The organism is Mycobacterium sp. NBC_00419 (genome assembly GCF_036023875.1).
Lineage (GTDB): Bacteria > Actinomycetota > Actinomycetes > Mycobacteriales > Mycobacteriaceae > Mycobacterium.
The window spans coordinates 3,032,356-3,263,041 of the sequence record NZ_CP107931.1 but is presented as its reverse complement, the minus strand read 5'-3'; the positions used below and the strand labels follow the sequence as shown (position 1 = coordinate 3,263,041).

General features: G+C 67.8%; 185 protein-coding genes and 1 pseudogene (2 of these 186 running past the window's edge). 93 read left to right on the top strand and 93 right to left on the bottom strand.

Going from position 1 to position 230,686, the window contains the following annotated elements:
• The 14 genes in view from eccD to OG976_RS15385 are tightly spaced (at most 46 nt apart) and all read right to left on the bottom strand, a layout consistent with a single transcriptional unit that may run on beyond the window.
• Positions 1-418: the 5' end (the start) of a type VII secretion integral membrane protein EccD gene (eccD, locus tag OG976_RS15450; RefSeq protein ID WP_328350294.1), read on the bottom strand. Its footprint begins 974 nt before the window's first position; 418 of the gene's 1,392 nt are visible here — the first part of the coding sequence; it begins with the start codon at positions 416-418; its stop codon lies off the left edge, out of view.
• Positions 419-434: 16 nt separating this feature from the next.
• Positions 435-1,250 carry an ESX secretion-associated protein EspG gene (locus OG976_RS15445; protein ID WP_328350292.1) on the bottom strand — a complete coding sequence of 272 codons (816 nt, stop codon included), beginning with the start codon at positions 1,248-1,250 and terminating at the stop codon, positions 435-437.
• Between the two features lie 3 nt (positions 1,251-1,253).
• On the bottom strand, positions 1,254-1,541 hold the full coding sequence (locus OG976_RS15440; protein WP_328350290.1) for a WXG100 family type VII secretion target: 288 nt from the start codon (positions 1,539-1,541) through the stop codon (positions 1,254-1,256).
• Positions 1,541-1,834, bottom strand: coding sequence for a type VII secretion protein EsxS (locus tag OG976_RS15435; RefSeq protein ID WP_328350288.1), 294 nt, complete (start codon positions 1,832-1,834; stop codon positions 1,541-1,543). The genes OG976_RS15440 and OG976_RS15435 overlap by 1 nt, the downstream gene beginning before the upstream one ends.
• A gap of 13 nt (positions 1,835-1,847) precedes the next feature.
• Positions 1,848-3,389, bottom strand: coding sequence for a PPE family protein (locus OG976_RS15430; protein WP_328350287.1), 1,542 nt, complete (start codon positions 3,387-3,389; stop codon positions 1,848-1,850).
• Positions 3,386-3,700 carry a PE family protein gene (locus OG976_RS15425; protein ID WP_328350285.1) on the bottom strand — a complete coding sequence of 105 codons (315 nt, stop codon included), beginning with the start codon at positions 3,698-3,700 and terminating at the stop codon, positions 3,386-3,388. The genes OG976_RS15430 and OG976_RS15425 overlap by 4 nt, the downstream gene beginning before the upstream one ends.
• A complete protein-coding gene (gene eccCa / locus OG976_RS15420) occupies positions 3,697-7,704 on the bottom strand; it encodes a type VII secretion protein EccCa (protein ID WP_328350283.1) in 4,008 nt (1,335 codons plus the stop codon). The genes OG976_RS15425 and eccCa overlap by 4 nt, the downstream gene beginning before the upstream one ends.
• A complete protein-coding gene (gene eccB, locus OG976_RS15415) occupies positions 7,701-9,245 on the bottom strand; it encodes a type VII secretion protein EccB (RefSeq protein ID WP_328350281.1) in 1,545 nt (514 codons plus the stop codon). The genes eccCa and eccB overlap by 4 nt, the downstream gene beginning before the upstream one ends.
• Positions 9,242-11,035 carry a type VII secretion AAA-ATPase EccA gene (gene eccA, locus OG976_RS15410; RefSeq protein ID WP_328350279.1) on the bottom strand — a complete coding sequence of 598 codons (1,794 nt, stop codon included), beginning with the start codon at positions 11,033-11,035 and terminating at the stop codon, positions 9,242-9,244. Before eccA ends, eccB begins: the two co-directional genes overlap by 4 nt.
• A gap of 46 nt (positions 11,036-11,081) precedes the next feature.
• Positions 11,082-11,312, bottom strand: a complete 231-nt coding sequence (locus tag OG976_RS15405; protein ID WP_328350277.1) for an MbtH family protein — start codon at positions 11,310-11,312, stop codon at positions 11,082-11,084.
• Complete coding sequence (gene mbtG / locus OG976_RS15400) at positions 11,293-12,573, bottom strand: NADPH-dependent L-lysine N(6)-monooxygenase MbtG (protein WP_328350275.1); 1,281 nt, start codon at positions 12,571-12,573, stop codon at positions 11,293-11,295. The genes OG976_RS15405 and mbtG overlap by 20 nt, the downstream gene beginning before the upstream one ends.
• Positions 12,570-16,844, bottom strand: coding sequence for an amino acid adenylation domain-containing protein (locus OG976_RS15395; protein ID WP_328350273.1), 4,275 nt, complete (start codon positions 16,842-16,844; stop codon positions 12,570-12,572). Before OG976_RS15395 ends, mbtG begins: the two co-directional genes overlap by 4 nt.
• Positions 16,820-23,242: a non-ribosomal peptide synthetase gene (locus OG976_RS15390; RefSeq protein WP_328350271.1), complete on the bottom strand. Its 6,423-nt coding sequence runs from the start codon at positions 23,240-23,242 to the stop codon at positions 16,820-16,822. The genes OG976_RS15395 and OG976_RS15390 overlap by 25 nt, the downstream gene beginning before the upstream one ends.
• Positions 23,243-23,282: 40 nt before the next feature.
• Positions 23,283-26,711 (bottom strand): non-ribosomal peptide synthetase, encoded by a 3,429-nt coding sequence (locus OG976_RS15385; RefSeq protein WP_328350269.1) that lies wholly within the window; start codon positions 26,709-26,711, stop codon positions 23,283-23,285.
• Between the two features lie 57 nt (positions 26,712-26,768).
• Between OG976_RS15385 and OG976_RS15380 the strand changes: the two genes are divergently transcribed.
• Positions 26,769-28,397, top strand: coding sequence for a (2,3-dihydroxybenzoyl)adenylate synthase (locus tag OG976_RS15380; protein ID WP_328350267.1), 1,629 nt, complete (start codon positions 26,769-26,771; stop codon positions 28,395-28,397).
• Between the two features lie 6 nt (positions 28,398-28,403).
• On the opposite strand, the gene OG976_RS15375 is transcribed toward OG976_RS15380, so the two are convergent.
• From OG976_RS15375 to OG976_RS15365, 3 genes are all read right to left on the bottom strand, one after another.
• A complete protein-coding gene (locus tag OG976_RS15375; RefSeq protein WP_328350265.1) occupies positions 28,404-29,747 on the bottom strand; it encodes a salicylate synthase in 1,344 nt (447 codons plus the stop codon).
• An 88-nt stretch (positions 29,748-29,835) separates the two neighbouring features.
• Complete coding sequence (locus tag OG976_RS15370) at positions 29,836-31,197, bottom strand: hypothetical protein (protein ID WP_328350263.1); 1,362 nt, start codon at positions 31,195-31,197, stop codon at positions 29,836-29,838.
• Between the two features lie 87 nt (positions 31,198-31,284).
• Positions 31,285-31,896 carry a GNAT family N-acetyltransferase gene (locus tag OG976_RS15365; RefSeq protein ID WP_328350261.1) on the bottom strand — a complete coding sequence of 204 codons (612 nt, stop codon included), beginning with the start codon at positions 31,894-31,896 and terminating at the stop codon, positions 31,285-31,287.
• 53 nt (positions 31,897-31,949) lie between these two features.
• Between OG976_RS15365 and OG976_RS15360 the strand changes: the two genes are divergently transcribed.
• The 7 genes from OG976_RS15360 to OG976_RS15330 all read left to right on the top strand — a co-directional run bounded on the left by OG976_RS15360 (position 31,950) and on the right by OG976_RS15330 (position 38,855).
• Positions 31,950-32,891 (top strand): ATP-binding cassette domain-containing protein, encoded by a 942-nt coding sequence (locus tag OG976_RS15360; protein WP_328350259.1) that lies wholly within the window; start codon positions 31,950-31,952, stop codon positions 32,889-32,891.
• Positions 32,888-33,625: an ABC transporter permease gene (locus OG976_RS15355; protein ID WP_328350257.1), complete on the top strand. Its 738-nt coding sequence runs from the start codon at positions 32,888-32,890 to the stop codon at positions 33,623-33,625. The genes OG976_RS15360 and OG976_RS15355 overlap by 4 nt, the downstream gene beginning before the upstream one ends.
• Positions 33,622-34,386: an ABC transporter permease gene (locus tag OG976_RS15350; protein ID WP_328350255.1), complete on the top strand. Its 765-nt coding sequence runs from the start codon at positions 33,622-33,624 to the stop codon at positions 34,384-34,386. The genes OG976_RS15355 and OG976_RS15350 overlap by 4 nt, the downstream gene beginning before the upstream one ends.
• Positions 34,387-34,399: 13 nt before the next feature.
• Positions 34,400-34,867: an SRPBCC family protein gene (locus tag OG976_RS15345; protein WP_328350253.1), complete on the top strand. Its 468-nt coding sequence runs from the start codon at positions 34,400-34,402 to the stop codon at positions 34,865-34,867.
• Positions 34,860-36,641 carry a sulfatase-like hydrolase/transferase gene (locus tag OG976_RS15340; RefSeq protein ID WP_328350251.1) on the top strand — a complete coding sequence of 594 codons (1,782 nt, stop codon included), beginning with the start codon at positions 34,860-34,862 and terminating at the stop codon, positions 36,639-36,641. Before OG976_RS15345 ends, OG976_RS15340 begins: the two co-directional genes overlap by 8 nt.
• Positions 36,642-36,789: 148 nt before the next feature.
• Positions 36,790-37,920, top strand: coding sequence for a VOC family protein (locus OG976_RS15335; RefSeq protein ID WP_328350249.1), 1,131 nt, complete (start codon positions 36,790-36,792; stop codon positions 37,918-37,920).
• The gene (locus OG976_RS15330; protein ID WP_328350247.1) at positions 37,917-38,855 is read left to right on the top strand and encodes a fumarylacetoacetate hydrolase family protein; all 939 of its coding nucleotides are present in this window, start codon (positions 37,917-37,919) and stop codon (positions 38,853-38,855) included. Before OG976_RS15335 ends, OG976_RS15330 begins: the two co-directional genes overlap by 4 nt.
• Here the strand turns inward: OG976_RS15330 and OG976_RS15325 are convergent.
• On the bottom strand, positions 38,846-39,490 hold the full coding sequence (locus tag OG976_RS15325) for a TetR/AcrR family transcriptional regulator (RefSeq protein ID WP_442930339.1): 645 nt from the start codon (positions 39,488-39,490) through the stop codon (positions 38,846-38,848). The two genes, OG976_RS15330 and OG976_RS15325, sit on opposite strands and share 10 nt — an antisense overlap.
• Before the next feature lie 105 nt (positions 39,491-39,595).
• On the opposite strand from OG976_RS15325, the gene mhpA reads away from it, so the two are divergent.
• The gene (mhpA, locus tag OG976_RS15320) at positions 39,596-41,119 is read left to right on the top strand and encodes a bifunctional 3-(3-hydroxy-phenyl)propionate/3-hydroxycinnamic acid hydroxylase MhpA (RefSeq protein WP_328350245.1); all 1,524 of its coding nucleotides are present in this window, start codon (positions 39,596-39,598) and stop codon (positions 41,117-41,119) included.
• On the opposite strand, the gene OG976_RS15315 is transcribed toward mhpA, so the two are convergent.
• Together OG976_RS15315 and OG976_RS15310 are read right to left on the bottom strand one after the other, a co-directional pair.
• Positions 41,105-41,356, bottom strand: a complete 252-nt coding sequence (locus OG976_RS15315; RefSeq protein WP_328350242.1) for a hypothetical protein — start codon at positions 41,354-41,356, stop codon at positions 41,105-41,107. The two genes, mhpA and OG976_RS15315, sit on opposite strands and share 15 nt — an antisense overlap.
• Positions 41,357-41,429: 73 nt before the next feature.
• Positions 41,430-42,041, bottom strand: a complete 612-nt coding sequence (locus tag OG976_RS15310; protein WP_328350240.1) for a helix-turn-helix domain-containing protein — start codon at positions 42,039-42,041, stop codon at positions 41,430-41,432.
• A 104-nt stretch (positions 42,042-42,145) separates the two neighbouring features.
• Here OG976_RS15310 and OG976_RS15305 point away from each other — a divergent pair, with 104 nt between their 5' ends.
• From OG976_RS15305 to OG976_RS15295, 3 genes are read left to right on the top strand one after another with little or no spacing between them, the layout of a single operon-like run.
• Positions 42,146-43,489 carry an NAD-dependent succinate-semialdehyde dehydrogenase gene (locus OG976_RS15305; protein WP_328350239.1) on the top strand — a complete coding sequence of 448 codons (1,344 nt, stop codon included), beginning with the start codon at positions 42,146-42,148 and terminating at the stop codon, positions 43,487-43,489.
• A 2-nt stretch (positions 43,490-43,491) separates the two neighbouring features.
• Complete coding sequence (locus tag OG976_RS15300; protein WP_328350237.1) at positions 43,492-44,700, top strand: acyl-CoA dehydrogenase family protein; 1,209 nt, start codon at positions 43,492-43,494, stop codon at positions 44,698-44,700.
• A 1-nt stretch (position 44,701) separates the two neighbouring features.
• Positions 44,702-46,162 carry an aldehyde dehydrogenase family protein gene (locus tag OG976_RS15295; RefSeq protein WP_328363620.1) on the top strand — a complete coding sequence of 487 codons (1,461 nt, stop codon included), beginning with the start codon at positions 44,702-44,704 and terminating at the stop codon, positions 46,160-46,162.
• A 64-nt stretch (positions 46,163-46,226) separates the two neighbouring features.
• On the opposite strand, the gene OG976_RS15290 is transcribed toward OG976_RS15295, so the two are convergent.
• Positions 46,227-47,285 (bottom strand): zinc-dependent dehydrogenase, encoded by a 1,059-nt coding sequence (locus tag OG976_RS15290; protein WP_328350235.1) that lies wholly within the window; start codon positions 47,283-47,285, stop codon positions 46,227-46,229.
• 251 nt (positions 47,286-47,536) lie between these two features.
• Between OG976_RS15290 and OG976_RS15285 the strand changes: the two genes are divergently transcribed.
• The gene (locus OG976_RS15285) at positions 47,537-49,423 is read left to right on the top strand and encodes a PTS mannitol transporter subunit IICBA (RefSeq protein WP_328363617.1); all 1,887 of its coding nucleotides are present in this window, start codon (positions 47,537-47,539) and stop codon (positions 49,421-49,423) included.
• Positions 49,424-49,433: 10 nt separating this feature from the next.
• Entirely contained in the window at positions 49,434-50,192 is a 759-nt protein-coding gene (locus OG976_RS15280) for a DeoR/GlpR family DNA-binding transcription regulator (RefSeq protein WP_328350233.1), read from the top strand.
• 6 nt (positions 50,193-50,198) lie between these two features.
• Here OG976_RS15280 and OG976_RS15275 read toward each other — a convergent pair whose 3' ends face one another.
• Positions 50,199-51,149, bottom strand: coding sequence for a LuxR C-terminal-related transcriptional regulator (locus tag OG976_RS15275; RefSeq protein WP_328350231.1), 951 nt, complete (start codon positions 51,147-51,149; stop codon positions 50,199-50,201).
• Between the two features lie 193 nt (positions 51,150-51,342).
• On the opposite strand from OG976_RS15275, the gene OG976_RS15270 reads away from it, so the two are divergent.
• Positions 51,343-52,545 carry a TetR/AcrR family transcriptional regulator gene (locus tag OG976_RS15270; protein WP_328350229.1) on the top strand — a complete coding sequence of 401 codons (1,203 nt, stop codon included), beginning with the start codon at positions 51,343-51,345 and terminating at the stop codon, positions 52,543-52,545.
• A 7-nt stretch (positions 52,546-52,552) separates the two neighbouring features.
• Here OG976_RS15270 and OG976_RS15265 read toward each other — a convergent pair whose 3' ends face one another.
• From OG976_RS15265 to OG976_RS15245, 5 genes are read right to left on the bottom strand one after another with little or no spacing between them, the layout of a single operon-like run.
• Positions 52,553-53,323: a glucose 1-dehydrogenase gene (locus OG976_RS15265; RefSeq protein ID WP_328350227.1), complete on the bottom strand. Its 771-nt coding sequence runs from the start codon at positions 53,321-53,323 to the stop codon at positions 52,553-52,555.
• 36 nt (positions 53,324-53,359) lie between these two features.
• Positions 53,360-54,457 (bottom strand): 3,4-dihydroxy-2-butanone-4-phosphate synthase, encoded by a 1,098-nt coding sequence (locus OG976_RS15260; RefSeq protein ID WP_328350225.1) that lies wholly within the window; start codon positions 54,455-54,457, stop codon positions 53,360-53,362.
• Positions 54,458-54,506: 49 nt separating this feature from the next.
• Positions 54,507-55,556 carry an alpha/beta fold hydrolase gene (locus OG976_RS15255; RefSeq protein WP_328350224.1) on the bottom strand — a complete coding sequence of 350 codons (1,050 nt, stop codon included), beginning with the start codon at positions 55,554-55,556 and terminating at the stop codon, positions 54,507-54,509.
• Positions 55,557-55,569: 13 nt separating this feature from the next.
• The gene (locus OG976_RS15250; RefSeq protein WP_328350223.1) at positions 55,570-58,107 is read right to left on the bottom strand and encodes an FAD-binding oxidoreductase; all 2,538 of its coding nucleotides are present in this window, start codon (positions 58,105-58,107) and stop codon (positions 55,570-55,572) included.
• A 32-nt stretch (positions 58,108-58,139) separates the two neighbouring features.
• Positions 58,140-59,249, bottom strand: a complete 1,110-nt coding sequence (locus OG976_RS15245; protein WP_328350221.1) for an LLM class flavin-dependent oxidoreductase — start codon at positions 59,247-59,249, stop codon at positions 58,140-58,142.
• Between the two features lie 178 nt (positions 59,250-59,427).
• Between OG976_RS15245 and OG976_RS15240 the strand changes: the two genes are divergently transcribed.
• From OG976_RS15240 to OG976_RS15225, 4 genes are read left to right on the top strand one after another with little or no spacing between them, the layout of a single operon-like run.
• Complete coding sequence (locus OG976_RS15240; protein WP_328350219.1) at positions 59,428-60,363, top strand: enoyl-CoA hydratase; 936 nt, start codon at positions 59,428-59,430, stop codon at positions 60,361-60,363.
• A 14-nt stretch (positions 60,364-60,377) separates the two neighbouring features.
• Positions 60,378-61,622, top strand: a complete 1,245-nt coding sequence (locus OG976_RS15235; RefSeq protein WP_328350217.1) for an acyl-CoA dehydrogenase family protein — start codon at positions 60,378-60,380, stop codon at positions 61,620-61,622.
• Between the two features lies 1 nt (position 61,623).
• Entirely contained in the window at positions 61,624-62,700 is a 1,077-nt protein-coding gene (locus OG976_RS15230) for an acyl-CoA dehydrogenase family protein (protein ID WP_328350215.1), read from the top strand.
• A 23-nt stretch (positions 62,701-62,723) separates the two neighbouring features.
• The gene (locus OG976_RS15225; RefSeq protein ID WP_328350214.1) at positions 62,724-65,870 is read left to right on the top strand and encodes a long-chain-fatty-acid--CoA ligase; all 3,147 of its coding nucleotides are present in this window, start codon (positions 62,724-62,726) and stop codon (positions 65,868-65,870) included.
• On the opposite strand, the gene OG976_RS15220 is transcribed toward OG976_RS15225, so the two are convergent.
• Entirely contained in the window at positions 65,864-67,330 is a 1,467-nt protein-coding gene (locus OG976_RS15220) for a peptide MFS transporter (protein ID WP_328350213.1), read from the bottom strand. The genes OG976_RS15225 and OG976_RS15220 overlap by 7 nt on opposite strands.
• Before the next feature lie 42 nt (positions 67,331-67,372).
• Between OG976_RS15220 and OG976_RS15215 the strand changes: the two genes are divergently transcribed.
• The gene (locus OG976_RS15215; protein WP_328350211.1) at positions 67,373-67,828 is read left to right on the top strand and encodes an MOSC domain-containing protein; all 456 of its coding nucleotides are present in this window, start codon (positions 67,373-67,375) and stop codon (positions 67,826-67,828) included.
• Here the strand turns inward: OG976_RS15215 and OG976_RS15210 are convergent.
• A complete protein-coding gene (locus tag OG976_RS15210) occupies positions 67,794-69,044 on the bottom strand; it encodes a cytochrome P450 (protein WP_328350209.1) in 1,251 nt (416 codons plus the stop codon). The genes OG976_RS15215 and OG976_RS15210 overlap by 35 nt on opposite strands.
• Positions 69,045-69,139: 95 nt before the next feature.
• On the opposite strand from OG976_RS15210, the gene OG976_RS15205 reads away from it, so the two are divergent.
• Positions 69,140-69,748 (top strand): TetR/AcrR family transcriptional regulator, encoded by a 609-nt coding sequence (locus OG976_RS15205; protein ID WP_328350207.1) that lies wholly within the window; start codon positions 69,140-69,142, stop codon positions 69,746-69,748.
• 3 nt (positions 69,749-69,751) lie between these two features.
• Here OG976_RS15205 and OG976_RS15200 read toward each other — a convergent pair whose 3' ends face one another.
• Genes OG976_RS15200 through OG976_RS15190 form a run of 3 tightly spaced genes read right to left on the bottom strand, consistent with a single transcriptional unit; the run spans position 69,752 to position 72,093 of the window.
• Positions 69,752-70,558, bottom strand: coding sequence for an SDR family NAD(P)-dependent oxidoreductase (locus OG976_RS15200; RefSeq protein WP_328350205.1), 807 nt, complete (start codon positions 70,556-70,558; stop codon positions 69,752-69,754).
• Entirely contained in the window at positions 70,555-71,175 is a 621-nt protein-coding gene (locus tag OG976_RS15195; RefSeq protein ID WP_328350204.1) for a TetR/AcrR family transcriptional regulator, read from the bottom strand. Before OG976_RS15195 ends, OG976_RS15200 begins: the two co-directional genes overlap by 4 nt.
• A 42-nt stretch (positions 71,176-71,217) precedes the next feature.
• The gene (locus OG976_RS15190) at positions 71,218-72,093 is read right to left on the bottom strand and encodes a LysR family transcriptional regulator ArgP (RefSeq protein ID WP_328363614.1); all 876 of its coding nucleotides are present in this window, start codon (positions 72,091-72,093) and stop codon (positions 71,218-71,220) included.
• Positions 72,094-72,155: 62 nt separating this feature from the next.
• On the opposite strand from OG976_RS15190, the gene OG976_RS15185 reads away from it, so the two are divergent.
• The 9 genes from OG976_RS15185 to OG976_RS15145 all read left to right on the top strand — a co-directional run bounded on the left by OG976_RS15185 (position 72,156) and on the right by OG976_RS15145 (position 80,937).
• On the top strand, positions 72,156-72,752 hold the full coding sequence (locus OG976_RS15185) for a LysE/ArgO family amino acid transporter (RefSeq protein ID WP_328350203.1): 597 nt from the start codon (positions 72,156-72,158) through the stop codon (positions 72,750-72,752).
• Positions 72,753-72,829: 77 nt separating this feature from the next.
• On the top strand, positions 72,830-73,813 hold the full coding sequence (locus OG976_RS15180) for an ABC transporter substrate-binding protein (RefSeq protein ID WP_328350201.1): 984 nt from the start codon (positions 72,830-72,832) through the stop codon (positions 73,811-73,813).
• A gap of 24 nt (positions 73,814-73,837) precedes the next feature.
• Positions 73,838-74,539: a queuosine precursor transporter gene (locus OG976_RS15175; RefSeq protein ID WP_328350199.1), complete on the top strand. Its 702-nt coding sequence runs from the start codon at positions 73,838-73,840 to the stop codon at positions 74,537-74,539.
• Positions 74,540-74,649: 110 nt separating this feature from the next.
• Positions 74,650-75,297 carry a 5-oxoprolinase subunit B family protein gene (locus OG976_RS15170; RefSeq protein ID WP_328350197.1) on the top strand — a complete coding sequence of 216 codons (648 nt, stop codon included), beginning with the start codon at positions 74,650-74,652 and terminating at the stop codon, positions 75,295-75,297.
• Between the two features lie 9 nt (positions 75,298-75,306).
• Complete coding sequence (locus OG976_RS15165) at positions 75,307-76,200, top strand: 5-oxoprolinase/urea amidolyase family protein (RefSeq protein ID WP_328350195.1); 894 nt, start codon at positions 75,307-75,309, stop codon at positions 76,198-76,200.
• A 9-nt stretch (positions 76,201-76,209) separates the two neighbouring features.
• Positions 76,210-76,761: a GNAT family N-acetyltransferase gene (locus OG976_RS15160; RefSeq protein WP_328350193.1), complete on the top strand. Its 552-nt coding sequence runs from the start codon at positions 76,210-76,212 to the stop codon at positions 76,759-76,761.
• 305 nt (positions 76,762-77,066) lie between these two features.
• Positions 77,067-77,585: a MarR family transcriptional regulator gene (locus OG976_RS15155; protein ID WP_328350191.1), complete on the top strand. Its 519-nt coding sequence runs from the start codon at positions 77,067-77,069 to the stop codon at positions 77,583-77,585.
• A gap of 14 nt (positions 77,586-77,599) precedes the next feature.
• On the top strand, positions 77,600-78,040 hold the full coding sequence (locus OG976_RS15150; protein ID WP_328350189.1) for an MmpS family transport accessory protein: 441 nt from the start codon (positions 77,600-77,602) through the stop codon (positions 78,038-78,040).
• The gene (locus OG976_RS15145) at positions 78,037-80,937 is read left to right on the top strand and encodes an MMPL/RND family transporter (RefSeq protein WP_328350187.1); all 2,901 of its coding nucleotides are present in this window, start codon (positions 78,037-78,039) and stop codon (positions 80,935-80,937) included. The genes OG976_RS15150 and OG976_RS15145 overlap by 4 nt, the downstream gene beginning before the upstream one ends.
• 5 nt (positions 80,938-80,942) lie before the next feature.
• Here the strand turns inward: OG976_RS15145 and OG976_RS15140 are convergent, their stop codons facing one another.
• Positions 80,943-81,704, bottom strand: coding sequence for an isocitrate lyase/PEP mutase family protein (locus OG976_RS15140; RefSeq protein WP_328350185.1), 762 nt, complete (start codon positions 81,702-81,704; stop codon positions 80,943-80,945).
• 154 nt (positions 81,705-81,858) lie between these two features.
• Between OG976_RS15140 and OG976_RS15135 the strand changes: the two genes are divergently transcribed.
• From OG976_RS15135 to OG976_RS15115, 5 genes are all read left to right on the top strand, one after another.
• The gene (locus OG976_RS15135; RefSeq protein ID WP_328350183.1) at positions 81,859-82,155 is read left to right on the top strand and encodes a hypothetical protein; all 297 of its coding nucleotides are present in this window, start codon (positions 81,859-81,861) and stop codon (positions 82,153-82,155) included.
• Positions 82,156-82,223: 68 nt separating this feature from the next.
• Positions 82,224-83,060 carry a hypothetical protein gene (locus OG976_RS15130; protein WP_328350181.1) on the top strand — a complete coding sequence of 279 codons (837 nt, stop codon included), beginning with the start codon at positions 82,224-82,226 and terminating at the stop codon, positions 83,058-83,060.
• A 36-nt stretch (positions 83,061-83,096) separates the two neighbouring features.
• On the top strand, positions 83,097-85,028 hold the full coding sequence (locus tag OG976_RS15125) for a fumarate reductase/succinate dehydrogenase flavoprotein subunit (protein WP_328350179.1): 1,932 nt from the start codon (positions 83,097-83,099) through the stop codon (positions 85,026-85,028).
• Positions 85,025-85,774, top strand: a complete 750-nt coding sequence (locus OG976_RS15120; protein ID WP_328350177.1) for a succinate dehydrogenase/fumarate reductase iron-sulfur subunit — start codon at positions 85,025-85,027, stop codon at positions 85,772-85,774. Before OG976_RS15125 ends, OG976_RS15120 begins: the two co-directional genes overlap by 4 nt.
• Before the next feature lie 82 nt (positions 85,775-85,856).
• Complete coding sequence (locus OG976_RS15115) at positions 85,857-86,012, top strand: hypothetical protein (RefSeq protein WP_328350175.1); 156 nt, start codon at positions 85,857-85,859, stop codon at positions 86,010-86,012.
• A gap of 23 nt (positions 86,013-86,035) precedes the next feature.
• Here OG976_RS15115 and OG976_RS15110 read toward each other — a convergent pair whose 3' ends face one another.
• The gene (locus OG976_RS15110) at positions 86,036-86,518 is read right to left on the bottom strand and encodes a flavin reductase family protein (RefSeq protein ID WP_328350173.1); all 483 of its coding nucleotides are present in this window, start codon (positions 86,516-86,518) and stop codon (positions 86,036-86,038) included.
• A gap of 127 nt (positions 86,519-86,645) precedes the next feature.
• Between OG976_RS15110 and OG976_RS15105 the strand changes: the two genes are divergently transcribed.
• Together OG976_RS15105 and OG976_RS15100 are read left to right on the top strand one after the other, a co-directional pair.
• The gene (locus tag OG976_RS15105) at positions 86,646-88,376 is read left to right on the top strand and encodes an AMP-binding protein (RefSeq protein WP_328350171.1); all 1,731 of its coding nucleotides are present in this window, start codon (positions 86,646-86,648) and stop codon (positions 88,374-88,376) included.
• Complete coding sequence (locus OG976_RS15100; RefSeq protein ID WP_328350169.1) at positions 88,376-89,011, top strand: GAP family protein; 636 nt, start codon at positions 88,376-88,378, stop codon at positions 89,009-89,011. Before OG976_RS15105 ends, OG976_RS15100 begins: the two co-directional genes overlap by 1 nt.
• Before the next feature lies 1 nt (position 89,012).
• Here OG976_RS15100 and pe read toward each other — a convergent pair whose 3' ends face one another.
• The 3 genes from pe to OG976_RS15085 are packed head-to-tail and all read right to left on the bottom strand — an operon-like array spanning position 89,013 to position 94,540.
• Positions 89,013-90,125, bottom strand: a complete 1,113-nt coding sequence (gene pe, locus OG976_RS15095) for an acyltransferase PE (protein WP_328350167.1) — start codon at positions 90,123-90,125, stop codon at positions 89,013-89,015.
• Entirely contained in the window at positions 90,122-93,100 is a 2,979-nt protein-coding gene (locus OG976_RS15090; protein WP_328350166.1) for an MMPL/RND family transporter, read from the bottom strand. Before OG976_RS15090 ends, pe begins: the two co-directional genes overlap by 4 nt.
• Positions 93,101-93,130: 30 nt before the next feature.
• Complete coding sequence (locus tag OG976_RS15085) at positions 93,131-94,540, bottom strand: condensation domain-containing protein (RefSeq protein WP_328363611.1); 1,410 nt, start codon at positions 94,538-94,540, stop codon at positions 93,131-93,133.
• Between the two features lie 362 nt (positions 94,541-94,902).
• Here OG976_RS15085 and OG976_RS15080 point away from each other — a divergent pair, with 362 nt between their 5' ends.
• Both OG976_RS15080 and OG976_RS15075 read left to right on the top strand, forming a co-directional pair.
• On the top strand, positions 94,903-105,912 hold the full coding sequence (locus OG976_RS15080; RefSeq protein ID WP_328350165.1) for a type I polyketide synthase: 11,010 nt from the start codon (positions 94,903-94,905) through the stop codon (positions 105,910-105,912).
• Between the two features lie 256 nt (positions 105,913-106,168).
• Positions 106,169-108,004: an acyl-CoA dehydrogenase gene (locus tag OG976_RS15075; RefSeq protein ID WP_328350164.1), complete on the top strand. Its 1,836-nt coding sequence runs from the start codon at positions 106,169-106,171 to the stop codon at positions 108,002-108,004.
• 84 nt (positions 108,005-108,088) lie between these two features.
• Here the strand turns inward: OG976_RS15075 and OG976_RS15070 are convergent, their stop codons facing one another.
• Positions 108,089-109,072 (bottom strand): PE-PPE domain-containing protein, encoded by a 984-nt coding sequence (locus OG976_RS15070; protein ID WP_328350163.1) that lies wholly within the window; start codon positions 109,070-109,072, stop codon positions 108,089-108,091.
• Positions 109,073-109,251: 179 nt separating this feature from the next.
• Here OG976_RS15070 and OG976_RS15065 point away from each other — a divergent pair, with 179 nt between their 5' ends.
• On the top strand, positions 109,252-110,490 hold the full coding sequence (locus OG976_RS15065) for an alpha/beta hydrolase family protein (RefSeq protein ID WP_328350161.1): 1,239 nt from the start codon (positions 109,252-109,254) through the stop codon (positions 110,488-110,490).
• Positions 110,491-110,673: 183 nt separating this feature from the next.
• Here the strand turns inward: OG976_RS15065 and OG976_RS15060 are convergent, their stop codons facing one another.
• Positions 110,674-111,984, bottom strand: coding sequence for an acetyl-CoA C-acetyltransferase (locus OG976_RS15060; RefSeq protein WP_328363608.1), 1,311 nt, complete (start codon positions 111,982-111,984; stop codon positions 110,674-110,676).
• Between the two features lie 113 nt (positions 111,985-112,097).
• Here OG976_RS15060 and OG976_RS15055 point away from each other — a divergent pair, with 113 nt between their 5' ends.
• Positions 112,098-113,462 carry a 3-oxoacyl-ACP reductase gene (locus tag OG976_RS15055; protein WP_328350159.1) on the top strand — a complete coding sequence of 455 codons (1,365 nt, stop codon included), beginning with the start codon at positions 112,098-112,100 and terminating at the stop codon, positions 113,460-113,462.
• 10 nt (positions 113,463-113,472) lie between these two features.
• A complete protein-coding gene (locus OG976_RS15050) occupies positions 113,473-114,318 on the top strand; it encodes a MaoC/PaaZ C-terminal domain-containing protein (RefSeq protein ID WP_328350157.1) in 846 nt (281 codons plus the stop codon).
• Positions 114,319-114,328: 10 nt separating this feature from the next.
• Here OG976_RS15050 and OG976_RS15045 read toward each other — a convergent pair whose 3' ends face one another.
• Positions 114,329-114,955 (bottom strand): TetR/AcrR family transcriptional regulator, encoded by a 627-nt coding sequence (locus OG976_RS15045; RefSeq protein WP_328350155.1) that lies wholly within the window; start codon positions 114,953-114,955, stop codon positions 114,329-114,331.
• A gap of 47 nt (positions 114,956-115,002) precedes the next feature.
• Positions 115,003-116,202 (bottom strand): glycoside hydrolase family 3 N-terminal domain-containing protein, encoded by a 1,200-nt coding sequence (locus OG976_RS15040; protein WP_328350153.1) that lies wholly within the window; start codon positions 116,200-116,202, stop codon positions 115,003-115,005.
• Positions 116,203-116,321: 119 nt separating this feature from the next.
• Between OG976_RS15040 and OG976_RS15035 the strand changes: the two genes are divergently transcribed.
• From OG976_RS15035 to OG976_RS15020, 4 genes are all read left to right on the top strand, one after another.
• Positions 116,322-116,495 (top strand): DUF2613 domain-containing protein, encoded by a 174-nt coding sequence (locus tag OG976_RS15035; protein ID WP_328350151.1) that lies wholly within the window; start codon positions 116,322-116,324, stop codon positions 116,493-116,495.
• Between the two features lie 61 nt (positions 116,496-116,556).
• On the top strand, positions 116,557-120,774 hold the full coding sequence (locus OG976_RS15030; RefSeq protein ID WP_328363605.1) for an alpha-(1->3)-arabinofuranosyltransferase: 4,218 nt from the start codon (positions 116,557-116,559) through the stop codon (positions 120,772-120,774).
• Between the two features lie 9 nt (positions 120,775-120,783).
• Positions 120,784-121,761, top strand: coding sequence for a phosphotriesterase family protein (locus OG976_RS15025; RefSeq protein ID WP_328350149.1), 978 nt, complete (start codon positions 120,784-120,786; stop codon positions 121,759-121,761).
• A 42-nt stretch (positions 121,762-121,803) separates the two neighbouring features.
• Entirely contained in the window at positions 121,804-123,270 is a 1,467-nt protein-coding gene (locus OG976_RS15020; RefSeq protein WP_328350147.1) for an AMP-binding protein, read from the top strand.
• 35 nt (positions 123,271-123,305) lie between these two features.
• On the opposite strand, the gene OG976_RS15015 is transcribed toward OG976_RS15020, so the two are convergent.
• The 5 genes from OG976_RS15015 to OG976_RS14995 form a co-directional block, all read right to left on the bottom strand.
• Positions 123,306-123,929, bottom strand: a complete 624-nt coding sequence (locus OG976_RS15015; protein WP_328350145.1) for a TetR/AcrR family transcriptional regulator — start codon at positions 123,927-123,929, stop codon at positions 123,306-123,308.
• A gap of 109 nt (positions 123,930-124,038) precedes the next feature.
• Positions 124,039-125,004, bottom strand: a complete 966-nt coding sequence (locus OG976_RS15010) for an SIS domain-containing protein (protein ID WP_328350143.1) — start codon at positions 125,002-125,004, stop codon at positions 124,039-124,041.
• Complete coding sequence (locus tag OG976_RS15005) at positions 124,994-126,211, bottom strand: glucosamine kinase (protein ID WP_328350141.1); 1,218 nt, start codon at positions 126,209-126,211, stop codon at positions 124,994-124,996. Before OG976_RS15005 ends, OG976_RS15010 begins: the two co-directional genes overlap by 11 nt.
• Before the next feature lie 4 nt (positions 126,212-126,215).
• On the bottom strand, positions 126,216-127,526 hold the full coding sequence (locus OG976_RS15000) for a glycosyltransferase (RefSeq protein ID WP_328350138.1): 1,311 nt from the start codon (positions 127,524-127,526) through the stop codon (positions 126,216-126,218).
• Between the two features lie 79 nt (positions 127,527-127,605).
• Positions 127,606-128,817, bottom strand: a complete 1,212-nt coding sequence (locus OG976_RS14995; protein ID WP_328350135.1) for an acyltransferase family protein — start codon at positions 128,815-128,817, stop codon at positions 127,606-127,608.
• 166 nt (positions 128,818-128,983) lie between these two features.
• Between OG976_RS14995 and OG976_RS14990 the strand changes: the two genes are divergently transcribed.
• Together OG976_RS14990 and OG976_RS14985 are read left to right on the top strand one after the other, a co-directional pair.
• A complete protein-coding gene (locus OG976_RS14990; RefSeq protein ID WP_328350133.1) occupies positions 128,984-130,180 on the top strand; it encodes a DUF3068 domain-containing protein in 1,197 nt (398 codons plus the stop codon).
• Between the two features lie 7 nt (positions 130,181-130,187).
• Positions 130,188-131,897: a hypothetical protein gene (locus tag OG976_RS14985; RefSeq protein ID WP_328350131.1), complete on the top strand. Its 1,710-nt coding sequence runs from the start codon at positions 130,188-130,190 to the stop codon at positions 131,895-131,897.
• Positions 131,898-131,908: 11 nt separating this feature from the next.
• On the opposite strand, the gene OG976_RS14980 is transcribed toward OG976_RS14985, so the two are convergent.
• Complete coding sequence (locus tag OG976_RS14980; protein WP_328350129.1) at positions 131,909-132,373, bottom strand: DUF1003 domain-containing protein; 465 nt, start codon at positions 132,371-132,373, stop codon at positions 131,909-131,911.
• Between the two features lie 59 nt (positions 132,374-132,432).
• Between OG976_RS14980 and OG976_RS14975 the strand changes: the two genes are divergently transcribed.
• From OG976_RS14975 to OG976_RS14960, 4 genes are all read left to right on the top strand, one after another.
• Complete coding sequence (locus OG976_RS14975) at positions 132,433-132,843, top strand: hypothetical protein (RefSeq protein ID WP_442930338.1); 411 nt, start codon at positions 132,433-132,435, stop codon at positions 132,841-132,843.
• A gap of 70 nt (positions 132,844-132,913) precedes the next feature.
• Positions 132,914-135,133 carry a propanediol/glycerol family dehydratase large subunit gene (locus OG976_RS14970; protein WP_328363602.1) on the top strand — a complete coding sequence of 740 codons (2,220 nt, stop codon included), beginning with the start codon at positions 132,914-132,916 and terminating at the stop codon, positions 135,131-135,133.
• A complete protein-coding gene (locus OG976_RS14965; RefSeq protein ID WP_328350127.1) occupies positions 135,130-135,465 on the top strand; it encodes a diol dehydratase small subunit in 336 nt (111 codons plus the stop codon). The genes OG976_RS14970 and OG976_RS14965 overlap by 4 nt, the downstream gene beginning before the upstream one ends.
• Positions 135,466-135,467: 2 nt before the next feature.
• A complete protein-coding gene (locus tag OG976_RS14960; RefSeq protein ID WP_328363600.1) occupies positions 135,468-137,168 on the top strand; it encodes a diol dehydratase reactivase ATPase-like domain-containing protein in 1,701 nt (566 codons plus the stop codon).
• Here the strand turns inward: OG976_RS14960 and OG976_RS14955 are convergent.
• The gene (locus OG976_RS14955; RefSeq protein WP_328350125.1) at positions 137,165-137,557 is read right to left on the bottom strand and encodes a DUF5313 domain-containing protein; all 393 of its coding nucleotides are present in this window, start codon (positions 137,555-137,557) and stop codon (positions 137,165-137,167) included. The two genes, OG976_RS14960 and OG976_RS14955, sit on opposite strands and share 4 nt — an antisense overlap.
• Positions 137,558-137,563: 6 nt before the next feature.
• Positions 137,564-138,721, bottom strand: coding sequence for a glycosyltransferase family 4 protein (locus OG976_RS14950; RefSeq protein ID WP_328350123.1), 1,158 nt, complete (start codon positions 138,719-138,721; stop codon positions 137,564-137,566).
• A 148-nt stretch (positions 138,722-138,869) separates the two neighbouring features.
• Here OG976_RS14950 and OG976_RS14945 point away from each other — a divergent pair, with 148 nt between their 5' ends.
• From OG976_RS14945 to OG976_RS14930, 4 genes are all read left to right on the top strand, one after another.
• Complete coding sequence (locus OG976_RS14945) at positions 138,870-139,649, top strand: class I SAM-dependent methyltransferase (protein ID WP_328350121.1); 780 nt, start codon at positions 138,870-138,872, stop codon at positions 139,647-139,649.
• A 41-nt stretch (positions 139,650-139,690) separates the two neighbouring features.
• Positions 139,691-141,163, top strand: a complete 1,473-nt coding sequence (locus OG976_RS14940; RefSeq protein WP_328350119.1) for an aldehyde dehydrogenase — start codon at positions 139,691-139,693, stop codon at positions 141,161-141,163.
• 130 nt (positions 141,164-141,293) lie between these two features.
• Positions 141,294-141,461, top strand: coding sequence for a hypothetical protein (locus OG976_RS14935; RefSeq protein ID WP_328350117.1), 168 nt, complete (start codon positions 141,294-141,296; stop codon positions 141,459-141,461).
• Positions 141,462-141,477: 16 nt separating this feature from the next.
• Positions 141,478-142,017: a carboxymuconolactone decarboxylase family protein gene (locus OG976_RS14930; protein ID WP_328350115.1), complete on the top strand. Its 540-nt coding sequence runs from the start codon at positions 141,478-141,480 to the stop codon at positions 142,015-142,017.
• 12 nt (positions 142,018-142,029) lie between these two features.
• On the opposite strand, the gene OG976_RS14925 is transcribed toward OG976_RS14930, so the two are convergent.
• Together OG976_RS14925 and OG976_RS14920 are read right to left on the bottom strand one after the other, a co-directional pair.
• Positions 142,030-142,488 (bottom strand): MaoC family dehydratase, encoded by a 459-nt coding sequence (locus OG976_RS14925; protein ID WP_328350113.1) that lies wholly within the window; start codon positions 142,486-142,488, stop codon positions 142,030-142,032.
• 53 nt (positions 142,489-142,541) lie between these two features.
• Entirely contained in the window at positions 142,542-144,377 is a 1,836-nt protein-coding gene (locus tag OG976_RS14920; protein WP_328350112.1) for an acyl-CoA dehydrogenase, read from the bottom strand.
• A gap of 83 nt (positions 144,378-144,460) precedes the next feature.
• Here OG976_RS14920 and OG976_RS14915 point away from each other — a divergent pair, with 83 nt between their 5' ends.
• A complete protein-coding gene (locus OG976_RS14915) occupies positions 144,461-144,772 on the top strand; it encodes a hypothetical protein (RefSeq protein WP_328350110.1) in 312 nt (103 codons plus the stop codon).
• A complete protein-coding gene (locus tag OG976_RS14910) occupies positions 144,773-145,408 on the top strand; it encodes a TetR/AcrR family transcriptional regulator (RefSeq protein ID WP_328350108.1) in 636 nt (211 codons plus the stop codon). It abuts the gene before it with no gap.
• On the opposite strand, the gene OG976_RS14905 is transcribed toward OG976_RS14910, so the two are convergent.
• A complete protein-coding gene (locus OG976_RS14905; protein WP_328350107.1) occupies positions 145,398-145,922 on the bottom strand; it encodes a dihydrofolate reductase family protein in 525 nt (174 codons plus the stop codon). The two genes, OG976_RS14910 and OG976_RS14905, sit on opposite strands and share 11 nt — an antisense overlap.
• A 41-nt stretch (positions 145,923-145,963) precedes the next feature.
• Between OG976_RS14905 and OG976_RS14900 the strand changes: the two genes are divergently transcribed.
• From OG976_RS14900 to OG976_RS14890, 3 genes are read left to right on the top strand one after another with little or no spacing between them, the layout of a single operon-like run.
• On the top strand, positions 145,964-146,803 hold the full coding sequence (locus OG976_RS14900) for a PaaI family thioesterase (RefSeq protein ID WP_328363597.1): 840 nt from the start codon (positions 145,964-145,966) through the stop codon (positions 146,801-146,803).
• 5 nt (positions 146,804-146,808) lie between these two features.
• On the top strand, positions 146,809-147,972 hold the full coding sequence (locus tag OG976_RS14895) for an acyl-CoA dehydrogenase family protein (RefSeq protein ID WP_328350105.1): 1,164 nt from the start codon (positions 146,809-146,811) through the stop codon (positions 147,970-147,972).
• Complete coding sequence (locus tag OG976_RS14890) at positions 147,972-149,036, top strand: acyl-CoA dehydrogenase family protein (protein ID WP_328350103.1); 1,065 nt, start codon at positions 147,972-147,974, stop codon at positions 149,034-149,036. The genes OG976_RS14895 and OG976_RS14890 overlap by 1 nt, the downstream gene beginning before the upstream one ends.
• On the opposite strand, the gene OG976_RS14885 is transcribed toward OG976_RS14890, so the two are convergent.
• Positions 149,033-149,815 carry a crotonase/enoyl-CoA hydratase family protein gene (locus OG976_RS14885; protein WP_442930337.1) on the bottom strand — a complete coding sequence of 261 codons (783 nt, stop codon included), beginning with the start codon at positions 149,813-149,815 and terminating at the stop codon, positions 149,033-149,035. The two genes, OG976_RS14890 and OG976_RS14885, sit on opposite strands and share 4 nt — an antisense overlap.
• A gap of 93 nt (positions 149,816-149,908) precedes the next feature.
• Between OG976_RS14885 and OG976_RS14880 the strand changes: the two genes are divergently transcribed.
• The 4 genes from OG976_RS14880 to OG976_RS14865 are packed head-to-tail and all read left to right on the top strand — an operon-like array spanning position 149,909 to position 154,505.
• A complete protein-coding gene (locus OG976_RS14880) occupies positions 149,909-150,715 on the top strand; it encodes a 1-acyl-sn-glycerol-3-phosphate acyltransferase (protein ID WP_328350101.1) in 807 nt (268 codons plus the stop codon).
• A complete protein-coding gene (fadD12, locus tag OG976_RS14875) occupies positions 150,715-152,343 on the top strand; it encodes an acyl-CoA ligase FadD12 (protein ID WP_328350099.1) in 1,629 nt (542 codons plus the stop codon). Before OG976_RS14880 ends, fadD12 begins: the two co-directional genes overlap by 1 nt.
• Positions 152,309-153,592 carry an alpha/beta hydrolase gene (locus OG976_RS14870; protein WP_328350097.1) on the top strand — a complete coding sequence of 428 codons (1,284 nt, stop codon included), beginning with the start codon at positions 152,309-152,311 and terminating at the stop codon, positions 153,590-153,592. Before fadD12 ends, OG976_RS14870 begins: the two co-directional genes overlap by 35 nt.
• Positions 153,593-153,596: 4 nt before the next feature.
• Positions 153,597-154,505, top strand: a complete 909-nt coding sequence (locus OG976_RS14865; protein ID WP_328350095.1) for a DUF4436 family protein — start codon at positions 153,597-153,599, stop codon at positions 154,503-154,505.
• Here OG976_RS14865 and OG976_RS14860 read toward each other — a convergent pair.
• Positions 154,502-155,932 (bottom strand): WS/DGAT/MGAT family O-acyltransferase, encoded by a 1,431-nt coding sequence (locus tag OG976_RS14860; protein ID WP_328350093.1) that lies wholly within the window; start codon positions 155,930-155,932, stop codon positions 154,502-154,504. The genes OG976_RS14865 and OG976_RS14860 overlap by 4 nt on opposite strands.
• Positions 155,933-155,972: 40 nt before the next feature.
• A complete protein-coding gene (locus OG976_RS14855) occupies positions 155,973-157,169 on the bottom strand; it encodes an alpha/beta hydrolase (protein ID WP_328350091.1) in 1,197 nt (398 codons plus the stop codon).
• Between the two features lie 201 nt (positions 157,170-157,370).
• Here OG976_RS14855 and OG976_RS14850 point away from each other — a divergent pair, with 201 nt between their 5' ends.
• On the top strand, positions 157,371-159,005 hold the full coding sequence (locus tag OG976_RS14850) for an amidohydrolase (protein WP_328350089.1): 1,635 nt from the start codon (positions 157,371-157,373) through the stop codon (positions 159,003-159,005).
• Between the two features lie 2 nt (positions 159,006-159,007).
• On the opposite strand, the gene OG976_RS14845 is transcribed toward OG976_RS14850, so the two are convergent.
• Positions 159,008-160,033: an alcohol dehydrogenase catalytic domain-containing protein gene (locus tag OG976_RS14845; RefSeq protein WP_328350087.1), complete on the bottom strand. Its 1,026-nt coding sequence runs from the start codon at positions 160,031-160,033 to the stop codon at positions 159,008-159,010.
• Between the two features lies 1 nt (position 160,034).
• Positions 160,035-161,978 carry a flavin-containing monooxygenase gene (locus tag OG976_RS14840; protein WP_328350085.1) on the bottom strand — a complete coding sequence of 648 codons (1,944 nt, stop codon included), beginning with the start codon at positions 161,976-161,978 and terminating at the stop codon, positions 160,035-160,037.
• Between the two features lie 147 nt (positions 161,979-162,125).
• On the opposite strand from OG976_RS14840, the gene OG976_RS14835 reads away from it, so the two are divergent.
• The 4 genes from OG976_RS14835 (at position 162,126) to OG976_RS14820 (ending at position 166,512) form a co-directional block, all read left to right on the top strand.
• On the top strand, positions 162,126-163,010 hold the full coding sequence (locus tag OG976_RS14835) for an alpha/beta hydrolase (RefSeq protein ID WP_328350083.1): 885 nt from the start codon (positions 162,126-162,128) through the stop codon (positions 163,008-163,010).
• The gene (locus OG976_RS14830) at positions 163,007-164,122 is read left to right on the top strand and encodes an acyl-CoA dehydrogenase family protein (RefSeq protein WP_328350082.1); all 1,116 of its coding nucleotides are present in this window, start codon (positions 163,007-163,009) and stop codon (positions 164,120-164,122) included. Before OG976_RS14835 ends, OG976_RS14830 begins: the two co-directional genes overlap by 4 nt.
• Positions 164,119-165,276, top strand: coding sequence for an acyl-CoA dehydrogenase family protein (locus OG976_RS14825; protein ID WP_328350080.1), 1,158 nt, complete (start codon positions 164,119-164,121; stop codon positions 165,274-165,276). The genes OG976_RS14830 and OG976_RS14825 overlap by 4 nt, the downstream gene beginning before the upstream one ends.
• Positions 165,277-165,897: 621 nt before the next feature.
• On the top strand, positions 165,898-166,512 hold the full coding sequence (locus tag OG976_RS14820) for a hypothetical protein (RefSeq protein WP_328350078.1): 615 nt from the start codon (positions 165,898-165,900) through the stop codon (positions 166,510-166,512).
• 16 nt (positions 166,513-166,528) lie between these two features.
• On the opposite strand, the gene OG976_RS14815 is transcribed toward OG976_RS14820, so the two are convergent.
• Positions 166,529-167,962 (bottom strand): amidohydrolase family protein, encoded by a 1,434-nt coding sequence (locus tag OG976_RS14815; protein WP_328350076.1) that lies wholly within the window; start codon positions 167,960-167,962, stop codon positions 166,529-166,531.
• Positions 167,963-168,072: 110 nt separating this feature from the next.
• On the opposite strand from OG976_RS14815, the gene OG976_RS14810 reads away from it, so the two are divergent.
• Positions 168,073-168,879: a uracil-DNA glycosylase family protein gene (locus tag OG976_RS14810; RefSeq protein ID WP_328350074.1), complete on the top strand. Its 807-nt coding sequence runs from the start codon at positions 168,073-168,075 to the stop codon at positions 168,877-168,879.
• A 286-nt stretch (positions 168,880-169,165) separates the two neighbouring features.
• Here the strand turns inward: OG976_RS14810 and OG976_RS14805 are convergent, their stop codons facing one another.
• The 3 genes from OG976_RS14805 to OG976_RS14795 all read right to left on the bottom strand — a co-directional run bounded on the left by OG976_RS14805 (position 169,166) and on the right by OG976_RS14795 (position 172,606).
• Positions 169,166-170,464: an amidohydrolase family protein gene (locus tag OG976_RS14805; protein WP_328350072.1), complete on the bottom strand. Its 1,299-nt coding sequence runs from the start codon at positions 170,462-170,464 to the stop codon at positions 169,166-169,168.
• Entirely contained in the window at positions 170,458-171,582 is a 1,125-nt protein-coding gene (locus OG976_RS14800) for a CoA transferase (RefSeq protein WP_328350070.1), read from the bottom strand. Before OG976_RS14800 ends, OG976_RS14805 begins: the two co-directional genes overlap by 7 nt.
• A gap of 103 nt (positions 171,583-171,685) precedes the next feature.
• On the bottom strand, positions 171,686-172,606 hold the full coding sequence (locus tag OG976_RS14795; protein WP_328363591.1) for an acyl dehydratase: 921 nt from the start codon (positions 172,604-172,606) through the stop codon (positions 171,686-171,688).
• A 166-nt stretch (positions 172,607-172,772) separates the two neighbouring features.
• Here OG976_RS14795 and OG976_RS14790 point away from each other — a divergent pair, with 166 nt between their 5' ends.
• Positions 172,773-173,927, top strand: a complete 1,155-nt coding sequence (locus OG976_RS14790) for an acyl-CoA dehydrogenase family protein (RefSeq protein ID WP_442930336.1) — start codon at positions 172,773-172,775, stop codon at positions 173,925-173,927.
• Between the two features lie 34 nt (positions 173,928-173,961).
• Positions 173,962-174,684, top strand: a complete 723-nt coding sequence (locus OG976_RS14785; protein ID WP_328350068.1) for a GntR family transcriptional regulator — start codon at positions 173,962-173,964, stop codon at positions 174,682-174,684.
• On the opposite strand, the gene OG976_RS14780 is transcribed toward OG976_RS14785, so the two are convergent.
• From OG976_RS14780 to OG976_RS14750, 7 genes are all read right to left on the bottom strand, one after another.
• Entirely contained in the window at positions 174,662-175,615 is a 954-nt protein-coding gene (locus tag OG976_RS14780) for an enoyl-CoA hydratase/isomerase family protein (protein WP_328350066.1), read from the bottom strand. The genes OG976_RS14785 and OG976_RS14780 overlap by 23 nt on opposite strands.
• Positions 175,616-175,628: 13 nt before the next feature.
• Positions 175,629-177,197, bottom strand: coding sequence for a fatty-acid--CoA ligase FadD4 (fadD4, locus tag OG976_RS14775; RefSeq protein ID WP_328350064.1), 1,569 nt, complete (start codon positions 177,195-177,197; stop codon positions 175,629-175,631).
• Between the two features lie 46 nt (positions 177,198-177,243).
• On the bottom strand, positions 177,244-177,993 hold the full coding sequence (locus tag OG976_RS14770) for a carbonic anhydrase (RefSeq protein WP_328350062.1): 750 nt from the start codon (positions 177,991-177,993) through the stop codon (positions 177,244-177,246).
• A gap of 68 nt (positions 177,994-178,061) precedes the next feature.
• A complete protein-coding gene (locus tag OG976_RS14765; RefSeq protein WP_328350060.1) occupies positions 178,062-179,294 on the bottom strand; it encodes a sodium:proton exchanger in 1,233 nt (410 codons plus the stop codon).
• 394 nt (positions 179,295-179,688) lie between these two features.
• The gene (locus tag OG976_RS14760) at positions 179,689-181,515 is read right to left on the bottom strand and encodes a phosphoenolpyruvate carboxykinase (GTP) (protein ID WP_328350058.1); all 1,827 of its coding nucleotides are present in this window, start codon (positions 181,513-181,515) and stop codon (positions 179,689-179,691) included.
• Between the two features lie 151 nt (positions 181,516-181,666).
• The gene (locus OG976_RS14755; RefSeq protein ID WP_328350056.1) at positions 181,667-183,115 is read right to left on the bottom strand and encodes a hypothetical protein; all 1,449 of its coding nucleotides are present in this window, start codon (positions 183,113-183,115) and stop codon (positions 181,667-181,669) included.
• Entirely contained in the window at positions 183,112-184,032 is a 921-nt protein-coding gene (locus OG976_RS14750; RefSeq protein WP_328350054.1) for a hypothetical protein, read from the bottom strand. The genes OG976_RS14755 and OG976_RS14750 overlap by 4 nt, the downstream gene beginning before the upstream one ends.
• Before the next feature lie 98 nt (positions 184,033-184,130).
• Between OG976_RS14750 and trmB the strand changes: the two genes are divergently transcribed.
• Genes trmB through OG976_RS14735 form a run of 3 tightly spaced genes read left to right on the top strand, consistent with a single transcriptional unit; the run spans position 184,131 to position 188,560 of the window.
• Positions 184,131-184,886, top strand: a complete 756-nt coding sequence (gene trmB / locus OG976_RS14745) for a tRNA (guanosine(46)-N7)-methyltransferase TrmB (RefSeq protein WP_328350053.1) — start codon at positions 184,131-184,133, stop codon at positions 184,884-184,886.
• Positions 184,883-185,581 carry an NYN domain-containing protein gene (locus tag OG976_RS14740; RefSeq protein WP_328350051.1) on the top strand — a complete coding sequence of 233 codons (699 nt, stop codon included), beginning with the start codon at positions 184,883-184,885 and terminating at the stop codon, positions 185,579-185,581. Before trmB ends, OG976_RS14740 begins: the two co-directional genes overlap by 4 nt.
• 48 nt (positions 185,582-185,629) lie before the next feature.
• Positions 185,630-188,560 carry an MMPL family transporter gene (locus OG976_RS14735; RefSeq protein WP_328350049.1) on the top strand — a complete coding sequence of 977 codons (2,931 nt, stop codon included), beginning with the start codon at positions 185,630-185,632 and terminating at the stop codon, positions 188,558-188,560.
• An 88-nt stretch (positions 188,561-188,648) separates the two neighbouring features.
• On the opposite strand, the gene OG976_RS14730 is transcribed toward OG976_RS14735, so the two are convergent.
• Positions 188,649-189,800, bottom strand: coding sequence for an AI-2E family transporter (locus OG976_RS14730; RefSeq protein WP_328350046.1), 1,152 nt, complete (start codon positions 189,798-189,800; stop codon positions 188,649-188,651).
• Positions 189,801-189,871: 71 nt separating this feature from the next.
• On the opposite strand from OG976_RS14730, the pseudogene OG976_RS14725 reads away from it, so the two are divergent.
• From OG976_RS14725 to OG976_RS14715, 3 genes and pseudogenes are all read left to right on the top strand, one after another.
• Positions 189,872-190,906, top strand: a pseudogene (locus OG976_RS14725) (lysylphosphatidylglycerol synthase transmembrane domain-containing protein); the annotation flags it as partial.
• Positions 190,907-191,119: 213 nt separating this feature from the next.
• Positions 191,120-192,340, top strand: a complete 1,221-nt coding sequence (locus tag OG976_RS14720) for a M23 family metallopeptidase (protein ID WP_328350032.1) — start codon at positions 191,120-191,122, stop codon at positions 192,338-192,340.
• Positions 192,327-192,704: a DUF3054 domain-containing protein gene (locus tag OG976_RS14715; RefSeq protein ID WP_328350030.1), complete on the top strand. Its 378-nt coding sequence runs from the start codon at positions 192,327-192,329 to the stop codon at positions 192,702-192,704. Before OG976_RS14720 ends, OG976_RS14715 begins: the two co-directional genes overlap by 14 nt.
• Here OG976_RS14715 and OG976_RS14710 read toward each other — a convergent pair.
• From OG976_RS14710 to OG976_RS14695, 4 genes are all read right to left on the bottom strand, one after another.
• Positions 192,701-194,038, bottom strand: coding sequence for a HAMP domain-containing sensor histidine kinase (locus OG976_RS14710; protein ID WP_328350028.1), 1,338 nt, complete (start codon positions 194,036-194,038; stop codon positions 192,701-192,703). The two genes, OG976_RS14715 and OG976_RS14710, sit on opposite strands and share 4 nt — an antisense overlap.
• Entirely contained in the window at positions 194,035-194,703 is a 669-nt protein-coding gene (locus tag OG976_RS14705; RefSeq protein WP_328350026.1) for a response regulator transcription factor, read from the bottom strand. Before OG976_RS14705 ends, OG976_RS14710 begins: the two co-directional genes overlap by 4 nt.
• Positions 194,704-194,760: 57 nt before the next feature.
• A complete protein-coding gene (locus OG976_RS14700; protein WP_328350024.1) occupies positions 194,761-195,132 on the bottom strand; it encodes a heme-binding protein in 372 nt (123 codons plus the stop codon).
• 167 nt (positions 195,133-195,299) lie between these two features.
• A complete protein-coding gene (locus OG976_RS14695; protein WP_328350022.1) occupies positions 195,300-195,818 on the bottom strand; it encodes a hemophore in 519 nt (172 codons plus the stop codon).
• Positions 195,819-196,083: 265 nt separating this feature from the next.
• Here OG976_RS14695 and OG976_RS14690 point away from each other — a divergent pair, with 265 nt between their 5' ends.
• The 3 genes from OG976_RS14690 to OG976_RS14680 are packed head-to-tail and all read left to right on the top strand — an operon-like array spanning position 196,084 to position 199,966.
• Entirely contained in the window at positions 196,084-199,035 is a 2,952-nt protein-coding gene (locus OG976_RS14690) for an MMPL family transporter (RefSeq protein WP_328350020.1), read from the top strand.
• Positions 199,032-199,532, top strand: coding sequence for an XRE family transcriptional regulator (locus OG976_RS14685; protein WP_442930335.1), 501 nt, complete (start codon positions 199,032-199,034; stop codon positions 199,530-199,532). Before OG976_RS14690 ends, OG976_RS14685 begins: the two co-directional genes overlap by 4 nt.
• Before the next feature lie 8 nt (positions 199,533-199,540).
• Entirely contained in the window at positions 199,541-199,966 is a 426-nt protein-coding gene (locus OG976_RS14680; protein ID WP_328350018.1) for a CoA-binding protein, read from the top strand.
• On the opposite strand, the gene OG976_RS14675 is transcribed toward OG976_RS14680, so the two are convergent.
• Both OG976_RS14675 and OG976_RS14670 read right to left on the bottom strand, forming a co-directional pair.
• Positions 199,953-200,642, bottom strand: a complete 690-nt coding sequence (locus OG976_RS14675) for a hypothetical protein (RefSeq protein WP_328350016.1) — start codon at positions 200,640-200,642, stop codon at positions 199,953-199,955. The two genes, OG976_RS14680 and OG976_RS14675, sit on opposite strands and share 14 nt — an antisense overlap.
• The gene (locus tag OG976_RS14670; RefSeq protein ID WP_328350014.1) at positions 200,639-201,238 is read right to left on the bottom strand and encodes a hypothetical protein; all 600 of its coding nucleotides are present in this window, start codon (positions 201,236-201,238) and stop codon (positions 200,639-200,641) included. The genes OG976_RS14675 and OG976_RS14670 overlap by 4 nt, the downstream gene beginning before the upstream one ends.
• Before the next feature lie 69 nt (positions 201,239-201,307).
• On the opposite strand from OG976_RS14670, the gene OG976_RS14665 reads away from it, so the two are divergent.
• Together OG976_RS14665 and OG976_RS14660 are read left to right on the top strand one after the other, a co-directional pair.
• Entirely contained in the window at positions 201,308-203,296 is a 1,989-nt protein-coding gene (locus OG976_RS14665; RefSeq protein WP_328350012.1) for a M13 family metallopeptidase, read from the top strand.
• Between the two features lie 2 nt (positions 203,297-203,298).
• Positions 203,299-203,814, top strand: a complete 516-nt coding sequence (locus OG976_RS14660; protein ID WP_328350011.1) for a nitroreductase family protein — start codon at positions 203,299-203,301, stop codon at positions 203,812-203,814.
• 1 nt (position 203,815) lies between these two features.
• On the opposite strand, the gene OG976_RS14655 is transcribed toward OG976_RS14660, so the two are convergent.
• A complete protein-coding gene (locus tag OG976_RS14655) occupies positions 203,816-204,151 on the bottom strand; it encodes an ArsR/SmtB family transcription factor (protein ID WP_328350009.1) in 336 nt (111 codons plus the stop codon).
• A 93-nt stretch (positions 204,152-204,244) separates the two neighbouring features.
• On the opposite strand from OG976_RS14655, the gene OG976_RS14650 reads away from it, so the two are divergent.
• Positions 204,245-205,447, top strand: a complete 1,203-nt coding sequence (locus OG976_RS14650) for an MFS transporter (protein ID WP_328350008.1) — start codon at positions 204,245-204,247, stop codon at positions 205,445-205,447.
• On the opposite strand, the gene OG976_RS14645 is transcribed toward OG976_RS14650, so the two are convergent.
• The 4 genes from OG976_RS14645 to OG976_RS14630 all read right to left on the bottom strand — a co-directional run bounded on the left by OG976_RS14645 (position 205,444) and on the right by OG976_RS14630 (position 210,040).
• Entirely contained in the window at positions 205,444-206,877 is a 1,434-nt protein-coding gene (locus OG976_RS14645) for an alpha/beta hydrolase (RefSeq protein WP_328350006.1), read from the bottom strand. The genes OG976_RS14650 and OG976_RS14645 overlap by 4 nt on opposite strands.
• Positions 206,878-206,935: 58 nt before the next feature.
• Entirely contained in the window at positions 206,936-207,964 is a 1,029-nt protein-coding gene (locus OG976_RS14640) for a L,D-transpeptidase (RefSeq protein ID WP_328350004.1), read from the bottom strand.
• 144 nt (positions 207,965-208,108) lie between these two features.
• Positions 208,109-209,365 carry an MFS transporter gene (locus tag OG976_RS14635; RefSeq protein WP_328363583.1) on the bottom strand — a complete coding sequence of 419 codons (1,257 nt, stop codon included), beginning with the start codon at positions 209,363-209,365 and terminating at the stop codon, positions 208,109-208,111.
• Between the two features lie 99 nt (positions 209,366-209,464).
• Positions 209,465-210,040, bottom strand: coding sequence for a TetR/AcrR family transcriptional regulator (locus OG976_RS14630; protein WP_328350002.1), 576 nt, complete (start codon positions 210,038-210,040; stop codon positions 209,465-209,467).
• A gap of 166 nt (positions 210,041-210,206) precedes the next feature.
• Here OG976_RS14630 and OG976_RS14625 point away from each other — a divergent pair, with 166 nt between their 5' ends.
• Both OG976_RS14625 and OG976_RS14620 read left to right on the top strand, forming a co-directional pair.
• On the top strand, positions 210,207-211,061 hold the full coding sequence (locus OG976_RS14625; RefSeq protein ID WP_328350000.1) for a bacteriorhodopsin-like: 855 nt from the start codon (positions 210,207-210,209) through the stop codon (positions 211,059-211,061).
• Between the two features lie 121 nt (positions 211,062-211,182).
• Positions 211,183-212,136 carry a beta-carotene 15,15'-dioxygenase, Brp/Blh family gene (locus OG976_RS14620; protein ID WP_328349999.1) on the top strand — a complete coding sequence of 318 codons (954 nt, stop codon included), beginning with the start codon at positions 211,183-211,185 and terminating at the stop codon, positions 212,134-212,136.
• Positions 212,137-212,146: 10 nt separating this feature from the next.
• On the opposite strand, the gene OG976_RS14615 is transcribed toward OG976_RS14620, so the two are convergent.
• Together OG976_RS14615 and OG976_RS14610 are read right to left on the bottom strand one after the other, a co-directional pair.
• Positions 212,147-212,437 (bottom strand): metal-sensitive transcriptional regulator, encoded by a 291-nt coding sequence (locus OG976_RS14615; RefSeq protein ID WP_328349997.1) that lies wholly within the window; start codon positions 212,435-212,437, stop codon positions 212,147-212,149.
• Entirely contained in the window at positions 212,438-213,028 is a 591-nt protein-coding gene (locus tag OG976_RS14610; RefSeq protein WP_328349996.1) for a DUF305 domain-containing protein, read from the bottom strand. It abuts the gene before it with no gap.
• A gap of 79 nt (positions 213,029-213,107) precedes the next feature.
• Between OG976_RS14610 and ilvD the strand changes: the two genes are divergently transcribed.
• On the top strand, positions 213,108-214,805 hold the full coding sequence (gene ilvD, locus OG976_RS14605; protein ID WP_328349995.1) for a dihydroxy-acid dehydratase: 1,698 nt from the start codon (positions 213,108-213,110) through the stop codon (positions 214,803-214,805).
• Here the strand turns inward: ilvD and OG976_RS14600 are convergent.
• From OG976_RS14600 to OG976_RS14590, 3 genes are all read right to left on the bottom strand, one after another.
• A complete protein-coding gene (locus tag OG976_RS14600) occupies positions 214,802-216,577 on the bottom strand; it encodes a PE-PPE domain-containing protein (RefSeq protein ID WP_328349993.1) in 1,776 nt (591 codons plus the stop codon). The two genes, ilvD and OG976_RS14600, sit on opposite strands and share 4 nt — an antisense overlap.
• Positions 216,578-216,678: 101 nt before the next feature.
• Positions 216,679-217,461 carry a DAPG hydrolase family protein gene (locus OG976_RS14595; RefSeq protein ID WP_328349991.1) on the bottom strand — a complete coding sequence of 261 codons (783 nt, stop codon included), beginning with the start codon at positions 217,459-217,461 and terminating at the stop codon, positions 216,679-216,681.
• The gene (locus OG976_RS14590) at positions 217,461-218,801 is read right to left on the bottom strand and encodes an FAD-binding oxidoreductase (protein ID WP_328349989.1); all 1,341 of its coding nucleotides are present in this window, start codon (positions 218,799-218,801) and stop codon (positions 217,461-217,463) included. The genes OG976_RS14595 and OG976_RS14590 overlap by 1 nt, the downstream gene beginning before the upstream one ends.
• A gap of 94 nt (positions 218,802-218,895) precedes the next feature.
• Between OG976_RS14590 and OG976_RS14585 the strand changes: the two genes are divergently transcribed.
• Positions 218,896-219,657: an IclR family transcriptional regulator gene (locus OG976_RS14585; RefSeq protein WP_328349987.1), complete on the top strand. Its 762-nt coding sequence runs from the start codon at positions 218,896-218,898 to the stop codon at positions 219,655-219,657.
• Positions 219,658-219,702: 45 nt separating this feature from the next.
• Positions 219,703-221,928: a molybdopterin oxidoreductase family protein gene (locus tag OG976_RS14580; protein ID WP_328349985.1), complete on the top strand. Its 2,226-nt coding sequence runs from the start codon at positions 219,703-219,705 to the stop codon at positions 221,926-221,928.
• An 83-nt stretch (positions 221,929-222,011) separates the two neighbouring features.
• Here OG976_RS14580 and OG976_RS14575 read toward each other — a convergent pair whose 3' ends face one another.
• The 5 genes from OG976_RS14575 to OG976_RS14555 all read right to left on the bottom strand — a co-directional run bounded on the left by OG976_RS14575 (position 222,012) and on the right by OG976_RS14555 (position 225,938).
• Positions 222,012-222,665: an O-methyltransferase gene (locus OG976_RS14575; protein WP_328363581.1), complete on the bottom strand. Its 654-nt coding sequence runs from the start codon at positions 222,663-222,665 to the stop codon at positions 222,012-222,014.
• Positions 222,666-222,705: 40 nt separating this feature from the next.
• Positions 222,706-223,206, bottom strand: a complete 501-nt coding sequence (locus tag OG976_RS14570; protein WP_328349984.1) for a TIGR04338 family metallohydrolase — start codon at positions 223,204-223,206, stop codon at positions 222,706-222,708.
• Complete coding sequence (locus OG976_RS14565) at positions 223,203-223,952, bottom strand: DUF2786 domain-containing protein (RefSeq protein WP_328349983.1); 750 nt, start codon at positions 223,950-223,952, stop codon at positions 223,203-223,205. The genes OG976_RS14570 and OG976_RS14565 overlap by 4 nt, the downstream gene beginning before the upstream one ends.
• A gap of 115 nt (positions 223,953-224,067) precedes the next feature.
• Entirely contained in the window at positions 224,068-225,093 is a 1,026-nt protein-coding gene (locus OG976_RS14560) for a hypothetical protein (protein WP_328363578.1), read from the bottom strand.
• 5 nt (positions 225,094-225,098) lie between these two features.
• On the bottom strand, positions 225,099-225,938 hold the full coding sequence (locus tag OG976_RS14555; RefSeq protein ID WP_328349981.1) for an alpha/beta hydrolase: 840 nt from the start codon (positions 225,936-225,938) through the stop codon (positions 225,099-225,101).
• A gap of 64 nt (positions 225,939-226,002) precedes the next feature.
• Between OG976_RS14555 and OG976_RS14550 the strand changes: the two genes are divergently transcribed.
• Positions 226,003-226,995, top strand: a complete 993-nt coding sequence (locus tag OG976_RS14550) for a sigma-70 family RNA polymerase sigma factor (protein WP_328349979.1) — start codon at positions 226,003-226,005, stop codon at positions 226,993-226,995.
• Positions 226,996-226,997: 2 nt separating this feature from the next.
• Here OG976_RS14550 and OG976_RS14545 read toward each other — a convergent pair whose 3' ends face one another.
• Both OG976_RS14545 and OG976_RS14540 read right to left on the bottom strand, forming a co-directional pair.
• Positions 226,998-227,951, bottom strand: coding sequence for an L-lactate dehydrogenase (locus tag OG976_RS14545; protein WP_328349977.1), 954 nt, complete (start codon positions 227,949-227,951; stop codon positions 226,998-227,000).
• A gap of 45 nt (positions 227,952-227,996) precedes the next feature.
• Positions 227,997-228,956, bottom strand: coding sequence for a ferritin-like domain-containing protein (locus OG976_RS14540; RefSeq protein WP_328349975.1), 960 nt, complete (start codon positions 228,954-228,956; stop codon positions 227,997-227,999).
• A gap of 367 nt (positions 228,957-229,323) precedes the next feature.
• On the opposite strand from OG976_RS14540, the gene OG976_RS14535 reads away from it, so the two are divergent.
• Positions 229,324-229,722 carry a heme-binding protein gene (locus OG976_RS14535; RefSeq protein ID WP_328349973.1) on the top strand — a complete coding sequence of 133 codons (399 nt, stop codon included), beginning with the start codon at positions 229,324-229,326 and terminating at the stop codon, positions 229,720-229,722.
• 52 nt (positions 229,723-229,774) lie between these two features.
• Here the strand turns inward: OG976_RS14535 and OG976_RS14530 are convergent, their stop codons facing one another.
• Positions 229,775-230,221, bottom strand: coding sequence for a MarR family winged helix-turn-helix transcriptional regulator (locus OG976_RS14530; RefSeq protein ID WP_328349971.1), 447 nt, complete (start codon positions 230,219-230,221; stop codon positions 229,775-229,777).
• 93 nt (positions 230,222-230,314) lie between these two features.
• Here OG976_RS14530 and OG976_RS14525 point away from each other — a divergent pair, with 93 nt between their 5' ends.
• Positions 230,315-230,686: the beginning of a pirin family protein gene (locus tag OG976_RS14525; RefSeq protein ID WP_328349969.1), read on the top strand. The gene runs 384 nt beyond the window's last position; the window shows 372 of its 756 coding nt (coding positions 1-372); its start codon is at positions 230,315-230,317; its stop codon lies off the right edge, out of view.

Genomic DNA, 230,686 nt, shown 5'->3' with positions numbered 1-230,686 from the left:
CCACCGCCGATAACGCCACGACGAAGGTGGCCGAGGCGAGTCGGGCACCGCCTCGCAGCCGACTCGGGCCCCACGGGCGCCTACGGGCTTCGGAGAAGATGACGGCCGCGTCGGCGACGTCCTCGACCACCCCGGGCGATGTGTGCTGCTGCGACACCGGCTGCAGCGCCAGCAGGTCACCGTCGACGACACCGACGGTGTCTAGACTGGCGTCCACGGTGAACGGTGCACCGCCGATCGGGGCCAACGTCATCGGGGTCAGATCGTCGTCGCCGGGCGACTCCGGGCGCGGCACCAAGCGGGCAACCGCGGGCACGATCTCGCGCAGCGGAACGTCGGTGGGCACGGCAATGTCGGTGATCCGGCCGTAGGCCAGAACGGCGATGCGCACGATCGGCAGCACCGGGGTCTCGGTCATCGTTGTTCTCTCCTGATTACGTTCGGTGTTCGGCGAAGTCGCGAACCAGCACGGACTCCGGGAACCAGCGGCCCTCGGGCAGGGTGTCGGTGAGCCGGTCGAGCGCCGCACCGATCGCCAACGGTGTGCCGGGGGCGAACGTCGACAGCCATGTCCCGTCGTCGGCCCGATGCGGACTGATCAGCAGGCGGCCGAGGTGCGTGTCGACGATCCCGACGCCGACCTCCGTAAGGCTGTGCACGCCGTCGCGGGCGCATCCGGCCCGCACCTCCACATAGCTGCGTGGCCCGGTGAACACCGAGCGCACCACGGCGGTTGCCGACGGCGGGATGCCCAGATAGTCCAGGACGCTGTCCAGCTCGGCCCCGGCGCGCAGCCGGTCGTCGGCGCGCTGACCGGCCCGCATGGGCATGACGAACTCGGTGAATCTCGTTGCCGGCCGGCCCTGCAACGGCGCGGTGACCGCGGCGGCCAGTGCCACGGGATCGACGATGTCGAGTTCGGTGACGGTGACCAGGTGACCGCTGCGCAGCACCGCGACCGTGTGGTCCCCGCGTCGGGCGATCAGCCCCCGCAGCATGCGGGCTGCGCTGCCGCGCACGTAACGCAGTTCGAGCCAGAACTCGGGTGCGCACGCGGTACGTATCCAGCGGGCTACCGCCGGCTCCACAACCCCACGTGGCGACAGCACGCCCACGCCCGCCAGTTCGGCGCGGGGATCGGTCTGCGGCGGGGTGATCGCCAGGACCCATGGAAATGATCCGGCGCCAATGCTTTCCGCGACGCACCAGGCGGCGTCGGCGGTGAGCTCGACCGCGTTATGTGCGGTCACGTCTCAGCCCCACTTTGCGCCTTCGGCCTGATCCCGGGCATGCATCGACAAGGTGTTGGTCTCGTGGGTGGTGGCCATCGCACGGTAGGCGCGCACCAGCTCCTCCATGGCCATGTTCCACTGGGCCTGCCACGCCTGGTAGGTCATCCCGGTGTCGCCCTGCCAGGCACCCTGCAGGGCTGCCTGTTCGGTGGCGATGTCGGCGCCGACGGCCTGCAGTGTGCCCGAGTAGCCGGCCATGTCGCCTGCGTGGGCGAGCATCGCGGGGTAGTTGTACATGATCTGGGACATCAGAAACCTCCGTATGTCGTTGCCGCAGCGGCATCCTGGGCGACGTAGCTGCCGCCGGCCTCGCCGAGGTTCAGCTGTGCGATGTCGAGCAGCGAGTTCACCTTGGCGGCAACCTCGACGAATCGGGCGTGGGCCGCCTGGAATGCGGCCGAGGCCTCACCGATGTGGAACGCCTGGGCTGCCATGGCGGCCTGTTCGGCCTGGGCGATGGTGGAGCGCATCAGCGCCGTCTTGGCGCCGAACGCGGCCTCGGCGGCCACGATCTGCGGGATGTGGGCATCGAGCATGCTCACTGTGGTTCTCCAATCATTGTCGGTGGGTGTCGTTGTCGTCCTGGTCGTCCCAGGTGGCCGGGAGCATCGGCGTGGTGGGACGCTCGCCGAGGAAGCCCCCGGCCAGTTCGGTGAGTCCGGCAGCGGTGACGGCGCCGCGGCCGGTTCGGGTTTCGGTTCCGGTGAACCCGATCGGGCCGGCGCCGCGGTCCGAGGTCGAGACGGTCGGTGGCGGGCTCGGCTCCTGCTGCGGCGGGCCGCTGTCGAGGTCCATGTATTCGTCGCGGTGGCCGCGGTCCTTGGCCTGCCGGGCACCGCGCCGCCGCGCACGCGATGCGGTCCGCTGGCCGACGAGAGCGGCGGCAGCGGGTGCCTCGGCCGAGACCGGGGCCTTGTTTGAACCCCCCTCGGTGAACGTCGGCCCCGGACCGTCGTCAGGGTCGGTCCCGGCGACGGCGTAGAACATGCCCTGTGCCGCAGGAACAGACGCGGTGGGAGCCGGCGCGGGTGCCGGCGCCGCGGTGCCCGCCGGTGCACCGGGAGCGGTGGCGGGCACGGTCGGTGCCGACGTGGACACCGGCCACAAGCCGGGACGCTGTGGCTGTGCGGGTCCCGGCATCGCGTCGGCCCCGGGCGCGGGAGCGGCGACCGCGGACGGGATGGCCAGAAGGCCCAGTAGTGGGAGCGCGGCCCCCAATGCCAGCGGCAACCACAGCGGTGCCGACAAGACGAGACCCCACGTGGTCCAGCCGAGCGGCTGGAAGATCGCCTGGTAGAGCAGGGCAGACAGCAGCGGGCCCCACGTGGTCAGCGCCTGTGCCGGATTGGTGGCGAAGTCGACCAGGATCTGCTGGATGGTGGAGACCGGGTTGGTGAGGAAGTCCCAGATGAGATCGCCGTCGGGAAGCGACCTGATGTAGGACTCCAACAGGTCGACGATGACGTTGGAATTGGCCAGTGCACCGCCGGATTCCCCGGCCTGCGCCTGTGCGGCGGCGCCCATGCCCAGGTCGGCTGAGGCTGCGGCCTGCGCCCCCGGCGCGGTGATCATCGGGGCGGGTGCGGTGCGGGGCGCGGCGGCCAGTGCGGTGCCGGCGACGGCCTGGTACAGACCCATCGTGGTCGCCGCCTGAATCCACATCCGCACGTAGTCGGCTTCGTTGACGGCGATGGGAATGGTGTTGATGCCAAAGAAGTTGGTGGCCAACAACACCGAATGCGTGAGGTGGTTGGCGGTCAGCTCGGCCACCGTCGGCATGGTGGCCAGCGCGGTCGTGTACGCGGCCGCGGCGGTCTGGTGCTGTGCGGCCACCCCGGCACTGTCGGCGCTGGCCTGCTCGAGCCACATCAGATAAGGGGTATGGGCGGCGACATATCGCGCAGCACTGGGCCCTTGCCAGGACCCGGCCTGCACGTCGGTCAGTATCGCGGTCAGTTCTGCTGCCGCCGTGGAATATTCGACACTCAGGGCGCTCCACGCCGATGCGGAGGCTAGCAGTGGACCCGCTCCGGGGCCGGCGCTGAGCAGTGCCGAGTGCACCTCGGGTGGGGTCGCCAACCAGACTGGGGCGGTCATCGGCCTCCCCGTGCGATCGCATACGACGCGGTCGCGGCGGCATCGGTGGCGGCGTAACCGGCGCCCGATTCGCCGACGGCCACCCCGGAGCGGCTCAACTCGATGATCCCCTGGGTGGCGACCTCGGCGTGCTCGGCGCCCTGGGCGCTGAAGCCCGCCGCGGTCTGTACCGAGACAGGGTCGCCGGCCGGCGGCACGACCACGGTGACCAGGGGCGCGGCGGCGGCGTGCGCGGCGGCCAACCGCGCGGAGAGCATCTCCACGGCGGCGCTCGACGCGGCAAGTCCTTCGGGAACGACACGCAACGTCATGACGGGTAGCCCCTTCCGGTTCGGCTCTCGGGTGCGCTGTGGACGGGGGTGAGTGGGTCCACCAGTTGGATGTGGTCCGCAATATCGCTGTCGCCCAGGACCTTTGCGCGCCCGGCCGGCAGTCTGCTGAATCGATGCCCGCGGATCTTGGCGCCGTCCGCGGGGCTGCCCGACAGCATCAGGACGTTCGCCTGCAGATCACTCATCCTGCGCAGCAGCGGATTGGTCATCAGGGCATGCGCCGATCCGCCTGCGCGGCCGGTGACGATGACACGCAAGCCCAGATCACCGGCGGCCGAGAGCAGACTGAGCAGCGGCGTCCACGGCCGCTGGCCGGCGTAGGGGCCGCTGAGCGCGGGCCCGTCAGGGATCTGATCGACGTCGTCGACGATCAGATAGTGCGCGTGCACCGCCTCACCGGGGCTGCGGTAACTCCACGATGTCAGGTCGGCTGCAGGCAGGCCCGCAGGCGGGCGGCGGGCTTCGAGGAGGGCGGCCAGACCCATCACGGCGGGGGTCACCCGGTCGATGTTCGCGCTGTACTCGTTGTCGTCGAACAGTGGTTCCTCGACCAGGTGCAACCGGCGATCGAACACTGTGAACGCGATGTCGTGTGCGGTGGAGTTCTCCCGGATGGTGCGGATCAGATGACGCAGCAGTGTTGTCTTCCCCGACCTGCTGTCGCCGAACACCATCAGCAGGGGATGCTCGGCGAAGTCGTATACCACGGGGGCCAAATCGGTTTCACGCGCTCCGAGCACCACTCGTTCGCCACCCCGATGGACAGGGGCCACCTCGGCGGGGTCGAGCCGGGCCGGAAGGAGTCGCACCGGCGGCGCATGCAGGCCCGGGTGGCGCGCGTTGATCTGCGCGATCGCGGCCAGATCGGGTTGGGCAACCAGGAAATGCTCGCCGGCCATCGTCAGACCGCGGCCCGGCTGGTCGTGCGGCACCGCGTCTGCCGGGCGGCGCAGGCTGCCGGGCATCCGCACGTTGCTGTCCCGCGGGTCGGGCAGACGCAGTTCCAGCCGCAGCCCCAGGCCGTCACGCATCGCCAGCGGCACCTCCATCCAATTCGGCGTGGTGACAACGACGTGGATGCCGTAGGCCAGGCCGGTATTGGCCAGTTCGGTGACATCGGCCAGCAGCGGGTTGCGGGTGTTGAACTGGTCGGTGTTGTCGCGGCCGAAGGCGTACAGGTTGTCGATCAGTAGGAAGACTTCGCCGTAGCCGTCGGTCCGGGACCCGGGATCTCCGGCGTGTACCCGGGGGTCCCGCTGCCGGGCCTGCAGCAGCTGCGCGAGTTCACTGAAGGTCCGCCGGATCCGTTCGGGCTCCAACGGTGAAGCGACGCTACCCACGTGGGCCAAGTCCTCCAGAGCCCGCAGGCGGCCGCCGCCGTAGTCCAGGCAGTAGAACGTCACCTCGCGTGGCGAATGCAACTCTGCCGCCGACAGCACGAAGGTGGTCAGCGCGGTGGATTTGCCGGATTTCGCGCCACCGTGGATGACCACGTTGCCCGCCGCGGAGGCGGCGTCGAACACCAGCGGATCGCGGCGCATGTCGAACGGGCGATCGATGTCCCCCAGTGGCCAGCGCCACTGCCGTGCCGGCACGCCGGCGTTGCGGAGCACGCTGCCCAGCGGGATCGGCTCGTCCAGTGGTGGCAGCCACAACGCCGGTGCTTTCGGGCCGCACTGGGCCAGCTGATCTCCTATGGTGGCGATCAACTTTCGCGGGGGTGAGGCAGGTGCGGTCTCGCTGGGTGCCGCCACCACGACGTCGTCGTGGCAGGGCACCGGCCCCGCCGAGAAGAGGACAGGTTCGGGGGTCGCGGGCAGCACGTACGGGACGGCCGCGCGGGGCGGGTCGTAGATCCCGTCGACGTAGGTGCTGCGGAACTTGATCGGTGCCGCACCGGGCGCCGGCACCAGGAAACCGATTCCCTTGTGTTCTCTGCCCGATTCGACGTGGTAGGCGTCCTCGACGCCGATGATCTGCCGGGACGCGGCCGCACTGGCCACCTTGAGCCCGATGCGGTAGGACGTGTTCTTGTCGATGTCGCGGATGCGGCCGATGTCGAGGGTCTGGGACGCGAACAGAATGTGGATGCGGAAGGATCGTCCCTTGCGGGCGACGTAGTCGAACAGGTCGGCGTACTCGGGGTGCTCGGCCAGCATCAGGGTGAACTCGTCGGCGACGACGAACAGCGTTGGCAGCGGCGGTAGTTCGATGCCGGCCGCCTGCGCCGCCGGGCCGGCGGCCTCGTATTCGGCGACCGAGTTGAAGGCGCTGCCCTGGATGAGACGGCCCATGTCGCGCAGCAGGTTCTCCCGGCGCGCGACCTCGCCGCGCAGCGTGTCGGCGAAGCGGTCGGCCAACGACTTCTTCTCGGCCATGTTCGAGATGACGGCGACGACCTGTGGGAAGTTGCGGAAGATGTCGGCGCCCGCCTCGCCCTTGAAGTCGACGTAGATCACGATGAGCCGGTCGGCACTGTGGGTGGTCAACAGCGACAACAGAATCGACATCAAGGTCTGCGACTTGCCTGATCCGGTCATGCCGATCATCAGTCCGTGCGGACCCATCCCACCTTCAGCTTCGTCCTTGAGATCGAAGTACAAAGGCTCGCCGGTTGCGGTCACGCCGATGGGGACCCGCAATTCGACCTCGCGCGGTCGCGATGCCCACACGTCGGCCACGTCGAGTGCCGAAGCGTCCGAAATACCCAGCAGCGTGGTGAAACTGGCCCCCCGGTTGGCGGCGGAGCGAAGCCCTGGCTGCGTTGGGTTGGAATCCCAGCGGGCCAGGCCGCGGGCCAGGTGGGCGGCTTCACCCTGTGACATCTGGTCGGCGCGCGCGACGAAGGTCTGCCAGCCCTCGGATTCCCAGCGCGAGATCGTCCCCCCGGCGACGCGGTAGAACGGCTGCTCCGGATTCGGGTACCGGCCGAGCACCGCAGCCGCCTCTGGGTCACCGGTGTAGATCACCGTGACCCCGGCAAGCCCGGTCGCCAGTACCGAGTCCTCCGGCAGCTGGCCCGGGTCGTCGACGACGATCAGCAGGTGCCGGCCCGGATCGGGTTGCTCGGCGCCGAACAGGGGCCGCCCGGCCAGGGTCGGTCCGATGGATGCCATCAGGTCGGCGATGTTCGTCGCCAGCTGCCGAGCGGGTCCGCAGCCGTCGAGGCGGCCGCCGATGTCGGTGTGGGGCAGCCATTTCAGCCAGGACCAGTCCGGCGACTCCACGTCGGGGCTCGCCAGCGCGATTCCCAGCGAAGCGGTGTCGTGCCATGCGGCAGCCTGCGCGAGCCAGGCCCGCAGCACCGCCCGTACCTCGGCGCGATCACCGGCGACCGTGATGTGGGACAGCGTCGTCAGGTCGATACCGCGGGGAGCGTCGCGGACGGTCCGCTGGGTGTGCAGTAGTGCGGATAACGTGCTGTGCGACAGCGGTTCGAGGTCGATCTCGTCGGCGGCGTCCTTGACCCGCAGGGCGGTGTCCAGTGGCACCGTATGCAGCCCTGCCCGCAGCACCAGGAAGTCGCCATCGTGCGGATCGCGCTCCCATTGCCGGCGCGAACCCGGCACCGCGACCAACTCCGCAGGGCTCGGGTGGGACCACAGCAGGGCGGCACGCTGCGCGGCGGCGGCGGCGCGCACGTTGTCGCGGATGGTCGATAGATAGCGCAGGTAGTCGGCGCGCTCGGCGTCGACTTCCTCGGTGCGCATCTTGTTGTCGCTGCCGCGGTAGAGCGCGGTCGCAGCCAACAGGAGCACGAACGGGAAGAACAGGGTTTGCGGCGAGATCAGCCGCATCCCGGTGGCGACCATCGCCACGATCATGCCGACGATCAACATGACGATCAGGTACGGAAGCGCCCGGCGCAGCAGCGACGGCGGCACCACCCTGGGTAGTTCCGGTGGCGGCTCGATGACGATCGATCCCTTGGGGGCCTGCGGGCCCGGCAGCCGGCGGCTCGTCTCGAACATCAATCGACTCATCTGGCCCCCTGCTCGATACCGCTTCGGACAGCGTCGTAGACGACCAGGGCATCGGCCTGGGACAACGCCGGGCCCGGGGCGAACAAACTCAGCACCGACCAGGGCATCGGAAGTGGTGGCTGCGTCAAACCCAGCGCAGTGACGGATTTTTCGGCAGTCGACGAATCTGCGCCAATGCCGTAGCGCACCCCGGTGTCGGAGATCCAGAACAACGCGCCCGACGGCGGCGAGCTGTCCTGTTGACCGACGGTCCGCACGAAGTAACCACGACCGGCCGGCAACGTCACGCGGGCCGCCGTGGCCGGGTTGCTCCCGCCGACCAGGTCGACCGGGTGCGACCCGTCAGGCGCCGGAAGCGTTGGGCCCGACAGCAGCGTCAGAGAACTCATTGCCGCGCCGTCGGCTCGCTGCCACAGCGAACATGTCACGGGCGCTTCCCGGGCGTCGACGAGTGCGACGGGTTGGTCGGGGTAGGCCGTCACGTCCATCTGCGACGACACCGGAAGGCGGGCAACGTCGTCAGCCGTCAGCGTCGGGGGCTGTGCAAAGCCGTAGGAGTTCGCGTTGCGCAGCAGCGCGGCCAGCACCGGTCCGACGGGTTGCAGTCCGTCCGGCAGCACCGCGTAGTTGGTCGGGGTGCCGTCGGTGCGGTAGGCGATCAGCACAGCCCCGACCGGAGCGGCGACCGGAAGTTCGAACCCCGGCGGCAGTCCCGCACCGGGGATCTGAGGAACCCGCAGCGCCGCGCCTTCCGGGATGGTGTTGAACAACCCGGGCGAGATGGGCCTGGCTGCAACGCCTGTAGCGGGCAGACCGAGTGCGTCGGCCACCGCCCGGTCGGCCAGATCGACCGCACTGCGCCGCCCGCCCCACAACAGCCAGGTGCCCTCGGGTCCGGTGACCAGGACGGCCTCGGAGGCCGGGAGGTCATCTGCGCGCGCACCGCTGCGGTCGACCGGTCCGGCGATCACCGTGACGCCGGCGGAGTCTGGGCCCGCGTCGGTGCCGTCACACACCGCCCAGGCGGAATCTCGGGATGTGTTCTGCACCATGCGTTCCGGTGCGCCCGGAATGCCGATCAGGTTGCCGCGGGCGAAGCGGTCGAGCTGATCACTGTCGACCATGGTCGGCTCGACGGGCCGTCCGCTCACCAGCCGCGCCGAGGTCAGGTTCAGCACCGGATGCAGCTTGCCGTCGACCCGCACGTAGAGCGCGGCGCTCGACCGGTCGGCGAGCACGGGGTCGCTGCCCGGCACACCGCCGGGGCGTAGCAGGGAGAAGACGAAACAGCCCAGCACCGCAGTCACCGATAGCAGCACTCCCATCAACACCGCGCGGGACTGGCTGCGCAGCGGCTCGACGAGCATGCGGGTGTCGTGCAACGCGAGCCCGGCGGCAACGCGGCGCATCACGAAGCGCCACGCACTGACCTGGTGTCGCGTGATGAACCCGCGCCGGTAGGTCACCCGGTCGGGGTTGCCGTTGGCCGGCGTCCGGGAGGAGAACGACCGCCGGTCGTCCTCGGGTTGGGGCTCGGTCATGCCGGAACCAACAGGCCCAGACCGCGCAGCAGCGGGACGGCCGAACTCCGCACGTCGGCGGCCGTGATCGTCATCAACTGCTCGTCGGTGAAGTCTTCGCCGGCGGACCCGGTGTGGTCGAGCCTGAATTCGCGTTCCTCCTCCGACCGTTCGACGACGTTGCGGACGAAGCGTCCGTTGCCCGCGATGTCGAGGCTGCGCCTGGCGACACCCGCCGAGTCCGGTGTGGTGGAACCCGCCAACTGTTCGAAGAGCGCTTCGAGGTCTTCGAGTGCGGCGGCCTCGAAGACGCTGTCGCGCTGGCAGGCCATCGCACCGGCGATCTCGACGAGCTCTCCTGCGGTGTAGGACGGAAAGTCGATGCTGCGGGTGAACCGCGAGCGCAGACCCTCGTTGGTGTCCAGGAACCGGTCGAGGTCGGCACGGTACCCGGCGATGATCACCACCAGCCGATCGCGGTCGTTCTCCATCCGCGCCAACAAGGTGTCGATGGCCACCAGACCGAAATCGTTCTTAGCTCCGGTGGCCACCAACGCGTAGGCCTCGTCGAGGAACAACACACCGTCCAGCGCGCTGTCGATGATGGCGTTGGTCTTGGCCTCGGTCTCACCGATGTGCTGACCGATCAGATCAGCCCGGTGGACCTCGCGGATGTTCTCCCGCTTGAGCAGGCCCAGACCGCAATAGATCTTGGCGACCACCCGGGCGATGGTCGTCTTACCGGTCCCGGGCGGGCCCGCGAAGACCAGGTGATGCGACCGCTGGGCGACCGCCAAGCCGCGCTCCTCCCGTCGCAATGCCATAGCGACCGAGCTCTTGAGCCGCGCAACCTGATCCTTGACCTCCTCGAGCCCGATGAACTCGGCCAGCTCCCGCTCGGCCTCCTGCAGGAGTGCCATCTTGCGGTCGTGAGCCTCGGGGTCGATGAAGTCGGCTGCGGTGGGCTCTGTTTCGGGATCCCACGGATCGGTCCGGGCGTCGATGCGTGCGGCGGTGGTGGTCACGATGCCGAAGGTCGGGTCGGACAGCGCGGCCTCGACCTGCTCGTTGCCCGGATTGGCCGCATACACCTCATGCAGGACGTCGGCCGCGGAGTCCTCGTCCCCGTAGCCGCGCAGCGCCAAGGCCTTGGCGAGGGCACCGTCGAGGGACGCCACGGCAACCGGGCCGTCGTGCTGGTCGAGATGCGACAGCGCCGGCGCCAACATGCCGAGGCGGGCCAGCGCGATACCCAGACAAACCCGTGCCGCATGCCCGGACACCGGGTCCAGTGCGGGATCGCCGACGACCGGGGTCAGCAGCTTGACGACATCCGACCAGCGTTGGGCGCGGTAGTGCAGGGCCGCGTCGACCCAGCGGGCCTCCCACCAGTCCGGCCGCCGCCTGCGGACCGCGCTTAGCGCGTCGTCGGCGGCGGCGAACTGTCCTTCGCTGGCTTTCGCGGCGGCGTGTGCCAGCTGGAAGTCATCCGGTGTGGTGGCACGGAACCGAAGATAAAGACCGGTGTCATAGTCGAATCCCAATGTCCCGGCGGGAAGTTCGATCCGGCGCTGCAATGCTCCGCTGGTGTCGACGGTGCGGACGACCTGGGCCAGTACGTCCGGTGTGGTGGCACCGGCGGCGGCAAGGCCCGTCCATGCATCGCATTGGTCGTGGGCAATGCGGGTCAGTTCGGTGAAGCCGCGGCTCGCGGCGATGAGGTCCGCGGGCCTGCGCCGGTCGTAGACCGGGAGGCCCAACGCTCTGCAGCAGTGCGCGAACCGGCTGACCAGGTCCGCCTCCAGGCCCACGAGCCCAACCTTTCACTTAGGGTTGCCTAAACTAACTTGATGGAAGTTAGCACCGCAGGGCGGCACTGTCGAGGCCTCCCTCCCGCAGGCTTCTCGGCCGGATGTCGGTCCAGTGCTGCTCGACGAAGTCGAGGCAGTCGCCGCGAGCCGATACACCGAAGACGACCCGCCACCCACTGGGGATCTCGGCGAATGCCGGCCACAGACTGTGCTGCTCCTCGTCGTTGACGAGGACATAGAACTGGCCCGCGTCATCGTCAAACGGATTGGTACTCATGGTTTCTCCTGATCTTCGGGTCGGTCTGGTTGAGGTCAGCGCCCAGGATGCGATCGGACAGCAGCCCCAGACAGCTCAGGTTGGGAAAGCCAGGGCCCTGCGCGAGCCCGGAGAGGTTGGGCAGGAACAGCTTCGGTGACACCCCGACGAGGGCGAGATCAGCGCCGATGGCGTGCTGCAGCAGGTCACCGGTGACCGGCGCGTTGAGTGCGACCTCGATCAGGTCCAGCGTGTCTTGGCCCAGTAGCGGCAGGAACCACAGTGGGTCGGCGCCTGATCCATCGATCACCAGATCGAAACCGTGCACGGTCTCCAGCCGCTCGCCGCACTGATCGGTCTGCAACGTGATCCGGATTCGCCCGTCAGCCGCCACCGCATGGGCGACCCGTCCGCGTAGATGGCGGATGCGGTCGTCGGCCAGCAGCGAATCCTGCACGCGGGCCGAGAACACTCCCCGGTCGGTCCGGGCCATCACCTCACGCCGCTCGGCAAGGGTGAGGCCCGGCCAGTCCGTCGGGTCACTGAACAACCGGTTCTCGAAAAAGCTCTCGCCCCGGGTGAACAACGTCGCTTGCGGGGAGATCACCGTGATCGTCGAGACCCGATGGTGGAACAGCTCATCGAGCATCGATGCGGCGGTCTCGCCACCCCCGATCACCGCCACCCGCTCGGCATCGATCCGCTGTCTGCGGGAAGCGAGCTCCCAGAACCCGGCGATGGAGAGCACCTGCGGGTGGCCCGGCAGCACCGATCGGTCCGGTTGGCCGGGACCGGTGATCATCACCGCGTCACCGCGGACACCGCCGTCGCGGGTGTGCACCATCCACTGCGGACCGTCGAGCGACAGTCCGATGACCTCACCGCGCACGACAGTCAATCCGGCGCGGTCGGCGACCCACCGTAGGTACTCGGCCCACATCTCGTGGGTCGGCGCGGGCTTCCCCCGGTCGATCCACTCGGCGAACCCACCGCGGGCTACCAGATAGGACTGCCAGCTCATCCGGGTCATCCGCTGGTCGAGTTCAGCGTTTCGGCCGGGCAGAAGTGTTGAGCGGTAGGGGAATCCGACATCTTTGTCCGGACTGGTACCCAGCCGGTGCCTGCCGTCGGTCCACCCGCCCACCGCATGCCAGTTGCCCGCAACCGTCCGGCTGTCGACGGCGACGATGTCGGGGGCCGCCACCCCCATCTCGCGCAGCACCGCAGCCTTGGCCGCGACTGCAACCGCCTTGGCGCCTGCGCCGACGATCACCAAAGTCATCGAACCACCTCGCACAGTGCGGTCTGCCACATCGTCTGCAGCTCAGCCACATCCCGTTGGCTGAAGATGTCCGCGATGGTGCGCCACTGGGTCAGCAGTCGGCCGCCGCTCACCGCGACGATCAGGGTCAGCTCATGGCGGACTGCCGCGTTCGGTTCGGGCACCGTCAGCAGGTCTGCGGGCAGGGTGTCCCCGGTCGCCGGGAGACCGTCGAGGCGGCCCAGGTAGTTGAGCAGGATCTGGGGCTCACGCAGGCCGCGCAACCGTTCGGCGGTGTCGGCACGCCAATAGCGCAGCAGCGCGTAATCCCCTGCTCGCCCGTCAATCTCCGGCATCGGCTGGCCCGGCTGGACTCGCAGCGGATAGATGGCGCTGAGCAGCCCCACGGTGTCATCGGCGCCGCCGGCACGGCCGTGCGTTTCGAGTGCGAGCAGCGGGACAACGGCACGCTGCGCGCGAGCTGCCCGCCATCGGTCGACCATCCGCGCGCAGGCATCGGCCAGGGCATCCTGAATCGGCCGCCTGCCGCGGAGCAGTTGCGCGGTGACCTCGGCCTCGGTGGCGGTCACGGTGATGTGGACATCACCGGCCCGGTCCATTCCGGGCCGAATCCGTCTGGCGCCCAATGCCGGATCCTCACCCTCGAGTTGCGCCAGCCAGAAGTCCACCGTGTCCAGAGCGGCCACCCGACCGGCAGCGTGGTGCGCCCATCGGCGGTAGCTGACCCGCTCCGGCATCGGCTCGAGACCGGTGGGAGCCTGCAGGCCCGCCGCGAGTTCACCGAGCACGATGCGCCACGACGCGGGATCCATCGCCAGCACGTGTGCGACGAGCACCAACACGCCGGCCTCGGCACGCCGGTGCAGCCACAGAGCCTCGACCAGCCGGCCCTGCTGGGGGTCCAGCCGTTCGATGGCTGGCCCGGCATGTTCGGCGGTCGCGGCCGCCGGATCCCCGGCCACCTCGATCTCGGTCAACGGGATGGTCCCCGGCCCGTCGGCCCTAAAGGTCATGGTCGACAGATCAATCCGGCTGCGCAGCATCTCGTGTGTGGCGGCACTGACATTGAGCAGCGAGCGGAGTCGCTCGGCGCCGGTGCCGTCCGGCAGCGGTACCACCTGCACCTGTGCGAGCCGCCGCGGGTCGCCGTGCTCGTAGAGCCAGTGCACGTTGGGCAGCGCGGGAACCGGCCCTTGCGGCTCCGGACCGGAAACACTCTCGTCGGCGGCACCGCGGTCGACCGCGGCGGCGAGTTCACGAAGCGTCGCGCTCTCCTGGATCAGCCGCGCGGGCAGGGACAGGCCACCGCGACGGGCGGTCTGGACCACGGACAGCGCGACGATGCTGTCCAGCCCGAGTTCCAGGAGATCGGCATCGATGTCGACCTCCTCGAGGTTCAGTAGCTCTGCGATCGCGCGCCCCAGTGCGATCTCGGTCGGCGTGCAGGGCGGGGCGGCCGTGTCCTCGGGACTGACCATGGCCGCCAGTGCCACGTCGTCGACCTTCCCGTTGGTGGTCAGCGGGATGGTGTCGACGACGATCACCCGATGCGGCCGCATGTAGCGCGGCAACCGGTTGCGCAGTTCCGCGCGTAGGTCGGGCACCGTCACCTCGCCCACCAGGTAGGCGACCAGCCGCGGACCCGCCGCCTCACGGTGCACAGCCACGTGCACCTGCCGCACACCGGGCAGCGCGGCCAGCACGGCCTCGATCTCGCCCGGCTCGACGCGATGTCCCCGGACTTGGATCTGAGCGTCCGCCCGTCCCACGAAAACCACAGCGCCGTCGGTGTTCCGGCGAACCAGGTCACCGGTTCGGTACATTCGGCGACCGCCGGCGGTGGCGACGAAACGCGTGGCGGTCTCGGCAGGGCGGCCCAGATAGCCTCGGGTCAGCTGATGTCCGGCCAGGTAGAGTTCGCCCACCACACCGTCGGGTACCGGATGCAGCCAGGCGTCCAGGACCAGGCAGTCGGTTCCACGGGTGGGGTGGCCGATGACGGGTGCCTCGTGATCGCCGATCGCCGCGACCACGGCCTCGACGGTCGCCTCGGTGGGGCCGTAGCAGTTGTGGGCCGCCAGCACACCCGCGGCGCAGCTCTTGCGGATGTCGTCCCAGTCGGCCGAGCCGACCGCCTCGCCGCCCAGGGCGAGCACTCGAAGATCGGTGGCCTCCAGTAGTCCAGCCTGGCGCAGGTGGCCGAACAGCGACGGCGTGACGTCAAGCATGTCGATCCCGTGCTGACCGATGATCCGCACCAGCGCGTCGGCGTCGCGGCGATCGTCCTCGTCGACGATGTGCACGCTGTGCCCGGACAGCAATCCGGCCAGCGGCTGCCAGGCCGCGTCGAATGCGAACGACCAGGCATGCCCGATCCGCAGAGGGCGACCCAGGCGCTCGGCCGCCGGCCCCAGCATCCGGTCGGCATGGTCGTCGATGTAGGCCAGCAGTGCGCGGTGAGTTCCGATGACGCCCTTGGGTTCTCCGGTGGTGCCGGAGGTGAACACCACGTAGGCCGCCTGGTCCGGCAACGCCGGCACCCGCAGTCGCGGTGCGTGCCGTGCAGCGGCCATGGTGTTCTCGTCGACGACGACGGTGGCGCCGCACTGGGCCATCATCGAGCGCATCCGCGCAGGCGGCATGGCGGGTTCGAGCGGCACGTACATGCCACCGGCCTTGAGCACACCCAGCATGGCGATCACATAGTCGCCGCCGCGGGGCAACCGAATCGCCACTGGCGTCTCACGACCGACGCCCGCCTCGGCGAGCAGCCCGGCCAGTCGATCCGAACGCTCGTCGAGCTCCCGGTAACGCAGCTCGCCGCCCGACCAGCGCAGCGCTATCGAATCACCATGCTCGGCAGCAGTTCTGGCGAACCGTTCAGCGACGCCGCCGGAGAACTCGGGAGCTGACCGAGTTGCCTCGGCGCGGCCGGCGGTCTCCCCGTCGAGCACGATGCTCACCTGGCCCAGCGGCGCGTCCCACCCCTCGACGAGGTCGCGCATCACCGACAGGATTCTCCTGCCCAGCCCGTCGGGGGTCATCGACCCCAGGGCTCCGTCGGTGACCTCGACCATCAACGTCAGGCCCGCACCGCTACGGTGCGCGGCCACGGTGACCGGAAAGTGCGTCAGGCTCTCCATGGCAGCGGGCCGGAAGCACACCGAACCCGCGGTGAACTCCTGTCCGCCGACGACGTCGCCGGGTGGAAAGCTCTCGTAGACCAGCAGGCTGTCGAACATCTCCCCAACCCCTGCCAGGGAACGCAACTCGGCGTGGGTCAGGTAGCTGTGGTCGCGCAACTCAGCGGCCTCGCGCTGCAGGTTCGAACAGTGCTGGGCCACAGTGTGGTTAGGGTTCACCCTGACCCGCAGGGGGATGGTGTTGATGAACAGGCCGACCATGGTCTCCACACCGGTCAGCTCCGGGGGACGGCCGGACACGGTGACACCGAAGACGACGTCATCACGGCCGGTCAGCCGGGACAGGATCAACGCCCACGCCAGCTGCAGCACGGTGTTGAGGGTGAGCCCACGGGCTCGGGCGGCGGCGGCGAGGTGTTCGGTGTCGTCGTCGGGCAGGGTGATCCCGGTGCGGGTGGGCAAGCCGGCACCGGGGCTGCCGAGCGCGGCTGACAACAGTGTCGGCCCCGGCATCCCCGAAAGATGTTGGCGCCACACCCGTTCGTCGGCGCGCGGGTCGCGCTCGGCCAGCCAGCCGATGTAGTCCCGGTACAACCGCGGGGGCGCGAGCGTGTCGGGTTTGCCGCCGTGGCGGTACAGCGTGAGCAGTTCGCTGATGAACACCGGCAGCGACCAGCCGTCGATCACGATGTGGTGTGCGGTGATGACCAGGCGCCAGTTCTGGTCCGGTAGCTCGAGCAGCAGGAATCGGATCAACGGTCCGCGAGCCAGATCGAACGGCCGGCCGCGTTCGGCCTCTTCGATCCCTCGCGCCTGGTCAGCCGTCGTACCGACGTGGCGCCATGGCACGTCGACGGTGGCGGGCACGATCTGGACGGGGCGGGGCAGGTCGTCGTGCCAGAAGCTGACCCGCAGGTTGGGGTGACGGCTCAACATCGTTGCCGCGCAATCCCGAAGCAGGGTGACATCGAGCGGACCCGTGATATCGGCGGACATCGCGATGACATACGGATCGTCGGTGCGGGGCCCGAGCAGGGTGGCGTGGGAGAAGAGGCCCAGCTGTAGCGGTGATAGGGCCAGGACGTCCTCGATATCAGTGGCCGTCACGACGGCCGATCCTGTGACCATGACGACCTCAGCGCGTCCAGATCACCGGCCGACAGGCCGGAGACCGTCATCGGCGGGTGTCGCATGTCCTGCGGGTCGGTGCTCTCACCCGACTCCCGGGTTGCGTCGATCCTCTCGGCCAGTGACGCGACGGTCGGATGTTCGAAGATCATCCTCGGTTGGACCTGGAATCCCTTGGCGCGCAGCCGGGAAGCCAACTGCACCGAGAGGATGCTGTCACCGCCGAGAGCGAAGAACTCGTCGTCACGCCCGATCCCGGCGACATCCAGAAGTTCGCCCATCACCGCGGCCACGGCGCGTTCGGTGTGGCCTCTGGCCGGCTCGCGCTGCCCTGTCGTGTGAACCTCGGGCCGCGGCAGACCTGGTCGATTGAGCTTGCCGGACTCTGTCTTCGGCATCGCCGACAGGACCGAGATCGTCGCGGGCACCATGTAACCCGGCAGCGTGGCCGCCACCGAGCTCCGCACCGCGGCGGTGAATGCAGCGGGATCGGCCACCGGATGATCGGCGACCACATACCCAGCCAGGGCGGTACCGCCTGGGCCGTCCCAGGTGCGCGCGGCCGCGACTGCCACACCGTCGGCCTGCTTGAGCGCAGCCTCGACTTCGGCGAGTTCGACGCGGAAGCCCCGCACCTTGACCTGGTGGTCGGTTCTGCCGACGAACTCCAGCCTGCCGTCCTCGGTCCACCGCCCGCGGTCACCGCTGCGGTAGAAACGGGCGCCGGCCTCGGCGGCATAGGGGTTGGCGACGAACCGGGTGGCAGTCAGGCGCGGCTGCTTCCAGTAGCCCCGGGCCAATTGCTCACCGGCGTAGTACAGCTCGCCGACCACGCCGACCGGAACCGGTCTGAGTGCGTCGTCGAGCAGGTATACCTGTGACCCTTCCATCGGCACACCGATTTTCGGGACGGGCGCCTCAAGCGGGCCGCGCACCAGCGCCCCGGATGTCTCGGTTGCGCCGATCGCGTTCAGCAGCTCACCGGGGTGTTCGGGCCCGACGCACCTGGAAAGCCGATCCAGCAAAGCGGCACTCACTGGTTCTCCGCAGCAGACAAGGCGCTGCAATGAGCGGACCGCCCCCGGTGCGCAGTCCACAAGGGCAGCAGCCAAACTCGCGACGGCGGTGACCTGTTCGACCGAATTCTTCTCGATCATTGCCGCCAGGGCTTCGGCGTCGCGGTGTTCGGTGTCGTCGGCGAGGATCAGGGTGGCGCCTGCGCACAGTCCCGCCAGCGTCTCGATACAGCCTTCCAGGAAGGTCATCGGCGCCTGTGCCAGCCGAATGTCCCGCCCTGCCACCGGGTAGTGCCGGACCTGCCAGGACAGTCTGGTGCTCATGGCGCGGTGTGTTCCCACCACGCCTTTGGGTTTGCCCGTCGAGCCCGAGGTGAACATCAGGTACATCGGGTCGTCCGGGCGCGGCGGCGGCAGAGTGGCCTGCGGATCGGTGGAGCCCAGCTCCGCCCGGACTGCCGCATCCTCCATCGAGATCACGGTGAGCCCGGCTGCCGGTGGCATCGTGCGGGCGGCGTCGGCGGTCACGACCACGACTGCCGGGCCGACGTCGTCGAGCATGGCCTGCTTGCGGGCGGCGGGATAGCCGGGATCGAGTGGGAAGAAGCCGGCGCCGGCCTTCATGATGCCCACGAGTGCGACCACCATGTCGATGCCGCGGCGCATCGACATACCCACCAGCGATCCGGGGCCGACACCACGGCCGGCGAGGAGATGGCCGAAACGGTCCGAACGGCGATGCAGCTCGGCGTAGTCGATCTGTTGGTCGCCGCACCGGACGGCAACGCGGCTCGTGTCGTGCGGCCGGTTCGCCTCCAGAAGCTGCGGAACCGTCCGTGGCCGGTCGGCGGGTGAGACGGGACCCCGACTGCGGGCGAGAATTGCGGCCTGTTCGGCGTCGTCGAGCAGGACCAGGTCACGGAGCCGGGTATCGGGACCGGTGGCGAATGCGTCGATCACTCGGCGCAGCCAGCCGGTGAACCGGTGCGCGGTCGCCGGGTGGTACAGCTCGGTGCGGTAGATGACGTGACCGCGATAGCCGTCGTCGCCGACGAAGAAGTTCACGCTCAGATCGGCATGGGCGATGTCGAATGTCGGCTCCAGCGCTGAGAATACGGTGTCTCCGTCGGGTCCGGAGTCGATGATCTGGTTCTCCGGCAGTTCCTCGCGGACGTGGACGACGACGCCGAACAGCGGGTTGCGCGACAGTGACCGCACCGGGTTGACGGCATCGACAACCCGGTCGAACGGGAGGTCCTGATGGGCGTAGGCGGCCAGCGCCATCTCTCGGGACCGCACCATGATGTCGCGCAGCGTGGGATTGCCCGACAGGTCATTGCGCAGGACCAGGATGTTGACGAAAAATCCCACCAGAGAATCGAATTCGGCGTGGGTGCGACCGGCCACCGGCGTGCCGAGCGGGATGTCGTCACCGCCGCCGGACTTGTGCAGGACGACCGAGACTGCGGCCTGCAGGAGCATGAACTCGGTGACACCGAGCTCACGACTCAGTGCGACGAGACGCTGCCGGGTTTCGGCGTCGACGCGCAACGGCATCGAGGCCGCCGGCCCGCCGGCCACCGGCGGGCGCGGGAGATCCGGCCGCAGTCCGGTGTCCTCCGGCAGACCCTCGAGTTGGGTGGTCCAGTAGTCCCGTTGCGTTCCGGTCGCCGCGAGGTCGGACAGCAGCTGGGCCTGCCAACCCGCGTAGTGGCGGTATTGCAGTGGCAGCGGGTCCCAGGGCGGCGGACATCCGGTGTGCCGCCGTGCGCGGTAGGCGGTGAGCAGGTCGGTGAACAGCACGCCGGCCGACCAGTGATCGGCGGCGATGTGGTGTACCACCATCGACAGCACGGACTCGTCGCCGGTGGTCAGCACCGCGACGCGGATCGGCCACTGCGCTTCCAGATCGAAGCAGTGGTTGCGTTCGGCATCGAGTTGGGTTGTCAGCCAGGGCTCGCCGCTTCCGGTGAGGCGCCGGACCACCACGGCGTCGACGGGTTCGGCGACCTGGTGGGCGACGCCGTCGACCTCCCGGTAGACGGTGCGCAGAATCTCGTGGCGGGCGATCACGTCGCCCACCGCGGCGGTGAGCGCATCGAGGTCGCACGGCCCGGTGAGGCGGGCGGCGAAGGGGACGTTGTTGACCGGGCTGGGTCCGTCGACCCGGTACTGGAACCAGCTCCGCAGCTGCGCTGCCGATAAAGCGCACGGCTCGGCCTCGTCACCGGGAGCGACGGGCACGGGCCTGCTCGGCGCGGTCTGCGTCTGCCGCCGGCAATCGACCAGCGCGGCGATCTCCCCCGGTGTGCCGCGTTCGAACACCTCGCGCATACCGAGTTCCACTCCGCTGGCGGCGCGAATCGCTGCGACGAGTTTGGTCGCCAGCAGCGAGTGCCCACCGAGCTCGAAGAACGAGTCGTCACAGCCAACCTCGTCGACTCCGAGGGTCCTGGCGAACAGCGCGACGATGCTGCGTTCGGTCGCGGTCGCCGGCGCCCGGTACCGCGCCACCGGTCCGATCTCCGCATCCGGCAGGGCCGCCCGATCGAGCTTGCCGTTGGCGGTCACCGGAATCTGGTCGATGACGACATACGCCGCCGGGACCATGTAGTCGGGCAGTGCGGCGGCGACCCGGGCTTTGACCCGGTCGATCTGCACGGCTTCCCCGGCAGGCGTCAGATACGCGACCAGGCTCTTGCCGAGTTGCTGTAGTTCGGCGGTGACGACGACCGCATTGGCGACACTGGGATCCACGGCAATAGCTGCCGCGACCTCCCCCAGTTCGATACGGAAACCGCGGATCTTCACCTGCTCGTCGGCACGACCGACGAACTCGAGGTCGCCGTCGCTGTTTCGCCGGGCGAGGTCGCCCGAACGATAGAGCCGCCCGCCGGATGTGAACGGGTCGGCGACGAAGCGCTCCGCTGTCAGGGCGGCCCTGCGGTGATATCCGTGGGCCAGATGTGTTCCACCGATGTAGATCTCACCGATCACCCCGACCGGAACGGGTCGCAGGGCGTCGTCGAGCAGATGGATCCGGGTGTTGATCTTCGGCGTGCCGATCGGCACCGTCCCGGTGCCCTGCCGGCCTTCGACCTTGAACCGGGTGGCGTTCAGCACCGTCTCGGTGGGGCCGTAGAAGTTGTGCAGCAGTGCGTCGAAGGTGGCGTGGAACTTGTCGGCCAGCTCACCGGGCAGGGCCTCGCCACCGATCGGGACCCGGCGCAGGGTGCGCCACTGCTCCACGCCGGGCAGCGACAGGAACAACGCCAGCAGCGACGGGACGAAGTGCATTGCCGTGATGGCTTCGCGGCGCAGCAGGTCAGTGAGATACCCGATATCGCGCAGTCCATCCGGGCGGGGGATCACCAGTCGGGCGCCCTGGACCAGGATGCCGAAGATCTCGCCGATCGACACGTCGAAACTTGGTGAGGCGACCTGTAGCAGCCGGTCATCGGGACCGATGCCGTACTCCTGCTGGAACCAGCGGAAGTAGTCGGCGACCGGGGCGTGCGGAACCGGAACACCCTTGGGCAGTCCGGTCGACCCCGAGGTGTAGATCAGATAGGCGGTGTTGGCGGGAGTCAGCGGCCGCACCAGGTCAGCGGGAGCCGGGTCGGTTGCCGGGAAGCTGCCGATTCCTGATATCGGTTCCCGGACAACCATGGCGGGATCGGCGTCGGCGAGGATGTGAGCGATTCGCTCGGCGGGATACTCGGGATCGACGGGCAGGTAGACACCGCCCGCTTTGACGATGCCCAGTGCGGTGGTCACCAACTCGGGTGACTTGCCGAGCAGGACGGCGACGGTGTCTTCGGCCCCGATGCCCGCGGCGATCAGCCGGTGCGCGATACGGTTGGCTTCGGCGTTGATCTCGCGGTAGCTGTAGTGGCGACCGTCGTACACGACTGCCGTCTCGTCCGGCTGCATCGCCGCCCGCTGCGCGATCAACGAACCGAGAGTTTCTGGCGGGCAGGCGAATTCATCACCCCGAGACATCCGGTCGAGCCGCCCGGCGTCCTCGGCACCGAGGACCTGCAGATCTGCCAGGGCGCTATCCGGTCGCGCCAGGGCGTCGGAGAGCAGCACGGTGAAACTGTCGAGGAGGCGGCGCGCCAGGTCGTCGTCGAGCACCTCGGTGAGGTACTCGGCTTCCACCTGCGCACCGTCACCGCTGAACTCGACCATGAAACCCATTGGCAATTGGGCATACTGGCCGCGCAGGTCGGCGCGTTCGCACCGGATGCCGTCCGGGCAGAAGCCGTGACCGTCGGGCTCGCGCATGCCGAACCCGACCCGGGCCATCCGCTCGACGCCGTGGCGACGGTCGGGATTGAGTTCGCGCACCACCCGGTCGAGGTTCACCCGCTGGTGGGCGAATGCCCCGCGGGTGGCCTCTCCTGCAGCGCCGACCAGGTCGCGAAAGGTCACCCACCGGCTCGGGCGCATCCGCATCGCCACGGTGTTTCCGTGGTATCCGATGACATCGTCGGAGGTTCGGTTGAGCACCGGTGCGGCGACCAGGAAGTCCTCCGCGTGGGTGTATCGGTGCACTACAGCCGAGAATGCCGCCAGCAGAACGGCATACGGTGTCGCACCCGTCTCGCGCGCGAGGTCGGTCACGGCGTCGACGGTCGCGGCGCTCAGCGGAGCGACGCACCTGTCGGCCCGCCACGACTGCGGGACCACCGAACCCCTGGGACCCGGCAGTTCGAGCGGCTCGGGCGGATCGGCGAGCACGGTGCGCCAGTAGTCCAGGTCCGCGTGGTCCTGTTCCGTCGCCGGGGCTGGCGCCGGGGGCGCAGACTCGAGGGCCACGCCCTGGTAGGCCCGGGTCAGGTCGCTGAAGAACACCCGCCACGACGCGTCGTCCCAGGCGATGTGATGCGCGGTGAGCAGCAGAACATGTTCGGTGGCACTCAGCCGTGCCAACGTCGTGCGTAGCGGCGCGTCGGCGGTGAGGTCGAACGGGGTGCTGAAGGCCCGCTGTGCGATGACCTCGAGTCGAAGCCGGCGCGCCTGTTGGCCCAGACCGGACAGGTCGTGTTCGGTCCAGGCGGGTGTCAGGTTGTGCCGCAACGTGATCTGCGGCTCACCGTCCGGACCGGTGTGATACGTACTGTGCAGCACCTGATGCCGCGCGGCCACGCGATTGATCGCGTCACGCAGCCGAGCCTGGTCGAGCTCGCCGGTCAGCCGGTAGGACACGCAGACGTTCAGCACGGCCCCGGTGCTGTCGATGGAGTGGACGAACCACAGGCGGCGTTGGCTGTCGGTCATCGCCGCGGGGTCCACGGCGGCGGGCTTCGCACGCAGGCCACGCTGGGCGAGCCTGCGGCGCAACAGTTCCAGCCGCTCGGCCTCGAGGGTGTCAGTCATGGTCATCTCCTGAAGTCGGTGGTGGCGCACTGCGCCGGGGTCAGCCGGCGAGTGCCGCAGTGACCTGGGCGGTGTCCATCGCGGCGACGTCGAGGTACACCTGCGCAACCTCTTCGAGTCGTCGGTGCGGTTCGAGGGCTCCGAGGCGCTCGGCGATACCCGCAACGGTGCGGCCGGCGAAGACGTCGGCGATGCTCGCGGTCGGGACGTCGAGCCATTGCCTGATCCGGGCGACGACGGTGGTGGCCAGAACGGAGTCACCACCAAGGGCGAAGAAGTCGTCGTCGACGCCTACCCGGGAACGGTCGAGGACTCCGGCGACGATCGTGCTCAGCGCCGCCTGCAGCGAGTTCGACGGAGGCCGGTGGGCAGTCGCAGTCTCGGCGAACGCCGCCAGACTGCGCGCGACGCTGCGCCGGTCCACCTTGCCGCCGACCGTGTAGGGGATCTGATCGAAGCGCACGATGTGCTGTGGAACCATATGCGGCGGAAGCATTGTGGCGATCGCGGCACGAACCGTGTCGGTCTGTACCTGCTCGTCGGCGGTCACAACGGCGGCAGCGAGCCGCGCCCGGGAGCCGGTCGTATCCGGTACCGGGACGACGACAGCGCCGAGCACACCGGGTACTCGGGTCAGCGCCGCTTCGACCTCACCGGGTTCGACCCGGTAGCCACTGACCTTGACGCGGTGATCGGCCCGGCCGACGAACTCACACGTCCCGTCCGGCCAGAAGCGTGCGAGGTCTCCGGTGCGATACCAGGTGATGCCGTCGTGTTGAACGAACCGCTGCGCCGTCAGGTCAGGCCTGCCCCGGTAGCCGCGGGCGAGTCCGCGTCCACCGATCCAGAGTTCACCGACCACCCAGTCCGGGCAGTCGTCGCCGCCGGGTGCCACGACGCGGCACCGGTTGTTGGGCAGCGGCGTGCCGAACGGGATCGCGGTCCAGTCCGCAGGAACGTCGCCGACTTCGCAGATGGTGTTGTGGATGGCGGTCTCGGTGGCCCCGCCCAGACCGGCGAAGCGGGCAGTGGGTGCGCAGTTCCGCAGCCGTCGTGCCATCGCGGGAGTGACCCAGTCCCCGCCGGTGGGCACCGCCCGCACGGTGGGCAGCGGCCCCGCGACCTCCAGCAGCATGGCCAGCCAGCCGGGCAGGAAATGCAGCAGGGTGACGCCGTGGCGTTCGATGAGCCGCACCCAGTGGTCGGGGTCACGACGTTTCTCCTCGTCGACCACCACGATCGCGCCGCCGGTGCCCAGGGTGGCGAAGACGTCCAAGACCGAGATGTCGCATTCCAGCGTCGAGACCGACAGGCAGCGATCGGCGGGGCCGATACCGAAGTGGTCGGTGATGAACTCGACGGTGTTCATCGCGGCGGCGTGAGTGATTTCGACCCCTTTGGGATCACCGGTCGAGCCGGAGGTGAACAACACGTAGGCCAGCCGGTCGGGATCGGCGCTCACCACTTGGGGTTCCGTGTCCGCGCCGCGGTCGATGGCCTCGGCCACGGTCAACATCGGCACAGGCACGTCGGTCCACCCGGTACCGCAGACCAACGCGAAGTCCACGCCGGCGCCGGTCAGCATGCGCCGCGCCCGCTCGGGCGGCTGGTCGGCGCCGATCGGCAGGTAGGCACATCCAGCCGCGTGAATCCCCAGCAGGGCCGGAATCTGTTCTGCGCTCTTGGGTCCCAGCACGGCAACCGTTCGGCCGTCGAGCCCGGCTGCCTGCAGCGCTGCAGCGACAGCGAGCGCTTGCCGGCGCAGTTGCCCGTACGTCAGGGTGCCGGTATCGCTGAACACCGCAGGTGCGTCGGGCTGGTGCGCGGCGAGTTCGAAGAAGCCGTCGTGCAGCATCTCTCCGCTCGGCTCGGTGACCCGGCTGTTAACGGCCTGCCGAACGGACTTCTGGCACGCAGGCAGTCGTGGTCCGCGCGGGGCGTCCCAGGCGGCCTCGTCGCGGGCCAGCGCCAGGACTTCCTCGACATGCCGGGCGAACATCGCGTCGATCACCCCGGGTCGGAAGGCGTCCTCGCGGACGTCCCAGTTCAGCAGGATGCCGCCGTCGAACTCGGTGACCTGAGCGTCCAGCAGTACCTGGGGGCCCTGCGAGATGATCCACACCGCGCGTCCGAACTGTTCGCTGACCTCGGGTGAGAACAGCTCACCGAGGCTCAGGGCACTGGTGAACACGATGGGCGCCAACGCTTGTGCTCCGCGGTGCCTGCTGAGGTCCCGCAACACCGACACACCCGGATAGGCGGCATGGCCGGCTGCCTCGTGCAGGATGCGCTGCAACGCGCGGGAGCGCTCCGTCGCGGTGGCGGCCGCGGCCAGGTCGACGTCGAGCAGCAGCGACGAGGTGAAGTCACCGACGACCTTGTCGACATCGGCGTGCAGTGGTTCGCGTCCGAACATCGGTACGTTGAGCAGAAAGTGGGGGTCGGCCGACCAGCCGGCGACGGTATCGGCGAATGAGGCTGCGATCGTCATCGCCGGGGTGACGCCGTGGCGTCGGGTGAGTTCGTACAACCCGTCGCGGGTCCGTGGGGGGAGCCAGTGCCAGCGGCGCCCGGTGCGGTGCGGGTCTTTCTGCTGCCCAGGCGAGATCAGCGGCAGCGTGGGTGCCTCCGGAAGGCCGGCGAGCCGCCCGTGCCACCACGCGCGATCGGACTCGAAGGCTCGGGGACGTGAAAGCTGTTGGCGGTACTGCTGATAGGTGTACCCGATTTCGGTCAGCTGAACACCGCTGTAGAGGGCGGCAAGGTCGGTCATCAGGGTGCGATAACTCATGGCGTCAGCGGCCTGCATGTCGAGATCGACGTGCAATCTGGTGCGCCGCCCCGGCAGCAGGGTCAGCGCGAGTTCGAACACCTCACCCTGCAACTGCTGATGCGACTTGGTCTGACGGATCGTCTCGAGCCGCCGTGCAACGGCGTCCTCGGGCATCGCGCGCAGATCTTCGACCTGTACCGGGTAGGTGGTGGGCACGGCGCCTATGCGTTGGGTACCGTCGGGCAGGAAGTGCACGCGCAGCATCGGATGGCGTGCGGCCAGTCGGGTGGCGGCGTCCCGCAGTCGATCGGGATCGATTTCGCCGCAGTCGAATTCGACGTAGAGATGGCCCGCGACACCGCCCAATGGTTGGTGCGGGTCGCGGCCGGCCCACATCGCGTGCTGCATCGGGGCCATGGGGAACGGCGCCCCTTGTGGCGCAGGATGGCTCGCGGGCGCCGGCTCGGCCGGATCGGCGCCGGCCAAGAGTTCCACCCAGTTGCTGATCGACGGGGCTGCCGCGAGTCTGGCGAAATCGACATCGAGTCCCTCGCGGCGCCACCGCCCCGCCAGCGACATCATCCGGACGGAATCCAGGCCCTGCGCGATCAGGTCGCCGTCGGGGTCGATGGCGCAGGCGTCGACCCCGAGGACCTCGGCGACCCTGTCCGCGACCTGCGCTCGAGCCACCGTCACCGTCGCCTCCCTGCCAAAGTAGCCTCACCTAACTTTGGGAAGGCTACCCTATCTTCAATGCCTCGCCAGGCCTACGTCAGGAGCGTGCCGATGACCGGATTCATCCCCTTCCCGCCGGCTCGTGCCGCCACCTACCGCGCGGCCGGCTACTGGCGGGGGCAGGCCCTCGACGAGATCCTGCGCTCCGCCGCGGTGAACTGGCCGGATCGGCCCGCTGTCGTCGACGAGCACACCAGCCTGACCTATGCCGAGCTTGACCAGCGCGCCGACTCGGCCGCATCGGGGTTGCGCGCTCTCGGAATCCTCTGCGGTCACACAGTTTTGGTGCAACTGACGAACACGTGCCAGTTCGCGGTGGCATTGTTCGGCGTGCTGCGGGCAGGCGCCGTGCCGGTGATGTGCCTACCGGGTCACCGCGACGCGGAACTGGCACATTTCCTCCAGGTCAGCGGTTCGGCGGCAATGATCGTCGGCAGCGACCCCAGATTCGACTACCAGGCCATGGCCCAGCGACTTGCCCACCGGGACAATCGACTTCGGCACATCATCGTCGACGGCGACGCCGGACCGAACGTCCCGTGGTCACAGATCTGTGCGACGAACGAGCCGATACCGCAGTGCCGGCCCGACACGTCAACACCGGCCCTACTACTGGTCTCCGGCGGAACGACGGGCGCCCCGAAGCTGATCCCGCGCACCCACGACGACTATGTCTACAACGCCACCGCCAGCGCCGAGTTGTGCCGGCTCAGCTCCGCCGACGTCTACCTCGCCGCGTTGCCGGCCGGCCACAATTTCCCGCTCGCCTGCCCGGGGTTGCTCGGCGCGATGAGTGCCGGTGCGACAGTGGTGTTCACGACCGATCCGAGCCCGGAGTCCGCATTCGCCGTCATGGCTCGCCACGGCGTGACCGTCACCGCACTCGTCCCTGCCCTCGCCACGCTGTGGGCGCACGCCTGCGAGTGGGAGGAGAACCGCCCGACTAACCTACGGCTGCTCCAGGTAGGCGGCGCCAAGCTCGCCGCCGCCGATGCCCGCCACATCCGCACCACGCTGACGCCCGGTGTGCAACAGGTGTTCGGGATGGCCGAAGGGTTGCTGTGCTACACCAGAATCGGCGACACCGCCGAGCGGGTCGAGCACACCCAGGGACGTCCGCTGTCGGCACACGACGAACTTCGAGTGGTCGACGATGACGGCGCACCGGTTGCGGCGGGCGAGCCCGGCGAGTTGCTGGTGCGCGGGCCCTACACCATCAACGGATACTTCCGCGCCGACGAGGACAATCGCACGGCGTTCACCCCGGACGGCTTCTACCGCACCGGTGACCGCGTGCGCCGGGTGGCCGACGGCTATCTGGAGGTCACCGGGAGGGTCAAGGATGTCATCACCCGCGCGGGCGAGACGGTATCGGCCCTGGACCTCGAGAGCCACCTGCTGGCACATCCCCGGATCACCGCGGCAGCCGCTGTCGGCCTTCCCGACCCGTACCTCGGTGAGAAGATCTGCGCCGCAATCGTTGTCCGAGGCGCCCCGCTATCCCTGCCCGAGCTCAATGCTCATCTCGGCGCCTGTGGTGTCGCCGTGCACTGCCGCCCCGACAGCGTGGTGCCGATGGCGTCGCTGCCCACCACCGCGGTCGGCAAAGTCGACAAGCGGGCTATCGTCGGGCAGCTTCAGCGCTGACCGGTATCAATCCTTCTGCGCCACCAGATGCGGTGCCAGGCACGCGAGTTTCTCGCACGTCTCCTCGAACTCGCGCTCGGGTGTGGATGCGGCGATGATCCCTGCGCCCGCCCGCAGCCAGGTCCGGCGGCCGACCTGGTAGGCGGTGCGCAGCGCCAGAGCGGCGTCCAGGCCGCCGTCAGGCGTGATCATCACGACGGCCCCCGAGTACAGCCCGCGGGGCGTCTCGTCGAGCCGCAGGATCGCCTCGACGCTCTCGGCTTTCGGGATACCCGATGCGGTGACGGCCGGGAACAGCGCTTCCAGGGCGTCCATCCGGGTGAACGGCGGACGTAGCCGCCCGGCGACCGTGGAGCCCAGGTGCTGGACGCTACCGCGCTCCCGTACCGTCATGAAGTCGGTGACTGCGACGCTGCCCGGATCGGCGACCTCGGCGATCTCGGCCAGCGAGGTTCGCACGGACAGTGCGTGCTCGACGATCTCCTTGGCATCAGACGTCAGCTCCTGCCGCGCCCGCCGGTCATCAGCGATTCCGCGGCCGAACGCGCGGGTACCAGCCAGCGGCTCGGTGATCACGGCGCCGTCGCCGTGAACCGCCGTCACCAGTTCCGGACTGAAGCCCACGGCGCGAAAACCGCCCAGCCTCATCAGAAATGAGCGGGCCGGGGTGTTGTGACGCCGGGCCAGCCGGTAGGTGGCCGCAAAGTCGACGTCGAAGGGAACGTCCACCGTGCGCGACAGGATCACCTTCTGGTAGCGGCCGCTGCGGATCTCGTCGATCGCGGTCGCCACCCGGCCGCGGTAGCCGCTGTGGTCGGCGTCGACATCCACGGCCCCCGCCCGACCGTAGGCGCTGGGCCGCAGATCGGCTATCGCCGCCCGAATGCGCTCGTCGCTCCCGAACACCTGGATTCCGCTTGTCGATACGGTGACCCGGCTGCGGGGTGTGAACAGTCGGGCCAGGGGCGCCGCAGCGGGTAGCCGGCCGGACAGCCCCAAGCGATAGGCACCCAACTCGAAGGCGATCCACCCGAATGCCGGGTCGCCCTCTGCGCCGGCGATGTCGAGCGCCCAGGCCAGTGCGTCGGCCGGCCGGCCGCTCCACCGGTGACCGACGACGTTGCCCCCATTGATGATTCGGCACTCGTCGCGATCCAGCTCGATGGCCGTCCGCACACCGATGGCCAACGTCCAGCAGCCGTGTCGCTCATAGACCAGATAGTCGGTCCCGTCGTGTTCGGGTACTGCGGCGGCAAGAGCCGCGACCACGTCGGCCGGGTCCATCCCCGGCGGCAGGCCATCCCAGCTGGCAGTCCCGGCCTGCTCTGGTGTCAGGGTCACGTCGGTCATACGCCAAGGTTCCTCACGTCTGCGGTGCGGCTGTCGGTGGCGAAGGCCGGGCCTTCCCCGTGAAGGCCCGGCCTTGCCCGATACGGCTCTACTCCGACGAATCCGACGAGGCGCCATCCTTGGAAGACGAGTCCGACGACGAGGTCGATGATGTCGCCGCCGACTTCTTGGCTGCTGCCTTGCGGGAACCGCCGACCGACTTCTTCACCTCGGTGCCGGCGCTGGCGTCCGCTTCGGCGGTCGCCGATGTCCGGCTGGGGCGGGTGCTCGCCGCCGCCGACCTGGCGGACTTGACGGGCGTGCTGGCTTCGAGGGTGGAATCGGTATCAGCCGAAGCCGAAGCCGTGGACTCCGTGGACTCCGTGGTTTCGGCTTCGCTTTCTGCGGCGACGGTCGCGGTGCTCACCGTCTCGGTCGGCGTGGCCGTCGCGGCAAGGGCGGTGACCGGGGCCGCACTGGTGGGCGTTGTCGTGACCGGGGTGATGGCGGCGGCGATGGCCTGCGGGATGGTGACCAGCAGGCGCCCGAGGAATCCGATGGACACACCGGTCCGGGTGACGCCGTTGGCCGGATCGGTCGGCGGGGCAACCGGAATGAAGGTCAGCAGCGCCGGGAAGGGCGCCGCGGACTGCGGGTGCTGCCAGCCGTTGAGGAAGCCGTTGACGACCAGGCCCGGCAGGTTGATCAACGAGTTGATCGCGCCTTCCACGTCCCCGGCGGCCACCGACTGGACGAGGCCGGCCAGGCCGTCACCGGCGGCGGCCACCGTACTGAGCGCCGTTCCGTAGAGCGACTGGAAGATGTTGCTGACCACGACGGTCGAAGAGAGAAGCACGCCAACGGCATTGGCGAGGTTCTGGACGATCTGCTGGGGGATGCCCGGGTTCGCCACGGTGCTACCACGCGGGGTGTAGGTGAGCAGTGTGTTGAGCACCGGCGACACGGTGGCCTGCAGGCCGTAGAGGACCAGGCTGCTCAGATAGTTCACCGCGCCGCCGACATCACCTGCGGCCAGGGACGTTTGAAGGTTGGCCAGGAAGGTCGCGCCGCGCCCCTCGATGTAGGTCTGCCAGCCGGCGGGGATTCCGGCGATCGCACCACCGATCTCCTGGGCATAGCCGATCTGGTTGCGGATCACCTGCGACAGCAGCGGTAACGGATTGGCCAGCATCGCCTGGCTCAGTGCCGAGACATTGTCGAATGTGTCCGACAGGATCTCGGAGTACACCGCGATCGGCGAGTCGGTGGCTTTTGCCGCCAGCCCGGTGAGTTGCACTGCACGATGCTGGATCTCGGTCGGCAGGTCATGCACGGTCGGGCCCGCGAACAGGGCGCCGGCAGTGACCACCGCGGCTCCGGCGACCAAGAACCTGTTGGCACGGCGGGCCGGACCGACAGGACCGGACAGGACATCAGTCTCAGCGAAGCTGAGGCGTAGAGCTGTTTGCACGAAATCTCCTTCTTCATGGGATTGCCGAGTGGCACCGCGAGGGAGATTAGCTGAGACTAACCTAAGTAACAATAGGTATGCCTAACCTTAGTTAGGTGGAAGATGCCAGCCAGCGGGCCGATCGAAGGCATAGAGGGCCATCCGCCGGTTAGGCATCTCGTGCTCACCGAGGAATCGGCACCCGACGGACTCACACACACTGCGGGCAGCCGTATTGCGGTGATCGGGGTCGAACATGATCCGCTCGCACTGCGTGTCGAGGGCGAAGAGACTGGCGACGATGTGCGGGAGCAGCAGTGGCCCGAGTCCCCTGCTGACGAGAGTCAGATCGGCGATGGCGGCGTGCAGGCCGAGGTCGTAGGGATCGGCGTCATAGCACGCGGCGATCGAGTCCTTCGCCGCGCGATACACCTCGAGGTACGCGCCGGGAACGCCGTTCAAGCTGGCGATCACGGGCAGCGAGTACGCGCTGTCCAGTTGCGCCACAAGGTGTTTGCGCCACCGCGGGACCGGCCAGTCGTACTCCCATGCGGCCGCGAGATGCGGCCGATTCATCCACTCGGCCACCAGCTCGGCATCGGCGGGCGTCGCGACGCGCAGGGCGTACGGCGGGTCGACCACCGGCACCGGAGGCCCCGGCACAGCCGCCACCTCGGCGGGCACATCGGTCAGCGCACGGGCAAGCACAACCTCGGTCATCGTCGGAGAGCGTAGCCCACACAATTTAGGTTAGGCATGCCATAGTTTTGGTCATGCCCGATCTGGCCATCGAAGTGGTCGACGTCGCCAAGACCTTCAATCGCAGCTCGCCGCCCGCCCTGCAGGGTGTCTCGTTCGCCGTGCCCGCCGGTTCGGTCCTGGGCCTTCTCGGCCCGAACGGCGCGGGGAAGACGACCACCATCAACATTCTCTCGACCCTGTCGCTTCCCACATCGGGCCGAGCCCGGGTGGCGGGATTCGACGTCGTCACCCACGGCGCAGAGGTCCGCGAAGCGATCGGGCTGACAGGGCAGTACGCGGCAGTCGACGAAATGCTCACCGGCCGTGAGAATGTGGTGCTGTTCGGTCGGCTGCGCGGACTGAACCGGGCGCAGGCGCGGCAGCGGGCCGACGCACTGCTGCACCAGTTCTCGCTCTCCGACGCCGCCGACCGTCGAGTCGGCAAGTACTCCGGCGGCATGCGCCGACGGGTCGACATCGCATGCGGACTCGTCGTGCCGCCCGACGTGCTGTTCCTCGACGAACCGACCACCGGCCTGGATCCGCGCAGCAGGCAAGACGTCTGGGCGCTGGTGTCTGAGCTGCGCGATGCGGGCATCACCGTGCTGCTGACCACGCAGTATCTCGAGGAAGCCGACGCTCTGGCCGACGACATCGTGGTGATCGACAACGGCACCGTGATCGCCCAAGGCAGCCCGGACGAGCTCAAACACCGTGTGGGCGGCAGCTTCTGCCAGGTCAGCCCGGTCGCCACCGGCGATCTCACCCGGATCGCCACGGCCTTGAGTGGCATGGCCGGCCTCGAGGTCGGCGAGAGTTCGGTATCGCTGCCGGCACCCGACGGGCTGGCGACGCTGGCCGAGGTCTTCCGCCGTATCGAGCCACTCGAGGTTGCCGTGGCCGACATCTCGCTGCGCCGGCCGTCACTGGACGAGGTGTTCTTCCGCCTCACCGGCGCCGGGGCGAACGCGTGACAGCACTGGCCGCCCTGACCGAACGGTCGGTGCTGGGTACGCTGCGCGACGGCGATCTGGTGTTCTCGATCCTGGGGCCGGTCGCCTTCTTCGTGTGCTTCACCATCACGCTGCGCGGCGTGATCGACACCGGCGACGTCAGCTACGCACAGTACGTCCTGCCGGTAATCGTCGTTCAGGCAATGATTTTCACGGCGATGACCACCGCCGACCGCTCAGCCCGTGACCATCTCAACGGGATGGGCGTGCGGCTGCGCTCACTGCCGCTGGGCAGGTTCGAACCGGTCACCGCGCGGATGCTGTCGGCACTGATCCGCGCGGGTGCAGCACTGGCGGCCGCGATCGGCACCGGCTACCTGTTCGGGTTCCGCTTCAGCGGCCCACCCGGTTACGCGGCGGCATTCGTCGTTCTCGCGCTTGCGCTTTCACTGGCACTGTCGCTGGGCGCCGATGCGATGGGCGCGGTGTCACAGAGCACCGAAGCCGCCAGCCAGGTGCTGCTGGTGCCCCAGCTGCTGCTGGTGATGCTGTCAACGGGCATCGCCCCTGCCGCGGCGTTCCCGGGCTGGCTCGGGCCTTTCGTCCGCAACCAGCCGGTCTCGCAGATCTCGGCGACGCTGCGGGGATTCGCTTCCGGCGAGCCGGTCGGCATCGGGCCGAGTGTGGCGTGGTGTGCCGGTCTGCTGATCGTGTTCGGATCGATCGCACTGCGTATGCAGCGGAGGGCGACATGACGACGCTGATGACCCAGAGCGGTCTGCAGGCCGGCCGGCTCCTCACCCGGTGGCGCCGCGAGCCGATCGTGCTGATTCAGGCGATCGTCTTCCCGACCTTCCTGCTGGTCGTCTACAAGATGGTGATCGGCAAGTCGATTCTCGCCCTCACCGGTGCCGACAGTCTCTACGGTCTGGTGCCGATGTGCGCGGTGGCGGGTGTGCTGTTCGGGGCGATCGGCACCGGCGTCGCGATTCCCGACGAGCGCGAGTCGGGACTGCTGAGCCGGTTGTGGGTGCTACCGGTTCACCGGGCCAGCGCCTTGAGCGGACGGCTGCTGGCCGAGGCCGGGCGGGCGTTGGCCGGAACGGTGGTCATCACCGCGGCGGGTGTCGCCATGGGGATGCGGTTCACCCAAGGGCCGCTGGCCACCCTCGGCTTCCTCGTCATCCCGGTGGTCGTGGTCGTCGGCTTCGGTGCTCTGATCGTCGCCGTCGCGGTGCGGGCCAACGGCAAGAACATCGTGACCGGCCTGTCGTCGCTGTGTTTCCTGCTGCTGTTCTTCAACACCGGAATGGTGCCGCTCGAGGTCTTCCCGGACTGGCTGCAGCCGCTGGTGCAGGCACAGCCCATGTCGCCGGCGATCGAGGCGATGCGCGGCCTGGCCCACGGCGGGCCGATCCTGTGGCCGGTGCTGCAGACACTCGGGTGGACGGCGGCACTGCTCGCGGTGTTCGGTCCGCTGGCCGTCCGCGGTTACCGCAACGCGACGGGACGCTGACAGCCGACCCGCGATGGGGTTGGATGGCCTGGTGGCCGATATCAGTCGCACCAGGACCATTGCGGCCGGGGCGCAGACGATCTGGGATGTCCTCGCCGACTTCGGCGCGATCAGTTCGTGGGCGGGTATCGCCGACCATTCGTGTCTGTTGAGCCCGGCCACCCAGGAACTCGGGGTCGGCACCACCCGGCGGGTCCAGGTCGGGCGCGACACCCTGGTCGAACGCATCACCGAGTTCGATCCTCCACATGCGCTGGCCTATGACGTGGAGGGCTTGCCCCGTCAGCTTCGCCGGGTCAACAACCGCTGGACCCTGCATCCGGCCGGCGGCGCCACCGTCGTCACCGTGACCTCAACCATCGAGATCGGGCAGAACCGGCTGCAGCAGCTCGCCGAGCAGGCCGTCACCCGCTTCTCCGCCAAACAGCTCGACGCGATGCTCACCGGCCTCGCCACACGATTGGAGCGCTCCCATGTCTGACCGCCCAGACATCGTCATCGTCATGACCGACGAGGAACGCGCCGTCCCACCGTATGAATCCGATGCCGTACTCGCCTGGCGGCAGCGGGTCCTGAGCGGACGAAAGTGGTTCGAGGACAACGGAGTCAGCTTCACCCGCCACTACACCGGTTCGCTGGCCTGCGTCCCCAGCCGGCCCACCATCTTCACCGGGCAGTACCCCGATCTGCACGGGGTGACGCAGACCGACGGCATCGGCAAGGTATTCAACGACACCCGCATGCGCTGGCTACGCGCCGGCGAGGTACCCACCCTGGGCAACTGGTTTCGCGCCGCCGGCTATGACACCCACTACGACGGCAAGTGGCACATCTCGCACGCCGACCTGCTCGGTGACAAGGGCGCCCCACTGGCGACCAACGACGACGACGGCACCGTCGACCACGCCGCGGTGAAGCGCTACCTCGACGCCGATCCCCTTAGCCCGTACGGATTTTCGGGCTGGGTGGGGCCGGAGCCGCACGGAGCGGGGCTGGCCAACAGCGGGACCCGTCGTGACCCGCTGATCGCCGACCGTGTGGTGGCCTGGCTGAAGGACCGGTATGCCCGGCGCCGCGCCGGCGATCCGGACGCGCAGCGGCCGTTCCTCTTGGTCGCCAGCTTCGTCAACCCGCACGACATCGTGTTGTTCCCGACCTGGGCGCGCAAGACCCCACTGGCAGAGCCGTCACCGCTGGACCCGCCGCCGGTGCCCGCCGCGCCGACCTCCGACGAGGATCTCAAGGCCAAGCCCGCCGCTCAGATCGCCTTCCGCGAGGCCTACTACTCCGGCTACGGCCCGGCCGCCGCGATCCAGCGCATCTACGACGGCAACGCCCAGCGTTACCGTGACCTCTACTACCGCCTGCACGCCGAGGTCGACGCTCCGATCGACCGGGTTCGCCGTGCGGTCACCGACGGCGGCTCGGACAACGCCGTTCTGGTGCGCACCTCCGATCACGGCGACCTGCTCGGGGCGCACGGCGGACTGCATCAGAAGTGGTTCAACCTCTATGACGAGGCGACCCGGGTGCCGTTCGTGATCGCGCGCATCGGCACCGAATCCACCGGCCCGCGGGCTGTCTCCTCGCCGACCTCACACGTCGATCTGGTGCCCACCCTCCTGGGTGCCGCCGGTATCGACGTGGAATCCACGGCCGCGGTGCTGGCCGAATCGTTCAGCGAGGTGCATCCCCTGCCGGGGCGCGACCTGATGCCGATCGTCGGCGGCGCCGCAGAAGACGACGGCCGTGCCGTCTACATCATGACCCGCGACAACATGCTCGAAGGCGACACCGGTGCGTCGGGTCTCGGACGCCGACTCAGGCAGACGGTGAATCCCCCTGCCCTGCTTCGCATTCGCATTCCCGCCCATGTTGCCGCGAACTTCGAGGGTCTGGTGGTGCAGGTCGAAGAGTCCGCAGGCGGCGGCGGCCACCTGTGGAAGCTGGTGCGCACCTTCGACGATCCGGGCACCTGGACCGAGCCCGGGATTCGCCATCTGGCGGCAACCGGACCCGGCGGCGAGGTCTATCGCACCAGCCCGCTGGATGACCAATGGGAGCTCTACGACCTCACCGCCGATCCGATCGAAGCGGTCAACCGCTGGGCCGATCCCGATCTGCACGACCTGCGCCAGCACCTACTCGGTCAGCTCAAGCAGGTGCGCGCCGATGCCGTGCCCGAGCGCAACAACCCCTGGCCGTACGCGTCGCGGCGCCCACCCACCCGCACCCGTCGGCGTTTCTTCCGGTAGCCCGCCACACTCCCGCCGAGTCTGCGCACAGATCGCACTCCCGCCCCCGGATCGCGATCTGTGCGCAGACGCGATGGCGCACGCCCGGCACTTGACTGAGAACTCCGTCGTATGTGACGATTTCGTCAGCCAAGTGAGGGAGGTTCGGATGAGCGACGTCGTCGGCGCGCACAACGAGCTGCACAGCGACCAAGGCGCACTGCGCGGCGAGCACCCCGGCCGCTCCCGCAACCCCGTCATCAAAGTCGCCGGCCTGGCCTGGCTCGAATTCGAGAAACCAGATCTGACCAGGGCGGAAGCCTTTGCGCGGGCATTCGGCTTCGACGTCGCGCACCGCACAGCAGACGAGCTGGCGCTGCGCGGAACCGACGCCAGCGCCCCCTGCGTGCTGATCCGCAAGGGCGTGGATACCCGCTTCGCCGGCGTGGCATTCGAAGCCCAGGATGAGATCGACGTGCTGCGGCTAGCCGACCGGACCAACTCGCCGACGCGCTCGCTGCCGGAATCCTTAGGTGGGCTGGCTGTGGAACTCAGCGATCCCAGCGGCATCCCGGTCAAGGTCGTCGCCGGCCTGCACCGGCTGCCTAGCCAGCCGGCCCAGCAGCCGCATACGTTCAACTTCGGTCACGACGTCCGGCGCGCCAATGCCACCCAGCGCCCGCCCCGGAGGCCCGCCTCGGTCCAGCGGCTCGGCCATGTGGTCATGCAGTCGACGAAGTACATCGAGTCACTGAACTGGTACCTGGATCACCTCGGCCTGATCGTCAGCGACTTCCTGTACTTCCCCGGCCAGCGTCACCGCGGACCGACCATGAGCTTCATCCGGTGCGACCTGGGCTCGACCCCGACCGACCACCACACACTCGCCATGGCCCTCGGGCCGGCGAACCGCTACGTGCACTCGGCCTATCAGGTCGCCGACCTCGACGCACTGGCCGCGGGCGGTGAGTTCCTCCGCGAGCGCGGCTATGTCCGCTCGTGGGGAATCGGCAGGCACATCCAGGGCAGCCAGCTGTTCGACTACTGGCGCGATCCGGACGGCTTCCTGGTCGAGCACTACGCCGACGGTGATCTGTTCGACAACACCTTGGAGCCCGGCTGGGCGCCCTTCACGGCCTCGGGCCTTGCCCAGTGGGGACCACCCGCCACCAAGGACTTCCTGGGGACCAGCCCCAAACATGCTCGCCACGAAGCTATTTCGATGCTCGGCGCCCTTCGCGACAAGAATGAGTTCGACCTCACCCGCCTGATCGGCCTGCTGAAAGTTGCCACCTCATGACCACCTCCGTCCTCCGCACCGCAGATGCCTGGTGGGTCGCCACCGACGCCGGTGCCGTCAAGATCGCGACGACAGCACAGACCACCGCGGAGCTTCTTCGCGATCGCGCCGCCATCGACACCGCCGCCGCCGGCACGGACACCGTGGACATAGCCGGCCTCGACCTGGTCTCGCCCGTCACCACGCCCTGCCGGGTGGTGGCCCAGATGACCAACTTCGCCTCGCACGTCGAAGACGCCGGAATGGACCCGAAGACCATCCCGCTGACCTTCTTCCGCAAGTCCTCGGCATCGATCAGCGGACCGTTCGCACCGGTGACCAAACCCGCGCACGTCAAGTTCCTGGACTACGAAGTGGAGATCGGCCTGGTCATCGGCTGTGACATCCCAGTCGGCACAACGATTTCCGAATCCGACCTCAGTGACTACATCGCCGGCCTGGTGGTCACCAACGACATCTCCGCGCGCGACATCCAGCTCCCCCAGACCCAGTTCTACGAAGCCAAGTCCTATCCGAGCTTTACCCCCACCGGGCCCGCGCTGGTGCTGCTGAATGCGCAGGAACTCCAGCGGTTCGGGCAGTTGCGGCTGCGCCTGCGGGTCAATGGTGAGGAACGCCAGAATGCCCTCGTCGACGGCGACATGTTGTACCGGCCGGTGGAGGCATTGCGGTCGCTGAGCCGCTTCCAGGACCTCGCGGCCGGCGATCTGGTTCTCACCGGCACCCCGGTGGGCACCGCATTGAGCGCACCGCCGAAGATCGTCGGCATGATCGCCGGGCTGCTACCGCCTGCGGTCAAGTGGAAAGCGTTCTTCAAGTCTCAGGCCAAGAACCCCAAGTACCTCCACAATGGCGATGTGATCGAGGCATCGGTGGCCACCGACGACGGCGCCATCGACCTCGGCACCCAGCGTATGACGGTCTCTTACGGCTGAAAGTCCATGTCCGGCAACGGCATCACGCACACCTCGTGGGCAGCATCGGCCGACATCCCGAACAGTCGAAGAACACTTTCAGTGACCGAGTCCGCCGTCGCGCCGGCGTCGCGGTCCGGCTGGGCCTCCAACAGATAGCCGAGGCCCAGTAGCGCGCCGGCCGCCACCGACAGCGTCAACTCCGGGTCCTCGACGTCGAAACGCCCGGCCGCGACCGCCGCCTTGATGTCGCGCATCGCACGCGGGGCAAGGCCCCGGTCCGAGGACAGCAACGCACCCCAGTTCGCCAGCAGGATGCGACTCTCCTGCGGGCGCTCCCGGAAGAACCGCCCGGTCAGCCGGAAGCTGCAGGCGAAGACGGCGGCGGGATCCTCGATATCGGCCGTCAGGGCATCGAGCACGGCCCCGTGCCTGTCCAGGACGTCGACGATCGCCGCCTCGAACAACTGCTCCTTGCTGTCGAAGTGGTTGTAGAACGATCCCATCCCGACGTCGGCGGCCTGGGTGATCTCCAGCACCGGGACGTTGAGCCGGCCTGCGGCGATCAACGTCTGCGCCGATCGGATCAATGCCATACGAGTGCGCTGCTTGCGCCGCTCGAGTCGATTGATCGAGGGTTCGGGATCTTCTGCCACGCGCTGATCGTACCGCCAAGAGTCACTTCTGATGATTTCATCAGAAGTACTTGACTGCACCCTCCCTCGCATGTGACGATTTCGTCAGTTTATGAAGGAGTGGTGATGGACGAGGTCGAACAACGTCGAGTCGTGATCGTCGGGGCCGGCCCCACCGGCGTCACCGCCGCCACCCTGCTCGCCCAGTACGGCGTCGAGACCCTCGTCCTGGACCGCTGGGCCGAGGTGTACCCCCAGCCGCGAGCCGTTCACCTCGACGACGAGGTGTACCGCATCATGCACCGACTGGGAATCGCCGAGGAGTTCGCCAAGATCTCGCGGCCCGCGCTCGGCCTTCGGCTGCTCGACCCTAGCTTCAGGGTGCTCGCCGAGTTCCAGCGCGACACCGCCCGCAGCCGACACGGCCACCCCGAGGCCAACATGTTCGACCAGCCGGAACTCGAGACACTGTTGCGCACCAATCTGGAGCGCTACCCGCAAGCCACCCTTCGCGGCAACGTCGAGGTGACGGCCATCGACCAGATCCGAGACGGCCGCACCCGCGTGACCTACACCGACCGCGTCGACGGTGGCAGCCATACCGTCGAGGCCGATTACGTGCTGGGCTGCGACGGAGCCAACAGCCTGGTGCGGTCGCGAATCGGAGTGGGTATGCGCGATCTGAATTTCGACCAGCGCTGGCTTGTCGTCGACGTCGCCACCACGGCGAACCTCGACCAGTGGGCGGGCGTGCACCAACTGTGCGACCCGCACCGAGCGGGCACCTTCATGCAGATCGGAGAAGTCCGCTACCGCTGGGAGTTTCGCCTGCTTGCCGGCGAGACCGCCGACGACTTCCGGACCCTGGCCGCACTCAAACCGCTCATCGCGCCGTGGGTCGGCCAGGTCGGCGACGAGCACCTCGAGCTGATCCGGGTCACCGAGTACACATTTCGGGCCAAGATCGCCGACCGGTGGCGCGGCGGCAATGTGTTCCTGCTCGGCGACGCCGCACATCTGACTCCCCCGTTCGTGGGCCAGGGAATGGGGGCCGGGGTACGCGACGCGATGAACCTGTCCTGGAAGCTCGCCGGTGTGCTCGACGGCACCCTGCCCCCGGCTGTCCTGGACAGCTACGAGCAGGAGCGTAAACCGCACGCCCGCAAGATGATCGGGCTGGCGCTGATGGTCGGGCGCGCGATGACCGCGGGCGGCGAGATCGGAGATGTGCTGCGCCGGACCGTCGTGCCGCGCATGCATCTGCTCCCGGGTGTGCGGGAGCGCGTCGTCGATTCGCAGACACCGGCGCTTCACCGCTCGGCGTTGGTACACCGCACTTTCCGTCCGCATCAGCTCGGTGGGGCGTTGTGTCCCAACGCAGTCACCGCCGACGGCCGGCGGGTTGACGACGTCCTGGGGATCGGCTTCGCCGTTGTCGCCGATCGTGAACTGTCCGCCGGAGAACGCGCCATGGTGCAGCGCTGTGGCGCAGAGGTTCTCATCGCCGAACCCGGGTCTGCGCTGCGCGCATGGTTACACGCCGGGCATGCGCATGCGGCCGTGGTGCGGCCTGATCGCACGGTATTGAAGGCCGGGCGGGATGTCGGCGAGGTGTGCCGGGTGTTACCGCCGGCGCTACTCGGGCGCTAGCTGGTGGCTGTCGACGAAGACCAAGGTTCCCTCGTCGGTGAGCACGGCCCAGCGGCGGGCGGCATCGGCGACGTGGGTATCGCCCAGATCGACACTCTGGCCGGCGAGATCGCCGAAGTCTTCGACCACGACGCCGCGGGTTTCGTCATCGGTATCGACGTGGACGCGGACGCGTTGGTCTACCGCGACCGCTTGTTCGCCGTCTTTGCGGCGCAAGATCTTGACCGGCTTGGCCATGTGACAACCTCCCCCTGAGGGATCCAGATGCGCCAGTACAGCACGTCAACGCACAGTACGGTACCGAATTGGCTCAGCTCGACGCACCGGCCGCCCGCGGAATGGGCGGCACGATCGACCAGAGCACTTCGGACTCCTCGTGTCCGGGGTTATCCCAGGAGTGCACCGCGCGGGCCGAAAAGGTATAGCTGTCACCGGCTTCGAGCACCGATTCCTGGCCGTCGACCAGCAGGCGTAGACAGCCGCGGACGACGAACACGAAGATCGTCTCCGAGTCCAGGGTGTAGGCCCCGCCGGTGCTGCCGCCGGGTTGCAGAACCGAGCGCATCACCTGAAGGTTGCGCTCGGTCTGCGGCGTCAACAGGTACTCGCGAATCCCGCTGCCGCCCATCTCGACCGGCGCGCCAAGGCCGTCACGCACGACGGCCGACTCCGGGTAGTCGAACAGCGAACCTAGCGAAACACCAAGAATGTCACAGACTTTGAGCAGATTCGGTACCGAAATGGTGGTCTGGCCGCGTTCCACCAGGCTCAGGAAGCCCTTGGTGAGACCGGCCCGGTCGGCGACAGCTTCCAGCGTCAGTGCGCGGTCCTTGCGTAGGGCGCGCAGCTTGGGCCCCAGCCGGGTCATCCACCCGTCGGCGCTGTCCGTGATGTCGTCAGTAGCGGCTACGTTGCGGGACATCCGGGGCACCTCACCTTCGCTCGTCGGCCGCCGGGCCTTGCGGGCCAAAGTTTAGCGGTATATAACTTTCGGTAGTTTTACACTACTAAACACCAGGACGGGACATGAGTCTGTACGCAGTGGTCGACCCCAAGACCGGAGACGTCGTGCGGGAGTATCCGACCGCCACCGACGAGCAGATCGAGCAGGCACTGGCCTCTGCCGCTAAGGCATACCGCGAGTGGTCGAAGACGTCCACGGTCGCCGACCGCGCCGCTCTGGTTCGCCGCGTCGCCGAATTGCACACCGAGCGCCGCGAGAAGCTCGCCGAGATCATCCACCGCGAGATGGGCAAGCAGCTGGATCAGGCGCTCGGCGAGGTGGACTTCAGCGCCGCGATCTACGAGTACTACGCCGACAACGCCGAGAAGTTCCTGGCCGACGAGCCGATCGACCTGCTCGACGGCGAAGGAACCGCGGTCATCAAGCGCGGCCCGGTCGGCGTGCTGCTGGGCATCATGCCGTGGAACTACCCCTACTACCAGGTGGCCCGCTTCGCCGGACCGAACCTGACCCTGGGTAACACCGTGGTGCTCAAGCACGCGCCGCAGTGCCCGGAGTCCGCCGAGGCCATCCAGCAGATCTTCGACGACGCCGGCTTCCCCGCGGGCGCCTACGTCAACGTCTACGCCACCAACGAGCAGATCGCGCAGGCGATCGCCGACCCGCGGGTCCAGGGTGTCTCACTCACCGGCTCGGAGCGCGCCGGTGCGGCGGTGGCCGAGGTCGCCGGCCGCAACCTCAAGAAGGTCGTGCTCGAACTCGGGGGCTCCGACCCGTTCATCCTGCTGAGCACCGACGACCTCGACGGGACCGTCGAGGCGGCGATCGCCGGCCGGTTCGAGAACGCCGGGCAGGCCTGTAACGCCGCCAAGCGGTTCATCGTGGCCGCCGACCTCTACGACGAGTTCGTGGACAAGTTCACCAAGAAGGTCCTCGAGACTGCCGACGAGCTGGCTCCGCTGTCCTCGCTGGCTGCCGCCACGCGGCTGGCCGAACAGATCGACCGCGCGGTGGCCGACGGCGCCAACTTGGTATCGGGTGGTGAGCGCAAGGGCGCTTACTTCCCGCCCGGGGTGCTCACCGGCGTGTCCCCCGACTCCACGACCTACCGCGAGGAACTGTTCGGCCCGGTGGCCATGGTGTTCAAGGCCAACTCCGAGGAGGAGGCCCTCGAGATCGCCAACGACATCCCGTTCGGTCTGGGCTCCTATGTGTTCACCACGGATAGCCAGCAGGCCCAGCGGGTAGCCGACAAGATCGACGCCGGCATGGTCTTCGTCAACCTCGTCGGCGCCGACGGTGTCGAGTTGCCGTTCGGCGGTGTGAAGCGCTCCGGTTACGGGCGCGAGCTGGGCCGCTTCGGCATCGACGAGTTCGTGAACAAGAAGCTGATCCGGATCGGATGATCATGAGCACCACCGCAGCACCGCCCAAGAAGGACACCACTGGGTCGCATACCTATGACCCGCTCGAGCTGTTCGCCATCGACCGCCTGCTCGACTCCGACGAACGCGACATCGCCGCCACCGTGCGCAAGTTCGTCGACACCCGGCTCCGGCCGAACGTCGAGGACTGGTTCGAATCAGCCACCCTGCCAAAGGAATTGGCCAAGGAGTTCGGTGAGCTGGGCGTGCTGGGGATGCACCTGCAGGGCTACGGCTGCGCGGGTACCAACGCCGTCAGCTACGGTCTTGCCTGCATGGAGCTGGAAGCCGGCGACAGTGGCTTCCGCAGTTTCGTGTCGGTGCAGGGCTCGCTGTCGATGTTCTCGATCTACCGGTACGGCTCTGAGGAACAGAAGAACGAGTGGCTGCCCCGGCTGGCCGCCGGGGATGCCATCGGCTGCTTCGGTCTGACCGAGCCGGATTTCGGGTCCAACCCGGCGGGCATGCGCACGCGTGCTCGCCGCGACGGCAGCGATTGGGTGCTCAACGGCACCAAGATGTGGATCACCAACGGCAACCTGGCCGACGTCGCCACGGTGTGGGCGCAGACCGATGACGGGGTGCGCGGCTTCCTGGTGCCGACGGACACCCCGGGCTTCACCGCCAACGCGATCCACAAGAAGCTCTCGTTGCGCGCGTCGGTGACCTCGGAGCTGGTGCTCGACAACGTCCGGCTGCCGGCGTCGGCGCAGTTGCCGCTCGCCGAGGGCCTGGGTGCGCCGCTGTCGTGTCTGAACGAGGCACGCTTTGGCATCGTCTTCGGTTCGCTCGGAGCGGCCCGGGACAGCTTGGAGACCACCATCGCCTACACCCAGTCACGCGACGTCTTCGACCGACCGCTGTCGAGTTACCAGCTCACGCAGGAGAAGCTGGCGAACATGACGGTAGAGCTCGGCAAGGGCATGCTGCTGGCCATCCATCTCGGCCGGATGAAGGACGCCGAAGGCGTGCGTCCCGAGCAGATCAGCCTGGGCAAGCTCAACAACGTGCGCGAGTCAATCGCGATCGCACGGGAGTGCCGAACCCTGTTGGGCGGCAGCGGAATCACGCTCGAATACTCACCGCTGCGTCATGCCAACAACCTGGAGTCGGTGCTGACCTACGAGGGCACCTCTGAGATGCACCTGTTGTCGATCGGTCGTGCGCTCACCGGGCATGCCGCGTTCCGCTGATATGACCGGAGCTGTGGAACTCCGGCATCTCATCGCCGGAGAGTGGCATCGTGGCGGCGGCTCCGAGCTGGTAAGCATCAACCCGGCACGACCCAGTGTGGTTGTCTCCGAGGGTGTCTGCGCAAATGCCGCCGACCTGGACCAGGCGGTGGCGGCGGCCCGTGGTGCGGCCCGAGCCTGGGCGGCAACCCCGATCCACCAGCGGGGAGCGGTCCTGCTCGACGCCGCCGCGGTGGTCGACCGCAACGCCGAGGACTGGGGTCTCGAGCTGGCGCTCGAAGAGGGCAAGACCCGCGCGGAGGGTGTCGGCGAGGTACGGCGTGCCGCGCAGATCCTGCGCTACTACGGCAACGAGGGCGACCGGTCCGCCGGTGAGATCTTCGCTTCCCCGCGGGCCGGTGAGCAGATCCTGGTGACCCGCAAGCCGATTGGTGTGGTCGCGGTGATCACCCCGTTCAACTTCCCGATCGCCATCCCGGCCTGGAAGATCGCCCCGGCCCTGGTGTACGGCAATACGGTGGTCTGGAAGCCGGCGAGTACCGTTCCGCTACTGGCGATTCGGCTCGCCGAGGCGCTCACGGCGGCCGGCCTGCCGGCAGGCGTGCTCAACGTCGCCATCGGGGAGTCCGCGATCGGCGACAGACTGGTCAACCACGACGGCGTGGACGCGATCACGTTCACCGGCTCCACCGGGGTGGGCCGGCGGATCGCGGCTGCAGCGGCGGCGCGGGGTGTGCCGGTGCAAGCCGAAATGGGCGGCAAGAATGCCGCCGTGGTGCTCGACGACGCCGACGTGGAGCTGGCACTCGAACAGGTCATGCTGGGCGCATTCCGCTCAACCGGCCAGAAGTGCACGGCCACATCGCGTGTGATCGTGACGAATGGCATCGCAGACCGGTTCCTGGCCGCTCTCGGCGATCGGGCCCGCGGACTGGCAGTCGGCGATCCGATCGACGACACGACCCAGATGGGTCCGGTCATCAGCGGGTCGGCCCAGAAGAGCATTCAGGCCGGTATCGATTCGGCGGTGGCTCAGGGCGGCAGTGTCCTGGCCGGCGGCACCCCCTACCGGGACGGGCCGCTGGCCGACGGCTTCTTCGTGGCGCCGACGATCGTCGAAGTCGGCGGGCGCGCTGACATCTGGGGTGACGAGCTGTTCGGGCCCGTCGTCGCGGTGCGTCGCGCCGCCGACGCCGACGAGGCTTTCGCATTGGCCAACGACAGCGAATTCGGCTTGTCCGCAGCGGTATTCACCCAGGATCTGACCCGGGCACTGCAGGCCGTCGAGCTCGTCGACGTCGGTGTGCTGCACATCAACTCGGAGTCGGCGGGCGCTGATCCGCACGTTCCGTTCGGTGGAGCCAAGAAGAGCGGCCTGGGTCCCAAGGAGCAGGGACAGGCGGCCCGCGAGTTCTTCACCCACACCACCACGGTGTACCTGCGCGGCGGCGCTACAGATTGAGTGAGTACTGAGGTCGGCAATTCAGCCGATACATGACCCCTCAGTACTCACTCAACGCACAGAACTACGGCTCGACCGTCACCTTGATGGCCTCACCGCTGGAGACGATGCCGAAGGCGTCGAGGACGTCGTCGAGCGCGATATGCTTGGTGATCAGGTCTTTGACGGGCACCTGTCCGGTGGAGATGTATTGGAGTGCGCGCTTGTTGTGTTCGGGGGCGGACCCGTTGGCGCCGTGGATGTGCAACTGGCGGTAGTGCACGACATTGGAATCACAGGTGATCGTCGGGTTGGTCTTGGGCAGGCCACCGAAGAACGAGATGCGCCCGTTGCGCGCGGCCATCGCGATGGCCTGTTCCTGGGTCACGTTGGCCGCCGTGGCGGTGATGACGACATCGGCACCGCGTCCGCCGGTCAGTTCCATCACCTTCTCGACGACGTCGACCTCGGCGGCATTGATGACGTCGTCGGGGTGCACGGCGTCGGCCGACATCTTCAGCCGGCTGTCGTTGACGTCGACCAGATAGACCGGCCCGCAGTTGTGCACACCGCGGGCGATGCGGATGTGCATGCAGCCGATCGGGCCCGCGCCGAAGACGACGACGGTGTCACCTTCTTCGATTCCGAGCAGTTCCTGGGCATTGATGGCGCACGCGAAGGGTTCGGCGGCCGACGCCTCGTCAAAGCCGACGTTGTCGGGAATACGGTTGAGCCCGTCGACCTTGAGCACCTGCCTGGGCACGATCATGTACTCGGCGAAGCCGCCGTCGTACTGGTAGCCGACCGACGTCTGGTTCTGGCAGACCGCCATCCAGCCCTTGCGGCATTCGTAGCATTCGCCGCAGGGCACCGCGGCGATGACCTGAACCCGGTCGCCCACCGCCCAGTCACTGCCATAGGTCGGGTTGACCTCGGCGCCCACCTCGACGATCTCGCCGGCCACCTCGTGGCCGATGGTGCGCGGCGGTGTCAGGTTCTGGTGACCGTTGTGGAGGATCTTGACGTCGGTGCCGCAGGTCGAGCAGTTGCGCACCCGGATCTTGACCTCGTCCGGACCGCACTGTGGTTCTGGCACGTCTTCGAGGCGGACATCCTCCGGCGCATAGAAACGCAGGGCCTTCATGGTGGTCGTCCTTCCGCTGTGCGAATGCGTCACACAGCACTCTAACGCAGTTCGGGCATAAATCCACCACTCTTTCTGCCCATTTATGCCCGTTTGCTTGCCACGGTGCCCATTTGTGGGTTTTACTGGTCCTACGATGTGACTCGCATCACGGGACCCCAGATCGGAGGCCATCAGTGACAAGCACCGAAGCCAAGCCACGGACCGGCGCGCGTGTACACGTGCAGAAGCTGGGCACGTCGCTGTCGAACATGGTTATGCCCAATATCGGCGCGTTCATCGCCTGGGGCCTGATCACCGCACTGTTCATCAAGGCGGGTTGGCTCACCAGTCTGTTCGAGGGACTGCGCAGCCCGGACGGCTGGGTGGCCAAGATCGGTGGCTGGGGGGACTTCGCCGACGGCGGCATCGTCGCGCCGATGATCACCTACCTGCTGCCGATCCTCATCGGCGCGACCGGCGGCCGGATGATCTACGGCATCCGCGGCGGCGTGGTGGGTGCCATCGCCACGATGGGAGTCATCGCCGGTTCGGACATCCCGATGTTCCTCGGTGCGATGATCATGGGCCCGCTCGGCGGCTGGGTGATCAAGAAGATCGACGCGCTGTGGGACGGCAAGATCCGTCCGGGCTTCGAGATGCTGATCGACAACTTCTCGGCGGGCATCGTCGGGTTGATCCTGGCGGTCTTCGGCTTCTTCGGCATCGGCCCGATCGTGACGGCGTTCTCCAAAGGCGCAGGCCATGTCGTCGACTTCCTGGTGGCCCACAACCTGCTGCCCTTGACCTCGATCTTCATCGAGCCGGCCAAGGTGCTGTTCCTCAACAACGCCATCAACCACGGCGTGCTCACCCCGCTGGGCACCACCCAGGCGCTGGAGACCGGCAAGTCGGTGCTCTTCCTCCTTGAGGCCAACCCCGGCCCCGGCCTGGGAATCCTGTTGGCCTACATGGCCTTCGGCCGTGGGGCAGCGCGGGCGTCGGCTCCGGGCGCTGCGATCATCCAGTTCTTCGGCGGGATTCACGAGATCTACTTCCCGTACGTCCTGATGAAGCCGAAGCTGATCGCCGCCACCATCCTCGGCGGCATGACGGGCATCTTCATCAACGTGCTGTTCGGGTCCGGGCTGCGCGCACCGGCCGCCCCGGGCTCGATCATCGCCGTCTACGCCCAAACCGCCAGCGGCAGTTTCCTCGGTGTCACACTGTCGGTATTCGGCGCGGCCGCAGTCTCATTCGCGGTGGCGGCACTGCTGCTCAAGACCGACCGGGCCGACGACGAGGGCGATCTGGCGGCGGCAACGGCCGGCATGGAGGCGCTGAAAGGAAAGAAGTCGAGCGTGTCGGCCGCTCTGCTCGGTTCGTCGGACCGACGGCCCATCACCGACATCGTGTTCGCCTGTGACGCCGGCATGGGGTCGTCGGCAATGGGTGCTTCGGTGCTGCGCAAGAAGGTTCAGGCCGCAGGCTTCTCCGATGTGAAGGTCACCAACGCGTCGATCGCCAACCTCACGGACAGCTACGGCCTGGTGGTCACCCACCAGGATCTGACAGCCCGTGCCCAGCAGAAAACCCCGTCGGCCGTCCACGTGTCGGTGGACAACTTCATGAACGCGCCACAGTACGACGAGATCGTGGAACTGCTGGGCAACGCCGGCAACGGCGCCGAGCCCGCCGCGGCCGAGCCGTCCGAGGACTCAGCGCCCGCGGATGTGCTGAGCGTGGAATCCATCGTGCTGGCCGGCACGGCGACCACCCGCGACGGTGCGATCGGCGAGGCGGGACGGCTGCTGGTCGCCTCGGGCGCCGTCGAACCGGCCTACGTCGAGGCGATGTACGAGCGGGAGGGCTCGGTATCGACCTACATGGGCAACGGCCTGGCCATCCCGCACGGCACCAACGACGCCAAGTCCGCGATCAAGCGGTCCGGTATGTCGTTCGTGCGCTATGCCGAGCCGATCGACTGGAACGGCAAACCGGCCGAGTTCGTCGTCGGTATCGCCGGTGCGGGCAAGGACCACATGGAACTGCTGACCAGGATCGCCGGGGTGTTCCTCAGCAAGGACGAGGTGGCGCGGCTGCGCACAGCCCAGACGCCGGAAGAGGTCCGGGAGGTACTCGCCGGCCCCGGCAAGTGAGAATGTCGAGGTGGATTCCGAAACCCGCCAAAGTCGCATCGTCGAATTCGCCCGCACCCGGGGGCGCGTCGAGGTGGCCTCGCTAGCCGACGAGCTCGACGTCGCAACGGAGACGATCCGGCGCGATCTGAAGGTGCTGGCCGGCCGGCGACTGATCAAGCGGGTGCACGGCGGAGCGATTCCGCTGGAGACGGTGGCTTTCGAGTCGACCGTGGAGTACCGCAGCCAGGCGGACCTGGCCGAGAAGCACCGCATCGCCGCTGCCGCCGCGGAGTTGCTGCACGGGGCCGAAACGGTCTATCTCGACGAGGGTTTCACGCCCCGCCTGATCGCCGAACGTCTCGCCGAGCGGGACCTGACCATCGTCACCTCGTCGCTGTTGGTGGCGGAAGTGCTGGCGCACAGCCAGACGGTGACGGTGCTGCTTCTGGGCGGTCGGTTACGCGGCCGCACGCTGGCCACCGTCGACCACTGGGCAACCGACATGCTGGGCAGCCTGGTGATCGACGTCGCTTACCTTGGCACCAACGGCATTTCGATAGAGCACGGCCTCACCACACCCGACCCGGCGGTGGCCGCGGTGAAGCACACGGCGGTCAAGGTCGCCCGCCGCAGAATCCTTGTCGCGGCGCATTCGAAGTTCGGCGCGAACAGCTTCTGCCGGTTCGCCGCGGTGTCGGACCTCGAGTCGATCGTGACCGGAACCGAGCTGTCAGCGGCCGAGGCGGGCCGCTACGAGGCGTCGGGGCCGTCCGTCACGAGGACGTGACCCGGCCTAGGGGCCGCGGCGGGTCAGGCGGTGATACAGCGCGGCGGCCTCGGTCCGGTTGGCCGCGCCGAGTTTGTGCAGGATTCGTTTGACATGCACCTTGACCGTGTTCTCGGTCAGGAACAGCCCGGTCGCGATCTGTGCGTTGGTCTTACCCAGGGCTATGCAGCGCAGTACATCCCATTCCCGCGGTGAGAGCCGGTCGGTGGCACGCTCGGCACCGGGCAACGGCGACACGGCGGCCAGGCGCACCGGGGGCGCCGTCGGATCCGGCTCGTCGCCGTGCACGCCCAGCGGGGCCGAGGCCTGGTTGATCACCCGCAACCGGTCGGCGAGCTGGGCTCGCTCGATCGCCAAACCCAATCCGCGGGCGTACAGCCCCAGCAGCTGGCGGTCGATCTCCTCGACATCACCACCGGGATAGCGGTCGGCATGCACCATCGCCACGGGAGCGCCCCACACCTGTACCGGCGCGGCCACGTAGTCGGTGGTGCGACTGAACCGTGCCAGCTTGGTGAACACCCGCGGATTCGCCTGCGCGTCGCGGACCAGAATCGGAACGCCACTGAGCAGCATCTCGGACTCGAGCAGCCGCCCGGAGAGCTGCCGGGAGTGGGCGGTACCGAACGCCACCAGCTGCTCGGCGAAATCCGGATCGTCGGCGACAAATGCCTGATGTGCCAACCAGATCCCCTGGTCGACCCGCGAGACCAGCACCCGGTGAAAACCCATCAACGCCGCCGCCTCCGGCGCCAGCGCCAGCAGCTGTTCCAGCGAGGACGACACGATCAGCCGGTCGACCGCCTGTTGCAGCCCGACGACCGCGTGGGCCAGGTCCCCGGCGCCCTGCTCGGGCATGTCGGTCCGCACTCTGGCGGGGCCACCCACCGCGGCGGGCAGGTGACTCAGCGAAGTCGCGCCAGATGCCTTCGCCGCCGTGTCAAGACGACCGATCACCACCGCGAGAGTACCCGGATACACCGATTATGTCTATAGTCAGTATGCCTTTCCTGGCACCAGCTCGGTGTCAATATGCCATGCAGAGGCGTGTTTTCAGATACTGATGTATTTTTTGGATACGTTCCGAATCGCTCGTGCGACCAATCTGGGAGGATGTTCCGGTCCGGTGAAGTAGAAGGGCACCCCAGCGATGCAGACGACCGTCCCCGCCGTGCGGCGCCGACCCAAGGACCGCAAACAGCAGATCCTCGAACAGGCGGCGCGGCTGTTCATCGACCGCGGCTTCCACTCGGTCAGACTCGAGGAGATCGCCGAGGCGGCCGGTGTGACCGCGCGCGCGTTGTACCGCCACTACGACAATAAGCAGGCGCTGCTGACCGCGGTGATCCTCAACGCACAGGACGAGTATCAAAGCGTCCGCAATCCCGGTGGCCGCGCACCGGAGGCGGACGCCCGGCCGCTGCGGGCCGAGTTGCCCGACCTGATCTCCGCGGCCGTCGAGACCCGCGCCCTGACCGTGCTGTGGCAGCGCGAGGCCCGCTATCTCACCGACGACGACCGCCGCGAGGTCCGGTCACGGATCAACGCGATCGTGGCCGGTATGCAGGCCGGCGTGCGCCTGGAGATGCCCGGGCTGAGCCCCGCGCACACCGAATTGCGCGCCTGGGCGGTGTCGAGCACCCTGACCAGTCTCGGGCGCCATAACCTCACCCTGCCCGCGGGCGAGCTCAAGGAGCTTCTGTACCGCGCCTGCCTGGCGGCCGCATGCACACCGGCCGTCGGCACACTGGCACCGATCGATGCGGCACCGGACCGGGCGGCGGCGTTGTTCTCCCGCTACGAGACCCTGCTGGCCGCCGGTGCGCGGCTGTTTCGGGCCCGCGGCTATCCCGCGGTGAGCACGGCCGAGATCGGCAAGCTCGTCGGCATCGCCGGTCCGGGCCTGTACCGTTCGTTCTCCTCCAAGCAGGCCATCCTGGATGCGCTGGTACGTCGCCTCGACGAGTGGTCGACGCTGGAGTCTGTTCGTGCGCTGCGCGCCAATGACATTGCCTCCCAACGACTCCAACGACTGGTCGCCGGCCGGGTACGGATCAGCCTCGACGACCCCGACCTGGTGTCGGTGACGATCACCGAGCTGTCGTCGGCCTCCGAGGAGGTACGCGAGACGGTGGTGAAGAACCAGGCCGACCGGGACGGTGTGTGGATCGACGTGATCCGCACACAGGTTCCACAGACCACCGCCGCCCAGGCGCGGCTGCTGGTGGCGGCTGCAGTCAGCTTCATCGAAGACGCCTCGCGCACGTGGCATCTGACCCGGCGCAGCGACGTCGCCGAGGAGATGACCGCGATCGCGATGGCGATTCTGACCAGCCTGGCCCCGACGGGCTGAACCGGCGTCACCACAGCGCGGCGAGGGTGCCCCCGTCGGCGAGCTGCGCGGTGCCGTTGACCATCGAGGCGTCGTCGGACAGCAGGAACGCGACGATGCCGGCCATCTCCTCCGGGCCGGCCATCCTGCCCTGTAAGCGCCCGATCATCGTGTTGGCGCCGCCTGCACCGAGCGCCTCGTCGAACATCGTCATCGCCGTCTGCTGCATGGAGGTGTCGACAAAGGCGGGCAGCAGAGCGTTGGATCGTACGTTGGCCGAACGCAATTCGGCGGCGGTGACGCGGCTCAGGTGGATGATGCCAGCCTTGGACATGCCGTATGCGGCGGTGCCGGCGGCTCCGACCAGGCCTCCCAGTGACGACATGTTGACGATGGCGCCGCCGCCGCGGGCGATCATCGCCGGGGCGGCATGTTTGGTGCACAGCCAGGCGCCGCGCAGATTGATGCCGATGACCCGGTCGAAGTCCTCGACGGTGGTATCGAGCAGCGACGCGAAGTGCACGACACCGGCGTTGGCGACCAGTTTGTCGACACCACCGAATGCGTCGACGCAGGCGTCGACCATGCCGATCACCTGTTGCTCGTCGCTGACGTCCGCGCGATGACCGACCGCCCCGCCGCCGATCGCCGATGCCGCCGCCGCGGCGGCCTCGCCGTTGATGTCGGCGCAGAGCACCTGCGCGCCCTCGGCAGCAAGGCGCTGCGCGATGGCCAGTCCGATTCCGGCCCCCGCTCCGGTCACGATCGCGGCCTTACCGGACAGGTCGGGATGCGTCACCAATTCACCTCGTCTTCTGTTGTTCTACAACATATTTCATCCGACGGCAGACCAGACCGGCGGATGGGACACAACGTCGAGCCCGTGTTCGCGGATCGCACCGAACATGAGCAGCCCGAGTCCGGGCTCGTCGTCGGACATTCTGACCGAATACACGCCCAGATCGCGCAGAATCCAGGCGACGGTTTCCGACACCCCGTCGTCCACCTCACCGGGAAGCAGGCCGCAGGCGCGTACCTGTGCCGGGCGCAGATAGATGACCATGCCGGTGCCGGTGGCGTTCATCGCCGCGACGGCGCCGGCCAGGTCCGCACCGCAGCGGCATGCCAGTGATCCGAACACGTCACCGCTGAGGCATTCGACGTGGATGTGCAACGGCATGGGGGCATCTGCTCCGGAGCTGCCTGCGATCACCGCGAGGTGATCACAGCCGTCGCGAACGCCACGGAAGCCGACCACTCGTAACCCGCCGGTGGCGGTGGGCAGGGTGGCCTCCGAGGAGCGGGCCACCTGCGGTTCGGTGCGGCTGCGGTAGGCGGCGATCTCGGTGACCGACACGACCGGCAGCCGATGCCGGTCTGCGAAGCAGAGCAGTTCGCGGCTGTCGGCCACGTCTCCTGAATCGCGTTGCGACACAATCTCGCAGAGCACGCCCGCCGGACTGCGCATGCCGAGGCGGGCCAGGTCGACGGCTGCTTCGGGAGCCGCCGGGCTTACTCCGAGTACGCCGTGCTGCCGGGCCAGCACCGGAATCACGTGGCCGGGCCGGTGGAAGTCGGCCGCGGTGGAGTCCGCTGCCGCCAACGCCGCGATAGTGCGGGCGCGATCGGTCGCCGAGATCCCGGTCCCGACGTGGCGGTAGTCCACCGCGACGCGGTGCGCCGCGGTGCCGAACGGTTCGCCGTCAGGGCCGCAGATCGGTGGCAGGTCCAGCCGGTCACAGTCCTGCTCCGGCAGCGCTACCCGGACGTAGCCCGAGGTGTGCCGGATCGTGAACGCGAGCAGTGCCGGCGTCGCGGCGTCGGCCGCGAACACCAGGTAGCCCTGCGCGGCCGTCTCGTCGATCAGCACCACCGGCCGTCCGGTGGCGATGGCGGTGACGGCTCTGCGAACGCGTCCGTGCGCGGTCTTCACGCGGCCTCCCGGGTGCCGAGTCCCTCAGCGGGACAGCGACGACGCTTCACTACCGCAGTCCGCCGAGGAAATCGAGGAGCAGCCGGTTGGTCTCCTTGGGCTCCTCCTGCTGAATCCAGTGCCCCACGTCGGCGACCATATGGGTGCCGCAGTAGTTCGGCATCACTTCCTCGGCCCGCTCGACGGCCTCCAGACCCCAGATCGTGCCGACGTCGTACTGGCCGCCGATGAACAGTGCCGGCGGGGTCAGCGGGATGCCCTCCTGGTCGGCGAGGTCGTGCCAGTCGTTGTCGATGTTGTGGTAGAAGCTCAGCGGACCGCCGAAGCCGGATCGCTCGAATTCGGCTGTGTAGAAGTCGAGGTCGGCCTCGGTGAACCAGTCCGGCATCGGATCTGGGTAGACGAACGCGTCCTTGAGCCGCGCCCCCTGCTCCATGCAGAGCGGCCCGGACCGGATCACCTCGATCGGGTCCATCGCCGCCAGGTCCACACCCGCGGCGACGGCGGCCTCGGTGGCGGCGATCGCGGGCTGCCCGGAGACGGTGTAGGTCAGGCCCAGCAGCCAGCCGCGCAGGTCCTCCTCGATCTCGGCGATGATCGCGTCCTGCTCGGAGAAGTAGTCCTGATACCAGACCTTGCCGGGGCCGGCGAGTTCCAGGTGGTACTCGTTGGGACGGCGCTCACCGAAGGGGCTGCCCGGCAGCCCGATGACCCCGCGCCCGGCGAAGGGCACACTGATGCCGACGACGCCGCGGCAGCGCTCGGGATGTAGCCAGGCGAAGGTCCACGCGACGGGTGCACCCCAGTCGTGTCCGACCACCACGGCCTGCTTCTCGCCGTAGGCATCGATGACGCCGAGGATGTCACCCACCAATTCTTTGATGCGATAGGCGGTTTGGACCCGGTACTTCGACGACTGGCCGTAGCCGCGCTGGTCGATGGCGACCACCCGATAGCCTGCGGCGGCCAGCGCGGGGATCTGGTGCCGCCAGGAGTACCAGGACTCCGGAAAGCCGTGCACCAGCACGACCAGCGGTCCCTCGCCGTCCTCCACGGCGTGGATCCGGGTGCCCCGGCAGTTCAGCATCCGGTGGATCATGTGGCCCTCTTCTCTACGGGGTGCGGGTGGCGGTCAGATCGGCGAGCAGCTCGTCGGTGACCATCGGAGTCTCGATCTGCGGGACGGTGCGGTTGGCATAGTTGCGTTCGATCAGCGTCTGCTGTCCCGACAGCTTCGTCCGTGCCCACTTACCGACGACGCGGGCGGCCACCTTCGGAGTCATCAGCGCCGCAGCGGGTTTGACCAGGTGGACGACAGCGAGGAACTCGTTGTAAGTCTCGGGATCGTCATGCACCAGTTCCATCACCCGGTCCATGTACCAGGTCAGCGCACCGAAGTAGAACGGCCGCTTCTTGTCGGCGTCCTTTAGCCAGTCGAAGCGCAGGTTCTGCTCCCGGATCACGAACCACGCGGTGTCAGCCATCTTGGCGATCGTGCGGAAGTAGCGGCGGGGCAGCTGCGCGTGACCCGGACCGTACTTGTCCAGCAGCAGCTGCATAGTGCGAACCTCTTTGAGCGCCAACGTCATCCCCAGACCAGACACCGGGTCGGCGCTGGTGTAGGCGTCACCGACGACCAGAAGTGATCGGGGCAGGTTGCGCTTCTTCTCGTAGCGCAATCGCAGCATGTTCGGGTAGCGGAAGTTGTAGATCTCCGACGCCGGCTCCAGGCCGTCGATATTCTCCCCGATCACCGGTGAGGGCATCCGGTTGGCGAACTCCCGGAACTCGCGGGCGGTCCGCGGCGGCGAATAGCAGTTGTAGGCGACCAGCGATGTGGACAGGATCGTCCGGGAGCTGTCGGTGTAGTACTGCGCGGCGTAGGTGTCCTCGAACGGCCGGTAGGCGTAGCAGATCACCATCACCTTGTCGTCCCACTGCCGTTCCGGCGGCACCTTGTGGTACATCGTGGAGTAGAAGCAGTTGATGATGTCCTGTTCGGCCTCCGGTGCACCGATGCCGATGCGGTCGAGGAACTCCGGCAGCCGGGTGTTTTTACCCGATGCGTCGACCACGAATTCGGCTGGTATCACGTCCAGCTCATCGTTGTCGTCGGCTGTCGCCACACCGATCACGGCGTTGGTAGCGCGGTCGTAGACCAGGTCGCTGACGACGGCGTCATAGCGGAAGTCGACGCGTGGTTCGCCGTCCAGTCGGCGCCGCACACACCATTCGAGCAATGGGCGCCCGGCGCAGACGATCTGGATGTCACCGGTGCCCGGCTTCTTCCACTCGCCGCCGAGTCGGATGCGGTACTGGGCGGCCATGTCGACGTCGAACGCGCCCTCGCGCACCATGTCGTCGATGATCCCGGGGAAGAATCGCTCCAACTCGATCCGGCCTGCGGTGAGCAGATGGTGCAGATGCCAGCCCTGGGCGGCACCCGGCCTGCCCTCACGACGGGTGTGCGGGGGGTCCTTCTCCAGCACGATGACCCGTTCGAAGGTCTCGGTGAGCACCTTGGCCGCGGCGATACCGGCAATGCTGCCACCGATGACCACCGCGGTCCCCCGGCCACGTGCGCGCACGTCGGCCAGATTCAGTGCGGCGTAATCCAGGCGCGGTGCACTGCGGCGGCGTGCGGGCCCGCTGGCCACGAACTTCTCGTAGTAGAGGCCGGTGCCGTGAATTCCATTGTTGCTCAGCCAGGTCCGGGTGCCCTCGACCATCGCCGGCGGACCGCACAGATAGGCGTCGCTATCGCCCCCGCCGAACATGCTGGGGTCCAGGACGTCGGTGACCAGTCCGACCGGTCCGTCCCAGCCGGGGCCCGGGTTGGCCACCACCGTGTGCACCGTCAGGCTCGGGATGCGCTGCTGCAACTCCTCGAGTTCGTCGAGTTTGCAGAGGTCGTCGGCCGCGGTCACACCGTAGATCAGGTGCACGGGCTGGGCGATCCCGGCATCCAGGCTCGCGGCCATCGCCAGGATCGCCGAAAGCCCGGTCCCGCCGGCCACCAGTACCAGTGGCCGCACGACCGGGCGCAGATAGAAGCCGCCCTTGCTGCACCGCATCGCGATCCGGTCACCGGGCTTGGCCCGATCACGCAGATAATCCGACATCTCGCCGTGCGGCAGCAGGCGAACGATGAACTCCACCGTGCTAGCACCATCGGCAGGATGGGCGTAGGAGTAGTTGCGCCAGGACGTCGTACCGGGAACCTTGAGCTGGGCGAACTGCCCCGCCTGGTAGGACAGCGAACCCAGCTCGGAGACGTCGATGCGCAGCAAGGCGGTGCTCGCCGAGACGTGCTCCACCGCGAGCACCGTCCCGGTGGCCGCGACCAGCCGGGCGGCGTTGTCGTCGGCGGGATACTGCAGGCTGATCAGACAGTCCGAGGTGGCAAAGGTCTGACAGGTCAGTACCTTTCGGGCATCACGTTCCACCTCGGACAAGCCCTCGGTGCGGCCCATCTCGTACTCGCCGGAGGTACAGGTCGCCACACAGGTGCCACAGATCCCGCTCTGGCATTCGTTGACGATCGCGACGCCGTGTTCTTCGGCGGCCTCCAGGATCGACTGGTCCGGCTGCGCCGGCATCGTCTTCTGCGTTCCATCGGAATAGCGGACGGTGATCTGCCGAGGTTGCATATCGCTGCCTTCCCAGTCGGTTTCGATCTCGATCAGACGACTAAGCCAGCGGGCTTCTTGGCGATGCGGGCATTCAGACGTGGCATGACTTCCTCGGCCAGCAGGCGCATCGATTCCTTCCACGGGCCGGGGTTGTCGCGGTAGTCGAAGCCCAGAATCAACAGGTGACCGAATCCGCCGACCTGGTCGTAGGTGGCTTCGAGTTTGTCGACCACCGTCTCCACCGATCCGACCACAAAGGTGTTCTCGGCCAGGTACTCCGGTGTGACGTCCTCGTCGGGGACCGACGGATTGTGCTTGTAGAACTTGGTCATGCCGAACATCCGGAAAGTCGGCAGGACGTACTCGCGCATGTTGCGGCCCATCATGCCGTCGACGGCATAGCGGAAGGCCTGCTCGTCGGTCTCGGCGACCACGACCTCGCGGACCAGTCGCCAGTCCTTACGGTCCGGTGTCCGCCCGGAGCGGGCCGCGCCTTCGAGCACCGCGTCCCAGTGGGTGGCCACGTATTCGGCGTTGAGGTCGAGGCTCATCGGTAGGTACCCGCGCTCACCGGCGAGCTTCAGTGTCTCCGAGCCGGCGCTGAACCCGGTGACCCCGATCGGCGGGTGCGGCGCCTGGAACGGTTTGATGTGCCGCTTCATCAGACCCTCGAACATCGGCGCAATACCGTTGGCGTTCCAGTACTTTCCGCGATACTCCCAGGGCTGATCCTCGGTCCAGACCTTGAGCATGATCTCGAGCGCCTCGCGGGTCATCTCGCGATGCTCGCCGTTCTGCCCGTCGACGTCGAACAGGGCCCAGTCCCCCGGGATACCGCTGGCGCCGACGCCGAGCATGAACCGGCCCTGCGCGAGGTGGTCGAAGTAGGCGACACGGTGCGCGAGTTCGACCGGGTGGTGGTACGGCAGCAGGTGCGCGCCCGGGGCGAGCTTGATGTTCTTGGTCCGCAACAGGGCCTGAGCCAGCAGCAGGTCGGGGGCGCAGATCGGTTCCCACGGCACAGTGAAATGTTCGCCGACCCAGGCCTCGACGTAGCCCAGCTGATCAGCCAGCTCGATGAGCTCCAAGTCCCACTGTGTCGCGTCGTAAAGGCTGCGCTCCGGTGGATGCGCCGGCATCAGGAAGAGTCCGATTTCCATCTCAATCTCTCTCGTTAGGGACCGCACAAGCACGTATCGACTGCGACGTACACCACAGTACTAGCAAGATACTTGGCTCGACGCAAGATGCATCCCGCTACGTAATTTATCTCTCATCTGTCGCCAAATCGCCGTACTGGCTATGGACATAGCGCGGAGACCCCGCGTAGCGTGCTGCTTGCGCGGCAGGGCCGCCGCCGCGAGGAAGGGAGCATCGGTGCAGCATTTCGACTACATCGAGTACGACGTGATCGACGATGGCCGGATCGCCGTCGTCACGCTGGATCGCCCAAAACAGCGCAACGCGCAGAACCGGGGGATGCTCGTCGAACTCGGGACGGCGTTCGAACTGGCCGAAGAGGACGACACCGTGCGGGTGGTCATCCTGCGCGGTGCGGGACCGTGCTTCTCGGCGGGCCACGATCTCGGCTCCAGCGACGACGTCCGGGAGCGCTCCCCCGGTCCCGGTCAGCACCCCACCTACCAGTGCAACGGCGGAACGCTGACCGGCGCCGATGCCCGGCACCGGCAGGAGTGGCACTACTTCTTCCAGAACACCAAGCGGTGGCGCAACCTACGGAAGATCACCATCGCCGAGGTACACGGACTGGTCCTGTCGGCGGGCCTGATGCTGACCTGGTGCTGCGATCTCATCGTCGCCGGCGAGGACACGACCTTCGCCGACGTAGTGGGCACCCGGCTGGGCATGTGTGGCGTGGAGTACTTCGGCCATCCCTGGGAATTCGGGCCACGCAAGGCAAAAGAGCTCCTGCTCACCGGCGATTCGATGAGCGCCGACGAGGCACACGCCCTCGGGATGGTCAGCAAGGTCTTCCCGAGCGACGAGCTGTCGGCCCGCACCATTGAGTTCGCCCGCCGGATCGCCAAGGTGCCGACCATCGCGGCACTGCTGATCAAGGAATCGGTGAACCAGACCGTGGACGCCATGGGCTTCTCCACCGCCCTCGATGCCTGCTTCACGCTGCATCAGCTCAACCACTCGCATTGGGCCGAGCGCAACGGCAATCCGCTGGGTATCGGGACCGTCGAGGACGGTCTCGAGGACTGGCGGCTTGCGCCTGAGATCCTGCCCGCGGCCAAGCACCGCCCCTGACTCGCGGAGCACACGTGGACATCGACTACCCCATCGAAGCGCACGCGTTCCGCGACCAGATCCGAGCATTCCTCGGCGAGCACCTGCCCGCCGGATGGCAAGGACCGGGTGCGCTGGCGCCCGACGAACGCGCACAAGTGCGGCACTGGTGGCGCAAGTTGCTCGCCGACCGCGGCCTGGTCGCCGTGTCCTGGCCCACCCGATACGGCGGCGGCGGGCTGTCCGTGATCGAACAGGTGGTTCTGGCCGAGGAGTTCGCCAGGGCCGGCGCGCCGGAACGCGAAGAGAACGACTCGATCGGCATCGACCTGCTGGGCAACACCCTGATCGCGCTGGGCACCGAGGACCAGAAGGCACGCTTCCTGCCCCGCATCCTGACCGGCGAAGACCGCTGGTGCCAGGGCTTCTCCGAGCCGGACGCGGGATCGGATCTGGCGGCGGTGCGGACCCGAGCGGTACTCGACGGCAGGGATGGGGCGAGCGAAGCGACGGGGGAACAACACTGGGTGCTCAACGGGCAGAAGATCTGGACCTCCGCAGGCCCGACGGCCAACTGGATCTTCGTGCTGGCGCGCACCGACGCCGCCGCACCCAAGCACAAGGGTCTGTCCATGCTGCTGGTGCCGATCGACCAGCCCGGTGTCGTCGTACGGCCCATCGTCAACGCCGCCGGGCACGCCTCGTTCTCGGAAGTGTTCTTCACCGACGCCAGGGCCGCGGCCGCCGATGTCCTCGGCGGTGTCGGCGGCGGCTGGGCAACCGCGATGACGGTGCTCGGCTTCGAGCGGGGATCCCAGATCACCACGGCGGCAATCGAGTTCGGCCGCGACCTCGACCGGCTTCGGCAGCTCGCCCGAGACCGCGGTGTGCACGACGATCCCCACGTCCGCGACGAACTGGCCTGGTGCTATTCGCGAGTGCAGATCCTGCGCTATCAGGGCTACCGTGGGTTGACCGCGCTACTGAACGGGCAGCGGCCCGGCGCCGAGGCCGCGGTCAACAAAGTGATCTGGAGCGAGTACTTCCGGCGCTGCACCGACCTCGCCGTCGAGATCCTCGGTCTCGACGCGCTGTGCCCCGAGGGGTCGGGCAACGGCGAGGCCCTGATCATTGCCGCCCCCGGGACTCCCAACTCGTCATCGTGCTGGCTCGACGAGCTGCTCTACGCACGGGCGGCGACGATCTACGCCGGCAGCTCGCAGATTCAGCGCAACGTCATCGGCGAGAAGCTCCTGGGACTACCGAAAGAGCCCCGCTGACATGGATTTCCGTTACAGCACAGAGCAAGAGGACTTCCGTAGTTCGGTACGCGGCTTCCTGCAGGACGCCGCGCCTCTGTCACGGGTACGCGAAGTGGCCACCGACGCCGGTCATGACGAACGGCTCTGGCAGCGGCTGTGCCGGGAGCTGGAGTTACCCGGACTGCACGTGCCCGTCCAGTACGGCGGAGTGGGCGCCTCCCTTTCCGAGGCGGCGATCGTCATGGAGGAGTTGGGCCGGGCGCTGACCCCGGTGCCGCTGGCCACCCATCTCTTCGCGGTCCACGCCATTCTGCGGATGGGCGACGAGGAGCAGCGCGCCCGGCTGCTTCCGGGCCTGGCGTGCGGAGACCAGGTCGCCGCGTTCGCTGCGACGGCCACCGCACCCGTGACAGCCACCCGCACGGCCGGCGGCACCACACTCGATGGCGTGTGCGGTCCGATCCTGCACGGTCACGTGGCGGACCTGTTCGTCGTACCGGCGTGCGCCGACGGTGAGGTCGGACTGTATGCCGTGCGCGCCGACAGTCCCGGCGCCACGGTCGCATCGCTACGCTCCTTCGACATCACCCGCCCGGCCGCGCGCCTGACGCTGCGAGGGGCCGAGGCCGAACCGCTCGAGGCGGCGCCGCCGTCCGAGATCGATCGGGTGGTGGACACCGCACGGGTGCTGCTGGCCGCCGAAATGCTCGGCGGCGCCGAGGCGTGCCTGGCACTGTCCGTCGACTACGCCTGCAGCAGAATGCAATTCGACCGCCCGATCGGCACGTTCCAGGCGGTCAAGCACATGTGTGCGGAGATGATGATCGAGATCGACGCGACTCGCGTCGCGGTGATGTACGCGGCCATGAGCGCGGAGGACCCCGACGAGTTGGCGGTCAGCGCTCCGCTGGTGAAGGCCCAGGCCGCCGACACCTTCACCCTGTGCGCGGGCTCGGCGATCCAGGTACACGGGGGCATCGCCTTCACCTGGGAGCACGATCTGCACCTGTACTTCCGCCGAGCCAAGACCACCGCAGCGCTTTTCGGCAACAGCACCCACCATCGGGCGCTGCTTGCCGACCGCGTCGGCCTGTAACACGCCATCTAGAGGAGCCAGCGATGACGACCTCGGTGTCCACCGGAATCACCCTCAGCGACGTCCTCTCCAGGCATGCCCGCGTGCGGCCCGGCAACGTCGGGTTCATCGACCCGAACCGCCGCGTCACGTTCGGCGAACTCGACGCACGGGTGACCCGGCTGGCCAACGCGCTGACCCAACGCGGCATCGGCCGCGGCGACCGGGTGGCGATACTGGCCCTCAACAGTCTCGAGGTCGTCGAGACCTGGCTGGCCACCATGCGGGTCGGCGCGATCGTGGTGCCGATCAACTTCCGGCTGGTCGCCGACGAGGTCGCCTACGTACTGGCCGACAGCGGTTCGGTGGCCGTCGTCGTGGATCTCGCGCTGGCGCCGGTACTCGAGCAGGCCCGGACGACGGCCGGCTCGGTGCACACGGTGCTGACGATCGGGGGCGACCTCGACGACGTCATCGACGCGGCACCCCAGACTCCCGTCGCCGCCGATGCCGCCGACGAGGATCCCGCCTTCATCGTCTACACCTCGGGGACAACAGGTTTCCCCAAAGGGGCGGTGCTCAGCCACCGCAACCTGTATCTGCACGCGGTCAGTTCGATCGCCACGCTGGGGCACCGTGCCGATGACGACTGCTGGATGGGCGTCGCCCCGCTGTTCCATACCGCCGGGGTGTCGGGGACCTTGCCGGCCTTTCTGACCGGCGGCAAGGTCGTCATCCCGCCGTCGGGGGGATTCGACGCCGAAGCGATCGTGCGCACCGTCGTCGAGGAGCAGGTGACCTCGTGCTGGATGACCCCGGCGCAATGGCAGATCGTCTGCGCCATGGAGGGACTCAGCGGTTGGGACCTGTCCGGCGTGCGGCGGATCTGGTGGGGTGCCGCGCCGGCGTCCACCACACTGCTCGCGCAGATGAGTGCCGCGTTCCCGCACGCCGAGATCATCGCCGCGTTCGGCCAGACCGAATGCAGCCCCATCACCTGCCTGCTCCGCGGCGAGGACGCGATCCGCAAGATCGGGTCGGTGGGGACCCCGATGCTCAATGTCGAGGTGCGCATCGTCGATGACGACATGCTCGACGTCGAACCGGGAGCCGTCGGCGAGATCGTCTATCTCGGCCCGCTGGTGATGAAGGAGTACTGGAACAAGCCGGCCGAAACCGCCGAAACGCTTCGCGGCGGATGGTTCCATTCCGGCGACCTCGTCCGGCAGGATGAGGAGGGCTACATCTACGTGGTGGACCGGAAGAAGGACATGATCATCTCCGGCGGTGAGAACATCTACAGCGCCGAAGTCGAGAACGTCCTTGCCGGGCACCCGAAGATAGCCGAAGTCGCCGTCATCGGAATCCCGGACCCGACCTGGGGTGAGACGCCGCTGGCGGTGATCGTGCCGCGTGATCCCGCCGACCCACCCACCGGTGCGGACGTCGAAGCGCACTGCCGCGTACATCTGGCCGCGTACAAGAGGCCGCGGCATGTGGAGATCGTCGAGGCGCTGCCGCGCAACGCGAGCGGCAAGGTGCTCAAGAACGTGCTGCGCGACGAGCACGGCGGGCAGCGGTCCTATGCCGCCGGGACCGACGACGTTCCCCTCCTCGAGGAGACCATCGGCGCGAACTTCGAGCGCACCGCCTCGGCCTATCCCGACACCGAGGCGCTCGTCGATGTCCCCAGCGGACATCGCTGGACCTACGCCGAACTCGACGAGGAGATCGATCTCGTCGCCCGCGCGTTGATGGCCAGCGGCATCGACAAAGGCGACCGGGTCGGCATCTGGGCACCCAACTGTGCGCAGTGGGTCATCAGCCAATACGCCACCGCCAAGGTCGGGGCGATCCTGGTCACCATCAACCCCGCCTACCGCACCCATGAACTCGCCTACGTCCTGCGCCACGCCGGCGTGCGGATGCTGTTGTCGGCCAGTGAATTCAAGGGCTCCGACTACCGCAGCATGGTGGCCGAGGTACGCCTCGAGGTCACCGAGCTGGCCGAGGTGGTGTTCATCGACTCCGACGAGTGGGAATCGCTTCGGCAACGGGCCGGTGCGGTCTCGGCGGACGAGCTGCGCTCCCGGATGGACTCCCTCGCACCGTCGGAGCCGATCAATATTCAATACACCTCCGGCACAACAGGTTCGCCCAAGGGGGCGGTGCTGTCACATCGCAATGTCCTCAACAACGGCTTCTTCGTCACCGAGCTGATCAACTTCGGCCCGGGCGACCGGCTGTGTATCCCGGTGCCGTTCTACCACTGCTTCGGCATGGTGATGGGCAACCTCGGCTGCACCACCCACGGGGCCACCATGGTGATCCCGGCGGCGGGCTTCGATGCCGCGGCGACACTGGCGGCGGTGCAAGCCGAGCAGTGCACCGCGCTCTACGGGGTGCCGACGATGTTCATCGCGATGCTCGGACATCCCGACCTGGCGCAGCGCGACGTGTCCTCGCTGCGGACCGGAATCATGGCAGGGGCCCCCTGCCCGGTGGAGATCATGAAGCGCTGCCTCGCCGAGCTCAACATGTCCGAGGTCGCGATCGCCTACGGGATGACCGAGACGTCGCCGGTGTCGTGTCAGACCCTCGTCGACGACGACCTCGAACGGCGCACGGCCACCGTGGGCCGCGCGCATCCGCACGTAGAGATCAAGATCGTCGACCCGGACACGGGAGCGACGGTGAAGCGGGGTCAACCCGGCGAATTTTGCACCCGCGGCTATTCGGTGATGCTCGGCTACTGGCACGACGAGGAGAAGACTCGCGACGCCATTGACGACGAGGGCTGGATGCACACCGGCGATCTGGCCGTGATGCGGCAGGACGGCTACTGCCAGATCGTCGGCCGGATCAAGGACATGGTGATCCGCGGCGGCGAGAACGTCTACCCGCGCGAGATCGAGGAGTTCCTGCACACCCATCCCGACATCGACGACGTCCAGGTGATCGGCGTTCCTGATCCGAAGTACGGCGAAGAGATCTGCGCATGGATCAAGCTGCGAGCCGGGGCAAGCAGCCTGGATACCGATGCGGTGCGCGCGTTCTCAGCCGGAAAGCTCGCGCACTACAAGATCCCGCGCTACGTCCACATCGTCGACGAGTTCCCGATGACGGTGACGGGCAAGGTGCGCAAGGTCGACATGCGCGCCGACACCGTGCGGCTACTCGGCCTTCAGTGAACGCCTTCCATGAGACTGCTGATCCGCGGGGCCACCACCCACACGATCGCACCGACGGCGATCGCGACCAGCCCCAGGATGCCGAAGTAGGCCACCTCGTGGTCGGCGTCGTAGTACTTCGCGAGCACACCTGACATCGCGGTACCCAGGCCCACTGAGAAGAAGTACAGCGCCATCATCTGAGCCCGGAAGGCATTGGGCGCCAACTGAGTTGTCACCGACAGGCCGATTGGCGACAGCATCAGCTCGGACACGGCGAACACCGCCATGATGGCGACGACGAGCAGTGCGGGGACGCTGCGCCCACTCGTCGCGGCCATCGGCAGGAACAGCAGGAACGCCGCGCCCATCCCGATGACGCCGTAGGCGAACTTGCGGGGTGTGGTCGGGGCGCGCCGACCGAGCTTGGTCCACATCAGTGCGAACAGCGGCGACAGCAGGATGATCCACACCGGCTCGATCGAGCCGATCCAGTTCGACGGTGCCGTCCAGCCGAAGATCGACCAGTTCATCCGTTCGTCGGAGTACACCGCCAGCACGGTGAAGATCTGCTGGAACAGCGACCAGAACACCGCGTTAGCGATGAACAGCGGGATGAACGCGCGTACCCGGGTGCGCTCGAGCGCGTCGACCCGGGGACTGTTCAGCATCAACGCGAAGTAGGCGATCGACGCCACGATGATGACGCCGGTGGTGACCTGCGACAGGTTGGCCAAGGTGATCACACCGACGACGAACGCGACGACGACCACCACGAGCACCACCGCTGCTGCGGCGGCGGTGCGCCAGAAGTCTGTGCGTGACAACGGGTGTGGCACAGTCCTGCCGTACTCACCCAGGTTGCGCCGGAACGCGACGTACTGGGCGAGCCCGAGCGCCATTCCGATCGCGGCGGCGCCGAACCCGTAGTGGAAGCCGAGATTCGTCTGCAGCAGGCCGGTGATCAGCGGACCGATGAAGGCCCCCAGATTGATACCCAGATAGAACAGGGTGAATCCGCCGTCGCGGCGCGGGTCGCCCTCCTCGTAGAGCGTGCCCAGCAGCGAGGACGCGTTGGCCTTCAACGCTCCGGACCCCAGGGCGATCAACACCAGACCGACCGCCACACCGGACAGCCCGGGCAGGAGCGCCAGGGCGATGTGACCGCACATGACGACCACCCCGCCGTAGAACACGGTGCGTTCCATGCCGAGCACCCGGTCGGCGATCCAGCCGCCCAGGACCGTCGAAAGGTAGACCAGACCGCCGTAGGCGCCGACGATGCCGGTGGCCGTCGCTTTCGGTAGCGCCAGGCCACCGTCGGCCAGCGAGTAGTAGAGGTAGTACCCGAGGATCGTGAGCATCCCGTAGAACGAGAAGCGCTCCCACAGTTCGACGCCGAACAGGTTCGCCAGACCGATGGGATGCCCGAAGAGGGTACGAGGCGCGGGGTTTCCGGCCCGCTCTGCGAGTTCAGCCATCGGACAACCATGCCACGCCAGCGCCGCCGATAAACTCCGGTCGTGAAAGTCCTCGCGATCCATGTCGCCCCGGGTACTCGGCTGCCGGTCAAGGCCGTGGATGCGGTGCAGGCCGAGGCCGGCAAGGGGTTGGTCGGTGACCGCTACCACGGCACCCGGCGCCGGCAGGTGACCATCCAGTCCCAGGAGTTCCTCGACCGCGCGGCAGCGGATCTCGGTTACGAGTTCGACCCGGGAGCCACCCGACGCAACATCACCGTGGACGCCGGTGAGATTCCCACCAGGCCCGGCACCCGGATACGCATCGGCGACGTCGAACTCGAGGTCGTCCGGGTGGCGGCGCCGTGCCGACTGCTCGACGACAGCGTTGGGCCGGGGGCGGCGGCCGCGTTGCGACGCCGGGCCGGCTCGGCATGCCAGGTGCTGACATCCGGGACGATCCGGGTCGGGGATGCCGTCGAGATCAGCGCAGCGAGTACCGAATCGGCAGGTGCTTGACGCCACCGACGAAAGTGCTGGCGGCGATCTGGGGCTCACCGGCGAACTCGATGGACTTGATCCGCGGGATCAGTTCGGAGAAGAAGCTGTTCATCTCCATCCGGGCCAGCGAGGCGCCGAGGCAGAAGTGCACGCCGTAGCCGAAGGACAGATGCTTGTTGGGGTCGCGGCCGACGTCGAATCGCATCGGGTCGGCGAACACCTCCTCGTCTCGGTTGGCCGAAACATAGGACAGCAGAAGCGATTCGCCCTTGGCAATCGGCACACCGCGAACCTCGGTGTCGGCCTGCGCGGTGCGCATGAACTCGCGCACCGGCGTCGCGCACCGGATCATCTCCTCCACCGCGGTGCCCATCAGACCGAGGTCGCCCTGCAGCCGGGCCAGCTCGCCGGGATTGCGCAGCAGTTCGAGCAATCCGCCCGCGATGCCGGCGCTGGTGGTGTCGTGTCCAGCGCTGGCCACGATGACGTAGTAGGACAGCGTGTCCATGTCCGAGAGGGGCTCGCCATTGATCTTCGCGTTGGCGACGGCCGAGGCCAGATCGTCGGTCGGGGTTTCGCGGCGCGAGGCGGTCAGCGCGGCGAAGTAGGCGAAGAAGTCCATCAGCGTGGCCAGCAGTGCCTCCTGGTCGACATCACGCTGGAACTCCGAGTCCTCGCTGCCGAACAGTTCCTGGGTGAGCGCGAGCATGCGGGGGAAGTCGGACTCCGGCAGACCCAGCAGCGTCAGGATGACGTAGAGCGGGTAGTTGACCGCGATCTCCTGAGCGAAGTCGAGTTCCGGCCCCTTCTCCACCATGATGTCGACGTACCGCTTGGCCAGCTCGTCGCAGCGCGCCTTGAGGACACGCAGCGCCGACGGCTTGAACCAGTCCGCGCCGATCTTGCGCAGGTCCCGGTGATGCGGGTCGTCGATGTGGATCAGGGTGGCCAGGCCCATGCCGGCCTCCCGGTCGGCGCGCATCTGCGCATCCAGCGCCGTAGGCAGCAGCACCGCCCGCGGATCGTTGGTGAACAGGTCGTTCTGGCGTTCGATGTCCATGATGTCGGCGTGCTTGGTGATGGCCCAGAACGGGTCGAAGCCCTCCGCGTCCACCCAGGACACCGGGGCGTGGGCTCGAAGATGGGCCAGCGCCTCATGCAGCCGCTTCTCGTCGGCGTAGGCCGCTGGTTCGGCCAGCACGCGCCCGGCCGGGTCCATGATCCGTGTCGTCATCTGTTGTTGCTCCTCGCCGGCGGGTGATCTGACGTAATCTAGAACGAATTCGTTCCAGATTATGACCGGCGCCACAAATGGTCAAGGATGTGCCCATGGCAGTCGACGGCCGCACCTACGGCGGGCTCACCGCACAGCAGCGCTCGCAGGAGCGCCGCGAGCGGCTGCTCGACGCTGGACGCGCGCTGGTCGCCGAGGTTGGCGTCGCTCCCCTGACCGTCGATCTGGTCTGCCAGCGGGCCGGCCTGAGCAAGCGCTACTTCTACGCGGAGTTCGCGACCAAGGACGATCTGCTCGACGCCTGCGCCGACGATCTGTACACCAGGATCTACGCCGGTGCGGTGGAGGTGGTGCGCACGGCCCCGATGGACGAACGGGTGAAGCGTTCGGTGCGCCTCACCCTGCGACTGCTGGCGTCCAACCCCTCGGACGCCCGCCTGTACATGGAATCACCCGGATTCCCCCGGCTGCGTGCACGTCAACAACGGGCCGTCAGCGACCTCACCGAGTTGATGGCAGCGGACGGTCTGCCGTACACGGGCAGGCCCAAGCCCCACGTCGATCGGGTGCTGGCGACCCGAGCGCTGGTCACCGCCACCACCGAGCTGATCACCGGCTGGCTGCAGGGGGACATCGACACCGACGAGGACACCTTGGTCGCCACTATCACCGCCGTCTCGCTCGGGGCGGCGGCCAACATCTGAGGGCTACTTGCCGAGTCCCTTCGCCATGAACCTGCCGACGGTCTCGACCGCGCGACGCCGGCTCATCAGACGGGTATTGATGAGCGTGAAGAGGTGGTTGGCCCGCCCCGGAGTCACCATGTGCCTGCGTCCGATCGCCGAAAGTATCTCGGCTGCACAGTCATCGCGATCGGCGATCTGCCACGTGGGGTACTTCGCCAGCGCGTCACCCTGAGTGTTCATCAAGCCGGCCGACACCACGAGGACCTCGACACCGGTGCGACGCAACTCGAACCAGAGCGCCTCGCCAAAGGCGATCTGGAACGCCTTGTTGGCGGCGTAGGCGCCGGTGTACGGCGTCGGGGTCAACCCGGCGGCCGAGGACACGATGACGACCGCACCCCTGCCCCGGTCGACCATCATGGTGGCCAGGGGGTGGATGAGGTTGACGTAGGCACGGGCGTTGATGTCGATCATCGCGTTGTGGACCTCGAGTGGCATGTCGAGAATCGTCGGCGTGTCCTTCGGGGTGAACATGTGGTTGCAGATCAGCACGTCCACGTCGATATCGTTGAGCGCGTTCAGGATTGGTGGGTAGGACCCAAGGTCTGAGAGATCGGCAGCAATCGGGCGAACCTGCACCCCGTATGCCGAACGAAGTTCGGCAGCCCTGGCGTGCAGGTCCTCGTCGAGGATGTCAACCAGCACGAGGTTGATCTGGTGGCCGGCCAGCCGGCGGGCCAGTGCGAACCCGAGTCCCTCGGCGCGGGCGCTGCCGGTCACGAGCGCCCACGATCCGGTGAAACGGTCGACCGGGTGGGCAGCCGTCACGGTGTTCCCGTCACCGGTGCGTTCACGTCATCGGCGGCCAGGACCAGAGCCACCGCGTCGTCCAGTGCCCCCGTCATCGCGCCGTACCCGCCGGGGGTCGAGCGTGCATGCAGCAATGCTCCGGAGAAGATCATGTGCAGCGTCGGGGCGATCACGCCAGGGTGGCCGGGCCCCAGTGAGGCGTTGATCCGTCGGCTGATCTCGCCGGCGATCTTCATTCGGACAGCCTCGACCGCGGCGTCGTCGGCGATGATCGCGATCGTGCAGGCATCGGCCAGATAGGGCCGGTCGGCCATCAGCAGCAGCAGGCTGCGCAGCTGCGCCTTGACCCGTGTCGCCGCGGTGTCGTTGACGTCGGTGAAGGTCGGGGCGTCGAGCAGGAGCCGCAGATACACCTCGGCCACCAACGCCTCCTTGGAGGGGAAGTAGGTGTAGGCCGTCGTCGGCGAGACACCGGCCCTGGCCGCCACCGCCCGCACCGTCAGATCGCTGTAGGGGACCTCGGTTAGCTCCTCCACCGTCGCGTCGAGCACCTTGCGGATACTTTGCTCGGACCGCAGGTTTTTGCGCCGACGCACGGGCGAGCCAGCGACCTCGGCCGATACTTTTCCGGACACCTGTTCAGATTAAGCAGTGGTGCGCCGATTGGCAAGGACGCTCTAGACGGACCGATCCGCGGCGGCGGCGATCGCCGCCGTGATCGTGCGGACCAGGTGACTGTCCAGCTTCCAGCACTGCCAGAACAGCGGGATATCCAGGTGCGCGTCACTGATCCGGACGAACGAGCCCGCCGCGATGTCCGGTGCGGCCAGCATCTCCGGGAACATGCCCCAGCCCAGGCCGGCACGAACCGCGGCGCCGAATCCGTCCGAGGTCGGAACATAGTGCGTCGGCCTGTCGACGTCACGGCGGAACGCCTTGCGAATCAACATGTCCTGCAGGGCATCGTCGCGATTCCACGCCATCGACGGGGCGCCGGCCACGGCCCGCGCGGTGAACCCGTCGGGCAGGTGGCGCTCGACGTAGCCGGGGCTGGCCACCGGCACGTACCGCATCACCCCCACCGGCTGCACACGGCAGCCGGCCACCGGAGTCCGCTCGGTGGTGACCGCACCCATCACCGTCCCTTCCCGCAGCAGGCGCGCCGAGTGGTCCTGGTCCTCGATACGGATGTCGAGCAACACGTCCGGCAATGTCTGGAACACCGCGGTGAACCATGTCGACATCGAATCCGCGTTCACTGCGATCGACACCCGGGCCAGCCGGCCGTCGCCGCCCGTCTCACGCAGGGCTTCGGACTCCAGCAGGGCCATCTGTGTGGCCAGCCGCAGCAGCGGCACACCGGCTTTCGTTGGCGCACAGGGCTTCTGCCGCACCACCAGAACCTGGCCGACGCGTTGCTCCAGAGCCTTGATCCGCTGGCTCACCGCCGACGGTGTCACGTGCAGCCGATCGGCAGCCGCGTCGAAGCTGCCGAGTTCGATCACCGCGGCGAAGGCCGCCAGTTGATCTCCGTCGATAGCCACATTAGCGATACTAATTGCAGTGAAGATTCATTAGTTGGACTTCATCACCGGGCGTGCCTACCGTCGACGCCATGACCTCGTCCCTGCTCGTCGGGTTCGCGACCGCCCTGACGCTGATCGCGGCCATCGGCGCCCAGAACGCCTTCGTGCTCCGACAGGGCATTCGCGGCGAGCACGTCGCGGCAGTGGTCAGTGTCTGCGCGATCTCCGATCTGCTGCTGATCACAGCGGGCATCGCCGGGGTCGGCGCCCTCATCACCGCCCATCCGCAGACCGTCACGATCGCCAAGTTCGGCGGCGCGGCGTTCCTGTTCGGCTACGGGGCCCTGGCCGCGCGTCGTGCGCTGCGCCCGTCGACGATGACCGCAACCCCGGACGGCCCGGCCCGGCTGGTCTCGGTGGTCCTGACCTGCCTCGCCCTGACCTTCCTGAACCCGCATGTGTATCTCGACACGGTCGTGCTGCTGGGAACGATCGCCAACCAGCACGGCGATCGGTGGCTGTTCGGCGTCGGTGCGGTCAGCGCGAGCGTCGTGTGGTTCACCACCCTGGGGTTCGGAGCCCGCCGGTTGGCGGGCTTGTTCGCCACCCCGGCCACCTGGCGGATCCTCGACGGAGTCATCGCGGTAACCATGATCGCCCTGGCCCTCTCGCTTGTCCTCACGTGACCGGGAAACCGAAACGTCGAGCAGGCGATCGGCGCACATAAGTCCGGCCCGGCGCCGGATTGGGCTAATGTCGCGCCGTGGGCACGCACTTGAGCAGGCGTGGGTTCCTGGGAGTCGCCGGCGCGGCCGGATTACTGTTCGCCACGGCATGTTCGCCGAACGGCTCCGGGGGCTCCACTCCGAAATCCGTCACCGTCAAACACATCTTCGGCGAGACCACACTGACCGCCCCGCCCAAACGGGTGATCAGCGCCGGGTTCACCGAGGGTGACGACCTGCTGGCCGTCGGCGTCGTCCCGATCGCCGTCACCAACTGGTTCGGGGATCAGCCGTTTGGTGTATGGCCCTGGGCTGCACCCAAACTCGGTACCGCACAACCCGTTGTACTCAACTTGGACAACGGGATTCAGGTCGACGCGATCGCGAAACTCAAACCCGACCTGATCGTCGCCGTCAACGCCGGACTGGATGCGGATACCTACCAGAAGCTCAGTGCCATCGCGCCCACCATCGCCCAGTCCGGCGGCGACGCCTTCTTCGAACCGTGGAAGGACCAGGCCACCGCCGTCGCCACGGCGGTGTTCCAGGCCGACACGATGAAGCAGTTGATCACCGGCATCGACACCAGGTTCTCCGACGTGGCCAAGAACAATCCCGGCTTCAAAGACAAGAAGGCAGTGCTGCTGGCCGGCAGCTTCTACGGCGGCACCCTCACCGCGACCCTGCCCGGGTGGCGCACCGAGTTCCTCACCGCCATGGGCTTCCAGATTCCCGACGGCCTCGGAGCCTTCGCCGTGGACGACCACCGCGCTGCGATCCCCCGCGACAAACTGGGCGAGGCCCTCGACGGCGCCGACGTGCTGATCTGGTCCACCGAAAGTGACGCCGACCAGGCTGCGCTGCTGGCCGATCCCGGCGTCGCCGCGCTGAGCGCAGCCAAGAAGAACCGCAACGTGTTCACCGGCAAGGACCTGGCCGGGGCGATCGCCTTCTCCTCGCCGCTGTCCTATCCCCTGGTGGCCGATCAGTTGCCGGCACTGCTCTCGCGCGCGCTGGGCTGAGCGAAGCATGTTTGGATAGCACCCGTGACAAGTAGCCAGACCGACGCCCCACGACAGGACGCGCCCATCCCGGGCTTCGCGCAGGTCGGCTCTCGCTACTATCCGGGCCTCGTCGCCGTCTTCACCGCGCTGGTGATCATCTCCAACGTCACCGCCACCAAGGGCGTCGCCTTCGGGCCGATCATCACCGACGGCGGATTTATCGTCTTCCCGTTGACGTACGTGATCGGCGACGTGCTCTCCGAGGTCTACGGCTTCAAGGCCGCCCGGCGCGCCATCATCCTGGGTTTCGCGATGAACGGCCTGGCGGCTCTGGCGTTCTGGGTGACGATCTATCTGCCTGCCGCCGACTTCTACACCAATCAAGAACATTTCGAGAACATCGTCCACGCCTACACCCAGTTGATCGTGGCAGGACTGGCCGGGTTCATCGTCGGGCAGACCATCAACGCCTGGACCGTGGTCAAGATCAAGGAGCGCACCAAGGAGAAACACCTCTGGGCGCGGCTGGTGGGCTCGACCTTCGCCGGCCAACTCGGCGACACCCTAGTGTTCTGCAGCATTGCCGCGGGAGCCATCGGCATCACCACCTTCGGCGACTTCGCCACCTATACCGCGCTGGGCTGGATCTACAAGACTGCCGTCGAGGTGGTCATGCTGCCGATCACCTACCGTGTCATCGCCTACATCAAGCGACACGAACCCACCTACACCGCCATGGTGTGACGGCAGCGATAAATATGAGATGCGTGGCAGGTCTGAGTCTTTGGTAAGGCAGTTCTGGCAGTGCTCCAAAACCCGCGAACCCCAACCGAAGACGGATCTACCGTCGGTGAATGAGTGTGACGACAGATCTCATGGTGTCCAACTCGATCCTTGACTACGGCGATCAGGCGCTGCTGCTGGAGTGCCGGTCCGCCGATGAGGTGCTTGCGCTCACCGCGGCGCTGAACCGCGAGCCGATCCCGGGGGTGCTCGACATCGTGCCGGGCGCCCGAACCGTGCTGGTCAAGCTCGCGGGGCCGCGCTACCAGAGCGCGGCGCGGCAGCTCGTGAGCACACTCGCCATCGACGAGAACGGCGGCTCCGCGGCGCTCGAGGGACACACCGACGTCGTGATCGACGTCGTCTACGACGGCGCCGACCTCGCCGACGTCGCCGCCCACACCGGCCTGGACATCGCCGGCGTCATCGAGGCTCATACCGCGACACCGTGGCGAGTCGGATTCGGTGGATTCGCGCCAGGTTTCGCCTACCTGATCGCGGGTGACCCACGGCTGAACGTGCCGCGGCGCAGCGAGCCGCGTACCAAAGTGCCCGCCGGATCAGTCGGTCTGGCAGGCGAATTCAGCGGTGTCTATCCCCGCCAGTCGCCGGGCGGGTGGCAGCTGATCGGACACACCGATGCGGTGCTCTGGGATATCCACCGGCCTCAGCCGGCACTGCTGCTGCCCGGTATGCAGGTGCGGTTCCGGGCCGTGTGAGGAGGCGACGTGATCACCCTCGAGATTCTGCGCACCGGTCCGCTGGCGCTGGTCGAAGACCTCGGCCGCCCAGGGCGGGCCCACATGGGCGTCACCCGGTCCGGCGCGGCCGACCGGCGGTCGCACCGCCTGGCCAACCGGCTGGTGGCCAACCCCGACGACTGGGCCACCGTCGAGGTGATGCTGGGCGGGTTCACGGCCCGGGTCCGTGGTGGTGACCTCGACGTCGCGGTGACAGGTGCCGACACCGATCCCGCGGTGAACGGAGTGCCGTTCGGCACCAACAGCATTCATCATGTCCGCGATGGTGAGGTGATCTCACTGGGAGCGCCGCGGGCCGGGGTACGGACCTACCTCGCGGTCCGTGGCGGTATCGCAGTCGAGCCGGTGCTGGGCTCGCGCAGCTACGACATGATGTCGGCGATCGGGCCGCGGCCGCTGCAGGCCGGCGACATCCTGCCCGTCGGGTCGCACACCGACGACTATCCCGAGCTCGACCAGGCTCCGGTGGCCGCCATCGCCGAGGACCTGGTGGAACTACGGGTGGTACCCGGCCCCCGCGACGACTGGTTCACCGACGCCGATGCCCTGGTGCATACCGACTGGACGGCCAGCGATCGCAGCGACCGGGTCGGCACCCGGCTGATCGGCACGCCGCTGACCCCACGCTGGGCGGACCGGCAGCTGCCCAGCGAGGGCGCCACCCGCGGGGCCATCCAGGTGCCGCCCGGCGGCCAGCCGGTGATCCTGGGCCCCGACCACCCGGTGACCGGCGGCTACCCCGTGATCGGGGTCGTCACCGACGCCGACACCGACACCATGGCCCAGATCCGGCCCGGCCAGAAGGTCCGCCTGCACTGGACGCGGCCGCGTATCGCAGCGGGGAAGCCCGCGGGCTGGTAGAGCTGTGGTGTGCACGCGCAGGTTCACACCGCCCGGCTGATTCACACCAGCGATCTGGATAACGACACCCGCCAGCAGGCCCACCTCTTGCTGACCGAGGCATTCGGCGGCTCCGCCGAGTTCACCGATTCCGACTGGGAGCACGCGCTCGGTGGGATGCATGCCGTCATCGTCAATCGCGGGGCTCTGATCGCCCACGCGTCGGTGGTCCAGCGGCGCCTGCTCTATCAGGGCACGGCGCTGCGATGCGGCTATGTCGAGGCAGTGGCGGTCCGCGAGGACTGGCGCGGGCAGGGGCTGGGCCACGCCGTCATGGACGCCATCGAGCAGGTGATCCGCGGGGCCTATCAAGTCGGGGCGCTCAGCGCGAGTCCCGCCGGGGAGAAGATCTACCGGCCGCGCGGCTGGCTGCAGTGGCAGGGTCCGACGTCGGCGATAGCGCCAACCGGGCCGATCCGCACGCCGGACGACGACGGGTCGGTCTTCGTCCTGCCGGTCGAGCTGAACATGGATCCGACGGCCGAGCTGGCCTGCGACTGGCGCGACGGGGACGTCTGGTAGCCCGCGCCGGGTCTGTCGGGGGCGCACCGACAGATATACATAGTCTGAACTATGTAAGTGCCCGATCTCAGGTCCGGCTCGGATCAGTCGGGCTGGCGGCGTTCGACATGCCGATCCCCAATTCTCTGCCTACCAACATGTTTCAGCCCGTCGGCCGGGCCACCTGTTCGCACCGGCTGCTTGGCGGTGTCACCTGCGGTCCGCCGGGACGGGCCAGCGGTGGGTCAAGAACCTGGTAATGAGCTGTGAAGGCGCTGGATGCGTTAGTTATTGCAGCTATATAGTGCCCGTGATATAGATATCGGGTGAGTTTCCAGCTGAGCGATGACGACATCAGCGAGTGTGTCGGCGACGCCCTGGACCAGGCAGTTGACCTGACGGTCCGCTCCCTCTCGGACCGGGCAGAGTTGGGCGCCTCCGCGGCGTTCGCGCTGAACCGGATAACACGCGAAGGCCCGATCAGACTGACCACCCTGGCGACCAGGGAGGGGGTGAGCCAGCCCTCGATGACACAACTCATCCAGCGACTTGAGCGTGCCGATCTGGTGACCAGGCTGGCCGATCCCGATGACGGGCGGGCGGCGCTGATCGACATCACCAGCAAGGGGCGAACACTTCTCGAAGATCGCAGACGCCAGCGCCGCGAGCGCCTGACCCCGCTTCTCGCATCGCTCAGCCCCGAAGAGCAGTGTGCTCTGTGGCACGCGGCACGGGTTGCATTACCACTGATCGAACGGCTCGCATCCAGTGCCGAATGCGCGACCGAAGGCGCCGCGGGGCAACCGGCGGCTACCGGGACGGTCGCACCGCGACCCTCCCGTTGACGGAAGGTGTTGTGATGAGGGCGGTTCCGATTGTTCGCGGCCTGAAGCGGCTGTGGATACCGTTGGTGCTGATAGTCGTGCTCGCGGTCTCGGGTCTGGTGGTCTCGCGACTGCACAGCAAGTTCGCCTCCCAGGATCTCAATGCCAGCGCTGGTGCGGGTATCGAGATCGTCCAGTTCAATCCCAAGGTTCTGGTCTACGACGTGTACGGCGCACCCGGAACCACCGCCCAAATCAGCTATTTCGACCCGGAGGCAAATGTGCACCTGATCACCGCTCCACTGCCGTGGTCGATCACCCTGTCCACCACGCTGCCCGCCGTCAGCGCCAGCCTCATGGCGCAGGCAGACGGTGATCAGATCGGCTGCCGGGTCACGGTCAACGGCGTTGTCCGCGAAGAGCAGACGGCCGACGGCGTGAACGCCCAGACCTACTGCCTGGTGAAGTCAGCATGACTCACGCCACCGCGGCCCCCGAGTCGCGCAGCAGCCAGAAGCGGCCCGTCCTGCCCCACCTGATCCGCATCCTCGCGGTGCCGATCGTCCTGTTCTGGATCGCCCTCGCCGTCGGCGTGAACGTGCTTGCGCCACAACTGGAAGTCGTCGGCGAGATGCACTCGGCGCCGATGACTCCCTACGACGCTCCGTCGATGGTGGCGATGAAGCGGATGGGCTCGGACTTCCAGGAGTTCAACTCCAACGCCACGATCATGATCGTGATCGAAGGCCAGCAACCGCTGGGGCAGGACGCCCACGCCTACTACGACGAGATCATCAGCAAGCTGCGCCAGGATCCCGAGCACATCCAGCACATCCAGGACTTCTGGGGAGACACGCTGACCGCCGCCGGCGCCCAGAGCGCCGACGGCAAAGCCGCTTACGTGATGGTGAACCTGGCCGGCGAACAAGGCCAGACCCTGGCCAACGAAGGTGTCCAGGCGATCCGCAAGGTGATCGCCGAGACGAAGGCACCGACCGGGGTTCAGGCCTATGTGGCGGGACCGGCTGCGCTCACCGACGACATGCACGTCATCGGTAACGCCAGCCTCGGCGAGATCACCCTGATCACCCTCGCTGCGATCGCCGGCATGCTCCTGGTGGTCTACCGCTCGATACGCACCACACTGATCCAGCTGTTCCTGACATTCCTGGCACTGCTGACCGCCCGCGGCGTGGTCGCCGTCCTGGCCAGCCACGGCGCGTTCGGATTGACCACCTTCGCCGGGAACATCATGACCATGCTCGCCATCGCGGCGGCCACCGATTACGGCATCTTCATCTTCGGTCGGTATCGCGAAGACCGCAGCACCGGCCTGGACAGAGACGACTCCTACTACGCCACCTTCAAGTCCGTGGCACCCATCATCATTGGATCCGGGTTGACGATCGCGGGTGCGACGTACTGCCTCAGCTTCGCCCGGCTGCCGTACTTCACCACCATGGGCGCGCCTGTCGCAATCGGCATGCTCACGGTCGTCGCGATCGCCGTGACGCTCGGTCCGGCCGTGCTCTATCTGGGCAGCCGCGTCGGACTCTACGAATCCAAGCGGCCTGCGCAGAGTAGATTCTGGCGACGCGTCGGAACCGCGGTAGTGCGTTGGCCCGCACCGATTTTCGCGGCGAGCCTGTTCGTGGTGCTGCTCGGGCTGGTCGCCATCCCCGGATACAAGCCGGCCTACAACGATCGCTACTACCTGCCCAAGGACGCGCCCGTCAACATCGGGTTCGCCGCGGCGGACCGGCACTTCACCCAGGCCAGGATGAACCCGGACATCATGATGATCCAGGCCGACCACGACATGCGTAATCCCGCCGACATGCTGGTGCTGAACAAGGTTGCCAGCAACGTGATGCACACCGACGGGATTGCGATGGTGCAGAGCATCACCCGGCCGCTGGGCATTCCGATCCAGCACAGCTCGATCCCGTTCCAAACCAGTATGCAGGGCCAGACCAGCAACATGAACCTGCCGTTCCAGCAGGATCAGCTGGCCAACCAGCTCAAGTCCGTCGATGCGATGAACACCTCGATCGACATCCTGAAGAAGCAATACCAGTTGTCGCTCAAGCAAACTCAGCTGACCCAGGACTCCGCGGCAAAGTCGCAGGACCTGCTGGAGACCACCAAGGAGTTGCGGGACAACATCGCGAACTTCGACGACCAGTTCCGGCCGCTGCGCAACTACTTCTACTGGGAGCCGCACTGTTTCGACATCCCCCTATGTGCCGCAACGAAATCCCTGTTCGCCTCGCTCGACGGCATCGACGAAGTCACTGACAAGACCCAGGCCGTTCAGGGCAACACCGACCAACTGGCCAGCCTCGCACCGCAGTTGACCGCACTGCTGCCCCAGACGATCGCGTCGATGGAGACCAGCCGGGACCTGACACTGGCGACGTACAACTCCCAGAAGGCGCTGCTCGACCAGATGCAGGCGAGCAACGACACCGCGCTGGCCATGGGCTCGAGCTTCGATCAGGCCAAGAACGACGACCTGTTCTTCCTACCGCCGGAAGCGTTCCAGAATCCGGACTTTCAGCGCGGGCTCAAGATGTTCATGTCGCCGGACGGCAAGTCCGCGCGGATGTTCATCACCCATGAAGGCGACCCGGCCACAGTGGACGGCATCTCCAGGGTCGACTCCGAACGCAAGGCCGCTCAAGAGGCCCTCAAGATGTCCTCGTTGTCGAACGCCAAGGTCTATCTGGGCGGGGTTGCGGCCACCTACAAGGACATGTCCGACGGTGCGCGCTATGACCTGCTGATCGCCGTGGTGTCGTCGTTGACGCTGATCTTCATGATCATGCTCATCCTGACCCGAAGCGTGGTCGCGGCACTGGTGATCGTGGGTACTGCAGGCAGCTCGATTGCCGCATCCTTCGGCATCTCCGTGCTGATCTGGCAGGACCTGTTCGGCATCCAGGTGCAATGGCTGGTCATGCTGATGTCGGTCATCATCTTGTTGGCGGTCGGCAGCGACTACAACCTGCTGTTGGTCTCACGGTTCAAAGACGAGATCCATGCCGGACTGAAGACCGGCATCATCCGCTCGATGGCCGGCACCGGCGGCGTGGTGACGTCCGCTGGGCTGGTGTTCGCCGCAACGATGGCCGGGATGATGGGATCCAAGCTGATCGTGCTGGCCCAGATGGGTTCGACGATCGCCATCGGCCTGCTGATCGACACCTTCATCGTGCGGTCGCTGCTGATGCCCTCGATCGCGACCATGCTCGGACGCTGGTTCTGGTGGCCCCAGGTGGTCTACCCGCGTGGCGACAACCACTTCCGGGCCAAGCGCCTCGCCACGCCCCCGGCTGATGCGGACACGGCCGCGCAGCCGACTAACGCATAGCGGGCCTACTGCCAGCGGCCCAGGATCTCGCGCGCCCGCACCGCCAGCGCGGCCTGCCAGAACGGGCCGAAACTGATCCGTCCGACCCCGAGCGGCCCAAACGAGGCGGGATCGTCGGCCTCGGGCAGCGCGATCGCGTTGACCGGCAGCGGTAGCTCACTGGTGAGCCGGCGCAGCGTCTCGGGATCGTGGCGGCCGACCGGGTAGAGCACGTCGGCGCCCGCGGCGGCGGCCTCGGTGAGGCGGGCGATGGCGCGCTGCACCCGATCGGACTCGTCGCCGTCCTTCCGCAGGAACAGATCGGTACGGGCATTGACGACCAGGTGCACGCCGGCCTTGTCGGCGGCAGCACGCAGCGCTCCGACCAACTCGGCATGCTCGGCCGAGGACCGCAGCCGGCCCCCCTCGGAGTGCACGGTGTCCTCGATGTTCAGGCCGACCGCCCCCACCTCGAGCAGTCCGTCGATCAGGCGCGCGGCCGGCAGCCCGTAGCCCGACTCGATGTCGACCGAGATCGGGACGTCGACCGCCGCGGTGATCTGGGCGACGCGAGCCAACAGGTCGTCGAACGTCATCCCTTCGTTGTCCGGCTTGCCGATGGAGTCCGCGACCGGGTGGCTGCCGACAGTCAGCGCGGTGAACCCGGCGTCGACGGCGAGCTTGGCCGACCAGGCATCCCAGACCGTCGGCAGAACCACGGGATTGCCGGGCTGATGCAGGGCCAACAGCGTCTCGGCGCGGGCGGCAAGGATGGTGTGGTCGGTCATGGCAGCACTCCTTCTCGTGATCTGGGTTGGGTCGTGCAACACAGCCGCCCGGAGACTCTTACCGGACGTGACTTGTCTCACGTTTCCTTCGGGACGTGGCTAACATCGGGTGTCGTACTGTGATCCGTAACACCTTCAGCCTCGAGGAGGTCCGTTGTCCACCACGACCGAACTGACCGAACTGCACCATCTCATCGGCGGATTGCGGCGGTGTGTGACGTCCCTCCAGTCGAAGTACGGCGACTCTCCGGCAATGCGCCGGATCGTCAACGACACCGAGCGAATCCTCAATGACGTCGAGCTTCTCGATATCGACGCCAGTGAACTCGAGCTGGGCCAGCAAACCATTGTGGTGTCCGGCGAGAAGATCCCGATTCCGGACACTCCGTACGACACCGCCTTCTGGCGCGACGTCGATGACGAGGGTGTGGGCGGGCACAACCGTCACTGACCCGCTTTTTACCGGGTGCCGTGATCTGGGTACCCTCCGAACAGTTCATGCGAAGGGGATCACAGTAGATGAGCGCACCTGCGGGTAACCGCCCTGCGACCGGCGTCTTCTCACCGGGTCGCGCCCAGATTTCGCAGCGCACGCTGCGAACCGACAACTGGCTGAAGTCGCCGATCGTCACGGACCTCGGTTTCGCCGCGTTCATCATCTACGCGACGGTCCGGGCGTTCCAGCGCGATCACTTCTTCGTGCCGCAGTACCACTACCTGACGCCCTTCTACTCGCCATGTCTGAGCAAGGCGTGTGGGGAGGCCAGTGACTTCTGGCCGCAGATCCTGCCCGACACCGGGGTGCTGTCGCTGCTGCCCTACGCGTTGCTGTCGTTGCCGTTCCTGCTGTTGTTCCGGCTGACCTGCTACTACTACCGCGGCGCCTACTACCGCTCGGTGTGGCAGGCCCCCACCGCCTGCGCGGTCGCCGAGCCGCACGCGAAATACACTGGCGAGACCCGGCTTCCGCTGATCATCCAGAACAGCCACCGGTACTTCTTCTACATCGCCGGCGTCATCTCGTTGATCAACACCTACGACGCCATCGTCGCCTTCCACTCCGAGGACGGGCCCGGCGGTTTCGGTTTCGGCCTGGGCAACGTCATCCTGGTGACCAACGTGGTGCTGCTGTGGATCTACACGCTGTCCTGCCACTCCTGCCGCCACATCGCAGGCGGCCGGCTCAAGCACTTCTCCAAGCACCCGGTCCGCTACTGGACCTGGACCCAGATCAGCAAGATAAACACTCGCCACAAGCTGTTCGCCTGGATCACCCTCGGCAGCCTGATGTTCACCGACTTCTACGTCATGCTCGTGGCCAGCGGGACCATCTCTGACCTGAGATTCATTGGCTGACAAGCAGTTTTACCCACATAGTTTGAGTGAGGACACATGACGGTTGAGGTCGAACGGCATTCCTACGACGTTGTCGTGATCGGTGCCGGCGGCTCGGGTCTGCGCGCAGTCATCGAGGCCCGTGAGCGGGGCCTCAAGGTCGCCGTGGTGAGCAAGTCGCTGTTTGGCAAGGCCCACACCGTGATGGCCGAGGGCGGCTGCGCGGCGGCGATGCGCAACGTCAACACCAAGGACAGCTGGCAGGTGCACTTCGGTGACACCATGCGCGGCGGCAAGTTCCTCAACAACTGGCGGATGGCTGAGCTGCACGCGCAGGAAGCTCCGGACCGGGTGTGGGAGCTGGAGACCTACGGCGCCCTGTTCGACCGCACCAAAGACGGCCGGATCAGCCAGCGCAACTTCGGTGGCCACACCTACCCGCGGCTGGCCCACGTCGGTGACCGCACCGGCCTGGAGATCATCCGCACCCTGCAGCAGAAGATCGTCTCGCTGCAGCAGGAGGACAAGGCCGAGCTCGGCGACTACGAAGCCCGGATCAAGATCTTCCACGAGTGCGCGATCACCGAGCTGATTCTAGACGGGGCCGGGGGCGAAAAAAGGGTAGCCGGCGCCTTCGGCTACTGGCGCGAGACCGGCAAGTTCATCCTGTTCGAGGCCCCCGCAGTGGTGCTGGCCACCGGCGGTATCGGCAAGTCGTTCAAGGTGTCGTCGAACTCCTGGGAGTACACCGGCGACGGCCACGCACTCGCCCTGCGGGCGGGTTCGGCGCTGATCAACATGGAGTTCATCCAGTTCCACCCGACCGGCATGGTCTGGCCGCTGTCGGTGAAGGGCATCCTGGTCACCGAGGGTGTGCGCGGTGACGGCGGCGTTCTGAAGAACTCCGAAGGCAAGCGCTTCATGTTCGACTACATCCCATCGGTGTTCAAGGGCCAGTACGCCGAGACCGAGGAAGAAGCCGACCAGTGGCTCAAGGACAACGACTCGGCGCGACGCACCCCTGACCTGCTCCCCCGCGACGAGGTGGCCCGCGCCATCAACTCCGAGGTGAAAGCCGGCCGCGGCACCCCGCACGGCGGCGTGTACCTCGACATCGCCACCCGCATGACGCCGGAGGAGATCAAGAAGCGTCTGCCGTCGATGTACCACCAGTTCATGGAGCTGGCCGAGGTCGACATCACCAAGGACGAGATGGAGGTCGGGCCGACCTGCCATTACGTCATGGGCGGAATCGAGGTCGACCCGGACACCGGTGCGGCCGCCACCCCCGGCCTGTTCGCCGCGGGTGAGTGTTCCGGCGGTATGCACGGTTCCAACCGTCTGGGCGGCAACTCGCTGTCGGACCTGCTGGTGTTCGGCCGCCGCGCCGGGCTCGGTGCCGCCGACTACGTGCGCGCGCTGTCCAGCCGGCCGGCGGTGTCGGAGGAGGCCGTGACGGCCGCCGCCGAACTGGCACTCGAGCCGTTCAAGGGCCCCCAGAGTGGCGCCAAGCCGGAGAACCCGTACACCCTGCATGCCGACCTCCAGCAGACGATGAACGACCTGGTCGGCATCATCCGCACGGAAGCCGAGATCAACGAGGCGCTGGCCAAGATCGAGGAGTACAAGGCCCGCTTCCACAACATCGAGTCCGCAGGCGGGCGGGAGTTCAACCCGGGCTGGCACCTGGCGATCGACATGCGCAACATGCTGATGGTCAGCGAGTGCGTGGCCAAGGCCGCGCTGGCGCGCACCGAGAGCCGTGGCGGCCACACCCGCGACGACCATCCGCAGATGGAAGCCGAATGGCGGCGCACGCTGCTGGTCTGCCGGGCCGCCAGTGATGACGTGGTGCCCGACGTATCGGTCACCAAAGAAGTTCAGCCGCCGATGCGCGAGGATCTGCTTGGGGTCTTCGAGGTCGAAGAACTCGGCAAGTACTTCACCGAAGAGGAATTGGCGCAGCATCCGGGACGGAGGACGCAGTGAGCTATCTGGCGAAGCTGAGGGTGTGGCGCGGCGACGATGAGGGCGGTGGCCTTCAGGACTACTCCGTCGACGTCAACGAGGGTGAGGTCGTGCTCGACATCATCCATCGCCTGCAGGCGGAGCAGACCCCGGACCTCGCGGTGCGGTGGAACTGCAAGGCAGGCAAGTGCGGTTCATGTTCTGCGGAGATCAACGGCAGGCCGCGGCTGATGTGTATGACCCGGATGTCGACCTTTGACGAGGCCGACACCATCACCATCACCCCGCTGCGCACCTTCCCGGTGATCCGCGACCTGGTCACCGACGTCTCGTTCAACTACGAAAAGGCCCGCGAGATCCCCGCATTCGCGCCGCCGAAGGATCTACAGCCCGGTGAGTACCGGATGGCCCAGGTCGACGTCGAGCGCTCGCAGGAGTTCCGCAAGTGCATCGAATGCTTCCTGTGCCAGAACGTCTGCCACGTGGTGCGTGACCACGAGGAGAACAAGCAGGAGTTCGCCGGCCCGCGCTTCCTGATGCGGGTCGCCGAGCTCGATATGCACCCGCTGGACACGCTGGACCGCAAGGACATGGCCCAGGAGGACTTCGGCCTGGGCTACTGCAACATCACCAAGTGCTGCACCGAGGTGTGCCCCGAGCACATCAAGATCACCGACAACGCCCTGATCCCGATGAAGGAGCGCGTCGTCGACCGCAAGTACGACCCGGTGGTGTGGCTCGGCAACAAGCTGTTCAGAAAGAAATAGAGGCCTTTTCCACGAGCGTGAATCCGCTGCCAATATTCGGCAGGGGGTTCACGCTCGTTGGCATCTGGGTAGCCTCCCGGACATGGGAACCTCCCACAGCATCAACGAGATTCGCACCGCGATCCGCGAGTTGTCGGCGCGCGCCGAGCTGGCCCGCAAAGAGGGCCGGACCGAGGACGCCGACGAACTCGAGAAGCGCATCGCGGGCTATCGCGACGAACTGGCCGAGCGGCCCTGACGGACCGTGGCGATCAGACTGGGCTAGCTGCCCAGCCTGCGGAATGCGCTGCGGTGAAACACGATCGGCGCGACGTCGTCATGCACCGTGATGTCGGTGACGCGCAGAATGACGATGGTGTGATCCCCGGCAGGGACCAACTGCTCGATGGCGCTCTCCAGCCACACACTGGTGCCGTGGATGAACACCGCGCCGTTGCGTGACTCGGTCTGCAACCCGGCGAACCGGTCCCCGGTCTTGGCGGCGAGCGTGCGGGCCGCCTGGTCGTGCGCCTCGCCGAGAACGCTGATCCCCAGCGTCGGCAAGTCCTGCAGCTTGGGCCAGGTCTCCGAGGTGTTCTGCACACAGAACGACACCAGCGGCGGGTCCAGTGACACCGGAACGAACGTGGAGGCAGCCAGGCCGACCCTGGCTCCGCCCACTTCGGCGGCGATCGCGATGACGCCGGTCGGGAAGTGGCCGAAGGCCTCACGCAGCGAACTCGAACTCAATTCGGTATTGCCCATTTGCTCCCCATCATGGCACGCCAGGACTGTCGTTGCCCGGCGTCGTCCCACACACGGCGGCCCTTTCACAGATGGTCCTTACGCGTGCCAGGGCGCGAACATATTAACGGTTGAGTAACCTTGCGGCATGTCGAATCTCTCACTCCTGTCGGTGTTGCGTGAGCGGGCGGGTTCGACACCGGACGATGTCGCATTCACGTTCACCGACTACGACCAAGATCCCGACGGTGTCGCTGAGCAACTCACCTGGGCGCAGCTTTACCGACGCACCCTCAACGTGGCCGAGGAGCTCGGCAGGCACGGCTCGCCGGGCGACCGGGCGCTGATCATCGCGCCACAGGGGTTGCCCTATGTCGTCGCCTTCCTGGGCGCGATGTGGGCCGGTTTCATCGCGGTTCCGCTGTCGGTTCCCGTGGCCGGGTCCCACGACGAGCGGGCGAGCGCCGTGGTCACCGATACCTCGCCCGCAGTGGTGCTGACGACCGCCGCGGTGGCCGATATCGCCGCTCAGTACGTGGACGACGGCGCAGCCGTGATCGCCGTGATCGCGGTGGACATGCTCGACCTCGACACCGAGCCGTCGTCGGCCGCCGAGATGTCCGCCGGACCGGACATCGCCTACCTGCAGTACACCTCGGGCTCGACCCGGCTACCTGCGGGCGTGATGATTTCGCATCGCAACGTGGTTGCGAACTTCGAGCAGCTGATGGCTGAATACATGGCTCACCACGGCGGGGAGTTCCCGCCGGGGACGACGCTGGTCTCGTGGCTGCCGTTCTACCACGACATGGGACTGATGCTCGGGATCGCTGCGCCGATCCTCAGTGGACACCCGGCCGACCTGCTGAGCCCGCTGGCGTTCCTGTCCCGCCCGGCGCGGTGGCTGGAGACGATGGCCCGCCAGACCAAGGCCTTCTCGGGTGCCCCCAACTTCGCGTTCGACCTCACCGCACGCCGCACCACCGATGAGGAACTGCAGTTCCTCGACTTCAGCGGCGTGATCGGGGTGATCAACGGCGCCGAACGGATTCACCCGGAGACGCTGTCCCGCTTCAACAAGCGCTTGGCGCCCAATGGGTTTCGCCCGGAGATGATCGCGCCGTCGTATGGCCTTGCCGAAGCGACGGTATACGTCGCCAGCGACGGCGCCAGCCGGGCACCCGAGGCCGTCGAGTTCGACGCCGACCAACTGAGCCAAGACACGGCGGTGCGCAAACCTGGTGGGACTGAACTGGTGCGTTACCAGATCCCGCGCTCGCCCCTGGTGCGAATCGTCCACGCGGAGACCGGACGGCTGTGCCAGGACGGCACCGTTGGCGAGATCTGGGTCCACGGTGAGAACGTCTCCGCCGGCTACTGGCGCAAGCCCGAACAGACCGGGTCCGCGTTCGGTGCCCGTGTGGTCGATGCGCCCGAGATGTCCGGCCTGCCCGTCGAGGGCTGGTTGCGCACCGGTGACCAGGGCTTCATATCCGAGGGCGAGCTGTTCGTGGTCGGCCGCATCAAGGACATGCTGATCGTCCGCGGACGCAACCACTACTCCGACGACATCGAGGCGACGGTGCAGCGGATCACCCGCGGCCGGGTGGCCGCCATCGCGGTGGCCGACGAAGACACCGAGAAGCTGGTCACCGTCGTGGAGCTCAAGAAGACCGGCGACACCGATACGCTCACCACGGTGAAAAACGATGTCATCGCAGCGATCTCGCGCGCACACGGCCTGCAGGTGACCGATATCGTGCTGGTGGAATCCGGGTCGATGCCCACCACCACCAGTGGCAAGGTTCGTCGTGCCGCCTGTGCCGAGCGGTACCGGCAAGGTCAATTCGTGCGGTTGGACGTGCAACCGACCAGCTGATGTGGTTCACCCTGCTGGTGATGGCCGCCGCCGTCAGTGTGGAGCCGTTCCGCGTCGGGATGACCGTGCTGATGCTCAATCGGCCGCGCCCGGCCGTGCAGCTCGCCGCCTTCCTGTGCGGCGGATTCCTGATGGGTCTGACCGTCGGCGCCATTGTGATCTTCGTGCTCGGGGCGCACATCACCGCGAGATCCGACCACACCCTGCCCACCGTCCAGATCGCCATCGGATCACTGGCTCTGCTGGCTTCGGTTGTCCTGGCGGTCACCAAGGGCCGGGAACGAACGACGCCGGACTGGCTGCGCCGGGCGCTCACCAGGCCGTCACCGGTGTGGGCCGGGGTTGCCGGCCTGGGGATTGCCCTGCCCTCCGTCGACTACCTGGCGGCATTGGCAGTCATCGCCGCCGCAGACGTCGCGCCCGAGACCCGGTTGGCAGCGCTGCTGTTGTTCAACGCGGTGGCCTTCGCTCTGGTGGAGTTGCCGTTGCTGGCCTATCTGGTGGCTCCGCGCCGTACCTACGCGGCGACCACCGCCGTCCATCGCTGGATTCGGGCCAGAAGCCGGCGTGAGGTCGCCGCACTGCTGGCGGTGATCGGGGTGGTTCTGCTCGTCGCGGGTCTCGCGGCGGTGTGACTCAGCGTGGGCTGTGCGACAGCACGTACTGCAGACCGGCCATCAACTGCGACACCGGGTCGGCGCCACCACCGAAGGCGGCCTGGGTTGCCGGCGCAGTGACGGCGGCGGGATCGTAACCGTTCACCGGATCCACCTCGATCGGCGCCGTGGCCGGATCGTCGTTGCGTGAATAGCCGGAATCCACCATGGGTTTGAGCACCCCGTCGAGCCGGTTCAGGGTCGCTTCGTCGACGTCGAGGTACTTGAACGGCAACACCAGGGGCAGATGCTGCTCGGGGATCAGGTAGGTCGTCGTCTTGGCCCCCCTGGAGTTCACCGTGGTCCGGATGTTCTGGGGCGGAACCATGCTGGGGTTGGTGAAGGCGACCGCGGTGTGGCCAGTGGCCAACCCGACGATCGCGTTCGCCATGGACATCCAATTGTCCTGGCGATCCGGCCAATCGGCGATGCTGTCGTAGGCGGACACGAACTGGTAGGTGTCGTACTGGCTCTCCACCGGGGCGGGAATCCGGTAGTCCATCGCCGGAACGACGGCACCCACCGGGAAGTTCTGCGTCAGGAAGCTCTCGCCGAAGGGGTGCCGGGCGACGGGATCACCGTAGGTGGCGAAGGACAGCTGGTCCGGCGGCGGAGCGGTCGGGTCGTTGGCCAGCCGGGCTTGTACGGCGTTGAGCACCAGCGCGCCTTCGGACAATCCGATCGCGGTCCCCGGGCCGCCGGCCCGGATCGCGTTCGAGAGATTGACCTCGCCCTCGTCGACCGATTCGCCGATACTCGGACCGTCGATACCCAGTCCGGGGAAGTTGTCGTCGAGCCGGCCGATACCGGGGAACATCCGTTCCAGCACGTGGCCCTGCACCTGCCCGGCGGGATAGTCGACGATCTGCCGTTCCAGACCCGGGAACCATTCGGCACCGGTCCGGCGGATGTATTCGTCATACGGGATTCCGAGAACGTGGGCGCCGCCGAGTGCGTAACCCCGGCCCGGGGTGCCCAGCCGTGCGGTCCCGTTGTCCGGTGACACATCCGGAGACGGCTGATCTGCGGTGGCGATACCTCCGGTGGCGCCCAGCATCACAAGCACCGTTGCTGCCGCGAGTAGCTTCTTCACGCCCTACTACTCCCCTGCCGGATGGATCGAGACGGCCACCAGTTCGCCTTTCCGACCAGAGTAGCGATGGCGGGCACGGTGATGGTCCTGACCAGGAATGTGTCCAGCAGGATTCCGGCACCGATCACGAACCCGCCTTGCACGACCGTACCGATGCTGGAGAACATCAGCCCGGACATCGACGCCGCGAAGATCAATCCGGCCGCGGTGATGACACCCCCGGTCGAGGACAGCGTCCGGACGATGCCGTACCGGGTGGCGCCGTGCGTCCCATCACGCAGTCGCGAGGCGAACAGCAGGTTGTAGTCGGCTCCCACCGCGACGAGCACCACGAATGCCAACGGCGGCACCGTCCAGTGCAGGTGCTGATGCAGCAGCACCTGGAAAACCAGGACGCCCAGACCCAGCGCCGCGAAGTACGACAGCACCACCGTGCCGACCAGATACAGCGGCGCGATGAACGCGCGCAGCAACACCATCAGGATCAGCAGCACGATGATGGTGGTCATCGCGATGATGAACCGGATGTCGCCGTGGTAGTAGTCGCGGGTATCGCGCAGCGCGGCAGGGTAGCCGCCCATCGATATCGTGGCGTCGGCCAGCATCGTGTTGGGCTGCGCGCCTTTCGCGGTGTCGGCGATGGTGGACACCTGATCCATCGCCGCGGCGCTGAATGGATCGAGTTTGGTCAGCACGAGGTAGCGGGCCGCGTGGCCGTCCGGTGAGATGAACACTTTGGTGGCCGTCTTGAAATCGGGCAGCCCGAGAACCTCGGGCGGAATGTTGAAGCCCGCCATCGCCGGTGTGGCCGCGTTCTGCTTCATCGACAGCAGGAACGCCGCGGCCTGGTCGAGTCCACTGCGCATCAGCGTGATCTGGTTGACGACCTCGTCGACGCCGGCCGCCACCTCACGGCTGCCGCTTGCCGCCTGATCGGCACTCCTGCGCAGCTTTCCGGTGCCGGCCTTGGCACCGGCGGGCGTATCCAGGCCCATGGTGTTCATGATCTTGGACAGCCGGCCGAAGGCGCCGTTGAGTTGTTCCAACGCCGCACTGAGCGACTGCTTGTCCTGCATGGACTGCAATTGCCCGGCCAGATCGTTGATCTCGTCGATGGTGCCGTCATTGCGGGCGTCGACGAGGGCCTGGAAGTGGCCGCGGGTCTCGGCGCAGGACGGGTCGAGGTCGCACACCGCATTGCCGTGCAGCGCCACGAGCACCGGACCCACCCAGGCGAACATGTCCCGGGCCGCGGTGAAACTCACCCCCATCGCGTTGCCGAGCCGATTGACCGCGTTGACCAGCTTGGCTGCGACTTCGACGTTCTTGACCAGTTTGTCGCCGCCGTACTGCCCCTTGATGGAGGAGAACGCGTCGACCAAGGACTGGATGCTGGTCGCAACCTGACTGACCTGGCCGCGCACATCGCCCAGGTTGGTTGCCAGCGTGTCGGCCCCGTTGGCCAGTCGATGCAGATCGTCCATGTTGTCGGAGATCGCCGCCGCACCCGTGCTCAGCCGATCGCCGACCAGGCCCGCCTGATAGGTGGCCCGGAACTCCTTCGGAACCACACCCAGCGGCCGGGTGATCCCGCTGACCATCGCGATATCGGGAAGCTGACTGATGCGGCCCGCCATCTGTTCGAGATCCGCCAGCGCCTGCGGGTTGCGCAGGTCCTGCGGTGAACGGATCAGGACGTAAGACGGAATCAACTGGTTGATGTCGAAGTGCCGCTCCAGAGCGGCATAGCCGACCGAGCTCGGCACCGAGGCCGCCAGCGCCTTGCGGTCGTCGTAGTTGTACCTGGCGAATGCCACCGAGCTGGCCAGCAGAAGCAGCACCAGCATGCTGGCCACCAGATGGGCCAGCGGGCGGCGCACGATTCGAACCCCCGACCGTCGCCACCAGCGCGCGGTGAGTTCCCTGCGCGGCGTTATCCAACCGCGCGGCCCGGCCAGCACGATGATCGCCGGCAGCAGCGTGATAGCGGCCAGGTATGACACCCCGACGCCGATGGCGGACGACACACCGACGGTGGAGAACACCCCCATCCTGGCGAAGCTGATGCCCAGGAACGTGACACCGATCGTGGCGGCCGACGCGGTGATGACCTTGCCCACCGAGCCCAATGCCCGGCGGACCGCGTCATCGGAGGTGTCGCCCTGCCGCAGGAAATCGTGATAGCGGCTGATCAGGAAGACGGCATAATCTGTTCCGGCACCGGCGATTATCGCGCTGAGCAGGATGATCGCCTGGTTGGACACCGCCAGGCCGGTCCACTCAGACACCGCGGCGACCGTCGACTGCGCGATCACCAGCGACGTCCCGATCCCGATCAGCGGCAACAGCATGGTGATGGGGTTGCGATAGACGACGAGCAGCACCAGGAGTACCAGGACCCCGATGGCGATCTCGATCGGCAGCCGGTCGGACTGGCCGGCAGCGGTGAGATCGGCGACGGTGGCTGCCGGCCCCGTCAGGTGGACCTCCAGCGGACTACCCGCAGTGCTCATCTTGACGATGTCGGCGACCCGCTTGTAGGCGGCGTAGGACTGCGGGGTACCCAGAGCACCGGAAAGCCCGATCGGCACCACCCAGGACTTGTTGTCCTTGCTGGTCAAAACCGAACGCAGAGCCGGTGTTCCGATAAATTCCTGCAGCATCACGACGTCATGCGGGTCGTCGCGCAGCGCACCGACCAACTTGCGATAGGTGGCTTCGTGCGTCTGATCAAGACCGCGCTCGGCGGTCAGGACCACCAGGAGCAGATCGTCACCGCCGGGCTCTTGGAACGCCTCGGTCATCTGCCGGGCGGCAATGCTCGAGGGTGCATCGGCGGGCAGCATCGACAGGGGGTGCTTGGTCGCCATGTCGTTCAGGCTGGGAACCGACAGCGGCAGGGCTACCAACAGCGCCGCCCAGAATCCGATCACCACCCAGGGCCAGCGCACCACACAATCGGCTAGTCGTCGCACGACACCCTCTCGCCCAACATCACCACAACGTCACCACTGGCCGCTGTCGGCCACCCGCACGCACACCGACTTCATCGCTGCGATGTAGCGTGCGACAGATTTCTGGGCAATCGGGTTGTCCGGGAACATCACCGCCATCGCGGTGCCCCCGTCGTACCGGAAGACATAGATCGTCAGCTGAAACGAGAACCGCCCGTCGGCATAAATACCGATGTTGTTCGAATAGCCCATATCCGCTGCGGCCAGTACCGCATTCATCGGGGCCGCGTTCCCATGCAGAAAGTTCGACACCGGGAAGTTCGGGTGAGGCTTGTCCAGCCAGTCGGCCAATTCCAGCACCCGGTAATAGGGCACCCTGGCCAGGTTCAGACCCGAATCGAAAGACGCCTGCGCCGACCATGCGGCTTCACTGAACGACGCCGCAGCAATCGGAACGGTGACCGGAACCAGACCGGTAAACCACCCCTGCGTCATGAAATTGTCCGACGTTCTGCGGGTATCTCTGGGGGTGAGTCCGTAATAGGTAGCGGCCCCGGTCAATTCATGCTCGACCATCGCCGTACACGCATACAGACCGCCGACGAAACGAACCCCGGCGGCCGAGCACGCGGCCTCGAATCTCGCGCTTTGGTCGGGGTCAAGCAACATTTCGCCGACCATGTCGGCGACCGTCGGTTCCGACGGATCACCCAGCGGCAGCGGAAATTCCGGCAGCGTGCCACCGTTCTGCTCGGCGAATTCGATCCACGCACGAACCTCGGGTGAATCGACGGTGAGTGCGGCATTGCGTTCGTGTTCCTGGCGGCAGAAGTCGTCGAAACTGCCCGCCTCGGGCAATGTCAGCTCGTGACCGGTAGTGGTCAATGACGAGTACATGCCGTGGGCTTCGAGCATGGTGATCCCGATCAGCGCCGCATCCCCGTGCACATGATCGATGCTGGCGTAGAAATCGAAATGCTCCGCGCTCTGCACGATTCCGAAGGAGAAGCAGCCCCACTCCAACGGACTCGGGATATCGACGATATGTTTGCGCGCTTCCGCGACATCCATCTCACCGTAGTTGTGCGCCTCGAATTCGATATCCGACGGATCGGTGATCGAATGCCGCACCACGTCGCCGCTACCGGAGTACTCGAACCAGCTCCGGTAGGTGTCGTGGCGGCGAAGGTAGGAGTTGATCGCCCGGCTCATCGCCTCGACATCGCATTGACCGGGAACTTCGCATGTCGCGATGATCTGCCGTGAATAGTCCAGCCCGGCGGCTGCCTGGTGGTAGACGCCGCGGATGTGCTGGCTCTGCATGTAGCTGACCGGTACCGGACTGACCGGTGCCTGTCTGGCCTTCTCGACGGCAGCCTTGGTCGGGTGCCAGGAGATCACCGCTCCTGGCCGTGGGTCCCAATCGTCAATGGTGCCGATCGTGATCTTGCCGATCTGCAACAGGTCCTCCCGCATCACTACACACCCCGAACGCGAACCCGCTGGTAGTACACCCGAACCAGCCCCGGAGGGCGGCGAGTCCGGATGGCCGGCGAGGTCGCCGCGGCCCCCCGGGGGCCGCAAGCATGGACCATAGTCGCACTGCCCGTTAATTGCCTCGATCCGGCCGGGCACCGAGCTGTGAATCGCATTTGGATAGCGGCGTCCGCGGGGACCCGCGTGCAATACTGACCCACGCGTAAAGCGGTAGGACATGGTTTGGGGGGGCATTGCGGGCGCCGTGGCCATTGGCACCACAGTCCTCGTCATCATGCGTTCTGGCGCCGAGCGCCGACATCTGAGTGATGCGGAGAGCACAACCCATGCCCAACACCGACGACCCGACGCCCCAGGCGCCCCGTTTCGCGATCATCGGATACGCGGCGCGCCTTCCCGGGGCAGCGGACGCCGATGAGTACTGGGATGTCCTGAGCAGCGGTCGTGACGCGATATCGCAGGTTCCTGCCGACAGGTGGGACTCCGAGGAGTTCTTCGACGCGGACCCCTCGACTCCGGGGAAGGTGGTGACCCGGCGGGCCGGGTTCGTCACCGACGCGACGGGGTTCGATGCGCCGTTCTTCGGGGTGTCGCCCCGCGAGGCCAATCTGATGGATCCGCAGCACCGGCTGCTGCTGGAAACCGCCTGGCACGCGGTCGAGCATTCCGGTACCGCACCAACGTCGTTGGCCAACACCAGAACAGGCGTCTTCGTCGGGCAATCCACCCATGACTACCTGACCATGGCCTCCGCGGATCTGGACTATCCGGAGATCGAGGCCTATATGGCGATCGGAACGTCGGCGGCCGCCGGCGCCGGTCGGATCAGCTACCGGCTAGGCCTGCAGGGACCCGCGATCACCGTCGACACCGCCTGCAGCTCGTCACTGGTGGCGATCCACCAGGCGTGCCAGGCGTTGCGGTTCGACGAGTGCGACCTCGCCCTGGCCGGCGGAGTGAACGTTCTGCTCAGCCCGGCCACCATGATCACGTTCTCCCAGTCCCGGATGCTGGCGCCGGACGGGCGGTGCAAGACCTTCGACGCGGCGGCCGACGGCTACGTGCGCGGCGAGGGGTGCGGTGTCCTGGTCATCAAGCGCCTCGCCGACGCGGTGCGCGACGGTGACCACATCCGTGCGGTGATCCGCGGCAGCGCCGTCAACCAAGACGGGGCCTCCGGCGGATTGACGGTGCCCAACGGGGTGGCCCAGCAGCGGGTCATCACCGAAGCGTTGCAGCGGGCGGGCGTGGACGCGCGCGATGTCAGCTATCTGGAGGCGCACGGCACCGGCACCTCGCTGGGCGATCCCATCGAGGTGCAGGCTGCCGCCGCCGTGCTCGGAGCCGGGCGTGACGCGGGCGAACCGCTGCTGATCGGCTCGGCGAAGACGAACATCGGGCACCTGGAGGCCGCCGCGGGCGTCGCGGGTGTCCTCAAGGTCGTCCTCGCCCTGGAACACCAGGAACTACCGAAACATCTCAACTTCCAGAATCCGTCGCCGCACATTCCGTGGGACCGGATTCCGGTGCGGGTCGTCGAGGAGCCACTCGCCTGGGAACGGGGCCCGCGACCGCGGATCGCCGGGATCAGCTCGTTCGGATTCTCGGGTACCAATGCGCACGTCATCCTCGAGGAGGCGCCGCTGCCCGCGCCGGCGGCCGCGCCTGCCGAACCGGCGGACGACCGGCGGTTCAGCCTGCTCACGCTGAGCGCGCGCACCCCGGCCGCACTGGTGCAGACCGCACAGAACTACCGCACCTGGCTCACTGAGCATCCTGAGGCCACGCTGGCCGACGTGTGCCTGACCACCGGCACCGGCCGCGCGCACTTGGAGCACCGGGCAGCCCTGGTCGTGAACTCGGTCGACTCGGCCCGCGAGTTGCTCGGTGCGCTGGCCGACGACCTACCCGCCCAAGGCTTGGTCCGTGGGCACAGCGCCGCCCCGCCCAAGACCGCGTGGCTGTTTCCCGGACAGGGCAGCCAGTACACGGGTATGGCCCGCGAGCTCTTCGAGACCGAGCCGGTCTTCGCCGACACGCTGAATCGTTGTGCACGAGCGGTTTCCGATGTGCTCGACAAGCCGCTGCTGGAGATCGTCTTCGATTCCGACGGTGCCGAGACCCTCAAGCAGACCCGTCATGCCCAACCTGCCATCTTCGCCGTGGAGATGGGCTTGGCCCGGCTGTGGCAATCGTGGGGTTTCGAGCCGGATGTGGTGCTGGGACACAGCGTCGGCCAGTACTCGGCCGCCTGCGTCGCGGGAGTGTTCAGCCTCGAGGACGGTGCCCGATTGCTGGCCGAGCGTGGTCGGCTGTTCGGCGATCTGGCCGCCGGTGGGCAGATGTGTGCCATCTTCGCCGACGCCGACCGGGTCGAACGGATCACCGACGAGTTCCCGAGCCTGTCGGTGGCCGCCTACAACGGCGCCAACACGGTTCTGTCCGGTCCCGCGACCGACCTGGAGCAGGCCGTCGCCCAGCTGTCCGACGAGGGCGCGCGCTGCGATTGGCTCGATACCAGTCACGCATTCCACTCGTCGCTCCTGGACCCGGCCCTCGACGCGTTCGAGGCGATCGCCAGCGGCTTCACCTTTGCTCCGCCGCAACGGATTCTGCTATGCAATCGGACGGGTGCCGCGCTCGGCCGAACGGCCAAACTCGATGGCCCCTACTGGCGCCGCCATGCCCGCCAGCCGGTCCAGTTCGCCAAATGTGTAGCCACCCTGGCCGAACTCGGCTGCACCATGCTCCTGGAAGTGGGCCCCCAGCCGGTGCTCACCGCCACTGCACTACGCGCCTGGCCGGACCCGGCCAACGCACCGAAAGCGGTTGCGTCGCTTCGCCGCAACGCTGCCGACCACCGGCACATCACGGACGCATTGGCCCACGCCTACGTCGCCGGCCATCAGCCCGACTTCGACGCACTCACCGAGCAGTCGGCCCGCATGCTCGACCTGCCCACCTACCCCTTCCAGCATCGGCACTACTGGTTCCGCCAGACCGACGGCGTCCATCGCCGGTCGGGCCGCAGCGACACCGCCGACCGCACCGATGTCGTCCGACTGCTCGAAGAGGGCCGGATCGAGGAGTTGGCCGCACTGCTCGGCGGTGCCGGCGGCGAACAGTCGACCATTGACTCTTTGACGTTGCTTGCCGCACAACACAATCAGCAGCGCGATGCCCGATCGATCGCGGACACGTGCTACGAGGTTCGGTGGCAGAAGTTCGACGGCTCCCCGACGCCGGGAGCCGCGGCAGCTGCAACGTGGCTCCTTGTTGCCGACGACAGCGGGGCCGTTCAGGCGTTGGCCGAGCTGCTGACCACCCTCGGCCACCGCCATCACATCGTCGAACTGCCAGTGTCCGACGACGACGAACAGCGCCTCGTCGCCACGCTGCGCGAGCTGGCGAACGACCAACCGGGGCTGCGGATCCTGCACTGCGCCGCGCTGGAGTCGACGTCAGGCGGTGACAGCGCGGCGTCGGTGCGCTCTCTGCTGCGGATGCAGCACCGGGTCCTGGGTGCCACGCAGCGGGTGTTCCGGGCCGCGGCGGCCGCCGAGTTGAGAACCCCCGTCTGGGTCGTGACCAAGGGTGCCCAACACATCCTCGACTCCGATCCCGTCTCACCCGATCACACCAGTCTGTGGGGCTTCTGCCGCTCCGCTGCATTGGAGTACCCGCAGGTCTGGGGCGGCCTCGCCGACCTGGCAGACGGTGATGCCGGCCAGTGGAGCAGGCTAGTCAACCACATCGTCGGCGCTGTCGCCGGTGAGGATCAGATCGCGGTACGCGAGGACACCACCTACGTCCCCCGATTGACCCGACGAACCGCTCGATCGGGTGCGGCTCCGCTCGTATTACGCAGCGAGGCAACCTATCTGGTTACCGGCGGGCTGGGATCACTCGGCCTGGAGTTTGCGCAGTACCTGGCGGCACACGGCGCCCGACAGCTGGTACTGACCGGCCGTCAACTGCCGGGCGAGGCCACCCGGCAGCGCATCGACGCGCTCGCCGAACGGCACCACTGCAAGGTCCGGGTGATCACCGCCGACGTCGCCGATCCGCACGATGTGACCGCACTGCTGGCAACCATCGACGCCGAACTTCCTCCGCTGGCCGGCGTCGTGCATGCCGCCGGGGTGAACGACACCACCCCGCTCAGTGCGTTGTCAGGTGACGACATCGACCGGACCTTCGATGGAAAGGTCTGGGGCGCTTGGAATCTGAGTGAGGCGTGCGCCGGCAGGCAACTGGACTTCTTCGTGTCGACGTCCTCGATCTCCTCGGTGTGGGGTAGTTACGGGCAGAGCGCCTACAGTGCGGCCAACGGCTTCCTCGACGGACTCACCTGGCGGCTCCGCGAGCACGGCATTCCCGGCATCAGCGTCAACTTCGGCCCGTGGACGACGGGCATGGCCGACCCTGCGGCACGAGCGCAACTGGAACGCCGCGGAATCCATCCGCTGACACCAGGCGATGCCCTGGCCGCGATGGCCGAATCGATGGGGCCTGCGCAGTCACCCGCGCAGCAGGTGGTGGCACGGGTCGACTGGAATCGATTCCTGGCCGTGTACCTACAGACCGGACGCCGCGCCCTCCTCGACGAGGTGGGTCAGGAGGCGCGCCTGTCCGCACCCGATGAGACGGCCCCCGCGGCGCAGACATCCGGGAGTACCCGACTGGTCGAACGCCTGACCGCGGCGCCGGCGCAGCAGCGCCGCAAGCTCGTCCTGGACCACCTGCGCACCACCGTGGCAGAGGTGACCAGGATCGACGCCTCGGAGATCCGCGAGGACACGGGATTCTTCGATCTCGGCATGGATTCGCTGATGGCGGTCGAACTGCGCCGCCGGCTGGAGCAGGCCGTCGGCAAGGAACTGCCCGCCACACTGGCGATGGACTATCCGCGGCTATCGGATGTTGCCACCTACCTGATCGGCGACGTCCTCGAGCTCAGCGACCGGCCGACGCCCGCCGCCGCGGCACCTACCGCGTCACTGGCGATCGCGGGCGCCGATGAACCGATCGCGATCGTCTCGGTGGCGTGCCGATTCCCGGGTGCCCCGGATCCCGACGCCTACTGGGATGTGCTGTCCCACGGGGTAGACGCGATCCGAGAGATTCCCGAGGACCGCTTCGACATCGACGAGTTCTACGATCCCGACCAGCAAGCTGCGGGCAAGATCTACACCCGCAGTGGCGGATACCTCGACAGCGTCGACGGATTCGACCCGGAGTTCTTCGGCATCTCCCCGCGCGAAGCGGTCTGGATCGACCCTCAACAGCGACTGATGCTCGAAGTCGCCTGGGAAGGCCTGGAGCGGGCGGGCTATTCCGCGGCGTCGCTGCGGGGCAGCCGGACCGGGGTCTTCGTCGGCGTGGGCGCCAACGAGTATTCGCATCTGCTGTCCGGGGATTCGGTGGACAACCTCGAAGCCCACTTCATCACCGGCAATGCGCTCAACGCCGTCGCCGGCCGGGTTGCCTTCGTCCTCGGGCTTGAGGGCCCCGCCATGGCCGTCGACACCGCATGCAGCTCCTCGCTGGTAGCCGTCCACCAGGCCACCCAGGCACTGCGCTCCGGTGACTGCGACTTGGCTCTGGCCGCCGGGGTGAACGTCCTGCTGAGCCCGGCGTCGCTCGTCGCCGCCTCCCGCGCCCGGATGTTGGCCCCCGACGGCCGATGCAAAACCTTCGACGCCGCGGCCGACGGCTACGTCCGCGGCGAGGGCTGTGGTGTCCTGGTGCTCAAGCGCCTCAGCGACGCCCAGCGTGACGGCGACCGGATCTGTGCCGTCATCCGCAGCACCGCAGTGAACCAGGACGGCGCATCCAGTGGGCTGACCGTTCCCAACGGTGGTGCGCAGCAACGGCTCATCGCCACCGCGCTGGCGCGCGCGGGTCTGACCGGCGCTGATGTGGACTACCTCGAGGCGCACGGCACCGGCACTCCGCTGGGCGACCCGATCGAAGTGCAGGCCGCCGCCGCCGTCTACGGCGCCGACCGCGATCCGAGCCGGCCGCTGCTGATCGGCACGGCCAAGACCAACATCGGGCATCTGGAGTCCGCGGCCGGGGTCGCCGGTCTGGTCAAGGTCGTGTTGTCCCTGCAACACGACCTGCTGCCGCCGAGCCTGCACTTCCACGACCCGTCACCGCATATCCCGTGGGACTCGCTGCCCGTGCGTGTCGTCGACCACGCGACGCCATGGCATCCCGAGGGTCGACCGCGGCGGGCCGGTGTCAGCGCCTTCGGGTTCACCGGCACGAATGCCCACGTCGTCATCGAGGAAGCACCCGCGACCTCCGACGCCGCCGAACCGACCGACGAGGTCCCCGCACCCGAGCAGACCCGGGAGCCGTTCAGCGTCCTGCCGCTGTCCGCACGTTCCGCGCCAGGCCTGATGGCGCTGGCGCAGCGATACACCGGCTGGCTGGCCGAGCATCCCGACGTCCCCTTCGCCGACGTGTGTTTCACCGCCGGCACGGGACGCTCCCACTTCGAGCACCGCGCTGCGATCGTCGCGAACTCGCCGCGGGAGGCCGGGCTCCTCCTGGAAGATCTGCTGGCCAACCGGACACGGCCGGGCGTGCTGCGCAGAGAATGCGCCGACCCACCCACCACGGCGTGGTTCTTTCCCGGCCAGGGCAGCCAGTACGCCGGGATGGCACGCGAACTGTTCGACAGTGAGCCGGTATTCGCTGAGACGATGCGGCGCTGCGCGCAGGCCGTCGATCCGATACTGCCGCAGCCGTTGCTGGAGGTGCTCTACAGCACCGACCGGGCGGCCGCAGAAACGTTGCGGCACACGTCGTTTGCACAGCCGGCGATATTCGCAGTCGAGATGGGGCTGGCCCGGCTATGGCAATCGTGGGGCATTGAACCCGACGTGGTGCTCGGCCACAGCGTGGGCCAGTACGCCGCGGCATGCGTGGCGGGCGTGTTCAGCCTCGAGGACGGCGCCCGGCTGATCGCCGAACGCGGCAGGCTGTTCGGCAGCTTGCCGCCGGGTGGTCGGATGGTGGCGATCTTCGCCGATCCGGACTACGTCGAGCGCGCCGCCGAGGGTTTCCCGCGCGTCTCGGTCGGCGCGTACAACGGCCGCAACACCGTCCTGTCGGGGCCGGCCGAGGACCTCGAGAAGATTGCCGAAGCCTGCGGCCAGGACGGGACCCGGTGCACCTGGCTGGAGACCAGCCACGCCTTCCATTCCGAACTGCTCGAGCCGGTTCTCGACGAGTTCGAGGCGTTCGCCGGCCAGTTCCATTTCGACGCCCCCACACTGCCTCTGGTCTGCAACCGCACCGGGATGGTGCTCAACGCCCAGACCCCGCTGGATGCGCAGTACTGGCGGCGCCATTCCCGCCAACCCGTGCAGTTCACCGAAAGCGTGCGCACCGTCGCCGCGTTGGGCTGCTCGGTCCTGATGGAGATCGGTCCACAGCCGATCCTGACCGCTGCGGCTCTGCAGAGCTGGCCGGAGTCGTCGGCGACGCCGCTTGCGATCGTCTCGCTGCGCAAGGGAGCCAACGCTGCCCGGCAGATCGCCGAAGCGCTGGCCACGACGTACGTCTGCGGGCATCGGCCCAATTTCGGTGCCGGACAGCACACGCCGGGGCGCACGCTCGAGCTGCCCACCTATCCGTTCCAGCGGCGCCGGTACTGGCCGAAGAGCTCCGGCATGTCCGCACTGACCTCAGGCGGGCTGTCGGCATCCGGCATCGTCGGCAGCGCAAAGGATCTCGCTTCCGGCGACACCGTGTACAGCAGCGTGCTGTCGGTCAAGACTCAGCCGTGGCTCGCTCATCACGTGATCTACGGCACCGTGGTGGTGCCGGGAGCAACCTATGCGGCGATGGCGCTGGCCGCCGCAGGTGCGCCCGCACGCGTGCAAGAGGCGTTCTTCTACGAGCCGATCATCCTGCCGGACAAAGCTTCTCGTGAAGTCCAGCTAACGCTTCATCCGGTCGACGATGGCTGGAAGTTCCAGGTGCACAGCCGCCCCCACGGGGTTCGGGACGCGGAATGGTCGCTGAACGCCGACGGCAGTCTGGTGACCGGTGCGGATACCGAGCCCGAGTCGCCGGATGCCGCTGTCGGTCCGGACGAGGCGATCGAGCAGATGGAGCGGACCCGGCCCCAGGATCTGTTCGACATCTTCAGTGACATGGAACTGGCCTGGGGTCCGACGTGGGCGACATCGCTGAAGTCGCTGTGGGTCGGCGAGGGCGAGGCGATCGGTGACATCGTCGTCGGCGACGAACTCGCCGAACATCTCGGCACCGAGCCGATCCACCCAGTGCTGCTCGACCTGTGCACGGGCGTTGCGTTCCCGGCCTTCCCCGCAACGCTGGCCGCCGAGCAGGGGATGTCCGACCTGTTCCTGCCGCTGAGGTACGGGCAGGTCCAGATCCGCGAGAAGATGCCGCGCCGGTTCTACTGCCGGGCCCGCTGGCATAACAACGCGGTCAACAACGAAACCCAGGTCTTCGACCTCGATTTCGTGGACCCGGACGGGCGGTCACTGGGCGGCATCCGAGAGTTCACCGTCAAGCGCGCTCCGCGAGAGGCACTGCTGCGCGGGCTGGGAGGGGACTCGACACGCCTGCTCTACGCCCTGGGCTGGCAGGAGGCGGCGGCGCCGGGAATCGACCAGGACACCGCCGACAAAGCCAGCGGGACCTGGCTGGTCGCCGGTTTCGACACCCTGGCCGCCCGGCTGCCGGGCGCTGTCGGCATCGATGACGTCGCCGACCCGGGCAGCTGGCGACAAGCGTTCTCCGATGCCGCCGAACGCGGTGCCCCGGTCGCCGGAATCGTTTGGCGCAGTTCAGGAAAGCCGGATACCGACGGGACAGCGGGCCAGCTGGCGGGCCGGCTGGAGGCCGAGATCGCGGCCCTGCTGGCCGCTTCCCAGACCGCGCTGACCGAGCAGAAGGCCACCCTGCCAGGTGGCATCTGGATCCTCACCGAACACGCCGTGGCCACCGAACCCGGCGAGTCGGTCGATCCCGTGCAGTCCGCACTGTGGAGCTTCGGGCGCACCCTGATCGCCGAACAGCCGACGCTGCGGTGCCGGCTGGTCGACACCGACGCCGGCGAGGAGTCGCTGAGCTGGCTTGCCGGCGCTCTGGGCACTGCAGTCGTGGAACCCGAGACGGCAGTTCGCCAGGGCCGGTTCCTGGTACCCAGGCTGCTGCACTGGGCGCGCAGTGGTCAGCTGTCAATGCCCCGCAGCGACGACTACGTGCTGGCCCCGACCGAACGGGGTGCGATCGACAACCTCCGCTTGACGGAGACCACCGTGACAGCACCTGCCCCCCACGAGGTTCAGGTCGCCATCGAGGCCGCCGGGCTGAACTTCCGCGATGTGCTCAACGTGCTCGGTCTGTACCCCGGTGATCCCGGGCCGATCGGTGGTGACCTGTGCGGTGTGGTCACCGAAGTGGGTTCCGAGGTCACCGGATTCGACGTCGGCCAGCGGGTGTTCGGCTCCATGCAGGGCGCCTTCGCGAGTCGGCTCAATGTGCCGGCCCAGCTGCTGGCGACTGTTCCGGACGGGATCGGCGCGGTCGAGGCGGCGACCATTCCCGCCGCTGCGCTGACGGTCCGCCTCGCCTTCGACTGGGCGAAGCTCAAGCCAGGGGACAAGGTGCTGATCCACGCCGCCAGCGGTGGGGTGGGTCTGGCAGCGGTCCAGATGGCCCGACGGCACGGCGCAATTGTCTTCGCCACCGCCAGCACGTACAAGCGCTCGACACTGCGTGAAATGGGTGTCGAGTACGTCTACGATTCGCGCACAACAGATTTCGCCGACCAGATCCTCGCCGACACCGGCGGATCGGGCGTCGACGTGGTGCTCAACAGCCTCACCAACGAGGGGTTCGTCGACGCCACGGTCCGGGCGACCGCTCAGGGTGGCCGGTTCGCCGAGATCGCAAAGCGCGATATCTGGACGCCGGAACAGATGGCGGCGGTGCGTCCCGACATCCAGTACGAGATCGTCGCCCTGGACGTGACGATGATGACCGACCCCGACCACATTCAGCGGTTGATGTCCGAAGTGTCTCAGGGGCTGGCCAGCGGTGAGTGGACGCCGGTACCGGCTGAGGTGTACCCGCTTCCCGAAGCGCGGGCCGCGTTCCGGCGGATGCAGCAGGCCCGGCACATCGGCAAGATCGTGGTGCAGATGCCCAAACCTCTTCAGCCGCGCGGGGATCGGAGCTATCTGATCACCGGCGGTCTGGGTGCACTGGGTCTGCACACCGCGGCGTATCTGGCTCAGCTGGGCGCCGGGGACATCGTGCTGACCAGCCGGCGCTCCCCTGACGCCGAGTCGCAGCAGGCGATCGACGCGATCACCGAGCGATACCACTGCCGAGTCCACGTCTTCCCGGGCGATGTCGGCGACGAGGACGAGGTCGCAGGGATTCTGGCCAGAATCCGCAGCGAACTGCCGCCCCTGGCCGGTATCGCCCATCTGGCCGGTGTGCTCGATGACGCGTTGTTGCCAGCGCAGACGCTGGACCGATTCCGGACGACGCTGGGGCCCAAGGCCTACGGCGCCTACCATCTGCATCGGATGACCACCGAGGACGATCTCGAGTTCTTCATCGTCTACTCCTCGGCGTCGGCGATTCTGGGTTCGCCCTCGCAGGTGAACTACGCCACCGCCAACGGCCTGCTCGACGGACTGGCGGCGTACCGCCGGGCTCGGGGTCTGCCGGCGACAGCGGTCAACTTCGGCCCGTGGGGTAGCGGCGGAATGGCGAGCTCGCAGGCGGCGCTGGCCAACCTCAGCGCCCAGGGCATGATGCCGCTGGATCCGCAGGCGGCACTGGCCGCACTCGGCGAGGTGGTCCGCCACGGAGCCGGGCAGGCCACGGTCCTGAAGGCCAACTGGCAACGCACCGCCAAGATGCTGGGCAGCATCCGCCCGCCGCTGCTCGACAATGTGCTTCCGCGCGACGACGCGGCAGCGACCGGCGACAGCCAACTGCTGCGCCAACTCCAGGAGACGCCGGAGGCGCAGCGGGTCGACTTCATCGCCGAGTTCCTGCAGCGCGAGGTGCAGGGGTTCCTGCGGCTCGCCCAGCCGCCCGCCGCCTCCAGCAGATTCCTGGACCTGGGGACGGATTCGCTGATGGCCGTCGAGCTGCGCAATCGGCTGTTCGGGCAGTTCGGCGGCAAGTTCGACATCAGCCCGACCGCGGTGTTCGACTACCCGACGATCGGCGAACTGGCCCAGCACCTGGCCAGCCAGCTGCCGGCGTCCGACGAGGCGCCCGCGCAGCAGCCCGAGCCCGGGTCCCAGGCCGACCAGCCGGTGTGATTTCGATCGCACCATCTGGTTCGCCGGACGCTGGGGCAAACCGGCGCACGACGCCCATCATGGGCACTAGCTGCACCGATGGGGCCTGCGGCGACGCGCGGGGCGAGCAATCCAACCGGTGGGTTGGCCATCCCGCCTAAGTTGCTCACAGGGATTTGCAACAGGGTTACCGGGCGGTATAGTTGCGGTGTTACTGGTGGGTAACTTAGAGCTAAGTACCCAACCCGAAAAGGCACATTCCCATCGAGGAGAAGCAGTGAGCCACTACAAGAGCAACGTCCGCGACCAGGAGTTCAACCTCTTCGAGGTACTTGGCCTGGACAAAGCCCTCGGCCAGGGCGAGTACAGCGATCTCGACCCCGACACCGTGCGCGAGATGCTCGCCGAGTCGGCCCGTCTGTGCGAGGGCCCGGTTGCGGCGTCCTTCGTCGATGGTGACCGCAATCCCCCGGTCTTCGACCCCAACACCCACACGGTGACCCTGCCGGAGCCGTTCAAGAAGTCGGTACAGGCGTTCATCGACGGCGGCTGGGACAAGGTCGGCGTTCTGGAGTCGCTCGGCGGCATGCCGATGCCCCGGATTCTGGTGTGGGCGATCCACGAGCACGTGCTCGGCGCGAACCCCGCAGTCTGGATGTATGGCGGCGGCGCCGGGTTCGCCAACATCATGTTTCACCTCGGCACCGACGAGCAGAAGAAGTGGGCCGAGCTGGCCGCCGAGCGCGGCTGGGGTGCCACCATGGTGCTCACCGAGCCGGACGCCGGATCGGACGTCGGCGCCGGCCGGACCAAGGCCGTCAAACAGGACGACGGTTCGTGGCACATCGACGGCGTGAAACGGTTCATCACCTCTGCCGATTCAGATGACCTGTTCGAGAACATCTTCCACCTGGTGCTGGCCCGCCCCGAGGGCGCCGGCCCCGGCACCAAGGGGCTGTCACTGTTCTTCGTGCCGAAGTTCCACTTCGACCCCGAGACCGGCGAGCCGGGCGAGCGCAACGGCGTCTTCGTCACCAACGTCGAGCACAAGATGGGCCTGAAGGTCTCGGCCACGTGTGAACTGACCATGGGCCAGCACGGCATTCCCGCCAAGGGCTGGCTGGTCGGCGAGGTTCACGAAGGCATCGCGCAGATGTTCGACGTCATCGAGCAGGCTCGAATGATGGTGGGCACCAAGGCCATCTCGACGCTGTCGACCGGTTACCTCAACGCACTGGAGTACGCCAAGGAGCGCGTACAGGGTGCCGACCTGACCCAGATGACCGACAAGACCGCGCCGCGCGTCTCGATCACCCATCACCCCGATGTGCGCCGCAGCCTGATGACCCAGAAGGCCTACGCCGAGGGCGGCCGCGCGCTGTACCTCTACACCGCCAGCTACCAGGACGCCGCGCTGGCCCAGACCGTTCACGGCGTGGACGCCGACCTGGCCGCCAGGGTCAATGACCTACTGCTGCCGATCGTCAAGGGCTGGGGCTCCGAGCAGGCCTACGCCAAGCTCACTGAGAGCCTGCAGACCTTCGGTGGTTCGGGCTTCCTGCAGGACTACCCGGTCGAGCAGTACATCCGCGACGCCAAGATCGACTCGCTCTACGAGGGCACCACCGCCATCCAGGCCCAGGACTTCTTCTTCCGCAAGATCGTCCGCGACAAGGGTGTGGCACTGGGCCACGTGGCCGGCCAGATCGGCGAGTTCATCAAGAACGAGTCCGGTAATGGCCGCCTCAAGACCGAGCGTGCGCTGCTGGCCAAGGCCCTGGAGGACGTCCAGGCCATGGCGGCATCGATGACCGGGTACCTGATGGCCGCGCAGGAGGACCCCCAGTCCATCTACAAGGTGGGTCTGGCCTCGGTGCGCTTCCTGATGAGTGTCGGCGATCTGATGGCCGGCTGGCTGCTGCAGCGTCAGGCCGCTGTCGCCATCGCCGCGCTCGACGCCGGTGCCACCGGTGCCGACCGTTCCTTCTACGAAGGCAAGATCGCAGTCGCCTCGTTCTTCGCCAAGAACATGCTGCCGTTGCTGACCAGCACTCGGCAGGTGATCGAGACGATCGACAACGAGATCATGGAACTCGACGAAGCGGCCTTCTAGACCGCCAAAGCACAATGGCCCCGGGACTTTCAGTCCCGGGGCCATTGTGGTTAAGCGCCGTGGTTAGTGCGGTGTATGTCGCGGCTAGCCCGCCCGCTTACGGGCGGAGGATCCGGTGGCCTTCGACGCGCCGGACGAGGTGCCGCCTTGCGACGACTGTTGGTGTGCCCGCTTCCTGGCACTGACGCCCGAGTGTGATGTCAGCGTTGGCGTAGGCGTCGTCGCGGTCGAAGCCGCCGGCGCCGCCGGTTCGGGGCGCACGACCGGCGCGTAGCCCTGGTCGATGATCGGTCGCAGCTGGGCATCGATGCCGTCGACGATGTCCTTCGGAACGCCCAGCTGGCGCAACGGCATGGTGAGCGGCAGGAAGTCGGTGGGCACAAAGTAGGTCGTCGTGGTGCCGCCCAGACTGTTCGGCGGGGTGGTGGTGATGTTCTCCGCGGGGACTTTCGACAGGTCCGTGGCGTGCGCCACGGCGTGGACGTAGTAGATCCCCATCACGGCGTTGAGCACTGTCAGCATGTTCCAGGGCTGCGTGATCGGATCGGCGAAGCCGTCGTACTGGTTGATCACCACCACCACGTTGAAACGGGTCTCGGGCAGCGCGACCGGCGTGTAGTCGAAGATCGGAACGTACGCGCCGCCGTTGTGTGCGAACAACCCGAAGTTGGGATCGGCAATCAGAATGAAGGTGGTGTCCGAGGGGATGCTCAGGTCGGCGTTGAGGTCGGCGGCCACCTGCTGAATGACCATGGCACCCTGTGAGGTCCCGATGAGCACCATGGAATCCGTGGCGGCCGTGGTCAATCCGGCCAGGACGGTCTCGACATTGCTGACCCCGGCAGCCACCGAGATACCCAACGTCGGGTCCAGGACCCCGGTGACCGGCCAGATGGCCGCCGGATAGTTGACCGTGGTGATCGTGTCGCCGGCGTAGGCCCCGCCCAGCAGCGACGCTTCGAGGGTGAAGATCTGATTGAGTACCGAGCCCAGCGAACCGCTGGTTCCCCCAACCCACAACACCGTCGACGCGTTGGCTGGTGCAGCCAGCCCGATAGCCAACCCCACCAGCAAGCAAAAAACGCCCCGCGCCCGCCGCTTGTGAAGGCGACGAGGCGGGACGGGCTCCCGACCCATGGGATAAGCATTGACGGAATAGACAATTACCGCAACCCCAGCTCAAAGCGGAGATCTAATCGGGACCTTGGGCTCTGGTAAATGGCCGGGTATTCGCTATGTTGATGGACATGGCGACGCCCGATGACAGCAAAGATTCCGATCCGCAGCAAACCGCTGCGGACGGGGGAAAACCGCCCACGAGCGGTCCGCTGGCGACGATCGTCGGACCGTTCACCAAAGCGGGCGGGTATTACGCCCGCTCCTGGGGTGCCTACCTCGACGGCACGCATGGTGAATTGCCTGTGGCCAGGCCCACACTGTCGCTGGCCACTCATGCCCTGCGTGATGAGATCGTGCTGGTGGGCCTGCGCTGGCGTCGACCGCTGAGCGACGCCAGGGTCTACGAGCGCATCAACGCGGAGGTCGCCGAGGCGATCACGCTCTATGACAAAAAGGGCTGGCTGACCGAACCGGCCGGGTTCTTCGCCGCGCCACCTGCTCCCACCGACGTCTCGATCCGGTCGTTCACCAGCCGCAACCGCACCCACGAGCGGCTGTCGTTCGAGAGCGGCTATCAGCCCTATCCCAAGGAGCCGGGCCGCGACCGCTGGCGCAGCTATACCGGTAACCACCGCGAGTACGCCCTGGTGCTGCGCCATCCGGAGCCGCGCCCCTGGCTGGTGTGCGTCCACGGAACCGAGATGGGGCGAGTGGGACTCGACCTGACCCTGTTCCGGGCGTGGCATCTGCACGAGGACTTCGGTCTCAACGTCGTGCTGCCGGTACTGCCCATGCACGGGCCGCGAGCCAAGGGGCTACCCAAGAACGCGGTCTATCCGGGTGAGGACGTGATGGATGACGTGCACGCCACCGCACAGGCGGTGTGGGACGTGCGCCGCGTGCTGGCCTGGATCCGTTCCCAGCAGCCCGATGCCCAGATCGGGCTCAACAGCATCTCGCTGGGTGGTTATATCGCCGCGCTGGTGGCCAGCCTCGAAGACGGGTTGTCGTGCGCGATCCTCGGGGTGCCGCCGTCGAACCTCGTCGAGATCCTGGGTCGGCACGCCGGCCTGGACCAGCACGACCCGAGGCGCAGGACCCTCGAGCTGGCCGGCCCGATCGGACGGATGATCTCGCCGCTGTCGCTGGAACCGAAAGTTCCTCCGCAGGGCCGGTTCATCTACGCAGGCGTGGCCGATCGCATCGTGCATCCCCGCGAGCAGGTGCTGCAGCTGTGGGAGCACTGGGGACGGCCCGACATCGGGTGGTACCGCGGCGGGCACACCGGCTTTTTCCAGGCCCGCCCGGTTCAGCGCTTCGTCGACTCCGCGCTCGTCCAGTCGGGGCTCGTCGTCAATCAAAAATGACCGCCGCTGGACTCCCCTCTTCTCCAGCGGCGGTCCTTCATCCGTGTCAATAAGACCCAGACAAAGAGGATGCCCCGTGTTGCCGTCGGGTCGGGGGGTCAGACGGCAACACGGAGCTATCCGGTACATCGAGTACCCCAGCCGGTCCGTTACAAACTCAGCCGAGATTTTTTCGACAAATTTTCAGGCCTCCAAGATGGCGGTCACACCCTGGCCGCCAGCAGCACAAATAGAGATCAGGCCGCGCACGGGCCGGCCGGTTTCCGCCTTCTTCTCGGCCAGCTGCTTGGCCAGCTGGGCGACGATCCGCCCGCCGGTTGCCGCGAACGGGTGTCCGGCGGCAAGCGAGGAACCGTTGACGTTGAGCTTCGACCGGTCGATGGCACCCAGGGCGGCGTCCAGGCCCAGCCGCTCCTTGCAGTACTCCTCGGACTCCCAGGCTTGAAGATGGGCCAGGACGACCGAGGCGAAGGCCTCGTGGATCTCGTAGAAGTCGAAGTCGCCCAACGTGAGTCCGTTGCGCGCCAACAGCCGTGGCACCGCGTAGGTGGGCGCCATCAGCAGGCCGTCGACACCGTTGACGTAGTCGACGGCGGCGGTCTCGGAGTCGACGAAGTAAGCCAGCGGGGTCAGCGAATGTGATTCTGCCCACTGTTCACTGGCGAGCAGCGCCACCGAAGCGCCGTCGGTGAGCGGCGTGGAGTTGCCCGCCGTCATGGTCGCGTCACCGTTGCCGACGCCGAAGACCGGCTTGAGTTTGGCCAACTTCTCCGCGCTCGAATCGGCCCGAAGGTTGTTGTCCCGGTAGAGACCCAGAAACGGAGTGACGAGGTCGTCGAAGAATCCGCGGTCGTAGGCGGCCGCCATATTGCGGTGGCTGGCAGCGGCCAGTTCGTCCTGGTCGACGCGCTTGATCCCCATCTTCTTGGCGGTGATGGCGGCGTGATCGCCCATCGACAGTCCGGTGCGGGGCTCGCCGTTGGTGGGAATCTCCACCCCCAGCGAGGCGGGCAGCTTGCCGACCAACTTCAGCCGATCGACGTTGGACTTGGCCCGACGCAGCCCCAGCAGGGTGCGACGTAAATTGTCGCCCAAGCCAATTGGCGCATCGGAGGTGGTGTCCACGCCACCGGCGATGGCGGACTCGTAGCGGCCGGCCGCGATCCCGTCGGCTGCGGCGATGGCGGCCTGAAGCCCGGTGCCGCATGCCTGCTGTAGATCGATCGCGGATGTGTAGGGCGACAGCGCACTGCCCAGCACGCTCTCGCGCATGAGATTGAAGTCGCGGCTGTGCTTGAGGACCGCTCCGCCGATCACGGCACCGAGTTGTTCACCGGCCAGACCGAACCGGTCCACCAGGCCGTCGAGTGCGGCGATGAACATGTCCTGGTTGGAGGCTTCGGCATAGGCGCCGTCCGACCGGGCGAAGGGAATGCGATTGCCGCCGAGGACGGCAACTCTACGAGGTTTCTGACTGGTGGAAGCCACGGGAATCTCCGCTGTGTCGTCGGTTCAGGTGGGTATACGGACCCATAGTACCCACCGTTCTTACTCTAGAGTAAGTTCGTTCCCGGTCCACCCGCACCGCAAACGCGAAAGGCAGATTCGTGGCTTCCGACGTGTTCACGCAAGTCGTCAACTCCGCCCCCGGATCGTTCCTGGCCAAGCAGCTCGGCGTCCCGCAGCCCGAAACGCTGCGCCGCTACCGGCCGGGCGAACCTCCGCTGGCCGGCTCACTGCTGATCGGCGGCGAGGGCCGCGTGGTCGAACCGCTGCGCGCCGCACTGGCCGAGGATTACCAGCTGGTGTCGGACAATCTCGGTGGCCGCTGGGCCGACTCCTTCGGCGGTCTGGTCTTTGATGCCACCGGCATCACCGAACCGGTCAAGCTGCGCGGCCTCTACGAGTTCTTCACCCCGCTGCTGCGCAATCTCGGGCCGTCGGGTCGCGTCGTCGTCGTCGGCACCACCCCCGACGAGACTGCCACCGCCGACGAACACATCTGCCAGCGCGCACTGGAAGGCTTCACCCGATCGCTGGGCAAGGAGCTGCGCCGCGGCGCCACGGTGGCCCTGGTCTATCTCTCCCCTGACGCCAAACCCGCTGCGACGGGCCTGGAATCGACGCTGCGGTTCATCCTGTCCGCCAAGTCGGCCTACGTCGACGGGCAGGTGTTCTACGTCGGGGCTGCCGACTCGACGCCGCCCGCCGACTGGGACAAGCCGCTGGCCGGCAAGGTCGCCGTGGTGACGGGAGCGGCCCGCGGCATCGGCGCCACCATCGCCGAGGTGTTCGCCCGCGACGGAGCCAAGGTCGTGGCGATCGACATCGAAGCCGCCCATGACGCCCTGGGTGAAACGGCCGCCAAGGTGGGCGGGACGGCGCTGGCGCTGGACGTCACCGCCGCGGATGCCGTCGACAAGATCACCGAGCACCTGCGCGAGCACTATGCGGATGTCAACGGCGGCCGGGCCGACATCCTGGTCAACAACGCCGGTATCACCCGCGACAAGTTGCTCGCCAATATGGACGACGCCCGCTGGGACGCGGTGATCGCGGTGAATCTGCTTGCCCCGCAACGGCTCACCGAGGGCCTTGTCGCCAATGGCAGCATCGCCGAAGGCGGACGGATCATCGGGCTGTCCTCGATGGCCGGTATCGCAGGCAATCGCGGCCAGACCAACTACGCCACCACCAAGGCGGGCATGATCGGCATCACGCAGGCGCTGGCGCCCTCGCTGGCCGACAAGGGCATCACCATCAACGCCATCGCACCCGGGTTCATCGAGACCGCGATGACCGCGGCGATCCCGCTGGCCACCCGCGAAGTCGGCCGTCGGCTGAACTCGCTGTACCAGGGCGGCAAGCCCGTCGATGTCGCCGAGGCCATCGCCTATTTCGCGAGCCCGGCGTCGAACGCGGTGACCGGCAACGTCATCCGGGTGTGCGGCCAGGCCATGCTGGGGGCATAGTCGGATGACTATGACCGAACAACCCAGCGGGCTGCGCAATATGCTGCGGGCCGCGGCCGGTTCGCTGCCGTTCATCGCGCGCAACGAAAGCCTGCCCACCCGAACCCTGACCGTCGACGAGCTGCCGATCGACCGATCGAATGTGGCCGCCTACGCGGCGGTCACCGGGCTGCGCTACGGCGACACCGTTCCGCTGACGTACCCGTTCGCCCTGACCTTCCCGACGGTCATGTCCTTGGTGACCGGCTTCGACTTCCCCTTCGCCGCCATGGGTGCGGTGCACGTCGAGAACCACATCACCCAGTACCGGCCGATCGCGGTCACCGACACCGTCGGCGTCAGCGTGCACGCGGAGAATCTGCGGGAGCACCGCAAGGGCCTGCTGGTCGATCTGGTCACCGACGTCAAGGTCGGCAACGAGCCGGCGTGGCACCAGGTGACCACCTTCTTGCACCAGCAGCGCACCAGCCTCTCCGGTGAGCCCCGCCCCGAGCCGCCGAAGCAGCCGAAGTTGGCGCCGCCCAACGCAATTCTGCGGATCACCCCCGGCCAGATTCGTCGCTACGCCTCCGTCAGCGGTGACCACAATCCGATCCATACCAGTGCCCTGGGTGCCAAGCTGTTCGGGTTTCCGACTGCCATCGCCCACGGAATGTTCAGTGCTGCAGCAGTTCTGGCCAATATCGAAGGCCAGCTTCCCGACGCGGTGCGCTATTCGGTGAAGTTCGGCAAACCGGTGGTGCTGCCGGCCAGCGCCGGCCTCTACGTCGAACGGGCTGCCGACGGATGGGATATCGCCCTGCGCAACATCGCCAAGGGGTATCCGCATCTGAGCGCGACGGTGCGCGGGCTGTAGCCAGCCGGGCTCAGTGCGATCCGGCCGAGTGGTTTTCCTTTTCCGCCGGCGCACCCTTGAGGCCACGCCAGAACAGGTTGATCAGCAACGCCGCCGCCTCGTCGACGTCGGCCTCGCCGGCGCTGACCTGCGCCGCGACCGCCTCACCCGCACCCACCAGGGCGACGGCCATCATGTGGAAGTCGGTGTCCGGCTCGGGATGACGGGTACCCGTCTCCAGCAGGCGGGCCACCATGTCGATGATCTTCTCGCGCCCTTCCCGCACGGTGTGCGCGAACGCCTGCGAACTGGTCGCCTGGGTGTACAGCACGATCCAGGACGCCCGGTTGGAGTCGATGTACTGCAGCACCGAGAGAATGACGCTGCGGAGCAGCTCGTGCGGGCTTTGCGTGAGATCGATGTCCTTGCCGACCGCCTCGATGAAGCGGCTCAGTTCGCGGCTCAGGCATGCCCCGAACAACTCCTCTTTGGAGCCGTAATACAGATAGAGCATCGGCTTGGAAATCTCGGCTTCGGCGGCGATGACGTCCATCGAGGTCTCGTGATAGCCGTTGACCGAGAACATCTGGACGGCCGCGTCGAGCATCTGCTGCTCGCGCACGGCACGCGGCAACCGTTTGGTGCCACCTGCCGCCATGGTCGCCGCCTTCTCTGTCCTGGGCTTTTCGCCGCGCTAGGAAGAGGCTAACCGCCGCAGCGCGGACTGGGGCCCTTCAACCCGGCCAGACGCAGCACCGAGGCGTCGATCGCAGGCAACGACAGCTCGCCGCCGTTGACTGCTGACTCCAGCCGGTCGAGCACCGCGGGGACTTCGTCGGTGGTCACCCACAGGCCGACGTCCGCACCGGCCTGCAGGGCCCGCAGGACCGCCTCGGCGACCCCGTAGTGCGAGGAGATGGCAGCCATACTGGACAGGTCGTCGGTGAAGACGATGCCGTTGAAGGGCGGCCCGCCGTAATTGCCGCTGCGCAGCAGGCCTACCGCCGCGGGGCTGAGGCTGGCCGGCACACCATTGGTCAGGCCGGGCACCTCGAGGTGGCCGATCATCACCGCCACCGGAGCCTCGGCGGCCAGGGTGCGGTACGGAATCAGGTCGTTGGCCTGCAGGTCCGCCAGCGGCGGGGTGGTCACCGCGCCGGCGGTGTGCGAGTCGCCCGAGCCGTGGCCGTGGCCGGGGAAGTGCTTGAGCACCGGCAACAGACCTGCGTCCCGCAGACCACGTGCGTAGGCGCCCGCGTAGGCGGTCACCACAGCCGGATCATTCGAAAACGACCGGTCGCCGATGACGGTGTCGGCGGCGGCGGCGGTCACGTCGACCACCGGGGCGAAGTCGACGGTGATCCCCAGGCCGCGCATCTGCCGGCCACGGTCCAGGGCCAGCTGGTAGACCTCGTCGGGAGTTTTCGTCTGGGCCAGCACGCGGGCCGAGGGTGCGGCACCGATGAGGCTCGTCAGCCGGGCGACCCGGCCACCCTCCTCATCGACGCTGACCGCCAGCGGCAGCGGGCCCGCGTTCGCGATGTCGGGCAGCGAACCGTCGGTCAGCATCGACAGGTCGGTCCAGCTGCCGATGAAGATTCCGCCGACGTGGTAGTTGCTCACCACGGCGCGGGCATCGGCGGCGTTGCGCACGCCGACCATGAGCAGCTGTGCGAGCTTGTCGCGGGTCGACATCGTCAACGGGTCACCGCACACCGGTGCCGCCGGGGCGGCGGGCACCGGGAGCGGGCCGGCCAACGGAGCGACACTGGCTCCGGAGGCGGAGCTGACCGGCGACGACGATGCCGGCGCGCTCTTAGTAGCGGGCGACGAACACCCCAGGATCAGCAACGGCAACGTCGACACCGCGGCGATTCCGCGGAGGGAGAGCACGCGTCTAGCCATCCGCCCATGCTGTCACGAGCGCCGCCGTCGTCCAACCGCGGTTGGACGCGTGTTAGGTTGACCAGCGGGTACCCCCCACCTGACCTGACCCGTCCCCGTAGCGCAGAGGAGACCCGATCATGACCCGGTTCGTGGTTCCCGCCGCCGCCAGCATCGTGGTCGGCCTGCTGCTCGGAGCAGCCTCGGTGTTCGGGGTGACGCTGATGATCCAGCAGGACACCAAGCCGCCGCTATCAGCCGGCGACCCGGCGTCATCGGTGCTCAACCGCGTCGAGTACGGCAACCGCGGCTAGCCTGAGCACGCTCGCCGCCGCCTCCCCCGCGGTCACGGAGGCACCCCTGTCCACAACGCCGCTGTCCCGACGGTGGCTGGGCGGCGCGTTCGCCGTCGCACTGGTGCTGTGCTTCGCGCAGTCACCGGGAATGGTCTCCCCCGACACCAAGCTCGACCTGACCGCCAATCCGCTGCGCTTCCTGGCCCGCGCCGCCAACCTGTGGAACAGCGATCTGCCGTTCGGGCAGGCGCAGAACCAGGCCTACGGCTATCTCTTCCCGCACGGGGCGTTCTTCCTGCTCGGCGATACGCTCGGCCTGCCCGGCTGGGTCACCCAGCGGCTGTGGTGGGCGCTGCTGCTGACGGTGGGCTTCTGGGGTCTGCTGCGGGTGGCCGAAGTGCTGGGCATCGGGACCCGACCGTCGAGGGTGATCGCCGCGGTGGCGTTCGCGTTGTCGCCGCGGGTGCTGACGACGCTGGGATCGATCTCCTCGGAGACGCTGCCGATGATGCTGGCGCCGTGGGTGCTGCTGCCGGTGATCCTGGCTCTGCGCGCCGACTCCTCGCGATCGCTTCGGATGCTGGCCGCCCGGGCGGGTGTCGCCCTGGCGTTGATGGGCGCGGTCAACGCGGTGGCCACCATCACCGGATGCCTGCCGGCCATCATCTGGTGGCTGTGCCACCGGCCGAACCGGACGTGGTGGCGGTTCAGCGCCTGGTGGGCGCTCGCCTCGGCGCTGGCGATCACCTGGTGGGTGGTCGCCCTGCTTCTGCTGGGCCGGATCAGCCCGCCGTTCCTGGACTTCATCGAATCATCCGGGGTCACCACGCAGTGGACGTCGCTGACCGAGGTCCTGCGCGGTACCGACAGCTGGACACCGTTCGTGTCGCCGAACGCGACCGCAGGCTCCTCGCTGGTGACCCAGCCGGTGCTGGTGCTGGCGACGACACTGGTCGCCGCGGGCGGTTTGGCCGGGCTGGCATTGCGCTCGATGCCGGCGCGCGGCCGGCTGGTCACCATGCTGCTGGTCGGGGTGGTCCTGCTGGCCGTCGGGTACTCCGGCGGGCTCGGTTCACCGCTGGCCCACCAGGTTCAGCTGTTCCTGGACGCCGCGGGCGCCCCGCTGCGCAACGTCCACAAGCTCGAACCGGTGATCCGGCTTCCGCTGGTGCTCGGAATCGCCCACCTGCTCGGCCGCATTCCGCTGCCGGGCGCTGCCCCGAGACCGGTGTTGATCCGGGCGTTCGCCCGCCCCGAGGACGACAAGCGGGTGGCCGTCGGCATCGTCGTGCTCGCCGCGCTGGCGGTGGCCACCTCGATGGCCTGGACGGGTCGGCTCACACCGCCCGGCACCTTCCGTGCCATCCCCGACTACTGGCATCAGGCCGCCGCCTGGCTGGCCGAACACAACCGGGGCGAGCCGGCGCCGGGGCGTGTGCTGGTGGCTCCGGGCGCGCCGTTCGCCACCCAGGTGTGGGGCAACAGCCACGACGAGCCGCTCCAGGTGCTCAGCCAAGGCCCCTGGGGGGTAAGGGATTCGATCCCGCTGACCCCACCACAGACCATCCGCGCACTGGACTCCGTACAACGACTGTTCGCCGCCGGGCGGCCGTCGGCGGGTCTGGCCGATACCCTTGCCCGACAAGGCATCTCCTATGTGGTGGTGCGAAACGATCTCGACCCCGACACTTCACGCTCGGCGCGGCCGCTGCTGGTACACCGGGCCATCGACGGCTCGCCGGGACTGACGAAGGTCGCCGAGTTCGGCGAACCGGTCGGCGCCGGCCTCCTGTCGGGCTTCATCAGCGACAGCGGCCTGCGGCCCGCCTACCCGGCCATCGAAATCTATCGCGTTGACACCCAAGGCAATCCGGGTGCACCGTATCTGACCGACGCCAACCGCATGGGTAGGGTCGACGGCGGCCCCGAGGTGCTACTGCGGCTCGACGAACGACGCCGCCTGCTCGGACAGGCTCCGCTCGGGCCGCTGCTGCTGACCTCCGACGCCCAGCGCGCCAATCTGCCCGTCCCGCTCGTCACCGTCACCGATACCCCCGTCAACCGCGAAACCGACTACGGCCGCGTCGACGACCATTCGTCGGCCGTGCGCGCCGAGGGCGACCGGCGCAACACCTTCAACCGGGTGCCCGACTACCCGGTGCCCGGCGCCAAGCTGGTGCACGGCGCCTGGTCGGGCGGGCGGCTCAGCGTCTCGAGTTCGTCGTCGGACTCCACCGCGCTGCCCACCGTCGCACCGGCCAGTGGCCCCGCCGCGGCCGTGGACGGCGATTCGGCGACCGCGTGGGTGTCGAACTCACTGCAGCCCGCGGTCGGCCAGTGGCTTCAGGTCGACTTCGACCGTCCGGTCACCAACGCCACACTCACCGTCACACCGAGCGCCACCGCTGTCGGCGCGCAGGTCCGCCGTCTGCAGGTGTCGACCGAAAATGGCACCACGACAGTGCGTTTCGAGGAGACCGGAAAGCCGCTGACGATCGCGCTGCCGGTCGGTGAGACACCGTGGGTCCGGATCACCGCGATCGGGACCGACGACGGATCCTCGGGTGTGCAATTCGGCATCACCGACCTGTCGGTCACCCAGTACGACGCCTCGGGCTACGCCCACCCCGTCGACATCCGGCACACCGTCATCGTGCCGGGCCCGCCTGCCGGGTCGACCGTCGCGGCATGGGATCTGGGCTCCGAACTGCTGGGCCGGCCGGGTTGTGCGGACTCCCCCGACGGGGTGCACTGCGCCGCGTCGATGTCGCAGGCGCCCGAGGAACCGGTGACGCTGAGCCGGACGCTGACGGTGCCCGCCCCGATCCAGGTGAGTCCGGTCGTGTGGGTGCGTGCCCGGCAGGGACCGAACCTGGCCGACCTGATCGCCCAGCCCGGTACCACCCGCTCGCGCGCCGACTCCGATCTGATCGACGTCGAAGGCTCGGCGTACGCGGCCACCGACGGCGACCCCCGGACCTCGTGGACCGCATCGCAAAGCGTCGTTCAGTACAAGACCGGCCCGACGCTGACCGTGACGCTGCCCAAGGCGACGGAGGTCACCGGGTTGCGGCTTACGCCGAGTCCCTCACCGCTGCCGACACATCCGACGGTGGTCGCGATCGACCTCGGCGACGGGCCGCAGGTCCGCAGGCTGAAGGCCGGCGACGACAGCGGCGCACAGACCGTGTCAGTGCGCCCGAGAACCACCGACACCGTCCGGATCAGCCTGCTCGACTGGGACGACGTCATCGACCGCACGGCGCTGGGCTTCGACCAGCTCAAACCGCCGGGGCTGGCCGAGGTCAGCGTGCTGGGCGCCGACGGCAAGCCGGTGGCCGCCGCGGATGCCGCACGCAACCGCAACCGCGCCATCGAGATCCCATGCGGACAGGGGCCGATCATCGCGGTGTCGGGCCGGTTCGTGCAGACCTCGATCAGGACCACGGTGTCCGCCCTGCTCGACGGCGAACCACTGGCGGCGAAGGCCTGCGACCCGGCGCCGATCGCGCTGCCCGCCGGCCAGCAGGAACTCCTGGTCAGCCCGGGCTCCGGCTTCATCGTCGACGGTGTGGCACTGGCCGGACCCCAGGCGCCTGAGATCCCCACGGCGACAACCACTCCCGCGCAGGTCTCGAGCTGGGGCCCAGACCGCCGGGTCATCACCGTCAGCCGCGCACCAATCGCGCGGGTGCTGGTGGTCCCCGAAAGCGTCAATCCCGGCTGGGTCGCCCATGCCCCCGATGGGGTGACGCTGACCCCGGTGGTCGTCAACGGCTGGCAGCAGGGCTGGGTGGTGCCCGCCGGGGAGCAGGGCACCATCACGCTGAGCTTCCCGTCGAACACCCTGTACCGCACCGGACTGGCAGTGGGACTGTCCCTGCTGCCGCTGCTGGCACTGCTGGCGCTGGTCCCCGCGCGCCGGCCGCCAGCCGCAGCAGACCCGGCGCGACCCTGGACCGTGCCCGTGCTGGCCGGTGCCGGTGTGCTAGCCGTGGGCGGTCTGATCGCCGGCATCGGCGGGCTGGTGGTGTTCGGTACCGCACTGCTGGTCACCTATGGACTGCGGCACCGCCACGTCCTGCGTGACAGGGTCACGCTGTGGACCGCGTCGTGCGGGCTGATCCTCGCCGGGGCGGTGCTGTCGCGGTATCCGTGGCGTTCGGTCGACGGCTATATCGGGCATTCACCGTGGGTGCAGCTCCCGGCGCTGATCGCCCTGGGCGCCCTGGCCGCCTCCGCGCTGCCCGGGTCCCGTTCTGACGAAAACGACGAGGGCTCAACAGCTTCCCATTAGGGTCGTGGCATGACAGAGCCGTCGCAGGTCGAGACCGTTCGCGGCCCCGTCGCGACCACCGAACTGGGCGTCGTGCTGATGCACGAGCACGTGTTCGTCCTGTCCCCCGAGGTCCTGGTGAACTACCCGGAAGGCTGGGGCGATGAGGCCGCGCGCGAGGCCGACGCCGTCGAGAAGCTCAATGCGCTCAAAGCGATCGGGGTGGACACCATCGTCGATCCCACAGTGATCGGCCTTGGTCGCTACATCCCGCGCATCCAGCGGGTGGCAGCCCGGACCGGCCTGCAGATCGTGGTCGCCACCGGGGTGTACACCTACAACGACGTCCCGATGTACTTCCACTTCACCGGTCCGGGCACCGGATTCGGCGGCCCCGAGACGATGACTGACCTGTTCGTCCGGGATATCACCGAGGGCATCGCCGACACCGGCGTCAAGGCTGCGATCCTCAAATGCGCGACCGACGAGCCCGGCGTGACACCCGGTGTCGAGCGGGTGCTGCGCGCCGTGGCCCAGGCACACCGGCAGACCGGTGTGCCGATCACCACCCACACCCACGCCCCCACCCGGCGGGGTCTGGAGCAACAGCGCATCTTCGCCGAGGAGGGAGTCGACCTGAGCCGGGTCATCATCGGGCACAGCGGCGACACCACCGACCTGGGCTACCTCGAAGAGTTGATCGCGGCGGGCTCCTACCTCGGGATGGACCGCTTCGGCCTGGACGCCATGCTCAGTTTCGACGACCGCGTGGACACCGTTGCGGCGATGTGCCAGCGCGGTCACGCCGACCGGATGGTGCTGTCGCACGACGCATCCTGCTACATCGACTGGCTTCCGGAAGCCGCACTGCCGGTCGCGCTTCCGAATTGGCACTACCTGCACATCCATAACGACGTGCTGCCAGCACTGCGCAGTCGCGGTGTCACCGAGGACCAGATCACCACGATGCTCGTGGACAACCCGCGGACCATCTTCTCCAAGCGATGACACCAGCCCCGAGTCGCTGCGCTCCTACCCGCCGAGGTTCCTATGCCTGACGATATTCTCCCGATCGGCGCCCGCCTGAGCCAACTGGCCGCCGAGGACCCCGACCGGCCGGCCGTCAGCTGTGCCGGACGAACCCTGACCCGCGGTGAGCTCGAATCGGCGTCGAACCGGTTGGCCCGCGCCTACGCCGAACTCGGTGTCGGCCAAGGTGACTACGTCACGATCGCGGTGGCCAACTCGATCGAGTGGGTGCTGGCGACGGTGGCGGTCTGGAAGCTCGGCGCCATCCCCCAGCCGTTGTCACCACGGCTTCCCGACGCCGAGTTCGAGGGCCTGCTGGACCTCAAACCACGTGCACTACTGGTGGGCCGGGCCGACCCACGCGGCATCGTGCCCTCCGTCGACGCCGACTTCGCCGGTAGCCTGCAACTGTCGGATGCCCCACTGCCCGAGGTTGTCTCGCCGTGCTGGAAATCGATTGGATCCGGCGGCAGCACCGGGCGGCCCAAGCTCATCGAGGCCGGCGGCGAGGGCAGGATCCCGGCCGAGATCGTCGCCATGGGAATGGGCAACCTGCCGACCGACACCCACCTGCTGCCGGTGCCGCTGAGCCACAACACCGGGTTCACCTCGGCCACCCTGGCGTTGCTGACCGGCCAGCACCTGGTGTTGATGCGCCGGTTCGATCCTGAGGAGTTCCTGCGGCTGATCACCGACTACCGGGTCAACTATCTGGCCACCGTGCCCACGATCATGCAGCGCCTACTGCCGGTGTACCGGGCCAACCCCGGTGCCTACGACCTGTCCTCGCTGCGCAGATTCTGGCATCTGGCGGCCCCGTGCCCACCCAACATCAAGGAAGCCTGGATCGAATTGCTCGGGCCCGATGTGGTGTGGGAACTCTACGGTGGCACCGAACTTCAGGCCTTGACGTTCATCAGCGGTACCGAGTGGCTGGCGCATCGCGGTTCGGTCGGACGGGTGGTGGCCGGCGAGATGAAGGTGCTCGACGACGACGGCAACGAGTGCCCGCCCGGGGTGGTCGGTGAGATCTACATGCGCCCGGCTCCGGGCAGCGCACCGACCTACCGCTACGTCGGCAGCACAGCCAAGACCCGCGACGGCTGGGACTCCCTGGGCGACCTCGGCTGGTTCGACGAGGACGGCTACCTGTATCTGGCCGACCGCCGCGTGGACATGTTCACCGTGGGTGGGCGCAACGTCTACCCGGCCGAGATCGAGAGTGCGCTCGCCGAGCATCCGGCCGTGCTGTCGTGTCTGGTGGTCGGCGTCCCGCACGAGGACCTGGGCCAGGTGCCGCACGCGCTGGTCCACACCGATGGGGGCGGTCTCGACGATGCCGCTGTGAAAGCCTTTGTCGCCGAGCGGCTCGCCGACTACAAGGTGCCGCGCACCGTCGAGTTCGTGGACGCGCCGTTGCGTGACGACGCCGGCAAGGCGCGGCGATCGGCGGTACGCGAGCAGGTCATCGCGCGGCTACAGGGTTAGGTCGCCCGCGACCGTGGCCAGACCTACCCGGCTGACTAATTCGTGGGTTCGTCGGGCTCGCGCCTGATCTGGCCGTGTTCGAGCAGTGCGTTCACGGCGTCCCGCCATCGCTGCAGTTGAGCCGTGCCGACAAAGGGTTCGGGCAGGTGCCGGTCGATGTGCCGCCGCATGATCACCGCCCCCATCACCAGGATGAGCGGATTGAGCGCGGCCCACACCAGATCGAGATCCTCGGCCGCGCCGCCTTCGTCGGCCAGTCGGCGCCAGCGCGCCAGGCCGATCTCGGCCGTTGAGTCGAAGAATGCGGCTCCCGCGGGGGCACCCTCGACGAGCAGGTCGGCGAGATAGTCGACCGCCGCCAGTTGCCGGGCAAGCAGAAAACTCACCCGTCGGCCCATCTCGAGGACGGACTCGTTCGACGGAGCGGTCAACGGTCTGGCCATCTCGGTCCTGATGACGGTCAAGGCATGGGCATTGACCGCTTCGACCAGCTTCTCCTTGGAGCCGAAGTGGTGCTGTACCAATCCCACTGACACACCTGCGGCGCGTGCGACCATCTGCAACGTCGACTTCGCGGCGCCGTGCTCACCGAACACCGCGAGGGCTGCCTCGACGACGCGCTGCCGTCTCGGCGTGCCGAGGCCGCCTTCGGAGCTCACCGCGCCGTCAACCCTTCACCTCGTCGTCGGTCGTGCACCCTGGGAGGGATCCCCAAGTTCTACACGAATCAGAACCGGTTTCGGTTCAACCATCCCACCGGCACGGCACCTACCCTCCGCCCAGCCAGGCGCTGGCCGCGACGAGTTCGGGCACCAGAACTTCGGTGAGCAGGCGCACGTCATCGTCGTCGTCGCCGGGGTAGCGCACCTCGAAACCGGCGCTGGGAACACTACCCCCGACCGCGACGACGGTCGTGCCGCGCACTGTCGTCCACTCGGCCATCTGCTGCTCCCATGGCGACCCGGCGAACACCAGCAGCCGGTAGTCGGTGGTTTTGGTGAGGTAGACGTCGACGTGGCTCCAGTCGCCGGTCTCGCAGCCCACCGCCGGGCGCCGCGGCCCCTCGCGCAGCATCAGCGCACCCTGCTGGGCTGAGCAGAATCGGTGCGCCGGGGCGGCCAGGTGGGTGCCGTCGGGTCCGAGCAATAGGTCGGACACGGCTGGCCGCCAATCTGATTCGGTGTCCAGCAGATGGGCGCTCGCGGTGGCTGCGCTGGTGACGGTGGCGGCCAGTGCGGTGGTGTCGGCACCGGCCAGGTGTGCCTCGAGCGCCATCAGCAGCACCAGCGTGTGCTGATAGGTGCGGCAGGCCACCCCACCGACCTCGCGATCCGCCCGCAGTTCGACGACGGCATCGCAGCGCTCGGTGATGGCCGAGTCCGCGGTGTTGGTCAGGGCGATCGTGGTGACCCCGGAGGGCAGACGGCCAAGCGCGTCAAGGGTTTCCACCGACCCGCCGGTAGCCGAGGTCGCCACGACCAACGTTCCGGGACCCCAGTCCGGAAGTGACTGCGTCGATGCCACCTCGGAGACCGCAAGCAGTCCGCGGGCGCGCATCCGAGCGGCCGCGACACCCCCGGCGTAGGCCGAGGACCCCATTCCCAGCAGCACCACCCGATCGATACCGGCCGGCACCGCCTGCGCCCACGGGTTGGCGCCGGCCAGCGTGTGGGCCAGCCCGCCCAACGTCTCGGGCTTGCGGTGCAGGTCGGCGACGAAGCCCTCAGCGTCCACCAGTGATCCTCTCGTCGAGCAAGGCGGGCAGCGCCGCGTCGGGAACATACATCCACCGCGGCAGATGCCGTGCCGCGTACACGATTTCCCGCAATACCTGTTGCAGCCGGAACGCAGGCAGCGGTGCCGGATCATAAAGGTCGGCGTGACCGAGGCGGGCCAACCCGTCGGCATAGCCGTCGAGGAAGGCCCGGCGGGCATCCCGATCCACCACCGCCAGGGCGTGCGGGTCGAGGTCGTTGTGTCGTTGCGCCACGATCGCCACGTGGGCCAGTGACTGGGCCATGCCGGCCACATCGAGGGCAGCCGGGATGGGCAGCACGCGCTGCTGCGGGGGCAACACCGGGTTGCCGTCGAAATCGGTGACCACGTAGCGCCCGCGGCACTGCAGCACCTGCCCGACATGCAGGTCGCCGTGGCCGTCGATCACCGGGCTTCCGGCGAGCGCACCGAGGCCTGCCAGGGTCCGCTCGATCTCGGCGCGGCGGTCGTGCAACACAGCGGCGGTGGCGGGTGTGCTCAGCGCCTGCGCCTCGTGCAGGGTCGCCAGCGCGTTCTCGCGCCACCGCTGCGCGTCGGCGACCGATGCCGTGACCGCGGTGGTGGCCAGCGCGGCGTGCAGCTCGGCCACCACCATGGCGACCTCGGCTACCGCCGACACCACGGGGGCCGGTCGCGCCGTCGCCCCTCGCGCCGCCTCGGCCATCAGGTCGACCGCCCACGTCCACCCGTCGACAGCACCGGGAAGATACTCGTCGACATTGGCCACCAAGGTTTCCGCACCGCTGTCGGGCTGCCAGGTGACCAAGCCCCACGGCTGGGGCATGAATCGAAACCCGTTGGTGCGCAATACCTGCAGCCGCGACGGCGCCGGGTGCGGGCCCTCCTGCAGGTGGGTCGCCCACTTGACCACCGCCGCCTCGCCGACGATCACCGACTCGTTGGTCTGGTCGACGGTGACCGACCGCTCACCCTCGACGGGGCGGGCGGCCCACGCGTGCACGGCGAAGCGACCCCGCACCGAGAAATCCGGTGACGCCTCGAGCATCCGGCACAGCGCCTCGGCCACCCCGTCGCCGGGCTGCGCGCGGCGCCACCGGCCCCCGTCGCGCACCTGGGGCAGGGCGGCCAGGCGGTCGCCGTCACCGGCGATCACCGCCAGCCGTTTGCCGTCAGCCAGTTCCAGGACGTCGAGTTCGTGGTCCACCTGATCAGGCCGTCGCGGCCTGGCCCACCTTCTCGATGACGTCAGCACCGACGCGGAGCCCGTCACGCGCCCTGATCTTCGCGCCGATCTCGGCCAGCCGGTCCCGCAGTGCGGTGTCGGCCAGCGTCCGGTCCACCGCGCTGGTGAGCTCCTCCTCGGCGAAGGCGTAGGTGTTCAGCCGCACACCGAAGCCGAGTTCGTCGATACGCTGGGCGTTTTCGTACTGGTCCCAGAACAGGGGCAGCACGATCAGCGGCTTGCCGAAGTGCAGCGTCTCGGTCACGGTGTTGTTGCCGCCGTGCGAGATGACCAGGTCGACCTGTGGGATGACCTTCGTCTGTGGCACCATCTGCTCGCCGACCATGTTGTCCGCCAACGTGATTCGATCTGCCTGCGGCCCCTTGCTGACGATGAATCGGTGCTTGGTCCCACCCAGGACGTCGACGAGCCGCTGCATCAGCTCGACGTCAGCCCCGCCCAGCGATCCCAGTGACAGGTAGATCAAGGCGCTGTCCTCGGGGCGGTCGGCCACCTCGGCGGGCACCACGTAGTCGAGGTCGGTTTCCCGCACGCTGGAGTCCATCCGGGTCCAGCTGCCGTCCAGCGGTCGCGCTTCGACGTAGTCCGCCTCGGCGGGATACACGTAGAGGTTGGCGGCGTTCTCGCGTGGCATGAACTCCAGGTCCGGCAGCGGGTCGGCGCCCTGCTGCTGCACCCAGGAGTTGAAGTCGTCCCACAGCGCACGGTGCGTGCGGTCGAACTCGCCGCGATAGTCGTCCCAGGCCGACCGGTCGTCACTGGGCAGGCCGGAGAACGGGGGCGGGATGTTCGGCCCGGGGATCTCCAGCGGGCTGCACGACACGATCCGGATGAACGGGACACCGGCGGTCACCAAGGCGGGGAACAGCACGACGTTGTCTTCGACGATGACGTCGGGACGATGCTCGGCGACGATTGCCCGCAACCGCGGCTCGCAGTACTTGGCGCCGCCGACCAGCGCCTGATAGGTCGGCTGGATGAACGTCTCCAGCTGGTCGACGGTCGGCTTGCGGAACTCAGGGGCGGTCTCGGCGATGAAATCGGTCCAGAACTTGCCCGGGTCCTCGTCCTCGGCTCCTGCGGCCGGTTCGGCCAGGTCGACGAGTTCCTCGACGAAGCCCAGCGGCGCCAGCTTGCCCGCCCACGAACTTTCCGCCGCGAACACGATGCGGTGGCCGCGGTCGCGCAGGATGGCGGCCAACCCGATGCACTGGTTCGTCGGGCCATACGCCGACTCGGGCCAGAACATCACGGTCAACGGCCTCGTGGCTGCCATAGGGATCCCTTCGACTCGATCAGGTCTGACAGATCATCGCGCACCACCCACCCCGGGCGCATCAGCACGGGCAGCGCGCTCAGTGCGCGATGACGGGTTCGGGATCGTCGCTGACCGAACTGTCCAGCGGCGGCACCGGCGACGCCCGGCCCCCCTCGCCGGGGCGCGGGCTACGTGCACGCCGATACTCCCAGCGCCGCAGCGCATTCCGGCACGGCGACTCCACCAGCGCATAGCTGACCGCGGCCATCGCGAACCCGAAGATCAAGGTGAGCACCAGCACGACGATCAGGTTTCCGTTGAACATGAACTTGCCGACCATCGGGAACACCATCACCAACGCGGCCAGGTGCCACACGAACAGCCCGTAGGACCAGCGGCCGAGCGTCACCATCACCTTGCTCCCCAGGATCGGGTGCGCGGTGTCGGGCCGGTCGAGCACCAGCGGCGCCAACAGCGCCCACGCCACCACCGCCCCCAACGACGTACGAATGACGAACTGGCCCAGCGTCGCCGGGACCAGGTCTTCCGGCCCGGCCAGCGGCGAGGCGGACAACAGATAGGCCCCCACGGCGATGCCGGTGATGGCCCACGGGTTGCGGGCTAGCCTGTGCGCCCAGCCCGGCGGGCTGACCGTCCACTCGGCGAGCAGCATGCCCGCCGCGAACCAGGAGGCATAGGCCGGCGGCCAGTTGAGGAAGTTCACACCCTGCGGGGTGTGGATCGGCAGCAGTCCCCAGCCCAGGCTGGCCAGCGCCACCGCCGCGATCACCGGAATGCGGGCCGGCACGGGCAACCGGCGCGCCAGTAATGCCAGGATCGGCAGCGCCAGATAGAAGCTCACTTCGACCGACAGGCTCCACATCTGGGTAAGGCCGGCGGTCAGCGTCAGCGGGACGTACACCTGGGTGAGCGTGAGGTTGGCCAGCCACACTGTGGGACTGGCGTGGTTGGCCTCCGGGAGCAGCGTGAGGATCACGATGACGGCGACCAGGTAGCCGGGCATGATCCGCACGAGCCGGGATCGCAGGTAGTGCCCGGTGGGCGGGCGGTGGCGCATTCCGCGCGCGGCCGCGGCGTGGCCGCGCCACAGCAGGAAGCCCGACAGCGCGAAGAACACCGCGACCGCAAGGTCGAACCGGTGCAGCAGCCGGCCGAGCACTCCGCTGGAGGTGCCGGTCTGGAACGCCACGTGCGTCAGCACCACCCCCATGGCCGCGCACGCGCGCATCCCTTCGACGGCGGGCAGGAAGCCGCGGGTGCCCCCGACCTGCTCGGCCTCCGGTTTCATGTCTGCCAGTCTGCCGGTGCGGGTCACCCCGCGAAAGTGGGTACCCCTGTCTGCGGCGTGACCCTCCTAATTAGCCGGTGCCTCGGCGTCTGCTGTTAGGGTCAGACCGGTTTGCCTCGCCGTGTAGGCGGTGCAGAACCCTACGGGAGAAGGAGGCCACGGCAGCGTGAATCGCGCGGGCATGTTGCGTATCGCGGCGTACGGCATCATCGGGCTCGGAGCCGCCCTTCTGATTGCCGCCCTGCTGTTGTCGACCTACACCTCCGGCAAGATCCAGAAGATTCCGCTGAACATCGACAAGTCGCTGGTCAGCAACGGCACTGCCACCGCGCTGGATCCCGTGTCGCTGTCCGGTGAGCGCTTCATCATCGACAAGAACGTGCCGCTGGTGTCCCAGCAGCAGATCACCGTCGAGTCGCCGGCCAACGCCGATGTGGTCACCTTCCAGGTCGGCACCACCGTGCGGCGCAGTGACAAGCAGCAGGACAACGGCCTGCTGCTGGCGATGGTGGATACGGTCACCCTGAACCGCAGCACGGCGATGGCGGTGTCCGACGACACCCACCCGGGCGGTTCGGTGCAGAAGCCGCGGACCATCGAGGACGACAAGCCGCCGACCAATATCGCGCTGCCCCACGAGGGTCTGTCCTACCGGTTCCCGTTCAACACCGAGAAGAAGACGTACCCCTACTTCGACGCGATCGCCCAGAAGGCCTTCGACGCCAACTACGACGGCGAAGACGACGTCAACGGGCTGACCACCTACCGGTTCACCCAGAACGTCGGCTACGACGCCGACGGCAAGCTGGTCGAGCCGATCAAGTACGCCTCGCTCTACGCCAACGACGAGGAGGGCGAGGTGACCGCGCGCGCGTCGCTGTGGGGCCTGCCCGGCCCCCCGGACGAGCCGGTCACGATGACGCGCTACTACGCCGCTCAGCGCACCTTCTGGGTGGACCCGGTCTCGGGAACCATCGTCAAGGCCGAGGAACACGCCAATCACTACTACGCGCGTGACCCGCTCAAGCCGGAGATGGCGCTGGCCGACTACAAGGTCACCTCAACCGAACAGACCATCGAATCCCAGGTGGCCGCCGCTCGCGACGAGCGCGACCGGGTGGGACTGTGGTCGCGGGTGCTGCCCATCAGCTTCACCGCGGCCGGTCTGGTCGCGCTGGTCGGCGGCGCACTGCTGGGCTTGTTCAGCGTGCGCGCCGAGGCGGCCCTGATCGACCCCGGTCTGGACTCCGCCGATCACGGCTTCTTCGGCAAGGACGAGACCGGGCCGATGCCGGCCGCCGAGGCCGCTACCGAGAAGCTGCCCGCCGCCAGACCCGATCTGGAGCCTCCGCCGGACCGGTGAGGACCGCATGACCCAGGCACACCGCCGGGCAGTCCGGTGGGTGGTGCCGGGATATGCCCTCATATTGGCCGTCGCGGTGACGGCTCCCCTGCTCGCACCCGGTTATCTGCTTCTGCGTGATGCGGTGTCAACCCCGCGCGCCTATCTCTCCGATGCTGCGCTGGGCCTATCAGAGGCCGCACCGCGCGCGCTGCCGCAGGACTTTCTGGTCGCCATCGCCTCGACGGTGATCGACGGTGGCATGTTGGTGAAGGCCTTGGTGGTAGCCGGGTTGTTCCTGGCCGGTTGGGGTGCTGCCCGGCTGGCGGCTGACGTGGTGCCGGAGGCCGGGCTGCCGGGCCAGTTGGTGGCGACGACCCTCGGGGTGTGGAATCCCTACGTCGGCGAGCGGCTGCTGCAGGGCCACTGGAGCCTGCTGGTCGGCTACGGGTGCCTGCCGTGGGTCGCCGCATCGGTGATCCGGCTGCGCACCGGTGACGACAATCCCCGCTGGCCGGTGTGGGCCGCCGCGGTGTTCTGGATCGCGGTGGCGGGACTGACACCGACCGGGCTGATACTGGCGGCGGTCGTCGCGGGCGTCTGTATCGCGGTTCGCGGCCACGGTGTGTCGCGGGTGCGTTGCCTGGCCGGGATCGCGGCGGCATCGACGGTCGCCGCCCTGCCGTGGCTGACGGCGGCCGCGGTGGGCGATGCCGTGGGCGCGTCGGCGACGTCGGGCCTGGCTGCCTTCGCGGCCCGGGCCGAACCCGGGCTGGGGACGCTGGGCAGCCTGGCCGGGCTCGGCGGAATCTGGAATGCCGAGGCTGTACCAGCCTCGCGCACAACCTTTTTAGCGTTGCTGGCCACCGTGGTGCTACTGACGGTGGTGACGCTCGGGCTTCCTGCGGTGATCCGCCGTCCCACGGCAGTGCCGTTGTTGATCCTGGCTGTGGTGAGTGTTGTAGGGCCCGCGGTGATGGCAACCGGGCCGGGATTGGCCGTGCTGCGTGCGGTGGTGGACGCCGCCCCCGGTCTCGGGGTTCTGCGCGACGGTCAGAAGTGGGTGGCACTGGCGATGCCCGGCTATGCGGTCGCCGGCGCGGGCGCGGTGGTCACGGCGCGGGCCTGGACGCGGCCCGGCGTTGCCGCGGCCGTCGCCATCGCCGCGCTGATCGCGGTGCTGCCCGATCTGGCCTGGGGCGTCGCAGGCAAGGTCACCCCGGTGCACTATCCACGGGGATGGCCCGCGGTGGTCGGCATCGTCAACGCCGACCCCGGCGCCGTCGCGGTGTTGCCCGCCGACACCATGCGCCGGTTCGGCTGGGCCGGACCGGCGCCAGTGCTCGACCCGCTGCCGCGCTGGGTCCGCCCGGAGGTACTCACCACCGGTGACCTCACCATCTCCGGGCAGACGGTGCCCGGTGAGGGCGCGCGGGCGCGGGAGATTCAGCGGATGCTGGTCGCCGGGGCGGGGCCGCAGGAGATTGCCGCGGCGGGTGTGCGCTGGGTGGTCGTCGAAGGCGGCACGGCCGGTGAGGTGGGCAGCGCGCAGCGCACGCTCGACGCGCTGCCGGTGATCTACCAGGACGCCGATCTCACGCTGTACCGCGCCGGCGGAACCAGTCCGGTTGCGGCCCAGAGTGATCGACTGACGATGATCGTGGTGCACCTGGCCTGGCTGGCCCTGCTGACAGCGAGTGCGGTGGCGATGGCGGTGGCCCGCGTCCGACGGGCGTGATGCATGCGGGTTCAGGCCTGCTTGGGGAGCAGCGGCTTGAGTTGGTCGAGGATATGGGCGATCAGTTCGTCCTGCTTGGTGAGGTGGTCCTGGATCATCGAGGCCTCCTTGAGCACGGCCTCGGCGTCCTTGTAGGTTTCGTCGGCGCGGGTGTCGGCCGCCTTGGCCTGGATGTTCTGGCCGACGATGATGATCGGCAACAGCACCAGTTGCAGGAAGCTGCTCGACAGCCACACCACGATGAAGTACGTTCCCTGTTTGATCGCATCCGGGAGCGCGAACAGCGCAAGCACGGTGAAAAGGTATGCGGTCCACATCGTTCCGACGATCACGGTGATCTTGAGACCGAACTTGGCATTGAACCGGACGAACCAGTTGTCGTGCTTGACACCGCGAATCTCGTCGGTGGTCAACGGCTTTTTGGCGCTCAGCTCGGCAGCGCGCGGATGGCGGACGTAGTCATAGATTCTCGACATCCGCGGATCATCACACGGCGAGCCCGTGAACGAGCTGTCAATCCTCGGCGCTGGGTACGGTGGCGCTGGCGTTCCGCACGGCCGGGATGGACACCCACCTCGAGAGGTACACCCTGCTCGCTATCCTCGGCACGATGGCGATCATGATCGTGCAGTCCCGGCGCGCGTTCTCGGTCAGCAGCTACGTCCACATCCGCAAGAACCACCCGGTCGGCGAGCACTGGTTGCCCACCCTGGTTGCGCCCCTGATGGGTGGCCTCGGCATGCTCTACGTCGTGTACCTGCTCTGGGAGCGCAAGGACGCGGCCGCCGGGACCGCATCGGGGTCCCTGCCTGTTCGTTCCCGGCGCCGCGGGAGCGACCTACCTCAAGATCCGCGACCCACCGCGATACACCTTGATGGGCCGTATCATATTCGAGGACAACACGATTCGCGACTAGTCGCGATCGCCCGTGGAACGAGGACCTAGGATGACGGACAGCATGGCCGCACCGACCCGCGACCCTTCCCCCAACCCGAACGACCTCGACCAGGGGCGAATGCGCGTCCTGGACGCCAAGCCGGTCAACCTCGACGGCTTCAGCGTGGCCGACCCGGCGCTGGGTTTGGTCGCGATGCACAGCCCGCACGATCCGGTGCCGTCGCTGGTGGTTCGCGACGGTGTCATCGTCGAACTCGACGGCAAGCCGGCCGCCGCCTTTGACGTCATCGACGAGTTCATCGCCCGGCACGGCATCGACCTGGCCGCCGCCACCGAGGCGATGGCGCTCGACGACGCCGCCCTGGCCCGGCTGGCCGTGGACATCAACGTGCCGCGATCCGAGGTGGTACGCCTGATCGGTGGCACCACCCCGGCCAAACTGGCCCGTGTCGTCGCCCTGCTGACCCCGGTTGAGATGCAGATGGCAATGGCCAAGATGCGGGCCCGGCGCACCCCGAGCAACCAGGCGCACGTCACCAATCAGCTCGACGACCCGCTGCTGATCGCCGCCGACGCGGCCAGCGCGGTGGCCTACGGTTTCCGCGAGGTCGAGACGACGGTGCCGGTGCTCGGCGACGCACCGTCGAACGCGGTGGCGTTGCTGATCGGCAGCCAGGTCGGTCTGCCCGGTGCGCTGGCCCAGTGCTCGATCGAGGAGGCACTCGAACTGCGGCTGGGCCTGCGGGGCCTGACCAGCTACGCCGAGACCATCTCGATCTACGGCACCGAGCAGGTCTTCATCGACGGCGACGACACCCCGTTCTCGAAGGCGATCCTCACCTCTGCCTACGCCTCCCGGGGCTTGAAGATGCGGGTGACCAGCGGCGGCGGGGCGGAGGTCCTGATGGGCGCGGCCGAGAAGTGCTCCATCCTGTACCTCGAGTCGCGGTGCGTTTCGCTGGCTCGCGCGCTCGGGTCGCAGGGCGTGCAGAACGGCGGAATCGACGGCGTCGGTGTCGTCGCGTCGGTGCCGGAGGGGATGAAGGAACTGCTGGCCGAGAACCTGATGGTGATGCTGCGTGACCTGGAGTCCTGCGCAGGCAACGACAACCTGATCTCTGAGTCCGACATTCGGCGCAGCGCCCACACCCTGCCGGTGCTGCTCGCCGGCGCCGACTTCGTCTTCTCCGGATTCGGCTCGATTCCCCGCTACGACAACGCTTTTGCACTGTCGAACTTCAACTCCGACGACATGGACGACTTCCTGGTGCTGCAGCGCGACTGGGGTGCCGACGGCGGGCTGCGGACGGTGTCGGCCGAGCACCTGGCCACGGTGCGCCGACGCGCCGCCGAGGCCGTGCAGGCCGTCTACCGGGATCTGGGCCTGGCCGACTACGACGATGCCCGCGTCGACGAAGTGGTGGTGGCCAACGGCTCCCGCGACCTACCCACCGGGCACCCCAAGATGGTGGCCGAAGCCGCCGCCGCGATCGAGGCCCGCCAGCTGACCGTCTTCGATGTGGTTGCCGCACTGCACCGCACCGGATTCGAACCCGAAGCCGAGTCGATCATGCGGCTGACCGCCGAGCGGCTGCGCGGCGACCAGCTGCAAACCTCGGCGATCTTCGACGAGAACTTCAAGGTGCTGTCCAAACTCACCGATCCCAACGACTACGCCGGGCCGGGAACGGGATACGCGCTTACCGAGCATCGGCGAGCGGAGATCGACGGCATCCGGCAGGCGAAGACCTCGGCGGAGCTGACCGCCGACCAGGCCGGGCATCAGGGGCACATCATCCTGACCCCGGTCGAGGCCGCGCGGCAGGGAAGCGATCCCCGCGAGGTGTGCATCGGCCTGTCCCCGGCACTGGGGCGCAGCGTCTGGCTCACCCTGTGCGGACTGACCGTGGGCGAGGTGCTGCGGCAGATCGAGGCGGGGCTGGAAGAAGAAGGCTGCGTGGCCCGGCTGGTCCGGATCCGATCGACCATCGACGTCGGGCTGATCGGGCTGACCGCGGCCAAACTGTCCGGATCGGGGATTGGAATTGGCTTGCAAGGCAAAGGAACTGCTCTGATACACCGACGAGACCTGGCCCCACTGGCCAACCTGGAGCTGTTCAGTGTCGCGCCACTGCTCAACGCCGACATGTACCGGCAGCTGGGTAAGAACGCCGCTCGCCACGCCAAGGGCATGGCACCGGTGCCGATCTTCACCGGCGGCACCGACGAGTCGATCTCGGCGCGCTATCACGCCCGCGCGGTCGCCCTGGTGGCACTGGAACGCGAGGCCTGCGAGCCCGGCGAGGCTCCTGTGACGGTCGATGCGAGGCGTGCATGAGCTCCGAGCGGTTCACCGTCGCGGCTGCCGTCGACGGCAAGCTGACACTGTCGGATCTGCGGATGGATCCTGCCACGCTGGCCCACCAGGCCGCCGTCGCCGAGGCGGGCGGTAACCCGCAACTGGCCGAGAACTTCCTGCGCGCAGCCGAATTGGCGACCATGGGGGACGACGAGGTGATGAACCTCTACGAGGCGCTGCGCCCGCACCGGTCGACGGCCCAGGAACTCGACGCTCTCGTTGCCGGGTTGGAGTCACGCGGCGCCCAGCGCTGCGCGGAGTTGGTGCGCCACGCCGCGACGGTCTATCAGCGGCGGGGTCTGCTGCGTTGAGTCTGGTCGCCGGAATCGATGTCGGAAACCACACCACCGAGATCGTCGTCGCCAGGGTGGCTGCAGGCTCGGTAGAGCCGATCTGTCACGGGCAGTCACCGACTCGCGGGCGCAAGGGTTCTCGGGACTCACTGGCCGGAGCGGCGGCGCTGTTGCGCAAGCTTGAAGTCGAGGCCCAGCTTCGCGTCGACGAGATCGTCCTGTCGGCGCTGCGCCCGGTCGACACCGCGACCGCCCCACTGCCGCCGCCGACTCCACCGCACTGCCCGGTGCGCAGCCTGCGCCGGCCGAGCGCGAGCACACCGGCCGGGACCGGCTCGGCCGTCGGTGCCCACCTGCCGATCGCCGGCCTGGCCGACCCGGTCACCGTCGGCCCGGTGGTCGTTTCTGTCGACGCGACAATCGATTTCGAGGTGGCCGCACGGCAGATCACCGAGGCCGTGGAACGCGGCTGGCAGATCGTCGGGGTGATCGCCGAACGCGACGAGGCCGTCCTGATCGCCAACCGGATCCCCGGCGGCATACCGGTGGTCGACGAGGTCGACCTCGTCGGTCTGCGGCGCGGCGCGCCAGTGGCGATCGAGGTGGTGGCCGAGGGCCGCTCCTACCGTGCGCTGGCCGACCCGATCGCCCTGTCGGCGGCCCTCGAGGTGGACCACGAACACATCCACCGGATTGCCGAGTTCACCCGGGAGCTGGCGGATTCACCGGCGATCGCGGTGACCCTGCGCGACGGGGACCCCGGCCCGCCGGCGGCCGACGACGACTACGCGGAATGCCGAATCGATGGCGTCGTTCGGCGCTACTCACCCGCCGAGGCCGAGAGCCTGCTACGGGTCCGTCCGCCCGGCACGGTGGTGGCGGTGCGCCTGGGCGCGCTGCCGTCGGCGGCACACGGCATCGCCGTCGATGACGCCTACTTCACCAACCTCAGGGCGATCGACGACGGCGCGTGGCTGCGCCGCGGGGTGGTCGAGACCACCGGAACCGTCGTCGCGCTGCTGGCCGCCGACGAGGTCGCCGACGCCGCGGCCACCCTGCAGGAGATGTGCGGACGCCCGACCCGGACCATCGCCTCGGAGCCGCGGGCGGCCGCGCGCGGCGCCCACACCACCCCGCACCTGCCGCCCGGGTCGATCGTCTGCGATATCGGCGGGGGCACCATCGACGTGATCAGCCCGGATCAGGAGGTGGTGGCCGCCGGGGCCGGTGAGGCCATCACCACCGCTGTCGCGGCCACCCTCGGCGTTCCGCGCGCGCTGGCCGAACAGGTCAAACGTTCACCGGCGATCCGGGTGGAGGGACCGCACATCGCCCACGAGGAGGACGGCCGCCGGGTATTCCTGGACTCCCCTGCCCCGGCCGAGGCGATCGGCCGGTTGTGCACGCGTGGCAGCGCCGGGCTGGTCCCGTTCTCCAACCGGCTGGCCGCCGAGGAGTGGCGCAGCCTGCGGCTGGCGGTCAAACAGCAGACGGTCGCGGCCAACATCGCCCGCTGCCTGCGCGCATTCGACACACCGCCCGTGGCGCTGGTGCTGGCCGGTGGTGGGGCGCTCGACGATGAGCTGCTGCGAACCGTCGGCGAGTCACTTCGCACTGTTCCGGTGGCCGTCGGGCGTGCCGATGTCGACGGCGTGCACGGACCGCGCTACGCCGTCGCCTCCGGCCTGGTGCACCTGTACGCCGACGCCCAGCAGGTTTAGCTTCCGGCGTCGTCGTGCCCGTAGCGCCGACGGTAGGACTCGTGGATGTGCGCGTCGCGCTTGCGAGCCAGTTCGTCGATCAGCCCCGGATCGATGTTGTGCTGGCGCAGGCGGTAGGTGCGCCAGATCTTGTCCAGCGCGTGCGCGAAGTACAAGAACGGCAGGAACAGCAGCGAGGACATGGCCAAGTGCATGGGGGTCGTGGTCGGGACCAGCCACAGCGGCGAGACGAGTAGCAGGCCGGGAATCGCGACCCGCACCAGCGTCCGCAGCCGCGCACCCTTGCCGGTGAGGTCATTGCGCACCCAGTCACGCATCGAGTCCGGCAACTGCTTGCCGTAGCAGTAGGCGATGTATTGGAGCGGGTTGGGACTGGTGTTGTCGGTCATGGCTTCCTAGATCACGCCGCTGACGCGGGTTCCGGAGTGCACGGACTCCAATACATTTCGCATGGCAGCCGCACTCTGCTGCCACGAGAACTCCCGGCTTCGGGCCATCGCCTTCGCGCCGAGTTCGTCGCGAAGAACCCGGTCGCTCAGCAGCCGCTCGAGCCCGTCGACCAGTTCGTCGGGGCTGTCGACCAGCACACCGGTCACCCCGTCGATCACCGAATCGGTGAGACCGCCGGAGGATCGGTAACCGATCGTCGGCACCCCATGCTGGGCCGCCTCGATGACGGCCAGACCCCAGCCCTCTTTGCGCGACGGCAGCACGTGCACCCAGGAGCGTTGCACCACATCATGTTTGGCGGTGTCGCCAACGTGACCGTGGAACGTGACGGAGTCGGCGATTCCCAGCTGTTGTGCCCGCTCGACGAGACGGTCATGCCACCAGCCGCCGCCGACGATATCCAGATGCAGACCGTCGACCCGCGATCGCAGCCGGGCCACCGCGTCCAGCGCGTCCTCGATCTGCTTGTGCGGCACCAGCCGAGACAACACGACCACCCGCGGGGTCGCCGACCGGTCCGCGGTCAGGGTGTCCGCGGGGGCCTCATCCAACCCGTTGCGCACCACGGCGATCCGGCGTGAATCCACACCGAGGTCGGCCAGGTCGCGGGCTGAGGGCAGCGACACCGTGACGTACTGGTTTCGCCGGTGCATGCGCGGCGAGAGCCACGACTCGACGAGCCACCCGAGTCGTCCGATCACCCGGCCGGCGACCGGCCACTGCTCGCGATGGCAGTGGTGGACCAGGACCGCGACGCGACGGCCGAAGGCCAGGCGGGCCAGGAACGGCACCCCGTTCTGGGTGTCCAGGACGACGTCGGGACGCACCCGGCGCAGCGGTCCCAGCCCGATTCGGGCCAGCACCATCGCCAGCCCGGCCCAGATGTAGACCGTGTAGGGGCCGCCACCGCGGCTGATCCGCACTCCGTCGACGACCTCGCGGCGTGGCGCCCCCGGATAGCGGGCGGTGCGCAGCGTCACCTCGACGCCCGACTGCGCCAGCAGGGTGCCGATGCGCTGAACATAGGTTTCACTCCCGCCACCCTGTGGGTGGCCGGTATCGCGCCAGCACAACAGCAGCACGGAACGGACGGGAGCGGACATCGAGATCAGCCTAGTCGGCCGACGATGCGGGCCCCCAAGGCCCGAGGAGGAGGGCGACAGTCGAATCCGGTCGGCCGACGATGCGGGCCCCCAAGGCCCGAGGAGGAGGGCGACAGTCGAGTCCGGTCCCGGTCACTAGGGTGAACCGATGTCCGTCACCGACCTGTTCGCCAGGCGCGCGACGCTGGCCCGGTCGGTGCGCCTGCTGTCGGATTTCCGCTTCGAACAGCGCGACCCAGACCGCTTCTACGGTGCGCTGGCCGCCGACACCGCAGCCATGGTCACCGACCTGTGGCGGGCCGACCACGCCGGCGGGCCTGCCGGGCGCACGGTGGTCGACGTCGGTGGCGGCCCGGGGTACTTCGCGTCGGCGTTCTGCGCGGCGGGCTGGGAGTACGTCGGCGTGGAACCGGATCCGTCCGAGATGCACGCCGCCGAGCACGTCCGTGGCAGCAGTCCCGGATCGTTCGTGCGCGCCTCCGGGATGGCGCTGCCGTTCGCCGACGGCAGCGTCGAGGTGTGCCTGTCGTCCAATGTCGCCGAGCATGTCGCGCAGCCCTGGCAGTTGGGCGCCGAGATGCTGCGCATCACCCGCCCGGGTGGCCTGGCGATCTTGTCCTACACGGTGTGGCTGGGTCCGTTCGGCGGCCACGAGATGGGTCTGACGCACTATTTCGGTGGTGAACGCGCCGCAGCCCGCTACACCCGTAAGCACGGGCATCCGCCGAAGAACAACTACGGCTCGTCGCTGTTCGCGGTGTCGGCGGCCGACGGGCTGCGGTGGGCGGCGGGCACCGGGGCATTGGTCGCGGCATTCCCGCGTTACCACCCGCGATGGGCTTGGGGATTGACCTCGGTACCCGGTGTGCGCGAGTTCCTGGTGAGCAACCTGGTGCTGGTGCTACGGCCGCCGAATGTGCCGAAATGAACAGGTTCTAGTTTTTGTCTTCAGTCGGTAGTGTGACGGGTATGACACAGAGCACCGCGTTCAAGACCGAATGGGACAAGCTATTCATCGGCGGCAAGTGGACCGAACCGGCCTCTGCCGAGGTCATCGAAGTGCACTCCCCGGCGACCGGCGAACTCGTCGGCAAGGTGCCGCTGGCCGTGGCAGCTGACGTCGACGCCGCCTGCGCTGCCGCCCGCAAGGCCTTCGACGAGGGCCCCTGGCCGCACATGTCGCCCGCCGAGCGCGGCGAGATCCTGGGCCGCGCCGTCAAGATCCTCGAAGAGCGCGCCGAGGAGTTCAAGTTCCTGCTTGCCGCCGAGACGGGGCAGCCGCCGACGATCGTCGACATGATGCAGTACGGCGCGGCGATGTCGTCGTTCCAGTACTTCGCCGGTGCCGCCGACAAGTTCACCTGGCGCGACTTCCGCGACGGCGTGTACGGCACCACCATGGTGCTGCGCGAACCGATCGGTGTCGTCGCGGCCGTGACGGCGTGGAATGTGCCGTTCTTCCTGGCCGCCAACAAGCTCGGCCCGGCGCTGCTGGCCGGCTGCACCATCGTCGTGAAGCCGGCCGCCGAGACCCCGCTGTCGTTGTTCGCGATGGCCGACGTCTTCGCCGAAGCCGGGCTGCCCGAAGGTGTGCTCTCGGTGGTCCCCGGCGGACCGGAGACCGGCCGTGCGTTGACCGCCAACCCCGAGATCGACAAGTTCACCTTCACCGGGTCAAGCGGGGTCGGCAAGGAGATCGCCAAGATCGCCGCCGAGAAGCTCAAGCCGTGCACCCTGGAGTTGGGCGGCAAGTCGGCCGCGATCATTCTCGAGGACGCCGACCTCGATTCGACGCTGCCGATGCTGGTGTTCTCCGGCCTGATGAACTGCGGCCAGGCCTGTGTCGGCCAGACCCGCATCCTGGCCCCGCGGTCGCGCTACGACGAGGTTGTCGAGAAGCTGTCCGCCGCCGTCGCGGCGATGCCCGTCGGATTGCCCGACAACCCCGCCGCCATGATCGGCCCGCTGATCAGCGAGAAGCAGCGCGAGCGGGTCGAGGGCTACATCAAGAAGGGCGTCGAGGAAGGTGCCCGGATCGTCACCGGCGGTGAGCGTCCCGAGGGGCTCGACGGCGGCTGGTTCGTTCAGCCGACGGTCTTCGCCGACGTCGACAACTCGATGACCATCGCGCAGGAGGAGATCTTCGGACCGGTCCTGGCGGTGATTCCGTATGACACCGAAGAGGACGCCGTGCGCATCGCCAACGACTCCGTCTACGGTCTGGCCGGTTCGGTGTACACCACCGATAACGACAAGGCCATGAAGATCGCCGCGCAGATCCGCACCGGCACGTACGCGGTCAACATGTACGCGTTCGATCCCGGTTCGCCGTTCGGTGGATACAAGAACTCCGGCATCGGCCGCGAGAACGGGCCCGAGGGTATCGAGGCGTACACCCAGGCCAAGAGCGTGCTGCTGCCCTTCGGCTACCAGCCCGAGTAGTCGGCTGCACAACGACGATGGCCCCCGCATGTCGGGGGCCATTGTCGTGTGTAGCGGCGGGCCGTGAAAAGCCAAGGGGCGCATCCGACCCCGATGTAACGGTTCGACGCGTGTCCGACACTGCCTCGACATGGCTATCAGAAGCATTCGCAGCAGAGCATTCATCAGAGCACTGGCACAACCCGAGTTGGTGATGCTGCTGTCCACGGCTCTCGTCGTGGTCGGTCACCGAATCGACTGCGGTGAGCGGTCACTGGACGACGGCTCCCCGGTGCACGCGGCGAAATCCGCGGCCTGACAGGAAGGATCACATCATGGCTCGCTTGTCGACTGCCGACGCCACTACCGACGATCCCGCCCAGCGTCAGGCCCGCGAGGCGATTCAGAAGGCGTGGGGTCGAGTTCCCAATCTCGGCGCCGTACTGGCGCTGTCGCTGCCGATGACCGAGGCGGTCCTCGGGTTCGACGATGCACTGGGCAGAGGATCGCTGCGCGGCGGCATCGCCGAGCAGCTCGCCATCGCGGTCTCCCAGGAGAACCGATGCGCGTACTGCCTTGCCGCGCACACCGCCGCCGCCGGCGCCTACCGGGTGCCGGCCGACGACATCGCCGACGCCCGGTCGGCTCGCGCGTCAAATCCCAAGACCGCAGCCGCACTCGAGTTCGCACAACTCGTGGTACGTACCCGCGGCCACGTCGCGGCCGCCGATCTCGCGGCCGTGCGCGCAGCCGGCTGGACTGACGCGGAGATCGTGGAGATCGTGGGACACGCCATCTCCACGACGTTGTCGAACTACCTGCATCACATCAGCGAAGTCGACGTGGACTATCCCGCCGTCGAGTTCGCCGAGTGAACTGCCCCGCGATTAGAACAGAGTGCGCACGATCATCTCGGCGACGGCGGCCGGCTTGTCGACGCCGTCGATCTCGATGGTGTGGCGCACCGTGAGGTTGACGGTGCTGTCGTCGACCTTGGTGGCCTCGGCCAGCTCCGAGCGCACCCGCACCCGGCTGTCGACGGGCACGGCGGCGACGAAGCGGACCTTGTTGAGCCCGTAGTTGATGGCCATCTTGGCGTTCTCGATGCGGAAGTTGTCCTTGGACAGCGCGGGAACCAGTGACAGTGTGAGAAAGCCGTGGGCGATCGGTGTCCCGTAAGGACTTTCGGCCTTGGCCCGCTCGACGTCGACGTGGATCCACTGATGATCGCCGGTGACGTCGGCGAAATCGTTGATGCGCTTCTGGTCGATCTGGAGCCAGTCGCTGACGCCGAGTTCGGTGCCGACCAGCGATTCGGCATCGTCGATAGACGTGATCAGCTTCATGGGCTCACTTCCTATTCAGTCTCAGCGGTTACTCCCGCCATCTTGACCGACGCTCAGAAGGCCTCTTCGTCCAGGTCCATGATCGCCAGGTCGACGCCCTCGGCGATGCGACGCTGGGCGGCCAGCCGAGGCAGTACGTTGCGCGCGAAGAAGTTCGCGACGGCGACTTTGCCGCTGTAGAAGGAGCGTTCGCGCGGATCGAGGTCGCCGTCGAGTGCGCCGAGGGCGATCTCGGCCTGCCTCAGCAGCAGCCAGCCGATCATCAGATCACCGACAGCCAGCAGGAAGGGCACCGACTCGAGGCCCACCCGATACAGCTCTCGCGAATCCTGCTGGGCGCCGAAGAGGTAGCCGGTGAGGGTGGCGACCATCGCCCGCAGGTTGTCGAGGGCCTCGGCCAGCAGCGCCCGCGCGCCTGCGAGTTCCGGCTTGGCGTCGGGGCTGTCGATGAACGTCTCGATCTGGGTCACGACGTGGGTCAGCGCCACCCCCTGATCGCGGGCGATCTTGCGAAAGAAGAAGTCCTGAGCCTGAATTGCGGTGGTGCCCTCGTAGAGCGAGTCGATCTTGGCGTCGCGGATGTACTGCTCGATCGGGTAGTCCTGCAGGAAGCCCGACCCGCCGAACGTCTGCAGCGACTCGGTCAGGGTCTGGTAGGCCCGCTCCGATCCGACACCCTTGACGATCGGGAGGAACAGATCGTTGATCCGCTCGGCGAGTTCGGCATCGGCACCGGAGACCACCTCGGCCGCGGCCGGGTCCTGGTGGGCGGCGGTATAGAGATACAGCGCACGCAATCCCTCGGCGTAGGCCTTCTGCGTCATCAGGGCGCGGCGCACGTCGGGGTGATGCAGGATGGTCACCCGCGGCGCGGTCTTATCGGTCATCTGCGTCATGTCGGCGCCCTGCACCCGGAACTTGGCGTACTCCAGGGCGTTCAGGTAGCCGGTCGACAGCGTCGCAATCGCTTTGGTACCCACGAACATTCGCGCGTACTCGATCACCTTGAACATCTGCGCGATGCCGTTGTGGACGTCGCCGACCAGCCACCCGATCGCCGGCTTGCCGTGCAGGCCGAAACTGATCTCGGTGGTGGCCGAGGCCTTCAGGCCCATCTTGTGCTCGAGGTTGGTGACGAACGCGCCGTTGAGCTCACCCGGCTCCCCGGTCTCCGGGTCGAACAGGAACTTGGGGACGAAGAACAGGGACAGGCCCTTGGTGCCGGGCCCGGCTCCCTCGGGCCGGGCCAGCACCAGATGCATGATGTTCTCGAAGAGGTCATCGGTGTCGCCACTGGTGATGAACCGTTTGACGCCCTCGATGTGCCAGGTGCCGTCACCGGCGTCGACCGCCTTGGTGCGCCCGGCCCCGACGTCGGATCCGGCGTCGGGTTCGGTCAGCACCATGGTCGCCGCCCAGCCACGCTCGACGGCGAGCTGAGCCCACTGCTTCTGCTCCTGGTTGCCGATGTGGAACAGGATGTCGGCCATGATCGGGCCGGCCAGGTACATGAAGACGGCCGGGTTGGCGCCCAGCACCAGCTCGTTGATCGCCCAGCCCACCATCGCCGGGGCCGGGACCCCGCCCACTTCCTCGTCGAGCCCGATCCGGAACCACTCGCCGTCCTGCCAGGCTTTGAGCGATTTCTTGAACGGCTCCGGGATGGAGACCGTGTGGGTGTCGGGGTCGAAGGTCGGCGGGTGACGGTCGGTCTCGGCGAACGACTCGGCCACCGGGCCCTCGGCCAGACGCGCGGCCTCGGCCAGCATCTGGCGCACGGAGTCGCCGTCCAGATCGCCGAAAGTGCTGCCGTCGAGCACCTTCTCCAGCCCGAGCAGCTCGAAGAGGTTGAACTCGAGGTCGCGGACGTTGCTCTTGTAATGGCCCATTCGCTTGCGCCTCCCGTTGCGGCTGAGCAGAGCCTAACCCGTTCAGGTGGCCTGATCAGGGCGTTCAGGCAACGGCTGAAAATATGATCTACACCATAGATCTAGGTCACATCGGCCCGGTTGCCGCAGGTCAGAAGATCGCGCTGGCGGCGGTTATGCGGCCGGCCCGATTACCCGTTGCGCTCATGAAACTCTCATCTTATGGTCATAAGCATAGTTATGGACCGGGCATTCGCCCGCCCCGCAAGGAGACCGCCATGTGGCTGATCGAGTTGAATATCGCCGGCCACCGGTTCACGCGCCACGTCCCTGACAAACGCCGCCAGCTGTTCGGCCGCGGCGCCCGTGCGCTCTCCTGGCGAGGCTCCCCCTTCCGTTCGTCCACTGCCGCCTGAATGGCCCCCAAGGCACCTGCTGACACCGTCCGCCGAACCCGGGGTTCGACGCGGACCAAGATGCTGATCAGCGCCGCGGAGGTACTGCGCGAGCGCGGGGCCGCCGGGGTCACGATCGACGAGGTGCTGGCCCGCAGCGGCGCGCCCCGCGGGTCGGTCTACCACCACTTCCCGGAGGGCCGCAGCCAGATCCTGCGCGAGGCGCTGGACTACGCCGGCGACGCGATCACCGCCAGCATCGACGAAGCGGCCGGGAAGAACTCGACCGTACTGCTGCGTCGCTTCGTCCAGCTCTGGGAAGACGCCCTGACCGCCAGCGACTACTCCGCCGGATGTCCCGTGCTGGCGGCCGCGGTCGGCTCGGGCGAGGACGAACAGCAGCTCACCGCCGTGGCCGGCGACATCTTCAGCCGGTGGCGCGAAGCCTCCAAGCAGGCCTACATAAGGGAAGGCTTCGACGACGCCGAAGCCGCTTCCCTGGCCGACACCACGATCTCCGCCATGGAGGGCGCGGTGGTGTTATGCCGCTCGGTACGCAGTCTCGAACCGCTGCACGAAGTCGCCGGTCAGCTCGATTTCCTCATCAAGGCAAAGGAATTCGTGACGAAGTTCGGTATGCCCAACCTCAATGCCTGAAACTCCAACGCGCACAGACGAAGTCGCCGTTGACACCGGTCTCGATCAGCGTCCACTCCGAAGCAACCGGCAGCACCGGCGCCCCGGCTCCCAGGCTGCAGGGCGCGTAGGACACGATCAGCTCGTCGACGAGTCCGGCAGCGACGAACTGTGCGGCAACGTCGCCACCACCGACCACCCAGACATCCTTGTCGCCGGCGGCTTCCACCAGCTGAGGATGCAGATCGGTTGGCGCACCGCTGAACACACGCACGGGGTGGTCGTCAGCGACGATATCCGGACGGTGGGTGAGCACCCACGTCGGTTGGCTGTACATCCACGGGCCGGGCTGATTGGCCACCAGCCACTCGTAGGTCGCCGACCCCATCACCAGCGATCCGATCCCGGCCTCGAACGCCCGATAGCCGAACGGTCCGTCGATGTCGATGTCGCGGGAGGTCAGCCAATCCAGACTGCCGTGATCGTCGACGATGTAGCCGTCCAGGCTCGATGCGGTGAAGTAGAGGGTGGCCATGTCTTCGAGACTATGGCGGCCGTGCTGGAATACAAGACGTGATGACGTCTGACCCGCATATCGACGGGCAGGACCCGGAAACCCCGGAGAGCGTCCTGACCCGCTTCGCCATCACCACGCTCGAGGAAGATCTCGCCGACGCCACGGTGGTCGCGTCGATGCCGGTGGGTGGCATGTTCAACCCGTTCACCGGCCACCCGACGATCGGTGCGCTGGCGATCCTGGTCGACGACGTCGGCGGCCGCGCCAACTTCTACCGCCGCAGTGCCGGCCAATGGACCGTGTCCAGCGAGCTCGCCGTCGAGCTCAGCCCGGACGGCATCGACAGCATCCTGGCCAACCCGCACGAGCCGGTGGTGGCCAGTAGCCGGCCGCTGGGCCCGCACGGCGCCACCCTGCTGGCGATCTGCACGCTGACCCACGGCGGCACCACCATCGGCGGTGGCACGGTGCGCACCGTCGCGATCAGCGGCGGCCCCGACGGGCCGCTGCCCCGGGGGTCGGATCCGCTCACGCGCACCCCGGAGACATCGCTGGCCGACCTGATGTCCGTGCATCGGCTGCCCGTCGACGGCGACACCTTCACGCTGGCCCAGCGTCCGGACTCCATCATCAACAACTTGATCGGCATCATCCACGGCGGCGTCAGCAGCACCGGGCTGGAACTGGTCGCCTCCGCGGCGATCAACCACGGCCAGGACGAACCGCTGCGCACCGCATCGCTGCGGGTGAACTTCGTGCGCCCGTTGTTCGCAGGCGAGCGCTCCCGATACGAGGGCAGGGCGGTGCGGGTGGGCCGTAACTCCGCGATCGGCGACGCCGTGGCGATCGGCGACGACGGCAAGACCGCCATCATGGCCCGCGTCACTGGATACCGTTGATCACTATGACCGACGACTTCGCCGCGCTGTGCGCCAACGAACCCGAACTCGCCGAGCTTCGCGCGTCGGTGCGGGCGTTCCTGGCCGCGGATCAAACCGAATTCGGCTGGGAATCTTCGGTAGACACCTGGTTGTCGAGCTGGGACGAACCGTTCAGTGCCCGGCTCGGTGAAGCCGGCTTCCTGGGGTTGACCATCCCCGTTGAGTACGGCGGGCGGGGCCTGAGCCATCTGCACCGCTACGTGGTGACCGAAGAGCTGCTGGCCGCGGGCGCCCCGGTGGCCGCGCACTGGATCGCCGACCGGCAGGTGGCACCCGGACTGCTGGCATACGGTTCGGAAGAACAGCGCCAACGGTCGCTACCGAAAATCGCTGCGGGACGATTATTTTCGGCGATCGGGATGAGTGAGCCGCAGGCCGGCTCCGACCTGGCGGCGTCAGCGGCGAAGGCGGTACGCACCGACGGCGGCTGGGTGCTGTCGGGGACCAAGGTGTGGACCAGTGGCGCGCATCTGGCACACCAGATCGTGGTGCTGGCCCGCACCAGTGCGGTCGACCCCGGCCGGCGGCACGCGGGATTCAGCCAGTTCATCGTGCCGACGGACCTGGCGGGGATCACCATCAGCCCCATCGTGATGATGTCGGGTGAGCACCACTTCAACGAAGTCACCTTCGACGAGGTGTTCATCGACGACGACAACCTGCTCGGCGAGGTGGGCAACGGCTGGCACCAGGTGACTGCGGAGCTGTCGTTCGAGCGCAGCGGCCCCGAACGCATCCTGAGCACAGCCCCGCTGTTGACCGCATTGATCCGGGCCCTGGCCACCCAGGACGATATCGACGATCACAGCGCAGCAGCAGTCGGAGACCTTGTGGCACGGCTCATTTCGCTACGGCAACTGTCGGTGTCGGTGGCGCGCGAACTCTCCGACGGCCGCTCCCCGGTCAACGAGGCCGCGCTGGTGAAGGATCTGGGCACCCGCTTCGAACAGGAGTCGGTGGAGTTGGCCGCCGACCTGTTCTCCTATATCGCCACCGAGGCGCCCGGCCGCGACCGGGTGGCTGCACTGCTGGCGGTGGCACGCCTGCATTCACCGCTGTTCACGCTGCGCGGCGGCACCAACGAGGTCCTGCGTGGCGTGGTGGCCCGAGGAATGGGGTTGAGGTGATGAAGGCTCTGACCGGCGGGGTATTCGGAACGTCGCACAGCACAGACGATTTCGCCGAGCTGCGACAGCTCGCCGAGGACATCGGCGGGCGCAGCTTCGACGAGCGGATCGGCCACCGCTCGCTGCCTGACGCATTCGACTTCACCGCATGGCGCCACCTCGAGGACGCCGGGCTGACGCGTTTGACCAGTGATGCCGAATCAGGCGGCGGGCCAGCCGAACTGGCGCTGACGCTACGTGCATTGGCACGGCACGCGGTGACCGTTCCGCTGGCCGAGACCGACGTGCTGGCAGGCTGGCTGGCCGGTGTGGCCGGTGTGGAAGTCCCCGCAACCGGGCCACTGACGCTCGCACTCGGCGAGGCGGACTCCCCGAGCGTGACCGGTGTGCCGTATGCACGCGACGCCGCCGCGGTGGTGTTCGCGTTGCGCGACGGCGATCGGCTGCAGGTGGCGGCGGCGGCTCCGGCCGGTCTCGCGATCACTAGCGGCTACAACCTCGGCGGTGAACCCCGCGACGCCGTCGCGGTACCCGACGGGGGGTTCGTGACAGTCGAGGGCGCCGCCACCCAGTTGCAGCGTCGCGGCGCGTGGGCGCGCTGCATTCAGTCCCTCGGCGCGCTCGACGCGGCCGTCGAGTACTCGGCGGCCCATACCCGCGAGCGCGAACAATTCGGCCGTCCGCTCAGCGCGTTCCAGTCGGTGCAACACACGCTGGCCTCGATGGCCGGTGAGGTCGAACGAGCCCGTGCCGCAGCCGAACTCGCGGTTGCGGCCGCCGCCGTGCACGGCTTCGACAGCACGCAGGCCGACTACGCCGTCACGGTGGCCAAGGTGGTGCTCGGCCGGGTCGTACCGACCGTCACCACCGCGGCTCACCAGCTGCACGGCGCGATCGGCGTGACGATCGAGCACCGGCTGTGGCTGGCGACCATGCGGGCACGCAGCTGGATCGACGAGTTCGGCGACACCGCCGGCTATGCCACCCGGCTCGGGCGGATGGCGCTGACCGCCGCGCGCCAGGGAGACCCGTGGGACGTGGCGGTCGGCGCCGCCGCGGGTTAGCTACCCGTCCAGTTCGGCGCCCGCTTCTCGGCGAACGCGACCGCGCCTTCCTGGGCATCCTTCGAGGCGAAGACCGGCATGAAGATCTCGGCCTGCTTCTTCCACTGCTCCTCGACGCTCCAGCCGCCCGCCTCGGTGATGATCCGCTTGGTGGCGGCCACCGCCAGCGGGCCGTTTGCGGTGATCCGCTCGGCCAGCTCGATCGCCGCCTCAAGGGCGTGCCCCGGCTCAGCCAGCACGTTGACCAGGCCCAATTCGTGCGCCCGGGTGGCAGGCAGATTGTCGCCGGTCAGTGCCAGCTCCATGGCGATCTGATACGGGATGCGCTTCGGCAACCGCAGTAGGCCACCGCCGCCGGCGACCAGGCCGCGCTTGACCTCCGGGATCCCGAAGGCGGAGTCCTTGGCGGCCACGATCAGGTCGGTGGCCAGTGCCACTTCCGTGCCACCAGCCAGCGCAAAGCCCTCGACCGCGGCGATCAACGGCTTGACCGGCGGACGCTCGGTGAAGCCGAGGCCACGACCCTTGACCGCCACGTTCTCGCCGCGGGCGAACGCTTTGAGGTCCATGCCCGCGCAGAACGAGCCGCCGGCGCCGGTCAGGATGCCCACCGACAGGCCGGGATCGTCGTCGAGCTGGTCCATCGCGGCCGCCAGGCCGTTGCTGACCGCGGCGTTGACCGCGTTCTTGGCCTTGGGCCGGTTGATGGTGATGATCAGGATGCGGCCGCGCTGCTCGGTGAGGACGGCGGGCTCTTCGGTAACGGCGTTATCGGTCACGCCGCTGATCGTAACGAGCGTGGTGTACGGGCCGCACCGAGGGCGGTACGATCGAAAAACTAGAACACGTTCCACTTTGCTCAGGGAGATGACATGGGCGCACGAACGGCGGCCCGCGGCGAGACCGCGAAGTGGGATCCCCAGCATGTCGAGCGCACCATGGCGGTGCTGCGCCCGTTCCTGCGGTTGTATCACCGCAGCGAGGTTCGTGGTCTGGAGAACTTCCCGCCCGGCGGCGCCCTGGTCGTCAGCAATCACTCCGGCGGCCTGTTCGCGATGGACGTCCCGGTGTTCGCACTCGGTTTCTACGACACGTTCGGCTACGACCGGCCGGTGTACACGCTGAGCCACGACATGCTGATGACGGGTCCGACCGCCGACTTCTTCATCCGCAACGGCTTCATCCGCGCCAACCATGAGAACGCCGATGCGGCATTGCGCTCCGGCGGTGTGGTGGTGGTCTTCCCCGGCGGGGACTACGACGTGTACCGGCCGACGTTCGACGAGAACAAGATCGACTTCGACGGCCGCACCGGCTATGTGAAGGCCGCGCTGAACGCCGGTGTCCCGATCGTGCCGACGGTGTCGATCGGCGGCCAGGAAAGCCAGCTGTACCTATCCCGCGGCACCGGCCTGGCCAAGCTGCTGCGGCTGGACAAGCTGATGCGATCGAAGATCCTGCCGATCTCGTTCGGCTTCCCGTTCGGGTTCAGCGCCGTCCTGCCGGTCAACGTGCCACTGCCGACCAAGATCGTCACGCAGACGCTCGAGCCGATCCACATCACCGAGATGTTCGGCGAGGACCCCGATATCGACGCCGTCGACGCCTACGTTCGTCGCGTCATGCAGCAGGCCCTCGACGAGCTGGCCGCCCAGCGCCGCCTGCCGGTGATCGGCTGATGAACCCGCTGTCGCGGCTGACGGCCGTCGCTGACGCCGTAACCACACTGGCCAAGGCGGGGTTCCTCACCCCGATGCGCCCGGACCGCACCCTGCGGATGGTGGCGGCCGCCCGTGACGAGGGCCTGTCGATCACGACCGGCTTCGCCACCGCGGCACAGCGTTTCCCGGACCGCCCCGGCCTGATCGACGAACTCGGCACGCTGACCTGGCGCGAGCTCGACCAGAACTCCCACGCTCTGGCCGCCGGACTGCAGCAGCTCGAGGGTGGCACACCCGAAGTGGTCGGGGTAATGTGCCGCAACCACCGCGGCTTCGTCACGGCTCTGGTGGCAGCCACCCGCATCGGCGCCGACGTGTTGCTGCTGAACACCGCGTTCGCCGGGCCCGCCCTGGCGGAGGTGGTCAACCGTGAGCACGTCGACACCGTCATCTACGACGAGGAGTTCACCACCTCGGTCGACCAGGCGCTGGCCGACCAGCCGGCCGCACGCCGCATCCTGGCCTGGACCGACGACGGCGCCGACTCGACCACCGTCGACGGGCTCGTCGACTCGCACCGCGGCCAGCGGGCGCCGAAGGCGACCCGCAAGAGCAAGCTCATCCTGCTCACCTCCGGCACCACCGGAACTCCCAAGGGCGCCAAGCATTCCGGCGGAGGCGCGGGCAACCTCGTCGCGATCCTACGGCGCACCCCATGGCGGCTCGGCGAGACGACGGTCGTGGTCGCGCCGATGTTCCACGCCTGGGGGTTCTCCCAGCTGGTATTCGCCTCGGCGATGGCGTGCACGGTGGTGACGCGCCGCAAGTTCGACCCCGAAGCCACCATGGCTCTCGTCGACCGCCACCGGGCGACCGGGCTGTGTGTGGTCCCGGTGATGTTCGACCGCATCATGGACCTGCCCGCCGACGTACTCGACCGTTACAGCGGCCGCTCGCTGCGCTTCGCCGCGTGCTCCGGGTCGCGGATGCGGCCCGACGTGGTCACCGCGTTCATGGACCGGTTCGGCGACGTCATCTACAACAACTACAACGCCACCGAGGCGGGCATGATCGCCACCGCCACCCCCGAAGACCTGCGGGCCGCGCCAGACACCGCGGGCCGGCCGGCCGTCGGCACCGAGATCCGGATCTACGACGAGGAGTTCCGCGAGGTACCCGCGGGGACGGTCGGGCGGATCTTCGTGAAGAACTCCACCCAGTTCGACGGCTACACCTCCGGCAACACCAAGGATTTTCACGACGGCTACATGTCGTCGGGCGACCTGGGCCGGGTCGACGCGGCCGGCCGGCTGTTCGTCGTCGGGCGTGACGACGAGATGATCGTCTCCGGCGGTGAGAACGTCTACCCGATCGAAGTCGAGAAGACGCTGACCACCCACGCCGACGTCGCCGAGGCAACGGTGCTGGGAGTCGACGACGAGCAGTACGGCCAGCGGCTCGTCGCGTTTGTGGTGCTCGGCGACGGGGCGACCGTCACCTCCGACGACCTCAAAGCCCACGTCCGCGAGAACCTGGCCAACTACAAGGTCCCCCGCGAGATCACCATCCTGAGCGAGCTGCCGCGCGGCAGCACTGGCAAAATCGTGCGCAATGAACTCCTCGCGCGTGTCACGCCTGAAAACTGAGCTGCGGCGGCCGCGTCCGCTGCTGCGTTCCGTCGTCGAACTGGCCAACGCCGCCAACGGTTTTCGGCCGCTGGCCCGCAGGGGCTACCCCACCCTGGCCGTGTTCTGGGTGGGCTGGCCCACCTCGGAGCTGCCCGCGTTCTACGCCGCCGGATCGATGCTGGACGCGGTACGCCGCGGTCTGCGCGGCGACTTCCGGGGCCGGCGCGGCCTGCTCGCACTGGCGCTGACCGCAGCGTCGTGGGTGTTCCTGGCGTTGATCCAGCGGCGCAACGTCACCACACCGCGACCGGTGCTGCGCAAGGCACTCGTCGACGGCCTCGGCGAGGATTTCGCCGATGTCCTCGACACCCTGCCCACCACACCGTCGGCGTCGGGGCGGCCGACCGCGTGGCGCACCACCTGGTCACGGCGACAGTTCGTGGAGAAGACCAACATCGTCACCTACGGCCCGCACGGGCGGGCCAACCTGGCCGACGTGTGGCGGCGGCGCGACCTGCCGCGCGACGGCAAGGCCCCGGTACTGCTGGAGGTGCCGGGCGGCGCGTGGGCCATCGGCTGGCGCCGTCCGCAGGCCTACCCGTTGATGAGCCACCTCGCCGACCGCGGCTGGATCTGTGTGGCGATGAACTACCGCGTCAGCCCCGCGCACAGCTGGCCCGACCACATCGTGGACGTCAAACGCGCGCTGGCCTGGGTCAAGCAGAACATCGCCGACTACGGCGGCGACCCGAATTTCGTTGCGATCACCGGTGGTTCGGCCGGCGGTCACCTCGCCGCCCTGGCCGCCCTGACACCGAACGACCCCGAGTACCAGCCCGGCTTCGAGGAGGCCGACACCTCGGTGGTGGCCGCGGTGCCGGTGTACGGGCGCTACGACTGGTTCACGACGCACGGCAGCGGGCGGCGGGAATTCATCGGCTACCTGGAGCGGCTGGTGGTCAAGCGCCAATTCAGCCGGTTCCGCGACATCTACCTCGACGCCTCGCCCATCCGCCGGTTACGTGCCGACGCGCCGCCGTTCTTCATCCTGCACGGCGAGCACGATTCGCTGATCCCGGTGGTGGAGGCGCGCGACTTCGTCGCCGAGATGCAGAAGGTGTCGCAGGCACCGGTGCTTTATGCCGAGATGCCCGGCGCCCAGCACGCGTTCGACATCTTCTCCTCGCCGCGGGCACACCAGTCGGCCGAGGCCGTCGGCCAGTTCCTGTCCTGGGTGTACGCCAGCCGGATGTCGACGAGCGACTGAGCGCATGAGTCGACGACTACGCCGGGTACGAGACCTCGGCGTGCGAAAGCTGGTCGGGGGCGCCATCCTGCTGGTCCTGGTGGTCGCCGCCAGCATCAGCGGCTACATCGCCAGTAGCCACAACACGACCGAGCAGACGACGTTCGGCGACTTCGACAACCCGAACCGGGTTGAGGTCACCGCGTGGATCAATCGCGTCGACGCCTCGACACAGGCGTTGTCGCTGACCCTGTTACAAGTCCGGCCCTATGGAACGCTGGCAGCGCCGGACAGCTCCAACTTCGCCGACGACGCTGCGATGCTGACCAACGCTGTCGGCAACTGGAAGACCACGATCCAGGCCGGCGACTCGGCACCGGATGCCGAACAACGGATACAACTCAACGGCGCGTTCACCGACTACCCCTTCGACCACTACCTGACCGACCTCGAGGTACACGTCACCCGCGCCGACGGCACGGAGTTACCCGTCGCTCTCACGCTGTACAACAGCGACCCGTTCTTCCAGATCTCGCCCACCGCCGCCCGCGCGCCCAACGGGGGCACGGTGGTCAACCTCGATATCCGCCGCAGCGCACCCACTTTGGTCTTCGCGGTGTTCGTCATGGTGCTGATGCTGGGCCTGGCGGGCGCCGCGGCAGTGGCGGGCTACTACGTCCTGCACTGGCGGCGTGGTCTGATCTTCCCCGCGTGTTCGATGATGGCCGCCATCCTGTTCGCGCTGATCCCGCTGCGCAATGCCGTGCCCGGCGCTCCGCCCATCGGGTCGATCATCGACTTCGGCTCGTTCTTCATCGCCGAGGCCGTCATCTCGATCTCGCTGATCGCCGGCATATTCCTCGGCTTCAAACACCAGCTGGCCATCGAACGCGCCGAGAACTCCGAGGACGAACCGCCGTCCAAGCAGGCCTAAGCCTTCTCGCCCGCCTGCGCCATCGCCGTCTCGATGACGGTGAGCTCCTCGGAAAGCCCTGCTGCCGTGCGGATCTCGATGAAAGCCTTCAGCATGGCATCGGTGACCTCGTGTGGATCGCCGACCGTGGCCCCGTCGGTGAGGACCGAGATGTTGAGTTGGTCGACGTAGCTCCACACGGTGATGTTGAGCCCGCTGCCCGCGGTCAACGGGCCCACCGAATAGATCTCGGTGACCTGCGCGCCGCCGACCCGGCCGCGTTGGCGTGGGCCCGGCACGTTGGAGATGGGCAGGTTCATCACCTTGTTCTGGCCGTCCTTGGCCGACAACCACTTGAACAGCGCCTGGGCGGGCGCGGGCGGCAGGTAGGCCGACCACCGGCTGATCAGTTCCGGCCCGACGAGATGGTGACCTTCCTTGGCCAGCACCGCGGCGTCGTGGGTCTGCCGTACCCGCTCCAGCGGGTCGGCGACGTCGACCGGCAGCGCCACCATCATGCCGGTGAAGTAGTTGCCCGATACCCGGTCCGGGTCGAAGTTGAAACTCACCGGTACCGAGGCCAGCAGCGGATGGTCGGCGGCCCCGTCGTAGCGCAACAGCAGGCTGCGCAGTGCGCCCGCCGCGGTGGCCAGCACGATGTCGTTGAGCGTGACGCCGAGATGCTTGTTGGTTTCCTTGACGTCGGCGAGTGCCAATGTGGCTGTGGCGAAACGGCGTTCGGGTGTCAGCACATGGTTGAGGAACGACGGCGGCGGGGTGAACGGCATCGTCAGTTCCGGTGACAGCTTGCGCGAACTTTGACGGACCCGTTTGAGGCCGTCGGCGGTGTACTTCACGGTGGCCGGCACCCGGGCGATCTGGCGCATGTGGTCGGCGAAGGCCGAACGGATGAGCTCGCCGCGGGTGGGATCGGGGTCGGTCCGGTAGTCCTGGTGGGGATCCGGGCCGTCCTGCAGATCCATCCCCCGTGCCATCAGGTTGCCCGAGGCGACACCGTCGGCCAGCGCGTGATGAATCTTGCCGACCACCGCGATGCGGCCGTTGGCCAGCCCTTCGATGAAGTACATCTCCCACAGCGGGCGGGTGCGGTCCAACGGCGTGCTGGCGATCTCCCCGATGGCCTCGTCGAGCTCACGGCGGCCGCCCGGCTGCGCCACCCGCCATCCCCGGATGTGGTAGTCGAGGTCGACGTCGCAGTTCTCCCGCCACATCGGGTGGTGGAACTTCAGCGGAATGTCCAACAGCTCATAGCGGAACGGGTCGAGCTTGTAGAGCCGGCCCCGCAGCACCTGGCGGAACTCCTCGACCCCGAAGGTTCGATCCCCGAGTTCGTCGAGTTCGATCACCGCCACCTTGAGGGTGTGCATGTGAACGTTGGGCGCCTCGCTGTACAACAGCACCGCGTCCCAGCCGCTGAGTCTCTTCACCGCTGCGCCTCCCACTCGGGACCATACAATCGGCGACCGCTCAGATGACCTCTTTGGCCGACATCAGGCTGCGGTCGCGGTGAACCTGGTTGAGAAAAAGTCCGATGGCGGTGGCCGCCGAGCCGGTGCGGGCGCCGTCGATCATGTCGAAACCGTGTCCGGCGCCGGGCAATTCGACATAACCGACCGGGGATCGCGACACAGTCTTGAGTTCGTCGACGAAACTGCGGGCCTGTTCGACGGGGATCACGGTGTCAGCCGAACCGTGCACCACCAGGAACGGCGGGGCTTCGGGGTGGATACGCGCGATCGGCGAAGCGTTGCGGAACACCTCGCCGTGCCGGTCCTGACGCTTGTCGACCACGACCCGCTCGAGGAACTCGACGAACCGGGCCCGCTCGTCGGTGGAGCGGTCCTCCCAGTCGTAGCGGCCGTAGATGCCGACGACGGCGTCGACGGAGGTATCCGAGCCCTCGGGCAGATGCTCCTGGTACTCGGGGTCGTCGATGGTCAGGCCGGCCAGCGCGGCCAGATGCCCGCCCGCCGAAGCACCCGCGACGGCGACGAAATCCCGGTCACCGCCGAAGCGGTCGACATTGGCGCGCGCCCAGGCGATCGCCGTCTTCACGTCGTGGATGTGGTTGGGCCACCGGTGATGCGGGGCCACCCGATAGTCGATCGACAGACACACCCACCCCTTGGCGGCCAGGTGCGACATCAGCGCGTAGCCCTGCAGCATGCGGGTGCCGAGCACCCACGCCCCGCCGGGGATGAACAGCAGCACCGGGGCGGGCTCGGCAGGCAGGTGCTTGCGGCGCCAGACGTCGAGTCGCTGGGTGGGGTGGTTGCCGTAGCGCACCGAGGACCGGTAGAGGTGGCGGCGGTGTTCGAAGGCTTTCCACAGCGGCGGCATCCGGTCCGGTGCCGGCCAGTCGATCTGCAGATCCTCGGGGGCCACCACGCCACGCAACGCGGCGTCGGAGACCTCGTGGGTGCTTTCCCGATCCGTCTTGCGGACCTGCCCGGCGCCCGGGCTCAGCCAGGAGCGCGCGGCCGAACCCATGAAGTCGGGAATGTGGCGGTAGCCCCACACACTCATCGCGGTCGCGGCGCCGAGCGGTTCGAGGTGCCGCCCGATCACCGGCAGCTGAGCCGAGGCCACACTCATCGCCAGCGCGTAGTCGGCGGGGCCGGCGTCCAGCATCCAACGCAGTCGGTCCCACGGTCGTGCCGTCATTGCGCGAGCGTACCCTGCCGAACACGGGTGGAAACGACAATCTCACCGGATCCGGCGATCTTTGCTGCGCGGGGTGCCAGAACGGCCAGGTGCGCCCGATCCCTTGGCTTACCGCCCGACACAATGTTTGCCGCGGCCGCGTCACGGGGCCATCCGGCACCGGTGCTGACCTACACTTCGCCTGACCCTCAGGAGGTGCGCATGTCTGCTGCTGCCGATGCGATCTACACCGGTGGCGCCATCGTCACCATCGATGACGCCAACCCCTCCGCGCAGGCGCTGGCGGTACGCGCCGGACGCATCACCGCGGTCGGCACCCGTGACGAGGTCCTGGCCCAGCGGGGGCCGGGGACCAGGATGGTGGATCTGGACGGGGCGACACTGCTGCCCGGCTTCCTGGATCCGCACAGCCACTACATCAACTCGCTCACCGTCGCCAATCAGGTCAACGTGTTCGCACCGCCCGCCGGTCCCGGCGCCGATGTGGGCGCAATCGTGCAGGCGCTGAAGTCTTTTCGGGATTCTCAGCAGATTCCGCCCGGGGAGATGATCGTCGCGTACGGCTACGACGACACCCTGATGCCGGGCGGGCGAACGCTACATAAAGAGGACCTCGACGCCGACTTCCCCAACAATCCGGTTCTCGTCGGGCATGTGTCCATGCACGGCGCGGTGCTCAACTCAGCGGCGATGCGGCAGTTCGACATCACCGCGGCGACCCCGACACCGCCCGGCGGCATCATCGTCCGCAAAGAGGGCTCCACCGAGCCCGACGGGCTGGTGATGGAGACCGCCTTCCTGCCCATCTTCGCCGCGATGCCCAAACCCACGCCGTCACAGGAGATCGCGTGGAGCCAGGCCGGCCAGCTGCTGTATGCCGCAGCCGGGATCACCACCGCGCACGAAGGCGCCACCCACGCCGCCGACGTGGAGCTGATCTACCGCGCGGCCGAGGGAGGGGCGAACCTGATCGACGTCGTGGCCTACCCGTTCATCCTCGAACTCGACGAGGTACTGGCGCAGCATCCGCCGCAGGAGTTCGGCAGCTACCGCAACCGGGTCAAGCTCGGCGGGGTGAAGGTCACGCTCGACGGTTCTCCGCAGGGCCGTACCGCCTACTTCACCACGCCGTACCTGGTCGACGGGCCGGACGGCCAGCACAATTGGTGCGGCGAGCTCGGCTTCTCCCAGGACGTCGTCAACGGCTGGTTCAAGCAGGTGTATGACCTCGGGCTGCCGCTGGACATCCACGCCAACGGCGATGCCGCCATCGACGTCGCCCTGGCCGCCCACGAGTTCGCCGCGGCGAACGATCTGGGCCGCGACCGGCTGACGGTGATGGTTCATTCCCAGTTTGTCCGTCCCGACCAGCTGCAGCGCTATGTCGAGTACAAGATCCTTCCGTCGTTCTTCACCCCGCACGCCTTCTATTTCGGCGACGCGCACGTGCAGTTGCGGGGTAAGGCGCAGGCCGACTTCCTCTCACCGATGCGGGCGGCGATCGACCTCGGGCTGCGTCCCACCAATCACACCGACTTCGTGGTGACGCCGCTGAATCAGATGTTCGTGGTGTGGACGGCCGTCAATCGGGTGTCGCGCAGCGGGGCGGTCATCGGCGCCGACCAGCGGGTGACCCCGATGGAGGCGCTCAAGGCGATCACCATCAACGCCGCACGCCAGTACCGCGAGGACGACCTCAAGGGCTCGCTGGAAGTCGGTAAGCTCGCCGATCTCGTTGTGCTGGATGGCAATCCGCTGACGGTGGACCCGATGGCGATCAAGGACATCGGCGTGGTCGAGACCATCAAGGAAGGCCAGACCGTCTATCACGCCTAGCCCTACGGCGTGAGCAGCACCTTCACATGCTCACCTGATCGCGACGCGACGGCGGCGTACCCCTCGGCGGCCTGATCCAGCGACAGCCGGGTGGTGAAGATCCCCTCGACGTCCAGGCGCCCGTTCTGCAGCAGTGGGATCAGTTCGGGCCAGGTCTGCTGGACCGGTGCGGTGGTCCAGCGCACCGTCAGCCCACGCACCAGCGAGGCCAACGCCGGGAACGGATACGGGTTGAGGTTGTGCACGCCGATCACCGAGACGGTGCCGCCGGAGCGCACCGTCGCGATCGAATCGTCGAGCGACGTGTCGCTGGCGACGGCGTCGATGACCGAGTCGGCACCGATCCCTCCGGTGGCCTCCATGACTGCCGACAGCGCCGGCGGCGGCAGCGGAATCGCCCCCAGGACGGCCGCCCGGTCCCGGCGGGCCTCCACCGGATCAACTGCGAAAACCCTTGCCGCACCGAGGAACAACGCGGCGCGCACCGCGCACAGGCCGACCGCGCCCAGACCGACCACCACGGCGGTTCCGCCGAGCGGGATGTCCGCCCGCTTGGCCCCCGCCCACCCGGTGGCCAGGTTGTCGGTCAGCAGCAGCGCCTGCTCGGTGGAGATGCCTTCGGGAATCCTCAGCAGCTGGAAGTCCGCCGCCGGTACGGCCAGCAGTTCGGCCTGGGCACCCCCGAGGCCACCCGAACCGAAGATCTGCGGGCCCGACACACAGCGGGTGGGATCTTTGGTGGCGCATCCGATGCACGCACCACAACCGGCGACCGAGGAGATCAGCACCTGGTCACCCACGCGCACGGTGTGCACGGCGGGGCCAATCTCGACCACGGTGCCGACAGCCTCATGGCCGAGCGACACGGGCGCGAACAGCGGGTAGTCGCCCTCGTAGAAATGCAGGTCCGAGCCGCAGATCGCGGTGGCGCTGATCTTGACGACAGCGCCGCCCGGGCCGGGCAGGACGGGGTCCGGCCAGGTGTCGACCCGAACCGATCCCGGAGTGTCGATGAGCACCGCGCGCATTTCAGGCTCCCGTCTTGAAGACGAAGTTCGACCATTCGGGTTCGCGAACGGCGTTCCAGAACACCGGGAGTCGCCACGGGCTGACCGTGTGGATCTCACCGTCGGAGTTCTTGAAGTACGAGTGCTTGATCGACGGGTGCGCCCACACCATGGTGTTGATCTCCGCCTGGTGCCGGCGATGCCACTCGTCGGTGGCCTCGGCGGTCGGCTCGATGGAGCGCAGCCGCTTGCCGATCATCTCGGCGAGCAGCAGGTTGACGTAGCGCATCTGCAGTTCGGAGTTGAAGATCAGGCTGCCGCCGTGGGCCAGGTGGTTGCCCGGCCCGTAGAGCATGAAGAAGTTGGGGAAGCCGGGAACGGTGACGCCGAGGTAGCCGACCGGCCGGGTCCCCCATGCGGTGCGGAGGTCGACGCCGTCGCGGCCGGTGATCGTCAACGGATACAGCACCTCGGTGGCGCGAAAACCGGTGGCGTAGACGATGATGTCGACGTCGTGGGTCACGCCGTCGGCGGTGACCACCGAATGCGGCGTGATCCGCTCGATCGGGGTGCGAACCAGGTCGACGTTGTCGCGGCGCAACGTCTTGAGCCACGTCCCGTTGTCCTGCAGGGTGCGCTTGCCGGTGGCCGGATAGTCGGGCATGACCTTGGCCAGCAGTTCGTCGTCACCGTCGACCTGGGTGGTGATCCAGTCGCTGAACATCAGCCTGGCCATCGCGTTCATCTCGCTGACCGCGTAATTCGGGTCGTCGGGATGGCTGTAGTCGGGATCGGAGCGCGCCGCATCCAGGCCCTTGTCCGCACCGGGCCACATCAGCAGGAACCGGTACCAGCGGCCGTAGAACGGCAGGTGGTCCATCGCCCAGCGCACACCGTCGGGCACGCTGTCGTGATACATCGGGTTCGGGAACATCCACTGCGCGGTGCGCTGGAACACCGTCAGGTGCGCGACCTTGTCGGCGATCGCCGGCGCGATCTGGAAACCGCTTGCCCCGGCGCCGATCAGAGCGACCCGCTTGCCGGTGACGTCGACGGAGTGGTCCCAGGCAGCGGAGTGGAAGGCCGGGCCCTCGAAGGTGTCGGCGCCCTCGATGTCGGGAATCTGCGGCCGGTTGAGCTGGCCGACCGCGGTGATGACCGCACGTGCCCGGATCTCGGATTCGACGCCGTCGGCGCCGCGAACGGTGACCAGCCAGGTTCCGTCGGCGTCGTTCCAGACCGCCGAGACCACCTCGGTCTGCCAGCGGACGTTGTCGTCGAGGCCGTGGCGCTCGAGTACCGCCTCGAAGTAGGCCCGCAGCTCGGGCTGCTCGGCGAAAAAGTGCGACCAGTTGTTGGACGGCTCGAAGCTGTAGCAGTAGAAGTGATTGGCGACGTCGACGCGGGCGCCGGGATAGCTGTTCTCCCACCAGGTTCCGCCGGGTCCGGCGTTCTTCTCGATGACGGTGAACGGAATGTTGGCCTGCTTGAGGCGGACCGCGGCCAGCAGACCCGACTCGCCGCAGCCGATGACGACGACGGGGAAATCCGCGGTGTCAGCGGGGTCGAGTGCGGCCGGCCGGCGCGGGTCGACGCCCTCGAGGTCCATCTCTTCGAGGACCATCGGCTGGTACTCGGCGTCGACGTGCTCGCAGGCCGCCCAGTCGAGCATCTCCTGAACCAGGTCTGGTGCCAGCACAACGGGACCAGGGCAGCCGCGGTCGCGGTAGTCGATGATGACCGGCAACGCCAGCGCGCGGGCTTTGGCCTTGTCCTCCTCCGACATGAATCCCTGGACCTCGTTGAGGAACAGGCCGGCCTGGGCGAACTCGCGGATGTAGCGGGGATCGCCGGTGATGTGCACCAGCGACAGCAGCAAGGTGGGGATGCTGACGTGCTCCAACGCGGCGGCGATCTGCTCGTCGGACGTCGTGAACGGTTGGCCGGCATAGGGATTGTGCGTCACACCGGGTTCCTCTCACCGATCGGCAATTACGCTACGCGTAGTTCCGTAATAGCGGACCTCACGATACGTCTCGACCCACCCGCGATCAAGGGTCGTCTCACCAGGGGTCAGCCGCGGCACTGTTGCAGCACGGGCCATACTTGACGGGTGTCCAACACCGACATCCACCCCGAACTGCGCAGTGCGGCGCGGTACGTCCCGCGCAAGCTCATCTCCGGATTCACGACTCCGTTCATACGGAAGCTGACCAGCCTGCAGCGCGTCGACAACGAGGGCGTCGAGGTGCTCACCCTGCCCTCCGGCGTCGGCGTGCGTCTCTACCGGCCCACCGGAGCGACCGCGTCCACGCCCGCACTGCTGTGGATTCACGGCGGCGGCTACGTGATCGGCACCGCCGCCCAGGACGACGCGCTGTGCCGCCGGTTCGTCGCCGCGCTGGGCATCACGGTCGCCTCTGTCGACTACCGGTTGGCTCCCGAACATCCCTACCCCGCGCCACTGGACGATTGCTACAGCGCGCTGACCTGGCTGGCCGCGCTGCCCGGCGTCGACCGCGACCGCATCGCGATCGGCGGCGCCAGCGCCGGCGGCGGCCTGGCGGCTGCGCTGGCACTGCTGACCCGTGACCGCGGCGAACTCAAACCGGTGTTCCAGGTGCTGGTCTATCCCATGCTCGACGACCGAACCGTCGGCGCCCATCTTCACGACGCGGGGCACCGCCTGTGGAACGCGACCAGTAACCGCCACGGCTGGCAGTCCTACCTCGGCGGGGCCGACCCGCAGGCGGCTGTGCCCGCTCGGCGCACCGACCTCGCCGGGCTGCCGCCGGCCTGGCTGGGGGTGGGCACGCTGGACCTGTTCCACGACGAGGACCTGGCGTACGCGCAGCGACTGACCGACGCCGGGGTGCCGTGCGAGGTGCACGTGGTGCCCGGCGCATTCCACGGCTTCGACGGGATCGTGCCGAAGGCCTCGATATCCCGGGCGTTCTTCGACAGCCAGTGCGCCAGCCTGCGCCCCCACCTGTCATGAGCGCCGCGTCACCGACGCTGAGCACCGAACAGCGCGATCTCAGTGAGGCCGTCGCCGACCTGCTGGCCAAGCGGTCACCGGAGGCTGAGGTCCGCCGGCTGATGGCCGGGGACAGCGGCTACGACCCTGCGCTGTGGGCTGAACTGGCCGCGATGGGCATCCTCGGTTTGGCGATCCCCGAACAGTTCGGCGGGGCCGGTGCCGGCGCCGTGGAACTGGGTGTGGTGTCCGAGCGGATGGGTGCGGCACTGCTGTGCGCACCGTACCTATCCACCGCGGTACTGACGCCGAATCTCCTTATCGCCCTTGATGATCCGGATGAGAAAGCCGACGTCCTGCCGCGGATCGCGACCGGTGAATTGATCACCGGCGTCGCCTTCGCCGAGGCGGGGTCGGCGCGACCACCTGCTGCACCTGCCACCACCGCCACGCCGGACGGCCCCCAGTGGCGCCTGTCGGGCAGCAAGACCTACGTGCTCGACGCGACGGCGGCGCAGCGGTTCTACGTCACCGCCGACACCGGTGTGTTCGCCGTCGAGCACGATGCGCCGGGGCTGACCGTCGCCCCGCTGGCCACCATCGACCTGACCCGCAGACAGGGCCGGCTCACGCTGGAGCAGACCCCGGCCCGGCTGGTCGGCTCGATCGACGCCGGTGCGGCCGCACTGGATGCGGCGCTGGACCGGGCCTCGGTGGCGCTGCTCGGCGAGCAGGCCGGCGCGGCGATGCACGTCATGCAGATGGCGGCTGACTACGCCAAGACGCGCTTCCAGTTCGGTCGCGCGATCGGCAGCTTCCAGGCCATCAAGCACATGTGTGCCGACATGCTGCTCGAGGCGCAGTCCGCGCTGTCGGCGGCCCGTCATGTCGCGGCGGCCTTCGACGCCGGCGACCCCGACCGGCTGGCCGATCTTGCTCTGGCCCAGGCATTCTGCTCGGACGCCTTCGTGTCTGTCGCTGCCAACAACATCCAGGCCCACGGCGGTATCGGCTTCACCTGGGAACACCCGGCCCACCTGTATCTGCGCCGGGCACGCACCGATGCGCAGATCTTCGGCGACCCGGCCTGGCACCGCGAACGCTACATCCGGCTGCGGGAGGCACAGTCATGACCGACGACGACGTGCGCGACGAAGTCCGGGCGTGGCTGGCCGCCAACTGGGATCCGGCCATCGAGCGCGGCCGCTGGGCGCAGCTGGTATTCGACGCCGGCTGGGCGGTCCCGAGCTGGGAGCCACAGTGGTGGGGACGCGGCCTGACCGATCCCCAATCCCGGATCGTGGCAGCCGAATTCGCCGCCGTCGGCGCGCCCGGAACTGGACATGACCGGGCGAACCTGTTCGCCACCACCCTGCACGACCTCGGCACCGACGAGCAGAAACTCCGCCTGATCCCGCCGTCGATCCGCGGCGAGACGAAGTGGTGCCTGCTGTACTCCGAGCCGGGAGCGGGATCTGATCTGGCCGGGTTGCGCACCAGGGCCGAGCGCGACGGCGACGACTGGGTGATCAACGGCCAGAAGGTGTGGACGTCGTTCGCAAAGTCCGCCGACTACGGGCTGCTGGTGGCCCGCACCGACTGGGATGTGCCCAAGCACAACGGGATCAGCTTCTTCATGTTCCCGATGCGCCAGCCCGGAGTGGAGATCCGGCCGATTCACCAGATCACCGGGGAGTCGGAGTTCAACGAGGTGTTCATCACCGACGCCCGGGTCCCCGATGCGAACCTGGTCGGTGAACCCGGCGGCGGCTGGTCGGTGCTGCAGGTGGCACTCGCCTACGAACGCCGGCTGATGGGCGACCTCGCCCGCACGGCCCGGTCCGCACGAAAGCCGCAGGCCGACAACGACAGTCTGATCGCGATGGCGCGCAACGCGGGCAACCTTGCCGACGCGCACATCCGCCAGGAGATCGCCAGGGTCGAGGCGTACGCGGCGGTCAACCGGTGGAACACCCAGCGCGCGAAGGCCACCACCGACCGCGTCGAGGCGGCCACCCTGCTGGCGCTCGGCAAGATCGCGATGTCGCGGATCCTGCACGAGACGGCCCGGGTCCAGACCACGATCATCGGGCCGGAGTCGATGCTGGCGGGCCCGGACAATCCGGTCGGCGATGCGGTGACGTTCCGCGCCCTGAACGCCTACTTCACCTCGATCGGCGGCGGCACCGACCAGATCCAGCGCAACATCGTCGGCGAACGCGTTCTCGGATTGCCGAAAGAGCCTGAGCCCTACCGCACTACCGCGTTCCGGGATCTGCCGCACTGAGGCGGCAATGGAATGGCGACCGGGACTCACAGTATTGGGTTCCTCTCGACTGCCTCGCTAGGGTCCTGAGCGACCGCATCTGAGTCAGGTTGCCCTCAAACGTCGACTGCCAGCCTTCCCTCGCTTCTAAAGATCTGGGGGTGATCAGTTCTTGTTCCGGCAGGGATGGCCGTCAGACGTGCACGGAATCTCTGCACACCGGGATACTTCTCGCCAAGGGGCGTGATGGTGAAGCCGGACGAGGCGCAGTAGCCAACTCCGTCAGCGTCCGTCTCTGCAACTAGCGGCAGGTCGGCGGCGACGGCCTGGCGTATTTCCGCTAGAAGACGACGTCCCAACCCGGTCCGCCGAACGGACTGGATTGTCGCGATAGGCTCGCATCTTAATGTGCGCAGGTGGCGGTAGCGTCTGGCCTGTAAAGCTCTTTTTGTCGGCAGTTCAATCGCAGCGCTTGTGGTGGTCGCAGGATGCAGCACCGGCAGTCCGAAGGCTGCACCGCTGGCCCCAGCGGGCGCTGCGTCGACGGCAACGTCATCCGCACCCGCCGCTACAGGGTCTCAGCCGACTAGCCTCGAACAGCTCTGTGCCGCACAGACATGGCCGCGGCCGGTTCCTCAGGTCGTGGGCACCATTCTCTTCGACGCGGAGATCGGCCCACTGGGCTGCTGGGATAACTTCCACGCGTTTCCCCCCGATGGGCGCGACGTTGAGAGCGGCAGCATCGGCAACTATCGCATCACCGAGATTTCGCCCGCACCCGGCGCCCTTGCTGGAGCCGCCGACGTCATCACGCTCCATGTCGTGCCGTTCGACCCGACTGCGCCGCCGGTCCTTCAGCCTTGTGACTGGATCACTTCTGCGGAAGCTACCAACGCTCTCGGTGGACAAACGCCGAGTATCCTCCCGGGCGATGACGAGGAAGGATCACTCTCGCCGTTCTGTACCTACAACGCCGACGGCAAGATGATCACCTCACAACTCGACCTGTCCGGTAGCTTCCCTGTCGATGCTCGAAGTGACTTCGACATGGCGGGCCTGGGTGCCGACAATCAGACCGCCGAGGCACATGGCATGCCCGGATCTGCGAAATGTGTCAGCACCCAGCGCGAAAGCGGAATGTTGCGGCGGGTGTCGGTACTGCTTGCCGGCAATCGTATCTACGCGGTGGACGGACCACTGCCCTGCGAGACCCTTGAGGGCCTGGCGAGCACCGCGATCGCCCGCATCGGCTCCTGACAGTGCGCCCGGCGGCTCAGGCCCAGATCGGCCCGACGGGCCGGTAGACGCTGGTCAGGGATTGTCGGATGGCCAACAATGTTGGAGCTGCCTTGTCTGCTGGCCTCACGGTGTAGCTGGTGTCGAGCAGCATTTTCCGACCCCACGCCCGGGTCTTTTCATACCGGTTGGCAGCGTCATCACCGACCAGCTCCGTCACGGACGTGTCTTGGCCGTAGACGACGTCGCCGCCGATCATGACGAGTTCGACTGCGGCAGGCGTTGACTGGCAGATCGATTCGTATGCGTCGTCGTCCTGGCTTGCCATCACCACAAGATCGGCGGGGCGCCCGACCTCCAAGCGTCCCAGGCTGCCTCCTAGGCCGGCGATGTCGGCGGCCCCTGAGGTAACCATGGCGACTAGATCCTTGGCGGCGATGGGGTGTTGCTGATTCTCGAGCTCTTCGCGAGCGACCTTCATTTCTGCCAGCAGGCTCTGAGATCCGCTTGGAAGCCAATCGGCACCCAAAGCCACGGGCAGGCCGACGTCGAGAGCGTCCGCGACGCGTGTGGTCTCTTCGTATAATCGCAGATTGGACTGTGGCGACCAGACAAGCTTCGCGCCAGCGTCTTTCGCTTGCTGGAATTGGTCGCGGGTCAACGCGGTGCCGTGAATGATGATCGTCGCCGCGGTCAGGCCGCCCATCTGCACCAGATGATCGAACTCCTTCTGCGAGCGTTCGTTGTCGCGCTTGCCCTCGGCGAGGTGAACGTAGAACGCCGTCACCTGGCCGGCCTCGATCTCATCGAGGACATTCTTGAATGCCGAGCCGCCGCGAGGAGAGTCCAGGCTTGAAGGCAAGTCGATCACGGCGCGGGCTTTGTGCTCACCAAAGACCACGCCGTCTACATTGCGCACCATCGACTCGTAGGAACCTTGAGTTTTGAGGCTTGCACCCTGAATGGCTGTGACGCCACCTACCAATGCCCGAATTTCGGCGTACCGCAACTGATATCCGGTCGGTACAGTGCCAATCAGCTGGTTCTGTGGATCGCGGATCAATTCCTTGTAGGGCGCGCTGCCGCGCCATGCGTAACGGTTGACGTAGGTCTTGGGCGGTTCCCAGGGGGCAAAGATGTTGAACTCCGGATGCCCGTGCAGATCCAGCATTCCAGGCATGACGATGCCATCGGTGTCTAGCGTGATCGCTGCGTCGTCGGGGCGGGTCGCACTGATCGCGGTGATGACGCCGCCCGCGACGGTCACCCAGCCGGGCAATGCTCCGTCGGGCGAGATCACCGTTCCGCCGATGGCGACAGCCTGCTGTGGCATCGCAAGAACAGCGTCGAGGTCCTCCAACCCGACTACCTCACGATCGGCGTCAGGTCGCCGCGGGGAGGTCGTCAGCGCGCGAGGCATGCCTTGCAGGTAGGCATTCATGAACAGGTTGGATTTGCTGGTCTTAGTCACGTTCAACCTCCCGGGATCTGGCCAGTCTTACTCCCGGAGAAGCCATCGCGCCGAGTTATAGACAAATCAAGGGAACCCGATCATGCTGGTAGACGCGGAATAGAGGAATCATGACCAGATTCGATGGCGGCCCGCCACAACCATTCGCGGAGCACTTCGCGACACTGCCCGAAATCGCACCGCAGTATCGACCCTATTTCTGGTACGACTGGGGTCCCGTCTTCTACAGGGGCCGCCTCGACGGAAGCGCACGACTACTCGGTATTGGCTCTGATCCGGGGCCGACCGAAAGGCTCGTCGGTCGCACGCTCATCGGAGATGCCGGCCAACGCACTCAAGGCTTGCTGACCAAAATCGGCCTCACCCGCTCCTACATCCTCGTCAACGCCTACCCAGTGGCCGTACACCCGTCGAACGTCAGCCAAGCAAAGCCCGTGCTTTCCGATCCGCAACAGCTCGCATGGCGTAATCACTTCTACGACATGCTCGTAACGCCCAACCTTGAAGTGATCGTGGCCCTCGGCGCGAATGCCTCAGCAGCGGTCAAATTATGGACGACCAGGCCCAACGTCGCACTGTTCGAGCTGCCTCATCCGTCGAACCACGACGAGACGCTGCTCCTCAACAAGTGGCGGGCAGCCCTGCCTCAACTCCGCGCCGCCATCACCCCAGATGCCGACGGCGACCCCACCGGACCCACTTACGGCGCCACCTTCGAAGAATCCGACTACCAGCGCATTCCGGCAGCTGACCTCCCCTTCGGACTACCGCCGTGGATCGGCGACGACTCCTGGGGACGACGTGCCCAGCCGGCCCACAACAACTGCGTCAGCCGACCCAGCACCTCCGCACAACAACTGGACCCAGACCACACGCTCATTTGGCAGGCTCCCACGACGGCCCAACTCACCCACTGAATGCGGTACTTCGACGCCGAGCAACGGCAGTCACAAGCCCAACGAGCAGTGGGCCCCGGCAACAGCAGCGTGGACGGCGATGCTGCGGATCGTCAGACGGTGGGTGAGGATCTGCGGGTAATTGCTTCAATGGCATGCCGTTTGAGGTAATCGAATTGATCAGCACCGCAGCGAGCAACCCCCGACCAAGCCGCCGCTTACGCGCTGTCGTCTCGACCGCTGTCCGACCGCGGAGCCAAGCGACTGCGTGACCTTCTCAGTCGCAGCCCTCAATCCAGTTGGCGCACTAGCTCCTGACCTCATGCAGGTGTCCACCGATGACGGTGGCCACCACCTGGTCGGCTGCCAGGGTGTCGAGGACCTCGTCCGGTGACCCGGCCAGCACGCACAGCTCGCCCGGCTGTCCCGGCGCGATGGTGCGCGCAACGCCCGGACGGTCGGCATGACCGCAGAACATCGCCAAAGCTTGTGCAGGCGTGACACATTCATTGCCATTGAGTACCGCGCCCCGGCCAGTGGTCCGGCGTACCGCCGCCCGCATCGCCGCCCACGGGTCGGCACCGCCGAACGGCAGGTCGGTCGACAGGGCCACCCGCACCCCGGCGCTGAGCAAGGAGGCCAGCCGCCACAGGCCCTGCTGATCGGCGGCGGGGACGTCGAGCAGGTACTGGTCGCCCCGTTCGGCGACGAAGTTCGGTTGGGTCACCACCACGGGATCCAGGCGGGCCAGATCGGCCAGGGTGTCGGCAGGCACCACCGCGGCGTGCTCGATGCGATCGCCGGGATGCACACCCGCGACGTCGAGGGCTGCCAGCGTGACCACCAGTTGACCGGCCGTCACGCAGTGCACGGCGACCGGGCCGTCCCGGTGGCGGGTGGCGATCCAGTCGGTCAACTCGTCGAGATCGAGGTTGTCGTCGTGCAGGATTCGCTTACCGGGCGCCAGCCAGTGCACCCGCTGGTGCAACTCGCCGTGGTGATGAGCCTGCGTCAGGTTCACGATCGAGTCGGCGTCCAGGTCGGGGGTGGCATCGGTGACCCCGGTGACCCCGTAGGACGTGAGCCGAGCGCTCAAGCTCACCAGCGAGACGTCCCGGCGCGCAACGGAATCCGACCAGCCGTCGTAGCTGCGCAGCCGCCCGTCGGGGTGAGCGGGTAGGCCGACTTCGGCCAGGCCCGCGGAGTTCAGCATCCACAGCACCCCGCTGCGATGCTGGATCCGAACCGGCACATGGGGCGCCAACTCGTCGAGGACGTGCCGGTCGAGGTGCCCTGCCACCGACTCGTGGTAGCCGACGGCCCGGACCCAGCCGTCGCTGCCGACATCGGCGGCGGCGAGTATCGCGGCCAGCCCGGCCCGGTCGTGCGCGTGGGCCTGGTCGACCTGCACGGAGTCCAGCGCCGCGGCGGCGGCCCGCAGGTGTACGTGATGGTCGTGCAGTCCCGGGATCACGGTGCCGCCGGCGGCGTCGAACACGCTCTCCTGCGGCTGCGGCGCCAGGGACGCGCCGACATCGCCGATGCGGTCGGTGACCCGGATGTCGACGGATCGCCCGTCGAGCAGGGTCGCGCGTTGAATCAGCATGGGAGCGAATTCATTTGGGCGACGATGTGGTCGACATGGGCGTTGTCTGCGCCCAGGCGTGCGGCACGCGGTACCGGTGCCGGTCGCCGTGGCGGCACGATCTCACCTGCGGCGGCCCGCTCGGGAGGCAGCGCGGCGTAGCTGGCAGCGACCCGGGACATCGCCACATCGATGACCTCACCACCACCGCGGGCCAACGAATCAGTCAGCGCCAGAGCCGATTCCAGGCCGGTGAGTGGGTCGGCGATCGCGTCGCCACAGAACACCGGTCCCGCCGCACTCATCGCGACCAGTCCGCCCGCCACGGCCGCGTCATCGCCGAACGCCACCCGCCCGCAGTCCCCGCCATGGCCGGACAGGCGCAGCCACACCCGCCCCGGTGGGCCGGGCACGGTCTGCGGGTCGAGCCCTCGCCGGGCCAGCGCGCCGGGACGAGAGCCCTCGATGACGATGTCCGCGGCGCCCAGTAATGCCCGCAGTCTCGGTGCGTCCCGGTCGAAATCGACAGCGTAGGAAAGCTTCCCGTGGTTGATCCAGTCGTAGAAGGCCGGATCGCCGCCGCGGGTTCCGTCGGGTCGGTGCGGGCTTTCCACTTTCACGACGGTGGCACCGGCACTGGCCAGTATCTGTCCACACAGCGGGCCTGCCCACATCGAGGTCAGGTCGGCGACCAGCAGCCCGGCCACCGAACGCGCGCCATCCCGGGGCCCGGCGGCCAGCACCCGCGGCGGTTCCGGTGCGGTCTCGGCCAACCGGGCGACCGGAAGGTCCAGGAGAACGGCGCGCTCGACAACGTCGGCGCTGCTGCGCTCAGCGGCCCAGCCGGTGACCGCCGCCCACGGGTCGGCGGTCAGGTCGTCGGCCTCGACCAGGGCGGGTACGGCGGCGAGGTCGTCGGGCCGTGACAGGGTCAGGGCGCACCAGCCGTCGGCGGTCGCCAGCAGCCTGGTGGCGCCGCCGGCCGAGATACGGCCCGCCCGGTGCAGTCCGAGCAGTGCGGCGCGGCCGGTGAGCGCAGCGACAGCATCGACGGGCACCCCGAGCCGCTCGGTGAGCCGGGCCGCGACCGCTTCGGCGCGGGTGAGAACCGCGGCCCAGCGGGTCTCCGAATCGTCCACCCGCTCATTGTCCACTTCGGCCGAGCCCACCCCGCGCCGAAACCGACGTATCGGCGCGGAAGTGCGAGTGCCGACGTGCAGAACGTCGGTTTCGATGCTGGACCTAGAAGTGCAGCGCGCTGAACCGCCAGTCGAGGACCTGGCGGTCGTCGCCCTCGGCGGCCACGGCGTAGACCACCGATCGCAACGTCAGCACACCTCCGCGGTCGCCGGGCAGCGGTGCAGCCGCCTCGACGTGCAGATCGCTGTAAAGGGTGTCACCCTCATGCACCGGACCGGTGTGGTCGCACGACTCCCACCCCAGCACGGTTGCAAGATTCGGCAGCAGTTGGCCGGCTTGTGCCAGCGCCAGCCCGATGGTGTGGCCGCCGTAGACCAGCCGTTGACCGCCGACCCGCGAATCATGATGGGTGGCGGCAACATTCAGTGTCAGTCGGGCCAGTTCCGGTGCTGAGCTCACCACGTCGCCGGTGCTGCGCAGTACCGAACCGGCGATATCGGGGTAGAAGTGCGGGCCAGGAACGCGTTCCCGGAATGCCGCCGCGTTCCAGTCGGCGGTCGGGTCCGGGGCAGCGCCGAGGTCCACGCCGATGCGGGTCAGGTCGTCGGCATGTCCGGTGTCGGTCGCACCCGGGCTCAGCGGCAGCATGGCGCAGCGGTAGAAGTCGAGAACCAGACGGCCGACCTGGTCGATGGTCGTCATCCGCAGTGCCGCCAGTCCGGTCGGCGCACGACCGGGCTTGGCGCTGTTCTGCCGCAGACCCACCACCTCGGTGCGGGTGAACAGGGTGTCGCCGATGACCGGGTAGCGATAGAAGGTCAACCCCCGGTAGAACAGGTTTGCCTTGACGCGCTGGGTCGCCAGGGTGCTCTGGCCGATGGCGACGTCGCACACCAGCGACGGGTGAGCCAGTGGGCCGTTGGCGCCGACGACGGCGTGCGCCAGTTCGGCATCCAGGGACAGTCGTAGCCGGTCGCCGAGGATCGCCTGATGGCTGGCGGCGGCGCCGGACGTCAACGTCATCGAGGGTGCCCAGTCGAAGACCTGGCCGACGACGAGGTCGTCGAAGTAGGGACCGCCCGCCTCACCCGCACCGATATGGCCGTACAAAGTCACAGTGGCACATGCTGGCAGTTCACCGAGTCGTGTGTCAATATGGCCGTACATTTCAAACCTTGGAGCGGCCACGGTGAGCGAACTCAACGACGAAGAGACCATGTTGGTGCAGACAGTCCGCGCCTTCATCGACCGCGAGGTCAAGCCGAGCGTCCGCGACGTCGAGCACGCCAACACCTACCCCGAGGCGTGGATCGAGCAGATGAAGCGGATCGGTGTCTACGGTCTTGCCATCAGCGAGGAGTACGGCGGCTCCCCGGTCTCGATGCCCTGCTATGTCGAGGTGACCCAGGAACTCGCCCGCGGCTGGATGAGTCTGGCCGGTGCGATGGGCGGCCACACCGTGGTCGCCAAACTGCTGGAGATCTTCGGCACCGAGGAGCAGAAGCGCGCCTACCTGCCGAGGATGGCCACCGGCGAACTGCGTGCCACGATGGCGCTGACCGAGCCGAGTGGCGGCTCCGATCTGCAGAACATGGCGTGCGTCGCCCGCGCCGACGGCGACGAGTTGGTGATCAACGGCGCCAAGACCTGGATCAGCAATGCCCGCCGATCCGGGCTGATCGCCCTGCTGTGCAAGACCGATCCGCAGGCCAGCCCCAAGCACAAGGGCATCTCGGTGGTGCTCGTCGAGAATCCGACGCCTGGCCTGACGGTGTCGAAGGATCTGCCCAAGCTCGGCTACAAGGGCGTCGAGTCCTGTGAGTTGGTCTTCGAGGACTGCCGGGTTCCGGCGTCGGCGATCCTCGGCGGCCAGCCCGGCCGAGGATTCGGGCAGATGATGAAGGGACTCGAGACGGGCCGGATCCAGGTGGCGTCGCGCGCGTTGGGCGTCGCCACGGCCGCATTCGAAGACGCCCTGGCCTACGCGCAGGACCGGGAGAGCTTCGGGCAGCCCATCTGGAAACACCAGGCGATCGGTCACTACCTGGCGGACATGGCCACGAAACTGACAGCCGCCCGCCAGCTCACCCGCCATGCCGCCGAGCGATACGACAGCGGGCAGCGCTGCGACATGGAAGCCGGCATGGCCAAACTGTTCGCCTCGGAGGCCGCGATGGAGATCGCGCTCAACGCCGTCCGCATCCACGGCGGTTACGGCTACTCCACCGAGTACGACGTCGAACGCTACTTCCGCGACGCCCCGCTGATGATCGTCGGTGAGGGCACCAACGAGATTCAGCGCAACGTCATCGCCGGACAGCTCGTGGCGAGAGGAGGCATTTGATGCCGACATCAGTCCTGGGAGGTATCTGAGCGCCATGAAGCCGGAACCGGCGTATCAGGTTCTGCGGCAACGGCTCCGCGACGATATCGCGGCCGGGGCCTACCCCGAGGGTGTCCGGCTGCCCACCGAGTCCGAACTGGTCGCGGAGTACGGTCTGTCCCGCCAGACCGTCCGTCGTGCATTCCAGGACCTGGTCGCCGAGGGCGTGGTGTATCGGGTGCCCGGTCGCGGAACCTACGCGACCGGTCGCGGATACCTGCGCCAGCTGGGTTCGATCGAGGACCTGATGAACCTGTCCGAGGACACCACGATGGAAGTCCTGCAGGGACTTTCGCGCCGCGTCGACGTCAACGCGGCAAGTCGACTGCGCCTGGACGACGACGTGGTCTACACGGTGGTGTTCCGCCGCTTCCACGACGGGGTGCCGTTCGTCCTCACCACCGTGCACCTTCCCGAACCGGTGGCCCGACTGGTGATCGACTCCCCCGAACTGCTCTCCGGTGCCGTGGGCACCAACACCGTCATCGGCATCCTCGAGCCGCACCTGCCGGAGCCGATTGCCGAAGCGGCACAGCTGATCAGTGTCGCCCCAGCCGACGACCTCGTGGCCGACGCGGTCAACTGCGAACCGGGGCATGCGATGCTGCGGGTGGACCGGCTCTACTCCGACACCACCGGTACGCCCGTCGAACTGTCGGTGAGCCACTTCCTGCCCGAGCAGTACACATATCGGGTCACCCTGCGCCGCTCGAGCTGATCTCGTCGACCAGGCCCCACCGCAGCGCAGTGGCCGGGTCGATGGTACGGCCGGACAGCACCAGATACGCTGTGCGCCAACGCCCGATCCGGCGGGTGATGCTCAACGTTCCACCGGCTCCGGGGATCAGGCCCAGCGCGAGTTCGGGAAGACCCAGCACCGCGTCGGGCCGGGCGTTGACCCAGCCGCAGAACGCGGCCATCTCCAGTCCACTGCCCAGGACGCGGCCGTGGATCTCGGCGCGGCAGGCCCGCCCGAGCCGGCGGGTCAGCGCGTCGAGGGCCAGTGCCGGGCTGTGCCGGGTCCGGGCCAGGTGCGCGCTCGCCGGGTCGGCGAAGGTTCCGAACTCGCCGAGATCCCCACCGCTGCAGAACGACGGGCCGTTTCCGCCGAGCACCACCTCGGTCACGGTGTCGTCGAGCAACGCAACCGTCAGGAATTCGAGCAGCGGCGCGCGGGCGTCCGTGGTGAACGCGTTGTGCCGCTGCGGGCGATTGAACATGATCCGCACGGTGGATCCGTCGCGCTCGGCCAGCACCGGATCGGCGATCTGCGGTAGCCGCGCGGGACCGCGCTGTGCCAGCCACCGGGCGAACTCCGGACCGGATTGCAGGGTGGAGTAGGCCAGCGATTCGGTGACAATCGGCGCGAACGCCGAGCCGGTGACATCGACCGCGCGCAGCACATCGTCGCAGACCGCGCTCGCGTGCGGCCAGTGTGCGCACCGCTGCTCCAGTTCGGCCACCGTGTCGGCAACCGAGTCCACCGCGACGAACCGGCGGTCTTCGTGTTCGACGTCAGTGAGTGCGAATGTCGCTGTGTCGAGCCAGAATTCCGCCTCCGGCGAGGAGGATTCCCCGACGGCCACGACGACCCCGGGTACGCCGGCCACGCCAATGGGCGGCGGGTCTGAGAGGTCGACGAGGAACATTCGAGGCGATCGCCTACCCGGTGGGCGTGGGCGCCGAGTACTTGACGATCAGCTCCTGCTTGTAGAGCTTGCCGGTGTCGGTGCGGGGCAGCTGTTCCTCGAACGAGATGGACCGCGGGCACTTGTAGTGCGCCAGCCGCTCCCGCAGCCAGACCAGCAGCTCCTCGGCGAGTTCGTCGGAGGCCTCGTCGTGGTCGACGAGTTGGACCACACCTTTGACCCGTTGCCCCATCTCGTCGTCGGGAACGCCGAACACGGCGGCGTCCATCACCTTCGGGTGGATGACGAGCATGTTCTCGGCTTCCTGCGGGTAGATGTTCACCCCGCCGGAAATGATCATGTGGTGGCGGCGGTCGGTGAGATACAGGTAGCCCTCGTCGTCGAGGTAGCCGATGTCGCCGACGGTCATCCAGCCCTTCGGGTGTCGCGAGGAGGCCGTCTTCTCGGCGTCGTTGAGGTACTCGAAGGTGTTCGGGCTCTCGAAGTAGATCTCGCCCGGCTCGCCGGCCGGGACCTCGTTGCCCTCCTCGTCGAGGATGTGCAGGTTGCCCACCATCGGCTTACCCACCGAGCCCGGGTGCGCCAGCCACTCCTCGGCACTGATCAGCGTGGAGCCGATGGCCTCGGACGAGGCGTAGTACTCGTCGACGATCGGGCCCCACCAGTCGATCATCTGCTTCTTGACCTCGACCGGGCACGGCGCGGCCGCGTGCATGACGCGCTGCAGGCCGGACACGTCATACGAGTTACGCACTGTCTCCGGCAGTTTCAGCATGCGAGTGAACATCACCGGCACGAACTGGCCGTGCGTGATCTGGTAGCGCTGGATGGCGTCCAGGGTGCCCTCGGCGTCGAACTTCTCCATCACGACCACGGTGATGCCCGCAGCCTGCATCGTCAGCGACCACACCGAGGGGGCGGTGTGATACAGCGGCGCGGGGCTGAGGTACACCCCGTCGGGGTTCATCCAGAACGAGACCAGCATGGTCATCAGACCCGGCGCCTCCGAGGGCGGCAGGTGCGGAAGTTCCCGCTTGATGCCCTTGGGGCGGCCTGTGGTTCCCGACGAGTACTGCAGCAGATCGCCCTCGATCTCGTCGCTGATGGGCGTAACAGGTTGATCTGCAACACATTCCGGGTAGCGACGCCACCCGTTCAGATCGCTGGAGGCGTCTGTCGCCGACGATTCGGCTCCGTCGATGACAATGAGGAGTTCCGGCAGGCCGTTGGGGAGATGCTCGGCGAGACCTTCGAGCACGGGGCGGAGCTTGACCGACCCCACGATCGCCTTGGCCGCGCTGTTGTCAATGATGTAGGCGGTCTCGGCTGCCGTGAGGTGGGTGTTGATCGGCACGTAGTACAGCCCGGCGCGGCGGGCCGCCCACATCACGGTGTGAAAGTGCTCGTTGTTCTCCAGCAGGATCGCGACAGCGTCGCCCTCGCGCAGGCCGGCCTGACGGAACAAGTGGGCCAACTGATTTGCCCGTGCTTCCATCTCGCCGAACGTGACGGTCGTACCCGACGGATACAGGATGACGGCGGGTTTGTCCGGGGTGGCCTCGGCGTGCTCACGGATCTGCATGCGTGCACTTTACGACAGCCGAATTGACGGGTGTCGACTAGGTGTTTCAGGTCAGCGTGACGACGCCGTCCCCGAGGTCGTAGAAGCCGGTGACCACCTTGAGTGCGCCCGAGGCCAGCGGCTTCTCCAACTCGTGGGACTGCGTGATCTGGTCGCGGGACTGCTCGATATTGGCCAGGATGGCGTTCTGGAGCAGGTTGCCGGGCCTGGTCTCGGCGACGGCCACCGCGGGTGTGATCGCGGTGATCAGGGATTCCACCGCACCGTGGGGTTGCTCGAACGGCGGTTGTAGCGCCTCCAACGTCGCCGACACCGCGCCGCAGTTCTCGTGTCCGAGCACCACGATCAGCGGGGTGCCCAGGTGCCCGACCGCATACTCGATGCTGCCCAGACCCGCCGGGTCGACGATGTTGCCCGCCACCCGAACCACGAACAGGTCGCCGAGGCCCTGATCGAAGATGACCTCCGGCGGCAGTCGTGAATCCGAACAGCTCAGCACGACCGCAAATGGGCTCTGCGCCTCGGACAACCGCACGCGGGTCGCAGCCCCCTGATCCGGATGCACCATCTGCGAGCCGGCGAACCTCATGTTGCCTTCGCGCAGCCGTTGCAGAGCTTCGTCCGGGCCGGAAATGTCCGGCTTCTCCGACTCGGTGGTGACCGGGACGTTCACCGGCACCGTCACGGTGGTCGTGGTCGCTGTCTGGGTCGACGACCCGCACGCGCTCAATGCCGCGGCGGCCGCCGAGGCGCCCGCAACTCCGAACCAGGCTCGCCTGGACAACAGGTTGTTCATTGATCAGCACCTCTCTCGACCGACTCCGCCACGAGGCTAGCGCGGCAAAGTCACACCCGAGTGAAGTTTCACCTCACGAAGGGCGCACGGAGTGTCGCCAGCAGGTGTTTCCGGTTGACAACCATGCCCGCGAGTGCGAGCACCGCGTATACGCCGCAAAGAATCATGCGGCCGTGCGTGGAGGTGATCGGGAACTGAATGATGAACAGCGCCAACAACATCCACGCCGTATGCCGATGGAACCGCAGGGCCAGGATGAGCGCGATCCCCATCATCGTCTGGGTGGCGGTCAGCAGCACCTCTTCGATCTGGCGGCCGTCGAGCACCAGGGCGGTCCCACCGCCGCCGGCCATGTAGGCGATCGGCAGCGAGCCGACCAGCAGGGTCCACTGGTTGACCTTCGACGAGATCAGCGTGGCGATAGCCGCCGTGCCCTTCCCGCGTGCCGCGAAGATGATGGCGATGATGAATTCCGGCGCCTCGGAGGCCAGCGGCGCGAGCCACTGCACCAACAGGAAGCGGTCCACCCCGAGTTGGGTGCCGGCGCCGATCATGCTCTCCGCGAAGGGTTCCGCGCAGGCGAGGATGACACCCGCCGCGATCACGAACAGGGCGACGACCGTAATCCGCCGGCGCCGGTCCGCCAGCGCGCCGATGGCGGCGGCGGTGCCGATCAGCTCGGGTTCTTCGACCTCGCCACGGGTCAGTTTGTACAGGTAGAAGCCGAACCAGGCCAGCAGGGCGATGCCCAGGGTCAGCGTGATGCGGCCGGTGGCCGGAATGATGAACGCCGCGATTCCGGCGACGAGCAGGAAGCCGAGTTCGACGCGGTTGCCCGGATCGAGCATCAGGGTGGTCGTCGCACGCCCTGTCACCCGGCGGGCGACATAGAGGCTGACGAGGACGACGACCGGCCAGCCGATGCCCATCAGGAGGCGGTTGGAGCCGGTCATGTTGGCCGCCGCGTACTGGGTGTACTCGGCGTGTTGGCCCGCGGTGTAGGCGTAGTACAGGTCGACGGCATACTCCGGCAGCACGGCGATGAGCGCGAGCACCGCAATCGCGAGGCCACCCGAGACGTCGATCTGGGCGGCTTCGGCGGCCCATGCCAGCAGGAAACTGGCGGCGACGACGGCGGCTCCGAAGATCAGCAGCGAGACGGTCGGAGTGGGGTGCAGTCCGCCGAACCGGGTGACCATCGCCGGCAGGATCAGCAGCGCGGTGATGCTCAGGGAACGCCACAGGAGTCGCTGGCCCGACAGGGGGGCGGTATCGCGGTTGCGGGACAGGACGCTGGTCATGGTGGTTCCTCGGCTCAGCGACCCGAGGTGACGCAGAGCGAGACTTCGGGTCGACACGGTTCATGTCGGCCGAAGGTCTCGCTCGCCGGATCAACTCTCCGGTGGATGACCGGGCAGCACCGCCGCCAGTATGTCGACCATCCGCTCTGCGGCCTGACGGCCGCGGGAGGAACTACTCCCCTTCGCTGCGGGTAAGGCTAGCCCACGCCTCCCCATCAGGCAACTTAGCAGGGCTATCAAAATATTCTGGCGTGGTACTCGAATGTCCTGATCAGGGCCCCGAAAATTCTGAGTTCGGGTCGCCTGAACTTCGGCCACCGCAAACGAGCCCGAAAAGCAGCGAACCCCGGTGCGCCGAAGCGCCCCGGGGCTCGCTCGCTGTGTACGGCCGAAATCAGTCCGCTTCAGCGAGACGCTGCTTGAGCGCCTCGAACTCGTCCTTCACACCGGTCGGCAGCTTCTCGCCGATGAACTCGAACCACTCCTCGATCTGCGGGATCTCGTCGCGCCACTCCGCGGCATTGACCTTCAGTGCGTCGAGGACATCGGCCGCCTCGACGTCCAGGCCGGCCAGGTCGAGATCGTCGACCCGCGGCACCGTGCCGATCGGCGTGGACACACCGTTGGCCTTGCCTTCGACGCGCTCGACGACCCACTTCAGCACGCGGCTGTTCTCCCCGAAGCCCGGCCACAGGAAGCGGCCGTCATCACCGCGACGGAACCAGTTGACGAAAAAGATCTTCGGCATCTTGGACTCGTCGGCGTTCTTACCCAGGTCCAGCCAGTGCTGGCAGTAGTCGCCGGCGTTGTAGCCGAGGAACGGCAGCATGGCCATCGGGTCGCGGCGGATCGCACCGACCTTGCCCTCGGCGGCCGCGGTCTGCTCGCTGCCCAGGGTGGCGCCGATGAACACGCCGTGCTGCCAGTCCCGCGCCTGAGTCACCAGCGGCACGGTCGTCTTGCGGCGGCCACCGAACAGGATCGCCGAGATCGGCACGCCCTGCGGATCGTCCCATTCCGGCGCCAGCGTCGGGCACTGCGACATCGGGGTGCAGTAGCGCGAGTTCGGGTGCGCCGCCGGCGTGCCCGACTCCGGGGTCCAGTCGTTGCCCTTCCAGTCGACCAGGTGCTGCGGGTCGCCCTCGAGGCCCTCCCACCAGACACCGCCCTCGTCGGTCATCGCCACGTTGGTGAACACGGTGTTGCCGGCGGCGATGGTCCGCATCGCATTCGGGTTGGAGCTCCAGTTGGTACCGGGCGCGACACCGAAGAAGCCGAACTCCGGGTTCACGGCATAGAGCTGGCCGTCCTTGCCGAACCGCATCCAGGCGATGTCATCACCGAGGGTCTCGGCCCGCCAGCCGGGGATGGTCGGCTGCAGCATCGCCAGGTTGGTCTTGCCGCACGCCGAGGGGAAGGCCGCGGCGATGTAGTACGCCTTGTTCTCCGGGGAGATCAGCTTCAGGATCAGCATGTGCTCGGCGAGCCAGCCCTCGTCGCGAGCCATCACCGAGGCGATGCGCAGCGAGTAGCACTTCTTCCCGAGCAGCGCGTTGCCGCCGTAACCCGAGCCGTAGCTCCAGATCTCGCGGGTCTCCGGGAAATGGGAGATGTACTTGGTGTCGTTGCACGGCCAGGGAACGTCGGCCTGCCCGTCCGCCAGGGGGGCGCCCAGCGAGTGCAGCGCCTTGACGAAGAATCCGTCGTCGCCCATCTTGTCCAGGGCCGCCTGGCCCATGCGGGTCATGGTGCGCATCGAGACCACGACGTATTCGGAGTCGGTGATCTCCACGCCCAGCTTCGGGTCGTCGGCACCGAGCGGGCCCATGCAGAACGGGACGACGTACATGGTGCGGCCGCGCATGCACCCGCGGTACAGCTCGCTCATCAGCGTCCGCATCTCGGCGGGCGCCATCCAGTTGTTGGTCGGCCCGGCGTCGACTTCGCGCTCGGAGCAGATGAAGGTGCGGGACTCAACGCGCGCCACATCGGACGGTTCGGACCGCGCGAGGTATGAGCTGGGCTCCTCGGAGTCGCTCAGCGGAATGAACGTTCCGGCGGCCACCAATTGCTGAGCCAGCCGCTGGTACTCCTCCTCGGAGCCGTCGGCGAAGACGACCCTGTCGGGCTGTGTGAGCTCAGCGACTTCTTGGACCCAGGCCAGCAGGCCCTGATGCTTGGTCGGTGCAGTGTCCAGACCGGGAATGGTCGCTGAAGTCATCGGTATCTCCTGCGTAGTTTTCTTGCCAGGATGCAGGCCTTATGCCGCAAATAGCGGAGACGGTCGTCCCTGCAAGAAGGTTAACGCGGGTGAGATACCCGCGGTTAATCGGGATTATGTCCGATGACTCACAGGAACGATTCAGAAAGTCTCATATCTGCCGATTCATTGATTCAGGTCCGTCGGCAGCAGCCAATTCGGCGGTCACGACGTCGATGGCCCGCCGAATCACGGGCAGCCGCTTGTCTCGCTCAGTGGTCGCATGCGCACGGGCCAGGGCGTGCTCACGAATCTCGCGGTCCATCGCGGCCACCGTCTTCTCCTGCGCGGCCGCGTCCCCGGCATCCCGCTCGGCAGCGGCCGAACTCAGCACCGCCTCGGCGGCCAGCACACGGGTGGCGACTCGTTCCTCCACTGCCGCGCGCAGGCCGGCGACGACCTCGATCACCCACCTGTCGAGCAGAGCCCGGTCATGCAGCAGTCCCCGCGTTCCGACCACCCACAGCGTCAGGGCGACCCCGAGAGCCGCTGCGCCCAGCGCCCCGGCGGCCGTCCACTGGGGCGCGACCCCGGCGAAGAACCGGCTCACGGTGAGCGCCACGCCAAGGCCGAATCCGGCACCGAACAAGGTCATCAGCCGGGTCTCCAGGCGACGTGAGCGCAGCGGCGGACCGGAGACGTCGACCGCAGGGGGCGGGCCCACCGGCACGTCGACGGGAAGGTCCAATTCGTGGCCGACATCGGCAAGGTGAACCGAGATGCCCTCGTCGACCTCGTCGACCACCTCGGCGACCCGGTTGCGGACGTCGTCGACGAACGGCGCCCGCTGCCGGCGGCCCAACGATGCCGCGTCCTCCTGCAACTCGGCGCGCACCGAGGTGCACCGGCCGCGCGCGAAGTACCCCAGTTGCACGCGGGCCTGCTGAACCCGGGTACGCAGCGCGATGGCCCGCTCGGTTCTGTCCACGCGACGTCGGCGCAGCACCTCTGCGCGGTGCTCGCGGAGGGCGGCCAGCCGGGTTTCCCGACCCACTCCCGCGGCATCGCGCTCGAGCCGCATCGCCAACGCTGAGAGCCGACTATTCCAGGTGCGCAATCGATTTCGTCTCTCCAGATTCGGCCGGGCGAGGTCTTCGGAGATCGCGGCGACGAGATCGCCGAGCACCGGCTCACCCAGATCGGGTGCCGGTGCCGCACCGACCCAGACGATGTCGCGGTAGCGGGGGGCATGGGCGGCCAGCAGTGCACGGTTGGTGTCGAGCACGTCGCGCCAGGTGCGGTGCACGTCGATCTTGGCGACCACGCCGATCACGGTGTCGGTGTCGGCGGCCGCGGCATCGAGCAACTCACAATCCGATGCCGACAGCGGTGCGGTGGCCGACACCACGAACACCACCGCGGCCGGGGCTTCACCGGGACCGAGGTCGGTCGACTCGACGACCGTGTGCGACGGAAGGTGTTCGCGCAGCGCGTCAGTCACGCTCGTGGTGCCCGCCAGCCACGGACCGGTGACGAGGACGACGTCGCGGCGGGTGATCGCCGGCGCGGGAAGGGCAGGGTCGAGTGCCCACACCAGGGAGTCGACGGCGTCGTCGCTCACCGGACGGGCTCCGGGACCCCGCCGGCGCGCTCCCACAGCCTCAGCGACCCGCGCACGATGTCCGCGCCGCACGACTGATGCAGCCGAGATACCGGCCCGCGAATGTAGCGCTGCCAGTCACGCGCCCGCCGCAACAGCGCCTCCTCGGTGCCCGTGCGGTCCACCCGCATGCCGTCGGCTTCCACCACCTCGATCGCCGCGGCCATCCGAGCACCCACCACCGCGTCATCGCCCAGGCTGTCGGCGGCGAGTCCACCCACCAGACGGCGATAGCGTGCGGCCGCGGACAGCCGGTCGATCGCCGACAACAACCCGTCCACTGCGCTGGCACGGCGCAGCGCCGCCCGCACCCCGGCCCGGTCGGCGCCGTCCCGCACGGCCCGCACCGCATGCGCGATCCCGAACAGATCCAGCCCGGCCAGCAGCCGCGCCCGGACGTGCGGCGCCAGAGCATGCTCGCCGGCCACGAATCCGTCGGTGCAGCCCAGGTTGGCCGGTTCGGCGATCAGCGTCCGCAGCGCCGCCATGGCCGCCTCGTCCACCACGGAGTCGTCGAGGGCGGCCAGCGCTGCCAGGCCCGCCAGCGGCAGCACCGGTAACCCGATCCCGCCCTGCAGCCGCTCGCAGCGCTGGGCGGCCGCCGCCACGGGACCGCGGCCACCGAAACCCGTCAGGTCGGCCTTGTTGAGCACCGCGACACACGGCCGCACCGCAGCGGCCAGGGCGGCCAGGTCCTCCGGTTTGGCCGTTTCGGCCAGTACGTAGACGCCGACGTCGTGGGCTTGATCCGGTGCGACGACCTCGACGCCGGCCGCACTCAGCACCCGGGACACAGTGCGCCGACCACAACCGGCCCGGCCCGCCACCGCCACCCGGGTGGCAGCGCGCAGATGCGCCGGCCCGGCGTTCGCCACCATGCCGGTCATGGTGGCATCGGCGCGGGCAGGGCGCGAGCCACCCGCGTAGGCAACTGTTGGGTATCAATCTGCACCACGATGCGGGTACACCCGTCGTTATGGGCGACGATGGAGGGATGCATGCGCAGGGTGGCTCTGCCGCGCCCGAAACACTCGGGCCGGCGCAGGACTATCCGCGTGTCACCAGCTTCCGCTCCCGGCGTTCCAGCCTCACCGAGGCGCAGCAGGATCTGTGGGACCGGCGCTGGCCGGAAGTCGGGACTCAAGCCAGGGTCGGGGACCATCCCATGGGCCTGCTCGATACCGACGCCTGGTTCGGCCGTCACGCCCCCGTGGTCCTGGAGATCGGGTGCGGAACCGGCACCTCCACCCTGGCGATGGCGCAGACCGAGCCGGAGATCGACGTCGTGGCCGTCGAGGTCTACCGGCGCGGCCTCGCACAGCTGCTCAGCGCGATCGACCGGGAGAACGTGACCAACATCAGGCTGATCCGGGGCGACGCGATGGACGTGCTGGAGAACATGTTCGCCACCGGCACGCTGACCGGGGTGCGGGTGTTCTTCCCGGACCCCTGGCCGAAGTCACGCCACCACAAACGAAGATTCCTCAAGACCGAGACCGTGGCGCTCATCGCCGACCGGTTGCGTCCCGGCGGTGTCCTGCACGCCGCGACCGACCACGCCGGCTACGCCGAGCAGATCGCCGAGGTCGGCGATGCCGAACCGATGCTGCGCCGGGCCACCGACGGTGACGATCTGCCCATTTCGGTGCGACGGCCGACCACCAAGTACGAAGGCAAGGCCCACGATGCGGGCAGCGCGGTCAGCGAACTCATCTGGATGAAGCGACCATGAGTGTGATGGAAGAAACGGAACCCGCGCCCGTTCCCGACGTGCCACCCGCGGCCGGCGACGTGACGAGCCCCACGACACAGCGGGTGCTGTTGGTCTGGGATGCACCGAACCTCGACATGGGCCTGGGCTCGATCCTCGGCGGCAGGCCCACCGCCGCCCACCGGCCACGGTTCGACGCTCTCGGCCGCTGGTTGCTCGGCCGCACCAGCGATATCTCAGCCGGGCATCCGGACGTCACCGTCGAACCCGAGGCGACGGTGTTCACCAACATCGCCCCTGGCAGCGCCGATGTCGTCCGCCCGTGGGTCGAGGCGCTGCGTAACGTGGGGTTCGCGGTCTTCGCCAAACCGAAGATCGACGAAGACAGCGACGTGGACAGCGACATGCTCGCCCACATCGCACAGCGCCACCTCGAAGGCTTGGCGGCCGTCATGGTGGCCTCGGCCGACGGTCAGGCGTTCCGGGCACCCCTGGAAGACATCGCCCGCTCCGGCATCCCGGTGTCCGTGCTCGGATTTCGCGAACATGCGAGCTGGGCATTAGCGTCGGATACCTTGGAGTTCGTCGACCTGGAAGACATTCCTGGTGTTTTCCGCGAGCCGCTGCCGCGAATCGGCCTAGATTCGCTACCAGAGCAAGGGGCGTGGCTACAGCCATTCCGGCCGCTGTCCTCGCTACTGACATCGCGGGTCTGAGCAAGAGAACCCGATGCGCAGGTCATACAGACTTAGTTAGGAGATTACGTGTTCGCCTGGTGGGGTCGAACTGTGTATCGCTACCGATACATCGTGATCGCAGTCATGGTCGCGCTGTGCGTCGGCGGCGGCATCTACGGTGCCAGCCTCGGCAAGCACGTCACGCAGAGTGGTTTCTACGACGAGGGCAGTTCGTCGGTGCGGGCGTCGCTGATCGCCGACGCCGCCTACGGGCGCGACACCTCCGGCCACATCATCGCGATCTACACCGCTCCCGACGGCAAGACCGTCGACGACCCGGCCTTCAAGAAGAAGATTCTGGATAACCTCGCCCAGGTCGAGAAGGACCATCCCGACGAGCTGCTGCGGTCGATCGGCTACTTCAAGAGCCCCGAGCTGCTGTCCAACATGGCCGACGCGGACAAGAAGCACGCGTTCATGTCGATCCAGCTCAAGGGCAACGACGACGACACCATCCTGAACAACTTCAAGAAGGTCGACAAGGACTTCTTCATCGACGGTGTCAACGTCAAGCTGGCCGGCCTACAACCACTGGCCGCCGAGCTGACCGGAACCATCGGTGAGGACCAGCAGCGCGCCGAGGTGGCCGCCATCCCGCTGGTCGCGGTGCTGCTCTTCTTCGTCTTCGGCGGCGTGATCGCCGCCAGCCTGCCCGCCATCATCGGCGGCCTGTCCATCCTGGGCGCGTTGGGCATCATGCGGGTGATCGCCGATTTCACGCCGGTGCACTTCTTCGCCCAGCCCGTCGTGACGCTCATCGGTCTGGGCATCGCGATCGACTACGGACTGTTCATCGTCAGCCGCTTCCGAGAAGAGCTCGCCGAAGGCTACGAGACCGAGGCGGCGATCCGGCGCACGATGATGACGTCGGGACGCACAGTGGTGTTCTCAGCGGTGATCATCGTGGCGTCGTCGCTGCCGCTGTTGTTGTTCCCGCAGGGCTTCCTCAAGTCGATCACCTACGCGATCATCGCCTCGGTGATGCTGGCGGCGATCCTGTCGATCACCGTCCTAGCGGCCATCCTGGCCATCCTCGGTCCCAACGTCGACGCGCTCGGTGTCCGCACGCTGCTGCGGGTGCCGTTCCTGCGTAACTGGACCTTCTCGCGCAGGATCATCGACTGGTTCGCGGAGAAGACCCAGAAGACCAAGACCCGCGAAGAGGTCGAGAACGGCTTCTGGGGCAAGCTCGTCAACCAGGTGATGAAACGGCCGATCCTGTTCGCCGCCCCGATCATCATCTTCATGATCGTGCTGATCATCCCGCTGGGGAAGCTGGCTCTCGGCGGCATCAGCGAGAAGTACCTGCCGCCGGACAACTCGGTGCGCACTGCGCAGGAAGAGTTCGACAAGCTCTTCCCCGGCTTCCGCACCGAGCCGATCACGCTGGTCATGAAGAACACCGACGGCCAGCCGGTCACCGATCAGCAGGTCGCCGAGCTTCGCAACAGGGCGATGTCGGTCAGCGGGTTCACCGACCCCGACAACAACCCCGACGCCATGTGGAAGGAACGCTCCTACCTCGACGGCGCCTCCAAGGATCCGTCGGTGCGCGTCATCCAGAATGGCCTCATCGTCCGCAACGAGGCGAGCAAGAAGATCGCCGAGCTGAGAGCCCTCACGCCACCGCGAGGCGTCACGGTCTACGTGGGCGGCACCCCGGCACTGGAACAGGACAGTATCCACAGCCTGTACGACAAGCTGCCGCTGATGGTCGTCCTGCTCATCACCACGACGACGATCCTGATGTTCCTGGCCTTCGGATCGCTGGTGCTGCCAATCAAGGCCGCATTGATGAGCGCGCTCACGTTGGGCTCGACGATGGGTGTGCTCACCTGGATGTTCGTCGACGGACACGGTTCGGGGCTGATGAACTACACCCCGCAGCCGTTGATGGCGCCCATGATCGGGCTGATCATCGCGGTGATCTACGGTCTGTCGACCGACTACGAAGTGTTCCTGGTCTCGCGAATGGTGGAGGCCCGCGAACGCGGGATGTCGACCACCGAGGCCATCCGGATCGGTACCGCGACCACCGGCCGGCTCATCACGGCCGCGGCGCTGGTGCTGGCCGTGGTCGCGGGCGCGTTCGTGTTCTCCGACCTGGTGATGATGAAGTACCTGGCCTTCGGTCTGCTGATCGCGCTGCTGCTCGACGCGACGATCGTCCGCATGTTCCTGGTGCCGGCCATCATGAAGCTGCTCGGCGACGACTGCTGGTGGGCGCCGCGCTGGATGAAGCGGTTGCAGGTCAAGATCGGTCTCGGCGAGACGCACCTGCCCGACGAGCGCAAACGTCCCGTCGTCCGCGAACCCGCCGAGGCGCTCGTCGGCGCCGGCGCATCCGCGGCACCCGAACCCCGGTCACGCCCGGCGCCCGATCCCACGCACCCGGGGGGCCGGGCGGCACCCCGAGCGGTGGGCCGCGCCGAGTACCCGGCCCCGCCCGCGCCGCACGCCGTACCGTCGGCGGCGGGCACCGCACGCCTTGCCGACCCGCAGGGCGTGCCGGACAACGACGCACCCACCACCCGGTTCACGGTGGCCAAGAACGCGGTCCGCAACGCGGTGAACAACGCCGCGGCGGCAGCCCGATCCAACCGTCCCGATCAGCCCGCCGCCCCGGATCGCGAGATCGAGTCATGGCTCGGCGAGCTGCGCGGCAAGACGCCGGCAGCGCCACCGCCGCAACCGTCGGCCGAACCGACCCGTTCGATGGCCGCCCCGGAGGATGCGACGACGGCAATCCCGGCACCGCCGGCTGCCACCGAGGACGTCCCGCCCTCGATCTCGGCTGAGGAGACCCGGGCGATCCCGGTCGCCCGCCCCGAGTCGGGCGACTCCGAGGTGGCCACCGAGAAGCTCAACGCCCGCGGCCAGAAAGAGGGCGAGGACCGTCCGCGCCGCGGCGGTGGAGTCAGCGCGGCCGACCTGCTGCGCCGCGAAGGCCGCCTCTAGTCCGCCCAAACCAACGTTTGGGCGCCAAAGGTCGAGTGGCTCACGCCATTTCGTCGATCTCGGCGACGGGGTTCAGTGTCCGCGGCGATTAGTTAGCCGACTTCGGCGGCACGGTGTCAGGTTCGGCGTCCAACACGATTCCGGCGTCCTCGGCCTCGAGTTCGGCGGCCTCCTGAACGGGGTCGGCGGCGACCAGCACCCGGATGGCGCTGTTGAGGAATGCCACCAACGGCACCGCCAGCAGTGCCCCGACGATGCCTGCCAGCACACCGCCCGCGGCGATGGCGAGCACGATCGCCAGCGGATGGATCGCGACCGCGCGGCCCATCACGAACGGCTGCAGAATGTGGGCCTCCAACTGCTGCACCGCAATGATCAGCCCGAGCGTGATGAGGGCGTAGACGAAGCCCTTGGCCAGCAGGGCGACGATGACGGCCAGCAGACCGCTGATCACCGCACCGACCAGGGGGATGAAGGCGCCCAGGAACACCAGTGAGGCCAGCGGCAGGGCCAGTGGCACGCCCATGATGGCCAGGCCGGTGCCGATGCCGACTGCGTCGACCAGTGCCACCAGGAAGGTGGCCCGGACGTAGCCGATCAGCGACCCGAACCCGGCCCGTCCGGCCGCGCGCACCCGTTCCCGGGTTCCGGCCGGGACGATCCTGGTCACGAACGAGTAGATGTTGCGCCCGCCGTGCAACAGGAAGATCAACGTAAACAGCACCAGGAACGCGCCGGTGACGATCTCGGTCAGGGTGGCGGCCGTGGACAGCGCCCCGGTGGTGAGCTTCTCCTGGTTGTCGCGCAGCGCCTTGATCGCGGAGTTGCCCGCGTTGTCGATCTGTTCGCGGCTCAGGTGCGCGGGCCCCTCGATGAGCCAGTCACGGAGGCTGTCGATACTGCGGGTGACCTCTTCAACCAGGCTCGGCAGGCCCGAAACGAATTGGCTGACAACGAAAGTCAGTATCCCGCCGAACACCCCGAGGCCGCCGAGGAGCACCAGTGCCACCGCGCCACCGCGCGGGGCGCCGCGTCGGTCGAGCCAGTCGACGGCCGGCAGCATCAGTGCGGCCACCATGGTGGCCAGCGCCACCGGCACGATGATGACCTGGAGCTTGGCGACCAGCCACAGCAGCACCGCGATGACCCCGGCGATGACCAGCAGGCGCCATGACCACGCTGCGGCCTTGCGGATCAGCGGATCGACAGCATCGTCGTCTGAGGTTGCGCGTGCCGGCATGCGGTCAGCCTAACCACAAGCGGACACGCGGCGAACACCGTCGAGAGCATCCTTCGCCGTTACCCTGAACCATGTGTCCTACGACGCGCCGGTCGACGCCGCCCGCGAGGAACACGAACCGCCGGCTCGCGGGAAGTACTGGTGGCTCCGTTGGGCGGTGCTCGGCCTTGCTCTGATCGTCCTGGCCGTCGAAGCGTCCCTGGTGTGGGACCAGCTGGCCAAGGCGTGGATGAGCCTGCTGACCGCCAACTGGTGGTGGGTGCTCGCCGCGGTCGCGGCCGCCGTGCTGTCGATGCACAGCTTCGCCCAGATCCAGCGCACCCTGCTGCGGTCGGCGGGGGTGATCGTGCACCAGTGGCGTTCGGAGGCGGCGTTCTACGCCGGCAACGCACTGAGCACCACCATGCCGGGCGGTCCGGTGCTCTCGGCGACCTTCGTCTACCGCCAGCAGCGCTCCTGGGGCGCCTCGCCGGTGGTGGCGTCCTGGCAGCTGGTGATGTCGGGTGCCCTGCAGGTGGTGGGCCTGGCCCTGCTGGGCCTCGGCGGCGCATTCCTGTTGGGCGCCAAGAACAATCCGTTCTCACTGCTGTTCACCCTCGGCGGCTTCATCGCGCTGCTGCTGCTCGCCCAGGCGGTGGCGACCCGCCCCGAACTGATCGACGGGATCGGGGCCAGGGTTCTGGGCTGGGTCAACTCGGTGCGCGGCAAGCCACCGGAGACCGGGCTGCGCAAGTGGCGCGAGACCCTCAGCCAGCTCGAATCGGTGAGCCTGAACCGCCGTGAACTCGGAGTTGCGTTCAGTTGGTCGCTGTTCAACTGGGTGGCCGACGTCGCCTGCCTGGCATTCGCGGCCTACGCCGCCGGCGGAAAGCCGTCGCTGGCCGGGTTGACTGTGGCTTACGCCGCAGCGCGGGCGGTCGGGTCGATCCCGTTGATGCCAGGTGGTCTCCTGGTGGTGGAAGCCGTGCTGGTCCCCGGTCTGGTGTCCAGCGGGATGACGCTGCCCGACGCCATCTCGGCGATGCTGATCTATCGCCTGGTCAGCTGGATCTTCATTTCGGCGATCGGCTGGGTGGTGTTCTTCTTCATGTTCCGCACCGAAGGCGCACTCAATCCAGACGTCGTCGTCGACGAACTCGCCGCCGAGGACGCTGCGGCCTATCAACGCCGGCTCGACGACCCCGGCGACAGTGCCCTGCAGGGACCGCTACCGCCACCCGATCCCGGTGGTGAGGACGACCGCCGACGCTGACCGGCGGCAGCGCGGACTGTGATTGGATTCAATTATGTGGCGTTGGGGGCAGGGGGCGTGGGCTGCGGTGAGCGCGCTCGCGATGTTCACGGTGGCGTCCTGTTCGGACACCACCACGACGACGATCACCTCGCCGTCGACGGTGACGGTGTCGGCGACGACGACCTCGACTGCCAGCCAACCGGCGGAATTCACTCCGGTGATCGGATCCGTCATCGCCGAACCGGTACCGGTCCCCGGCACCGACGGCAAGACCCATCTCGACTACGAGGTGCGGCTGAGCAACATGCTCGGCCAGGACGTCACCCTCAATTCGGTCGACGTCATCAGCGGTGACCGAACCCTGCTGTCGCTGAGCGGCGATCAACTCAGCTACTGGACACGAGTGGTCGGCAACGCCGCCACGCCGACCGACAAGATCGGCCCGGGCCAGAGTGCGCTCGTGTGGATCGACATCGCCATCGACCCCACCACCGGTGCCGCAGACCCCACCGAACTGACCCACCGAGTGTCGATCTCGGTCGCCACACCGGCGCCTCCCCTGCTGCCGCCGACACTGAGCGAGTCGGTGGCGACAACCAAGGTGGCACAACGCAGCCCCATCGCCATCGCCCCGCCGCTGGACGGGGCCAACTGGCTCGACGGAAACAGCTGCTGTGCGATGACCGATCACCGGATGGCGGTCAACCCGCTCAACAGCGGACTGTGGGCCGCCGAACGGTTCGCCATCGACTACGTCCAATTACAGCCCGATGCAAGGCTTTTCAACGGTGACCGGGCGAACCTGACAAGCTATGCCTACTACGGCGCGGGGGTCCACGCGGTGTCCGACGGGCCGGTGGTAACGGTGGTGGACGACCAGCCCGACCAGGTGCCCGGCAGCAATCCCACCGGACTGACGCTGGACCAGTACGGCGGCAACTACATCGTCCAGGACATCGGCGGCGGCAACTACGCCTTCTACGCCCACCTGAAACCGGGCAGCATACGGGTCAAGGTCGGCGATGCGCTGACCGCCGATCAGACCATCGCCCAACTGGGCAACAGCGGCAATTCCAGTGCGCCGCACCTGCATTTCCAGGTGATGAGCAGTCCGGACCCGCTGGTTTCCAACGGCCTGCCCTTCCTGCTCACGGGTTTCAGGCTGGTCAATCGGCTGGCTTCGGCCGCAGATCTCGACCAGCTCGAGGCCGGTCAACCCGCGGTGATGCAACCCGGCTTCGAGCCGAGCGAGCACACCGATGTCAGCCCACTGGTACTGGATGTGATGACGTATGGACAGTCGTAGCGAAACCCGTTCTGTTGCAGCGGCACTGGCGGCCGACGTCGTCCTGGTTGTGGTGTTCTGCACGATCGGGCGCCGCAGCCACGCAGAAGGCCTGACGCTGAGCGGCATCGCCGAGACCGCGTGGCCGTTCCTGTCGGGAACGTTGACCGGCTGGCTGCTGGCGCGGGCGTGGCGGGCCCCCACTGCGGTGGCGCCGACCGGCCTGATCGTGTGGGTATCCACGGTTGTCATCGGAATGTTGTTGCGCAAAGCCAGTTCTCAGGGCGTTGCGGTCAGCTTCGTCGTGGTGGCCTCACTGGTGACGGCGCTGTTTCTCCTCGGCTGGCGCGCCGCTGTCACGTTGGCGGGAAAGCGCCGCAGCTAGGACGTATTGCCCTGCGCGCCAACAGTCTCCGCCCCTGTCGATACCGTCAGGGTGGCGCGCAACCCGCCGAGTGGTCCGTCGGCCAGTTCGATCGTCCCGCCGTGCAACGCGGCCTGCTGGGCCACCAGAGCCAATCCCAGACCTGAACCACCCACCGTGGCGGTGCTGCCCCTGGCGAACCGGCCCAGCACTGCATCGTGTTCCTCGGCAGGCAGGCCGCGCCCGTCGTCGTCGACGGTAATGACCAGATGAGATGCGCTGCGACGGGCGGTGAGAACGATGCGGGTCGCCATGCCGTGGGTGACCGCATTGCGCACCAGATTGTCCACTGCCAGGCGCAGACCCGCCGGCCAGCCCCAGATCATGCCGGGATCGTCGGCCTCGACCGTGATCTGCACCTCGGCGTCCGAGCGCATGTTCTCCCGCGCCACTCGGTCGAGCATCTCCGCGACGTCGATCGGCTCGCGGTCCTCGACACGGGCCAGTTGCCCCGAGGCCAATTGACCCAGCGCGGTGATGATGGCCTCCACCCGCCGCTGGGCCCGAGACAGGTCGGCCACCACCTCGGCCCGTTCCTCGGCAGGCAGATCGTGGATGCGCAAGGTGTCCAGATCGGCGCGCATCGCGGTCAGGGGGGTGCGCAACTCGTGGGCGGCGTTGGCGGCGAAATCCTGCGCGGCCTGAAGCGAATTCGTGGTTGCCGCTTGAGCATCGGCGAGGCGGCGCAGCATCTGGGCCATCGCCTCGGACAGATCCTCGGCCTCCTTGGCCCCGTGCACGGGTTCCATCTGCTCGATGCCCTTACCGAGGCGACGAGTCTGCTCGGTGAGCCGGCGCAGGGGCCGCACCGCGGGCCCGGCGAGCAGCCAGCCCAGGCCGGCAGCGACCAGCAGTGCGGTCGAACCGATCAGGATGTACACCGGAATCCGGGCCCGGCTCAACAGAATGCTGTCCTCGCGGATGCCGATCGACACCAGAATCCCACCGGCTTGATCGACCGGCACGGTACGCACCCGATAGTCGACGCCGTTGACGTCCACGGTCGCCGTGCCGGGCGGAAGCTGCGGTAACTGGAAGCCACGCTGGAACACCACCTGCCCGGTGGAGCGGGATCGTCCCGTGGTCAGCACACCGTGCTGGGGGTCTTGGAGCTGCTCCGGGTACATGCTCGCGTCGACGATCGAGTCCAGGCGCCGATCCAGTTGTGCCGCATCGTTGTTCGCAAGAACGATCGAGGTCAGTACGGCCAGTAGCGCAACAACGATCGCGGCGGCCAGCGTGGCGGCGATGGCGACCCGGGTGCGCAGCGAGGTGCTACGTCCCGGCCACCTCACGGCTCCGCCCGCAGCACATATCCAATCCCGCGAACAGTCTGAATGACCCGCGGCACCCCGTCGCGTTCGAGCTTGCGCCGCAGATAACTGATGAACACGTCGGCGACGTTGGTGTCGACGTCGAAGTCGTAGCCCCAGACCAGTTCGAGCAACCGCTGTCGGGACAGCACCACACCGGAGTTCTCGGCGAGCACCGCCAGCAGATCGAACTCTCGCTTGGTCAGCTCGACCCGGTCACCCTGGACGAACACCAGCCGGCGGGCGGTGTCGATGGTCAGGGATCCGATCGTGACCGCGTCGGAACCCTCGGCCGAACTGGCGGCTCGGCGCAGCAGTGCATGCAGCCGCGCCACCAACTCACCCAGATCGAACGGCTTGGTCAGATAGTCGTCGGCACCCGCCTCCAAACCGGCGATGCGGTCGTTGACGGTGTCGCGTGCCGAGAGCACACAGATCGGAATGTCGTTGCCCAACGCGCGCAGCGCTGTCACCACGGCCACCCCGTCGAGCTCGGGCATCTGGACGTCCAGAACGAGCGCGTCGTGGTTCTCGGTCGAGAGCAACCGCAGCGCTTCCTTGCCGGTCGCAGCCACCCGGACGTCGAAACCTGAATGCCGCAGCCCACGGGCCACTGAGGTTCGTACGTCCGGGTCGTCATCGACCATCAGGACCGTGCGGCCTGCGCCTTCTTGCGCGGGCTGTTGACCTACCCGCACTGCGGCCTAGGAGGCTGGGAGATCAGGGCTACCGCCGCAGCGGTTCTTGAGGTCGACCAGCGGCTGGCGGATGCCCTGCAGGTCAGCCTTCACCGACGGGTTGTAGTCCAGGTACTTCTGGACTTCCGTGCGGATGGTGTCACGCGGCGCACCCTCGAGGCCGGTGAAGAAGGCGTTGACGTCAGGATGGGTGAACAGGTAAGCCGACGTCGCAGCCGAAACCCCGGCGGACACCCCGGCAAGGTCAGCGGCAGTGCAGTTCGGCGGCGGATCGGCCAGCGCAAGAGGGGCCGTGCCAACCAGGATCGCACCGGCGGCAGCGCCCGCGCCGATCGCTCCGACTACCGCGCGACGGGCCAGACGGGCAGAAATCAACATCTCGGACTCCTTTGAGGGTTGGGCGAGACCGTGTCAGTACGGATTACCAACAAAAGAAAGCTAAGCAGAAACCCTGCGGACTTTCCTGCCTTGAGCTTAACCAATCGTGAGAATGTCGGTCACAGCTGCTCAGCACCGACATCGGCGCACCCTCGGGCGCCGGTGATCTACCGCGCCGTCGACGCCGACGGACCGGGCAGCGGGCCCACTCCAGCCGGGACAGCCGGCACCGACGACGTGGTCGTGACGCCGGCGACCGCCTGGGCGGGAGTCGCGCCGGCGGTCTGGGCGGTCTGCATCAACCCGAGCAGTTGCGGCAGGCTCACCGGCAACTTGCACTGGGTGGACAGGCTCGTCAGCGGCTGCTGGATGGCCTGCAACTCCTTGGCCGCCTGTGGGTTGGCGTCAAAGTAGCTCTTGAGGGCGACCAGCGTCTGGGGCCCGGCCTGTTGTTGGGAGATCGTCGTCAGCGCCTGGTTGGTCTGCGGGTGCGCATCGAGGTACGTGCCGGTGTTGTTCGCCACACCCCCAACGGTCTTGGCGATCGAGCTTGCCGCGCAGGGGTCCGGGGCCGCGGTGGCCGGCATGGGGGCGAGCGCGGCACCGCCACCGAGTGCGGTGACGGCCAGCGCGCCGCCCAGAACGCGCCGCAATCCGGCGGCAGAAGACGGGATGGGCCAGGGCATTGGGGGGCTCCTCACGGTTCGACGATCGTCAGCCGCTGCCGCGATCACGTCGCGACGGCGGTGGTCCCCGACCCGCTGTCTGGCACCGCACATCCTGCCATCAGCGACAGCCGGCGGCCAGTTCGCCGCCGGTAACGAACGGGCACCGGCAGGTCTCGATCCAGCTAATTCCGCGGATCACGGCAGGTCGGCGCACAGCCGCCTGCGGTAGGCTCACAGCCACGAAACCCGAGAAGAATGCGGGGAGATCGCCATCCAGCAGTTCATGATGCGTCTGAGCAGCAACCTGCGCAGATTCCGCTGGCTGGTCTTCGCAGGCTGGCTGTTGGCCCTCGTGCCGGCGATCTATCTGGCTCTGACTCAGTCTCACCAGCTCACCGGTGGCGGCTTCGACGTCGACGGTTCCCAGTCGCTGCACGTGCAGTACCAACTCGAGGACCACTTCCCCGATCAGGGCGCTTCTCCGCTGGCGATGGTCGCCGCCCCGCGTGCCGATGCCTCCTACGAGGACATGAACAAGGCGGTGGCCCAGCTCGAGGCGATCGCCAAGGGAGTGCCAAGCGTGTCGGTGGTGCCCAACCCGGCTCAGCCGGCACCCGCACCGGACCGCCCCTACGTCGTGTCACTACGACTGGACTTCAACAACACCGGCGCCGTCGACGTATCCCGCCAGCTGCGGCAGAAGATCGGCGTCCAGGGTGACCAGCCCGGACAGACCGAGAACGGCCGGGTCCGCCTCTACGTCATCGGGCAGGGCGCGCTCGGCGCCGCCGCCCAGACCACCACCAAGCACGACATCGCCGAAGCCGAGCGCTGGAACCTTCCGATCGTTCTGATTGTTTTGCTCGCGGTGTTCGGGTCGCTGGCCGCGGCCGCCATCCCGTTGGTGCTGGGCCTGTTCACCGTGGTGATCACGATGGGAGTGGTCTACGCCCTGTCGACGATCACGTCGATGTCGGTCTTCGTGACCTCGACGGTGTCGATGTTCGGCATCGCCCTGGCCGTGGACTATTCGCTGTTCATCCTGATGCGCTTCCGGGAGGAACTGCGCGCCGGACGCGACCCGCAGCAGGCGGCTGATGCCGCGATGGCGACCTCCGGACTCGCGGTGGTGCTGTCCGGCCTGACTGTCATCGCGTCGCTGACGGGCATCTATCTCATCGACACCCCGATCCTGCGGTCCATGGCCACCGGGGCGATCCTGGCGGTCGCGGTGGCGGTGCTGACGTCGACCACGCTCATCCCGGCGGTGCTGGCCACGTTCGGCCGGTCCGCGGCCAAACGCTCGCCCGCGCTGCAGTGGTCGCGCCGTGCCGACGCCACCCAGTCCCGGTTCTGGACCCGCTGGGTCGGTGAGGTCATGCGCCGTCCGTGGCTGTCGGCGCTGTCGGCGACGGTGGTGCTGCTCCTGATGGCCGCCCCGGCGTTCTCCATGGTGCTCGGCAACAGCATGCAGCGGCAGTTCCCGTCCTCCCACGAGATCCGCGGCGGTGTGGCGGCGGCAGCCGAAGCGCTCGGGCCCGGCTCCCTGGGTCCGGTGCGGGTGCTGGCGGAGTTCCCCGGCGGCGGCGCCTCCGATCCCAAGAACGCCGCGGCGCTAGAGGGGATCAGCGCCGAGATGGGCAAGGCGCCCAACATCGTGTCGGTATCCACGCCGGTGTTCTCCGACGACAACCGCAGCGCGTTGGTCTCCGCGGTGCTCTCGGTGGACCCCGAGGACCTGGCCGCGCGCCAGACCGTCGACTGGATGCGCGCCAACCTGCCCAAGGTGCCCGCCGCGGCCGGCGTGCAGATCGACGTCGGTGGCCCGACCGCGCTGATCAAGGACTTCGACGACCAGGTGTCACAGAAGCAGCCGTTGGTGCTGGTCTTCGTCGCGCTGATCGCCTTCGTCATGCTGCTGATCGCCATCAGGTCGGTGTTCCTGGCGCTCAAGGGCGTGCTGATGACGGTGCTGTCCGTCGCGGCCGCCTACGGCAGCCTGGTGATGGTGTTCCAGTGGGGCTGGCTGGAAGGCCTGGGCTTCGAGCAGATCACCTCCATCGACAGCACGATCCCGCCGCTGGTGCTGGCCATGACCTTCGGCTTGTCGATGGACTACGAGATCTTCCTGCTCACCCGCATCCGGGAGCGTTACCTGCAGACCGGCGACACCCGCGACTCGGTCGCCTACGGCGTGGCCACCAGCGCGCGCACCATCACCAGCGCGGCACTGATCATGATCGCGGTGTTCATCGGATTCGCCTTCGCGGGCATGCCGCTGGTGGCCCAGATGGGCGTGGCGTGCGCCGTCGCGATCGCCGTCGACGCCACCGTGGTCCGGCTGATCCTGGTGCCCGCCCTGATGGCGATGTTCGACCAGTGGAACTGGTGGTTGCCGCCGTGGCTGGACCGCATCCTGCCGTCGGTGGACTTCGAAAAGCCGCTACCGAAAGTCGACCTGGGCGATCTCGTCGTCATCCCCGACGACATCTCGTCGCTGATGCCGCCGTCGGCAGATCTGAAGATGGTGGTCAAGGGCGCCGCCCGGCTCAAGGACCTGGCTCCCGACGCCGTCTGCGTCGCCGATCCGATGGCGTTCACCGGGTGCGGCAGCCTCGGCGGCGACCTGGCCGGCAGGGTGCGCGGCAGCGATGACGCCACCCGGCCGTTGCCTCAGCGAATCCCGGCGGGTGCCACCACCACCGTCGAGCGCAAGCCGATCCGGTCCTACCTGGCCGCCAGGACGGCCGCTCCGCGCCCGGTGCACCCCGTGACGATGTGGCGCGGCCGGTTGGCCATCGCGCTCGAGGCGCTGGAGACCGACGCCGACGTCACCCGCGCCGGTGTCGAGCGGCTCAGCCCGGTGGAGACCACGAACGTGCAGCTGCCCACCGGTGACCGGCTGCAGATTCCGACCTGCGCGGAGACGCTGCGACTGCAGGCGTTCCTGATCCTGTGCCGCAACAGCCACGCCGACTACGCCGACTTCGCCGGTCTGGTCGATGTGATGGATTACCAGACCGCTGCGGTGGTACTCACCGGAATGGACCGGTATTACTGTTCACAGCGAACTGAGCGACAATGGGTCTCAACCCAGTTGGTGCGCAGGCTTGCCGACCCCAGCCCGTCGGACGACGACGAGCAGTGGGCGGGTCCGGAGGCCGGCGCCGAATGGGAGACGATCAGGCAGCGTTGCCTTTCGGTGGCAGTGGCGATCCTGGAGGAGGCGAGGTGACGGTGGCAGCGGACTCCCGCCCCGATGCCGAACCCTCGCCGGGCGCGTCCACCACATTCGACGAGCGTCCGGTCGAATTCTGGCCGACGTCCTCCATCCGTGCCGCGCTGGAGAACGGTGACATCACCATCTGGCAGCGCATCGTGGTGGCCGTCAAGCGTGATCCGTTCGGCCGCACCGCCCGGCAGGTCGAGGAGGTGCTGGAGAACTCCCAGCCGTACGGCATCTCCAAAGCGCTCGCCGAGGTGTTGATCCGGGCCAGGAACCATTTGGAGTCCAACGAGCGCGCCGAAGCCGCCCGGCATGTGCGGCTGCTGCTGGACCGCTCCGGGCTGACCGAGCCCGAGTTCGCCTCCCGCATCGGGGTGGCCCCGGCGGACCTGAGCACCTACCTCGACGCCAGCGTCAGCCCGCCCGCGTCGCTGATGATCCGGATGCGCAGGCTCTCGGACCGCTTCGCCAAGATGCGGGCCCAGCGGGCCAACGGCGACAGCTGACGCCGCCGGTGTGGTCCAACCCGGATTCGGCTGCGCTGCAAAATATTCTGCGAGACACCCGCACCGTGGCGGTGGTCGGCGCGTCGGCCAATCCCGCCCGCCCGAGCTACGGGGTGTTCGACTATCTCGCCCGGGCGAGTCACTACGAGCTGTTCCCGGTGAACCCGACCATCACCGCGGTCGGTGATACCGCGGCCTACCCATCCCTGGCCGACCTTCCCGTGGCGCCGGACATGGTCGACGTGTTTCGCCGTACCGAGGAACTGCCCACCGTGCTGGCCGACACCCTTGCGCTGAGCCCGCGGCCGAAATACCTGTGGCTGCAACAGGGTTTGTGGGACGAAGACCTTGCGGCGCAGGCCGAGGCGGCCGGTCTGCGCGTGGTCATGGACCGGTGCCTGAAGGTGGACTACGCCCGTCTCATCGGGAGTTGATCGGCGCGACGTCGAGCACCAGCCACTTGCCGTCCTGCTTGACCAGGCCGACCCGCAGGGCGAGCACCGCGGTGTCCGCTGGCTGCCCGGGCTGAATCTGGGTGCCCCGCATCACCACCGCGACGCTGGCCGCCGAGGTTCCGAGCGCTTCCAGGCCGGCTGAGATGGTCTGCGCTTGCGCGGTCACATTGCGCTTGGCGAGATCGGCTGTGGCTTTTCCGAATTCATCCTTGAACGCCTCTGCCCGGTCGGGCGCCATGAATGAGGCCGCCCGGTCAATCGACGTCGTCGGGGCGCCAGGGGTGAAGGTGGCGGTGGCCTCGGCGACTGCCGTGGCGATCCGGACCACCTCCGCGGTATCGCTGCGGAAGTTCCGGTCGGGCACCGTCCATCGGGTGTAACCGACCGCCAGCGCCGCCACCAATGCCGCCGCGGCCAGGGCCGCCACCGCCAGCCGCAGCCCGGGCCCGTCGTCGTCGGTGCCCACCGTCACCGAATCACGCCGGTAGAGAACGAAATTGACGATCACGCCCTGCACGATGAGAAGGCACAGCATCGAGCACACCGATACCCACCACAGCGGCCAGCCCAGCACCACACCGATGCCCAGCAGCGCAGCGATGGCCGCTAACGGCGCGGCGATGTCGAATGCCAGTACGCGGGCCAGGTTCCTCAACGCAGCGACTCCAGCCGCGAGATGAACAGTTTTCCGTCGACGTCGGAGACCCCCAGGCGCAGGTTCCACCGCACGGTCGTCGGCTTCTTGCCGGCATTTTCGCTCACCGAGGTGGCAACGACGACGACGTCGTCGGTGCGCTGGGCCAACTCGGGCGGCAGCGCGGCCTGCTGGGGTGGACGCTGGCCGGCCGCCGGGTCCAGATCGTGGTGGACCGCCTCGATGGACACCGACTCGATCTGCCCGGTGGTGCGCGCCTGCAGCGTCTTGACCACTTCCCGGTACGGCTTGATGGACGCCTCGAAGTCGGAGTTCAGCCCGCCGACGGTGCCGTCGTGCAGTTTCTGCAGGCTGGCGTCGACGTTGTCGACATTCATGTTGATCAGCACCCCGGTCCAGTCCGCGGCAGCGGCCAGCACCCGGGACTGATAGGTGCGCTCGTCGGCGGCGCTGCGGTGATCCGACCAGATCAACCCGCCGAGCACAATCGCCACCACACCCAGGGCCCCGAGTACTGCCGAGGCGACGCCGTAACCGGAGAACACCCGCGCGCCCGCGGTCGTGCTTTCCGACGTCGTCTCGTCCGCATCGGGCATGCAGGGGAGGCTACCGGGCCTGCCCGGCACCCAGGACGACGGCCGCTCACCTCTGGTAAGGATGGTTGGGTGACGGTAGAAACTTTGCGGTCGGGCATCGACCTGACCCATGTCGAATCCTCGGTACGCCCCCAGGACGATCTGTTCGGACACGTCAACGGGCGCTGGCTGACCGACTACGCCATACCGGCCGACCGCGCCACCGACGGGGCGTTCCGCTCGCTGTATGACCGCGCCGAAGAGCAGGTCCGGGAGCTGATCATGCAGGCGGCCGCGTCCGGTGCCGGCATCGGCACCGACGAGCAGCGCATCGGCGATCTGTATGCCAGCTTCCTCGACGAGGACGCCATCGAGAGCCGCGGCGTCCAGCCCCTGCTCGACGAGCTCGCCGCCATCGACACCGCGACCGACCGCGCGGCGCTGGCCTCGGTGATCGGGGCGCTGCAACGGTCCGGGGTCGGCGGCGGCGTGGGCGTCTACGTCGACACCGACTCGAAGAACTCGACGCGCTACCTGGTCCACGTCAGCCAGTCGGGCCTGGGCCTGCCCGACGAGTCGTACTACCGCGACGACCAGCACGCCTCGATCCTGGGCGCCTACCCCGCCCACATCGCGCGGATGTTCACCCTGGTCTACGGCGAGGACTACGCCGGGGAATGGGAGAGCACGGCCGCCCGGATCGTCGCCCTGGAGACCAAACTCGCCGCCGCGCACTGGGACGTCGTGAAGCGCCGTGACGCCGACCTGACCTACAACCTGCGCCGGTTCGCCGACCTGACCGACGAGGCGCCCGGGTTCGACTGGACCGGCTGGATCACCGCGCTGGGCTCCTCCCCCGAAGCGGCGGCCGAGTTGGTGGTCCGCCAGCCCGACTACCTGACCTCCTTCGCCGCGCTGTGGGCCGGCGAGTCCCTCGACGACTGGAAGTGGTGGCTGCGCTGGCGGCTGATCCACGCCCGTGCCGCCGCGTTGACCAGTGCGCTGGTCGAGGAGGACTTCAGCTTCTACGGGCGCACGCTGAGCGGCACTGAGCAGATCCGCGACCGCTGGAAACGCGCGGTGTCACTGGTGGAGGGCATCCTCGGCGACGCTGTCGGCCGGGCCTACGTCGAGCGGCACTTCCCGCCGGATGCCAAGACCCGGATGGACGTGCTGGTGGACAACCTGCGCGAGGCGTATCGGGTCAGCATCAACGACTTGGAGTGGATGACGCCCGAGACCCGGCAGCGGGCGCTGGCCAAACTCGACAAGTTCACCGCCAAGATCGGCTACCCCAAGGCCTGGCGTGACTACTCCACGCTGGTGATCGATCGAAACGACCTGTACGGCAACATCGTTCGGGGCGCCCAGGTGGCATCGGACCGGGAGACTGCCAAGCTCGGCGGCCCGGTGGACCGCGACGAGTGGTTCATGACGCCGCAGACGGTCAACGCCTACTACAACCCCGGGATGAACGAGATCGTCTTCCCGGCCGCCATCCTGCAGCCGCCGTTCTTCGACGCCGAGGCCGACGACGCCGCCAACTACGGCGGGATCGGAGCGGTGATCGGCCACGAGATCGGCCACGGGTTCGACGATCAGGGCGCCAAGTACGACGGTGACGGAAACCTGGTCGACTGGTGGACCGACGCCGATCGCGCCGAGTTCGGGGCGCGGACTAAGAAACTCATCGAGCAGTACGACGCCTTCGTGCCGCGCGAACTCGACGGCGAGGCACATGTGAACGGCGCCTTCACCGTTGGTGAGAACATCGGCGACCTGGGCGGGCTGTCCATCGCGCTGCTGGCGTACCGGCTGTCGCTGGGCGACAAGGAGGCGCCGGTGATCGACGGCCTGACCGGGGTGCAGCGGGTGCTGTTCGGCTGGGCTCAGGTGTGGCGCACGAAATCCCGTGAGGCTGAGGCGCTTCGACGGTTGGCGACCGACCCGCACTCGCCACCGGAGTTCCGCTGCAACGGGGTGGTCCGCAACATCGACGCGTTCTACGACGCGTTCGAGGTCGACCCGGACGACGCGCTGTATCTGGATCCGCAGCACCGCGTCCGCATCTGGAGCTGACCGTGGACGCCTGGGACGCCATCCGTTCGCGGCGCAACGTCCGCAACTACACCGATACCCCGATACCGGACGCCGACATCGACCGGATCCTCGAGGCGGGCTGGCGTTCGCCGTCGGCACGAAACAACCAGCACTGGGATTTCGTGCTCGTCACCGATCGCGCAGTGTTGCAGGATCTTTCGACAGTCTGGATGGGCGCGGGGCACATCGCTGCGGCGAAGGCCGCGATCGCACTGGTGATGCCGGAGCCGCCGGACGAGCGCAACAAGCTGATGGATCAGTACGACCTGGGCCAGGCCACCATGGCGATGGCGATCGCAGCCACCGAGTTAGGCGTCGGGACCGGGCATTCGGCGGTGGGCGATCAGGACCGGGCTCGCGAGATCCTCGGTATTCCCGACGACCACTTCGTCGCCTACCTGCTCGGCCTGGGTTATCCGGCGGATCGCCCGCTCGTGCCGATCCGCAAGCCCAACCGCAGGCCCTTCGACGAGGTGGTCCACCGCGGCGGCTGGTGAATCAGGCGGGGGTGCTCGCCTCGCGATTGGCGCCGTCGACGACCGACTGCAGCAGGCCAGGCAGTGCCTCGTCGACCTCGGCGCCGCGTAGTCGCTGGTGGATGAGCCCGCCGCAGACCAGGCGTTCGGTCAGTCCGGCCTCGCGCAGGATGTTGAAGTGGTGTGTGGCCGTGGACTTGTTGATGCCGTCGTAGAGCGCGCTGCACTGCAGGGGGGTGCCGGCGTTTCGCAGCCGCCGGATCATCTCCAGGCGGACCGGGTCCTGGAGGGCCGCGAGTACCTGGGGCAGGGCGCCGACGGGATGCGCCTCCGTCTCGGGTCCACCGGGTTCGGTCACGTTGTGTCCTCCATCACCAGGGGTTTGATGACCGTCAAACCGAGCGTACTCTCGAGCAAGTTCGATAATCGTCAAACATACCTGGGAGTGGTCATGACGTGTCCCGTCGAAACACCGACGAACCACGCCGACACCCAGAGGTGGGCCTACCCACTGCTGCTCGTGCTGTCCGGTGTTGCGCTCGGGGTCTCCGGGCTGCCGGCACCGCTGTATGGCATCTACGAGGCGAACTGGCATCTCTCGCCGCTGGCGACCACGATCGTGTTCGCGGTGTACGCGTTCGCCGCCCTGGTCGCGGTGCTGGTGTCGGGCCGGATCTCGGACGTCGTCGGCCGCAAGCCCGTCCTGCTCGGCGCACTGGCCGCCCTCATCGTCGGCCTCGGCATCTTCCTGATCGCCGACAACATCGGCATGCTGCTGCTCGCCCGCACCATCCACGGTGCGGCGGTGGGCTCCATCGTGGTGGCCGGCGCGGCGGCGCTTCTGGACCTGCGGCCCCACCACGGGGTTCGCTCAGGGCAACTCAGCGGCGTGAGTTTCAACATCGGCATGACGGTGGCGATCGTCGGCTCGGCACTGCTCGCCCAATATGTCGCACACCCGTTGCGCACGCCATACGCGGTGGTCGCCGTCGTGTGCGCGGTGGTCGGCGTCGGCGTGCTCGGTTTGCGAGAGACCCACGACGGCCGCACCGGTGGACCCATCAGGATCAGCAAACCAGCTGTGCCGCAAGAGATCCGGGACGACTTCTGGTTCGCGGCGCTCGGTGCGATGGCATCCTGGTCGGTGCTCGGGGTGCTGCTGAGCCTGTACCCGTCCCTGGCAGCCCAGCAGACCAACATCCACAACCTGGTGTTCGGTGGCGGGGTCGTCGGTGTGACGGCGTTCTCGGCCGCGATGGCGCAGTTGGTGGCCACCCGGCTGCCCGCCCGCCGGTCGGCGGTGATCGGCGACGTGGGTATGGCCGTCGCCCTGCTGGTGACGATCCCGGTGCTGCTCACCCACCGCTGGCCGCTGGTGTTCGCCGCGGCCGCGCTACTCGGGGCGACGTTCGGGCTCGGATTCGGTGGCTCGTTGCGCCATCTGTCCGATGTGGTTCCGGCCAACCGCCGCGGGGAGACGATGTCGGCGTTCTACCTTCTCGCCTACACCGCGATGGCACTGCCGACGATCGCTGCCGGCTGGGCGGCCACGCAGTGGCCACTGGCCGACGTCTTCCCGTGGTTCGCCGGCATCGTCGCGCTCGCCTGCCTGGCGGCGGCTGCCGTCGGAACGCTGAGCATGCGCCGTTCCTAGGTCGCACCCGGTGTTGTGATCCGGGCGGCCAGCCAGGGCAGGGCGTCGGAGAACGCCCGCTGGGCGAACTGCCAGGTGTGGTAGCTGATGATGCGGTGCACCGAGCACGTGATGCCGACGGTGTTCGCGACCGCGCACAGGTCGTCGGCCGCACCGGCCTCGTCGGAGTCGCGGAACTCGTCATGGCCGCCGAATCCCAACGGCGCATCCGACTGTGGCCGGTGCCCGCCGCCGTAGGGTGAGGCGCCGTTGGCGGGCCGAACGGTGTCCTCGAACCATCCCGCGACACCCACATAGGGCCCGTGCAGCGTCATCACCGTGCGCGGGTCGAACGCGGCCCAAGCCGCGGCGTCACCGCCGTAGAGCCGGCTGATGGTCTGGTCCTTGGTGCCCGCGGTGGGCCCGTGGTCGCCGGCGATGTCCTCGAAAGTGCTGAAGAGTTCGGGATGCATGACGGTGAGGTCGACGGCGCAGGTGCCGCCCATCGACCAGCCGACCACCGCCCAGTTCGCCGCGTCGTCGGCGGCGCCGAAGGTCTGGACGACGTAGGGCCGGACGTCTTTGGTGAGGTGGTCGGCGGAGTTGCCCCGCGGGCCGTTGACGCATTCGGTGTCGTTGTTGAAGCTTCCGCCGGAGTCGACGAAGACGAAGATAGGCGCCTGTCCGCCATGGCTTTTCGCATACCCGTCGATCATGGGTTTCGCGTTGCCGGTACGGATCCAGTCCGCGGGAGTGTTGAATTCCCCGGCCACCATCATGACGACCGGCAGCCGCGGCGGGCTGGCCCCGGTGAACCAGGCCGGCGGGAGGTAGACGTACTCGCTGCGGTGCTTGAATCCGCTTGCATCCGAGGGAATGTCGACCTCGACCAGCTTCCCGGTCGACTGTGCGGTGTTACGCAGGCCGGCCAGGTCGGCAGCGTCCACCTGGTCCGGCAGGGGACCGGCGGTCAGTGCCCCCCACGCGGTCTGCACACTCGGGTAGTAGCCGACCCACTGGTTCAGCGCCAGCAGCGCCGTTACCAACGTCAGTGGAATCACCGCCGCCGAAAGTCCGCGCCGCCACCACGGGCTGCCCCGCCATCCGGCTACGGCCACGGCGACGGCCGCCACGAAAACGGCTGTCCAGATCCACAATCGGAAGGGGGCCGGGTCAGAGGCCAAGCCCTCGGAGTCGACGAACGTGTGGGCGGCGAACGCACCGAGCACACCGAGGCCCACACACACCGGTAGCCACAGCAGCCGCCACCGGAGCGTGCGCCAGCCGACCACCGCGATCAGCGCGAGCACGGTCACGACCTCGACGGTCAGGGGCAGCCAGCCGCCCAGTAGGGAAACCCCGTGCGTGAATTCGTGCAAGTCCGGTGCGGGCAGCTGCGGAAGGGGTGTGGGTTCGACCGGCGTCGGTGTCGGTGACGGGGTTGGCGGCACGAGCCCCATTGTGGGGTCCGTTGCTGTGCTTAACCTTTGAGGTCAAGCCAGGCCCCGATCAGGCCAGCTGCCACTGCCAGTCGTCGGCGCCGTCGGGGTTGTTGTACAAGCCCACCGAGTTCTTCACCACGATCGGGTCACCGCTGCCGAAGTTGTCATAGAACCACTTGGCGTTGTCCGGGCTGAGGTTGATGCAGCCGTGGCTGACGTTGCGCTTGCCCTGGTCGCCGACCGACCACGGTGCGCTGTGCACGAACGCACCACTGTTGTCGATGCGCACGGCCCATTGGACTTTCAGCTTGTAGCCCTCGGGCGAGGTGTTGGGGACGCCGTAGGTGGCCGAGTCCATGATGATGTCGGGGAACTTCTCCAGCACGTAATAGGTGCCGTTCTTGGTCTCGTGCTTGCCGTCGGGCTTGCCCATCGAGACCGGCATGGTCTTCAGCACCACGCCGTTTTTGGTCACGGTCATCTGGTGGGTCTTATCGTCGACGGTGGCCACCAGAGCATCGCCGACCCGGAAGCTCGACTTGGCGCCGCTGGCGTCGATGTTGACGACGGTGTTGGCCGGCCAGAAGGCGTAGGGCCGCCAGCGCACCTGGGTGTCGGTGGTCCAGTAGAACGCACCCGGCACAGCGGGCACCGACGAGATGTGGATGGCCTGCTCGGCCAGGCCCCGGTTGGCGATCGGGCGCGCGAAGTTGATGATGATCGGCTTGGCGACTCCGACCAGCGCACCGTTAACGGGGTTGAATGACGGCGGCGCGAAGACCGGGTCACCGGTGTAGGGCAGCGGGTTCTGGCCCTTGACGGAGCCGGCAGGCGCGGCCTGGGCCGCGGCGGCCGGGTCGGTTGCCGGCGGGACAGCCAGCGGGTCGACGGGCGGGGGCGGAGCCAATGCCGGGTCCGGTACCGGAATGGCCGGATCCGCGGGCGGAACCTCCACCGGCGGGACGTTGATCACGGCCGGATCCACGGGCGCCTGGTCCGGATCGGCCATCGCCGAGCCACTGCCCAGACTGATTCCGGCAGCCACCCCGACCACGCACAACGTGGCCGCGAAGGCTTCCTTCACCCGCAGCGCCATAACCAAACTCCTCAGAATTGCGATTTGCTCCAGTGTTGCACAGCGCGCTGGTAAGCCAATCCTGCGCGACTGGCCAGCGAACATCTCCAACGGTCTCATCAACGCGCTGAACTGTGCGGATAGTCGCCTTCGGAGCGCCAATCGTTACTTTTCGCTGGTGATCGGGCTAACTGCGAACAAGTCCCGGCTGGCGGCCACCACCACCAGCGCAGCCAGGATCAGCGCGCCCGAGGCCGTCACCGTCGCCGCGATCCCGCCGGTTTGATAGACCACCCCGCCCGCCAGCGATCCGGCCATGATCCCGACCTGGAAGGACGCCACGTAGAGCCCCGAGGCTCCGTCGGGATCCTGCGGGCTGTGCCGCATGGCCGCTGATTGCAGCATCGGTGGCATCGCCGTCGCCGCCGCACCCCACAGCACGATGGCCGCCACCCCGGTCAGCACGGTCACGAGGGTGCGCCCGCTTTCGAAGAACCCGAGAGCGGCGAGCACGGCGAAGGCCACCACCAGAGCCGCAAGGCAGCCCACGATCGCGGTCTTCGGTCGACGATCGCCAGGTCGGGCCAGCAGCGCCATCGCGGTGAGCCCGGCGATGCCATAGCCAGCCAGCAGCCACGCCAGATGCGGCCCGCGCACACCGACCACGTCCCGGATGATCGCGACGATGAAGGTGTAGGAGATGAAGTGGGCGGTGACCCCGACGAGGGTCAGCGCGCTCAGCGCCACCAATCGGCCGTTGCGGTGGTGGCGGATCGCGGCGGCGGTTGCGGGATGCCGTCCCGTCATCGGCATCAGCGGCAGCGCCAGCCGGGCCGCCGCCGCTACGGCGACCGCGACGACCGTGATGACGCCTACGGCCGTCCGCCAGCCCCACACCTCGCTCATCGCCGCGGTCACCGGGCTTCCGACGACCAGCGCCAGTCCGGTGCCGGTATACACAGCCATGGTGGCGCGCCCGGCATAACTGGCCGGCACCAGCCGGACCCCGATCGGCGCGATGACCGACCACATCAGGCCATGGGTGAGCGCACACAGGATCCGGCCGGTGGCCAGCACCGCGAAAGTCGGTGCCAGCGCCGAGATCAGCTGCGAGAGCGCCAGGGAGGCCAGGGTCAACAGCAGTGTTCGCCGCCGGGGCCACGCCGCGGTCCAGCGCACCAGGGGCACGGTCGCGACGGCGGCCACCAGCGCGTAGCTGGCCAGCAGGGAGCCGACCATCGCCTCGCTGACCTTCAGGTCGCGGGCGATGGCCGACAGGGCCCCCACCGGCATGATCTCGGCGGTGACGTAGACGAATGCGGCGGCGGCCAGCACGGCCAGCGCCACGGTGACGCGTGGAGTCCACGGGGTGGTCTGCGGTGGTGGCGAGGCGCCGGTCCTGACGCCCGCGTGGTCGGGCATCGAGGGCACCGAATCACGGTATCGGCCACAGCGCTGGTGGGGCACCCCGGAGACCGGTTCGATGCGGTGCTGAGAGGCAGCCGATACGGCGCCCGGTCGTCAGCCTCGGCCCGAGCCACCACTGGGCGGGCCGGCCACGTCCACGCCCTTGAGAACGATGCCGACCGCCGCTTCGATGATGTCGTCGTCGGGCAGTGCGCCGAACATCAGCGACGGACAGGCAACCACGCCGGACAGCATCGATATCGCCGCTTCGAGGTCCGGGCCGTCGAAGGCGCGCTCGAGGATCGCGCGGATGGGCCGCTGGCCCTCGGTATTGACCCGGTCCCTGACCTGCTCCATCGCCTCTACGGTCGACCACTGGGCGAGGCCGAAGATCACCCGATCCAGGCGCAGATCCACCACCGCCTGCCGGAAGGCCTTCAACTCGCCGACCAGATCGGCGTGAAGATCTCCGGTGGGCTCGTGATGCGGCATGTCGCCGAGGGCTTCGAGCGCGGCCGCGAACAGATCTGCCCTCGACGGCCAGTGCGCGTACAGCGTGGTCTTGGAGTAGCGGGCGATCCCCGCGATCCGGGCGTGGGTGAGGGCGTCGGGCCCTTCCCTGGTCAGTAGGTCGAGTGCGGTGCGTGCGACGTCGGCACGCGTGCGGATGACCCGCGCATCCTCACCCACTCACGCCTGCCCTTCGCCGGGTGTCCCCACCAACTGATGTGTCCGCACCTACGAAACCAGCGGTTGAAAAAATTGTCCAATTCTGTAATAAGTTTCCACTATTGGACTCGTAGTCCATTACCGTACGGTTCTTTCTGTAAGCCTCGCATCACAGTGAAGGTGAGAAATGATTCCTGAAGCACTGACCCAGGCCCAGTACGACACGGTCTACAACATCCTGTCTCTGACACTCGCCGCACAGTTGTTCGGCGCGATCTTCCTCTTCGTCGCCCAACCCAGGGTGCTACCCCGGTACCGCCAGGCTCTGGTGATCTCCGCGGTCGTGTGCGGCATCGCCGCCTACCACTACTTCCGCATCTTCGAATCGTTCAAGGCAGCGTTCGTCACCGAGGCCCCCGGTGGCCGCGGGACCTACGTCCAAGCCGCGGGCGAATCGTTCAACGAGGGATACCGCTACGTCGACTGGCTGCTGACGGTGCCACTGCTGCTCACCGAGCTCATCGTGGTGCTGGCCCTGGCTCGCAAACTGCGCAACTCACTGCTGTGGCGGCTGATCCCGGCGTCGGCCGCGATGATCGCACTGGGCTACCCCGGCGAGATCAGCGGTGACAACACCATTCGCAACGTCTTCGGGCTGCTGTCGACGATCCCGTTCCTCTACATCCTCTACGTGCTGTTCGTCGAACTCACCCGGTCGCTGGATCGTCAGCCCCCCGCGGTGCGCCAGACCGTCAGCCGGATGCGGATCCTGTTGCTGGCTACCTGGGGCGTCTATCCGATCGCCTACATCATTCCGCTGTACCTGTCGCAGGCCGGCGCGGACTCGTGGGTGTACAAGCAGGTCGGCTACTCGATCGCCGACATCCTGGCCAAGGTGCTCTACGGCCTGCTGATCTACAAGATCGCGCGGCTGAAGTCGTTCGCCGATGACCCGGCGTTCTCCGCGCAGGAGAACGAACACGACGGGCACGACGCAGTGACGCCGTCGAACAGCAAGCCGAAAGTGGTTGCTGGACAATAAGGACCGTCGACGACGGCTTTAGGTCCGGCAGACTCCGATGACCATCGTCGCGCGCAGGCCCCGCGTGCGATGGTGGCGCGGAGGCGGGAGCCCCCCGGGAGTGAACCTCCCGGGGGGCTCCGTGCCTGGTGCGGACATCCAGACCCTGGAGTCGGCCGCACTCTGGTCGCGCAGACTCACCCTGGCCGCGCTGCTGCTGGCCGGAATCGCGTCGTGGATTCCGGCTGACATCGGCCCGATCGTCCTGTGCTTCGCCGCGGCCGGATTCGCGGCAGGCATTCCGCATGGCGCGGTCGACCATCTGATGGCGACTCGACTGACCGGCCGCACCTCGGTCGTCACGGTGGCCGCCGTCTACGCCACGTTGGCGGTCACCGCGTGGGTGCTGATGACGTGGCTCGGCACTGTCGGTCTTGTCGCCGCCGTCGCGCTCAGCGCACTGCACTTCGGCCTCGGGGAGCTCGAAGTGTCCCGCCAGCTGACGGGATGGCGTCCCAATATTGTTGTTGCCGTTGCTATTACGGTCGCCGGATGTGGGGCGCTGATCCTGCCCCTCGCCCGTGCCGGTGACCAACTCATCGGAGTGGCGGCGGCGGTCTCGCCCGGAATCGACGTCTGGCTGGGCTCTGGTTGGGTGCAGATCGCCCTGGCGGCCGGTTGGCTCGCCGCTGCTGTCGTCGCGGTGGCCGGCGCCCTTCGGGCCGGCCGGCGGGCCATCGCCCTCGACATCGTATTGATCGGACTGCTCGGCGCACTGGCGCCGCCGCTCCTGGCGTTCGCCGTGTGGTTCGGCGGCTGGCATGCGCTTCGGCATTGCGCCCGGATGCTGACCGTGGAGCCGGGCTGCGCGCAGTTGGTGGCAATCGGACGGCGCGGGGCGGCGATCGCGCGTTTCGTGCGCCTGGCCGCCTGGCCGTCGGTGGCCGCACTCGCGACGGTGGCGATCCTCGGGTGGTTCACCCTGGTGGCGCCGAATCCCGCCGGGTTGGTGGCCGAGGTGCTGCGGCTACTGCTGGCTCTCACCGTGCCCCACATGGTGGTGGTCGCATGGCTCGACCGCACGGCCGGTCGCTAGAAATCAGCCGTCAGGACCGGACCAGGCGCGCGATGGCGGCCGAGGCCTCGGCCAGCTTCTTCTCGCCTTCCGCGCCACCCTCGGCAACGGCGTGGCTGACGCAATGGTTCAGGTGTTCGTCGAGCAGGCCAAGGGCCACCGACTGCAACGCGCTGTTGACGGCGCTGATCTGGGTCAGGATGTCGATGCAGTACTTGTCCTCGTCGATCATCTTCGCGATCCCGCGGACCTGACCCTCGATCCGGCGTAGCCGCTTGGCATACCCGTCCTTGTCGGCCGAATAGCCCGGTGCACCAGTCACTTACCCTCCCAGCATCTTCTTCATCTGGTCGATCTCAGCCTGCTGTGCGCTGACGATGTTCTTGGCCATCGAGATCATGTCGGGGCTCTTGCCGTCGGCGATCTCGGTGTTGGCCATCTCGATGGCACCCTGATGGTGGCTGATCATCGACTGCAGCCACAACGTATCGAACTCCTGGCCGTTGAGCGTGCCGAGCTTGGCCATCGTGGCGTCGTCGACCATGCCCGACATGCCCATGCTGCCGTGGTCGGCGGACTTATGCGGGTCGACGTCCCACTGCAGCAGAAGCGCCTTCATGGCGCTGATCTCGGGCTGCTGCTGCGCGGAAATGGTCGACGCCAGTGCGATCACCGCACCGTTGGTGGAGTGCTCGGGCACCATCGCCGCCAGCTGCACGGCCTGCTCGTGATGGGGAATCATCATCTGCGCGAACATCACGTCGGCGTCGTTGTGGACAGCGACCTGGTCGCTGGCAGCGGCGGTGGTCGAGACGTGCTCAGCGTGGTTCTCCGTCTTGCTACACGAGGAGACGGCGAAGGCGGTGACGATGGCGGCGATACCCGCGGCGATGCGGATGCTGGTGGACCTCATGGGGCCCACCGTACCCGATACCCTCCAGGGGTATCGAAAAGGATTTTGCCACCACCCCTCACCACGGCATACTTGACCGGTGAGCCAAACGCCTGATCTCAAGCCCCGCAGCCGCGACGTCACCGACGGACTGGAGAAGGCCGCAGCGCGCGGCATGCTTCGCGCGGTAGGCATGGGCGACGACGACTTCGCCAAAGCCCAGATCGGGGTGGCGTCGTCGTGGAACGAGATCACCCCGTGCAACCTCTCGCTGCAACGACTCGCCCAGGCGGTCAAGGAGGGCGTGTTCGAAGCCGGCGGTTACCCCTTGGAGTTCGGCACCATCTCGGTGTCCGACGGCATCTCGATGGGCCATGAGGGCATGCACTTCTCGCTGGTGTCGCGCGAGGTCATCGCCGACAGCGTCGAGACCGTCATGATGGCTGAACGCCTCGACGGCTCGGTCCTGCTCGCCGGCTGCGACAAGTCCCTGCCCGGCATGCTGATGGCTGCCGCCCGGCTGGATCTGGCCGCGGTCTTCCTCTACGCCGGCTCGATCCTGCCGGGGCGGGCCAAGCTCTCCGACGGCACCGAGATGGACGTGACGATCATCGACGCGTTCGAAGCGGTCGGCGCGTGCGCGCGTGGCCTGATGCCGCGTGAAGACGTCGACGCCATCGAGCGCGCCATCTGTCCTGGCGAAGGCGCCTGCGGCGGCATGTACACCGCCAACACGATGGCCAGCGCGGCCGAGGCGCTGGGCATGTCGCTGCCGGGCAGCGCCGCACCGCCGGCCACCGACCGTCGCCGCGACGGGTACGCCCGGGCCAGCGGCCGTGCCGTCATCGAATTGCTGCGCCGCGGGATCACCGCCCGCGACATCCTGACCAAGGAGGCGTTCGAGAACGCCATCGCCGTGGTGATGGCGTTCGGCGGCTCCACCAACGCGGTGCTGCACCTGCTGGCGATCGCCCACGAAGCCAACGTGGAGCTGTCGTTGGCGGACTTCACCCGCATCGGCGCCAAGGTGCCGCACCTGGCCGACGTCAAGCCGTTCGGCAAGCACGTGATGTTCGACGTCGACCGCATCGGCGGCGTGCCCGTGGTGATGAAGGCGCTGCTGGATGCCGGACTGCTGCACGGTGACGCGCTGACGGTCACCGGCCAAACCATGGCGGAGAACCTCGCTCACATCAACCCGCCGGATCCCGACGGCAAGGTGCTGCGCGCGCTCAGTCACCCCATCCACCCGACCGGTGGCATCACGATCCTGCACGGCTCGCTGGCCCCCGAGGGTGCGGTGGTCAAGTCGGCAGGCTTCGACTCAGACGTGTTCGAAGGCACCGCAAGGGTTTTCGACGGTGAACGTGCCGCGATGGACGCTTTGGAGGACGGCACCATCACCGCCGGTGACGTGGTGGTGATTCGCTACGAGGGCCCCAAGGGCGGCCCCGGCATGCGCGAGATGCTGGCGATCACCGGCGCGATCAAGGGGGCCGGGCTGGGCAAGGACGTGCTGCTGCTGACCGACGGTCGCTTCTCCGGTGGCACCACCGGACTGTGCGTCGGTCACGTCGCACCGGAAGCGGTCGACGCAGGCCCGATCGCGTTCGTCGCCGACGGCGACCGGATCCGGCTCGACGTGGGCAACTCGACTCTCGACGTCCTGGTCGATGAGGCCGAGTTCGACGCTCGCCGAGCAGGATTCACTCCCCCGCCGCCGCGTTACACCACCGGCGTGCTGGCCAAGTACCGCAAGCTGGTCGGTTCGGCCGCCGGCGGAGCGGTCTGCGGCTAGGCCGCGTCGGCGCCCGCCGACCGCTTGGATCCGCCCACGCTCTTGTGGGCCGAGCCGGAACCGGACGACGAGTCTGCTGAGTGCTGCGCGGACTTCTTGCCCGGCTTGGCGGCCTTCGTGCCACCCGTCGACGGCGCAGGGGTCGCGGGCGTGTCATCCGAGGTGGCCGCCGGCTCGTTGTCATCGGCCGGCGTGTTGTCGTCGGCCGCGACCTCGTTGGATGCGACCTCGTTGGACCCTGCCGTCACCTCCGGTACCGACGTCTGCGGGGCGGGTGCCGGAACCGTCTTCGCCGCCGCGGTGGACTGGGCGGGCGCGTAGCTGATGCCCAGGTGGTTGCCGTCGACCACGAGGGTGGGGGCCGGCTGGCCGAATCGGAGAATCGGGAAGGCGTCCTGGAATCCGACGACCAAGGCGCGCAACACATCCCCGGGGACCTGCGCCCACTCCTGGAAGGTCAGCGGGGCTTTCGACAGGAACGGGGTGTAGACGTCCGAGGTGTCGAAGGAGCGGGTGTAGAGCCCGTTGTTCGTCGGCGTCTGGACATCGGTGTAGCCGGTGTTGACCAGGATGGTCAGGGCCGGCTGCAGGGCGTCGGCCAACGGCGTTCCGAGGTTGAGCGGAATACCCAGTGCATTGGTGACCGCGTTGATCAGCCGCACCGGAAGGCGCAGCGGCTCCAGCAGCGGCAGGTCGTTGGGCAGCAGGGTTCCGTACCAGGCCTGTCCAGTGGAGATGGGCAGGAGGTTCGCACTCAACCTGCTCAGGATGCCGAGGGTTCCGGCGATGTTGACGCCCGCCGTGGTCAGGTCCAAGCCCTTGAGTTCAATGCCGCCAAGCAGATTCGTCGGCAGCGCCGCGAAGGCGGTGTTCAGCAACGAGAACGGATTGAGCGTGGCCGGGAAGTCCGACAGCGGGTCGTAGGCCCACGTCAGGTCGAGCGTTGCGGTGTTGAGCTTGATTCCGGTCCCCGGCGGGGAGACGCTCGGGGTCGAGGAGTACTCGCCGGCGCCCGGGACGGTGGTGTCGACCCCGAAGATGTTCAGGATCGGGCCGAACCGGCTCATGATCCCGCCGTTGGGCCGCAGCAGGTTTTGGACGAACAGCAGCGCCTGGTTGGTTTGGTTGGTGGCCTGGACGTTCGGGCAGTTGTTCGGGTTGAAATTCAGGCAGCCCGACCCGAAGGTCTGCTTCTCGATCGGCCCCGGAGCGAACGGGGTGTACCCGGCCGGGGTGTTGCCCTGGACACTCGCGATCTCGTTGCGGTAAGCCTGAATGAGATTGACCGCGCCCGTTCCGATTCCGAGCGTTGCGGGGAATTCGTTTGGCGTCGAGCATGTTCCGCCGGTGGTACACACGACGCGGTCGTAGGCGTTCAGCGCTGATCCCAGAACGTTCGTACGCCTCAGGAAGTTCAGACCGTTCACGGTGTCATAGAGGGCGAGCGGGTTGTTGTCGACCGGCCCGTCGAGAATGAGCGTCAGGTTGATGTCGCCGATGCCGGGGACGTTAGCGACGAAGATGGGCCCGACGCTGTCCAGACCGACGGCGGCCAGGATGCCGGCCAGCGGACCGGTGGTGTAGACGTCCTGCAGGATGTTCACTGCGGTGGGCCCGGGGTCGTCGGCGAGTGCGATCGGCGCGGTGGGGCCCAGCGCAACAGCGGCGGCGGTCGCCGTGGCGACACCGGCCAGCGCCAGCTTCGTGGCGACCGTCTTGGCGTACCTCGCCGAGCCGCCCCGACGCTCTCCCGTAAACGCTGTAACAGACATGTCCCGACCCCTAACGCCATCGTTCTCAGGCTCTGCTCAGGAACATAGCCCCCGGTACCTACCGGCGGGTCAATTTGGCCGCGGCGGGTCGCAAGTGGTGACTAATGGACCGCGAACTGCTCGTATATCGCGGGAAGGAACCCGGCCAGGTGGTTCATCTCCTGGGCGCAGTGCACCATCAGATCCCGTGCGTCGGGTAACTGGCGCGCGGCGACCGGCCGGATCGCCCGGTCGGTCACGCGGTTGCCGCCCCGCAGGGCCACATACCGGCCGCCCATCCAGAACCGTGATCTCATCTCCGAGCCCTCGGCGGTGGGACGGACGTGGTGGATGAACCAGCCGATGTCGACCGGCACGTCGGAGGACCCCAGCCGGGCACACACCGCGATGCCGTCCCCGAGCCGGGCGGGGTCGAGCCCGAGCTGGTCCGGTTCGACGAAGGCGATCGCGCCTTTGGTGAATGCCGAGCCCAGGTACTCCTCGATCAGCGATGTCCGGCCGAGGTAGCTGCCGTCGGGACCGGTGTCGGCCCAGCGCGCCGAGACATGAGCGCGCGGGTGCCACAGCTTGTAGCGCCGCGAGTCACTTCCATGCCAGCCGAACCACCACGACCACATCGCCGGGGTCACCCCGGGCATGTCGGTGAGCGCCGATACGTGCAGTGCACCGTCGCGCAGATGGCCGTACCCGTTCTCCGTCTGCTGGTAGCCTTCGTCGAGAACAGTTGCGGCAGAATCGAAGTCGAGCAACACCTCCTGCGCCTGCGGGCCGTGCTCGAGTGCGGTCACGATATGGGCCGGCAGCGGGGCCATCTCGGGGTTGAAGAACGAGCCCCATGGCGTATCGGCGTCACCGTGGCGATAGCCGAGGTATGTGGCGCCCATCAGACCCTTCCCATCCAACTGTGGAAACGTCCGTCCGGGTCGTAGGCGGCGCGCACCCGATCGAGCTTGGCCATGTTCTCGTCGGTGACGAACTTGGCGGGCCGCTCACCCAGGTTCTCGTCGGCCAGTTGCACGCCGGTCTGCAGGTGCTCCATATTCGCCATGTTGGAACGTGCCCAATCCGAATACTTCTCGTCGTCGGCGGCGTCCTTCCACACGGTGTAGATGGCCAGGTAGATCTCGTCTTCGAGGCTGTAAGCCATGTCCTGGCGCTGCGGTGACGGACCCCAGTTCAGCCAGAGGAAGTGGGCCGGATGCGGCGGCATCGTCTCGAAGATGCGGCGGATACCCGGGAGCAGGTCTTCGGCCGGGGCCGAGGTCCACATGTTGTCGGTGGCGTACCGGTACCCGGTCGGGTAGTTGGTCATCACCCCCTCGTAGGCGGTGGCCAGATCGATTGGGGCATAGGGCACTGCGAGGATCGCCTTGTCGCGCACCGGGCACGTCTCGAGAATCGCGAGCGCCTCGATCGCGTCCTTCTCGGTGTCGGCGAACACCGGCCCGACCACGGTGATGCCGGGAGTCGTCAGCCCGAGCGCGGGTATCTCCCTTGACGCCAGCATCTGGAATTCCACCCGGCGATCCACCTCGGCGCTGATGGATCGCGCCCAGGTGTAGACCTCGTCGATGTAGTCGGTCGGGTAGACGTAGATGGCGTTGCCGCAGACCGCCGGCTTGGGATAGAGCTTCAGGTGGAAAGCGGTCACGACCGCGAAGAATCCTGGACCCGAACCCCTTGCTGCCCAATATAAGTCAGCGTGATTGTCGGCATCGATATAGATCTTCTCGCCGTCAGCGGTCACCACGTCGAGGCCCAGGACGCTCTCGCATGCCGGTCCCCACACCCTGCTGTTCCACCCGTAGCCGCCCTGCAGCAGGTATCCGCCGATCCGTACGCCCTTGCAGTGCCCGGCCGGGAAGAACAGGCCCAGTTCCTCGAGTTCGGCGGCCAGGATGCTGCCGCCTTTACCCGGACCGACGACGGCGCGCCTGGTGTCGGCGTCTACCTCCGAGTCCTCGAGCCTGCTGACATCCAGCAGCACCCCGCCGTCGCGGACGTGGTTGCCGGCCCAGCTGTGGCCGCCGGAGCGAACCCCGATCTTGTGCCCGTTGGCCTTGGCGTAGCGCACGGTCGCGACCACGTCGTCCGCATCGACCGCCTGCACGACGACGTCGGGGTAGCGCTGCGGCGTGCGGGCGTTCCAGACCGTGGCGCTGCGCGCCGTCTCGTAGCCGTCGTCGCCACGGAAGAAATGCCGTCCTTCAGGTAGTGAACTCACCCGACCCTCTCCCTCGTGATTCGGAATGCGAACCTGTACGATCCGTTATGCGGCACGATACCGCGGAAGTGAAGCAATAGGGAAGGGACCGCAGATGGCCGATGCCGAGGCGTCCGCTGTCCGTGACGGCCGGGCCGCCACTGCCCGCGACGATGGCATCCAGGTTCTCCGCCGTGCTGCCGCCGCACTCGACGAGATCGCGACGGCACCCGGCCGGCTGCGGCTTGTCGACCTGCACAGCCGGCTCGGCCTGGCCAAGTCCACCACCCGCCGGTTGCTGGTCGGGTTGACGGAGGTCGGGTTCGCCGCGGTCGACGACGACGGGCGGATCATCCTGGGCGAGCGTCTACTCGGCCTGGCCAGTGCGAACGCCGCCCACATCACCACAACCTTCAGGCCGACCGTGGAGCGGGTGGCCGAGGAGACCGGCGAGACCGTGGATCTCTCGCTGTTCCGCGGCGGGCAGATGCTGTTCATCGACCAGATCGAGTCGGCGCACCGCTTACGCGCGGTCTCCGCGGTCGGTGCCCGATTCCCGCTGTTGGACACCGCCAACGGCAAGGCGGCGATGGCGCTGCTCGACGATGCCGAACTCGACCAGCTGCTGGACCCGCTGCCGGCCGACCGCCGGACACGATTGCGCACCGAGGTCGACGAGGTCCGCATCAGCGGCATCGCCTTCGACCGCGACGAGCACACCGAGGGCATCTCGGCGGCCGGTGTGGCCGCCCGCGCTGCCGGCGGCAACATCGTCGCCATCTCGGTGCCGGCCCCGACCGATCGTTTCCTGGCCCATCAGAGCAGGATCGTGGCCGCCCTGCGCCAGGCGCTGGAGTCACCGGCCTGGGTGGGCTGACCCCGGGCTTGCCAGCGGGTCTCGGGCGGGGGCAGAGTGGCGTGCGTGAGCCGCACCGCATTGCGTATCTGCCCGATCTGTGAGGCCACCTGCGGGTTGGTCCTGACCATCGACGACGACGCGGGACGGATCGACTCCGCCCGCGGCGACCGAGACGACGTCTTCAGCCACGGTTTCATCTGCCCCAAAGGGGCCAGCTTTCCGGAACTGGACAACGACCCCGACCGGCTGACCACGCCACTGGTGCGCAGGGACGGCGAACTGGTCAAGACGTCCTGGGACGAGGCGTTCGCCGCCGCCGCCGAAGGTCTGCAACGGGTCATCGCCGGCACCGGCGGGTCGTCGGTGGCGGTGTATCTCGGTAATCCCAACGCGCACACCATCGCCGGTTCGCTCTACGGTCCCGCAGTCGTCAAGTCGCTGGGCACCCGGCACGTCTACTCGGCCAGCACGCTGGACCAGATGCCCAAACACGTTTCCTGCGGATACCTCTTCGGCAACCCCCTGGCATTCACGATTCCCGATCTCGACCGGACCGACTATCTGGTCATCATGGGTGGAAACCCGTTGGTATCCAACGGCTCTCTGGCCACCGCCGCCGACTTCCCCGGAAAGCTCAAGGCCTTGCGCAAGCGCGGCGGACGCCTGGTGGTGATCGACCCGTCCCGCACCCGAACCGCCGAACTGGCCGACCGGCACCTCGCCGTGCGCCCGGGCACCGACGCGGCGCTGCTGTTCGCGATCGTCAACGTGCTCTTCGACGAGGACCTGGTTGACCTCGGCCGGCTGGCCCAGTACGTGACCGGTGTCGAACAGGTCCGCGCCGCAGCGGTGGACTTCCCGCCGGATGCGGTCGCCGAGCATTGCGGTGTTGCCGCCGAGGAGATCCGCACGCTGGCGCGCGAACTCGCCGCCGCCTCGAGTGCGGCGGTGTACGGCCGCATCGGCACATCCACCGTCGAGTTCGGCACCGTGACGAGCTGGCTGGTCGACGTCGTCAACATCCTGACCGGCAATCTGGACCGGGCCGGCGGGGTCATGTTCGCCAGCCCACCGATCGGCTCGGCACCGCGCCCGCCCCGGCCTGGGCGCGGCTTCGCAACGGGGCGTTGGCACAGCAGGGTTTCCGGCCATCCCGAGGTGTTATCCGAGATGCCGACCGTCGCGATGGCCGAGGAGATCGAGACACCCGGCGACGGCCAGGTCCGCGCCGTCGTCACCATCGCGGGCAACCCCGTGCTGTCGGCGCCGGACGGCGCCCGGCTGAGCGAGGCCCTCGACAAGGTCGACTTCATGCTGTCGGTGGATCCGTATCTCAACGAGACGACCCGGCACGCCGACGTCATCCTGCCGCCCCCACCGCCCACCCGCGCAGCCCACTTCGACGTGGCACTGAGTGGGGCGGTGGTGCGCAACAACGCCCGCTACTCCCCGCCGGTGTTCCCGCTGGAGGACGGCAGGCCCGACGAGTGCGAGATCCTGGCCCGGCTGGCCTTGATCGTGCTCGGCATGGGTCCCACGACCGACCCGGCACTGGTCGACGACCAGGTGATCGGCTCGACGCTGGGCAAGGAGGTCGCCGACCCCGCCTCACCGGTGGCCGGCCGCTCGGCCGAGGAGCTGGCGGCGATGCTGCCCGATGGCCCCGGCTACGAGCGCCGCCTCGACATGATGTTGCGGCTCGGCCCGTTCGGCGACGGGTTCGGCGCCAAGCCCGACGGCCTGACCTTGCAGAAACTCAAGGACACCCCGCACGGCGTCGACCTCGGTGCACTCACTCCGCGAATCCCGGAAGTGCTTCGAACTGCCTCGGGCACAATCGAATTAGCCCCCGAGCAGATACTGTCGGATGTTCCGCGGCTGCACGCCTCGCTGAGCGTGGAGCCGGGTCTGCTGCTGATCGGTCGCCGTCACCTGCGCTCCAACAACAGCTGGATGCACAACCTGCCCGCGCTGGCGGGCGGCACCAATCGCTGCACCCTGCAGATCCATCCCGACGACGCCGCGCGGCTCGGGTTGGACGACATCGCGGTGGTGACCGGTCCGGGCGGCAAGCTCGAGGTCCCGGTGGAGATCACCGACACGATCCGCCCCGGCGTGGTGTCACTGCCGCACGGCTGGGGTCACACCGAACCCGGCACCCGCCTGTCGGTGGCGGCGCAGTCGCCAGGCGTCAACGTCAACAGCCTCAACGACGGCACCCTGCTGGATCCGCTGTCGGGCACCGCGGTGCTCAACGCACTGCCTGTCGAGGTGTCCCGGGCCGGTTAAGCCGCGCTATCGCCCGATTGTGCGGTTTCATCCGCGACACGCCGCCGACCGCGTATGGGTACGCACATTCGTGGCCTGACGCGCTATTTCACCAGGGCGACGGCGAAGCCGTCCCAGCCTTTGAGGCCCACGGTCTGGATGGCGGCGGTGTCCAGGTGCGGGTGCTTGCCCATCATTTCGAGCATGTCGCGCACCGCGCGGGCCTGCAGATCGTCGGCTGCCGGGCTGAGGATGCGGCCATTGCGCACGACGTTGTCGACGACGATGACGGTGCCCGGGCGGCCGAGGTCGACGGCCCACTGGACGTAGGCGCTGTTGTTCTCTTTGTCGGCGTCGATGAAGACGAGGTCGAAGTCACCGGTCAGGCCGGGCAGGGAGTCGAGCGCCGCACCGACGACGATCTCCACCCGGTCGGCCACCCCGGCCCGCTCGAGGTTGCGGCGAGCGACCTCGGCATGGCGGGGTTCGTACTCCAGGGTGGTCACGCTGCCCTCGGACCCGACGCCGCGGGCCAGGCAGATGGTGCTGTAGCCGCCGAGGGTCCCGATCTCGAGGACCCGGCGCGCTCCGCTGATCCGGACCAGCAGGTAGAGCAGGTGCGCCGTCTGCGGGGACACCTCGATCGCGGGCAGGCCGGCGGCAGTCGAGTCGGCCAATGCCGCAGCCAGGGCCGCATCGTCGTCGAGGAGTGCGCGGTCCAGCAGCTCGTCCACGGGCTGCCAGTCATCAGGGCCGATCGTTGTGCTCACCGCCGCAGCGTAACCGTTGGCCTCGGCGCTACCGCACGCCCTCTTTGGCGTAGACGACGCGCAGCACGTGGCCCACCTCCGGACCCATCACCACTGCCGCCAGTTCGCAGAACGTCGCGACGAACCCCGGCCCATGAGCGGGTCCGCCGCTGCCGTCGAGGTGGTGGGCGATCTCGTGCAGCAGCACCAGCTCGCGCATCGCCCAGTCTGCGGTGCTGCGATCCGGGACGGCGATTGTGGCTGTGCCGTCGCGCCTTTCGTAGTGGGCCGCCGTAGCGGCCCGGCGTGGCCGCACCCGCAGCGGTTCCGGCTGGGGCCAGCGGGCTGTCACCCCCGGCAGGGCGAGGACGTCGTCGACGTAACGCTGCACCGATTCCATCGACCCGAACTTTGCCTCCGGCGGCAGGGTCAGCTGGGTGCCGAAGAAGTCGATGGTGGGCGAATGATGTTGGGCTGCGCGATCAAAGAGCGTTCGGACGAAGTCCTCGGCCGCGTAGACGAGGGCGCGCTGACTGTCGCGCGCGCTCACCGCCGCAGCCGGGACCGTAGCCCCGGCAGTTCGGGACTGGAGCCGAGCCGCGCCTGCCGCCCGGCTTTGTCACCGGCCCGCCGTGCCGACGACGAATAGCCGGCTGTGGCCCGGCTGGCCTGCCAGGTACCACGCGCCTTGGAGGTCTGCCGGTAGTGGTCATGGAGCTCGACCTCTTTGTTGCGCAACGCAAGTGCGGTTCCCGGTGCGGTCCTGCGATCCTTGGTGGCCTCACGCGTGGCGTCCTCGCGGGCCTCGGCCAGCCGCCGGCCCACCCGGGCCCCGAAAGCGAGCTGGAAGTTCAGCCGGGCGGTGATCGTCGGCGTCGGCCGGTGCGCACCGGTGGACAGGTAGGCGTCACACGAGCGGACCATCTGCACGACCAGGCTGGCGTAGAGGGCGTGGCTGGCGTCGATATCCTCCGGGAAGCCGTAGGCGTAGACGAAGGTCGAGTTCGAGGCGACGTCGCAGCGCACGTCGTTGGCGGCGGCGATTCCGGCGAACAGTTGTACGTAGGTGCGCAGGCCCTTGGTACCGGGCTCGCCGATGGTGATGGTCCGCTGGGTGGGCACCTGCGCAGCAGTCCGGGATGCCGAATGTGAGCGTGCCACAGCGAGATCGATCGAGGTGGCGGTGGCCAGCCGCTGGGCGGCGGCCATGAACGCCTCGGCCTCGTGGGCGTTGTCGGTGCCTTCGGCCTGGCGCAGCAGAGCGGCGATCCGGGCGAGCATCTTGTCTTCGGTCATGACAGAGAACCTAGGCCGGTACTACGACGGGTGCGCGTCGGTGGCGCCGCGTACACCGGGCACTCTGAGCAGTGCTCCCCAGACCGGAATTCGTCCACAGGCCAACACTAGTCGGCTACTTGGTGACGAACTGGTCGAGCGCCGCCGTCAGCTGCGCCGAGAGCGGTCCGCCCTTGGCGTAGTTGCCGACGTTGTCGGTGGGGTCGTCGCGCAGGACGTGGTTGACGCCCTTGAGTTGGACGAACTGCAGCGCGGTGCGGGCCAGTGCGCTGGCGAGCGGTTGCATGTCCGCGCAGTTGGCCTGGGCGTCGGAGTCCGAACAGGTCAGCAACACCGGCGTGCCGGCGGGAATCCGCGCGGCCAGGGCCAGGGGGTCGATGGCGTCGGCCTCCACGACCGCTTTGACGTTGCCGGGGTTGAGAATTGCGCTCAGACCCTCGGGCAGCTTCGCCGGGACGGTGCCCGCGGTGCGGGCCTGGTTGACCGCCGCGTTCCACTCGGCGGTGACCTGGTCGGCCTGCTGCTGGTTCTTCTGGCCGCTCTTGACCGCAGCGGCCATATCGCCGTTGACGCGATCGGTGATCAGATCCAGGTAGCGGCCGCCGAGCGGTTGGAGAAGGCCCAGCGAGTGGATCTTGGGGGCGCCGTCGGAGGTGTCGTCGGCCACCGACATCGCATGAACGGTGCCCTCGCCGAGGCCGTAGACCGAGATGCGGTTCTTGTCGGTTCCGGATTGGCCGGCCAGGAACCGCACCGCGGCCTTGGCACCACCGGTGTAGATCGCACTGCCTACGTCGGCGGCGCGGCCGGCGTAGGGACCCAGACCCGTTTGCCCGGTGCCGACCTTGTCGTAGCGCAGCGAGGCCACCCCGTGGTCGGAGAGGTACTCGGCGAGTTGGCGCATGTTGCCGATCGGACCAGCGACGTTGTTGTCGCCGTTGCGGTCGGTGCGGCCGCTCTCGGAGATCAGCAGCGCCGCCGGTGCTTGCCCGCCGCCGTGCTGATGACGGTAGGTGCCGTGCAGGGTCAGTCCGTCGGCCTCGAACGTCACCTCGTCCTCGACCCAGGCGTGCGGTTTGTCGTTCGACGAGCAGCCCGCGACGAGCGTCAGCGCCACCGCCACCACGGCGATGCGGCGCAGCAGCCTCACAGCCTGGCCTCGATCCACGCGGTGACGTCGTCGAGCACGCGGTCACGCTCGGGTTCGTTGAACACCTCGTGATACAGCTCCGGGTACACCTTGAGGTGGACGTCACTCGAGCCGACGCAGTCCACCAGGAGTTCACTGCCGGCGGCCGGCACCAGTTTGTCCTCGGCGCCGTGCACCACCAGCAACGGCGCGGTGATTCCGCGAGCCCGCTGCGGCATCGTCTCGCCGACCTTCAGCAGCGCCTTGGCGATGCCCGCGGGGACCTTGCCGTGGTGCACCAGCGGGTCGGCGTTGTAGGCGGCCACCACCTCGGGATCACGCGAGACCGCGTTGGCGTCGAGTTGCTCGACCGGAATGTTGGGCAACAGCGAGCCGACGGCCTTTCCCAGCAGGGCCTTCACCGGCGGTACGCCTTTGTTCAGGGCGATCGCAGGTCCGGACAGCACCATCAGGTCGTACTCCCCGGCGTGCTCGACACCGTAGGTGAACACGATGCCCCCGCCCATGCTGTGGCCCAGGGCGATGCGCTTGACGCCGGGAACCTCGGAGGTCGCCGTCTTGATCAGGGTGTCGAAGTCACCGGTGTACTCGTCGATCGTGCGCACCTGCACACGCTTGCCGCCGGAGCGGCCGTGGCCGCGGTGGTCGAGTGCATAGGTGACCAACCCGGCCGCACCGAAGCGCTGGGCGACGTGGTCGTAGCGGCGGGCATGCTCACCGAGGCCGTGTGAGAGCACCACCACGCCGCGCGGTTGGGCGTCGGGCGTCCACACGTCGTAGACGATCCGGACACCGCCGACCCCGTCGAATGTCCGCTCGGTGCGGGTTGTGACCATCAGGCGAGCGTAGCGGCAGCGGATGCCCGGGAAGCTGTCGGTGGCCGTGCGTAAGCTCGGTTGAGTGAGCGTGCTCGCACGAAGTCTTGACGAGGGTGACGACGACTTCCTGTCCCGGGCCGAGCCCTACCGGCGGGAGTTGCTGGCGCACTGCTACCGGATGACGGGGTCGTTGCACGACGCCGAAGACCTGGTCCAGGAGACGTATCTGCGCGCCTGGAAGGCCTACGGCCGCTTCGAGGGCAAGTCCTCGGTACGTACCTGGCTGCACCGCATCGCCACCAATACCTGCCTGACGGCGCTGGAGGGTCGGCAACGCCGGCCGCTGCCGACCGGCCTGGGAGCGCCGAGTTCCAACCCGACCGACGAGCTCGTCGAACGTGCCGAGGTGCCATGGCTGGAGCCGCTGCCCGACCCTGCCGACGATCCGGCCGATCCGTCAACGATCGTCGGATCCCGGGAGTCCGTCCGGCTGGCGTTCGTGGCGGCGCTGCAGCATCTGTCCCCGCGGCAGCGGGCGGTTCTGGTGCTGCGGGACGTCCTGCAGTGGCGCTCGGCCGAGGTGGCCGACGCGGTCGGCACCTCCACGGCCGCGGTCAACAGCCTGCTGCAGCGGGCGCGGGCTCAGCTCGATGCCGTCGGACCCAGCGAGGAGGATCAGCTGTCCGCCCCGGAGTCCCCGGAAGCCCGTGAGCAGCTGGCCCGCTACATCTCGGCGTTCGAGGACTACGACATCGAGCGCCTGGTCGCGATGTTCACCGCGGAAGCCGTATGGGAGATGCCGCCGTTCGTCGGCTGGTACCAGGGCGGGCGTGCCATCGGCGACCTTATTCACCACAACTGCCCGGCCAACCAAGCTGGCGACATGCGGCTGCTGCCGCTGACGGCCAACGGTCAGCCGGCCGCGGCGATGTACATGCGGCTGCCCGATACCGGTGGCCGGCATGTGCCGTTCCAGCTGCACGTGCTCGACCTGAATCCGGCCGGGGTGTCACATGTGGTGGCGTTCCTAGATACCAGCTTGTTCGCGAAATTCGGCCTACCCGAAGTGCTTTGAGCTCACAGCTGCAACGACTCCTGTGCCTTGCGTAGTGTGGCCGCCGAGGCCTGTAGCCCCAGTAGTTCGTGGACGGCCATCGGGGCCTGCAGGACCTCACCGGCTCCGGACGCGGACACCAACGTCGGCAGTGACAGCGCCACACCGGTGATGTCGTAGGCCCCGGTCTGCACCGTCGACACCGGCAGCACCCGGTGCTGGTTGCCTAGGACCGCTTCGATGATGCGTGCGGTGGACAGGCCGATGGCCAGGTTGGTCGCGCCCTTGCCCTCGATGATCTCGTAGGCGGCGTTGACCACCTCCGCCGAAACCCGGGACCGGGTGGTCTCGTCGAACACGATCGCGCCGTGGCTTCGGAACTGTTCGGCAGGCACACCGCCGATGGACACACTCGACCACAGTGAGATCTCGGAATCACCGTGCTCGCCGACGATGACACCGTGCACGTTGCCTACCGCCACCCCGGCGCGCTGGCCGATCAGGAACCGGAACCGCCCGGAGTCCAGCACCGTTCCCGAGCCGAAGATCCGCCCCGGCGGTGCGTCGACGGACTTGGCCGCGGCGTACGTGACGACGTCCACCGGGTTGGTGATGAAGATGATGACGGCGCGCGGTGAGTGCTCCAGCAATTGCGGTGTGAGCTGTTGTGCCATAGCCACATTCGTGGCAGCAAGCTCCAACCGGCTCTGGCCGGGATGCTGCTTGGCTCCGGCCGTCACGATGACGATCGCCGACCCGGCGGTCACGTCGACCTGGTCGGAGCCGGTCACCGTGCACTGCGGCACGAACTGGCTGCCGTGGTTGAGGTCGAGCACCTCGGCGCGCACCTTCTTGAGATTGGTGTCGTAGAGCGCCAATGCGCTCGCCGAGCCACGGATCAGACACGCATAGGCGATGGCGGTTCCTACGCTGCCGACTCCGACGATCGAGACCTTGCCACCGTGATGTTCGGACACCCCACCATCATGGGTCACGCGATGGTGGGGTGTCGCGGCCCGGCGTCAGTCGATGCCGACGATCTCCTGCGCGATCGCGGCCACGCGGGTCTGCGCGGCCGAGACCACCCGCTGGCGGGCCTTGTTTGTCTCCTCGTAGGCGATGACGACGCGCAGGTCGGCCGGATCGGTGAGTTCCTTCACCGCGGCGACGGCTTCGTTGAGGTTCAACTCGTCGTAGCCGGCGATGGGCAACTCCTCGGCTTCCAGGATGCCGGCGGCGCTACGCATCGAGTGCAGCGCGTCGGCGGCGCCGTCGGCGCCCTCACGGCGAGTCACCTTCTCTGCGGTCTCCAGTGCCGCGTCACGCGAGGCGGCGGCCGCCTTCACCGCGACCTCGCCCGCGTGCGCGCCGCGGCTGATCAGGTCGTCGACTGCCGGCCGGGCGTTGCGCAGCGTGTGCAGTGCGCGGTCGACGCCGCGGACCGAGGAGATCAGCGGCCAGTTGGCCAGTCGGACCGCCAGCCCGGTCATGACCTGAACCGGGGTCCGGCGCAGGGCCGCGGGGCCGCCGAGGGCGTCCTCGGCCAGGACCGTGGTCAGCCAGTCGACAGTCGCAGAATGTGCGGTGATGAGCCGGTTGGCCAGGGCCTCGACCTGGGGACGCTTGGCGGCCACGGCCAGCGCCTTGATGTAGCGGGCGCGGTCGAGCAGCTGGCCCTCCAGGGCGAGATCACCCAGTAGGGCTTCCTCGAAGGGCTGGGCCTGCTCCGTGAGGGCCTTCACCGCTGCTGCAGCACGGCCGAAGAACGGGCCGATGACGTCGGGAAAGCCACCCAGGTCACGGATGGCCCCTTCGATGGCCTCGGCGCGCAGGCGGCCGTTGGCCGCATTCTGGGTCAGCTCCCGGCGCACCGCCTCGGTGCGGGCCTGTGCGACGCGGGTCTCGGCGATCTGGATCTCGGTGTTGGTCAGGTCGAGTGCTGCGCGCAGCTGCGCGAGCAGGGTCGTGTCGGAAATGCTCATATCGGGTTCTCCCCTGATGCGGTGACGGATGGTGTCGGCGCATGGGTCTGCACCTACCAACCCTCTACCCGATCGCTTCGGTGGCTATTCGTGTTTGCAGCGGGTCACAGTGAATTACGGGCGACGTCACAATTCCCTAAGGGACAGCGCTGATTGTTAAGGCACATAAGGGGAATTCGGTTGCCACGGCAGTGCGCTCAAACCTCGTGGGCGAAACTGCGTGCAAGATCACCCTCGCACCGTGTAACGAAATCGGGTGTGCCGCCCGGTGCACGACGAACCGGTTTTTGCTGCAAAACCTCAGGGGTACTTTGGTTTTCAGGGCGGGGATGAGCAACCGATTGACTAATCGGAGAAAGAAGTGATCATGACATTCCACGGCATTTCGCCGGTCAAGAAGACCGCGGCGGTGTGTACCGGTGTGTTGGCAGGGGGGCTGGCACTTGCGACTCTGGGTGCACCGATCGCCTCGGCAGCGCCGGATTGCAGCGGCGCTACTGTTGCCAACACCGTCAGTTCGGTGACGGGCTCGGCCCAGCAGTATTTTGCCGCCCATCCCGGTGCCGGACAGGTGCTCACAGCAGCAGCCAACCAACCGCGTCCGCAGGCCGCGGCCAACGTGCGCGGCTACTTCACCGCCAACCCGGGTGAGTACTACGACCTGCGCGGCATCCTGGCCCCGATCGGTGACGTCCAGCGTTCCTGCAACATCACAGTGTTGCCGCCGGCGCTGTCATCGGCCTACAACGAGTTCATGGCCGGCTGATCAGCCACCTGACAATCCGCCGTCACAGCCCACGCTGTGGCGGCGGATTGCGTCACGGCTCCAAGCGGGCCAGCACCGTGCGGGTCAGCTCGTCGAGTGCACGCAGCTGCAGCGGGGTCATCCCGTCGAACACCACCGAGCGCACCAGCCCGACGTGGCCGGGCGCGGCGGCGGCCAACGAACGCCGCCCGGTTGCGGTGATGTCGACGACGGCACCGCGCCGATCGCGGTCGCTGCTCCGGCGTTCGACCAGGCCACGGGTACGCATCCGGGCCAACTGATGCGACAGTCGGCTCTGCTCCCAGCCCAGTTCTTCGGCAAGTTCGAAGACCCTCAGCTCGCCCTGTTCGGAGAGCACCACCAACACCTCGTAGTCGGTCAGCGACAGGCCGCAATCGGCCTGGAGCTGCCGGTTCATCGCCGACTGCAGCCGCGTCTCCATGGCCAGATAGTTGCGCCAGACCCGCTGTTGGCTCTCGGTCAACCAGCGCTGCGTCATGGCACCCAGCCTAGCGGAATAGATGACACGTCATGGGAGTTGTCGAGGTCATCGCCGGCGACCTAGGCTGGCAACGACCCAAGGGGTGATGACATGGCCGCGACAGTCGACATTCGACGTGCCGCCGACCGCGCCGCGACGAAGATCTCGTGGCTGGACTCGAAGCACTCGTTCTCGTTTTCGGACCACTACGACCCGAGCAACACCCACCACGGACTGCTACTGGTCAACAACGACGACCGGGTGGCACCGGGCACCGGATTCGATACCCACCCGCACCGGGACATGGAGATCGTCACCTGGGTGATGCAGGGCTCGCTCGTCCACCAGGACTCGACCGGCAACTCGGGCGTGATCTACCCCGGACTGGCCCAGCGGATGTCAGCGGGCCGCGGCATCCTGCACTCCGAGAAGAACGACTCGTGGTCGCTCACCGGCGGTGAAAGCCACGACGAACCAGTGCAT

Bases quoted from the DNA above. Each gene is read 5' to 3' on its own strand.
- OG976_RS15440 (WP_328350290.1), bottom strand. From the start codon at position 1,541: ATGTCCCAGATCATGTACAACTACCCCGCGATGCTCGCCCACGCAGGC.
- OG976_RS15430 (WP_328350287.1), bottom strand. From the start codon at position 3,389: ATGACCGCCCCAGTCTGGTTGGCGACCCCACCCGAGGTGCACTCGGCA.
- OG976_RS15425 (WP_328350285.1), bottom strand. From the start codon at position 3,700: ATGACGTTGCGTGTCGTTCCCGAAGGACTTGCCGCGTCGAGCGCCGCC.
- eccCa (WP_328350283.1), bottom strand. From the start codon at position 7,704: ATGAGTCGATTGATGTTCGAGACGAGCCGCCGGCTGCCGGGCCCGCAG.
- eccB (WP_328350281.1), bottom strand. From the start codon at position 9,245: ATGACCGAGCCCCAACCCGAGGACGACCGGCGGTCGTTCTCCTCCCGG.
- OG976_RS15405 (WP_328350277.1), bottom strand. From the start codon at position 11,312: ATGAGTACCAATCCGTTTGACGATGACGCGGGCCAGTTCTATGTCCTC.
- mbtG (WP_328350275.1), bottom strand. From the start codon at position 12,573: ATGACTTTGGTGATCGTCGGCGCAGGCGCCAAGGCGGTTGCAGTCGCG.
- OG976_RS15395 (WP_328350273.1), bottom strand. From the start codon at position 16,844: ATGGTCACAGGATCGGCCGTCGTGACGGCCACTGATATCGAGGACGTC.
- OG976_RS15390 (WP_328350271.1), bottom strand. From the start codon at position 23,242: ATGACTGACACCCTCGAGGCCGAGCGGCTGGAACTGTTGCGCCGCAGG.
- OG976_RS15380 (WP_328350267.1), top strand. From the start codon at position 26,769: ATGCCTCGCCAGGCCTACGTCAGGAGCGTGCCGATGACCGGATTCATC.
- OG976_RS15375 (WP_328350265.1), bottom strand. From the start codon at position 29,747: ATGACCGACGTGACCCTGACACCAGAGCAGGCCGGGACTGCCAGCTGG.
- OG976_RS15365 (WP_328350261.1), bottom strand. From the start codon at position 31,896: ATGACCGAGGTTGTGCTTGCCCGTGCGCTGACCGATGTGCCCGCCGAG.
- OG976_RS15360 (WP_328350259.1), top strand. From the start codon at position 31,950: ATGCCCGATCTGGCCATCGAAGTGGTCGACGTCGCCAAGACCTTCAAT.
- OG976_RS15350 (WP_328350255.1), top strand. From the start codon at position 33,622: ATGACGACGCTGATGACCCAGAGCGGTCTGCAGGCCGGCCGGCTCCTC.
- OG976_RS15345 (WP_328350253.1), top strand. From the start codon at position 34,400: ATGGGGTTGGATGGCCTGGTGGCCGATATCAGTCGCACCAGGACCATT.
- OG976_RS15340 (WP_328350251.1), top strand. From the start codon at position 34,860: ATGTCTGACCGCCCAGACATCGTCATCGTCATGACCGACGAGGAACGC.
- OG976_RS15335 (WP_328350249.1), top strand. From the start codon at position 36,790: ATGAGCGACGTCGTCGGCGCGCACAACGAGCTGCACAGCGACCAAGGC.
- OG976_RS15330 (WP_328350247.1), top strand. From the start codon at position 37,917: ATGACCACCTCCGTCCTCCGCACCGCAGATGCCTGGTGGGTCGCCACC.
- mhpA (WP_328350245.1), top strand. From the start codon at position 39,596: ATGGACGAGGTCGAACAACGTCGAGTCGTGATCGTCGGGGCCGGCCCC.
- OG976_RS15315 (WP_328350242.1), bottom strand. From the start codon at position 41,356: ATGGCCAAGCCGGTCAAGATCTTGCGCCGCAAAGACGGCGAACAAGCG.
- OG976_RS15310 (WP_328350240.1), bottom strand. From the start codon at position 42,041: ATGTCCCGCAACGTAGCCGCTACTGACGACATCACGGACAGCGCCGAC.
- OG976_RS15305 (WP_328350239.1), top strand. From the start codon at position 42,146: ATGAGTCTGTACGCAGTGGTCGACCCCAAGACCGGAGACGTCGTGCGG.
- OG976_RS15300 (WP_328350237.1), top strand. From the start codon at position 43,492: ATGAGCACCACCGCAGCACCGCCCAAGAAGGACACCACTGGGTCGCAT.
- OG976_RS15295 (WP_328363620.1), top strand. From the start codon at position 44,702: ATGACCGGAGCTGTGGAACTCCGGCATCTCATCGCCGGAGAGTGGCAT.
- OG976_RS15290 (WP_328350235.1), bottom strand. From the start codon at position 47,285: ATGAAGGCCCTGCGTTTCTATGCGCCGGAGGATGTCCGCCTCGAAGAC.
- OG976_RS15285 (WP_328363617.1), top strand. From the start codon at position 47,537: ATGGTTATGCCCAATATCGGCGCGTTCATCGCCTGGGGCCTGATCACC.
- OG976_RS15270 (WP_328350229.1), top strand. From the start codon at position 51,343: ATGCAGACGACCGTCCCCGCCGTGCGGCGCCGACCCAAGGACCGCAAA.
- OG976_RS15255 (WP_328350224.1), bottom strand. From the start codon at position 55,556: ATGATCCACCGGATGCTGAACTGCCGGGGCACCCGGATCCACGCCGTG.
- OG976_RS15250 (WP_328350223.1), bottom strand. From the start codon at position 58,107: ATGCAACCTCGGCAGATCACCGTCCGCTATTCCGATGGAACGCAGAAG.
- OG976_RS15245 (WP_328350221.1), bottom strand. From the start codon at position 59,249: ATGGAAATCGGACTCTTCCTGATGCCGGCGCATCCACCGGAGCGCAGC.
- OG976_RS15230 (WP_328350215.1), top strand. From the start codon at position 61,624: ATGGATTTCCGTTACAGCACAGAGCAAGAGGACTTCCGTAGTTCGGTA.
- OG976_RS15225 (WP_328350214.1), top strand. From the start codon at position 62,724: ATGACGACCTCGGTGTCCACCGGAATCACCCTCAGCGACGTCCTCTCC.
- OG976_RS15220 (WP_328350213.1), bottom strand. From the start codon at position 67,330: ATGGCTGAACTCGCAGAGCGGGCCGGAAACCCCGCGCCTCGTACCCTC.
- OG976_RS15210 (WP_328350209.1), bottom strand. From the start codon at position 69,044: ATGACGACACGGATCATGGACCCGGCCGGGCGCGTGCTGGCCGAACCA.
- OG976_RS15205 (WP_328350207.1), top strand. From the start codon at position 69,140: ATGGCAGTCGACGGCCGCACCTACGGCGGGCTCACCGCACAGCAGCGC.
- OG976_RS15185 (WP_328350203.1), top strand. From the start codon at position 72,156: ATGACCTCGTCCCTGCTCGTCGGGTTCGCGACCGCCCTGACGCTGATC.
- OG976_RS15170 (WP_328350197.1), top strand. From the start codon at position 74,650: ATGAGTGTGACGACAGATCTCATGGTGTCCAACTCGATCCTTGACTAC.
- OG976_RS15150 (WP_328350189.1), top strand. From the start codon at position 77,600: ATGAGGGCGGTTCCGATTGTTCGCGGCCTGAAGCGGCTGTGGATACCG.
- OG976_RS15145 (WP_328350187.1), top strand. From the start codon at position 78,037: ATGACTCACGCCACCGCGGCCCCCGAGTCGCGCAGCAGCCAGAAGCGG.
- OG976_RS15140 (WP_328350185.1), bottom strand. From the start codon at position 81,704: ATGACCGACCACACCATCCTTGCCGCCCGCGCCGAGACGCTGTTGGCC.
- OG976_RS15130 (WP_328350181.1), top strand. From the start codon at position 82,224: ATGAGCGCACCTGCGGGTAACCGCCCTGCGACCGGCGTCTTCTCACCG.
- OG976_RS15125 (WP_328350179.1), top strand. From the start codon at position 83,097: ATGACGGTTGAGGTCGAACGGCATTCCTACGACGTTGTCGTGATCGGT.
- OG976_RS15115 (WP_328350175.1), top strand. From the start codon at position 85,857: ATGGGAACCTCCCACAGCATCAACGAGATTCGCACCGCGATCCGCGAG.
- OG976_RS15110 (WP_328350173.1), bottom strand. From the start codon at position 86,518: ATGGGCAATACCGAATTGAGTTCGAGTTCGCTGCGTGAGGCCTTCGGC.
- OG976_RS15105 (WP_328350171.1), top strand. From the start codon at position 86,646: ATGTCGAATCTCTCACTCCTGTCGGTGTTGCGTGAGCGGGCGGGTTCG.
- OG976_RS15100 (WP_328350169.1), top strand. From the start codon at position 88,376: ATGTGGTTCACCCTGCTGGTGATGGCCGCCGCCGTCAGTGTGGAGCCG.
- OG976_RS15080 (WP_328350165.1), top strand. From the start codon at position 94,903: ATGCCCAACACCGACGACCCGACGCCCCAGGCGCCCCGTTTCGCGATC.
- OG976_RS15065 (WP_328350161.1), top strand. From the start codon at position 109,252: ATGGCGACGCCCGATGACAGCAAAGATTCCGATCCGCAGCAAACCGCT.
- OG976_RS15050 (WP_328350157.1), top strand. From the start codon at position 113,473: ATGACCGAACAACCCAGCGGGCTGCGCAATATGCTGCGGGCCGCGGCC.
- OG976_RS15045 (WP_328350155.1), bottom strand. From the start codon at position 114,955: ATGGCGGCAGGTGGCACCAAACGGTTGCCGCGTGCCGTGCGCGAGCAG.
- OG976_RS15040 (WP_328350153.1), bottom strand. From the start codon at position 116,202: ATGGCTAGACGCGTGCTCTCCCTCCGCGGAATCGCCGCGGTGTCGACG.
- OG976_RS15035 (WP_328350151.1), top strand. From the start codon at position 116,322: ATGACCCGGTTCGTGGTTCCCGCCGCCGCCAGCATCGTGGTCGGCCTG.
- OG976_RS15025 (WP_328350149.1), top strand. From the start codon at position 120,784: ATGACAGAGCCGTCGCAGGTCGAGACCGTTCGCGGCCCCGTCGCGACC.
- OG976_RS15020 (WP_328350147.1), top strand. From the start codon at position 121,804: ATGCCTGACGATATTCTCCCGATCGGCGCCCGCCTGAGCCAACTGGCC.
- OG976_RS15000 (WP_328350138.1), bottom strand. From the start codon at position 127,526: ATGGCAGCCACGAGGCCGTTGACCGTGATGTTCTGGCCCGAGTCGGCG.
- OG976_RS14995 (WP_328350135.1), bottom strand. From the start codon at position 128,817: ATGAAACCGGAGGCCGAGCAGGTCGGGGGCACCCGCGGCTTCCTGCCC.
- OG976_RS14985 (WP_328350131.1), top strand. From the start codon at position 130,188: ATGACCCAGGCACACCGCCGGGCAGTCCGGTGGGTGGTGCCGGGATAT.
- OG976_RS14980 (WP_328350129.1), bottom strand. From the start codon at position 132,373: ATGTCGAGAATCTATGACTACGTCCGCCATCCGCGCGCTGCCGAGCTG.
- OG976_RS14970 (WP_328363602.1), top strand. From the start codon at position 132,914: ATGCGCGTCCTGGACGCCAAGCCGGTCAACCTCGACGGCTTCAGCGTG.
- OG976_RS14965 (WP_328350127.1), top strand. From the start codon at position 135,130: ATGAGCTCCGAGCGGTTCACCGTCGCGGCTGCCGTCGACGGCAAGCTG.
- OG976_RS14955 (WP_328350125.1), bottom strand. From the start codon at position 137,557: ATGACCGACAACACCAGTCCCAACCCGCTCCAATACATCGCCTACTGC.
- OG976_RS14950 (WP_328350123.1), bottom strand. From the start codon at position 138,721: ATGTCCGCTCCCGTCCGTTCCGTGCTGCTGTTGTGCTGGCGCGATACC.
- OG976_RS14945 (WP_328350121.1), top strand. From the start codon at position 138,870: ATGTCCGTCACCGACCTGTTCGCCAGGCGCGCGACGCTGGCCCGGTCG.
- OG976_RS14940 (WP_328350119.1), top strand. From the start codon at position 139,691: ATGACACAGAGCACCGCGTTCAAGACCGAATGGGACAAGCTATTCATC.
- OG976_RS14935 (WP_328350117.1), top strand. From the start codon at position 141,294: ATGGCTATCAGAAGCATTCGCAGCAGAGCATTCATCAGAGCACTGGCA.
- OG976_RS14930 (WP_328350115.1), top strand. From the start codon at position 141,478: ATGGCTCGCTTGTCGACTGCCGACGCCACTACCGACGATCCCGCCCAG.
- OG976_RS14925 (WP_328350113.1), bottom strand. From the start codon at position 142,488: ATGAAGCTGATCACGTCTATCGACGATGCCGAATCGCTGGTCGGCACC.
- OG976_RS14920 (WP_328350112.1), bottom strand. From the start codon at position 144,377: ATGGGCCATTACAAGAGCAACGTCCGCGACCTCGAGTTCAACCTCTTC.
- OG976_RS14915 (WP_328350110.1), top strand. From the start codon at position 144,461: ATGATCTACACCATAGATCTAGGTCACATCGGCCCGGTTGCCGCAGGT.
- OG976_RS14910 (WP_328350108.1), top strand. From the start codon at position 144,773: ATGGCCCCCAAGGCACCTGCTGACACCGTCCGCCGAACCCGGGGTTCG.
- OG976_RS14905 (WP_328350107.1), bottom strand. From the start codon at position 145,922: ATGGCCACCCTCTACTTCACCGCATCGAGCCTGGACGGCTACATCGTC.
- OG976_RS14900 (WP_328363597.1), top strand. From the start codon at position 145,964: ATGACGTCTGACCCGCATATCGACGGGCAGGACCCGGAAACCCCGGAG.
- OG976_RS14895 (WP_328350105.1), top strand. From the start codon at position 146,809: ATGACCGACGACTTCGCCGCGCTGTGCGCCAACGAACCCGAACTCGCC.
- OG976_RS14890 (WP_328350103.1), top strand. From the start codon at position 147,972: ATGAAGGCTCTGACCGGCGGGGTATTCGGAACGTCGCACAGCACAGAC.
- OG976_RS14880 (WP_328350101.1), top strand. From the start codon at position 149,909: ATGGGCGCACGAACGGCGGCCCGCGGCGAGACCGCGAAGTGGGATCCC.
- fadD12 (WP_328350099.1), top strand. From the start codon at position 150,715: ATGAACCCGCTGTCGCGGCTGACGGCCGTCGCTGACGCCGTAACCACA.
- OG976_RS14870 (WP_328350097.1), top strand. From the start codon at position 152,309: ATGAACTCCTCGCGCGTGTCACGCCTGAAAACTGAGCTGCGGCGGCCG.
- OG976_RS14865 (WP_328350095.1), top strand. From the start codon at position 153,597: ATGAGTCGACGACTACGCCGGGTACGAGACCTCGGCGTGCGAAAGCTG.
- OG976_RS14855 (WP_328350091.1), bottom strand. From the start codon at position 157,169: ATGACGGCACGACCGTGGGACCGACTGCGTTGGATGCTGGACGCCGGC.
- OG976_RS14850 (WP_328350089.1), top strand. From the start codon at position 157,371: ATGTCTGCTGCTGCCGATGCGATCTACACCGGTGGCGCCATCGTCACC.
- OG976_RS14845 (WP_328350087.1), bottom strand. From the start codon at position 160,033: ATGCGCGCGGTGCTCATCGACACTCCGGGATCGGTTCGGGTCGACACC.
- OG976_RS14830 (WP_328350082.1), top strand. From the start codon at position 163,007: ATGAGCGCCGCGTCACCGACGCTGAGCACCGAACAGCGCGATCTCAGT.
- OG976_RS14825 (WP_328350080.1), top strand. From the start codon at position 164,119: ATGACCGACGACGACGTGCGCGACGAAGTCCGGGCGTGGCTGGCCGCC.
- OG976_RS14810 (WP_328350074.1), top strand. From the start codon at position 168,073: ATGACCAGATTCGATGGCGGCCCGCCACAACCATTCGCGGAGCACTTC.
- OG976_RS14805 (WP_328350072.1), bottom strand. From the start codon at position 170,464: ATGCTGATTCAACGCGCGACCCTGCTCGACGGGCGATCCGTCGACATC.
- OG976_RS14795 (WP_328363591.1), bottom strand. From the start codon at position 172,606: ATGACGTTGACGTCCGGCGCCGCCGCCAGCCATCAGGCGATCCTCGGC.
- OG976_RS14785 (WP_328350068.1), top strand. From the start codon at position 173,962: ATGAAGCCGGAACCGGCGTATCAGGTTCTGCGGCAACGGCTCCGCGAC.
- OG976_RS14780 (WP_328350066.1), bottom strand. From the start codon at position 175,615: ATGTTCCTCGTCGACCTCTCAGACCCGCCGCCCATTGGCGTGGCCGGC.
- fadD4 (WP_328350064.1), bottom strand. From the start codon at position 177,197: ATGCAGATCCGTGAGCACGCCGAGGCCACCCCGGACAAACCCGCCGTC.
- OG976_RS14770 (WP_328350062.1), bottom strand. From the start codon at position 177,993: ATGAACAACCTGTTGTCCAGGCGAGCCTGGTTCGGAGTTGCGGGCGCC.
- OG976_RS14765 (WP_328350060.1), bottom strand. From the start codon at position 179,294: ATGACCAGCGTCCTGTCCCGCAACCGCGATACCGCCCCCCTGTCGGGC.
- OG976_RS14760 (WP_328350058.1), bottom strand. From the start codon at position 181,515: ATGACTTCAGCGACCATTCCCGGTCTGGACACTGCACCGACCAAGCAT.
- OG976_RS14750 (WP_328350054.1), bottom strand. From the start codon at position 184,032: ATGGTGGCGAACGCCGGGCCGGCGCATCTGCGCGCTGCCACCCGGGTG.
- trmB (WP_328350053.1), top strand. From the start codon at position 184,131: ATGGGCGACGATGGAGGGATGCATGCGCAGGGTGGCTCTGCCGCGCCC.
- OG976_RS14740 (WP_328350051.1), top strand. From the start codon at position 184,883: ATGAGTGTGATGGAAGAAACGGAACCCGCGCCCGTTCCCGACGTGCCA.
- OG976_RS14730 (WP_328350046.1), bottom strand. From the start codon at position 189,800: ATGCCGGCACGCGCAACCTCAGACGACGATGCTGTCGATCCGCTGATC.
- OG976_RS14715 (WP_328350030.1), top strand. From the start codon at position 192,327: ATGGACAGTCGTAGCGAAACCCGTTCTGTTGCAGCGGCACTGGCGGCC.
- OG976_RS14705 (WP_328350026.1), bottom strand. From the start codon at position 194,703: ATGGTCGATGACGACCCGGACGTACGAACCTCAGTGGCCCGTGGGCTG.
- OG976_RS14700 (WP_328350024.1), bottom strand. From the start codon at position 195,132: ATGTTGATTTCTGCCCGTCTGGCCCGTCGCGCGGTAGTCGGAGCGATC.
- OG976_RS14695 (WP_328350022.1), bottom strand. From the start codon at position 195,818: ATGCCCTGGCCCATCCCGTCTTCTGCCGCCGGATTGCGGCGCGTTCTG.
- OG976_RS14690 (WP_328350020.1), top strand. From the start codon at position 196,084: ATGATGCGTCTGAGCAGCAACCTGCGCAGATTCCGCTGGCTGGTCTTC.
- OG976_RS14670 (WP_328350014.1), bottom strand. From the start codon at position 201,238: ATGCCCGATGCGGACGAGACGACGTCGGAAAGCACGACCGCGGGCGCG.
- OG976_RS14650 (WP_328350008.1), top strand. From the start codon at position 204,245: ATGACGTGTCCCGTCGAAACACCGACGAACCACGCCGACACCCAGAGG.
- OG976_RS14640 (WP_328350004.1), bottom strand. From the start codon at position 207,964: ATGGCGCTGCGGGTGAAGGAAGCCTTCGCGGCCACGTTGTGCGTGGTC.
- OG976_RS14635 (WP_328363583.1), bottom strand. From the start codon at position 209,365: ATGCCCGACCACGCGGGCGTCAGGACCGGCGCCTCGCCACCACCGCAG.
- OG976_RS14625 (WP_328350000.1), top strand. From the start codon at position 210,207: ATGATTCCTGAAGCACTGACCCAGGCCCAGTACGACACGGTCTACAAC.
- OG976_RS14610 (WP_328349996.1), bottom strand. From the start codon at position 213,028: ATGAGGTCCACCAGCATCCGCATCGCCGCGGGTATCGCCGCCATCGTC.
- OG976_RS14600 (WP_328349993.1), bottom strand. From the start codon at position 216,577: ATGTCTGTTACAGCGTTTACGGGAGAGCGTCGGGGCGGCTCGGCGAGG.
- OG976_RS14595 (WP_328349991.1), bottom strand. From the start codon at position 217,461: ATGGGCGCCACATACCTCGGCTATCGCCACGGTGACGCCGATACGCCA.
- OG976_RS14585 (WP_328349987.1), top strand. From the start codon at position 218,896: ATGGCCGATGCCGAGGCGTCCGCTGTCCGTGACGGCCGGGCCGCCACT.
- OG976_RS14565 (WP_328349983.1), bottom strand. From the start codon at position 223,952: ATGACCGAAGACAAGATGCTCGCCCGGATCGCCGCTCTGCTGCGCCAG.
- OG976_RS14555 (WP_328349981.1), bottom strand. From the start codon at position 225,938: ATGGTCACAACCCGCACCGAGCGGACATTCGACGGGGTCGGCGGTGTC.
- OG976_RS14540 (WP_328349975.1), bottom strand. From the start codon at position 228,956: ATGAGCATTTCCGACACGACCCTGCTCGCGCAGCTGCGCGCAGCACTC.
- OG976_RS14535 (WP_328349973.1), top strand. From the start codon at position 229,324: ATGACATTCCACGGCATTTCGCCGGTCAAGAAGACCGCGGCGGTGTGT.
- OG976_RS14530 (WP_328349971.1), bottom strand. From the start codon at position 230,221: ATGACGCAGCGCTGGTTGACCGAGAGCCAACAGCGGGTCTGGCGCAAC.